General features: G+C 71.7%; 206 protein-coding genes, 1 tRNA gene, 5 rRNA genes, 4 pseudogenes and 2 riboswitches (2 of these 218 running past the window's edge). Of the genes and pseudogenes, 138 read left to right on the plus strand and 78 right to left on the minus strand.

Features of this window, described 5'->3' with window-relative positions; genetic code table 11:
* Positions 1-2,353, plus strand: a 23S ribosomal RNA gene (locus HNR68_RS07235); it begins 728 nt to the left of the window's first position.
* Positions 2,354-2,478: 125 nt separating this feature from the next.
* Positions 2,479-2,595, plus strand: a 5S ribosomal RNA gene (gene rrf / locus HNR68_RS07240).
* A gap of 158 nt (positions 2,596-2,753) precedes the next feature.
* On the opposite strand, the gene HNR68_RS07245 is transcribed toward rrf (HNR68_RS07240), so the two are convergent.
* A complete protein-coding gene (locus HNR68_RS07245; protein WP_179718859.1) occupies positions 2,754-3,536 on the minus strand; it encodes a thioesterase family protein in 783 nt (260 codons plus the stop codon).
* 158 nt (positions 3,537-3,694) lie between these two features.
* Here HNR68_RS07245 and HNR68_RS07250 point away from each other — a divergent pair, with 158 nt between their 5' ends.
* Entirely contained in the window at positions 3,695-4,117 is a 423-nt protein-coding gene (locus tag HNR68_RS07250; protein ID WP_343049984.1) for a DoxX family protein, read from the plus strand.
* A gap of 41 nt (positions 4,118-4,158) precedes the next feature.
* Here the strand turns inward: HNR68_RS07250 and HNR68_RS07255 are convergent, their stop codons facing one another.
* The 3 genes from HNR68_RS07255 to HNR68_RS07265 all read right to left on the minus strand — a co-directional run bounded on the left by HNR68_RS07255 (position 4,159) and on the right by HNR68_RS07265 (position 7,659).
* Positions 4,159-4,872: a TIGR03089 family protein gene (locus tag HNR68_RS07255; protein WP_179718863.1), complete on the minus strand. Its 714-nt coding sequence runs from the start codon at positions 4,870-4,872 to the stop codon at positions 4,159-4,161.
* Positions 4,873-4,984: 112 nt separating this feature from the next.
* On the minus strand, positions 4,985-6,166 hold the full coding sequence (locus HNR68_RS07260) for an LCP family glycopolymer transferase (RefSeq protein WP_179718865.1): 1,182 nt from the start codon (positions 6,164-6,166) through the stop codon (positions 4,985-4,987).
* 83 nt (positions 6,167-6,249) lie between these two features.
* Complete coding sequence (locus tag HNR68_RS07265) at positions 6,250-7,659, minus strand: LCP family protein (RefSeq protein ID WP_343049985.1); 1,410 nt, start codon at positions 7,657-7,659, stop codon at positions 6,250-6,252.
* A 585-nt stretch (positions 7,660-8,244) separates the two neighbouring features.
* Between HNR68_RS07265 and rfbB the strand changes: the two genes are divergently transcribed.
* The gene (gene rfbB, locus HNR68_RS07270; protein ID WP_179718867.1) at positions 8,245-9,234 is read left to right on the plus strand and encodes a dTDP-glucose 4,6-dehydratase; all 990 of its coding nucleotides are present in this window, start codon (positions 8,245-8,247) and stop codon (positions 9,232-9,234) included.
* Positions 9,231-10,154: a dTDP-4-dehydrorhamnose reductase gene (gene rfbD, locus HNR68_RS07275; protein WP_179718869.1), complete on the plus strand. Its 924-nt coding sequence runs from the start codon at positions 9,231-9,233 to the stop codon at positions 10,152-10,154. Before rfbB ends, rfbD begins: the two co-directional genes overlap by 4 nt.
* A gap of 6 nt (positions 10,155-10,160) precedes the next feature.
* Here rfbD and HNR68_RS07280 read toward each other — a convergent pair whose 3' ends face one another.
* Both HNR68_RS07280 and HNR68_RS07285 read right to left on the minus strand, forming a co-directional pair.
* Complete coding sequence (locus HNR68_RS07280) at positions 10,161-11,222, minus strand: glycosyltransferase family 4 protein (RefSeq protein ID WP_343049986.1); 1,062 nt, start codon at positions 11,220-11,222, stop codon at positions 10,161-10,163.
* A complete protein-coding gene (locus tag HNR68_RS07285) occupies positions 11,200-13,710 on the minus strand; it encodes a glycosyltransferase (protein WP_179718871.1) in 2,511 nt (836 codons plus the stop codon). Before HNR68_RS07285 ends, HNR68_RS07280 begins: the two co-directional genes overlap by 23 nt.
* Before the next feature lie 62 nt (positions 13,711-13,772).
* Here HNR68_RS07285 and HNR68_RS07290 point away from each other — a divergent pair, with 62 nt between their 5' ends.
* The 4 genes from HNR68_RS07290 to HNR68_RS07305 all read left to right on the plus strand — a co-directional run bounded on the left by HNR68_RS07290 (position 13,773) and on the right by HNR68_RS07305 (position 16,051).
* The gene (locus tag HNR68_RS07290) at positions 13,773-14,279 is read left to right on the plus strand and encodes a DUF6346 domain-containing protein (RefSeq protein WP_179718873.1); all 507 of its coding nucleotides are present in this window, start codon (positions 13,773-13,775) and stop codon (positions 14,277-14,279) included.
* 97 nt (positions 14,280-14,376) lie between these two features.
* Positions 14,377-14,820 carry a YbaB/EbfC family nucleoid-associated protein gene (locus tag HNR68_RS07295; protein WP_179718875.1) on the plus strand — a complete coding sequence of 148 codons (444 nt, stop codon included), beginning with the start codon at positions 14,377-14,379 and terminating at the stop codon, positions 14,818-14,820.
* Positions 14,820-15,149 carry a type VII secretion target gene (locus HNR68_RS07300; protein ID WP_179718877.1) on the plus strand — a complete coding sequence of 110 codons (330 nt, stop codon included), beginning with the start codon at positions 14,820-14,822 and terminating at the stop codon, positions 15,147-15,149. The genes HNR68_RS07295 and HNR68_RS07300 overlap by 1 nt, the downstream gene beginning before the upstream one ends.
* Positions 15,150-15,151: 2 nt before the next feature.
* Positions 15,152-16,051: a WXG100 family type VII secretion target gene (locus HNR68_RS07305; RefSeq protein ID WP_179718879.1), complete on the plus strand. Its 900-nt coding sequence runs from the start codon at positions 15,152-15,154 to the stop codon at positions 16,049-16,051.
* A 15-nt stretch (positions 16,052-16,066) separates the two neighbouring features.
* Here the strand turns inward: HNR68_RS07305 and HNR68_RS07310 are convergent, their stop codons facing one another.
* Positions 16,067-16,981 (minus strand): glycosyltransferase family 2 protein, encoded by a 915-nt coding sequence (locus HNR68_RS07310; protein WP_343049987.1) that lies wholly within the window; start codon positions 16,979-16,981, stop codon positions 16,067-16,069.
* Positions 16,982-17,048: 67 nt separating this feature from the next.
* Here HNR68_RS07310 and HNR68_RS07315 point away from each other — a divergent pair, with 67 nt between their 5' ends.
* From HNR68_RS07315 to HNR68_RS07325, 3 genes are all read left to right on the plus strand, one after another.
* Positions 17,049-18,146, plus strand: a complete 1,098-nt coding sequence (locus tag HNR68_RS07315) for a glycosyltransferase family 4 protein (protein WP_343049988.1) — start codon at positions 17,049-17,051, stop codon at positions 18,144-18,146.
* 82 nt (positions 18,147-18,228) lie between these two features.
* Complete coding sequence (locus tag HNR68_RS07320) at positions 18,229-19,359, plus strand: glycosyltransferase (protein WP_179724742.1); 1,131 nt, start codon at positions 18,229-18,231, stop codon at positions 19,357-19,359.
* 182 nt (positions 19,360-19,541) lie between these two features.
* Positions 19,542-20,402 (plus strand): glycosyltransferase, encoded by an 861-nt coding sequence (locus tag HNR68_RS07325; protein WP_179718883.1) that lies wholly within the window; start codon positions 19,542-19,544, stop codon positions 20,400-20,402.
* Positions 20,403-20,422: 20 nt separating this feature from the next.
* Here the strand turns inward: HNR68_RS07325 and HNR68_RS07330 are convergent, their stop codons facing one another.
* Positions 20,423-20,776 (minus strand): hypothetical protein, encoded by a 354-nt coding sequence (locus HNR68_RS07330; RefSeq protein WP_179718885.1) that lies wholly within the window; start codon positions 20,774-20,776, stop codon positions 20,423-20,425.
* A 176-nt stretch (positions 20,777-20,952) separates the two neighbouring features.
* On the opposite strand from HNR68_RS07330, the gene manB reads away from it, so the two are divergent.
* Both manB and HNR68_RS07340 read left to right on the plus strand, forming a co-directional pair.
* Positions 20,953-22,053 (plus strand): mannose-1-phosphate guanylyltransferase, encoded by a 1,101-nt coding sequence (gene manB / locus HNR68_RS07335; protein WP_179718887.1) that lies wholly within the window; start codon positions 20,953-20,955, stop codon positions 22,051-22,053.
* 50 nt (positions 22,054-22,103) lie between these two features.
* A complete protein-coding gene (locus tag HNR68_RS07340) occupies positions 22,104-23,015 on the plus strand; it encodes a DNA-3-methyladenine glycosylase family protein (RefSeq protein WP_179718889.1) in 912 nt (303 codons plus the stop codon).
* A gap of 3 nt (positions 23,016-23,018) precedes the next feature.
* Here HNR68_RS07340 and HNR68_RS07345 read toward each other — a convergent pair whose 3' ends face one another.
* Genes HNR68_RS07345 through HNR68_RS07360 form a run of 4 tightly spaced genes read right to left on the minus strand, consistent with a single transcriptional unit; the run spans position 23,019 to position 26,698 of the window.
* Positions 23,019-23,555 carry an NUDIX domain-containing protein gene (locus HNR68_RS07345; RefSeq protein WP_179718891.1) on the minus strand — a complete coding sequence of 179 codons (537 nt, stop codon included), beginning with the start codon at positions 23,553-23,555 and terminating at the stop codon, positions 23,019-23,021.
* Entirely contained in the window at positions 23,552-24,895 is a 1,344-nt protein-coding gene (locus HNR68_RS07350) for a coenzyme F420-0:L-glutamate ligase (RefSeq protein WP_179718893.1), read from the minus strand. The genes HNR68_RS07345 and HNR68_RS07350 overlap by 4 nt, the downstream gene beginning before the upstream one ends.
* Positions 24,892-25,884 (minus strand): 2-phospho-L-lactate transferase, encoded by a 993-nt coding sequence (gene cofD, locus HNR68_RS07355; RefSeq protein ID WP_179718895.1) that lies wholly within the window; start codon positions 25,882-25,884, stop codon positions 24,892-24,894. The genes HNR68_RS07350 and cofD overlap by 4 nt, the downstream gene beginning before the upstream one ends.
* A 58-nt stretch (positions 25,885-25,942) precedes the next feature.
* The gene (locus HNR68_RS07360; RefSeq protein ID WP_179718897.1) at positions 25,943-26,698 is read right to left on the minus strand and encodes a zinc metalloprotease; all 756 of its coding nucleotides are present in this window, start codon (positions 26,696-26,698) and stop codon (positions 25,943-25,945) included.
* Between the two features lie 512 nt (positions 26,699-27,210).
* Here HNR68_RS07360 and HNR68_RS07365 point away from each other — a divergent pair.
* Positions 27,211-27,525 (plus strand): WhiB family transcriptional regulator, encoded by a 315-nt coding sequence (locus HNR68_RS07365; RefSeq protein ID WP_246330408.1) that lies wholly within the window; start codon positions 27,211-27,213, stop codon positions 27,523-27,525.
* A gap of 171 nt (positions 27,526-27,696) precedes the next feature.
* The gene (locus HNR68_RS07370; protein ID WP_343049989.1) at positions 27,697-30,078 is read left to right on the plus strand and encodes a glycosyltransferase; all 2,382 of its coding nucleotides are present in this window, start codon (positions 27,697-27,699) and stop codon (positions 30,076-30,078) included.
* A 55-nt stretch (positions 30,079-30,133) separates the two neighbouring features.
* Here the strand turns inward: HNR68_RS07370 and HNR68_RS07375 are convergent, their stop codons facing one another.
* Positions 30,134-30,607, minus strand: coding sequence for a metallopeptidase family protein (locus HNR68_RS07375; protein WP_179718899.1), 474 nt, complete (start codon positions 30,605-30,607; stop codon positions 30,134-30,136).
* A 275-nt stretch (positions 30,608-30,882) separates the two neighbouring features.
* On the opposite strand from HNR68_RS07375, the gene HNR68_RS07380 reads away from it, so the two are divergent.
* The 7 genes from HNR68_RS07380 (at position 30,883) to HNR68_RS07410 (ending at position 38,184) form a co-directional block, all read left to right on the plus strand.
* Positions 30,883-31,242: a DUF3499 family protein gene (locus HNR68_RS07380; RefSeq protein ID WP_179718901.1), complete on the plus strand. Its 360-nt coding sequence runs from the start codon at positions 30,883-30,885 to the stop codon at positions 31,240-31,242.
* A 110-nt stretch (positions 31,243-31,352) separates the two neighbouring features.
* Entirely contained in the window at positions 31,353-32,702 is a 1,350-nt protein-coding gene (locus HNR68_RS07385) for a phosphomannomutase/phosphoglucomutase (protein WP_179718903.1), read from the plus strand.
* A 75-nt stretch (positions 32,703-32,777) separates the two neighbouring features.
* The gene (locus HNR68_RS07390; protein WP_179718905.1) at positions 32,778-32,993 is read left to right on the plus strand and encodes a Trm112 family protein; all 216 of its coding nucleotides are present in this window, start codon (positions 32,778-32,780) and stop codon (positions 32,991-32,993) included.
* Positions 32,994-33,000: 7 nt separating this feature from the next.
* Positions 33,001-34,074: an SIS domain-containing protein gene (locus tag HNR68_RS07395; RefSeq protein WP_179718907.1), complete on the plus strand. Its 1,074-nt coding sequence runs from the start codon at positions 33,001-33,003 to the stop codon at positions 34,072-34,074.
* Positions 34,075-34,179: 105 nt separating this feature from the next.
* Positions 34,180-35,430, plus strand: coding sequence for a mannose-6-phosphate isomerase, class I (gene manA / locus HNR68_RS07400; RefSeq protein WP_179718909.1), 1,251 nt, complete (start codon positions 34,180-34,182; stop codon positions 35,428-35,430).
* A gap of 152 nt (positions 35,431-35,582) precedes the next feature.
* A complete protein-coding gene (locus HNR68_RS07405; protein ID WP_179718911.1) occupies positions 35,583-36,506 on the plus strand; it encodes a cation diffusion facilitator family transporter in 924 nt (307 codons plus the stop codon).
* Between the two features lie 142 nt (positions 36,507-36,648).
* A complete protein-coding gene (locus HNR68_RS07410; RefSeq protein ID WP_179718912.1) occupies positions 36,649-38,184 on the plus strand; it encodes an amino acid permease in 1,536 nt (511 codons plus the stop codon).
* Between the two features lie 551 nt (positions 38,185-38,735).
* Here HNR68_RS07410 and HNR68_RS07415 read toward each other — a convergent pair.
* Positions 38,736-41,393, minus strand: coding sequence for a hypothetical protein (locus HNR68_RS07415; protein WP_179718914.1), 2,658 nt, complete (start codon positions 41,391-41,393; stop codon positions 38,736-38,738).
* Positions 41,394-41,819: 426 nt separating this feature from the next.
* Here HNR68_RS07415 and HNR68_RS07420 point away from each other — a divergent pair, with 426 nt between their 5' ends.
* The 7 genes from HNR68_RS07420 to secA all read left to right on the plus strand — a co-directional run bounded on the left by HNR68_RS07420 (position 41,820) and on the right by secA (position 51,846).
* Positions 41,820-42,464, plus strand: coding sequence for a dTMP kinase (locus HNR68_RS07420; RefSeq protein WP_179718916.1), 645 nt, complete (start codon positions 41,820-41,822; stop codon positions 42,462-42,464).
* 152 nt (positions 42,465-42,616) lie between these two features.
* On the plus strand, positions 42,617-43,294 hold the full coding sequence (gene mtrA / locus HNR68_RS07425) for an MtrAB system response regulator MtrA (RefSeq protein ID WP_218888781.1): 678 nt from the start codon (positions 42,617-42,619) through the stop codon (positions 43,292-43,294).
* A 131-nt stretch (positions 43,295-43,425) separates the two neighbouring features.
* Positions 43,426-45,174, plus strand: coding sequence for an MtrAB system histidine kinase MtrB (gene mtrB, locus HNR68_RS07430; RefSeq protein ID WP_179718920.1), 1,749 nt, complete (start codon positions 43,426-43,428; stop codon positions 45,172-45,174).
* Complete coding sequence (locus tag HNR68_RS07435; protein ID WP_246330409.1) at positions 45,171-46,898, plus strand: LpqB family beta-propeller domain-containing protein; 1,728 nt, start codon at positions 45,171-45,173, stop codon at positions 46,896-46,898. The genes mtrB and HNR68_RS07435 overlap by 4 nt, the downstream gene beginning before the upstream one ends.
* A 124-nt stretch (positions 46,899-47,022) precedes the next feature.
* Entirely contained in the window at positions 47,023-47,709 is a 687-nt protein-coding gene (locus HNR68_RS07440) for a ComF family protein (RefSeq protein WP_179718922.1), read from the plus strand.
* 408 nt (positions 47,710-48,117) lie between these two features.
* Positions 48,118-48,786 (plus strand): ribosome hibernation-promoting factor, HPF/YfiA family, encoded by a 669-nt coding sequence (hpf, locus tag HNR68_RS07445; protein ID WP_179718924.1) that lies wholly within the window; start codon positions 48,118-48,120, stop codon positions 48,784-48,786.
* 183 nt (positions 48,787-48,969) lie between these two features.
* Positions 48,970-51,846 (plus strand): preprotein translocase subunit SecA, encoded by a 2,877-nt coding sequence (gene secA / locus HNR68_RS07450; protein WP_179718926.1) that lies wholly within the window; start codon positions 48,970-48,972, stop codon positions 51,844-51,846.
* Here secA and HNR68_RS07455 read toward each other — a convergent pair whose 3' ends face one another.
* Positions 51,847-52,215, minus strand: coding sequence for an Rv3235 family protein (locus HNR68_RS07455; protein WP_218888218.1), 369 nt, complete (start codon positions 52,213-52,215; stop codon positions 51,847-51,849).
* A gap of 105 nt (positions 52,216-52,320) precedes the next feature.
* Here HNR68_RS07455 and HNR68_RS07460 point away from each other — a divergent pair, with 105 nt between their 5' ends.
* From HNR68_RS07460 to rrf (HNR68_RS07475), 4 genes are all read left to right on the plus strand, one after another.
* Positions 52,321-52,743 (plus strand): HAD-IA family hydrolase, encoded by a 423-nt coding sequence (locus HNR68_RS07460; protein WP_179718928.1) that lies wholly within the window; start codon positions 52,321-52,323, stop codon positions 52,741-52,743.
* Positions 52,744-53,248: 505 nt separating this feature from the next.
* Positions 53,249-54,781: ribosomal RNA gene (locus tag HNR68_RS07465) — 16S ribosomal RNA — on the plus strand.
* A gap of 219 nt (positions 54,782-55,000) precedes the next feature.
* Positions 55,001-58,081: ribosomal RNA gene (locus HNR68_RS07470) — 23S ribosomal RNA — on the plus strand.
* A gap of 127 nt (positions 58,082-58,208) precedes the next feature.
* Positions 58,209-58,325 (plus strand): 5S ribosomal RNA (rrf, locus tag HNR68_RS07475).
* Together the 16S, 23S and 5S rRNA genes form the textbook arrangement of a ribosomal RNA operon.
* Positions 58,326-58,456: 131 nt before the next feature.
* Here the strand turns inward: rrf (HNR68_RS07475) and HNR68_RS07480 are convergent.
* On the minus strand, positions 58,457-59,218 hold the full coding sequence (locus HNR68_RS07480; RefSeq protein WP_179718930.1) for a TrmH family RNA methyltransferase: 762 nt from the start codon (positions 59,216-59,218) through the stop codon (positions 58,457-58,459).
* A gap of 80 nt (positions 59,219-59,298) precedes the next feature.
* On the opposite strand from HNR68_RS07480, the gene HNR68_RS07485 reads away from it, so the two are divergent.
* Complete coding sequence (locus HNR68_RS07485; RefSeq protein ID WP_179718932.1) at positions 59,299-60,735, plus strand: WS/DGAT/MGAT family O-acyltransferase; 1,437 nt, start codon at positions 59,299-59,301, stop codon at positions 60,733-60,735.
* 151 nt (positions 60,736-60,886) lie between these two features.
* Positions 60,887-61,390 (plus strand): DUF6912 family protein, encoded by a 504-nt coding sequence (locus tag HNR68_RS07490; RefSeq protein ID WP_179718934.1) that lies wholly within the window; start codon positions 60,887-60,889, stop codon positions 61,388-61,390.
* Positions 61,391-61,396: 6 nt separating this feature from the next.
* Here the strand turns inward: HNR68_RS07490 and HNR68_RS07495 are convergent, their stop codons facing one another.
* The 3 genes from HNR68_RS07495 to aroA all read right to left on the minus strand — a co-directional run bounded on the left by HNR68_RS07495 (position 61,397) and on the right by aroA (position 64,692).
* Positions 61,397-62,257 carry an SCO4651 family lipoprotein gene (locus HNR68_RS07495; protein WP_179718936.1) on the minus strand — a complete coding sequence of 287 codons (861 nt, stop codon included), beginning with the start codon at positions 62,255-62,257 and terminating at the stop codon, positions 61,397-61,399.
* A 156-nt stretch (positions 62,258-62,413) separates the two neighbouring features.
* A complete protein-coding gene (gene rsgA, locus HNR68_RS07500) occupies positions 62,414-63,418 on the minus strand; it encodes a ribosome small subunit-dependent GTPase A (protein ID WP_179718938.1) in 1,005 nt (334 codons plus the stop codon).
* Positions 63,418-64,692 (minus strand): 3-phosphoshikimate 1-carboxyvinyltransferase, encoded by a 1,275-nt coding sequence (aroA, locus tag HNR68_RS07505; protein WP_179718940.1) that lies wholly within the window; start codon positions 64,690-64,692, stop codon positions 63,418-63,420. The genes rsgA and aroA overlap by 1 nt, the downstream gene beginning before the upstream one ends.
* Before the next feature lie 299 nt (positions 64,693-64,991).
* Here aroA and HNR68_RS07510 point away from each other — a divergent pair, with 299 nt between their 5' ends.
* From HNR68_RS07510 to HNR68_RS07520, 3 genes are read left to right on the plus strand one after another with little or no spacing between them, the layout of a single operon-like run.
* Complete coding sequence (locus HNR68_RS07510; protein WP_179724752.1) at positions 64,992-65,756, plus strand: SOS response-associated peptidase; 765 nt, start codon at positions 64,992-64,994, stop codon at positions 65,754-65,756.
* Between the two features lie 31 nt (positions 65,757-65,787).
* Positions 65,788-66,504 carry an SOS response-associated peptidase gene (locus HNR68_RS07515; RefSeq protein WP_179718942.1) on the plus strand — a complete coding sequence of 239 codons (717 nt, stop codon included), beginning with the start codon at positions 65,788-65,790 and terminating at the stop codon, positions 66,502-66,504.
* Positions 66,501-67,112 carry an alpha/beta hydrolase family protein gene (locus HNR68_RS07520; RefSeq protein ID WP_179718944.1) on the plus strand — a complete coding sequence of 204 codons (612 nt, stop codon included), beginning with the start codon at positions 66,501-66,503 and terminating at the stop codon, positions 67,110-67,112. Before HNR68_RS07515 ends, HNR68_RS07520 begins: the two co-directional genes overlap by 4 nt.
* A 165-nt stretch (positions 67,113-67,277) precedes the next feature.
* Here the strand turns inward: HNR68_RS07520 and ybaK are convergent, their stop codons facing one another.
* Entirely contained in the window at positions 67,278-67,754 is a 477-nt protein-coding gene (gene ybaK / locus HNR68_RS07525) for a Cys-tRNA(Pro) deacylase (RefSeq protein ID WP_179718946.1), read from the minus strand.
* A gap of 223 nt (positions 67,755-67,977) precedes the next feature.
* Between ybaK and HNR68_RS07530 the strand changes: the two genes are divergently transcribed.
* The gene (locus HNR68_RS07530) at positions 67,978-68,619 is read left to right on the plus strand and encodes a sigma-70 family RNA polymerase sigma factor (protein WP_179718948.1); all 642 of its coding nucleotides are present in this window, start codon (positions 67,978-67,980) and stop codon (positions 68,617-68,619) included.
* Entirely contained in the window at positions 68,616-68,948 is a 333-nt protein-coding gene (gene rsrA, locus HNR68_RS07535) for a mycothiol system anti-sigma-R factor (RefSeq protein ID WP_179718950.1), read from the plus strand. The genes HNR68_RS07530 and rsrA overlap by 4 nt, the downstream gene beginning before the upstream one ends.
* 93 nt (positions 68,949-69,041) lie before the next feature.
* Here rsrA and HNR68_RS27575 read toward each other — a convergent pair whose 3' ends face one another.
* Positions 69,042-69,116: a 50S ribosomal protein bL37 gene (locus HNR68_RS27575; RefSeq protein WP_380573233.1), complete on the minus strand. Its 75-nt coding sequence runs from the start codon at positions 69,114-69,116 to the stop codon at positions 69,042-69,044.
* Between the two features lie 206 nt (positions 69,117-69,322).
* Between HNR68_RS27575 and HNR68_RS07545 the strand changes: the two genes are divergently transcribed.
* The gene (locus HNR68_RS07545; protein ID WP_179718951.1) at positions 69,323-70,816 is read left to right on the plus strand and encodes a histidine kinase N-terminal domain-containing protein; all 1,494 of its coding nucleotides are present in this window, start codon (positions 69,323-69,325) and stop codon (positions 70,814-70,816) included.
* A gap of 286 nt (positions 70,817-71,102) precedes the next feature.
* Here the strand turns inward: HNR68_RS07545 and HNR68_RS07550 are convergent, their stop codons facing one another.
* Both HNR68_RS07550 and HNR68_RS07555 read right to left on the minus strand, forming a co-directional pair.
* Complete coding sequence (locus HNR68_RS07550) at positions 71,103-71,357, minus strand: WhiB family transcriptional regulator (RefSeq protein WP_179718953.1); 255 nt, start codon at positions 71,355-71,357, stop codon at positions 71,103-71,105.
* A 247-nt stretch (positions 71,358-71,604) separates the two neighbouring features.
* Positions 71,605-72,531, minus strand: coding sequence for a diacylglycerol kinase family protein (locus HNR68_RS07555; RefSeq protein WP_179718955.1), 927 nt, complete (start codon positions 72,529-72,531; stop codon positions 71,605-71,607).
* 410 nt (positions 72,532-72,941) lie between these two features.
* Here HNR68_RS07555 and HNR68_RS07560 point away from each other — a divergent pair, with 410 nt between their 5' ends.
* On the plus strand, positions 72,942-73,370 hold the full coding sequence (locus HNR68_RS07560) for a hypothetical protein (RefSeq protein WP_179718957.1): 429 nt from the start codon (positions 72,942-72,944) through the stop codon (positions 73,368-73,370).
* 2 nt (positions 73,371-73,372) lie between these two features.
* On the opposite strand, the gene HNR68_RS07565 is transcribed toward HNR68_RS07560, so the two are convergent.
* From HNR68_RS07565 to sodN, 4 genes are all read right to left on the minus strand, one after another.
* Positions 73,373-73,840: a GNAT family N-acetyltransferase gene (locus HNR68_RS07565; RefSeq protein WP_179718959.1), complete on the minus strand. Its 468-nt coding sequence runs from the start codon at positions 73,838-73,840 to the stop codon at positions 73,373-73,375.
* 66 nt (positions 73,841-73,906) lie between these two features.
* Positions 73,907-74,503: an acid phosphatase gene (locus HNR68_RS07570; RefSeq protein WP_179718962.1), complete on the minus strand. Its 597-nt coding sequence runs from the start codon at positions 74,501-74,503 to the stop codon at positions 73,907-73,909.
* A 121-nt stretch (positions 74,504-74,624) separates the two neighbouring features.
* A complete protein-coding gene (locus HNR68_RS07575; protein WP_179718964.1) occupies positions 74,625-75,482 on the minus strand; it encodes an alpha/beta fold hydrolase in 858 nt (285 codons plus the stop codon).
* Between the two features lie 422 nt (positions 75,483-75,904).
* Positions 75,905-76,312: a superoxide dismutase, Ni gene (gene sodN, locus HNR68_RS07580; protein WP_179718966.1), complete on the minus strand. Its 408-nt coding sequence runs from the start codon at positions 76,310-76,312 to the stop codon at positions 75,905-75,907.
* A 78-nt stretch (positions 76,313-76,390) separates the two neighbouring features.
* Here sodN and HNR68_RS07585 point away from each other — a divergent pair, with 78 nt between their 5' ends.
* Positions 76,391-76,705, plus strand: a complete 315-nt coding sequence (locus tag HNR68_RS07585) for a S24/S26 family peptidase (RefSeq protein ID WP_380573219.1) — start codon at positions 76,391-76,393, stop codon at positions 76,703-76,705.
* A gap of 142 nt (positions 76,706-76,847) precedes the next feature.
* Here the strand turns inward: HNR68_RS07585 and HNR68_RS07590 are convergent, their stop codons facing one another.
* Positions 76,848-77,447: a dTDP-4-dehydrorhamnose 3,5-epimerase family protein gene (locus tag HNR68_RS07590; protein WP_179718970.1), complete on the minus strand. Its 600-nt coding sequence runs from the start codon at positions 77,445-77,447 to the stop codon at positions 76,848-76,850.
* 412 nt (positions 77,448-77,859) lie between these two features.
* Between HNR68_RS07590 and HNR68_RS07595 the strand changes: the two genes are divergently transcribed.
* Entirely contained in the window at positions 77,860-79,050 is a 1,191-nt protein-coding gene (locus HNR68_RS07595) for a malic enzyme-like NAD(P)-binding protein (protein WP_179718971.1), read from the plus strand.
* Between the two features lie 271 nt (positions 79,051-79,321).
* Positions 79,322-82,132, plus strand: coding sequence for a sensor domain-containing protein (locus HNR68_RS07600; protein WP_380573218.1), 2,811 nt, complete (start codon positions 79,322-79,324; stop codon positions 82,130-82,132).
* A 4-nt stretch (positions 82,133-82,136) separates the two neighbouring features.
* Here HNR68_RS07600 and HNR68_RS07605 read toward each other — a convergent pair whose 3' ends face one another.
* Positions 82,137-83,672 carry a bis-aminopropyl spermidine synthase family protein gene (locus HNR68_RS07605; protein ID WP_179718973.1) on the minus strand — a complete coding sequence of 512 codons (1,536 nt, stop codon included), beginning with the start codon at positions 83,670-83,672 and terminating at the stop codon, positions 82,137-82,139.
* A 153-nt stretch (positions 83,673-83,825) separates the two neighbouring features.
* Here HNR68_RS07605 and HNR68_RS07610 point away from each other — a divergent pair, with 153 nt between their 5' ends.
* The 4 genes from HNR68_RS07610 to HNR68_RS07625 are packed head-to-tail and all read left to right on the plus strand — an operon-like array spanning position 83,826 to position 87,125.
* Positions 83,826-84,917 carry an ATP-binding cassette domain-containing protein gene (locus HNR68_RS07610; protein WP_179718975.1) on the plus strand — a complete coding sequence of 364 codons (1,092 nt, stop codon included), beginning with the start codon at positions 83,826-83,828 and terminating at the stop codon, positions 84,915-84,917.
* Entirely contained in the window at positions 84,914-85,570 is a 657-nt protein-coding gene (locus HNR68_RS07615) for an ABC transporter permease subunit (protein WP_179718977.1), read from the plus strand. Before HNR68_RS07610 ends, HNR68_RS07615 begins: the two co-directional genes overlap by 4 nt.
* Complete coding sequence (locus tag HNR68_RS07620; protein ID WP_179718979.1) at positions 85,567-86,247, plus strand: ABC transporter permease subunit; 681 nt, start codon at positions 85,567-85,569, stop codon at positions 86,245-86,247. The genes HNR68_RS07615 and HNR68_RS07620 overlap by 4 nt, the downstream gene beginning before the upstream one ends.
* Positions 86,247-87,125: an ABC transporter substrate-binding protein gene (locus tag HNR68_RS07625; RefSeq protein ID WP_179718981.1), complete on the plus strand. Its 879-nt coding sequence runs from the start codon at positions 86,247-86,249 to the stop codon at positions 87,123-87,125. The genes HNR68_RS07620 and HNR68_RS07625 overlap by 1 nt, the downstream gene beginning before the upstream one ends.
* Before the next feature lie 6 nt (positions 87,126-87,131).
* On the opposite strand, the gene HNR68_RS07630 is transcribed toward HNR68_RS07625, so the two are convergent.
* Positions 87,132-87,914: an IclR family transcriptional regulator domain-containing protein gene (locus HNR68_RS07630; RefSeq protein WP_179718983.1), complete on the minus strand. Its 783-nt coding sequence runs from the start codon at positions 87,912-87,914 to the stop codon at positions 87,132-87,134.
* Between the two features lie 120 nt (positions 87,915-88,034).
* On the opposite strand from HNR68_RS07630, the gene hutH reads away from it, so the two are divergent.
* Genes hutH through hutI form a run of 5 tightly spaced genes read left to right on the plus strand, consistent with a single transcriptional unit; the run spans position 88,035 to position 94,986 of the window.
* Positions 88,035-89,567 (plus strand): histidine ammonia-lyase, encoded by a 1,533-nt coding sequence (hutH, locus tag HNR68_RS07635; RefSeq protein WP_179718985.1) that lies wholly within the window; start codon positions 88,035-88,037, stop codon positions 89,565-89,567.
* 40 nt (positions 89,568-89,607) lie between these two features.
* A complete protein-coding gene (gene hutU / locus HNR68_RS07640; protein ID WP_179718987.1) occupies positions 89,608-91,251 on the plus strand; it encodes a urocanate hydratase in 1,644 nt (547 codons plus the stop codon).
* A 29-nt stretch (positions 91,252-91,280) separates the two neighbouring features.
* Positions 91,281-92,483 carry an allantoate amidohydrolase gene (locus HNR68_RS07645; protein WP_179718989.1) on the plus strand — a complete coding sequence of 401 codons (1,203 nt, stop codon included), beginning with the start codon at positions 91,281-91,283 and terminating at the stop codon, positions 92,481-92,483.
* Between the two features lie 4 nt (positions 92,484-92,487).
* Positions 92,488-93,798: a formimidoylglutamate deiminase gene (locus HNR68_RS07650; RefSeq protein ID WP_179718991.1), complete on the plus strand. Its 1,311-nt coding sequence runs from the start codon at positions 92,488-92,490 to the stop codon at positions 93,796-93,798.
* Positions 93,799-93,828: 30 nt separating this feature from the next.
* Positions 93,829-94,986, plus strand: coding sequence for an imidazolonepropionase (gene hutI / locus HNR68_RS07655; RefSeq protein WP_179718993.1), 1,158 nt, complete (start codon positions 93,829-93,831; stop codon positions 94,984-94,986).
* 132 nt (positions 94,987-95,118) lie between these two features.
* Here hutI and HNR68_RS07660 read toward each other — a convergent pair.
* Positions 95,119-95,436, minus strand: a pseudogene (locus HNR68_RS07660) (LysR substrate-binding domain-containing protein); the annotation flags it as partial.
* 68 nt (positions 95,437-95,504) lie between these two features.
* On the opposite strand from HNR68_RS07660, the gene HNR68_RS27380 reads away from it, so the two are divergent.
* The 3 genes from HNR68_RS27380 (at position 95,505) to HNR68_RS07675 (ending at position 97,213) form a co-directional block, all read left to right on the plus strand.
* A complete protein-coding gene (locus HNR68_RS27380) occupies positions 95,505-95,969 on the plus strand; it encodes a DoxX family protein (RefSeq protein WP_343050454.1) in 465 nt (154 codons plus the stop codon).
* Positions 95,970-96,077: 108 nt separating this feature from the next.
* Complete coding sequence (locus HNR68_RS07670; protein WP_179718995.1) at positions 96,078-96,521, plus strand: GreA/GreB family elongation factor; 444 nt, start codon at positions 96,078-96,080, stop codon at positions 96,519-96,521.
* Entirely contained in the window at positions 96,518-97,213 is a 696-nt protein-coding gene (locus tag HNR68_RS07675; RefSeq protein ID WP_179718997.1) for a DUF1028 domain-containing protein, read from the plus strand. The genes HNR68_RS07670 and HNR68_RS07675 overlap by 4 nt, the downstream gene beginning before the upstream one ends.
* Position 97,214: 1 nt before the next feature.
* On the opposite strand, the gene HNR68_RS07680 is transcribed toward HNR68_RS07675, so the two are convergent.
* From HNR68_RS07680 to HNR68_RS07730, 11 genes are all read right to left on the minus strand, one after another.
* On the minus strand, positions 97,215-98,114 hold the full coding sequence (locus HNR68_RS07680; protein ID WP_179718999.1) for a LysR substrate-binding domain-containing protein: 900 nt from the start codon (positions 98,112-98,114) through the stop codon (positions 97,215-97,217).
* Entirely contained in the window at positions 98,111-99,298 is a 1,188-nt protein-coding gene (locus tag HNR68_RS07685) for a glycine C-acetyltransferase (RefSeq protein WP_179719001.1), read from the minus strand. Before HNR68_RS07685 ends, HNR68_RS07680 begins: the two co-directional genes overlap by 4 nt.
* Positions 99,298-100,338, minus strand: a complete 1,041-nt coding sequence (gene tdh, locus HNR68_RS07690) for an L-threonine 3-dehydrogenase (RefSeq protein WP_179719003.1) — start codon at positions 100,336-100,338, stop codon at positions 99,298-99,300. The genes HNR68_RS07685 and tdh overlap by 1 nt, the downstream gene beginning before the upstream one ends.
* A 418-nt stretch (positions 100,339-100,756) precedes the next feature.
* The gene (locus tag HNR68_RS07695; RefSeq protein ID WP_179719005.1) at positions 100,757-100,933 is read right to left on the minus strand and encodes a DUF6104 family protein; all 177 of its coding nucleotides are present in this window, start codon (positions 100,931-100,933) and stop codon (positions 100,757-100,759) included.
* Positions 100,934-101,156: 223 nt separating this feature from the next.
* Positions 101,157-104,840, minus strand: a complete 3,684-nt coding sequence (locus HNR68_RS07700; protein ID WP_179719006.1) for a multifunctional oxoglutarate decarboxylase/oxoglutarate dehydrogenase thiamine pyrophosphate-binding subunit/dihydrolipoyllysine-residue succinyltransferase subunit — start codon at positions 104,838-104,840, stop codon at positions 101,157-101,159.
* Between the two features lie 549 nt (positions 104,841-105,389).
* Positions 105,390-109,043: an ABC transporter ATP-binding protein gene (locus HNR68_RS07705; RefSeq protein WP_218888223.1), complete on the minus strand. Its 3,654-nt coding sequence runs from the start codon at positions 109,041-109,043 to the stop codon at positions 105,390-105,392.
* Positions 109,044-109,367: 324 nt separating this feature from the next.
* A complete protein-coding gene (locus tag HNR68_RS07710; RefSeq protein ID WP_179719010.1) occupies positions 109,368-110,222 on the minus strand; it encodes an ABC transporter permease subunit in 855 nt (284 codons plus the stop codon).
* Positions 110,222-111,217: an ATP-binding cassette domain-containing protein gene (locus tag HNR68_RS07715; RefSeq protein WP_179719012.1), complete on the minus strand. Its 996-nt coding sequence runs from the start codon at positions 111,215-111,217 to the stop codon at positions 110,222-110,224. Before HNR68_RS07715 ends, HNR68_RS07710 begins: the two co-directional genes overlap by 1 nt.
* A 99-nt stretch (positions 111,218-111,316) precedes the next feature.
* Positions 111,317-111,862: a hypothetical protein gene (locus HNR68_RS07720; RefSeq protein ID WP_218888225.1), complete on the minus strand. Its 546-nt coding sequence runs from the start codon at positions 111,860-111,862 to the stop codon at positions 111,317-111,319.
* Positions 111,863-112,313: 451 nt separating this feature from the next.
* Positions 112,314-113,429 (minus strand): alanine dehydrogenase, encoded by a 1,116-nt coding sequence (ald, locus tag HNR68_RS07725; protein WP_179719014.1) that lies wholly within the window; start codon positions 113,427-113,429, stop codon positions 112,314-112,316.
* 259 nt (positions 113,430-113,688) lie between these two features.
* The gene (locus HNR68_RS07730; protein ID WP_179719016.1) at positions 113,689-115,233 is read right to left on the minus strand and encodes a PucR family transcriptional regulator; all 1,545 of its coding nucleotides are present in this window, start codon (positions 115,231-115,233) and stop codon (positions 113,689-113,691) included.
* 115 nt (positions 115,234-115,348) lie between these two features.
* Positions 115,349-115,442: riboswitch (glycine riboswitch) on the plus strand.
* Positions 115,443-115,541, plus strand: a riboswitch (glycine riboswitch).
* A gap of 53 nt (positions 115,542-115,594) precedes the next feature.
* On the opposite strand from HNR68_RS07730, the gene gcvH reads away from it, so the two are divergent.
* The 4 genes from gcvH to HNR68_RS07750 all read left to right on the plus strand — a co-directional run bounded on the left by gcvH (position 115,595) and on the right by HNR68_RS07750 (position 118,456).
* Entirely contained in the window at positions 115,595-115,966 is a 372-nt protein-coding gene (gene gcvH / locus HNR68_RS07735) for a glycine cleavage system protein GcvH (RefSeq protein WP_179719018.1), read from the plus strand.
* 28 nt (positions 115,967-115,994) lie between these two features.
* Complete coding sequence (locus HNR68_RS07740; protein ID WP_179719019.1) at positions 115,995-117,347, plus strand: L-serine ammonia-lyase; 1,353 nt, start codon at positions 115,995-115,997, stop codon at positions 117,345-117,347.
* Between the two features lie 222 nt (positions 117,348-117,569).
* A complete protein-coding gene (locus HNR68_RS07745; RefSeq protein ID WP_179719021.1) occupies positions 117,570-118,040 on the plus strand; it encodes a MarR family winged helix-turn-helix transcriptional regulator in 471 nt (156 codons plus the stop codon).
* A complete protein-coding gene (locus HNR68_RS07750; protein WP_179719024.1) occupies positions 118,037-118,456 on the plus strand; it encodes an organic hydroperoxide resistance protein in 420 nt (139 codons plus the stop codon). The genes HNR68_RS07745 and HNR68_RS07750 overlap by 4 nt, the downstream gene beginning before the upstream one ends.
* Before the next feature lie 42 nt (positions 118,457-118,498).
* Here the strand turns inward: HNR68_RS07750 and HNR68_RS07755 are convergent, their stop codons facing one another.
* The 3 genes from HNR68_RS07755 to HNR68_RS07765 form a co-directional block, all read right to left on the minus strand.
* Positions 118,499-118,831: a DUF202 domain-containing protein gene (locus HNR68_RS07755; protein WP_179719025.1), complete on the minus strand. Its 333-nt coding sequence runs from the start codon at positions 118,829-118,831 to the stop codon at positions 118,499-118,501.
* A 2-nt stretch (positions 118,832-118,833) separates the two neighbouring features.
* Positions 118,834-119,220: a YidH family protein gene (locus HNR68_RS07760; RefSeq protein WP_179719027.1), complete on the minus strand. Its 387-nt coding sequence runs from the start codon at positions 119,218-119,220 to the stop codon at positions 118,834-118,836.
* Between the two features lie 86 nt (positions 119,221-119,306).
* Positions 119,307-119,717: an SSI family serine proteinase inhibitor gene (locus HNR68_RS07765; RefSeq protein WP_179719029.1), complete on the minus strand. Its 411-nt coding sequence runs from the start codon at positions 119,715-119,717 to the stop codon at positions 119,307-119,309.
* A 297-nt stretch (positions 119,718-120,014) separates the two neighbouring features.
* Here HNR68_RS07765 and HNR68_RS07770 point away from each other — a divergent pair, with 297 nt between their 5' ends.
* Positions 120,015-121,331, plus strand: coding sequence for an MFS transporter (locus HNR68_RS07770; protein ID WP_179719031.1), 1,317 nt, complete (start codon positions 120,015-120,017; stop codon positions 121,329-121,331).
* 136 nt (positions 121,332-121,467) lie between these two features.
* Here the strand turns inward: HNR68_RS07770 and HNR68_RS07775 are convergent, their stop codons facing one another.
* Both HNR68_RS07775 and HNR68_RS07780 read right to left on the minus strand, forming a co-directional pair.
* Entirely contained in the window at positions 121,468-123,174 is a 1,707-nt protein-coding gene (locus HNR68_RS07775) for an AMP-dependent synthetase/ligase (protein ID WP_179719033.1), read from the minus strand.
* 114 nt (positions 123,175-123,288) lie between these two features.
* Positions 123,289-124,005: a MerR family transcriptional regulator gene (locus HNR68_RS07780; protein WP_179719035.1), complete on the minus strand. Its 717-nt coding sequence runs from the start codon at positions 124,003-124,005 to the stop codon at positions 123,289-123,291.
* Between the two features lie 228 nt (positions 124,006-124,233).
* On the opposite strand from HNR68_RS07780, the gene HNR68_RS07785 reads away from it, so the two are divergent.
* The 7 genes from HNR68_RS07785 to glcF all read left to right on the plus strand — a co-directional run bounded on the left by HNR68_RS07785 (position 124,234) and on the right by glcF (position 133,184).
* On the plus strand, positions 124,234-125,364 hold the full coding sequence (locus tag HNR68_RS07785) for a CoA transferase (RefSeq protein WP_179719037.1): 1,131 nt from the start codon (positions 124,234-124,236) through the stop codon (positions 125,362-125,364).
* 152 nt (positions 125,365-125,516) lie between these two features.
* A complete protein-coding gene (locus HNR68_RS07790) occupies positions 125,517-126,659 on the plus strand; it encodes an acyl-CoA dehydrogenase family protein (protein WP_179719039.1) in 1,143 nt (380 codons plus the stop codon).
* A gap of 60 nt (positions 126,660-126,719) precedes the next feature.
* Positions 126,720-127,865: an alkaline phosphatase family protein gene (locus HNR68_RS07795; protein ID WP_179719041.1), complete on the plus strand. Its 1,146-nt coding sequence runs from the start codon at positions 126,720-126,722 to the stop codon at positions 127,863-127,865.
* Between the two features lie 3 nt (positions 127,866-127,868).
* Positions 127,869-128,711, plus strand: coding sequence for an oxygenase MpaB family protein (locus tag HNR68_RS07800; RefSeq protein ID WP_179719043.1), 843 nt, complete (start codon positions 127,869-127,871; stop codon positions 128,709-128,711).
* 425 nt (positions 128,712-129,136) lie between these two features.
* Positions 129,137-130,624, plus strand: a complete 1,488-nt coding sequence (locus HNR68_RS07805; RefSeq protein ID WP_179719045.1) for an FAD-linked oxidase C-terminal domain-containing protein — start codon at positions 129,137-129,139, stop codon at positions 130,622-130,624.
* A complete protein-coding gene (locus HNR68_RS07810; RefSeq protein ID WP_179719047.1) occupies positions 130,624-131,865 on the plus strand; it encodes an FAD-binding oxidoreductase in 1,242 nt (413 codons plus the stop codon). The genes HNR68_RS07805 and HNR68_RS07810 overlap by 1 nt, the downstream gene beginning before the upstream one ends.
* Complete coding sequence (gene glcF, locus HNR68_RS07815) at positions 131,865-133,184, plus strand: glycolate oxidase subunit GlcF (protein ID WP_179719049.1); 1,320 nt, start codon at positions 131,865-131,867, stop codon at positions 133,182-133,184. The genes HNR68_RS07810 and glcF overlap by 1 nt, the downstream gene beginning before the upstream one ends.
* Before the next feature lie 301 nt (positions 133,185-133,485).
* Here glcF and HNR68_RS07820 read toward each other — a convergent pair whose 3' ends face one another.
* Positions 133,486-133,839: a MerR family transcriptional regulator gene (locus HNR68_RS07820; RefSeq protein ID WP_179719051.1), complete on the minus strand. Its 354-nt coding sequence runs from the start codon at positions 133,837-133,839 to the stop codon at positions 133,486-133,488.
* A gap of 105 nt (positions 133,840-133,944) precedes the next feature.
* Here HNR68_RS07820 and HNR68_RS26460 point away from each other — a divergent pair, with 105 nt between their 5' ends.
* The 4 genes from HNR68_RS26460 (at position 133,945) to HNR68_RS07835 (ending at position 138,545) form a co-directional block, all read left to right on the plus strand.
* Positions 133,945-134,292, plus strand: coding sequence for an amidohydrolase family protein (locus HNR68_RS26460; RefSeq protein WP_218888226.1), 348 nt, complete (start codon positions 133,945-133,947; stop codon positions 134,290-134,292).
* On the plus strand, positions 134,261-134,962 hold the full coding sequence (locus HNR68_RS07825) for an amidohydrolase family protein (protein ID WP_343050455.1): 702 nt from the start codon (positions 134,261-134,263) through the stop codon (positions 134,960-134,962). The genes HNR68_RS26460 and HNR68_RS07825 overlap by 32 nt, the downstream gene beginning before the upstream one ends.
* A gap of 134 nt (positions 134,963-135,096) precedes the next feature.
* Positions 135,097-136,311, plus strand: coding sequence for an acetyl-CoA C-acetyltransferase (locus HNR68_RS07830; protein WP_179719053.1), 1,215 nt, complete (start codon positions 135,097-135,099; stop codon positions 136,309-136,311).
* A 14-nt stretch (positions 136,312-136,325) separates the two neighbouring features.
* On the plus strand, positions 136,326-138,545 hold the full coding sequence (locus tag HNR68_RS07835; protein WP_179719055.1) for a 3-hydroxyacyl-CoA dehydrogenase NAD-binding domain-containing protein: 2,220 nt from the start codon (positions 136,326-136,328) through the stop codon (positions 138,543-138,545).
* 250 nt (positions 138,546-138,795) lie between these two features.
* Here HNR68_RS07835 and HNR68_RS07840 read toward each other — a convergent pair whose 3' ends face one another.
* Both HNR68_RS07840 and HNR68_RS07845 read right to left on the minus strand, forming a co-directional pair.
* Entirely contained in the window at positions 138,796-139,503 is a 708-nt protein-coding gene (locus HNR68_RS07840; protein WP_179719057.1) for a hypothetical protein, read from the minus strand.
* 145 nt (positions 139,504-139,648) lie between these two features.
* Positions 139,649-140,260, minus strand: coding sequence for a TetR/AcrR family transcriptional regulator (locus tag HNR68_RS07845; protein ID WP_343049991.1), 612 nt, complete (start codon positions 140,258-140,260; stop codon positions 139,649-139,651).
* 82 nt (positions 140,261-140,342) lie between these two features.
* On the opposite strand from HNR68_RS07845, the gene HNR68_RS07850 reads away from it, so the two are divergent.
* Together HNR68_RS07850 and HNR68_RS07855 are read left to right on the plus strand one after the other, a co-directional pair.
* Positions 140,343-141,839, plus strand: coding sequence for a flavin-containing monooxygenase (locus HNR68_RS07850; protein ID WP_179719059.1), 1,497 nt, complete (start codon positions 140,343-140,345; stop codon positions 141,837-141,839).
* A gap of 82 nt (positions 141,840-141,921) precedes the next feature.
* Positions 141,922-142,623: a DUF6319 family protein gene (locus HNR68_RS07855; protein ID WP_179719061.1), complete on the plus strand. Its 702-nt coding sequence runs from the start codon at positions 141,922-141,924 to the stop codon at positions 142,621-142,623.
* A gap of 257 nt (positions 142,624-142,880) precedes the next feature.
* Here HNR68_RS07855 and HNR68_RS07860 read toward each other — a convergent pair whose 3' ends face one another.
* On the minus strand, positions 142,881-144,125 hold the full coding sequence (locus HNR68_RS07860; protein ID WP_179719063.1) for a M14 family zinc carboxypeptidase: 1,245 nt from the start codon (positions 144,123-144,125) through the stop codon (positions 142,881-142,883).
* A gap of 211 nt (positions 144,126-144,336) precedes the next feature.
* On the opposite strand from HNR68_RS07860, the gene HNR68_RS07865 reads away from it, so the two are divergent.
* Positions 144,337-145,410 (plus strand): MFS transporter, encoded by a 1,074-nt coding sequence (locus HNR68_RS07865; RefSeq protein WP_343049992.1) that lies wholly within the window; start codon positions 144,337-144,339, stop codon positions 145,408-145,410.
* Between the two features lie 249 nt (positions 145,411-145,659).
* Positions 145,660-146,100: a hypothetical protein gene (locus HNR68_RS07870; protein WP_218888799.1), complete on the plus strand. Its 441-nt coding sequence runs from the start codon at positions 145,660-145,662 to the stop codon at positions 146,098-146,100.
* Here HNR68_RS07870 and HNR68_RS07875 read toward each other — a convergent pair.
* A complete protein-coding gene (locus tag HNR68_RS07875; RefSeq protein WP_179719069.1) occupies positions 146,093-146,473 on the minus strand; it encodes a hypothetical protein in 381 nt (126 codons plus the stop codon). The genes HNR68_RS07870 and HNR68_RS07875 overlap by 8 nt on opposite strands.
* Positions 146,474-146,733: 260 nt before the next feature.
* Here HNR68_RS07875 and HNR68_RS07880 point away from each other — a divergent pair, with 260 nt between their 5' ends.
* The 5 genes and pseudogenes from HNR68_RS07880 to HNR68_RS07900 all read left to right on the plus strand — a co-directional run bounded on the left by HNR68_RS07880 (position 146,734) and on the right by HNR68_RS07900 (position 152,989).
* Positions 146,734-148,833, plus strand: a complete 2,100-nt coding sequence (locus HNR68_RS07880; protein ID WP_246330410.1) for a transglycosylase domain-containing protein — start codon at positions 146,734-146,736, stop codon at positions 148,831-148,833.
* Positions 148,834-149,023: 190 nt separating this feature from the next.
* A complete protein-coding gene (locus HNR68_RS07885; protein ID WP_179719071.1) occupies positions 149,024-149,980 on the plus strand; it encodes a CPBP family glutamic-type intramembrane protease in 957 nt (318 codons plus the stop codon).
* A 69-nt stretch (positions 149,981-150,049) separates the two neighbouring features.
* A complete protein-coding gene (locus HNR68_RS07890; protein ID WP_179719073.1) occupies positions 150,050-151,420 on the plus strand; it encodes a serine hydrolase domain-containing protein in 1,371 nt (456 codons plus the stop codon).
* A 127-nt stretch (positions 151,421-151,547) separates the two neighbouring features.
* Positions 151,548-151,983 (plus strand): annotated as a pseudogene (gene arfB / locus HNR68_RS07895) (alternative ribosome rescue aminoacyl-tRNA hydrolase ArfB).
* A gap of 61 nt (positions 151,984-152,044) precedes the next feature.
* Positions 152,045-152,989, plus strand: coding sequence for a patatin-like phospholipase family protein (locus HNR68_RS07900; protein ID WP_179719075.1), 945 nt, complete (start codon positions 152,045-152,047; stop codon positions 152,987-152,989).
* A 69-nt stretch (positions 152,990-153,058) separates the two neighbouring features.
* Here the strand turns inward: HNR68_RS07900 and HNR68_RS07905 are convergent, their stop codons facing one another.
* The 3 genes from HNR68_RS07905 to HNR68_RS07915 all read right to left on the minus strand — a co-directional run bounded on the left by HNR68_RS07905 (position 153,059) and on the right by HNR68_RS07915 (position 155,833).
* The gene (locus HNR68_RS07905) at positions 153,059-154,537 is read right to left on the minus strand and encodes a sodium:solute symporter family protein (RefSeq protein WP_179719077.1); all 1,479 of its coding nucleotides are present in this window, start codon (positions 154,535-154,537) and stop codon (positions 153,059-153,061) included.
* Complete coding sequence (locus HNR68_RS07910; RefSeq protein ID WP_179719079.1) at positions 154,534-154,761, minus strand: DUF3311 domain-containing protein; 228 nt, start codon at positions 154,759-154,761, stop codon at positions 154,534-154,536. Before HNR68_RS07910 ends, HNR68_RS07905 begins: the two co-directional genes overlap by 4 nt.
* A 415-nt stretch (positions 154,762-155,176) precedes the next feature.
* Positions 155,177-155,833, minus strand: coding sequence for a hypothetical protein (locus HNR68_RS07915; protein WP_179719081.1), 657 nt, complete (start codon positions 155,831-155,833; stop codon positions 155,177-155,179).
* 224 nt (positions 155,834-156,057) lie between these two features.
* Between HNR68_RS07915 and HNR68_RS07920 the strand changes: the two genes are divergently transcribed.
* Entirely contained in the window at positions 156,058-157,353 is a 1,296-nt protein-coding gene (locus HNR68_RS07920; protein ID WP_179719083.1) for a S1C family serine protease, read from the plus strand.
* A gap of 69 nt (positions 157,354-157,422) precedes the next feature.
* Here HNR68_RS07920 and HNR68_RS07925 read toward each other — a convergent pair whose 3' ends face one another.
* From HNR68_RS07925 to HNR68_RS07940, 4 genes are all read right to left on the minus strand, one after another.
* Positions 157,423-158,025 carry a GTP-binding protein gene (locus tag HNR68_RS07925; protein WP_179719086.1) on the minus strand — a complete coding sequence of 201 codons (603 nt, stop codon included), beginning with the start codon at positions 158,023-158,025 and terminating at the stop codon, positions 157,423-157,425.
* Positions 158,026-158,090: 65 nt separating this feature from the next.
* Entirely contained in the window at positions 158,091-158,666 is a 576-nt protein-coding gene (locus HNR68_RS07930; protein ID WP_179719088.1) for a DUF742 domain-containing protein, read from the minus strand.
* 7 nt (positions 158,667-158,673) lie between these two features.
* Positions 158,674-159,114, minus strand: a complete 441-nt coding sequence (locus tag HNR68_RS07935; RefSeq protein ID WP_179719090.1) for a roadblock/LC7 domain-containing protein — start codon at positions 159,112-159,114, stop codon at positions 158,674-158,676.
* A 35-nt stretch (positions 159,115-159,149) separates the two neighbouring features.
* Positions 159,150-161,891, minus strand: coding sequence for a sensor histidine kinase (locus HNR68_RS07940; RefSeq protein WP_343049993.1), 2,742 nt, complete (start codon positions 161,889-161,891; stop codon positions 159,150-159,152).
* A gap of 52 nt (positions 161,892-161,943) precedes the next feature.
* Between HNR68_RS07940 and HNR68_RS26695 the strand changes: the two genes are divergently transcribed.
* The 3 genes from HNR68_RS26695 to HNR68_RS07955 all read left to right on the plus strand — a co-directional run bounded on the left by HNR68_RS26695 (position 161,944) and on the right by HNR68_RS07955 (position 164,783).
* Entirely contained in the window at positions 161,944-162,303 is a 360-nt protein-coding gene (locus HNR68_RS26695) for a hypothetical protein (RefSeq protein ID WP_179716365.1), read from the plus strand.
* A 513-nt stretch (positions 162,304-162,816) separates the two neighbouring features.
* Complete coding sequence (locus HNR68_RS07950) at positions 162,817-163,218, plus strand: DUF485 domain-containing protein (protein ID WP_179719094.1); 402 nt, start codon at positions 162,817-162,819, stop codon at positions 163,216-163,218.
* Positions 163,215-164,783, plus strand: coding sequence for a solute symporter family protein (locus HNR68_RS07955; protein WP_179719096.1), 1,569 nt, complete (start codon positions 163,215-163,217; stop codon positions 164,781-164,783). Before HNR68_RS07950 ends, HNR68_RS07955 begins: the two co-directional genes overlap by 4 nt.
* Before the next feature lie 325 nt (positions 164,784-165,108).
* Here HNR68_RS07955 and HNR68_RS07960 read toward each other — a convergent pair.
* Positions 165,109-165,181, minus strand: a tRNA-Arg gene (locus tag HNR68_RS07960).
* A 199-nt stretch (positions 165,182-165,380) separates the two neighbouring features.
* On the opposite strand from HNR68_RS07960, the gene HNR68_RS07965 reads away from it, so the two are divergent.
* A complete protein-coding gene (locus HNR68_RS07965; RefSeq protein ID WP_179719098.1) occupies positions 165,381-166,298 on the plus strand; it encodes a cation diffusion facilitator family transporter in 918 nt (305 codons plus the stop codon).
* Between the two features lie 39 nt (positions 166,299-166,337).
* Here the strand turns inward: HNR68_RS07965 and HNR68_RS07970 are convergent, their stop codons facing one another.
* Positions 166,338-166,925 (minus strand): DUF305 domain-containing protein, encoded by a 588-nt coding sequence (locus tag HNR68_RS07970; protein WP_179724764.1) that lies wholly within the window; start codon positions 166,923-166,925, stop codon positions 166,338-166,340.
* Positions 166,926-166,988: 63 nt separating this feature from the next.
* Positions 166,989-167,774, minus strand: a complete 786-nt coding sequence (locus tag HNR68_RS07975; RefSeq protein WP_179719100.1) for a thioredoxin-like domain-containing protein — start codon at positions 167,772-167,774, stop codon at positions 166,989-166,991.
* Positions 167,775-167,986: 212 nt separating this feature from the next.
* Between HNR68_RS07975 and argS the strand changes: the two genes are divergently transcribed.
* From argS to rho, 6 genes are all read left to right on the plus strand, one after another.
* Positions 167,987-169,648, plus strand: coding sequence for an arginine--tRNA ligase (argS, locus tag HNR68_RS07980; RefSeq protein WP_179719102.1), 1,662 nt, complete (start codon positions 167,987-167,989; stop codon positions 169,646-169,648).
* A 63-nt stretch (positions 169,649-169,711) separates the two neighbouring features.
* Positions 169,712-171,130: a diaminopimelate decarboxylase gene (gene lysA / locus HNR68_RS07985; RefSeq protein ID WP_179719104.1), complete on the plus strand. Its 1,419-nt coding sequence runs from the start codon at positions 169,712-169,714 to the stop codon at positions 171,128-171,130.
* Complete coding sequence (locus tag HNR68_RS07990; RefSeq protein WP_179719107.1) at positions 171,131-172,435, plus strand: homoserine dehydrogenase; 1,305 nt, start codon at positions 171,131-171,133, stop codon at positions 172,433-172,435. It abuts the gene before it with no gap.
* Positions 172,436-172,440: 5 nt separating this feature from the next.
* Positions 172,441-173,529, plus strand: a complete 1,089-nt coding sequence (gene thrC / locus HNR68_RS07995; RefSeq protein ID WP_179724766.1) for a threonine synthase — start codon at positions 172,441-172,443, stop codon at positions 173,527-173,529.
* Complete coding sequence (gene thrB / locus HNR68_RS08000; protein WP_179719109.1) at positions 173,526-174,443, plus strand: homoserine kinase; 918 nt, start codon at positions 173,526-173,528, stop codon at positions 174,441-174,443. The genes thrC and thrB overlap by 4 nt, the downstream gene beginning before the upstream one ends.
* Before the next feature lie 738 nt (positions 174,444-175,181).
* Entirely contained in the window at positions 175,182-177,014 is a 1,833-nt protein-coding gene (rho, locus tag HNR68_RS08005; RefSeq protein WP_179719111.1) for a transcription termination factor Rho, read from the plus strand.
* Between the two features lie 146 nt (positions 177,015-177,160).
* On the opposite strand, the gene HNR68_RS08010 is transcribed toward rho, so the two are convergent.
* Positions 177,161-177,562, minus strand: a complete 402-nt coding sequence (locus HNR68_RS08010) for a hypothetical protein (protein ID WP_179719113.1) — start codon at positions 177,560-177,562, stop codon at positions 177,161-177,163.
* Between the two features lie 268 nt (positions 177,563-177,830).
* Here HNR68_RS08010 and rpmE point away from each other — a divergent pair, with 268 nt between their 5' ends.
* The 3 genes from rpmE (at position 177,831) to prmC (ending at position 180,080) form a co-directional block, all read left to right on the plus strand.
* On the plus strand, positions 177,831-178,043 hold the full coding sequence (gene rpmE, locus HNR68_RS08015) for a 50S ribosomal protein L31 (RefSeq protein ID WP_179719115.1): 213 nt from the start codon (positions 177,831-177,833) through the stop codon (positions 178,041-178,043).
* Between the two features lie 87 nt (positions 178,044-178,130).
* The gene (gene prfA / locus HNR68_RS08020; RefSeq protein ID WP_179719117.1) at positions 178,131-179,198 is read left to right on the plus strand and encodes a peptide chain release factor 1; all 1,068 of its coding nucleotides are present in this window, start codon (positions 178,131-178,133) and stop codon (positions 179,196-179,198) included.
* 9 nt (positions 179,199-179,207) lie between these two features.
* Positions 179,208-180,080: a peptide chain release factor N(5)-glutamine methyltransferase gene (prmC, locus tag HNR68_RS08025; RefSeq protein WP_179719119.1), complete on the plus strand. Its 873-nt coding sequence runs from the start codon at positions 179,208-179,210 to the stop codon at positions 180,078-180,080.
* A 75-nt stretch (positions 180,081-180,155) separates the two neighbouring features.
* On the opposite strand, the gene HNR68_RS08030 is transcribed toward prmC, so the two are convergent.
* Positions 180,156-181,025: an alpha/beta fold hydrolase gene (locus HNR68_RS08030; RefSeq protein WP_179719121.1), complete on the minus strand. Its 870-nt coding sequence runs from the start codon at positions 181,023-181,025 to the stop codon at positions 180,156-180,158.
* Between the two features lie 210 nt (positions 181,026-181,235).
* Here HNR68_RS08030 and HNR68_RS08035 point away from each other — a divergent pair, with 210 nt between their 5' ends.
* From HNR68_RS08035 to HNR68_RS08090, 12 genes are all read left to right on the plus strand, one after another.
* Positions 181,236-181,886 (plus strand): L-threonylcarbamoyladenylate synthase, encoded by a 651-nt coding sequence (locus tag HNR68_RS08035; RefSeq protein WP_179719123.1) that lies wholly within the window; start codon positions 181,236-181,238, stop codon positions 181,884-181,886.
* A 154-nt stretch (positions 181,887-182,040) separates the two neighbouring features.
* Positions 182,041-183,210, plus strand: a complete 1,170-nt coding sequence (locus HNR68_RS08040) for a glycosyltransferase family 4 protein (RefSeq protein WP_179719125.1) — start codon at positions 182,041-182,043, stop codon at positions 183,208-183,210.
* Positions 183,210-183,656 carry a Cg1360 family ATP-synthase-associated protein gene (locus HNR68_RS08045; protein ID WP_179719127.1) on the plus strand — a complete coding sequence of 149 codons (447 nt, stop codon included), beginning with the start codon at positions 183,210-183,212 and terminating at the stop codon, positions 183,654-183,656. Before HNR68_RS08040 ends, HNR68_RS08045 begins: the two co-directional genes overlap by 1 nt.
* A gap of 266 nt (positions 183,657-183,922) precedes the next feature.
* Positions 183,923-184,702 carry a F0F1 ATP synthase subunit A gene (atpB, locus tag HNR68_RS08050; protein WP_179719129.1) on the plus strand — a complete coding sequence of 260 codons (780 nt, stop codon included), beginning with the start codon at positions 183,923-183,925 and terminating at the stop codon, positions 184,700-184,702.
* Between the two features lie 73 nt (positions 184,703-184,775).
* On the plus strand, positions 184,776-185,033 hold the full coding sequence (locus HNR68_RS08055; protein ID WP_179719131.1) for an ATP synthase subunit c family protein: 258 nt from the start codon (positions 184,776-184,778) through the stop codon (positions 185,031-185,033).
* Between the two features lie 32 nt (positions 185,034-185,065).
* A complete protein-coding gene (locus HNR68_RS08060; RefSeq protein WP_179724768.1) occupies positions 185,066-185,623 on the plus strand; it encodes a F0F1 ATP synthase subunit B in 558 nt (185 codons plus the stop codon).
* A gap of 21 nt (positions 185,624-185,644) precedes the next feature.
* On the plus strand, positions 185,645-186,472 hold the full coding sequence (locus HNR68_RS08065) for a F0F1 ATP synthase subunit delta (protein ID WP_179719133.1): 828 nt from the start codon (positions 185,645-185,647) through the stop codon (positions 186,470-186,472).
* A gap of 72 nt (positions 186,473-186,544) precedes the next feature.
* Positions 186,545-188,191 carry a F0F1 ATP synthase subunit alpha gene (atpA, locus tag HNR68_RS08070; RefSeq protein WP_179719135.1) on the plus strand — a complete coding sequence of 549 codons (1,647 nt, stop codon included), beginning with the start codon at positions 186,545-186,547 and terminating at the stop codon, positions 188,189-188,191.
* Between the two features lie 4 nt (positions 188,192-188,195).
* Positions 188,196-189,125 carry a F0F1 ATP synthase subunit gamma gene (locus HNR68_RS08075; RefSeq protein ID WP_179719137.1) on the plus strand — a complete coding sequence of 310 codons (930 nt, stop codon included), beginning with the start codon at positions 188,196-188,198 and terminating at the stop codon, positions 189,123-189,125.
* 1 nt (position 189,126) lies between these two features.
* Positions 189,127-190,557: a F0F1 ATP synthase subunit beta gene (gene atpD / locus HNR68_RS08080; protein WP_179719139.1), complete on the plus strand. Its 1,431-nt coding sequence runs from the start codon at positions 189,127-189,129 to the stop codon at positions 190,555-190,557.
* A gap of 159 nt (positions 190,558-190,716) precedes the next feature.
* Complete coding sequence (locus HNR68_RS08085; RefSeq protein WP_179719141.1) at positions 190,717-191,082, plus strand: F0F1 ATP synthase subunit epsilon; 366 nt, start codon at positions 190,717-190,719, stop codon at positions 191,080-191,082.
* A gap of 12 nt (positions 191,083-191,094) precedes the next feature.
* On the plus strand, positions 191,095-191,538 hold the full coding sequence (locus HNR68_RS08090) for a DUF2550 domain-containing protein (protein ID WP_179719143.1): 444 nt from the start codon (positions 191,095-191,097) through the stop codon (positions 191,536-191,538).
* 272 nt (positions 191,539-191,810) lie between these two features.
* Here HNR68_RS08090 and HNR68_RS08095 read toward each other — a convergent pair whose 3' ends face one another.
* The gene (locus HNR68_RS08095) at positions 191,811-192,713 is read right to left on the minus strand and encodes a LysR family transcriptional regulator (RefSeq protein ID WP_179719145.1); all 903 of its coding nucleotides are present in this window, start codon (positions 192,711-192,713) and stop codon (positions 191,811-191,813) included.
* Positions 192,714-192,783: 70 nt separating this feature from the next.
* On the opposite strand from HNR68_RS08095, the gene HNR68_RS08100 reads away from it, so the two are divergent.
* Both HNR68_RS08100 and HNR68_RS08105 read left to right on the plus strand, forming a co-directional pair.
* Entirely contained in the window at positions 192,784-193,260 is a 477-nt protein-coding gene (locus HNR68_RS08100; RefSeq protein ID WP_343049995.1) for a GNAT family N-acetyltransferase, read from the plus strand.
* 29 nt (positions 193,261-193,289) lie between these two features.
* The gene (locus tag HNR68_RS08105) at positions 193,290-193,763 is read left to right on the plus strand and encodes a GNAT family N-acetyltransferase (protein ID WP_179719149.1); all 474 of its coding nucleotides are present in this window, start codon (positions 193,290-193,292) and stop codon (positions 193,761-193,763) included.
* Here the strand turns inward: HNR68_RS08105 and HNR68_RS08110 are convergent.
* Positions 193,760-194,332 (minus strand): cob(I)yrinic acid a,c-diamide adenosyltransferase, encoded by a 573-nt coding sequence (locus tag HNR68_RS08110; RefSeq protein ID WP_179719151.1) that lies wholly within the window; start codon positions 194,330-194,332, stop codon positions 193,760-193,762. The genes HNR68_RS08105 and HNR68_RS08110 overlap by 4 nt on opposite strands.
* Before the next feature lie 136 nt (positions 194,333-194,468).
* Here HNR68_RS08110 and murA point away from each other — a divergent pair, with 136 nt between their 5' ends.
* From murA to ehuA, 5 genes are all read left to right on the plus strand, one after another.
* A complete protein-coding gene (gene murA / locus HNR68_RS08115) occupies positions 194,469-195,725 on the plus strand; it encodes a UDP-N-acetylglucosamine 1-carboxyvinyltransferase (RefSeq protein WP_179719153.1) in 1,257 nt (418 codons plus the stop codon).
* Positions 195,726-195,800: 75 nt separating this feature from the next.
* Positions 195,801-196,691 (plus strand): ectoine/hydroxyectoine ABC transporter substrate-binding protein EhuB, encoded by an 891-nt coding sequence (gene ehuB / locus HNR68_RS08120; protein WP_179724770.1) that lies wholly within the window; start codon positions 195,801-195,803, stop codon positions 196,689-196,691.
* A gap of 11 nt (positions 196,692-196,702) precedes the next feature.
* Positions 196,703-197,416 carry an ectoine/hydroxyectoine ABC transporter permease subunit EhuC gene (gene ehuC / locus HNR68_RS08125; RefSeq protein ID WP_179719155.1) on the plus strand — a complete coding sequence of 238 codons (714 nt, stop codon included), beginning with the start codon at positions 196,703-196,705 and terminating at the stop codon, positions 197,414-197,416.
* On the plus strand, positions 197,417-198,067 hold the full coding sequence (gene ehuD, locus HNR68_RS08130) for an ectoine/hydroxyectoine ABC transporter permease subunit EhuD (protein WP_179719157.1): 651 nt from the start codon (positions 197,417-197,419) through the stop codon (positions 198,065-198,067). It abuts the gene before it with no gap.
* A 4-nt stretch (positions 198,068-198,071) separates the two neighbouring features.
* Positions 198,072-198,836, plus strand: coding sequence for an ectoine/hydroxyectoine ABC transporter ATP-binding protein EhuA (gene ehuA / locus HNR68_RS08135; RefSeq protein ID WP_179724772.1), 765 nt, complete (start codon positions 198,072-198,074; stop codon positions 198,834-198,836).
* Between the two features lie 3 nt (positions 198,837-198,839).
* Here the strand turns inward: ehuA and HNR68_RS08140 are convergent, their stop codons facing one another.
* On the minus strand, positions 198,840-199,379 hold the full coding sequence (locus tag HNR68_RS08140; protein WP_179719159.1) for an NUDIX domain-containing protein: 540 nt from the start codon (positions 199,377-199,379) through the stop codon (positions 198,840-198,842).
* Between the two features lie 498 nt (positions 199,380-199,877).
* Here HNR68_RS08140 and HNR68_RS08145 point away from each other — a divergent pair, with 498 nt between their 5' ends.
* Entirely contained in the window at positions 199,878-200,042 is a 165-nt protein-coding gene (locus HNR68_RS08145; protein WP_179719161.1) for a hypothetical protein, read from the plus strand.
* 159 nt (positions 200,043-200,201) lie between these two features.
* On the opposite strand, the gene HNR68_RS08150 is transcribed toward HNR68_RS08145, so the two are convergent.
* Positions 200,202-201,608 (minus strand): amino acid permease, encoded by a 1,407-nt coding sequence (locus HNR68_RS08150; protein WP_343049996.1) that lies wholly within the window; start codon positions 201,606-201,608, stop codon positions 200,202-200,204.
* A gap of 109 nt (positions 201,609-201,717) precedes the next feature.
* Here HNR68_RS08150 and nucS point away from each other — a divergent pair, with 109 nt between their 5' ends.
* Positions 201,718-202,377, plus strand: a complete 660-nt coding sequence (nucS, locus tag HNR68_RS08155; RefSeq protein ID WP_179719165.1) for an endonuclease NucS — start codon at positions 201,718-201,720, stop codon at positions 202,375-202,377.
* 65 nt (positions 202,378-202,442) lie between these two features.
* Here the strand turns inward: nucS and HNR68_RS08160 are convergent, their stop codons facing one another.
* Both HNR68_RS08160 and HNR68_RS08165 read right to left on the minus strand, forming a co-directional pair.
* The gene (locus HNR68_RS08160; RefSeq protein ID WP_179719167.1) at positions 202,443-202,634 is read right to left on the minus strand and encodes an SDR family oxidoreductase; all 192 of its coding nucleotides are present in this window, start codon (positions 202,632-202,634) and stop codon (positions 202,443-202,445) included.
* Between the two features lie 313 nt (positions 202,635-202,947).
* Positions 202,948-203,127 (minus strand): hypothetical protein, encoded by a 180-nt coding sequence (locus tag HNR68_RS08165; protein ID WP_179719169.1) that lies wholly within the window; start codon positions 203,125-203,127, stop codon positions 202,948-202,950.
* Between the two features lie 252 nt (positions 203,128-203,379).
* Between HNR68_RS08165 and HNR68_RS08170 the strand changes: the two genes are divergently transcribed.
* The 10 genes from HNR68_RS08170 (at position 203,380) to HNR68_RS08215 (ending at position 212,652) form a co-directional block, all read left to right on the plus strand.
* Entirely contained in the window at positions 203,380-205,062 is a 1,683-nt protein-coding gene (locus tag HNR68_RS08170; protein WP_179724774.1) for a sodium:solute symporter family protein, read from the plus strand.
* An 18-nt stretch (positions 205,063-205,080) separates the two neighbouring features.
* A complete protein-coding gene (locus tag HNR68_RS08175; protein WP_179719171.1) occupies positions 205,081-205,323 on the plus strand; it encodes a hypothetical protein in 243 nt (80 codons plus the stop codon).
* 109 nt (positions 205,324-205,432) lie between these two features.
* Positions 205,433-206,422 (plus strand): hypothetical protein, encoded by a 990-nt coding sequence (locus tag HNR68_RS08180; protein WP_179719173.1) that lies wholly within the window; start codon positions 205,433-205,435, stop codon positions 206,420-206,422.
* A gap of 71 nt (positions 206,423-206,493) precedes the next feature.
* Positions 206,494-208,008 (plus strand): aldehyde dehydrogenase family protein, encoded by a 1,515-nt coding sequence (locus HNR68_RS08185; protein ID WP_179719175.1) that lies wholly within the window; start codon positions 206,494-206,496, stop codon positions 208,006-208,008.
* A gap of 154 nt (positions 208,009-208,162) precedes the next feature.
* Positions 208,163-209,158, plus strand: coding sequence for a dihydroxyacetone kinase subunit DhaK (gene dhaK, locus HNR68_RS08190; RefSeq protein WP_179719177.1), 996 nt, complete (start codon positions 208,163-208,165; stop codon positions 209,156-209,158).
* A gap of 14 nt (positions 209,159-209,172) precedes the next feature.
* Positions 209,173-209,811 carry a dihydroxyacetone kinase subunit DhaL gene (dhaL, locus tag HNR68_RS08195; RefSeq protein ID WP_179719179.1) on the plus strand — a complete coding sequence of 213 codons (639 nt, stop codon included), beginning with the start codon at positions 209,173-209,175 and terminating at the stop codon, positions 209,809-209,811.
* Entirely contained in the window at positions 209,808-210,488 is a 681-nt protein-coding gene (gene dhaM, locus HNR68_RS08200; protein ID WP_179719180.1) for a dihydroxyacetone kinase phosphoryl donor subunit DhaM, read from the plus strand. Before dhaL ends, dhaM begins: the two co-directional genes overlap by 4 nt.
* A 54-nt stretch (positions 210,489-210,542) precedes the next feature.
* Positions 210,543-211,523 carry a DUF3558 family protein gene (locus HNR68_RS08205; RefSeq protein WP_179719182.1) on the plus strand — a complete coding sequence of 327 codons (981 nt, stop codon included), beginning with the start codon at positions 210,543-210,545 and terminating at the stop codon, positions 211,521-211,523.
* A 22-nt stretch (positions 211,524-211,545) separates the two neighbouring features.
* The gene (locus tag HNR68_RS08210) at positions 211,546-211,854 is read left to right on the plus strand and encodes a hypothetical protein (protein WP_179719184.1); all 309 of its coding nucleotides are present in this window, start codon (positions 211,546-211,548) and stop codon (positions 211,852-211,854) included.
* Between the two features lie 48 nt (positions 211,855-211,902).
* Positions 211,903-212,652: an alpha/beta hydrolase gene (locus HNR68_RS08215; protein ID WP_179719186.1), complete on the plus strand. Its 750-nt coding sequence runs from the start codon at positions 211,903-211,905 to the stop codon at positions 212,650-212,652.
* A gap of 42 nt (positions 212,653-212,694) precedes the next feature.
* Here HNR68_RS08215 and HNR68_RS08220 read toward each other — a convergent pair whose 3' ends face one another.
* The gene (locus HNR68_RS08220; RefSeq protein ID WP_179719188.1) at positions 212,695-213,204 is read right to left on the minus strand and encodes a GNAT family N-acetyltransferase; all 510 of its coding nucleotides are present in this window, start codon (positions 213,202-213,204) and stop codon (positions 212,695-212,697) included.
* A gap of 89 nt (positions 213,205-213,293) precedes the next feature.
* Positions 213,294-213,713 (minus strand): GNAT family N-acetyltransferase, encoded by a 420-nt coding sequence (locus tag HNR68_RS08225; RefSeq protein ID WP_179719190.1) that lies wholly within the window; start codon positions 213,711-213,713, stop codon positions 213,294-213,296.
* Here HNR68_RS08225 and HNR68_RS08230 point away from each other — a divergent pair.
* The 3 genes from HNR68_RS08230 to HNR68_RS08240 are packed head-to-tail and all read left to right on the plus strand — an operon-like array spanning position 213,712 to position 217,628.
* Positions 213,712-214,476 (plus strand): 3-hydroxybutyrate dehydrogenase, encoded by a 765-nt coding sequence (locus HNR68_RS08230; RefSeq protein ID WP_179719192.1) that lies wholly within the window; start codon positions 213,712-213,714, stop codon positions 214,474-214,476. The two genes, HNR68_RS08225 and HNR68_RS08230, sit on opposite strands and share 2 nt — an antisense overlap.
* Positions 214,477-214,504: 28 nt before the next feature.
* Positions 214,505-215,842, plus strand: a complete 1,338-nt coding sequence (locus HNR68_RS08235; protein WP_179719194.1) for an MFS transporter — start codon at positions 214,505-214,507, stop codon at positions 215,840-215,842.
* Between the two features lie 4 nt (positions 215,843-215,846).
* Complete coding sequence (locus tag HNR68_RS08240; protein WP_179719196.1) at positions 215,847-217,628, plus strand: GAF domain-containing protein; 1,782 nt, start codon at positions 215,847-215,849, stop codon at positions 217,626-217,628.
* 37 nt (positions 217,629-217,665) lie between these two features.
* On the opposite strand, the gene HNR68_RS08245 is transcribed toward HNR68_RS08240, so the two are convergent.
* On the minus strand, positions 217,666-218,895 hold the full coding sequence (locus HNR68_RS08245; RefSeq protein ID WP_179724776.1) for a tannase/feruloyl esterase family alpha/beta hydrolase: 1,230 nt from the start codon (positions 218,893-218,895) through the stop codon (positions 217,666-217,668).
* Positions 218,896-219,078: 183 nt separating this feature from the next.
* On the opposite strand from HNR68_RS08245, the gene HNR68_RS08250 reads away from it, so the two are divergent.
* Both HNR68_RS08250 and HNR68_RS08255 read left to right on the plus strand, forming a co-directional pair.
* Positions 219,079-220,026: an extracellular catalytic domain type 1 short-chain-length polyhydroxyalkanoate depolymerase gene (locus tag HNR68_RS08250; RefSeq protein WP_179719198.1), complete on the plus strand. Its 948-nt coding sequence runs from the start codon at positions 219,079-219,081 to the stop codon at positions 220,024-220,026.
* Positions 220,027-220,115: 89 nt separating this feature from the next.
* Complete coding sequence (locus HNR68_RS08255; protein WP_179719200.1) at positions 220,116-220,931, plus strand: alpha/beta fold hydrolase; 816 nt, start codon at positions 220,116-220,118, stop codon at positions 220,929-220,931.
* A 6-nt stretch (positions 220,932-220,937) separates the two neighbouring features.
* On the opposite strand, the gene HNR68_RS08260 is transcribed toward HNR68_RS08255, so the two are convergent.
* The 4 genes and pseudogenes from HNR68_RS08260 to HNR68_RS27580 all read right to left on the minus strand — a co-directional run.
* The gene (locus HNR68_RS08260) at positions 220,938-221,633 is read right to left on the minus strand and encodes a GyrI-like domain-containing protein (protein WP_179719202.1); all 696 of its coding nucleotides are present in this window, start codon (positions 221,631-221,633) and stop codon (positions 220,938-220,940) included.
* Between the two features lie 44 nt (positions 221,634-221,677).
* Positions 221,678-221,821 (minus strand): hypothetical protein, encoded by a 144-nt coding sequence (locus HNR68_RS08265; RefSeq protein ID WP_179719204.1) that lies wholly within the window; start codon positions 221,819-221,821, stop codon positions 221,678-221,680.
* A gap of 53 nt (positions 221,822-221,874) precedes the next feature.
* Positions 221,875-222,153 (minus strand): annotated as a pseudogene (locus HNR68_RS27385) (hypothetical protein); the annotation flags it as partial.
* A 946-nt stretch (positions 222,154-223,099) separates the two neighbouring features.
* A pseudogene (locus HNR68_RS27580) lies at positions 223,100-223,870 on the minus strand (M protein); the annotation flags it as partial.
* Positions 223,871-224,210: 340 nt separating this feature from the next.
* Between HNR68_RS27580 and HNR68_RS08275 the strand changes: the two are divergent.
* The 3 genes from HNR68_RS08275 (at position 224,211) to HNR68_RS08285 (ending at position 227,965) form a co-directional block, all read left to right on the plus strand.
* Positions 224,211-224,612 carry an SPW repeat domain-containing protein gene (locus tag HNR68_RS08275; protein ID WP_179719208.1) on the plus strand — a complete coding sequence of 134 codons (402 nt, stop codon included), beginning with the start codon at positions 224,211-224,213 and terminating at the stop codon, positions 224,610-224,612.
* A gap of 108 nt (positions 224,613-224,720) precedes the next feature.
* On the plus strand, positions 224,721-225,371 hold the full coding sequence (locus HNR68_RS08280) for a TetR/AcrR family transcriptional regulator (RefSeq protein WP_179719210.1): 651 nt from the start codon (positions 224,721-224,723) through the stop codon (positions 225,369-225,371).
* Positions 225,372-225,568: 197 nt separating this feature from the next.
* Positions 225,569-227,965 carry a penicillin acylase family protein gene (locus HNR68_RS08285; protein WP_343049997.1) on the plus strand — a complete coding sequence of 799 codons (2,397 nt, stop codon included), beginning with the start codon at positions 225,569-225,571 and terminating at the stop codon, positions 227,963-227,965.
* Between the two features lie 55 nt (positions 227,966-228,020).
* Here HNR68_RS08285 and mce read toward each other — a convergent pair whose 3' ends face one another.
* The gene (mce, locus tag HNR68_RS08290) at positions 228,021-228,467 is read right to left on the minus strand and encodes a methylmalonyl-CoA epimerase (RefSeq protein WP_179719214.1); all 447 of its coding nucleotides are present in this window, start codon (positions 228,465-228,467) and stop codon (positions 228,021-228,023) included.
* Between the two features lie 131 nt (positions 228,468-228,598).
* On the opposite strand from mce, the gene HNR68_RS08295 reads away from it, so the two are divergent.
* Together HNR68_RS08295 and HNR68_RS08300 are read left to right on the plus strand one after the other, a co-directional pair.
* Positions 228,599-229,603: a hypothetical protein gene (locus HNR68_RS08295; protein ID WP_179719215.1), complete on the plus strand. Its 1,005-nt coding sequence runs from the start codon at positions 228,599-228,601 to the stop codon at positions 229,601-229,603.
* Positions 229,604-229,834: 231 nt separating this feature from the next.
* Positions 229,835-230,168 carry the 5' portion of an acetyl-CoA C-acyltransferase gene (locus tag HNR68_RS08300; RefSeq protein ID WP_179719217.1) on the plus strand. The gene runs 854 nt beyond the window's last position, so the window shows 334 of its 1,188 coding nt (coding positions 1-334); the start codon lies at positions 229,835-229,837; its stop codon lies off the right edge, out of view.

A 230,168-nucleotide genomic window follows, 5' to 3' on the forward strand; every position in this document is an offset into this window, starting at 1 on the left:
AGGGCGTTGAGTCGCGTGGTGTAGACCCGAAGCGGGGTGATCTACCCATGGCCAGGGTGAAGCGCGGGTAAGACCGTGTGGAGGCCCGAACCCACCAGGGTTGAAAACCTGGGGGATGAGTTGTGGGTAGGGGTGAAAGGCCAATCAAACTCCGTGATAGCTGGTTCTCCCCGAAATGCATTTAGGTGCAGCGTCACGTTTTCTGCTTGGGTGGGGTAGAGCACTGGTTGGTTGATGGGCCTTCGCGGGTTACTGAGATCAGCCAAACTCCGAATACGCTTGAGTTTGAGCGTGGCAGTGAGACGGTGGGGGAGAAGCTTCATCGTCGAGAGGGAAACAGCCCAGAGCATCGGCTAAGGCCCCTAAGTGTGCGCTTAGTGGGAAAGGATGTGGGATCGCTGAGACAACCAGGAGGTTGGCTTAGAAGCAGCCATCCTTGAAAGAGTGCGTAATAGCTCACTGGTCAAGTGGTCCTGCGCCGACAATGTAGCGGGGCTGAAGCGTACCGCCGAAGCCATGCCAAGAGCACTGTTTGGTGTTGTTGGGTAGGGGAGCGTCCTGCATGCGGTGAAGCCATGGTGTGAACCGGTGGTGGAGTGTGTGGGAGTGAGAATGCAGGCATGAGTAGCGAGTGAAGAGTGAGAATCTCTTCCGCCGGATGACCAAGGGTTCCTGGGGAAGGTTCGTCCGCCCAGGGTGAGTCGGGGCCTAAGGCGAGGCCGACAGGCGTAGTCGATGGATAACGGGTTGATATTCCCGTACCCGTGCGCATGCGTCCATAACGAATCCCTTGAGACTAACCATCCGCTTGGTTGCTGATTCTTCGGATGATGTTTCCGGGTGCATGGGACCTGATGGGGTAGTAGTTAAGTGATGGGGTGACGCAGGAGGGTAGCTCTGCCAGTGAGTGGTTGTACTGGTGTAAGCCTGTAGCCCGGTGTGTAGGGAAATCCGCATGCCGTGTGGGTGAGGGGTGATGCGTAGCCGTTGTGGTGAAGTGAGTGATCCCATGCTGCCGAGAAAAGCCTCTAGCGAGTGTGTGCACGGCCCGTACCCGAAACCGACACAGGTGGTCAGGTAGAGAATACCGAGGCGGTCGGGTGAACTGTGGTTAAGGAATTCGGCAAATTGCCCCCGTAACTTTGGGAGAAGGGGGGCCACTGCTGGTGATCCCACGTGCTGGGGGAGCTGGTGGTGGTCGCAGAGGCCAGGGAGAAGCGACTGTTTACTAAAAACACAGGTCCATGCGAAGCTGTAAGGCGATGTATATGGACTGACGCCTGCCCGGTGCTGGAACGTTAAGAGGACCCGTGAACCCCTTTTGGGGTGTAGCGGAGAATTTAAGCGCCAGTAAACGGCGGTGGTAACTATAACCATCCTAAGGTAGCGAAATTCCTTGTCGGGTAAGTTCCGACCTGCACGAATGGCGTAACGACTTCTCCGCTGTCTCGACCACAGGCCCGGTGAAATTGCAGTACGAGTAAAGATGCTCGTTTCGCGCGGCAGGACGGAAAGACCCCGGGACCTTTACTACAGCTTGGTATTGGTGTTTGGTTCGGCTTGTGTAGGATAGGTGGGAGACTGTGAAGCTCTGACGCTAGTTGGGGTGGAGTCGTTGGTGAAATACCACTCTGGTCGTTCTGGGCATCTAACTCGGGTCCGTGATCCGGATCGGGGACAGTGCCTGGTGGGTAGTTTAACTGGGGCGGTTGCCTCCTAAAGGGTAACGGAGGCGCCCAAAGGTTCCCTCAGCCTGGTTGGCAATCAGGTGTTGAGTGTAAGTGTATAAGGGAGCTTGACTGTGAGACTGACGGGTCGAGCAGGTGCGAAAGCAGGGACTAGTGATCCGGCACTGGCTGGTGGAAGCGGTGTCGCTCAACGGATAAAAGGTACCCCGGGGATAACAGGCTGATCTTGCCCAAGAGTCCATATCGACGGCATGGTTTGGCACCTCGATGTCGGCTCGTCGCATCCTGGGGCTGGAGTTGGTCCCAAGGGTTGGGCTGTTCGCCCATTAAAGCGGCACGCGAGCTGGGTTTAGAACGTCGTGAGACAGTTCGGTCCCTATCCGCCGCGCGCGTAGGAGACTTGCGGAAGGCTGTCCCTAGTACGAGAGGACCGGGATGGACGAACCTCTGGTGTGCCAGTCGTTCTGCCAAGGGCGTGGCTGGTTGGCTATGTTCGGGAGGGATAACCGCTGAAAGCATCTAAGCGGGAAGCCTGTTCCTAGATGAGGTCTCCCACCCTGTGATAGGGGTAAGGCCCCCAAGAGATGATTGGGTTGACAGGCCAGAGATGGAAGCACAGTAATGTGTGGAGTTGACTGGTGCTGATAGGCCGAGGACTTGTTACATGAAGATGTTGCGCACTCACTATACGGTGTCTGGGACAGCAACCAGGTGCCCTGTTTGATAACCGAACATGGTTTGTTGTTGGTGACCCTGAGGTTTCCCCACACGGGTGTGGGGTGTGAGGGTTGTCGGTGGCGATAGCGGGGAGGGTCCGCCCGGTCCCATTCCGAACCCGGTAGCTAAGCTCCCCAGCGCTGATGGTACTGCACTCGGTAGGGTGTGGGAGAGTAAGACACCGCCGACACACAACATGAGTGGGGGTGGCCCTGAAACCTTCTTCGGAAGGCTTCAGGGCCACCCCCCTTTTTCTTTTTTGTGCCTGCTTCCGCAGCACTCCGGATGAACAGCTCCGTCCAGAACTGTCCACCCGTCCACACGGCGTCGCCGGTGCGGTGGCGGTGGTCAGCCGAGTTGGTTGACCATGACCGCTTCGTGGGCGCTGCCGAGGGCGCCCTCGGTGTCGTAGAGGCGGGCGTTGGCGACCCCGATTCCGGTGGGGTGGACGTCCCGGTCGATCTCCATGCCGAGCCACTCGCCCACGAACGGCCGGTGCAGGTAGAGCGTGATGTCGGTGTTGATCCACGGACCGAAGATCGGCCCGATCGGGCTCGCCGCGCTGATGCAGTCCACCAGGACCGCCAGGTGGGCCAGCGGGCTCATCTCCTCGCCCTCGACCAGCGGCACCGGCATCCGCATCCACACCTTGCTGGTGCCGGTGGACCGCTGGTCCTCCAGCCAGCGCACCGCGACCACGTCGTGGACTCCCCAGCGCAGGCCGAGCTCCGGCGGCAGCAGGTGCCCGTCCGGCACGCCGTCCGGACCGGGGAAGGGTGTCGGCACCTCGGGGACCTCGCCGTCCACGTCGCTGCGCCGCAGCAGCTGAGCGGTGGCGCGGGCCGAGGGCTTCCCGTCGACGGTGAGGACGGCCTCGCTCACCTGGAGCCGCTTGCCGGTGCGCAGCGGCTGGGCGGTGACGGACAGCGGTGCGGCCGGCACCGGTCGCACCAGGTCCACGGTGAGCCGGGCGATGAACAGGTCCGGGTCGTCGGTGGTCGCTTCCACGGCTCGGGCGAGCAGCCCGGCCACCGGGCCGCCGCCGACCAGTTCGCCCCAGGGGCTGCAGGCCGCTTCGTCCGGCACGAGCGTCTCGCCGTCGCGGGTGAAGAGCGCCTGGATGTCACGCATCCCTTGATGTTACTAACCGGTAGCTCCGGCTCGTGCTGCGCACCGGTACCGCGCTCGCCTGCGTTCCGGCGTCGCGTCCGGCCGTTCGGCCGAGTGAAGTGCTTGAAGCTTCACGTAAGCTGGCGGCGATGGCTGTCCCCTCACCGAAAGGTCCTCTCGTGCAGCAGCGTCTCCGTGACGTGACGGTCCTGGTCGCGCGCCTGGTGGTGGGCGCGACGTTCCTCGCGCACGGCTACCAGAAGTTCGTGCTCTCCGGGATGGACGCGACCGTCGCGTCCTTCGAAGGCATGGGCCTGCCCGCGATCGCGGCGTGGTTCACCGCGACCGTCGAGGTGGTCGGCGGCCTCGGCTTGGTCCTGGGTGTGCTGCTGCCGGTCGTCGGCGTCCTGCTCGCCGCGGTCATGGTCGGTGCGCTGGTCACCGCGCACCTCAGCAACGGCTTCTTCAGCAGCGACGGCGGTTTCGAGTACGTGCTGGTGCTCGCCGCGGCGAGCCTGGCGCTCGGCTTCAGCGGCCCGCGCTACACGCTCCCCGCACTGTTCCGCGGGAAGGCCCAGGAGGCCGAGCGGGTCGCCGCCTGACGAGCGTGCGGGCGGCCGACCGCGGGGCCGGCCGCCCGGGATCAGTCGCCCAGTTCGACCGTGGTCCGCTCGGTGTCGCGCCGGGCCTCGCGCTTGGCCGGGTCGAGGTTCGTGCAGTGCACCAGGGAGGACTTCCCGGCGAGCACCGCGAGCAGCCCGTCCACCACGCCGTCCGGCAGGGTCCACTCCAGTGTGGACAGCACGCGGTCGGTGGGACCGATGTGGAGCTCCTCGGCGCGCTGCCGCGCGTGGGCGACCAGCTCGTCCACCGAGCGGTCGAGCAGGGCGGGCGTGTCGCCGTCGATCGGCAGCAGCGGGCTGAAGTCGTCGCCGTGCACGCGGATGTCCGAGACGTAGTCGACGACCCCGTCGGGCAGTCCGCGCAGCGGAGCGCCCAGCGCGTCGAGCCCGACGGCCGCCACGGTCCGCGCGCCGGCGCCGCGGTCCACCTCGGTGGCGGGCACGAAGGCGACCTCGGCGCCCTGGGGGTCGGCGGTGACGTGCGCCCCGCACCACCACGAGCCGAGCAGCACGCCGACCGTCTGCCAGTGCGCGGGGAGCGCGACGAACACCGGCGTCCCCGGCTCCAGGTCCAGTTCGTCGACGAGCCAGTTCGCCGTCTTGGCCGCCCAGTTGGCGGTGGTCGCGCGGGACAGCTCGATGCGCGCCCCGGTGGCGTCGTCGTAGTGCGTGATCAGCGGCTTGGGTGCCCCCTCGGCCAGCAGCGGTCCGAGCAGCGCCTGCGTAACGCTCATGCCGCCGAGCCTATCCGCCCGGGACCGGGCTGCTCGCGTCCCCGGCGTCCACCTCGGACACCCGGTCGTGAGCGCCGAGACCGGCTCCAACCGGCCGAGGCACTCACGACCCCTAGTAGACGCAGGGGATGCTGCCGTCCGAAGTGATCGGCTGCTCGGTGCTGCCCGCCGTGCCGTCCAGCTGCAGCTTCGGCTTCGGCGCCACCCCGGGCGGTGCGCTGGCCAGGCCGGCGAAGAAGCGCTTGGTCTCGGCGGGGTCGACCATGACGACGCTCTGGCCGCGGTCGTCGCGGGCGTTGGTCTCCGCGACCGGCATGGTGACGAACTCGACGCGGCCGGCGGAGATCTGCTGCATCTGCTCGACGAAACCCAGCGGTTCCCAGCCCTCGTCCAGCACCACCGAGCGGCGGGCGGCCTGCACCAGGTCGTTCACCATCGCCGGGTCGGTGAGCGTCCCGGTGGACAGCACCTTCTTCACCAGCGCCGCCATGAACACCTGCTGGCGGACGATGCGGTCCAGGTCGCCACGGGGCAGGCCGTGCCGCTGCCGCACGAACGAGAGCGCGTCGGCGCCCGAGATGGTGTGCCGGCCCGCGGTGAAGTCGGCGCCGGAGTCCTTGTCGCTGGTGTCCTGCCGCAGGCACACGTCGACGCCGCCGACGGCCTCGGTGAGCTCGTAGAAGCCGAGCAGGTTGATCTCCGCGTAGTGGTCGATCTGCAGACCGGTGAGGTGCTGCACCGTCTGCACCAGCGCGCGCTGCCCGGCCAGCTGGGCCTCGCGCTCGACCTCCGGTTCTGGGCGCCCCTCGGCGCGCAAGCGCTGCGCGGTGGCGTTCTTCGTCAGCCCGTAGACGGCGTTGATCTTCTCGGGTCGGCCGCCGGGCACCTCGGTGTAGGTGTCGCGCGGGATGGAGACCGCGCTCGTGGGCGCGCCGCTGTGGGGCACCCGGATCACCACGAGGCTGTCGGTGTTCAGCCCGCCGACGGCCTCGGTGCGCAGCTCCTTGAGCACGCGGTCCGGCAGCGGGTTGCCCTGGGCGTCGGTGCGGCTGTCACTGCCGACCAGCAGGACGTCGGTCGCGCCGTCGTCGGCGTCCTCCACCGCGGGTGCTCCGGCGAGCACCTTGGCGGAGCTGACGTCGCTGAGCTGGTGCGCCACGACCCAGCCGACGGCGGTGATGCCGAGCACCACAGCCGAGAACAGCGCGAGCGCGCTGCGCCGGGCGATGCGGAACCCGGACCCCCGCTGGGGGGTCGGTTCCTCCGCCTCGGTCTCCTGTTCCGGTTCGCCCACGTCCCCTCCCCCACCGTGCGTCACCGGACAAGATTAACCGCTGTGACGCCCCAGCAACACGGAAGTGACGGCAGCGATGCGGATCATTCCACGCAGGGGATGCCGTCGGCGGTGATGGGCTGCTCGTCGACCTGCTGGGTGTGCAGCGGGGGCAGCTGGCGGACGCCGTCGAGCCGGATCGTGCGCGGGCCGGCGAACTCCTGCGCGCCCGGGCCGGCGTAGTCCTTGCCCACGTAGACCTGCACGGTGCCGGAGGTGACGTTCGAGCTGGGCTCGACGGGCAGCCCGCCGAGGAAGTCGGCCACCTGCTTGGCGGCGGCCTCCTCGCCGGCGGCGTGGTAGACCACCGACTTCGCCATGGTCTCGGCGTTCGCGCTGCTGCCCTCCTGGAAGCCCTGCGCGGAGACCTCGTCGAGCACCCGGGCGGCCAGGCCGGTGACGCCGGAGGCGTTGTAGACGCTCACCGTGATGCTGGCGCGAGCCTGCTGCGCGGCCATCTTCTGCTCCCGCTCCTGCGGTGACAGCAGCAGGTCGGCGGCGAACTGCTTGACCTCGGGGATCTTGATGGTGACGTCCTCCTGGCCGGACGGGCCGACCATGTGCACCGGTGCGGTGTAGAACTGGATGTCACCGCCGGCGATGCCCTGCATCTGCTGGGCGAAGCCGAGGAGGTCGTTGGCCAGGCCGGGGTCGAGGACGACGGACTTCTGGATCGCGTCGATGAGGTTCGACAGCTTCGCGGGGTTGGTCAGCGTCCCGCTCGACATCACCTTGCGGGCGAGCGCGGACATGAACACCTGCTGCCGCTTGCCGCGGGAGAGCTCGTTGATCAGGCCGTGCCGCTGCCGGACGAAGGCGAGCGCGTCACCGCCCTCGATGGTCTGCACACCCTTCTTGAAGTTCGCGCCGGAGTAGGAGTCCTGGGTGTCCTCCTTGAGACAGACCTCGACACCGCCGATGGCCTTGGTGATCTCGTAGAAGCCGAGCAGGTTGACCTCGGCGTAGTGGTCGATGCTGACCCCGGTGATCTTCTCGATGGTCTCGCGCAGCAGCTGCTTGCCGGCCAGCCGGGACTTCTCCTGGAGCTCCTTCTCGTCGGTGACGCCTTCCTCCTGCAGGCGGGCCCGCTCGATGGCCATGCCGTTGTTCATCGTCTCGGTGAGCTTGATCTCGCCGATGCCGTGGCCGGGGTCCACGAGCGTGTCGCGCGGGAAGGACATCGCGCTGGCGCTGCCGCCGCCGTTGGGGATGCGGACCAGGATCATCGCGTCGGTGAGGTCGCCACCCTCCTGGGTGGTGCGCAGCTCGCGCAGGACCTCCTCGGGCAGCGGGTTGCCGTAGGCGTCGGTGCGGCTGTCGTTGCCGATGAGCAGGATGTCGGTGGCGCCGTCCGGTGCGTTGAAGCCGCTGCCGATGACGTCGGCGGTGGAGGTGCCGCTGCCACCGGGCCGGAACATCGCCCAGCCGAAGCCGGTGGTGGTCAGCACCACCACGGAGAGCAGCGCGACCAGGGTGCGGCCGGCGACGCGCAGACCGCGCCGACCGCGTCCGCTGCTGCTGCGGCGGCGTTCCCAGACGTCCTCTGGGGGGAGCTCGGCTTCGCTCGAACGAGGGGCGGATCGCTGGCGGGCTTCACTCTGCGGAGTTCGCCGGCCGGGGCCGGCCCCGGCCGGTGCGCCGCTCGCGCGGCCCGGTCGACGACCGCTGGGCGTGGGACCGCCGCTGGTGCCGGGGCGTCCTCGGCCGTTCCCGCGCGGTGGCACCGGTCGTCCCGGCTGACCCTGCGGGCCGCTCGGCCACCTGGGCCGTTCGTCCACGCCGCTCCTCCTTGGGGTGCTGCGAGCGTTACACCTCGACGAGGTGATTTTGCTCCTGTTCTCGATGAAGGCTAACGGGGCCTGTGTTCTCGGTGTGCAGATCCCGGTTGTCGGGTGATGCCGCTCATAAGGGTGAAGCCCTTGGAATACGCTCCGTGTTGGGGAGCGTGGTCGGTGCCGGGCGGAGCATGCCAGACTGCGGACGGTGCCCGTCCACAGAGGTGCCTGGTGCGGCGGCCACCACAGGAGAGAAGGGGCGCGATGAAGGTCTTGGTCACCGGTGGAGCCGGTTTCATCGGCTCGCACTACGTGCGGCAGCTGGTCGGCGGCGCGTACCCGGCGTACGCCGACGCCGAGGTGGTCGTGCTCGACAAGCTCACCTACGCGGGCAACGAGGCGAACCTGGCACCGGTGGCCGACGACCCGCGGCTGCGGTTCGTGCGCGGGGACATCTGCGACCGCGAACTGGTGACCGACCTGATGGCCGGTGTGGACGTGGTGGTGCACTTCGCCGCCGAGACGCACGTGGACCGCTCGATCACCGGGGCGGACGCCTTCGTGCTCACCAACGTGGTGGGCACCAACGTGCTGCTGCAGGCCGCGCTCGACGCGGGGGTCGGCAAGTTCGTGCACGTCTCCACCGACGAGGTCTACGGCTCCATCGAGTCCGGGTCGTGGCCGGAGGAGCACGCGCTGGAGCCGAACTCGCCCTACTCGGCGGCGAAGGCGGGCTCGGACCTGCTGGCGCGCGCCTACCACCGCACGCACGGCCTGCCGGTCTGCATCACGCGCTGCTCGAACAACTACGGGCCCTACCAGTTCCCGGAGAAGGTGCTGCCGCTGTTCATCACGAACCTGATGGACGGCAAGCAGGTCCCGCTCTACGGCGACGGCCTCAACGTGCGGGACTGGCTGCACGTCGACGACCACTGCCGGGGCATCCAGCTGGTCGCCGAGTCCGGGCGCCCGGGCGAGGTCTACAACATCGGCGGCGGCACCGAGCTGACCAACAAGGAGCTCACCAAGCGGGTGCTGGCCGAGCTGGGCATGGACTGGTCGATGGTGCGGCAGGTGGAGGACCGCAAGGGCCACGACCGGCGCTACTCGGTGGACCACTCCAAGATCGTCCGCGAGCTGGGCTACGCGCCGCGGGTGGACTTCGAGACGGGCCTGCGCGAGACCGTCCGCTGGTACCAGGAGAACCGGGCCTGGTGGGAGCCGCTGAAGGCGCGCGCGGCGGTGGCCCGATGAGCCGGCTCGCCGTCCTGGTGCCGGGTGGCCACGGGCAGCTGGGCGCCGAACTGAGCCGCCTCGCGGCCGCGCGGCCCGGGACGGTGCTGCACGCCCCGGGCTCCGCGGAGCTCGACATCACCGACCGGGAGGCGGTCGTCGACGCGGTGGACTCCTTCGCCGAGACCGCCCGCGACGCCGAGCTCCGCCCGGTGGTGGTCAACGCGGCCGCCTACACGGCGGTGGACGCCGCGGAGTCCGACCAGGAGCGGGCGGCGCTGGTCAACGCCGAAGGCCCGGCGCAGTTGGCCGCGGCCTGCCGCAGCACCGGGATCCCGCTGCTGCACGTCTCCACGGACTACGTGTTCGCGGGCGACGCCGACCGCCCGTACGAGCCGGCGGACGAGACCGGGCCGCGCACCGTCTACGGCCGCACCAAGCTCGACGGCGAGCGCGCCGTGCTGGAGTCCGGCGCGCGGGCGTGGGTGGTGCGCACCGCCTGGGTCTACGGCGCGCGCGGCCGCAACTTCGTCAAGACCATGGCGCGGCTGTCCCGCGAACGGGACTCGCTGTCCGTTGTGGACGACCAGGTCGGGTCGCCGACCTGGGCGGCGGACCTCGCGCACGGCCTGCTGGAGCTGGCCGAGCGGGTCGCCGAGCGGCGCGGTCCGGACCAGGAGGTGCTGCACTGCACCAACTCCGGGCAGGCCAGCTGGTGCGAGTTCGCCCGCGCGGTCTTCACCGAGCTCGGCCTGGACGAGACCCGCGTCCGCCCGTGCACCACGGAGGAGTTCCCCGTGCCTGCCCCGCGCCCGGCGTACTCGGTGCTGTCCGACGCCGCGTGGCGCGCCGCGGGCCTGACGCCGCTGCGCTCCTGGCGCGACGCCCTGCGCGCGGCGTTCGAGACCGACGGCGCAGCGCTGCGAGGCGAGGCGGGCTGATCCGGCTCAGGCCGCCGCGCGGCGGTACGCGTCGAGCGTGGCGTCGGCGCAGGCCCGCCAGGTGAAGCCGCGCGCCCGCGCCCGGCCGGGCTCCGGGTCCGGCGGGTCCGACACCGCGCGGTGCAGCGCCTCGCGGAGCGCGCTCGGGTCACCGAACGGGAAGAAGGTCGCGTGGCCCGCCGTCACCTCGCGGAGGGCTGGGAGGTCCGAGCACACCACCGGTGTGGCGCAGGCCAGCGCTTCCAGCGCGGGCAGGCCGAAACCCTCGTCGCGGGACGGCAGGACCAGGGCTCGGGCGCCGGCGACCAGGCGGCGCAGGTGCTCGTCGGGCAGGAACCCGGTGCGCAGGACCGCGCCGTCCGCGCCCGCGGCGCCGGGGCCGGCGATGACCAGCGGCGGCAGGTCCGGGCCGTGCGCGCGCAGCAGTCCGGGCAGGCCCTTGCGGGGTCCCTCGGCGCCGACGAACAGCAGGTAGTCCTCCGGGATCCCGTACCGGGACCGCAGCGCGCGGTCGAGCGGTTCGGCGTCGAACCACTCCGGGTCCACGCCGAGCGGGGTCACCACGACCTCCTCGCGCGGGACGTCGAGCCGTGCGCTCACCGCGTCGGCGACCGCGGCCGTCGGCGTGCACACCGCACCCGCGCGCCGCACGGACCGCCGCACCAGCGCGGGGAGGTCGGGCTCGGCCAGGGACGGGTCGTCCAGGAACGCGAGGTCGTGCACGGTCACCACGCCCGCGGCGCGGACCGACGGCGGCAGCACGAAGTTCGTGCCGTGCACCACGTCCGCGCGGCCCGCGAGCAGTTCGACCGGCGGGGGACCGCCGCGCTGCCACAGCGCTCGCAGCGCGCGGGCCGGGACCGGCGGACCGACCGCGCGCGTGCCCGGCGGCGCCACCGCGCGCAGCTGCCGCCACCCGCGGGTGGTGAACCCGACCAGCCGGACGTCGACGCGCGACGCGAGGGCGCCGACCAGGGACGCGGTGTAGCGGCCGATCCCGGTGCGGTGGCCCAGCAGCGGCGTGCCGTCGAGCAGGACGCGCGGGTCAGCGGCCACGGAGGCGCTCACCGGCGATCCGCCGCAGCCGCCCGGTCGCCCGCTTCGCGACCTCCAGCGGGCCGCCGGCGTCCAGGTACTCGCGCAGCAGGCCGAGGTCGCGGCGCACCGCCTCGACCCCGCTGACCTTGGGACTGCGCACCAGCGGCGAGGACGCCGCGAGCCGGTCGGCGGCCGGGCGCGGGTCGCGGCAGAACTCGGTGAGCGGCGCCAGCACCGACTCCCAGGTGAAGCGCTCCCGCACCGGCTCGATCCGGCGGCGGCACTCCGCGGCGAACTCCTCGTCGTAGAGCACCGTCTCGAGCGCGTCGGCCAGCGCGTCCGGGTCCTCGGCGGGCACCACGACGCCGATGCGCTCCGACCGCACCAGGTCGGCGAAGGAGTCGCCGTCGGTGGTGACCACCGGCAGCCCCGACCACAGGTAGTCCAGCACCCGGGTGCGGAAGGCGAACGTCGTCTCCACGTGCTCGAAGTGGGTGGTCACCCCGCAGTCGGCGTCCAGCAGGTAGTTCTGCCGCTCCTGGTAGGGCACCCAGGTCTCGTTGAAGAAGACGTGCTTGCCGGTGAGCCCGAGGCGGTGGGACAGCGCGCGGGTGCGGCCCGCCATGCCCATCTCCGGCACGTCCGGGTTCGGGTGCTTCATGCCGAGGAAGAACAGGCGGACGTCGCTGCGGCGCTCGGAGAGCCGGTGCACCGCGTGCAGCAACGTCAGCGGGTCGAACCAGCTGTACACCCCGCCGGCCCACAGCACCACCTTGTCGTCGGCGGAGATCCCCGGCTGGACGCCCTTGATCGCCGGTCCGGTGCGGCGCGGTGCGCTCGACGACAGGCCGAACGGCACCACCGACAGCAGCGAGCGGACCGTCGGGTCGTTGTCGTACAACCCCGGCGTCAGGCGGCCCAGCGAGGCCAGGTGCCCCAGCCAGAAGTGCCGCTGCCGCTCGGAGGCGCAGAGGAAGAAGTCGCCGCGCTGCAGCTGGGAGTTGAGCACCTTGGTGACCCCGGCCAGGTCCGCGGCGCGGCGCTCGTCGTCGGTGTCCCGGCCCTGCTCCAGCAGTTCCAGGTGCATCGGGTCGTAGACGTCGCAGACCACGATCGTGCTGGAGTCGAGCTTCTTCAGCGAGGGCACCATCTCCAGCACGTGACCCTGCAGCACCACGATGTCGGCCCAGTCGACGTGCGCGCCGAGCTCGCGCGGCTTGGCCGCGTGCACCTCGAACTCCGCGTCCGGCGGCTGCACCACGTCGTTGACGCTGACCAGGCGCACCTGGTGCTCGACGGAGAGCACCTCGGCCATGTGCCAGGCCCGGATCGCCGGGCCCGCCATCCGCTCGGCGACCGCGTCCCCGGTGATCACCGCGATCTTGCGCGGACGCCCGTAGACCTCGTCCAGCCCGAAGACCTCCACCAGCGCGTCGTGCGCGGCGAGGTAGCGCGGCAGCGGGTAGGCCGGTTCCATCGCCTTGCGCATCAGCGGCACCAGGTCCGCGTCGGTGCGCACCCGCGCCTGCTGCTCCTCCTCACGGGAGGCCTTCAGCGACGGCAGCATCTCCACGAACTGGTCGATGGCCAGCATCCCGGCCAGCGCGGAGCGGTCGATCGGCACCGGTCCGTCGTCCTCGGTCTCGCCGCGCCGGGTGATCTCCAGCTGCGTCGGGTCGATCTCACCGCGCGCGGTGGCCCGCCGCACCGCCAGCGCCATCGCGGCGGGCAGCGCCTTCGCCAGCGTCTCGTCGGAGACGTTCTTGTACAGCGCGGCGAGCGCGTTGCGCTCCAGCAGGTAGTGCTCGCGCGCGTCGGAGATCCCGGCCATCGACGCGTGGTGCCGGTGGAAGGTCAGCGACCGCGGCTCGTAGCGGACCCGCCAGCCGCGCAGGTTCAACCGCCAGCCCAGGTCCACGTCCTCGTAGAACATGAAGAAGCGCTCGTCGAAGCCGCCCAGCGCGGCGAACAGCTCGGCGCGGACGAACAGCGCCGAGCCGGTGCCGAACAGCACGTCGCGCGGGGCGTCGTGCGAGCCGTCGTCGACCTCACCGGCGTGCCGCTTGTAGCCCATGCCGAACCAGGTCAGCCCGCCGTCGACGAAGTCGACGTGCCGCCCCTCCCAGTCCAGCACCTTGCTGGCGACCGCCCCCACGGTCGGCTCGGTGCGCAGCACCTCCACGGCCGCGCGCACCCACTCCCGGTCCGGGCGGGCGTCGTTGTTGAGGAACGCCAGCACCTGGCCGGTGGCGGCGCGGGCGGCGAGGTTGCAGCCGCCGGCGAACCCGAGGTTGCGCTCCGACTCGATCAGCCGCACCTCCGGGGCCGCGGCCCGGATCCGGTCCGCGCTGCCGTCACCGGAGGCGTTGTCGACGCAGAGCACCTCCAGCCGCTCGGCCGGGTAGTCGAGCTCCTCGCGCAGCGCGCGCAGGCACTCGACGGTGTCCTCGGCGCCGCGGTAGTTCACCACGATCACCGAGACGAGGGGCAGGTTGCTGCGGTCGGGCGTCTCAGGCACGCGTTCAAGCGTGCACCATGCCACGTTCGTGTTCCGAGCCACCCACCCGGTTGAATGGGATCATGGCTGGGAACATCGCCTCCGGCGTGCGCCGGGTCGTTCGGGACGTCGTGCTGGCCGTCGTCGCGGTGGCGTGCCTGCTCGGCGGGTACACGGTGATGGGCTCCCACGGCGTCACGCTGGACACCCCGAAGGTCGTCGACCGCGGGATCGCGGTGGCCCGGAGCTGCGAGTTCGGCGGCCCGTTCGGCTACGGCGAGCCCGGCTGGTGGTGGGCCTGCCAGGCGGACGTGCGGTGGGACGCCCGCGGTCCGGAGCGGGTCGAGTTCACCAGCTCGCAGCTGACCGAGTCCGACATCGGCCGGGAAGTGCCGGTGGTGCTCCACGAGATCACCAACGGCGCCGGGAAGGGCACGTACCACGTGCCCTACCGCGCGGACTTCGAACCGCAGCCGCTGCTGGGCGCCGTGCTGGCCGCACCGCTGCTGCTGGTCGGCTTCGTGATCGTGGGCCTGTTCCTGGGGCGGATCGCCAAGGCGGTCAAGCGGGTGCGCTCGGTCGAGCGCTGATCCGGGCAGTCCGGGGGGAACCGGTCGGCCTCCCGCAGCGTCGCACCCCGCAGCAGGGGCTGGTACGCGAGCCCCGGACGAGCGGAGAGGACGAGCCATGACGCATGCCGATCCGGATGCCATGATCGCCGGCTTCCGGCAGCAGATCGCAGCCAAGCTGCAGCAGGCCGAGCGGTTGACGCAGGCGGCGAGCGGCGTCCAGGGGCGCGCGAGCAGCCCGGACGGTTCGGTGACCGTCGTCGTGGACCACAGCGGCAACATGGTCGACCTCGACCTCACCGAGGCCGCGCTGCGCAAGCGGCCCGCCGAGGTGTCGCAGCTGGTCCTGGCCACCGCGCGGGCGGCGCAGGCGCAGCTGGCGGCCACGATGCAGGAGGTCATGGCGCCGATCATCGGTGACGACCAGGAGACGTTCAGCGCGGTGCTGTCGGGGCTGCGCGAGCGGTTCCCGGAGGAGCCCGAGGCGCCGGCCGCGCCGGCCACCGATCCCGATGACGACGACGACACCTGGCTGCAGAACCAGCGTCGGAGGTGGAACTGATGACGGACGGGTTCGGTGTCCACACCGACGAGATGCGCGCGCACGCGGAGAAGCTGCGGGGTGTCGCGGACGAGGTCGGGGTCGCCCAGGACGCGGCGGGCGAGGCGTCGCTGGGCGGCACGGAGGCCTACGGGATCCTGTGCAGCCCGATCCTGACCCCGCTGATGGGCGTGGTCGAGGCGGGCGGCATGGCGGCCATCGCCGCGGCGCGCGGCGCGGTGGAGGCGACCTCGGTCGGCATCAAGGGCATGGCCGACGGCTACGACGAGGTCCAGCAGGCGGTCAGTGAGCTCTTCGAGAAGATCCGTTCCGAGATCGGGGGGAACTGAGCATGTCGAACCCGTTGGTGGCACCGGTCACGCCGAGCGTCAGCCCGGAAGACGGCATCGCGATCTACGACTTCGCGCACGACTCGGCCGCGGCGTTCAAGAGCGGTGACTGGATCGAGGGCAGCCTCAACGCCGGGGCCGCGGCGCTGGACGCGCTGGCCTTCGTCGCCGACCCGTTCCAGGCGATCGCGGTGTCGGCGTTCTCCTGGGCGATGGAGCACATCGACCCGTTGCCGAAGATGCTCGACTCCTTGGCGGGCAGCCCGGACGTCATCCAGGCCAACGCCGCGACCTGGGCCAACGTCGCCGAGCACCTCAACGGCGCGGCGGACGAGATGGCCAACGCGGTCAAGGCCGACACCGCGGGCTGGTACGGGCCCGCCATCGACGCCTACCGGCCCGTCGGGCTGGGCGAAGCGGAGCTCATCCGGGGCGCCGCCGCGGCGGCCACCGCGGTCGGTGCGGCGGTGACCGCGGCCGGCGCGGCGATCGCCGCCTTCCGGACGCTGGTCCGCGACACCATCGCTGAGTGGATGTACAAGCTGGTGAAGTGGCTGGCCACCCGGCTGGCGGCGCTGGCGCTCTCGCTCGGCGCGGCGACCCCGCTGCTGGTGGCCGACGCGATCCGGATGGTGGCCGAGTGCTCCACGAAGGTCGCCAAGATCCTCGAGCAGGTGGTCAGCAGCATCAAGAACCTGGCCTCGATGATCAAGAAGCTCAAGCCGGTGCTGGACAAGGTCAAGGACGCGATGGAGCCGCTGAAGAAGATCAGCAAGGCCGCCGGCGACGTGCCGCTCGCGTCGTTGACCACGGGCCAGCAAGCCGTCCGCAACGCCGCGATCAGCGCCACCGGCCTGGACGACAAGGACTACGCCAAGACCGTCGGCGGCGACGAGGGGTGACCGGGTGGGCGGGGTTCAGCGCCCCGCCCACTCCCGCCAGACGCGCCCGGCCGGGCGGATGCGGCGGCGTTCCCGCACCGTCGCGGGCAACCGCCCGACCACGTCGGCGAGGACGCGGAGCCGGAGCGCGACGCGGAAGTTCGCCGCGGCGGGCACGTTCCGGCGCAGCGGCAGTGCGCAGGTGATCGCCGTGAAGCGGACCAGCTCGCGCACGGCGACCGTCGCGGGGGCGCAGCGCAGCAGCATGAACAGCCGGTTGCGCTCGTTCCAGCGGTGGAACAGCGGAGAACCGGGCTGCGTGGTCGCGCCGTGCAGGTGCGCGGCCACCGCCTCCGGCACCGAGACGATGCGGTGCCCGGCCAGGCGCAACCGCCACGACGTGTCGGTGTCCTCGTAGTAGCAGAAGAAGTGCGCCGGGACACCGCCCGCGGACCGCAGCGCCGCGGTGCGCACCAGCGCCGCGCCGCCGCAGAACCCGAACACCTCGCCGGAGGCGTCGGGCGCGTCCGCGCCGTGGCCGTCGGCGGTGAGGCGCACCCCGGCGGACTGCGTGCGGCCGTCCGCAGTGCGGAGCACGGAGGTCGCCGCGGCCGCGGAGCCGTCCGCGTCGAGCGCGGACTCCAGCGCCGCGAGCCAGCCGGGTCCGGGCGCAGCGTCGTCGTTCAACCACGCGACGTAGGGCGTGCGGACGTGGCTGAGGGCGGCGGCGATGCCGCCCGCGTAGCCGAGGTTGCGGGGCAGGCGGAGGACCTCGGGCGCCGACGGGTGGGCGGCGAGCAGCGCGGCGGTGCCGTCGTCGGAGGCGTTGTCCACCACCAGGGTCCGGTGTGGGCGGTCCTGGGCGGCCACGGCGTCCAGGCAGGCCTCGATGTGGTCCCGGCCTCGCCAGGTCACCACGACCACGGTGCTGCGCACCTGCTCCGACGTCACGACCGAAGACGGTACCCGGACGGGGGAGCCGTTCCTCGGCGGGCGCGGGGCGTGGAAGGCTGGGCGGGTGCCCGAGCTCGTTGCGATCGCCGAACAGCTGCTCGCGCCCGTGCCCGGCGGCACCGGCCGCTACACGCGGGAGCTGCTGCGCGCGCTGGCCGAGACCGCGCCCGCCGGGTGGGAGGTCGGCAGCGTCGTCAGCCGCAGCGGCGACCCGGAGGCCGCGCGGGTGTCCGGGGTGGCGGGGCCGCGGGTGCTGCCGCTGCCGCGCCGCGCGCTGGTCGCCGCCTGGGAGCGCGGGGTCCCGCTCTGGCCCGGCGGCGACTCGGTGCACGCGATGACGCCCCTCGCGCCGCCCGCCAAGCGCCGGCGCGGGCTGGTGGTGACCGTGCACGACACCGTCCCGTGGACCCACCCGGAGACCCTGACGCCCCGCGGCGTCGCCTGGCACCGCAGGGCGATCACCCGGGCCGCGCGGCAGGCCGACGCGCTCGTCGTACCCACCCAGGCGGTGGCCGCCGAGCTCGCCGAGCGCACCCGCGCCACCCGGGTGCGGGTCATCGGCGAGGGCGTCACCCCGGCGCTGCTGGAGGAGCCGGACCCGGCGGTGGCGGCGCGGCTCGACCTGCCCGACCGGTACGTGCTGGCGATCGGCACGATCGAGCCCCGCAAGGGCTACCCGCACCTGGTGCGCGCGATGGCCGACGTGCCGGGCGTCCCGCTGCTGGTCGTCGGCCGGCCGGGCTGGGGCGACGTGGACCTGCTGCGGATCGCCGCCGACTGCGGGGTGGACCGGGTGCGCGTGCTGTCCTCGGTCTCCGACGCCGAGCTCGCGGTCCTGCTGCGCGGGGCGACCGTGCTGGCCGCGCCCAGCCTCGCGGAGGGCTTCGGCCTGCCGCTGGTGGAGGCGATGGCGCTCGGCGTGCCCGTGGTGCACTCCGACGCCCCGGCGCTGGTGGAGGTCGCCGGGGGCGCCGGCGTGGTGGTCCCGCGCGCCGACCCGGCGGCGCTCGCCGCGGCGCTGCGCGAGGTGCTCGGCGACCCGGCGCGGCGGGCGGAGCTGGTCGCGGCCGGGCGGCGCCGGGTCGCGGACTTCACGTGGACCCGGGTGGCGCGCGAGGTCTGGTCGGTGCACCAGGCCGTCGCCGGTGGCCGATCGGCATAGACCAGAACACATTTTCGCGTTCTCGTCCCTGGTGAGGGGTCCGGCCCCGTACGCTGCTCGGGTGCACAGAGGCGAGCCGCACATCCTCATCGACGCCACTGCCGTGCCTGCGGACCGCGGCGGCGTCGGCCGGTACGTCGACTCCCTGCTGGCGGCGCTGGACGCCGACGGCGCACGGCTCACCGTCGCCTGCCAACCCCGCGACGCGGAGCTGTACGCGTCCCTCGCCCCGCACACCGACGTGGTACCGGCCGCCGAGGCGGTCGCGACCCGCACCGCCCGGCTGACCTGGGAGCAGACCACCCTGCCGCGGCTGGTCCGGCGGCTCGGGGTCGACGTCCTGCACTCCCCGCACTACACGACCCCGCTGGCCAACCCGGCCGCGTCGGTGGTGACCCTGCACGACGCCACGTTCTTCACCAACCCGGCGGTGCACTCGCCGGTGAAGGCCCGGTTCTTCCGCGCCTGGACGCGCACCGCGCTGCGCCGCGCGACGCTGTGCATCGTGCCGAGCGAGGCGACCGCGGCCGAGCTCGCCCGCGCCATCGGCGCCGACCGGGCCCGGATGCCGGTGATGTACCACGGGGTCGACCCGGACCGGTTCCACCCGCCGACGCCGGAGGAAGTGCAGGAGGTGCGGGACCGGCTGAGCCTGCACGACCAGCCCTACGTCGCGTTCCTCGGCGCGCTGGAGCCCCGCAAGAACGTGCCCGCGCTGATCCGCGGCTTCACCCTGGCCTGCCAGGGGCGGCGCGAGCCGCCCGCGCTGGTGCTGGCCGGGCAGCCGGGCTGGGACACCCGCGTGGAGCGGGCGCTGGAGGCGGTGCCGCACCGGATCCGGGTGATCCGCGCCGGCTACCTGCCCTTCCGGCAGCTCGCCGGGTTCCTCGGCGGTGCCGACGTGGTCGCCTACCCGAGCCTCGGCGAGGGCTTCGGCCTGCCGGTGCTGGAGGCGATGGCCTGCGGGGCCGCCGTGCTCACCACGCGGCGGCTGAGCCTGCCCGAGGTCGGCGGCGACGCCGTCGCCTACTGCGGGGTAGGCGCCGGCGACATCGCCGCGGGCCTCACCGAGCTGCTCGACGACCCGACCCGCCGCGCCGCGCTCGCCGCGGCCGCGCAGCGACGGGCCAAGGAGTTCACCTGGGCGGCCTGCGCGGCCCAGCACCGCGCGGTCTTCGACCGCGCCCACCACATCCACACCCGCACCCGGTGACCGCCGCCCCGCACCGTCCCGGCGACCAGGGGTGGTGCGATCACCGTGGGGATCGGACCGGGGATCGCGCCCCACCCGGCACGCCGGGCCAGGCGTGGCTGCGGGCCGGGTGAGCCGTGGTCCCGGTGGGAACGGTGGTCAGGTGATCGGGCTCATCCGGTGGTTCGGCAGAATGTGGCGGCGTGACCGACGCGCGCACCTACGGCGACTCGCTCGCCGTTGTCACCGTGACCTACTCGCCGGGCGAGACCCTGGGCCGGTTCCTCGACACCCTGCGGTCGGCGACGGACCGGCCGGTCAAGGTGGTCCTCGCCGACAACGGCTCCACCGACGGCGAACCCGAGCGCGCCGCCGCCGAGCGCGACGACGTCGACCTCGTGCCCACCGGCGCCAACCTCGGCTACGGCGGTGCCGCCAACCGCGGCGTCGCCCACCTGGGCAGCGAGTACGGCTGGGTGGTCGTCGCCAACCCGGACCTGGAGTGGCGGCCGGGCTCGCTCGACGAGCTGCTGGCCGCGGCGAAGCGGTGGCCGCGCGGCGGCGCGTTCGGCCCGCTCATCACCGAGCCCAGCGGCGAGGTCTACCCGTCGGCCCGGTTGCTGCCGTCGCTGGGGCGCGGCGCCGGGCACGCGGTGTTCGGCACGGTGTGGCCGAACAACCCGTGGACGCGCGCCTACAAGCAGTCCGAGGCGGAGATCACCGAGCGCACGGCGGGCTGGCTGTCCGGGTCGTGCCTGCTGCTGCGCCGCGAGGCCTTCGACTCCGTCGACGGCTTCGACCCCCGGTACTTCATGTACTTCGAGGACGTCGACCTCGGCGACCGGCTGCGCCGGAAGGGCTGGCTCAACGTCTACGTGCCCAGCGCCGAGGTCATGCACATCGGTGGCCGCTCGACCTCGAAGGCCGCCAAGCGGATGCTGCTGGAGCACCACCGCAGCGCCTACCGCTACCTCGCCGACCGCCACCGCGGACCGCTGTGGGCGCCGCTGCGGCTCGCGCTGCGCGCCGCGCTGGCGCTGCGGGCCCGCATCGAGACCCGCTGAGGTGCGCGCTGCCCGCCGGGCTACTGCTGGGGGTACTGCGGGGTCGCCTGCGAACCGAGCGGGCCGAACTCGTTCGGTCCGCGCTGCGCCTGGTACGGGTTCGGCGGCAGCTGCTGCCCGTAGTCCTCGGTCGGCCAGTCCTGCGGCTGCGGGTCGGCCGGCTGGTGCTGCGGGCGTGGCTGGTGCTGCTGCGGGCCGGACTGCGGGATCACCTGCGTGGTGTCCGGGGAGTCGGCCTGGTCGACGACGTCTCGCGGGATGCGCACGGTGTTGGCGGCGTCCATCGGTGACGTGGCGTTGTCCGGTGTGACGACGAACGCGCCGCGTGCCCGCGCGCGAGCAAGTGCTTCGTCGGCTCGGAGGCGCGGGTCCATGGGGATGCCCTCTCAGTCGTTCGCAGTCGGTGGCCCGCCGAGGCGGGCCGTCCGTCGAGCCGGGCGCGACCGCTGGGGACGGGCCCGGTGACCATTATGCCGTTGCCCCTGCCAGAGTATTCCCCCCAATGGGTTTTCGTCAGGGAAGTCCGTCAGGTAGAGGAGGAACTGCGCCGATGTCCACGGATGATCGGGACCGGGCCGCGCCGTCGACGGCGGAAGCCGTCGTGCTGGTGGGAGGGCGTGGCGTGCGCCTCCGGCCGCTGACGCTGTCGGCCCCGAAGCCGATGCTGCCCACGGCCGGGGTGCCGTTCCTCCGCCACCTGCTGTCCCGCATCCGGGCCGCCGGCATCGAGCACGTGGTGCTCGGCACCTCCTACAAGGCCGAGGTGTTCGCCGAGCACTTCGGCGACGGCGCCGACCTCGGCCTGCGGCTGGAGTACGCGGTCGAGCCGCAGCCGCTGGACACCGCCGGGGCCATCCGCAACGTGGCCGACCGGCTCAGCGCCGACGACGTGCTGGTGTTCAACGGCGACATCCTCTCCGGGGTGGACCTGACGGACCTGCTGGCCACGCACCGCAGCACCGCGGCGGACGTGACGCTGCACCTGGTGAAGGTGTCCGACCCGCGCCGCTTCGGCTGCGTCCCGACCGACGCCGACGGGCGGGTCACCGCCTTCCTGGAGAAGACCGACGACCCGCCGGTGGACCAGGTCAACGCCGGCTGCTACGTGTTCCGCCGCGAGGTGATCGACCGCATCCCGGCCGGGCGGCCGGTGTCGGTGGAGCGCGAGACCTTCCCCGAGCTGCTCGCCTCGGGCGCGCGTGTGCAAGGTCACGTCGACACCTCGTACTGGCTGGACGTGGGCACCCCGGAGGCGTTCGTCCAGGGCTCGGCGGACCTGGTGCGGGGCGTGGTGCCGACGCACGCGCTGCCGGGCGGGCCCGGCGAGGCGCTGCTGCTCGACGGGGCCTCGGTCGCGCCCGGCGCGAGCGTCGGCGGCGGCAGCGCGGTCGGCGCCGGCTGCGTCGTGGAGGACGGCGCGCGCGTCGAGGGGTCGGTGCTGTTCGACGGGGTCCGGGTGGCGGCCGGCGCGGTCGTGGAGCGCAGCGTGGTCGGCGCGGGCGCGACGATCGGGTCCGGCGCGGTGCTGCGCGGCGCGGTCATCGGTGACCGGGCGCACGTCGGGGCGGGCTGCGAACTGCTCGACGGCGTCCGCGTGTGGCCGGGCGTGGAGCTGCCGGAGCACGGCGTCCGCTTCTCCGCCGACTGCTGAGCCACCCGGGCCGCGGTGCGCAGCGGCGACCGGCCTACCCTCGGGAGCCGATGCCCGAGCCCGCGACCAGGACCTGGTCCCCGCCGTACCCGCTGGACCTGCCGCGGGTGCTCGCCCCGCTGCGCCGGGGCAGCGGCGACCCCACCACGCGGGTCGAGCCCTCGGGTGCGGTGTGGTGGGGCACCACCACACCGGTCGGCCCGACCACGCTGCGGCTGAGCGTGAACGGCGCCGGGGAGGTGGAGGCCGCGGCCTGGGGCGCGGGCGCGGAGCTGGTGCTGGACACCGTCCCGGACCTGCTCGGGGCCTCCGACGACGACAGCGGGTTCGTCGCGGTGCACGACGTCGTGGAGCGCGGACGGCGCGCCTCGCGCGGCGTGCGGCTGTGCGCCTCCGGGCGGGTGTGGGACGTGCTGGTCGCCGCGGTGCTGGAGCAGAAGGTCACCAACCGCGAGGCGTGGCGCTCCTGGCGGGAGCTGTGCTGGCGCTTCGGCAGCCGCGCCCCGGGACCGGTGGAGCGGCTGCGGGTCGCGCCGGACCCGCTGCGGCTGCGCGCCATCCCCGACTGGGAGTGGCACCGCGCGGGCATCGACGGTGCCCGCAGGCGCACGCTGCTCGCGGCCGCGTCGGTGGCCGGGCGGCTGGAGCGCGCGGTCGCGCTGCGCGGCGCCGAGGGGCGCGCGCTGCTGCAGAAGGTGCCCGGCATCGGGCCCTGGACGGCGGCGGAGGTCGCGCAGCGGGCCTGGGGCGACCCGGACGCGGTCAGCGTCGGCGACTACCACCTGCCGACGGTCGTCGGCCTCGCCCTCGTCGGCCACCCGCTCGACGACGACGGCATGCTCGAAGCCCTGGCGCCCTACGCGGGCCACCGCCACCGCGCGGTCCGCTACCTCGGCGCCGCCGGGGTGCGGCGCCCCCGCTACGGCCCCCGGATGCCGGTCCGCGACTACCGCGCGCTGTGAGGGTCAGCCCCGCCGGCTGGCGGCGGCGACCAGCGGTCCCAGGTCGGTGCCCTCCGGCAGGGCGTCCACCGGCCACCAGCGCAGGTCGAGGGACTCGTCGCTGCGGTTCGGCTGCGCGCCCTCCGGGGCGCGGACCACGAAGCGGACGTCGAAGTGGCGGGTCGGCTTGCCGAGCGAGCAGGTGATCGGGTGCACGTCGAGGTGCACCGGCTCCGGGTCCACCACCAGACCGTCCACACCGGACTCCTCGGTGGCCTCCCGCAGCGCCGCACCGGCCAGCGTGGTGTCCTCGGGCTCGCAGTGCCCGCCCAGCTGCAGCCAGGAACCCACCCGGGGGTGCAGGGTGAGCAGCACGTTCTCGCCCGCCGCGTCGAGCAGCACCGCCGAGGCCGTGACGTGCCCCGGCTCGCAGGCCCGCAGACAGCCGTCGGCGCGGGCGTCCAGCAGCGTCAGGAAGGCGTGCCGCAGCGCCTCCTGCTGCGGGTCGGCCGGGCGCCACTCGCCGAGCACGCGCAGCGCGTCGTCCTGGGGTCCGTTCACAGCTCCACCAATCCGTCGTCGAGGTCCCGGGGAGCGCGCGGCCCGTCGGCCGGTTCGGCCGGGTGGCCGACCGCCACGGCGCCGAGCGGCTCCCAGGAGTCGGGCAGGTCCAGCTCCGCGCGGACCACGTCCGGGCAGAACAGCGTCGAGGACACCCAGCACGAGCCGAGGTCCTCGGCGGCGAGCGCCACCAGCAGGCCCTGCACCGCGGCACCGCCGGCGACGGTGAACATCCGGCGCTCGGCCTCGGCCCGCCGCTCGTCCGGGTAGTCGTGCGCGCCGTCGCGCACCAGGAACGGCAGCACCAGCTCCGGGGCGGCGTAGAGCAGGTCGCCGCGCTTGACGCGGCGCTGCGCGGCCTCCGCCGCCATGCCGTCCCCGCGCAGGTCGTCCAGCCACGCCGTGCGCATCGCGTCCAGCAGCTTCGTCCGCAGCGGGCGGTCGCGCAGCCACACGAAGCGCACCGGGCGGGTGTGGTGCGGGGCGGGTGCGGTGAGGGCCGCGCCGACCGCGCGGCGCACCGCGGCCTCGTCCACCGGGGTGTCGGCGAACTGCCGCACCGAGCGGCGCATCAGCACCGCCTCGCGGCGGCCCTGCGCCAGCGCTTCCGCCGTGCCCAGCGAGAACAGGTCGTCCTCGACCGTGCGCACCAGGTCCCGCGCGCACGACCCGTCGTCCACAGTGGTCAGTCCGCGGACCACCGCCACCGGCACCGCGCCCAGCTTGCCCTTGACCAGGTCCGCCGCGGCCGCGATCTCGTCGGCCACCGCCACCTGCGTCACGGCCAGCTCGTTGCCCTGCGAGTCGGTGCTGCCCGCGTAGTCGTGCAGCACGCCGAGCCCGGCCGCGCCGATCGCCACGTCGGTCTGGCCGATCCGCCAGGCGCGGCCCATCGTGTCGGTCACCACCACGCCGACCTGCACCCCGAGCCGCTCGGCGAGCCCGGCCCGCAGCCGGCGCGCGGAGGCGTCCGGGTCCTCGGGCAACAGCGCGATCTGGTCCTGCGGCACGTTCGAGGCGTCGATGCCGGAGGCGGCCTGCACGATGCCGAGCTTGTTCTGGGTGATCAGCGTCCGGCCGCGCCGCGCCACCACGTGGGTGGCCTCGGAGAGCACCAGCTCGCGCCGCAGCTCGTCGCGCAGCTGCGGGTCCTGCGGCGCGGACACCATCCGGCCCTCGACCTTGGACACCACCTTGCTGGTGACCACCACGACGTCGCCGTCGCTGAGCCACGGGGCGGCCGCCGAGACCGACGCCGCCAGGTCGTCCCCGGGGCCGAACTCGGGCAGCCCCTGGACGGCGAAGACCCGCAACCCGCCGGTTGCCGCGTGGTCCCTCATCGCACCTCCCCGGCCAGGTCGAACGCCGCCTGCGCCATCGCGGCGGTGGCGTCCACGTCGGACATCAGCAGCGGGACGGCGCGCACCCGCACGCCGGGGACCTCGGCGGTGTCGCCGGTGTGCACCAGCCAGCCGTCCAGGACGCCCTCGGCGTCCTGCCGCGAGCCGTAGTGCCGACCGACCGCCTCGGCGGTGCTGTCCACCCCGATGGCGGCCAGGCAGGCGTCGGCCATGCCGCGCAGCGGCCGGCCGCCGATGATCGGGGACAGGCCCACGACCGGCGCCGAGGTCTCCCGCAGCGCGGTGCGGAAGCCCGGCACGGTCAGCAGCGTCCCGATGCTGACCACCGGGTTCGACGGCGCCAGCAGCACCACGTCGGCCTCGCGCACCGCGTCCAGCACCGCGGGTGTGGGCTTGGCCTCGTCCGCCCCCACCGGCACGATCGCGTGCGCCTTCGGCTCCGCCCGGTACCGCACCCACCACTCCTGGAAGTGCACGGCCCGCTGCTCCCCGGTGTCCGGGTCGTCGATGGCGACGTGCGTCTCCACCCGCTCGTCGGTCACCGGGAGCAGGTCCACGCCCGGCCGCCACCGGTCGCACAGCGCCTGGGTGACCTCCGACAGCGAGTACCCGGCGCGCAGCATCCGCGAGCGCACCAGGTGGGTGGCGATGTCCCGGTCGCCGAGCCCGAACCAGCTCGGTTCCACGCCGTAGGCGGCCAGCTCCTGCTTGACCGACCAGGTCTCGTCGACCCGGCCCCAGCCCTTCGCCTCGTCGATGCCCCCGCCGAGCGTGTACATGCAGGTGTCCAGGTCCGGGCAGACCCGCAACCCGTGCATCCACACGTCATCGCCCACGTTGACCACCGCGGTGACCTCGTGCTCGGACTGCTGCTGCGGCTCGCCCACGGCGGGCAGGCCCAGCGCTGCCTTCACCCCGAGCAGGAACCGCGCGCCACCGACCCCGCCGACCAGAACTACGACCTTCACGGTCCCGATCCTCGCACGGCGCCCGGTGCCCGGGACCGCGAACCTGCGGCCGGCGGTCTCAGAAGCGGAAGAGGCTGCGGAAGACGGCCTGCCCGAGGGCCGTCAGGTTCGTGTCCCCGCCGACCAGGTCGAACACGAAGTAGGCGAGCTCGAAGAACAGCCGCCCGACCACCGGCACGCCGAGCAGCAGCAGGAACAGCACGAGCGGGGCCCACGGCCGGGCCTTCTCGCCGAACCGCCGCGCCGGGCCGGACAGGTACGGCTCGATGGCGCCGTAGCCGTCCAGGCCGGGGACCGGCAGGACGTTCAGCACGAAGGCGATCACCTGCAGGAAGGCGAGGTAGGACAGGCCCGCCGCGAGCCCGGGCGCCATCGGCACCACGGAGACCGCGGCGACGATGAGCATGCCCAGCACCAGGTTGGTCAGCGGCCCGGCCAGCGACACCATCGACTCGGTGCGCCGGGAGCGCAGCGCGTGGTGGTTGATCCACACCGCGCCGCCGGGCAGCGGGATGCCGCCGATCGCCACGAAGACCAGCGGCAGCACGATGCTCAGCACCGGGTCGGTGTAGTGCCGCGGGTCCAGCGTCAGGTAGCCCTTCGAGCGCACCGAGAGGTCCCCGCCGCGGTAGGCGGTGACCGCGTGCCCGAACTCGTGCAGGCACAGCGACAGCGCCCAACCGCCGAGCACGAGCAGCAGGACACCGGTGGTCAGCGCCAGCTCGGTGTCGACGGTGGCGAGCACGCCGCCCAGCGCGGTCAGTCCGACGATCAGCAGGAAGAGGGGGCTGATGCGCGTCGTGGAGCTCTTCACGCCCCCCAGTGTCCCTGACCGGTTCAGGGCACGGGGGCGGATCTCGTCCGGCGAAGATGACCATCCGCTGGTATCCATGATCACGGTGACTCCGTGCGGGGGAACGGTTCCTGCGGACGGAGTACCGGCGCTGCGGCGGACGCGTGTGTCCGACAGGACCTGGTGGCCGTGCGGTGGCGCTGTCCGGGTGTCCCCCTACGGATGGTCTCCGCTTGACCGCAAGGAGCTACACGAGTGTAATCACAGCAGTGTCATTCACCGGTGAAACGATCACCCGACAAGCGGGGAGATCGCAGGATCGGGCGACCAGGAGCGGGAGACCTGGTCGGGCACGAGGTCGATCGAGGTGCCGCCGGCGGAGAGGGCGGGCGGCGCACCTGGTCGGCGACGGCACCGCCGTCGGAGTGCGGGGTCCTCGGAGGGGGGACCGGGTCATCCGCGAGCAGGAGTGCGTCCTGTTCCGGCCCTGGGGAGGGCCGGCGGGAACGGGAGAAATCGGGGGAGATGCAACGATGTGGATTTCCGGCAACAGCCGCTTGGCGGAGCGCGGGGACGCTCCCGTCGCGGAGTTCGACGTCCTGGCCGAGCTGGTCGAGCTGTCCGAAGAAGAGCAGGAGTGGCAGGAGCGGGCCCTCTGCGCGCAGACCGACCCGGAGGCGTTCTTCCCGGAGAAGGGCGGTTCCACGCGCGAGGCGAAGCGGATCTGCGCGGGCTGCGAGGTGCGCTCCGAGTGCCTGGAGTACGCGCTGCAGCACGACGAGCGCTTCGGCATCTGGGGCGGACTGTCCGAAAGGGAGCGTCGCAAGCTCAAGCGCCGCGCGGTGTGACGTGAGCGCGCGCCCGCGCTGAAGCGAGCGCGGCGTTCGCGAGCTCCCCTCGCCAGGTCGGCGGTGCGCCCGCGCTTGTCCCCGGCGGTCGCCGCCGGGTGTGGACCGGTTCACGGGCGCAGACCGCTTCGGCGGGCCTCTTCCCGCGGCTGGTGCACTACCGTTCGTGCGGTGGTGGATCTGGCCCGCAGGAGGAAGACGTTGAGCGCGCCGGTGCTGGCGGTCGTGGTGTGTCGGGACGGTGAGTCGTGGTTGCCGGGGGTGCTCGCCGCCCTCGCCGAGCAGTCCACCAGACCGCGCCGCGTGATCGCGGTGGACACCGGCTCGACCGACCGCACCGCGGAGCTGCTGGCCCAGGCGCGCGCGGACCAGCTCGTCGACGACGTGCTGACCCTGCCGCGGGACACGTCGTTCACCACCGCGGTCGCGGACGCCGTGGCGCTGGGCAAGCGGCGGTGGGCCGAGCCCGGCCGCTGGTTGTGGGTGCTCGACGGCGGGCCCGCGCCCGGGCCGGACCGGTTGGCCGGGCTGCTGGCCACGGCCGGGGAGGGCACGACCGCGGACGAGGTGCAGGCCGGCCGGCTCGTCCGGCGCGACGTCTTCGAGCGGTGGGAGCGCCGACCCTCGCCCGCGCCGCGCGAACGCCGCGGCGCTTTCCTCAGCCGTGGCAGGGTGTTGCGGCTGCTCTCCGCGCCGCTGTTCGTCCTCACCGCCGCACTGCTGGTGTTCGCGGTGGTCAACGCGCTCGTCACCGGCCGCCTCGGCGCCGACCTGGCCGGCGGTCGGCTGTTCCCGACGGCCGACCTGGCGACCACGTGGCACGACTACCTGGCCGCCTGGCACCCGGTCGCCGGTGGCACCGGCTCGCCCGCCCCGCCGTCGCTGCTGGTGCTGGCGCTGCTCGGCAGTGTCCTCGGTGGACCGTCGGTCGTGGTGTCGCTCCTGCTGCTGTTCGGGGTCCCGCTCGCCGGGGTGAGCGCCTACTTCGCGGCCGGGGCGCTCGGTGTCTCGAGGTTGCGGCGCGCGGTCGTGGCCGGTGCGTACGCCCTGCTGCCGGTGGCGTCGCTGTCGGCCGGGCAGGGACGCCTCGACGTGGTCGTCGCGCACGTCCTGGTGCCGCCGCTGCTGGCCGGGATCGCGGCGGTGCTCCGGCGCCCCGCGGGGCAGTGGCTGGGCACCGTCTGCCTGACCGCGCTGGGACTGGCGGTGCTCGGCGCCTTCTCCCCGCTGATGCACCTCGCGCTGGTCGTGCTGGCGCTGCTCGGGCACGTGCTGCTGCCCGGTGAGACGGCACGCAGCCAGCGCCGCGTGGCCGGACTGGCGGCGGTGGTGCTGCTGTCGGTCGCCTGCCTGCTGCCGTGGCCCGTCGTGCTGCTGCGGCACCCGGAGGTGCTGCTGCACGGGCCCGGGGCCCGGGTGGTGGAGCAGCACGCGGGCGCGTGGTTGTTCGCCTTGAGCCCGGACGGGTCCCCGGCCGGCGCGCTCGGGGTGCTGTTCGTGCTGGCCGCGGTGCTCGCGCTCGTCCTCGCGTGGGACAAGCGGATGCTCCCGGCGGTCGGGGTCGTGGTCTTCGGGTGGCTGCTGGCCGGTGCGGTGGACGGGTCGGTGGCCGAGCCGATCACCGGCGGGGTCGCCACCAGCGGGTGGACCGGTGGTCCGCTGGTGCTCGTCGCGGTCGGCTGCTGCTGGATCGTGCTGCGCGCCGGACGGCTGCAGCTGCCGGCCGCGCTGCCCGCGCTGCCGCAGGGTGCCGGGATCGCCGCGGGTGCCGTGGTCGTCCTCGCGCTCGTGGTGGGCTCCGCGGTCGCGCTGGCCAGCGGTCCGCTGGCGCCGGCGCAGCCGGTGGCCGGGCCGTCCGGGACGCGACTGGTGCTCGACCCGGGGCCGCAGCCCGCGCGGATGGTCACCGGTCCCGGCCCGCGCTTCGGCGACGACGACCTGGCCCCCGCCGGGAACGCCGCGGACTGGTTGCGCCAGGTCGACGACGACCTGCAGTCCACCGACCCCGGTCGGGTGCGGGCGGCGCTGGCCGCGGCGGCCGCCCACGGCGCCGAGTTCGTCGTCGTGCCGGGCGACTCCGCGGTGCCCGAACTCGGCCGCGGTCTGGTCAGCGAGCACGAGCGCCTGCTGGACGGCAGCCGGGTGCTGCGCCTGCTGCTGCCGAGCTCCCCGGTCAAGCTGGTCGGCCCCGACCTGGCGCGCCAGGCGCAGACCGAGCCGGAACCGACGCCCGAGGCCCGTCCGCTCCCCGTGGCCGCGCAGCTGCCGAACTTCACCGTCCGGGTCTCCGAGGGCGGCGCCGGGCGCGCGCTGGTGCTCGGTGCGGTGAACGAGCCCGGCTGGTACGCGCGGGTCGACGGCATGACGTTCCCGCTGGCCACCGCCTGGGGCAACCAGGTGGCGATCCCGCTGCCGGAGCAGGCCGCCGAGGTGCGGGTCGGCTACACCGAGGTGCCGCGGACGGCGCTGCTGTCGGTGCAGGCGGCGGCGGTGCTGTTCACCGTGGTCGTGGCGATCCCCGGCCGCCGCCGCGAGGCCGGGACCACGCCTTGACCGGCGTCCGGCGCGCGTCGTCGTCGGAGACCCCGCACCGCGCCGGAGGCCCCGGTCACTGCCCTTCGATGACGTCCGGGTCCAGCCCGAGGTAGGCCGCGACCTGCTCGACCAGCACGTCGTGCAGCAGGTCCGCCATGTCCGTGCCGTCGCGCGCCCGCGCCTCCAGCGGACGCCGGTACAGCACGATCCGGGCGCGTGTGGGGAGCCCGCGCCGGTCCACCCCGGCCGGCACCAGCCGGGCCAGCGGCACGTTGGAGTCCACCACCACGTCGTCGTCCCACACGATCTTCTCGGGCGTGGTGCTGGTGATCTCCGGTACTTCGTCGACGGCGACGTCCAGCTGCGTCAGCTCGGCGTGCCAGCGCTGCTCGATCGGCTCCAGCGCCTCCAGCACCAGCGCGTCGAAGCGCTGCGAACGGCTGCGCGACACCGGGACCGAGGACGGGTACAGCGGCCCGCGCAGCCCGCGGCCGCGCCGGTCCCGCCGGAAGCGGACGCGACGCCGAGATCCACGTGCGGTCACCACGGGCCGAGGGTACGCCTTCCACCCCTCCCACCGGGACAGCGCTCGCCCGCCGGACCCGTTTCGCTCGATGGGAGCACGGCGGCCGCGGCCCCGCCAGGCGCCGCGACCGGCCGCCGACCCCCTCCGTCGCTCCGCCGACCAGGGGAGACACCCGATCGGCGGGGATCTGTTCGCGCCGAGCGGACACGGCCGAACGCCGAGCTCAGGGGCCCGGACGACGCCGGTTTCCGCGTGCCTTCGCCGCGCACTGGACCGGGCGCGCTATCGTGCGTGTCGTGCGGAGCGTGAGGCGTTGCTCGCGGACCGGGTGTCTCAACCCGGCCGTCGCCACGCTCACGTATGCCTACGCGGACTCCACCGCGGTCGTCGGCCCGCTGGCCACCTACGCCGAACCGCACAGCTACGACCTGTGCGAAGCGCACGCGCTGCGGCTCACCGTGCCGAAGGGCTGGGAGGTCGTGCGGCACGAGGGCGAGTTCGCCCCGCCGCAACCCTCCGACGACGACCTGACCGCGCTGGCCGAGGCGGTCCGGGAGGCCGGGCGACCGGACCGGCCGGTCGAGCACCACGGGCTCGCCCCCGGAGGCAGCCGCCGCGGGCACCTGCGAGCGTTGCCGGACCCGGTCGACGAGTGAGCCGATCGTGATGAACAGCTCGCGTGCTCCCAGCGGACGCCACCACCTCGTCGATCGCCGGTAGGCTGCCAACGACGTCGTGTCTGGCGCGGAATCGGGGAGGGTGCAGCGTGCGAGACCTGTCGGGGATCGTCAAGGCGTACGACATCCGCGGGGTGGTCGGGGAAGGCCTCGACGCCGACGCGGTGCGGGAGATCGGCGCCGCCTTCACCCGGCTCGTGGGTGGCCCCGCGGTGGTCATCGGCCACGACATGCGGGAGTCCTCGCCGGGCTTGGCCGAGGCCTTCGCCGAAGGCGTCACCGGCCAGGGCGTCGACGTGATCAACATCGGCCTGGCCAGCACTGACATGCTCTACTTCGCGTCCGGTCGGCTCGAGCTCCCGGGCGCGATGTTCACCGCCAGCCACAACCCGGCCCAGTACAACGGGATCAAGCTGTGCCGGGCCGGCGCGGCCCCGGTCGGCCAGGACAGCGGCCTGTCCGAGATCCAGGAGCTGGTCGCCCACGGCGTGCCCGAGTTCCTCGGCGCCAAGGGCAGCACCAGCGAGCGCGACATGGTCGCCGAGTACGCCGCCTTCCTGCGCGAGCTGGTCGACATCCGCGGCATCCGCCCGCTGAAGATCGTGGTGGACGCCGGCAACGGGATGGGCGGGCACACCGTGCCCACCGTCTTCGAGGGGCTGCCGATCGAGCTGGTGCCGATGTACTTCGAGCTCGACGGCACCTTCCCCCACCACGAGGCCAACCCGCTGGACCCGGCCAACCTGGTCGACCTGCAGGCCAAGGTGCGCGAGGTCGGCGCGGACGCCGGGCTGGCCTTCGACGGCGACGCCGACCGCTGCTTCGTGGTCGACGAGAACGCCGACCCGGTCTCGCCGAGCGCCATCAGCGCGCTGGTCGCGGTCCGCGAGCTGGAGAAGGAGCCCGGCGCGACCATCATCCACAACCTGATCACCTCCAAGGCGGTGCCCGAGATCGTCGCCGAGCACGGCGGCAAGCCGGTGCGCACCCGCGTCGGCCACTCGTTCATCAAGCAGACGATGGCCGAGACCGGGGCGATCTTCGGCGGCGAGCACTCCGCGCACTACTACTTCCGCGACTTCTGGCGGGCCGACTCCGGCATGCTGGCCGCGCTGCACGTGCTGGCCGCCCTGGGTGGCCAGGACCAGCCGTTGTCGCAGCTGATGAGCAGCTACTCGCGCTACGTCGCCTCCGGCGAGATCAACTCGACGGTCGACGACCAGCAGGGCCGGATGCGCGCGGTGGCGGCCACCTTCGGCGACCGGTCGGGCGCTCGTGTCGACGAGCTCGACGGGCTTACCGTGGAGCTGTCGGACGGTTCCTGGTTCAACCTGCGCCCGTCCAACACCGAACCGCTGCTCCGGCTCAACGTGGAGGCGAGGGACACTGACGCGATGGCCGCGCTGCGCGACGAGGTGCTCGCGGTCGTCCGAGGGTGAAGTCCCGCGTCCGACCCGACGGTCGGCAGCACGGTGCCGCGCCCGGGGGCGCGAGCGAGTTTGGGGAGGGGAAGAGTGGCCGTTGACCTGGAGCCGCAGTTGCTGGAGATCCTGGCCTGCCCGTGCCCGCAGCACGCCCCGCTGCGGCCGGGGCTGGGCGACGACTCCCAGGCCGACTACCTGACCTGCACCTCCTGCGGACGCGCGTTCCCGGTGCGGGACGGGATCCCGGTGCTGCTGCTGGAGGAAGCGGTCGGGGGACCGGCCCCCGGCGCTTCCGGGGAGGGGTGACGGCCCGGTGCTCGACGACAGCCTCTTCGACGACCCGGCTCGACTGGTCGACGCCGACACCGGCGGCCTGCTGCGGCTCGCCGCTCTCTCGGGCGCGCAGGTCCGCGCGGCGGTCGAGTCCGCCACCGAGGCGGGCCTCGACGACCTGTTCGACGGCCGGCCCCGCGCCGTGGTGCTGCTGGCCCGCCCCGGGGTGGGCCCCGGCGTCTGCCGCCTGCTGGCCGCCCTGGCGGGGCCGCGCTGCCCGGTGCCGGTGGTGGTCACCGACACCGTCCCGGCCTGGATCGGCGCGCTGGACGTGGTGTTGGCGCACAGCGACGACGTCGGTGACACGGTGCTGGCCGAGTCGGTCTCGGTCGCCTGCCGCCGCGGTGCGACGGTCGTGCTCGCCATCCCGCCGGACGGGCCGGTCGCGGCCGCGGGCGCGGGACGGGCGACGGTGCTCCCACCGCGCGTCCCGGTGCCGTCCACGCTGTCCTTCGCGCACGCCCTGGCGGTCGGGCTCAGCGTCTTCCGCACGCTCGACCTGCTGCGCTTCGACGCCGAACAGCTGGCCGACGAGCTGGACAAGGAAGCCGAGCGCGCGCACCCGAACCACGAGACGCTGACCAACCCCGCCAAGTCGCTGGCGATGCGGTTGGCCGAGCGCGTCCCCCTGCTGTGGGGCCTGGACCCGGCGTCCACGGCGGTGGCCGAGCACGGGGCCTTCGCGCTCGGTGCCCACACCGCGACGCCCTGCCACGTGGCCGACTACCAGCAGGCGGTGGCGGAACGCGCGCTGCACCGGGCCGCCGCCGGGTCCGAAGCGGACCTCTTCGCCGACCCCGAGGACGACCCGGGGACCGCGCTGCGCGTGTTCCTGGTCAGCGCGCGCCACGACGAGCAGGGGGAGGCGCAGGAGCGGGGCGCGGTGCGCGACCTGCCCGGCGCCGACCTGGTCAGCCCGGGTGATGCGGTGGGCGACGACGCGGTCCTGCGGTCCGCTGTGCTGGCCGCCCGGTTCGACATGGCCGCCGTCTACCTCGGGTTGGCGGCAGGCACGCTGAACGGTCCCGGCTGGCCGGCGCTGGCGATGCACTGAGGGGTTTCCCAGGGTTTGCCCCGATGCCGCCCGGTGGACCGGCGCGGTGTGCTGTGCTGGACGTCGCGGACGAGGACGCGATGACGAGGAAGCGAGAGAACGACTGTGGAGCTACTGCGGAACGCGGTGCGCCCCTACGCGTGGGGCTCGCGTACCGCTATTGCTGATCTGCTCGGTCGGCCCGTCCCCACCCCGCACCCGGAAGCCGAGCTGTGGATGGGGGCGCACCCCGGCGACCCGTCGCGCGTGGTCCGTCCCGACGGCGAAGAGGTCTCCCTGCTGTCCCTGCTGGAGGCCGATCCGGAGCACCACCTGGGGCCGGTGTGCGTGCAGCGCTGGGGCGGCCGGTTGCCGTTCCTGCTCAAGGTGCTGGCCGCCGACGAGCCGCTGAGCCTGCAGGCGCACCCGTCCGCGGAGCAGGCCGCGGAGGGGTTCCGGCTGGAGGAGGAAGCGGGCATCGCGCGCAACGCGCCGAACCGCAACTACCCGGACCCCACCGCCAAACCGGAACTGGTTTGCGCCCTCACCGAGTTCCACGCGCTGGCCGGGTTCCGCGAGGCCCAGCGCACCGTCCGGCTGCTGGACGAGCTGGCCGTGCCGAGCCTGCGCGCGCACCGCGAGCTGCTCGCCGCCCAGCCCGACGCCGACGGCCTCCGCGCACTGTTCACCACGTGGATCACGCTGCCGGAGAACTACCTGCGCGAGGTGCTGCCCGAGTTGCTGGAGGCGTGCGTGGAGCACGTCCGGGCGCACGGCGAGTTCGCGCTCGAGTGCCGGACGGTGCTGGAGCTCGGCGAGGCCTACCCGCACGACGCCGGGGTGCTGGCCAGCCTGCTGCTCAACCGCATCGTGCTGCAGCCGGGCGAGGCGATCTTCCTGCCCGCGGGCAACCTGCACGCCTACCTCAACGGCACCGCCATCGAGATCCTGGCGAACTCCGACAACATCCTGCGCTGCGGGCTGACGCCCAAGCACGTCGACGTCCCGGAGTTGCTGCGGGTGCTGGACTTCGCCTGCGGGGACATGCGGGTGCTCAAGGGCGAGTCGCTGGACGCCAACCTCACCGCGTACCGCACCCCGGCCGACGAGTTCGAGCTCTCCCGGCTGGACTGGACCCCGGCCGAGTCCGGTGTGGTGCACCTGGACTCCCCGGGACCGCAGATCCTGTTGTGCACCAAGGGGAGCATCCAGCTGACCAGCTGCACGCACAACGGCTCGGTGCCGCGCGAGCTGCGGTTGGACCGGGGCCAGTCGGTGTGGCTGGCGGCGTCCGACCCGGCGGTGCAGGTGCGTCCGGTCGAGCTCGACGCCGAGGGGCGGGCGCAGGTGTTCCGCGCCGCCGCCGGGGCGTTCTAGAGCCCGCCACCCGAGAACGGCCGAAAACGGGCGAACAGTGCCGAACGGGACGAGATCGTCGACCTGGCGTCCGCGGTGCGGGCCAGCCGGTAGATTCCACCCGTCATCGACCGGTCAGCCGGTCGGAGCTCGGGAGAGGCACAGGAGAGAACGTGTCAGCAAGTGGCGGAACCAAGGCGATCTTGGCTGCGCTCTCGGCCAACGCGGGCATCGCGGCGGCGAAGTTCACCGGCTTCCTGTTCACGGGTTCGTCCTCGATGCTCGCGGAGTCGGTGCACTCGCTGGCCGACACCTCGAACCAGGGCCTGCTGCTGCTCGGGCAGAAGACCGCGCAGCGCAAGCCCACCGAGGAGCACCCGTTCGGGTACGGCCGCGACCGGTTCTTCTACTCCTTCGTGGTCGCGCTGCTGCTGTTCACCCTCGGCTCGGTGTTCGCGATCTACGAGGGCGTCCACAAGATCCAGCAACCCGAGCCGCTGACCCACGTCTGGGCGGCGGTGCTGATCCTGCTGGTCGCGGTCGCCCTGGAGGCCTACAGCTTCGTCACCGCGATCGGCGAGTCCCGCCAGCTCAAGGGCGAGCTGAGCTGGTGGCAGTTCGTCCGGCAGGCCACGACCCCGGAGCTGCCGGTGGTGCTGCTGGAGGACCTGGGCGCGCTCGTCGGCCTGGTGCTGGCCCTGTGCGGTGTCGGGCTCACCGCGGTCACCGGCAACCCGGTGTGGGACGGCATCGGCACCACGTGCATCGGCCTGCTGCTGGGCGTGATCGCGGTCGTGCTCATCGTCGAGACCAAGAGCCTGCTCATCGGGGAGGGCGCGAGCCGCGAGCTGCTGGCCGAGATCGTCGGTGAGCTGGAGCGCGGGAAGGTGGAGAAGGTGATCCACATCCGCACGCAGTACCTCGGCCCGGAGGAGCTGCTCATCGCCGCCAAGATCGGCATGGCGCCGTCGCTGTCGGTGGCGCAGGTGGCCACCGAGATCGACGAGGCGGAGGCGCGGATCCGCGCGAAGGTGCCCGCGGCGCGGTTGATCTACCTCGAACCCGACTTGGAGCGGGGGCGGGCGCTGGCGGGCTGAGGCGATCTGTTCTGATAACGCCCCGCAACGCGCATCACGAGCCGCTAACGAATGTGCTGGCGGACTCAAGTCATCGAGTTCCGCCAGTCGCACTGGCGGGTTAGGGTGCGACCCACACTGAGGGATTGCTGAGGAGGCGACAGTGCCAGGTACTGGGCTGTGGCGAACCAAGTCGGTCGAACAATCGATCTTGGACACCGACGAGCCGGACACCAAGCTACGCAAGAACTTGGGCACCTGGGACCTGATCGTCTTCGGCGTGTCCGTGGTGATCGGTGCCGGCATCTTCACCCTCGCCGCGCGGACCGCCGGGGACATGACGGGTCCCTCGGTGTCCTTGGCCTTCGTGCTCGCCGCGATCGCGTGCGGGCTCGCGGCGTTGTGCTACGCCGAGTTCGCCTCCACGGTGCCGGTCGCCGGCAGCGCCTACACCTACTCCTACGCGACCTTCGGCGAGTTCATCGCCTGGATCATCGGCTGGGACCTCATCCTGGAGTTCGCGGTCGCCGCGGCCGCGGTCGCCAAGGGGTGGTCGGTCTACCTGCAGCAGGTGCTCGGGCTGATCGGTGTGGACGTCAAGACGTCGTTCGAGCTCGGCGGCGGGCTGCAGTTCGACTGGGGCGCGGTGGCCCTGGTGGCCGTGCTCTCCACGCTGCTGGCGCTGGGCACCAAGCTGTCCGCCCGGGTCAGCCTGGTCATCACGCTGATCAAGGTCGGCGTGGTGCTGCTGGTCATCGTGGTCGGCCTGGCCTACATCAACACGGACAACTACACGCCGTTCATCCCGCCGGCCACCGAGGCCTCGGCCTCCGACGCGCCGGCGATCGAGCAGTCGCTGCTGTCGCTCATCCTCGGCGGTGAGACCAGCACCTTCGGCATCTTCGGCCTGCTGGCCGGCGCCTCGCTGGTGTTCTTCGCCTTCATCGGCTTCGACATCGTGGCGACCACCGCGGAGGAGACCCGCAACCCGCAGAAGAACGCGCCGCGGGGCATCCTCGGCAGCCTGGCGATCGTCACGGTGCTCTACGTCGCGGTCGCGCTCGTGGTCACCGGCATGGTGCCCTACACGGCCCTGGCGACCGACGAGAGCGGCACCCGGTCCACGCTGGCCACGGCCTTCGCGCTGCACGGCGTCAACTGGGCGGCCGCGATCATCGCGGTCGGTGCGCTGGTCGGTCTGACCACGGTCGTCATGGTGCTGCTGCTGGGCCAGACCCGCGTCCTGTTCGCCATGTCCCGCGACGGCCTGGTGCCGCGTGGCCTGGCCAAGACCGACCCGAAGCGCGGCACCCCGATGCGCGCCACCCTGCTGGTCGCCGTGGTCGTGCTGGCGGCGGCGGGCTTCTTCCCGGCGGACAAGCTGGAAGAGATGGTCAACGTCGGCACGCTGTTCGCGTTCGTGCTGGTCTCGCTGGGCGTGATCGTGCTCCGGCGGACCCGGCCCGACCTGCCGCGCGGCTTCCGCGCCCCGCTGGTGCCGCTGGTGCCGATCCTGGCGATCCTCGCCTGCGTCTGGTTGATGCTGAACCTGACCGCGCTGACCTGGGTCCGGTTCGTCGTCTGGATGGTGGCCGGTGTGGTGATCTACTTCCTGTACGGCCGCAACCACTCGCGACTGGGCGAGCGGATCAGGGCTGGTGAGGTCTCGGCCGGCGGTGGCTCCGACTCGACCGAGTAGTCCTGGTCGACCGTGCGGCGGTGTCGTCCCGGTGGGGACGGCACCGCCGTTCTGTGTCCGGCGGGTCGTGGTGCTCGGGGACCCGATCGGTGGATTCGAACGGGTGTTCACCGGCTCGGGTGATGAAATCCGCTGGTCAGAGCCGGACCATGGTCGACATGGAACTCATCACGGCTCGAACCACCGACCACCGACCGCTCCGGTCCACGGGCGCCGGAGCGCCCGCACCGCTCGGCCCCGGCGCCTGGCCCACGCACGCACCGCCGCATCGAGGCGCCGCCGTTCGTGGCGGACCGGTCGACCCGGTGAGGGGTCCACGAACGCCGCTGCGCCAGGGCGCCGCCCCTCCCTGGCGGTCTGAGGCGCCGCACACGCGCACGGCTGCACCGTGGTGCCGCCGTCCACGGCGCGTCGGTCGGCCCGAGGCCGTCCGCGTGCGCGCCACCACGCCGAGGGGCCGTCGTTCCCGGCGCCGACCTGGCGCGGCCAGTGCGCGCAGTGGTGCGCCAGGTGCGTGGGGAGCGGGACCGTGCCCCGACCGCGCGACCGGCTCAGCCCTCGGTGCTGCCCAGCGCGGCCGCGCGCTCCCACGGGGCGCTGCGCCCGCGAGGCTCGGTGAGCTCGGGCAGCACCGACGGCTTGGGGCGGGCCTTGACGTCCTGCGGCTGCGGTTCCGGCGCGGTCTCCGGTTCCGGCTCGTCGTCCTGGACGGGCTCTGCGGGCTCCGGCTCTTCCGCCGCCTGGGCCAGCTCCTCGGCGGAGTCGCCCAGGGACCCGCCGTCGCCGCCGCGCGCGGTCAGCGGCGCGGACTTCGGCGGGCTCGGGACGGCCGGGGCCTGTGCCGGCGTGGGGGTCTGCGGGTGCAGCGGCAGCGCGGCACCCCGCACCGGGCTCTCCAAGCCGGCGGCCATCGCGACCGCCCGGTCCCACTCGGGGTCACCGGGGTAGTCGCTGTGCCCCAGCACGCCCGGCACCCACCGGCGGCACGCGAACGGCCCGCGCTGCGGGTCGGGCAACCAGTGGTCGCCGCCCAGCACCAGCGCGCCGGTCGGGCCGCGGGTCGCGGCGGGCAGCGGTCCTTCCGTGCCGTCGGCGCGGAAGCCGACGCCGATCAGCATGCCGTCGTAGACCTGCCGGCTCCACGTGGTCACCGCCCCGCCGAGCGGGTCGGTGCCGCGGCACAGCGAGCGCCAGCGCCCGCTGAGCGCCCCGGCCAGGTCGCGCAGCGCGGCGTGCGACACCACGCCGGGGAAGGCGCGCGGGTAGGCCCACTGCAGCTGGGAACCGGCGGTGACCAGCCCGACGCGCTCGCGGTCGGCCTCCGGCAGCGAGTCGAGCAGGCGCGCGGCGGCCACCGCGGCGAGCAGGCTGCCCTGGCTGTGCCCGACGAGCACGACGCGGGTGTTCGGGTCGGCGAGGTGCTCGGTGGCCCGTTGGGCGAGCTCGGGGATGACCTTGAGCGCGTAGCAGGGCGGGACGACCGGGTGCGCCTCGCGCGGCCAGAACAGCACGAGGTCGCAGAGCACCCCGAGGTAGCGGGCGGTGTCGCGCTTGCCGGCCGCGCGGAAGACCAACCGCAGCAGTCCGGCCGCCAGGCCCGCGAGCGAGACGACCCCGATCGTGACCAGCCAGTCCGTCTCCATCAGCGGCGGCAGGCCGATGGTCCGCGCCACCACCGTCACGGCGGTGCTGATCGCCAGCACCCCAGCGATCACGAGGAGGATGACGTGCGAGTAGCGGCGCTGCAGATCAGCCCACTTCCAGGCGTTCGCGGCGGCGCGCTGGTCCTCGGGACGGCCCGCGTGCAGCAGCGCGATCTCGTCCGGGATGGAGCTGTCGCCGTCGGTGCGGCCGCTCCGCCACCGCCGGAACAGCAGCAGCGGGACGCCGACGACCGCGGCGAGCACCAGCAGCACGGTGGTGGCGCCCCAGAAGATCGTGACGTCGTCGAAGGCGGCGGGCAGCACCGGTCCCGGTGTGCCCGGGGCGTCGTCGACGACGAGGGTCTGGCGCACGGTGAACGCGAGCCCGGCCCCGAACCCGGCGCCGAGCATGCACGCCAGCATCAGCACCGGGGCGGACATCCACCCGCCCGCCCACGGGCGGAGCGCCCGCGGGCAGCCCTTCCAGGTGGACCGGGCCAGCAGCGTGGCCGGGGTGAGCAGGACCGCGACGGCGACGCAGGTGACCACCATGGCACTGGTGATCGCGTCGATCGTGGGTCCCGAGCCGGGCAGCTGGCCGGTGAGCGGCCCGGGCAGCAGCGCGACCGAGCACAGCAGCAGCGCGGCGGCGCCGATCAGCCCGCGGCGCGGGTTGCGGCTGAGCAGCGTCCGCAGCACCTTCTCCTTGCCGTTCGGGTGCATCCCGGCGGGGTCGTCGAGACCCGCCACCGCCACCAGGCAGAAGACCAGCAGCGCGGCGGACAGCAGCCAGCGCGGGTCCGCGGAGGGATGGAACGGGCCACCCACCGCCAACAACACCACAGTGGACAGTGCGGCGACCACGTGCAGGGCGCGCAGCGCGGGGGTGTCCGGGTCGGCGACCACGTTGGCGCCCGGCAGCATCGGGGCGCGCGCGGAGTGCTGCGGCTTCTCCTCCTCCGACGCCGAGACCTGCCAGGACACAGTGGACAGCTGGTGCATGAGGAGGACGACCAGCCCGATCGGCAGCAGCGCCACCGAGGCGCGCAGCACGTCGAACGACCGGAACGCCTCCGGGACGAACTCCAGGCAGGGCGCGCCAGGGCTCAGGCACTGCGCGGCAACCATGTCCAGGCTGATCACGGTCAGCTGCGCGACGAACAGCATCGTCAGCAGCAGCGCGGACAACCGCAGCAGCGCGCGCAGCACGGTGGAGAGGACCCGGCTGACCGGGTTGCGGGTCTGGACCGGCGGCAGCATCCAGTGCGCCATGTTCGCCAGCGCGAACGGGAAGAGCAGCGCCCAGGTGGCCTTCGCCAGACCGCCGGAGGTCATGCCGCCCCAGACGTAGCCCTCGACGATCCGCGGCACCGAGCGGTCCCCGGCCGACAGCACCGGCCCGGGGACCGGGCGGCGCAACCGGTCGGCCGGACGCATGATCCGCCCGATCCCGTCACCGGCGACGTCCACCGAGGCGACGGAGTCGGTCAGCTCGTCCCCGGTGGCGCCGAGGATTCCGTGCACCCGCAGCTCGACCACGCGGGTGTCGGGCCCGGGTATGTGCACTGGATCCTCCCGAGTGGTTGCGACCATCGAACACCGCTGATCGATTCTCCACGGCTGATCGGGATCTGGCGAGCTCTGCACCCAGGATTCTGATCGTCCGAGGCACCCGCTGTCCCCAGAACCGGCGCACTCCACCCGCCCGGCCCCGGGCTCCGCACGGTCGCTCCGCCGACCGGTCGATCGCGCTGGTGCCCCCGGGCGGAGTCCTGCACCTCCGACGGCCGGGGTCGACGTCACCGACTGCGTCACCCGGCGGCGGTGGCGTCGTGCCCCGGTTCGCGCCGCCGGCCAGGTCACCGCCAGCCCGGAGCACCGTGTCTCCGGCATGCGACCGGCGTGCAGCTCCGGCGGTGCCGGAGCGAGCGATCCCCGCTGCGCAGGGGGAGTCCGCCGGGCGGGGTGCGGTGCTCGGATACCGTCAGCGCCGTGGATCGACTCATCGTCATCGAGGGCGTGGACGGCGCGGGCAAGCGCACGTTCGCCGACGGCATCACCGCGGAACTCACCACTCGCGGCCGCTCCGTGGCGCGCGCCGCGTTCCCGCGCTACACGGAAGACGTCCACGGCGAGCTCATCGGCGAAGCGCTCCGCGGTCGCCACGGCGACCTCGGTGACTCCGTCTACGGCATGGCCGTGCTCAACGCGCTCGACCGCCGGGCCGCGGCCGCCGGCCTCCGCGACGACCTCCGCACTCACGACGTCGTCCTGCTCGACCGCTACGTCGCCTCGAACGCCGCCTACGGCGCCGCCCGGCTCCACCAGGACAGCAGCGGCGACTTCGTCGCCTGGGTCCGGGAACTGGAGGTGGAGCGCTTCGCGCTGCCCCAGCCGGACCTGCAGATCCTGCTGCAGGTCCCGACCGAGGTCGCCGCCCAGCGGGCCGCGCACCGGGAACGGACCGAAGCGGACCGCCAGCGCGACACCTTCGAGTCCGATGCACAGCTGCAGCAGCGCTGCGGCGAGGTGTACGCACAGCTCGCAGCCGCTCACTGGTGGTCGCCGTGGCTCGTGGTCGACGGCTCGGGCCAGGTCGACTTCGCCGCGATCGTCGACGAGCACGTCCTCAGCTGACCCGTCATCCCTGCGCAGCGGCACAGATCACGCGAGAACTGCTCCGTTCAGCGGTATGCGGTGGGCCGTGCAGAGCACCAGCCTCCCGACCTGCGGTGACGATCAGCGGGTGCATGTACGGCAGTCGATCCAGGAGTGCAACCATGTTGGACATGAAGGCACGCGTGCTCGTGGTGGACGACGATCCGGCCCTGGCCGAAATGCTGACCATCGTGCTCCGGGGAGAGGGGTTCGACACCGCCGTCGTCAGTGATGGCACGAAGGCGCTGCCTGCACTCCGCGAACTGAAACCGGACCTGGTCCTGCTGGACCTGATGCTGCCCGGGATGAACGGCATCGACGTCTGCAAGGCCATCCGCACCGAGTCCGTCGTGCCGATCGTGATGCTGACCGCCAAGAGCGACACCGTGGACGTCGTGCTCGGTCTCGAGTCGGGCGCCGACGACTACGTGGTCAAGCCGTTCAAGCCGAAGGAGCTCGTGGCCCGGCTGCGCGCCCGGCTGCGCCGCACCGACGCCGAGCCGGCGGAGGTGCTCACCATCGGCGACGTCACCATCGACGTGCCCGGCCACGAGGTGACCCGGGACGGCCAGCCGATCGCGCTGACCCCGCTGGAGTTCGACCTGCTGGTCGCGCTGGCCCGCAAGCCGCGCCAGGTGTTCACCCGCGAGGTCCTGCTGGAGCAGGTCTGGGGCTACCGCCACGCCGCCGACACGCGCCTGGTGAACGTGCACGTCCAGCGCCTGCGCTCCAAGGTCGAGCGCGACCCGGAGCGCCCCGAGGTCGTGCTGACGGTCCGCGGTGTCGGCTACAAGGCCGGCCCCCCGTGATCGTCTAGCGGTCCGGGAGCGCCTGCTCGCGAGCGGGCGCTCTTCGCGTGTCGCGGGCCGGTGCGGCCCGCGCTCCGCCCCTTTGGCACAGTTGCCGACCGGGGGCCAGGTCGTGGAGGGCGACGGTTGCCGTGAACGTGTGGACGCGTCGGAGCCGCCAGGTGCGGCGGCTGGTCAGTCGTGTCCGGGAAGAGGTCCGTCACCGCTGGCGCAGCTTCGAGACCCTGTGGCGCCGCTCCATGCAGCTGCGCGTGGTGGTCAGCACCCTCGCGCTCTCCCTGGCCGTGGTGATCGCGCTGGGCATGGTGCTGCAGTGGCAGATCACCTCCCAGCTGCTGGACTCCAAGGAAGAGGCCGCGCTCTCGCAGACCGAGACCAGCATGAAGATCCTGGAGCGCGAGCTCACCGCGGTGGACCCCAACTCCGAGGACGTCGCCGAGCAGCTCAAGGCCGCGCTGAACCGGCTGACCACCTCCTCCTCGGGGCAGTCCACGGAGACGGTGGCCGGCGTGTTCACCCCGGTGCTGGTCGACGGTCTCGCTCCGGTGGACCGGCAGCTGCAGCCCTACGCCGGTCCGGTCGAGGACGTGCCGAAGGACCTGCGCCTGTTCGCCGAGCGCGGGCAGCTCGCGCACAAGATCCACACCGTGCCGCGGGAGGGCGGCCCGGTCACGATGCTGTTCGTGGGCACGCCGGTGGGCAGCGCCACCCGCTCGCTGCAGCTGTACCTGATGTTCCCGCTCACCGCCGAGCAGCAGACCCTGCGCGTCGTGCAGCAGACCTTGCTGGTCAGCGGGGCGATGCTGCTGGTGCTGCTCGGGTTGATCACGAACCTGGTGACCCGCCAGATCGTGCGCCCGGTGCGGCAGGCCGCGCAGATCGCCGAGCAGCTCGCCGAAGGCGACCTCGACAAGCGCATGCGGGTCATCGGCGAGGACGACGTCGCCCGGCTCGCCGAGTCGTTCAACGAGATGGCCGACAGCCTCAAGCAGCAGATCACGCAGCTGGAGGAGTTCGGCCAGCTGCAGCGCCGGTTCACCTCCGACGTCTCGCACGAGCTGCGCACCCCGTTGACCACGGTGCGGATGGCCGCCGACGTGCTGCACGCCTCCCGCGAGCAGTTCCCGCCCGGCCTGTCCCGGTCCACCGAGCTGCTGGTCGACGAGCTGGACAGGTTCGAGCTGCTGCTCGGCGACCTGCTGGAGATCTCCCGGCTGGACGCCGGGGTCGCGGACCTGTCCGAGGAGCAGGTCAACCTCGTCGAGCTGGTGGAACGCGCCGCGGAGGGGCTGCGCCCCATCGCCGACGACAGCGGCGTGGAGCTGCGGGTGATCGCACCCGCTGGGGAAGCCGAGGACCTGTCCATCGTCGCCGACGCCCGCCGGGTCGAGCGGATCGCGCGGAACCTGGTGGCCAACGCGATCGACCACGCCGAGGGCGGGCCGGTCGAGATCCGCTTCGGCAGCAACGAGCAGGCCGTCGCGGTGACCGTCCGGGACTACGGCGTCGGCCTGCGCCCTGGCGAGGCCGAGCTGGTGTTCACCCGGTTCTGGCGGGCGGACCCGTCCCGCAACCGCCGCACCGGCGGCACCGGGCTGGGCCTGTCGATCAGCCAGGAGGACGCGCGGCTGCACGGCGGCACCCTGGACGCCTGGGGCGAGCCGGGCGAGGGGTCGTGCTTCCGCGTCACGCTGCCCCGCCGGCCCGGCGCCGAGTTCGGCAGCAGCCCGCTGCCGCTGCCCAGCACACGCCGCATCGCCGCCCCGGAAGCGCTGCTGGCGGCCTCGGTGGAGCGGCCGCAGGACGGTGAGTCCGGTGACGGCGAGATCCACGACCGCGGTCCCGCTCGGTTGTCCGAGGACACCTGGGAGGACGAATGATGCGAGGCCGGGCGACCCGGTTCCTGGCGGCGCTCACCGCGCTGCTGGTCCCGCTGACCGCGTGCGCGTCGATCCCGGAGGAGTCGGACCCGGTCGCGGTGCGGGAGGCCGACGAGCGCAACAGCACGCTGGAAGCGACCCCGCCGCCCGACAACCTCGACCCGCTGGCCCTGGTGCGCCGGTTCGTGGACTCCGCGTCCCCGGCCAGCAACCACGAGGCCGCCCGGATGCACCTCAACGACCTGCAGGCCAGGCAGTGGTCGCCGGCGCCGGACGTGCTGATCGTGACCAACGTCGACACCATCCCGACCCCGCAGCCCGAGGCGCTGCCCGACGGCGTGCAGATGGTGACGCTGCAGGCGGACCGGGTGGGGCGGCTGCTGCCGGACGCGTCGTTCCGGCCGGAGGTCGGCGAGTACGAGACCACGATGCGGGTCGAACGCCAGCCCGACGGGAAGTGGCGGATCGCCACCCCGCCGCCGGAGATCGTGGTGAGCAGGGACGCGTTCAGCAGCGTGTACCGCTCGGTGCCGATCTACTTCCTCGACCACGACTCCACCGGCGTGGTGCCGGACCTGCGCTACGTGGCGGCGCAACCGGCCAGCACGCTGCCGCGCCGGGTCATCGACCTGCTCACCGCCGGTCCCTCGGAGGGGCTGCGCTCGGCGCTGCACACCGCGATCCCGCCCGGCGTGCACCCGCGCACCAACACCAGCGAGGCCACCGGGGACGGGGCGCTGGAGGTCAACCTCAGCAACCTCGGCACCGTCTCCGAGGAGACGCGGTGGCTGATCGCCGCGCAGGTCGTGTTCACCTTGCAGAAGGTCAGCAACGCGCGGGTGCGGTTGCAGGAGGAGGGCATGCCGCTGCTGTCCGACACGCAGGACCTGCGGCCGACCGACCTCACCACGTACGAGATCGACAACATGCCGCGCCCGGACCTGGGTGGCCTGGCGGTGATCGACGAGCGGCTCAAGCGCCTGGACAGCCGCGCCGACCCGGTGCCCGGGCCCGCCGGTTCCGGGGAGTACCAGGTGGTGCGGGCCGGTCAGTCGCCCGACGGGCGCTGGATCGCCGCGGTGACCCGGCGGGCCCCGGACGAGGTGGCGCTGCGGGTCGGCCCCTACGGCGACGCGCTGGCCGAGCTGGGTCCGGTCGGCAGCTTCATGAGCAAGCCGACCTGGCGGGGCAACTCCGAGGTGTGGACCGTGGTCGGCGGGCGCGAGGTGGTCCGGGCCCGGCACGGCAGCGACGGCTGGACCGTGCAGAAGATCGACGCCGCCCCGTTCACCGGCGGGCGGCCGATCACCGACCTGCGGTTGTCCCGCGACGGGACCCGGGTGGCCGCGGTCGTCGACGGCCGGCTCGTGGTCGGCGCGGTCTCCGACCGCGACGGCGGTGTCGTGCTGGAGCGGCCGATCCTGCTGCCCGCCCCGCAGCAGGCGCAGGTCCTGGGCCTGGAGTGGCGGGACAAGGAGACGCTGGCGGTCATCACCGACAGCAACAGCTCCCCGGTCTACGACGTGACGGTGGACGGCTTCCGCTGGCGGCCCTACACGTCGGCGAACCTGGGGCAGCCGATGAAGTCGATCACCGTGGGGCCCGGGCCGACGGTGATCGTGGCCGACCGCAGCAACATCTGGGCGTCCCGCGACCCGAACGACGTGTGGTCGCTGCTGGAGCCGCGGATCGGCAGCAGCTCGCTGCCGTTCTTCCCCGGCTGACAGGACACCGCGCGTCACCCGCCTCGCTCGAGCTCGTGACCCACGAACCGGTGGTGTCGGGGTGTGCTGCCGCGCCCGACACGCGCGGGTGAGTCGTCCGGTCGGTCCACGCCACGATCACCCGGTGCGCACCTCGTGGTTCCGGGACGGGCTGTCCGGGTTGGCCGACCTGCTGCTGCCGCTGCACTGCGCGGGCTGCGGCGCGGCGGGCACGGCCTGGTGCCCGGGGTGCGCCCGCGAGCTCGGCGGCCTGCACCGCGTGCACCGCCCGTTGCTGCCGCCCGCGCTGCCGGCGTACGCGCTCGGCCGCTACCGCGGCGCGGCCCGCCGCGCGGTGCTCGCCTACAAGGAGTCCGGGCAGCGGCACCTGGCCGACCCGCTGGCCCGGCACCTGGCCACCGGGCTGCGCGCGATCACCGCGGAGCACCGGCTCGACCACCGCTGGTGGCTGGTCCCCGCGCCGTCCCGGGCCATCGCGGCCCGCCGTCGCGGCGGCGCGCACATGAGCCGCGTCGCGCACCGGACGGCCGCGCTGCTGGCCGCCGAGGGGTGGCCGGTGGCGGTCGCGGACTGCCTGGTGGTCGCGCGCGGCGCGGCGGACTCGACCGGGCTGGGTGCGGCCGAACGGGTGCGCAACCTGTCCGGGCGAGTGCTCCTCCGACCAGGTCGTCTTCCGCCGCGGGACGCCCGACTCGTCCTGGTCGACGACGTCATCACCACGGCGGCCACCGCGACGGCGTGCCACGCGGCCCTCGGAGCCGCAGGTCACGCGGTCACCGCGGTGCTCGCGCTGACCGCGACGGCGGGCTGAGACGAACGGGTGAACCGTCGATGCCCGAACGGCCGCGGGAACTTCCGCCGCCGGGCCCTTCGTTCCCCGGGTGTGAGCTGGCACGTCCCGCTCCCGGCACAGCGTCGCGCGGCGCAGTCGCGGTGCGCGGCCGAACGGGTGAAAATTCGAGGTGGAGGGTGCCTGCGCGCACCGTCCGCGCACGCATCGCGCGTGCGTCCAACGGTCGCAGCAATCACTCTCGGTGGCCGCTTGACTTCGCCCGTCCCGGGGGGTGTCACAAATCGGTAAACCAAGCTAACGTGCCCATCAATCCCACCAACCCCTGGCGGAAGGGAAGGAGCGAGATCCCATGTCCCTGGCGCCGGAAGCGAACTGATCGCGCTGCCTGGCGCCACGCACCTCTCCTGATGGAACCGGAGGTCGTGAATGGATATCGTCGTCAAGGGTCGTAACGTCGCGGTTCCCGATCACTACCGGGAACACGTCAACGCCAAGTTGACCCGGCTTGAGCGGTACAACAGGAAGGCGATCCGGGCGGATGTGGAGCTCTTCCACGAGCGCAACCCCCGCCAGGCCAAGAACTGCCAGCGAGTCGAGATCACCCTGGTGGGCAAGGGCACCCCGGTGCGTGCCGAAGCGTGCGCAGGCGACTTCTACGCCGCGCTCGACGCCGCAACGACCAAGCTGGAGAACCGTCTCCGGCGCCTGCACGACCGCAGGAAGGTGCACTACGGACAGCACAGCCCGACTTCCGTGGCAGAGGCGACCGCAGCGATGGCGGACCGTCCCGTGGTGGTGGGATCGGCAGCGGCCGAGGGCCGCACCACGCTGCTGGAAGCGCCCCAGGAAGCAGCCGAGTACAGCGCCGAGGTCCCCGAGCAGCGCATGGCCGAGGACGACGGGTACCAACCCGGCCGCATCGTGCGCGAGAAGGAGCACCCGGCCAAGCCGATGACGGTCGATGAGGCCCTCTACCAGATGGAACTGGTGGGCCACGACTTCTACCTCTTCTCCGACGCCGACAGCGGCCGGCCGAGCGTGGTCTACCGGAGGAAGGGGTTCGACTACGGAGTGATCAGGTTGGCGGACGCCTAGGGCGAGTCTCCGCCATCGACGACACCGACCGCTGTCCCCCGCGTACCGTGGTACGCGGGGGACAGCTGCGTGCAGGGACCGGCCGCCGAGCCCCGGATGACCGGCCCCCGTCGCCAGCTCTAATACGATGGCCGCAAAGCGTCCGTGACGGACGCGTCACGATCAGCTAGTGAGGTCGACCGGATGGTCCTGTCCCGACTGCTCCGCGCCGGCGAGGGCAAGATGCTCAAGCGCCTGCGCGCCATCGCAGCGCACATCAACGAGCTCGAAGGCGACGTAGCGGCTCTGTCCGACGCCGAGCTGCGGGGCAAGACCGACGAGTTCAAGCGCCGCTACGCCGACGGCGAAACGCTCGACGAGCTGCTGCCGGAGGCCTTCGCGGTGGCCCGCGAGGGCGCCAAGCGCACCCTCGGCCAGCGCCACTACGACGTGCAGCTGATGGGTGGTGCGGCGCTGCACCTCGGCAACATCGCCGAGATGAAGACCGGTGAGGGCAAGACGCTGACCTGCGTGCTGCCCGCGTACCTCAACGCGATCACCGGCAAGGGCGTGCACGTGGTCACCGTCAACGACTACCTCGCGCGCCGCGACGCCGAGTGGATGGGCCGCGTGCACCGCTTCCTCGGGCTCGAGGTCGGCGCCATCCTCGCCGAGATGACCCCCGACCAGCGGCGCAAGGCCTACGCCGCGGACGTCACCTACGGCACGAACAACGAGTTCGGCTTCGACTACCTGCGCGACAACATGGCGTGGAGCCTCGCCGACTGCGTGCAGCGCGGGCACAACTTCGCCATCGTCGACGAGGTCGACTCCATCCTGATCGACGAGGCCCGCACCCCGCTGATCATCTCCGGTCCCGCGGACCAGTCGTCCCGGTGGTACCAGGAGTTCGCGCGGCTCGCCCCGATGCTCGAGCGCGACAAGCACTACGAGGTCGACGAGCGCAAGCGCACCGTCGGCGTCACCGAAGAGGGCGTCGCGTTCATCGAGGACCAGCTCGGCATCGACAACCTCTACGAAGCGGCGAACACCCCGCTGGTCGGCTACCTCAACAACGCGCTCAAGGCCAAGGAGCTCTACAAGCGCGACAAGGAGTACATCGTCCGCGACGGCGAGGTGCTCATCGTCGACGAGTTCACCGGCCGCATCCTCGCCGGGCGCCGCTTCAACGAGGGCATGCACCAGGCCATCGAGGCCAAGGAAGGCGTCGAGATCAAGGCCGAGAACCAGACGCTGGCCACGATCACGCTGCAGAACTACTTCCGCCTCTACGACAAGCTCGCCGGCATGACCGGTACCGCGGAGACCGAGGCGGCCGAGTTCTACAACACCTACAAGCTCGGCGTGGTGCCGATCCCCACCAACGAGCCCATGGCCCGCGTCGACCAGCCGGACCTGGTCTACAAGACCGAGCCGGCCAAGTTCGAGGCGGTCGCCGAGGACATCGCGGAGCGCCACCGCACCGGCCAGCCGGTGCTGGTGGGCACCACCAGCGTCGAGCGCTCCGAGTACCTGTCGAAGCTGCTCACCAAGAAGGGCATCCCGCACAGCGTCCTCAACGCGAAGAACCACTCGCGCGAGGCGGCGATCATCGCCGAGGCCGGGCGCAAGGGCGCGGTCACCGTCGCCACCAACATGGCCGGTCGCGGTACCGACATCGTCCTGGGCGGCAACGTCGACCACCTCGCCGACGCCGAGCTGCGCTCCCGCGGCCTCGACCCGGTGCAGCACCGCGAGCAGTACGAGGCCGAGTGGCCCGCGGTGGTGAAGAAGATCAAGGCGCAGGCCGAGGCCGAGGCCGAGGAGGTCCGCGCGGCCGGCGGGCTCTACGTGCTCGGCACCGAGCGCCACGAGTCGCGGCGCATCGACAACCAGCTGCGCGGCCGGTCCGGCCGCCAGGGCGACCCCGGCGAGTCCCGGTTCTACCTGTCGCTGGGCGACGAGCTGATGCGGCGGTTCAACGCGTCCATGGTCGAGACGGTGATGACCCGTCTCAAGGTGCCCGACGACGTGCCGATCGAGCACAAGATGGTCACCCGCGCGATCCGCAGTGCTCAGACCCAGGTCGAGCAGCAGAACATGGAGATCCGCAAGAACGTCCTCAAGTACGACGAGGTCATGAACCAGCAGCGGACCGTCATCTACGACGAGCGGCGCCGCGTGCTGGCCGGTGAGGACCTGCAGGAGCAGGTCATGCACATGCTCACCGACGTGATCACGGCCTACGTCGACGCGGAGACCGCCGAGGGCTACGCCGAGGACTGGGACTTCGAGAAGCTCTGGACCGCGCTGAAGACGCTCTACCCGGTGGGCATCAGCTGGGAGGAGCTCGTCGACTCCGAGGAGGACCTCACCAAGGAGCGGCTGCTGGAGCTGGTCCTGGAGGACGCGCGCGCGGCCTACGCCAAGCGCGAGGCCGAGGTCGACGGCAAGGTCGGCCCGGGCGCGATGCGCGAGCTGGAACGCCGGGTGGTGCTCAGCGTCCTGGACCGCAAGTGGCGCGAGCACCTCTACGAGATGGACTACCTCAAGGAGGGCATCGGCCTGCGCGCGATGGCGCAGCGCGACCCGCTCATCGAGTACCGCCGCGAGGGCTTCGACATGTTCAACGCCATGCTCGAGGCGCTCAAGGAGGAGTCCGTCGGGTTCCTGTTCAACGTCCAGGTCGAGGCCGCGGAGCCGCAGCAGGCGCCGGAGGAGCCGTCCGTCCCGGTCTCGGTGAGCCAGGTCGGCAGCGGTACCCCGGACGTCCAGCCGACGCCGCAGCCCGCACCGCAGCCGGCGCCGCAGCCGAAGCGGAACCGACCGGCGTCCGCGGGCCCGGCGCTGAGCCAGATCGGCGGCGCCCCGGCCGTCGGCGGCGACAAGGTGCCTGCGGCGCTGCGCGGCAACGGACTCGGCGGTCCGGCGCAGCAGCGGCTGAGCTACTCCGGACCGAACGAGTCCGGTGGCGTCGAGACCAGCAGCGATGCCGCGCAGGGCCCGCAGGCCCGCGGCGGCACGCGGCGTGAGCGGCGGGCGGCCGCGCGCGCCGAGGCCAAGAAGAACCGCCGACGCTGATCAGACCAGGGACAGGCGGGTGCACACCCAGCGCTCGCCGGTCCGCTCGACGCGCAGCACCAGGGCCCGGACCCGGTCGTGCGTTCCGACGACCATGCAGGCCTCCACCGCGAACTCGGTGATGGGGCAGGCGTGCACGGAGCGCACCCGGTGCTCCGGGCCTCGTGCTGCGTGCAGCCGGGTGGTGAGCAGCAGCCCGGCGACGTGCGGGGAGACGTGCCGGCTGGCGTCGCGCACGCTGCGCCGTCCGGTGAGCACGTCGAACACGGGCCGGCCGACGGACGCCGCGATGGCGACGGCGCTGCGTGCCGCGGGTTCGGCGGCGGGGCTCGGCGTGGTCGGTGCGTCGGGTCCGAGGACTGCGGTCATGGCACCTCCGGTCGTGGTGGGCTCCCGCAGTACTGAGCAACGCACCCCCTGATCCCGGTCACGTCTCGCCACACACCGCCCGATCGTGTGGCTACCGTGCTGTCCGTGGGACTCAGGGGACTGCTGCTGGACTACGCCGGGGTGCTGGACGACCCGGGGCGCACGACGGACGCGCTCCCGCTGCTGGAGGTGGCGCGCCGCGTCCGCCGGAGCGGGATCCGCACCGCGGTGGTGTCCAACGCCGCTGGGTTGCCCGATTCCCGCCTCGCGGACGACTTCGACGCGGTGGTGCTCTCCGGTGTGGTGGCGGTCGCCAAGCCGAGCCGCGAGATCTACTGGTTGACCGCCCGTCGGTTGGGGTTGGAGCCGGCCGAGTGCGTCTTCGTCGACGACGTGCCGCGGAACGTGGCCGGAGCGGTGGCGGCGGGAATGGTCGGGGTGCACCACCAGGACGTCGGTTCGACGGTGGCCGAGCTGTCCGTCCTCTTGGACGTGGAACTGCCTCCTGACCTGCTCCTTCGCGATTAGTGGGGGGTGGTGTTCGCGGTGTTTCCCGGGGTGTGTAGAGTTCTTCCTGTCAGCGCGACACGGGCCGGGAAAACCGGAACGGGCCTGACGCGGGGTCACGAACCAAGCTCCCACATCGAGTGGTAGAGTGGGTGAGCCCGAAAGGCAAGACCTTGAAAATGCGAAGCGCTTGCGCGTTTTGACAACTGAAGACCGTCGGAGATCGGACGATCGAACGGCGCGGGAAGCGAGAGCGACCCCCCGGTGAGACCCCGAAATCGCGATGGTCTAAGGTGGAAAACGCGAAAGCGGTAGAGGGAATGCTCCCCGGAGCTTCACGGCGTTGGTTTGTCGTGGGTGATGGTGTGGGTGTGTTCTTTGAGAACTCAACAGCGGACTGTTTTGGTTAGTGTTCTTTGAATGCCCCTGGCCATGACTGTTGTGGTTGTGGTTGGTGGTTTCTTTGGGTATCACGCTCCGAGCCTTGTGGGTTTGTTGAGTGTGACGCTGGGATTGTTTCCAAGCATTGTTGGAGAGTTTGATCCTGGCTCAGGACGAACGCTGGCGGCGTGCTTAACACATGCAAGTCGAACGCTGAAGCGGTGCTTGCACCGTGGATGAGTGGCGAACGGGTGAGTAACACGTGGGTAATCTGCCCTGCACTCTGGGATAAGCCCTGGAAACGGGGTCTAATACCGGATATGACATCGTGCCGCATGGTGTGGTGTGGAAAGCTCCGGCGGTGCAGGATGAGCCCGCGGCCTATCAGCTTGTTGGTGGGGTGATGGCCTACCAAGGCGACGACGGGTAGCCGGCCTGAGAGGGTGACCGGCCACACTGGGACTGAGACACGGCCCAGACTCCTACGGGAGGCAGCAGTGGGGAATCTTGCGCAATGGGCGAAAGCCTGACGCAGCAACGCCGCGTGGGGGATGACGGCCTTCGGGTTGTAAACCTCTTTCGACACCGACGAAGCCATCTTCGGGTGGTGACGGTAGGTGTAGAAGAAGCACCGGCTAACTACGTGCCAGCAGCCGCGGTAATACGTAGGGTGCGAGCGTTGTCCGGATTTATTGGGCGTAAAGAGCTCGTAGGCGGTTTGTCGCGTCTATCGTGAAAACCGGGAGCTTAACTCCTGGCTTGCGGTGGATACGGGCAGACTTGAGTTCGGTAGGGGAGACTGGAATTCCTGGTGTAGCGGTGAAATGCGCAGATATCAGGAGGAACACCGGTGGCGAAGGCGGGTCTCTGGGCCGATACTGACGCTGAGGAGCGAAAGCGTGGGGAGCGAACAGGATTAGATACCCTGGTAGTCCACGCCGTAAACGTTGGGCGCTAGGTGTGGGGATGGGTTCCACTGTTTCCGTGCCGTAGCTAACGCATTAAGCGCCCCGCCTGGGGAGTACGGCCGCAAGGCTAAAACTCAAAGGAATTGACGGGGGCCCGCACAAGCGGCGGAGCATGTGGATTAATTCGATGCAACGCGAAGAACCTTACCTGGGTTTGACATGCACTGGATCGCCCCTGAGAGGGGGTTTCCCTTGTGGCTGGTGCACAGGTGGTGCATGGCTGTCGTCAGCTCGTGTCGTGAGATGTTGGGTTAAGTCCCGCAACGAGCGCAACCCTTGCCCTATGTTGCCAGCGGGTGATGCCGGGGACTCGTAGGGGACTGCCGGGGTCAACTCGGAGGAAGGTGGGGATGACGTCAAGTCATCATGCCCCTTATGCCCAGGGCTTCACACATGCTACAATGGCCGGTACAGAGGGCTGCGAGATCGTGAGGTTGAGCGAATCCCTTAAAGCCGGTCTCAGTTCGGATCGGGGTCTGCAACTCGACCCCGTGAAGTCGGAGTCGCTAGTAATCGCAGATCAGCATTGCTGCGGTGAATACGTTCCCGGGCCTTGTACACACCGCCCGTCACGTCATGAAAGTCGGTAACACCCGAAGCCCATGGCCCAACCGGTTTTCCGGGGGGAGTGGTCGAAGGTGGGACTGGCGATTGGGACGAAGTCGTAACAAGGTAGCCGTACCGGAAGGTGCGGCTGGATCACCTCCTTTCTAAGGAGCACAACACCCTGGCCCTTCATTTTTGTTGTGGGGTGGGGAGTGTTCACGGTGTAGGAGACGGGTGTTCTTCTGCCGTGGCGCTCGATGGTTTGTGGAACACACTAACGTGGTGAGGCAGTCCGCTGTTGGGTTTTGAGGGAATACGCCTTGTGGGGTGTGTTTGCCTGGTTGTTGTTTGAGAACTGTATAGTGGGTGCGAGCATCTTTGTGTTTCAAGTTGTGTAGGGCACATGGTGGATGCCTGGGCACCAGGGGCCGATGAAGGACGTGGGAGGCCGCGATAGTCCTCGGGGAGTTGTCAACCGAGCTGTGATCCGAGGGTGTCCGAATGGGGTAACCCAGCCCGAGTGATGTCGGGTTACCAGCGCCTGAATGTATAGGGTGTTGGGGGGAACGCGGGGAAGTGAAACATCTTAGTACCCGTAGGAAGAGAAAACACTGGTGATTCCGTGAGTAGTGGCGAGCGAAAGCGGAGGAGGCTAAACCGTGCGCGTGGGATACCTGGTAGGGGTTGCGTGTGCGGGGTTGTGGGGCACTGCTGGGTGGGTCTACCAGCCCGCCAGCACTGTTGCTGCGTGTTAGTCGAACAGGTTGGGATGCCTGACCGAAGTGGGTGAGAGTCCCGTAGGCGAAAATGCGTGGTGGGTGTGTGGTGGTGTTCCCGAGTAGCAGCGTTTCCGTGGAGGGCGCTGTGAATCTGGCGGGACCACTCGCTAAGCCTAAATACTTCCTGGTGACCGATAGTGGATGAGTACCGTGAGGGAATGGTGAAAAGTACCCCGGGAGGGGAGTGAAAGAGTTCCTGAAACCGTGTGCCTGCAATCCGTCAGAGCCTTTTGTGGGTGATGGCGTGCCTTTTGAAGAATGAGCCTGCGAGTTACTGCTGCGTGGCGAGGTTAACCTGTTGTGGGGTAGCCGGAGCGAAAGCGAGTCTGAAGAGGGCGTTGAGTCGCGTGGTGTAGACCCGAAGCGGGGTGATCTACCCATGGCCAGGGTGAAGCGCGGGTAAGACCGTGTGGAGGCCCGAACCCACCAGGGTTGAAAACCTGGGGGATGAGTTGTGGGTAGGGGTGAAAGGCCAATCAAACTCCGTGATAGCTGGTTCTCCCCGAAATGCATTTAGGTGCAGCGTCACGTTTTCTGCTTGGGTGGGGTAGAGCACTGGTTGGTTGATGGGCCTTCGCGGGTTACTGAGATCAGCCAAACTCCGAATACGCTTGAGTTTGAGCGTGGCAGTGAGACGGTGGGGGAGAAGCTTCATCGTCGAGAGGGAAACAGCCCAGAGCATCGGCTAAGGCCCCTAAGTGTGCGCTTAGTGGGAAAGGATGTGGGATCGCTGAGACAACCAGGAGGTTGGCTTAGAAGCAGCCATCCTTGAAAGAGTGCGTAATAGCTCACTGGTCAAGTGGTCCTGCGCCGACAATGTAGCGGGGCTGAAGCGTACCGCCGAAGCCATGCCAAGAGCACTGTTTGGTGTTGTTGGGTAGGGGAGCGTCCTGCATGCGGTGAAGCCATGGTGTGAACCGGTGGTGGAGTGTGTGGGAGTGAGAATGCAGGCATGAGTAGCGAGTGAAGAGTGAGAATCTCTTCCGCCGGATGACCAAGGGTTCCTGGGGAAGGTTCGTCCGCCCAGGGTGAGTCGGGGCCTAAGGCGAGGCCGACAGGCGTAGTCGATGGATAACGGGTTGATATTCCCGTACCCGTGCGCATGCGTCCATAACGAATCCCTTGAGACTAACCATCCGCTTGGTTGCTGATTCTTCGGATGATGTTTCCGGGTGCATGGGACCTGATGGGGTAGTAGTTAAGTGATGGGGTGACGCAGGAGGGTAGCTCTGCCAGTGAGTGGTTGTACTGGTGTAAGCCTGTAGCCCGGTGTGTAGGGAAATCCGCATGCCGTGTGGGTGAGGGGTGATGCGTAGCCGTTGTGGTGAAGTGAGTGATCCCATGCTGCCGAGAAAAGCCTCTAGCGAGTGTGTGCACGGCCCGTACCCGAAACCGACACAGGTGGTCAGGTAGAGAATACCGAGGCGGTCGGGTGAACTGTGGTTAAGGAATTCGGCAAATTGCCCCCGTAACTTTGGGAGAAGGGGGGCCACTGCTGGTGATCCCACGTGCTGGGGGAGCTGGTGGTGGTCGCAGAGGCCAGGGAGAAGCGACTGTTTACTAAAAACACAGGTCCATGCGAAGCTGTAAGGCGATGTATATGGACTGACGCCTGCCCGGTGCTGGAACGTTAAGAGGACCCGTGAACCCCTTTTGGGGTGTAGCGGAGAATTTAAGCGCCAGTAAACGGCGGTGGTAACTATAACCATCCTAAGGTAGCGAAATTCCTTGTCGGGTAAGTTCCGACCTGCACGAATGGCGTAACGACTTCTCCGCTGTCTCGACCACAGGCCCGGTGAAATTGCAGTACGAGTAAAGATGCTCGTTTCGCGCGGCAGGACGGAAAGACCCCGGGACCTTTACTACAGCTTGGTATTGGTGTTTGGTTCGGCTTGTGTAGGATAGGTGGGAGACTGTGAAGCTCTGACGCTAGTTGGGGTGGAGTCGTTGGTGAAATACCACTCTGGTCGTTCTGGGCATCTAACTCGGGTCCGTGATCCGGATCGGGGACAGTGCCTGGTGGGTAGTTTAACTGGGGCGGTTGCCTCCTAAAGGGTAACGGAGGCGCCCAAAGGTTCCCTCAGCCTGGTTGGCAATCAGGTGTTGAGTGTAAGTGTATAAGGGAGCTTGACTGTGAGACTGACGGGTCGAGCAGGTGCGAAAGCAGGGACTAGTGATCCGGCACTGGCTGGTGGAAGCGGTGTCGCTCAACGGATAAAAGGTACCCCGGGGATAACAGGCTGATCTTGCCCAAGAGTCCATATCGACGGCATGGTTTGGCACCTCGATGTCGGCTCGTCGCATCCTGGGGCTGGAGTTGGTCCCAAGGGTTGGGCTGTTCGCCCATTAAAGCGGCACGCGAGCTGGGTTTAGAACGTCGTGAGACAGTTCGGTCCCTATCCGCCGCGCGCGTAGGAGACTTGCGGAAGGCTGTCCCTAGTACGAGAGGACCGGGATGGACGAACCTCTGGTGTGCCAGTCGTTCTGCCAAGGGCGTGGCTGGTTGGCTATGTTCGGGAGGGATAACCGCTGAAAGCATCTAAGCGGGAAGCCTGTTCCTAGATGAGGTCTCCCACCCTGTGATAGGGGTAAGGCCCCCAAGAGATGATTGGGTTGACAGGCCAGAGATGGAAGCACAGTAATGTGTGGAGTTGACTGGTGCTGATAGGCCGAGGACTTGTTACATGAAGATGTTGCGCACTCACTATACGGTGTCTGGGACAGCAACCAGGTGCCCTGTTTGATAACCGAACATGGTTTGTTGTTGGTGACCCTGAGGTTTCCCCGCACGTGGGTGTGGGGTGTGAGGGTTGTCGGTGGCGATAGCGGGGAGGGTCCGCCCGGTCCCATTCCGAACCCGGTAGCTAAGCTCCCCAGCGCTGATGGTACTGCACTCGGTAGGGTGTGGGAGAGTAAGACACCGCCGACACATTACTTGGAGAGAAGGCTCTCTCCTTCCTGACGGATTGCGGTCGGGAAGGAGAGAGCCTTTTTCGTTGATCCACACACACGCCGAAGGCCTCCCCGGACGGTTCCCGCCCGGGAAGGCCCTCGCGTGGCTCAGCCGAGCTTCCGGCGCAGGAGTTCGAAGCAGAGGACTGCGGCGGCGCTGGCGACGTTGAGCGATTCCACCTCACCGGCCATCGGGATGGCCAGCGGCTGGGTGATCCGGGCCTGCACCTCCGCGGAGAGGCCCGCGGTCTCGCTGCCCAGCACGAACACCGCGCGGGAGCCGAACTCGGTGCTGTAGATGCTGTCGGAGGCGCCGGCCTCCAGCGCGTACAGCGGGTACCCCGCCTCGCTCAGCAGCTCCGCCGCCTCGCCGGCGGTGCGGGTCCGCAGGACCGGGGCGTGGAAGGCGACCCCGGCAGAAGCCTTGATGACCAGCGGGTCGAGGCTGGCGACCCCGCGGTGCGGCACCACGATGCCGTCGATCCCGGCCGCGGTGGCGGTGCGCAGGATCATGCCGACGTTGGCCGGTGTGGTCAGGCCGTCCAGCAGCAGGACCGTGCCGGGGGCCGTCGCCGGGTCGTCGAGCGCGTCGGCGAGCGGGCGCATCTTGCGGGCCACCACGTCGGCCAGCACTCCCTGGTCGTGGCGACCGTTTCCGGCCAGGACCTTGACCCGGTGCGCGCTGGCCCGCTGGACCCGGACCGCGCGGTCGGCGGCGGCCTCCTTGATCTCCTCGATGATCGGTCCGCGCGAACCCTCGGCCAGGACCACCTTGTCGACCCGGAGGTCGCGGTCGGTCAGTGCCTCCAGGACCGGCTTGCGGCCGTAGACGGTGACGAATCGATCTTTGGGGGAGACTTCGCTGGTCACATGACCCAGTGTCACATGCGGCGCTGGGCGTCCAGCGAACAGGAACCCCTCTGGTCCGGTCGTGTGCCAGGATCGCGAGCATGTCCGATCGCCTGTCCGCCGCCGACGCGTCCTTCCTCTACCTGGAGGACCCCACCACGCCGATGCACGTCGGTGGTGTCGCGGTGTTCCGCCGCCCCCGCAGCGGCTTCGACTACGACCGGGTGCTGTCGCTGATCGACCGCCGGTTGGGGCTGGTGCCCCGCTACCGGCAGCGCGTCATGCAGGTGCCGGGGAAGCTGGCGCGGCCGGTGTGGGTGGACGACCAGGACTTCGACCTGACCTACCACGTCCGGCGCTCGGCGCTGCCGAAGCCCGGCAACGACGAGCAGCTGTACGACCTGGCCGCCCGGTTGATGTCGCGCCAGCTCGACCACACCCGCCCGCTGTGGGAGGTGTACCTGGTGGAGGGCATGTCGCGGAACCGGGTCGCGGTGATCACCAAGACGCACCAGGCGATGGTGGACGGCATCGACGCGATCGACATCGGCCAGGTGATCTTCGACGTGGAGCCGGACCGGGAGGTCCCGGACGTCGACGAGCTGTGGATGCCGCGCCCGGAACCGAGCCTGGCCGAGCTGGTGGTGGAGGCGATGACCGACGCCGTGCAGCGGCCGGGGGAGGTCGTCGAGAACGTCCGTGCCGCGATGGTGGACGTCACGGCCACGGTGCAGAAGGTCTCCCGCGCGCTCGGCGGCGTCGCCTCCGCGCTGCGCACCGCCGTGGTCCCGGCGCCCAGCGGACCGCTGAACGCCCCGACCTCCAGCCAGCGCCGGTTCGCCGTGGCGCGGGCGAAGCTCGACGACCTCCGCGCGGTCCGCCGGGCGCACGGCAGCACGGTCAACGACGTGGTGCTGGCCGTGGTCAGCGGCGCGCTGCGGAACTGGCTGCTGTCCTGCGGCGAGGTGGTCACGCCCTCCACGACGCTGCGCGCGATGGTGCCGGTGTCGGTGCGCTCCGACGACGCCGAGGCGCGGCAGACCTACCCCGAGACCGGGAGCCTGCCGGTCGGCTCAGTGGGCAGCAAGGTGGCGTCGTACCTGGTCGACCTGCCGGTCGGGGAGGGCAACCCGACGGTGCGGTTGCACCAGGTCAGCCACGCGATGCGGGCGCACGCGGAGTCCGGGCAGTCGGTGGCGGCGAATGCCCTGGTCAAGGTGTCCGGGTTCGCGCCCCCGACGCTGCACGCCCTGGGCGCGCGGGTCGCCAACCAGTTCTCGGACCGGCTGTTCAACGTCCTGGTCACCAACGTGCCCGGACCGCAGGTGCCGCTGTACGCCGCGGGCGCGAGGATGGTGGAGATGTTCCCGGTGGTGCCGCTGGCCAAGAACCAGTCGCTGTCGGTCGGCGTGACTTCCTACGACGGTGGCGTGTACTTCGGGCTCAACGCCGACCGGGACGCGATGCCGGACGTGGACGTGCTGGCGGCGATGATCGACGAAGCGGTGGACGAGATGATCGGCACGGTCGAGGCGTGAAGCCCGCCGGCCCCTGCGGTGGTCGACGAGTTCCGCGGGGAGCAGATCGACGTGGTGCCCGTCGACGGGGAGGATGCGGGGAGAGGAGCCGCGCGGGGCGCGGCCTTGCTGGAGCTGATGCAGTGGAGGACATGATGGGGATGGTCGAGGCATGAGGATCTACTTGCCCGCCACGCTGCCGATGCTTCGGCAACTGGTCGGGGACAAGCAGCTGCAGCCGTTCGGGGGCACCGCGTTCGCGCTGACGCCCGCGCTGCGCGAGTCCTACGCCAGCGGCGACACCGAGGAGCTCGAGTACGCGGCCATGCGCGAGGCGGCTCGCGCGTCGCTGCGGTTGATCGCCGGTGACCTCGGTTCCGGGGAGAAGCCGGAGCTGCGGCGAGTGGTGATCTCCGCGGACGTCGACGGGGTGTCGCTGCGGCCCGACCTGGACCACGCGGTGGTGAAGGTCTCCGGGCCGGTCAGGTGGAAGCAGATCGCCGCGGTGCACGTCGACGCGGAGGAGGCCGAAGACGCGGTGCGCGCGGCCGCGGAGGTGATCGACGCCGCCGACCTCGGCGACCCGGACGCGGAGTTCGCGCTCGGTGACGCCGAGGACCACGAGCTCGCGTGGTACGCGCCGCAGGAAGTGCCGTTCCTGCTGGAACTGATGTAGCGGTCGTCAGCGCGGGGGCTGGGCCTGCGCCGGTCCCTCCTCGAACACGCCGACCTCGTCGGCCGGCGGGGCCTGGACCTCGACGGGCGTGCCCCAGTCCCGGTAGGTCGAGGTCAGTGACACCTGGCCGGCCTGGGCGACCTGGCCGGAGGCCGCGAACCGCGCCGGCAGCCCGGCCTCGTCCAACCACAGCTGGTACTCCACCTCGGGTTCCCCGGCGTCCGCGGCCTTGCGGTACCGGGTCCGCTGCTGCGGGTCGGTGGCGGTGTCGGCGGCCTGCGCGGTGATGATGCGCAGCTGGTAGCGGGTGGTGGGCTTGCCGTCGACCTGGTCCGGTGCGCTGCTGTGGATCCGGGTGGCCCGTTCGACGCCGGAGAAGGTGGCGCGCGGGTCCACGGCCTCCTGCACCTGGTCGAGGGCGGGGGTGAGCAGCTTGGAGCCGAAGTCGCCGGCTCCGGGCGTGATGCGCAGCCACGGCTTGTCCGGCGCCGGGCGGGCCAGCGGGGTCTGCAGGTAACCGGTGCCGTCCACGATGGACAGCCGGAGCCGCTGCGGTGGCTTGCCGCCGGCCGGGCGGGTCTGCCCGTCGAGCGCGAGGTCGGTCTGCGCACCGCGGTAGCGCACGACGCCGTCGGCGGTCAGCTCGCCCACCACGCCGATGCTGCCGCGCACCTCGCTGCGGGTGCTCCCGCGCTCGCCGATCTTGGTGATCACCTGGGACAGCAGCGCGTCGGCGGCGGGGCGGGGATCCGGGTTGGCGGCCAGGTGGTTCGTCGGTGCCGGGGGATCCCCGGTGCATCCGGTGAGTGCGGCGACCAGGGCGAGACCTGCGGAGGTCACCGCGGTCCTGGTGCGGGCTCGGGACATCGGGACGCTCCTCGGGCCGGTGTCGGCTCGTCGGGATGGCCTGCGTGATCTGCGGGACGTTCCCACCCGCCCCACGCGACCTCGAGCCCCACGCTAACAACGATGCCGCCGAGCCACAGGGGACGATCGCGGTCCGAACGGGGGAATTGCGCGTGGTCAGGCGGTGTCGAGCCCGGCGCGGGACCGCAGCAGGCGGCGCAGCGAGGCGAGCTGCTCCTGCCCGCCGCCGTCCGCGGCGTAGGTGTCCAGGTGGCAGTCCGGGTCGTCGTCACCGCCGAGGTGACCGCAGTTCGGCGGGCACTCCTCGGCGGCTTCGGCGAAGCCCTCGAAGGCCGCGATCACGTCGTCCGGGGTGACGTGCGCGAGGCCGAACGAGCGGATGCCCGGGGTGTCGACCACCCACCCCTCGCCGGGCAGCGGCAGGGCGACCGCCGACGTCGAGATGTGCCGGCCCTTGCCGACCCCGCTGACTTCCCCGGTGGCGCGGTCCGCGGTCGGCACCAGCCGGTTGACCAGTGTGGACTTGCCGACCCCGGAGTGGCCGACCAGCGCCGACACCCGGCCGTCGAGCAGCTCGCGCAGCTCCGCGGGGTCCTCGTCGAAGCGGGTGATGTGGATCGGCATGTCCAGCGAGGCGTAGGTGTCCAGCCACTCGCCCGGCTCGGCCAGGTCGGCCTTGGTCAGGCACAGCACCGGGGAGAGCCCGCCCGCGTAGGCGGCCACCAGGCATCGGTCGATGAAGCCCGGCCGGGGCGGCGGGTCGGCGAGCGCGGAGACGATGACCAGCTGCTCGGCGTTGGCGACCACGACCCGCTCGTAGGGGTCGGTGTCGTCGGCGGTGCGGCGCAGCACGCTGGTGCGTTCCTCGACGCGCACGATCCGGGCCAGCGTGTCGGGCTTGCCGGAGGTGTCACCGACCAGCTTCACCCGGTCCCCGACCACCACCGGGGTGCGGCCGAGCTCGCGGGCGCGCATGGCGGTGACGATCCGGTCCGGGTCCCCGTCCAACGCGCACCGCCAGCGGCCGCGGTCCACGGCGACGACCATCGCCGGCTCGGCGTCGGCGTGCTTCGGGCGCTTCTTGCTGCGCGGTCGGCTGCCCCGTCCCGGGCGGACCCGCACGTCGGACTCGTCGAGGTGGCTCCAGCCCCGCTTGCGCATCAGACCGCCTCCGACCCCCTGAGCATCTCCGCCCACATCCCGGGGAAGTCGGGGATCGTCTTGCCGGTGGTGGCGATGTCCTCCACCTGCACGCCGGGGACCGCCAGCCCAAGGATCGCCCCGGCGGTGGCCATCCGGTGGTCGGCGTAGGAGTGCCAGGTGCCGCCGTGCAGCGGCCGGGGCTCGATGACCAGGCCGTCCTCGGTCTGCTCGACCGCACCGCCCAGCCCGGTGAGCTCGGCCTGCAGCGCGGCGAGGCGGTCGGTCTCGTGCCCGCGCAGGTGCGCGATGCCGCGCAGCTGGGACCGCCCGGTCGCCAGCGCGGCCAGCGCCGCCACCGTGGGCGTGAGCTCACCGACGTCGTGCAGGTCGAGGTCGACGGCGCGGAGCTCGGCGGGACCGGTGACGGTCAGGCCCTCGTCGGTGCGCCGCACCTGCGCGCCCATCTGGGCGAGGATGTCGCGGATCGCGTCACCGGCCTGCGTGGTGCTGCTCGGCCAGCCGGGGATGGTGACGGTGCCGCCGGTGGCGGCCGCGGCGGCCAGGAACGGGGTGGCGTTGGACAGGTCCGGCTCGACGTCCACGTCCAGCGCCCGGATCGGACCGGGCGCCACCCGCCAGGTGTCGGGCTCGTGGTCGTCGACCTCGACACCGGCCGCGCGCAGCATCGACACCGTCATCTCGATGTGCGGCAGCGACGGCACCGCCTCGCCGGAGTGCCGGACCACGACGCCCTGCTCGAACCGCGCGGCCGACAGCAGCAGCCCGGAGACGAACTGCGAGGACGCGGACGCGTCGATGGTCACCGCGCCGCCGGGCACCTTCCCGGTGCCGTGCACCTGGAACGGCAGCGCGTCACCGTCGACGTCGGCGCCGAGGGCGCGCAGCGCGTCCAGGACCGCGCCGAGCGGGCGCTTGCGGGCGTGCGGGTCGCCGTCGAAGGTGATCCGGCCGGTGGCGAGCGCGGCGATCGGGGGCACGAACCGCATGACCGTGCCCGCCAGGCCGCAGTCGACCTCGGCCGGTCCCCGCAGCGGAGCGGGGGTGACCTGCCACGAGCCGTCCGGCCCGTCCTCGACCGCGACGCCGAGCGCGCGCAGCGCGCCGGCCATCAGCTCGGTGTCCCGGCTGCGCAGCGGAGCGCGCAGCGTCGACGGGCCGTCGGCGAGCGCGGCGAGCACCAGGGCCCGGTTGGTGATCGACTTCGAGCCGGGCACCGGAACGGTCGCGCGCACCGCGCCGGCGGCGGTAGGAGCAGGCCAGAGCTGGGTCATGCCGTCAATGATCCCCCACCTCGCCCGGCGGAATCAGCTCCGGGGGCGCCTGGGCCGTCGCGTGGTGGTGCCGTGGCCGGTGTGGCGCCGGGCGGGGTGAGGAAGGGAACCTTCCTGTCATCCCGGGGGCCGCGGCGAGGACGGGAACCTTCCTGTCGCGCGGCGGGCCTGTGGAGCATGGGAACCTTCCTGTCACCGCCGGCGCCGCCGAGGTCGGCGCGCGTCGCTCGCCTGGGACGATCTGGGCTGCCAGGATGGGGTTGACCACACCGTGCGAGGTGACGGAGGTTCGACCGGGCATGTGCGGCAGGTACGCCTCCACGAAGGACCCCGGCAAGCTCGCGGCCGAGTTCGCCGCCCTGGACAGGACCGGGGGCGCTGCTCCCGGCGCGGACTTCAACGTCGCGCCGACCAAGCGGGTGCTGACCGTGGTGCAGCGGCACCCGCAGGACGAGTCCGGGCAGCGGGACCTGGACCGCACCGAGCGCAGCGTGCGCGTGATGCGCTGGGGCCTGGTGCCGCCGTGGGCCAAGGACAGGTCCATCGGCAGCCGGATGATCAACGCCAAGTCAGAGACGGTGACGACCAAGCCCGCGTTCCGCACCGCGATCAAGCGCTACCGGTGCCTGGTGCCGGCCGACGGCTGGTACGAGTGGAAGCGCGAAGGCAGCCGCAAGCAGCCGTTCTTCATGACCTCCCCGGACGGTTCCAGCTTGGCGCTCGCGGGCATCTTCGCGACCTGGCGCGACCCGCAGTCCGAGGACGCCGAACCGCTCGTGACCTGCTCGGTGCTCACCACCAGCGCGGTCGGCCAGCTGACCGAGGTGCACGACCGGATGCCGCTGGTGCTGCCGCGCACCGCGTGGGAGCACTGGCTCGACCCGGACCAGCCGGACGTCTCCGACCTGCTCGCCCCGCCGCCGGAAGACCTGGTGGCCTCGCTCGAGTTGCGCCCGGTGTCCACTGCGGTCAACAACGTCCGCAACAACGGCGCCGAGCTCGTCGAGCGCGTTCCGCTCGACCCGCAGCCGCAGGCGGTAGGTTTGGATCCCGGTCCGAGGTGAACCGGCGGAGCGCGACACGGGGTGAGTTCTGATGTGTGGTCGGTACGCCGTCCAGCACGATCCGGCGGCGTTGGCCGAGGAGTTCGCGGCGACCGACCGCACCGACGGAGCGGTGCTGGCGGACTTCAACGTGACTCCGACGAAGACGGTGCCGATCGTCGTCCAGCGCGGCGCCGAGCGCAGCATCCGACCGGTGCGGTGGGGCTTGGTCCCGACCTGGGCGAAGGAGATCGGCAGTGGCCCGCCGATGATCAACGCCCGGGCTGAGTCGATCACCACGAAGCCCGCGTTCGCCGAGTCCGCGCGGCGCCGCCGCTGCCTGGTGCCGGCGACCGGTTGGTACGAGTGGCGGCCCGGTGACCGGCGGCGGCAGCCCTACCTGTGCCGGCGGCGGGACGGTGCGAGCCTGGCGATGGCCGCGGTGTTCTCCGCCTGGTGGGCGCCGGACTCGACCGACCGGCCCCTGGTGACCTGCGCGGTGGTCACCACCGAGGCCGTCGGGGAGCTGGCCGACATCCACCCCCGCATGCCGCTGGTGCTGCCGCGGGACCGCTGGGCGGACTGGCTCGACCCGCAGCGCACCGAGATCGGCGAGCTGTTGACGCCGGCAGCGGGGATGCTCGATGACCTGGTGCTCCACCCCGTCTCCACCGAGGTGAACAGCATGCGCAACAACCACCCGGGCCTGCTGCGGCAGGTCGAACCGGTGCCCGAACCGGCCGAGCAAGCAGCGCTGTTCGAGTCATGACCAGGGTCGAGGTCGACACCCCGCACGGCCCGGCCCGGGCCGAGCTGCACTGCGCTGAGGAGGTCCGTGCCGCGCTGCTGCTCGGGCACGGCGCGGGCGGCGGCATCGCCGCTCCCGACCTGGTGGCGGTCACCCGCGCCGCCACGGAGGCCGGGGTGCACGTGGCGCTGGTCGAGCAGCCGTACCGGGTCGCGGGTCGGCGTGCCCCGGCTCCGGCCAAGCAGCTCGACGCGGCGTGGCTCGCGGTGGCGGAGGACCTCGGCGAACGCTGGTTCGCCGAGCTCCCGCTGATCTTCGGCGGCCGCTCCTCGGGGGCGCGGGTGGCGTGCCGGACCGCGGAGCAGGGCGAGGCGTCGGCCGTGCTGTGCCTGGCGTTCCCGCTGCACCCGCCGGGCAAGCCGGAGAAGTCCCGGCTGGCGGAGCTCGACGCGGTGGAAGCGCCGGTGCTGGTGGTGCAGGGCGAGCGCGACGCCTTCGGGCAGCCCGAGCCGTCGCACAACCGCGAGGTGGTCCTGGTCCCCGGCGACCACTCGCTGAAGGCCGACGTCGATGCCGTCTACCGGGCCGCCCAGGAGTGGCTGGGGCGCGTGCTCCGCCTCATCGACTAGACGCCGAGGCGCCGTCCCCGGGCCAGGGCTGTGGAGCACGGGAACCTTCCTGTCATCCCGCGCGCTCTGGCGTGAGGATGGGAACCTTCCTGTCACTCCGCGCGCTCCTGACGTGAGGATGGGAACCTTCCTGTCACCCACCGCCCGACGCCCCTGCCGGGACCCTCACCCCGCGATGTCGGCGAGCACGGCGTCGAGGAGCCGGACCAGGTCCGCAGCGGCGAGCTCGATCTCCAGGCCGCGCCGCCCGGCGCTGCAGTAGATGGTGTCGAACGCGGTCGCGGAGGAGTCGATGACGACCGGCAGCCGCTTCTTCTGCCCGAGCGGCGAGATGCCGCCGGCGACGTAGCCGGTGGCGCGCTCGGCCGCGGCGACCTCGGCCATCTTCGCCTTCTTCCCGCCCACCGCGGCGGCGAGCGCCTTGAGGTCGAGCTGCCCGGTGACCGGCACCACGCCGACCACGAGCGTGCCGTCGACCTCGGCGACCAGCGTCTTGAAGACCCGCTCCGGGGGCTGGCCGAGCGCCTCGGCGGCCTCCAGTCCGTAGGACTCGGCGCGCGGGTCGTGGTCGTAGGCGTGCACCTGGTGCTGGACCCCGCGCTTGACCAGCAGCGCGGTGGCGGGAGTGGCCTTGCCTGCCATGCGGATCACCTTAGAGGGTGGAATACCGGGACACGGGTACCGCGTTGGACGAAGCGTGACCATGGATTCGACGAACACCTGCGTGCTGGACCGCCCGGAGCGTGCACAGCTGTCGCCAGGTAGTCGCAGGCAGGCACGCGTATCCTCGGAGCTGGACCATGCGAACGACCGCATGGGTTCGTCGCCTGTTGTCACCTCGTCCAGGCGGCGGGAAAGGAGCCCGGTGCCAAGCACCCCAGAGCACCCGGACGTGGCCCCGGACGACCGCACCGAGGAGACCGACGAGCAGCGGGCACTGCGCTTCGAGCGGGACGCGATGCCGCTGCTGGACCAGCTCTACGGTGCGGCTCTGCGCATGACGCGCAACGCCCAGGACGCCGAGGACCTCGTGCAGGAGACCTACCTCAAGGCGTTCTCCGCGTTCAAGTCGTTCACCCAGGGCACCAACCTGAAGGCCTGGCTGTACCGCATCCTCACCAACACCTACATCAACGGCTACCGCAAGCGGCAGCGCCAGCCGCAGCAGCAGCCGACCGAGGAGATCCAGGACTGGCAGCTCGCGCAGGCGGAGAACCACACCTCCAGCGGGCTGCGCAGTGCTGAGGTCGAGGCGCTGGACCGCTTGCCGGACACCGACGTGAAGGCGGCGCTCCAGCAACTGGCCGAGGAGTTCCGCATGGTGGTCTACCTCGCGGACGTGGAAGGTTTCGCGTACAAGGAGATCGCCGAGATCATGGGCACGCCCATCGGCACCGTCATGTCGAGGCTGCACCGTGGTCGCAGGCAGCTGCGTGAGATGCTCACCGACGTCGCCCGCGACCGCGGTTTCTTGCGGGAGACCCAGCGGGAGGTGAGCACTTCATGAGCTGCGGTGAACACCATCACGAGGACTCCTGCGAGGACGTGCTCGCCGAGGTGTGGCTCTTCCTGGACAACGAGTGCGACCCGGAGCGGCGCGCCGCGGTGCAGCAGCACCTCGACGGGTGCGGGAGCTGCCTGGAGCACTTCGGCATCGAGGAGCAGATCAAGGCCCTGCTGCACCGCAAGTGCACCGAGCACGCTCCGCAGGAGCTCAAGGAGCGGCTCCGGGCGTCGATCCGCGATGCCGTGCTGCGCAAGGCCGACGTGACCGTCGAGCGCGGTCCGGACGGCACCTCGGTGGAGGTGCGCACCAAGCAGCCGCCCTGGGAGTGACCGCTCAGCGGCGTGCTCAGACCCGTGACACGCGAACGGCCCCGGACCGTCTGGTCCGGGGCCGTTCCTGCGTTCGACGGCCGGCGCCGCTGCTCACGCGCCGGGGCGCTTGCCGTGGTTGGCCTTGTTCTTCTTCCGGTCCTTCTTCTTGCGAGCGCGCTTGCCCATCGGGATCTCCTCGAGTTCGGCTTCCGACCAGGCCGGTTCGGGCGGCGGAGCCACCCGGTCACCGCTGGGGATTTCGAGCCTCCAGTCTGACATGCCCACCACCTGCCGCTGGCGGGTGGTTCCGCTCGTGGTTTCCTAGGCGAGGGCCCGTGGGGGCGCGGTGAGGAGGTAGCGATGGCCGAGGAGACCCGAGGGGGGAGTTGGTCGTGTCCACGCTGAGCGACCTCCTCGCCGAGCACACCAGGCTGTCCGGCGCCGCTGCGGACCACCTGCAGCTCGTCGTCGCCGAGTGGCAGCTGCTGTCCGACCTGTCCTTCGCCGACTTCCTGCTGTGGGTGCCGGTCGGCCCGGAGGCGGCCCCGGAGACCCGCTTCCTGTGCGTGGCGCAGGCCCGGCCGACGACGGCCCCCACCGCGCACCCGGAGGACGTGGTGGGCAGCGAGGTCACGCAGGAGGAGCACCCGCAGCTGCGGCGCGCGGCCCTGGAGGGCCGGATCTGCCGCGAGGAGGACCCGCGCTGGCACCTCGGGGTCCCGGTGCGCCGCGAGACGATCCCGGTCCGGTTGGGCGAGGAGATCGTGGCGGTGCTCAGCCGGGACACCAACCTCGCGGTGCCGCGGGTGCCGAGCCCGCTGGAGATCTCCTACCTCGGCAGTGCCGCGGACCTGTGCCAGATGGTCGCCGACGGCACCTTTCCCACCCCGGAGCCGGCGCCCGACGTGCACACCAGCCCGCGGGTCGGGGACGGGCTCATCCGGCTCGACAGCTCCGGGACCGTGGTGTTCGCCAGCCCGAACGCGCTGTCGGCCTACCACCGGATGGGCCACGCCGCGGACCTCGTGGGGGCGCAGCTCGCCCCGCTGACCAGGTCGCTGCTCAACGACCCGTTCGACGCCGACGAGGTGGCGCAGCGGGTGCGGCGCGCGATGGGCGGGCAGCCCAGCATGCGCATCGAGGCGGAGGCGCGCGGCGCGACGGTGCTGTTCCGGGCGCTGCCGCTGCGGCCGCGCGGGCAGCAGGCGGGTGCGCTGGTGCTGGTGCGTGACGTCACCGAGGTCAAGCGCCGCGACCGCGCGCTGATGTCCAAGGACGCGACGATCCGCGAGATCCACCACCGGGTCAAGAACAACCTGCAGACGGTCGCCGCGCTGTTGCGGTTGCAGGGCAGGCGGACCGGGAACGCCGAAGCGCGCCAGGCGCTGGACGAGTCGGTGCGGCGGGTCACGTCGATCGCGCTGGTGCACGAGACGCTGTCGATGTCGGTGGACGAGCGGGTCGACCTCGACGACGTGGTCGACCGCGTGATCCCCATGATGAGCGATGTCGCCGCGGCCGAGACCGGGGTGAAGGTGCGTCGCGAAGGCCGGTTCGGTGTGGTGTCCGCCGAGTTGGCGACACCCCTGGTGATGGTGCTCACCGAGCTGGTCCAGAACGCTTTCGAGCACGCCTTCCCGGACGGGCCGGGCGGTGAGGTCGTGGTGCAGGCGGAGCGTTCGGCGCGCTGGCTCGACGTCGTCATCTCCGACGACGGTCGCGGCCTGCCGAAGGGGTTCTCCCTCGAGCGCGCCGAACGCCTCGGCCTGCAGATCGTGCGGACCCTCGTGGAATCAGAGCTCCGAGGGTCGTTGAGCTTGCGCGGTCGCGGGCGGCAGCGGGGTACCGAGGCGGTGTTGCGGGTTCCGCTGAAGTACCGGCGCTGACGTCTGCCCGGTGGGTCGGGCGCCGCGCGGTGCGTCGATCTCGGTGATGCGACGGCGGGGCGGTCGCATCGCGGCCGATCGGGTCGGGATCCCGGATCCGATCGCTCGAACGAGCTGTGAGCTGGGCGGTCCTTCCGGGGCCGACATCGACGCGGATCGGCCGGGTCTCGTCGGGTGATCGGGTCTTCTTCTCGGTGCGAGGCCGTTCTGCTCGCCGCTGGGGCGGACGTGGGGTCGATCACCGGGGGTGTGATCGACCCGCCACGTCGTCAGTGAGCTCGGTTCCTCAGGCGTTGGTGCGCGCCCGGGTGCGAGCGTTGCGCCGCTTGAGCGCGCGCCGCTCGTCTTCGCTCATGCCGCCCCAGACACCGGCGTCCTGCCCGCTCTCCAGCGCCCAGGCCAGGCACTCGGAGGCGACCGGACAACGGCGGCATACGGCCTTCGCCTCGGCGATCTGCAGCAGCGCAGGACCGCTGTTCCCGACGGGGAAGAACAGCTCCGGGTCCTCGTCACGGCAAACCGCATCGTGGCGCCAGTCCATCGTTCCTTGCTCCTCGCTAGGCGCGCCAACGCGCGCCGCTCGTTCGTTCGGGGTGTTTGTGAATGCTTTCACGGAGTCCGTGCGCTTGTGAATGCTTTCACGAACTGCCGCGATGTCAAGAGTTCGATCTCGCGTCGTGAGAGAACTCACCTGAAAGATCGACAGGCCTTGACCAGGGGTTTCGGTGTGTCATCGGTCGCGAGCGGGGGCCGCGTGCCGATAACTACGTCCATCCGTTACGTGAAGGTTATACGGCGACGCGGAGAGCGTCCGGGACTGAGGAGAACTCGATCTCCGTCCGCTCACCCAGGCAATCGCCATCGACCTGCAGGCGCAACGGCTCCACACAGGTTACGCGGAGATGCCCCACGTCCGCACGCTGAATGGAGTTTCTCCCGTGTGGTTTCGCTCTACCGCGCAACATCTCCGCTACATGTCGTAACACAGAGTGAGCGCGCATGTCCTGCAGCGCGAAGACCCCCAGGCCGGTGTCGAAGCTGGTCTCCGGGCTCATCCGCACCGGTCGGGAGCCCAGGTAGGTCCACGGGTCGGTGTTCGAGACGAACACGCTGTGCAACCCGCTGACGGGAGGATCGTCACCGATCCGCAAGGTGAGCTTCGGCTCCTGCCGCGCCATCCGCACGTAGCAGGCCAGGGCGGTGCGGGCGTACAGGGCGGGGGAGACGTTCCGGCCGGCCGAGCGCAGCCGCTCCACCTGGGCGACCACCTCGGCGTCCCAGCCCACACCCGCGTTGAAGGTGAACCAGCGCTCGTCGGCGCGGCCGAGCCCGACCCAGCGGCGGCTGCCCTCCGCCACCGCGCGCAGCAAGCGGTGCGTGGCCTCGACCGGGTCCCTGGGCAGCCCGAGGGCGCGGGCGAAGACGTTCGCCGAACCACCGGGCACCACGCCCAGCGTCGGCATCGCCCGGTCGCCCACGTCGCCCGCCGCGAACATGCCGTTGACCACTTCGTTCACCGTGCCGTCGCCGCCGTGCGCGATGACCAGGTCCGCGCCGTCCTCGACAGCCGTGCGCGCGGCGTCGGCGGCGTGGCCCCAGTACTGCGTCTCGACGACGTCCAGCTTCAGCTCGCTGGCCAGCGCGTGGGCGAGCACGTCCCGGCCGGCCGCGGTGGTGGACGTCGCCTGCGGGTTGACGACGAGTACGGCGCGCACACCCGCAGCCTAGGCGAGGCCCGCGGGCGTCCGTGCACCGTCCAGTGGTTCAGCTCTCCCGCCGGGCCTCCTTCCGTCGCGAAGCGCACCGGTACCGGCCGCGGTGCCCGACGAGGGCGGTGCGGGCGGGCCGGGGCACCAGGAGCGGGTGCGCCGCGCCGCTGACCACCGCCGGGACCCGGGGAGAACCGGGTGCGCAACCCCGGAGCGCACCCGCCCGTCGTCCGCCCGGGCCGGTCGGGCGCACGGCGGGAGCGGGCACCCCGAAACCCGCGCTCGCCGTGGCAGCCATGCGCTGATCATCGCGCGAGACCACAGTCCCAGCCATGCGTCGTTCGGGCGGTATTACCATGGGCGGGGCATACGCAGAGTCACCGACATCCCCCCGCTCCCGGAAGGCAACCGCGACCGTGTCGACCGAGACCGTCCCGCGCACCGTGCGCGTCGCCGGCGTCCTCACCACGCTGCAGGCCACGGCGGGGTTCGTGTTCGTCATCGCGCTGCTCATCCGCAGCACCTCCGCGGTCGGCGGGGTCGGGGAGTTCGGGCCCACCCAGACCTACGGCGAAGCCGGGTACTTCACGCTGCTGTCGGCGGGCGTGCTCGCCGCGGGCATCGGCATGCTCAAGGGCAAGCACTGGGCGCGCACCCCGGCGCTGCTGCTGCAGCTGATCCTGCTCGGCATCGCCTGGTACGCCACCGGGCCCTCCGGTCAGCCGCTCATCGGCCTGGCGCTCGCCGTCCCGGCGATCGCCGTGCTGTGGTTCATGTTCAACCGCGAGGGGCGGCGGTGGTCGTACTACGGCAACAACCCGCCCGACGCCGACCGCGAGAGCTGAGCTCAGGCGCTGAACGCGCGCAGCGGCTCGCCGGTGAGGCGGTACACGGTCCAGCCGTCCATCGGGATCGCGCCGGCCGCCTCGTAGAAGCCGATCGCCGGCTCGTTCCAGTCCAGCACCTGCCACTCCAGGCGCGCGTAGCCGCGGTCCACGCACTCCTTCGCCAGCGCCTGCAGCAGGGCCTTGCCCAGGCCGCTGCCGCGGTGCTCGGGCTGCACGTAGAGGTCCTCCAGGTAGATGCCGTGCACGCCCTCCCAGGTGGAGAAGTTGAGGAACCACAGGGCGAGCCCGACGACCGCGCCGTCCACTTCGGCCACGTGGCCGAACAGCGCCGGGTTCGGGCAGAACAGCGCGTCGCGCAGCTGCTGCTCGGTCAGGTGGCACTGCTCGGGTGCTTCCTCGTAGCGCGCGAGCTCGTGCACCAGCTCGACCATGGCGGGCACGTCGGCCTCGGTGGCACGGCGGATCATCCACTACCTCCACGGGTGTCGCCTACCGGGCCAGCATATGGCCGCCTGGGAGGCGTTCCGCGGGGCTCAGCCCTGCTGCCAGGGCGGGATGTTGGAGCGCTCGATCTGCGGGGTCCCGTGCTCGCGGCCCAGCACCGTGATCCCGGCCGGGTCCAGCGCGAACCGGACCCCGGCGGAGGCGGGCAGGCCGAGCCAGCGGGCGACCAGGCAGCGGCTGAAGTGGCCGTGGCCCACCAGCACCACGTCGGAGCCGATCCCGGCGATGCGGGCCAGCAGCTCGTCGGCCCGCGCCGTGACCTGCTCCTCGGTCTCGCCGCCGGGGCAGGGGTGCGTCCACACCGTCCAGTCCGGGACCTGCTCGCGGATCTGCGCGGTGGTCAGGCCCTCGTAGTCGCCGTAGTCCCACTCGGCCAGCAGGGGTTCGGTGGTGATGTCGGCCAGCCCGGCCAGCGCCGCGGTGCGCTGCGCGCGCTGGCGCGGGCTCGCGAGCACCGCGACCGGCCCGGCGGGGCGCAGCGCGGTCAGGGTCTGCCCGGCTTGGCGCGCCCGCAGCTCACCCTCCACCGTGAGCGGGACGTCGGTGCGGCTGGTGTGCTGGCCGGTCTGGGACCACGCGGTGGTGCCGTGCCGGAGGAGGTACACGCGGTGCTCGTCCTGTCCCACAGCCCTGGGGTAACCACACAACGCGGAGCGCACTCCTCCTCGCGCCGGCGCCACGGCGCTGCGGGCGTCCCAGGACGTCCTGAGACGCCCTCTCGCGGGCGCGTGGGGCGGTGCTGGTGGGTCAGGGCACGAGGCTGCGCAGGATCGCCTCAGCGTGCGTCCAGAGCAGCGATCCGCCCGCTCGTGCGACGAGGTGGCGGCGCGCGTGCGGGAGACGCCGCGCGAGCGTGCTGCCGTGGTCGGGGGAGTGGCTGGGGCTGGTGTCGAGCTCGCCGTACCAGAGGTCGACCGGCGTGCGGACGTCCGCGACGGCGAACGGCCAGCGGGACGTGGTCAGGAGGGTGTCGCGGGCGTACCCGGCGGGGCCCTGGGCGAAGCCCTCGGCCATCGCCCGCCGGAAGACCGGTGCGAACCCGGGGGAGGAGTAGACCGCGAGGTCCACCTCGGGGCTGGAGCGGGTGATCAGCTGCCACAGCGCCTCAGCGCTGCCGAACTCGGCGAAGGCCCGCTCCGCGGCGGCCGGGTCGGCGGCGGCGAGGTCGACCAGGCCCCGCAGGTCGTCCGGCAGGCCGCGGACGGAGGAGGCGAACTCGTCGGCGCCCGCGACCACCGCGACCCGCGTCGCCACGCCCGCGGCCGCACAGGCCAGCGCGAAGGGCCCACCCGCCGAGTGGCCGACGACGGTGAGCGGGGCCGCCCCCAGCACGGCCTGGCGCAGCTCCGCGATGTCCGCGGCGAAGTCGGTCAGCGTGCGGCGCGGTGCGGGGTCCGAGGCGCCGAGGCCCGGGCGGTCCACCGAGACCAACCGGACACCGAGCGCGTCGACGAGGTCGGTGCCGAACCCGAGCCGGCGGCTCGTCGCCGCGCCAGGGCAGAGCAGCACGGGAGTCCCGTCCGGCGGCCCCCACTCGGCCCAGGCGAGGTGCCGGCCGTCGGGGAGCCGGAGCCGGTCGAGGCGGTCAGGTCCACGAACGTGCACGGCAGTGGAGTGTGGACACCGCGATCACCCCGCGCACCCGGTTTTCCGGCGGTCCGTCCACTGCGGACACGGGTCCGGCGGCCGACGAGCGCGAGCGCCTCGGCCGAGGCGTGGTCCGCGCGAACGGGTCTCGGCGGTGCCCGACTCGCTCGGGTGCCGGTCGTGCGATCGCCGCGTCCGGCGTGCCCGAGGACGTGTCACGTCGCCGACGGTGGCCTGGGGGCGTCGCGCCTCCTGCGAGTGCGGGAGAGGGGCGGCTCCCCGGTCGTCCCGGGGTGTGGGGACAGCTGGGACGCGTCGGTGCTGAGGGGACGGACGTGCGCACTGAGGACCGCTGAGGAGGCGCCTCGTCGGTCGCCGGGTCCAGACACGAAGAACGCCGACCGGCGAACGCTTCACCGGTCGGCGTCGTGGTTGGGACCTCAGCCCTGCTTGGTCTCCCAGAAGATCTTGTCGATCTCGGCGATGTAGTCCAGCAGCTGCTGACCGGTCTTCGGGTCCATCGACCCCTTGGTGCCGGTGGCGCCCGCGGCCTTGGTGGCCTTGTTGATCAGCTCGTGCAGCTGCGGGTACTTCTCGAAGTGCGGCGGCTTGAAGTAGTCGGTCCACAGGACCCACAGGTGGTGCTTGACCAGCTCGGAGCGCTGCTCGGCGATCAGGATCGCCCGAGTGCGGAACTCCGGGTCCTCGTTGGCCTGGTACTTCTCCTGGATGGCCTTGACCGACTCGGCCTCGATGCGCGCCTGGGCCGGGTCGTACACGCCGCACGGAAGATCGCAGTGCGCGGTCGCCTCCAGGCGAGGGCCGAGGATTCGCGACAGCAGTCGCATGGTTCCTCCCTGACAGTGAGTGCTCCGACAGAGCCGACCCTACTCTTGAAGATCCGCGACGTCCCATCGGAGGTGACTGTGAGATCCCTCGGCCCATGGCCTTGGCGCCGCGTGCTGGTGCGGGGGCCGTCGATGGCCCCCACGCTGCGCGACCGCGACGTCGTGCTGGTGCGCGTGCGCGGGCGGGCCCGGCCGCGGGACCTCGTGCTCGTCCGGTGGGCGCAGCGCCCGGAGCAGCTGTCGGTCAAGCGCGCGGTGCGCCGCGAGGAGGGCGGCTGGCACGTGGAGGGCGACAACACCTTCGGCTCGACGGACTCGCGGGAACTGGGGCCCGCCGAGGTCCTCGGCGTCGTCCGCTGGCGGCTGTGGCCCCGGCCGGGCCGGCTGCGCTAGCGGTCCCAAAGCGCCTGCGGGCGGGTGCCGGTCCTCAGCGCCGTTCGGCACGTCCGGCGGCGGGCCGCGATCCGGCGCCGTGGGAGCGGACGGACAGCCTGCGCCCCTCCGAGCTCTCCGTCCTCGCCCACGCGACCGTCCGCTAGCGGAGCTCCTCGTAGCGGGCGAGGCAGGCCTGGTAGTCCGGCAGCAGCCCCTGCTCCGCCGCTTCGGCGAGGGTGGGGGCCGCGCGGTCCTTGTCGGACAGGACCGGGTCGCCGGCCAGGTCGTCCCAGGGCAGCGCGAGCTCCGGGTCGAGCGGGTTGATGCCGTGCTCGGCGCTGGGGTTGTAGGGCGTGGAGCAGAGGTAGCTCATCACCGTGTCGTCGGTGAGCGCGAGGAACGCGTGCCCGAGCCCCTCCGGCACGTAGAGGGCGCGGTACTGCTCGGAGTCGAGGCGCACGGCGTCCCACTGGCCGAAGGTGGGCGAGCCGACGCGGATGTCGACCACGACGTCGAGCAGCGCGCCCCGCGGGCAGTACACGTACTTGGCCTGCCCGGGCGGCACGTCGGCGAAGTGCACGCCGCGGATGACGTCGCGAGCGGACACGCTGTGGTTGGTCTGCGCGACCCGCAGCGGGTGCCCGAGGGCCTCGGTGAACGCCGCCTCCTGGAACGGTGCGACGAACAGGCCGCGGTGGTCGGGGAAGACGTTCGGGACGAATTCGATGGCGCCGGTGTTCTCGAGTCGACGTGCCTGCACGGTCGAGAGCCTAGGAGGCGGCGCGGTGGGTGCCGCGCCAGGGGCGGAACTCGCGCACCACGGGAACCACGAGAACTGCTGCGCCCCAATTCCGGGAAAACGTACGTACGGATTGATCTCCGTCGGGTGAAAATCGAACGCGCGTACTGCCGAATTTCGTTGACTTCCTGTTGAAGTCCCTGGTCAACCGGTGTGATCCCGGTCGCTGACATCGATCGGGAAGACTGGCACACTGTTCGAACCGCAGCGTCCGCCGAGCCGCTGTCCGACCGGGACAGCAGAGCTCGGTCCCACACACACCGCATGCCGGAACGCCCAGGCAGCGGTGGCTTTCTCCGGGCGGCTCCAGGCCGCCCTCCGCCCGGCCCGGACATTGTGCTCGGGCCGCAGGCATGGCTACAGGAGGGACGCCGTGACCACCATCGACCGCACCACGAGCGGTGCCGACTTGACCAACGAGGAGATCTTCGCCGCGCACGAGGGCGGGAAGCTGGGCGTGGAGGTGACCGCCCCGCTGGCGACCCCGCGCGACCTCTCGATCGCCTACACGCCCGGCGTGGCGCAGGTCAGCCGCGCGATCGCCAGCGACCCGGCGCTGGCCGACCGCTACACCTGGACGCAGCGGCTGGTGGCCGTGGTCAGCGACGGCACCGCGGTGCTCGGGTTGGGCGACATCGGGCCCCGGGCGTCGCTGCCGGTCATGGAGGGCAAGTCCGCGCTGTTCAAGTCCTTCGCCGGCCTGGACTCGATCCCGCTGGTCCTGGACACCACCGACGTCGACGAGATCGTGGAGACCCTGGTCCGGCTGCGCCCGTCGTTCGGCGCGGTCAACCTCGAGGACATCTCCGCGCCGCGCTGCTTCGAGCTGGAGCGCCGGGTCTCCGAGGCGCTGGACTGCCCGGTCATGCACGACGACCAGCACGGCACGGCCGTGGTCGTGCTGGCCGCGCTGCGCAACGCCGCCCGGGTCACCGGCCGCGAGCTGAGCTCGCTGCGCGTGGTGATCTCCGGTGCCGGCGCCGCCGGGGTGGCCTGCGCGAAGATCCTGCACACCGCCGGGGTCGGCGAGATCACCGTGCTGGACTCCCGCGGCGTCATCCACGCCGGGCGGGACGGGCTGACCCCGATCAAGCAGGAGCTGGCCGGGTTCACCAACCCGCGCGGGACCACCGGCGGCCCCGCGGAGGCGCTGCGCGGCGCCGACGTCTTCATCGGCGTGTCGGTCGGGCAGGTGCCCGAGGAGCTGGTGGCGACGATGGCCGACGGGGCGATCGTGTTCGCGCTGTCGAACCCGGACCCGGAGATCCACCCCGAGGTCGCGCGGCGGCACGCCGCCGTGGTCGCCACCGGGCGCAGCGACTTCCCGAACCAGATCAACAACGTGCTGGCCTTCCCCGGCATCTTCAAGGGCGCGCTGGACGCCGGTGCCCGCGCGATCACCGACGGGATGAAGGTCGCGGCCGCCGAGGCCATCGCCGCGGTCGCCGCCGACGACCTCAGCGCCGACCACATCGTGCCCAGCCCGCTGGACCCGCGGGTGGCGCCCGAGGTCAGCGCCGCCGTGGCGAAGGCGGCGCGCGCGGAGGGCGTCGTCCGGATGTGACGCGGGGCCGTGACGTCGCCAGGGCCGGGGAGCCGATCGGGCTCCCCGGCCCTGTGCGTCGGTGAGATTCCCGGGTCCGGCGTCATCATGTCGGGCGAAGGTCGTCACCTCTCCAGGGACTCCACTGACCGGCAGCGGGACCATGGCGTTACCGCGGGTGCAGTGGCCGGTATTGTCAGCCGCACGACCCGTTGTGTCGCAGATCACTCCTTCGCGAGTGGTGTGCGGGTTCGGGCATCGGCCGCGCGGCTGCGACGCAGGAGGAGAGCTGTTGACCGAGCGGAGCGAGAGGACCCGGACGACCTCCGGCGGCCTCGGCTTGGCCGCTGCCCGCTCCGAGGAGTTCGCGCTGCTGCCGCTGCCGGCGGCGCCCGCACTGCTCAGCACCGCGGACGGCGTCGTGGTCCGGGCCACCGACCAGGCGGCCAAGCTGGCGGGCGAGAGCACTCCCGCGGCGCTGATCGGCTGCCGCCTCGCGGACCTGGTGACCCGCAACGGTTCGGTGTCGCTGCTGCGCGCCCGGCACGGGGCGCACCCGGTCCGCCCGCTGAGCTGGCCGCACGCCGACGACGAGCGGCTGCGCGTGACCGTCCTGGTCGACGTCTCCGACCTCGCCGACACCGGGTCCTCCGCGGCGCAGGCCGCGGAGGACGACGAGCGCCGGTGGCTGATCGAGGCGCAGCGCATCGCCAAGGTCGGCAGCTGGGTGTACTACCCGGAGACCGGCGAGGTCTACCGCAGCCCGGTGCTCGCCGAGTTCCTCGGCGAACCCGAGTCGCAGAGCACCGCGGACCTGCAGTCGATGATCGACGCGACCCACCCCGCCGACCTGCCCCGGGCCCACCAGTTCTACGAGGACGTGCTCAGCGCCCCGGAGGACGAGCTGCTGGAGGTGGAGCTGCGCGACCGCGCCGGCAAGCGCGTCTTCCTGTGCACCGGGCGGGCCGAGCACGACCGGGCCGGGCGGGTCGAGCGGGTGCAGGGCACCGTGCAGGACGTCACCGCGCACCGGGCGCTGGAGCGTCAGCTGCGCGACGAGCAGCGCAAGCTGCAGGACGCCCAGCGCATCGCCCGGCTCGGCACCTGGGAGTGGGACCTGCGGTCCAACGTGATGCGGCTGTCGAACATGCTGCACGAGATCATCGGCAAGCCCGACACCACGCCGATCACCTTCGACAGCTACCTGGACCGGGTGCACCCGGACGACCGCAGCTGGGTGCGGCGGGCGTGGCGGCCGCTCATCGAGGACGGCGACCCGATCGAGGTCGAGCACCGCTACGTGCGCGTCGACGGCACCACCCGGATCCTGCGGCTGCACGGCACCGCGATCAAGGACGCCGACGGCCGGGACGTGCTCGTCGGCACCGCGCAGGACGTCACCGAGCAGCGGGCCGTGGTGACCCGCATGGAGCGCTCCAGCCAGCGGTTCACCGACCTGGTCAGCATCACCCCGGTCGGCATCGGGCTGTTCGACCGGGCCGAGCGGCTGGTCGACGCCAACGACGCGCTGTGCGACCTGCTCGGCTACCGGCTGGACCAGCTGCGTGGGATGAGCGCGAAGGACATCACCCACCCCGACGAGCAGAACACCAGCCTGCCCTCGCCCGCGGAGAGCTCCGGGCTGCGGCGGCGGGTGCCGCAGCGGGTGCTGGTGCGCTCCGACGGCGAACCGGTGTACTGCGAGCTGCGCACCTCCGCGTCGGTGCAGGACGACGGCACCCACTTCTGGCTCGTGGTGTTCCAGGACATCACCGAGCGGCGGCGGGCCGCCGAGGCCCTGCGCTACCAGGCCACCCACGACGACCTCACCGGGCTGCCGAACCGGACCGCGGTCAAGGACCTGCTCAGCCGGCTGCTGGGGCGGGCCGACTCGAACCGGACCGCGGTGCTGTTCTGCGACATCGACAACTTCAAGCGGGTCAACGACTCGCTGGGCCACGACGCCGGGGACGAGCTGCTGGTGGCGCTGGCCCGCCGGCTGGAGGCCGGGCTGCCCGACGGGTGCACGGCGGCGCGGCTGTCCGGCGACGAGTTCGTGATCATCTGCTCGGACGTCGACTCCGTCGGCGGGGTCGACTCGCTGGCCACCCGGGTCTCCGGGCTGCTGCGCACCGCGGTCCCGGTGCACGGCCAGCTGATCCGGGTGTCGGCGTCGATCGGGGTCGCGGTGCCCGACGGCAACAGCGCCGGCGGCGAGGACCTGCTGCGCTTCGCCGACGCGGCGATGTTCGAGGCCAAGCAGCGCGGCGCCGGCAAGGTCTCGCTGGCCAGCCCGGCGCTGATGGCCTCCGCGAACCGGCAGCTGCAGCTGGAGGGGCAGCTGCGGGAGGCCCTGCACAACGACGGCCTGGCGCTGCACTACCAGCCGGTGGTCGACGCCGACGGCGTGGTGGTCACCGCCGAGGCGCTGGTGCGCTGGCCGCACCCGGACCGCGGGATGCTCGCCCCGGACGCGTTCCTGCCCGTCGCGGAGCAGGGCGACCTGCTGCGCGAGCTGGACCGCTGGGTGCTGCGCACCGCGCTGCGGGAGGCGGCGAGCTGGCCGGTGCGCGTCGGGCGCCCGGTGGGCGTGGCGGTGAACCTGGCCGGGCTGGTGCCGGGCGGGCCGGAGTTCGTGGACGCGGTCGCCGACACCGTCGCCGAGACCGGCATCGCCTGGGACCGGGTGGTGCTGGAGCTGGTGGAGACCGCCCTGGTGGACCTGCCGTCCCGCACGCACGACGAGATGGGCGAGCTGGTGGCGCGCGGGGTGCGGTTCGCCGTGGACGACTTCGGCACCGGCTACTCGTCGCTGGCGCGGCTGAAGGACCTGCCCGCGCAGATCATCAAGGTGGACCGCCGGTTCGTCGCCGGGGTCGGCGGCGACGCCTCGGACTTCGCGGTGGCGCGCGCGGTGGTGGACATGGCGCGCGCGATGGGCCGGTACTGCGTGGCCGAGGGCGTGGAGACCGCCACCCAGTTCCACGTGCTCTCCGGGGTCGGGGTGGACGCCTACCAGGGCTTCTTGTTCTCCGGCGCGCTGCCGGCGCGGGAGTTCCGGGAGCTCATCGCCCGCGGCCCGATGCCCGTCCCGAGGGCCTGAGCGCTCAGCAGCGTTCGAGCAGCTCGGCGATGCGGTGCCGGGGCAGGTCGATGAGCCTGAGGTCGAGGTCGGCCGGCACCGGGGCGCGCTCGGCGACGCGCTCCCGCGCCACGCGCTTGGTCAGCGCCGGGTCGACGTGCGCGATGAGGCCTTCCCGCCACACGTTGCCGATCTTGCCGTGCGCCCGCTGCAGCAGGTAGCCGGCCACCGAGTCCGGCTCGACCGCGTCGGCGACCACGAGGGCGTGCTCGGAGTCCGGGGTGCTGCGGTGGAAGCGCAACCGGAACTTCGCCGCCACCAGCTCGGACAGCGCGCGCTGGGCGCGTTCGCTGGTGATGTCCGGGTGGTTGTTGTCCAGCAGGAACGCTGCGCGCTCGGTGCCGGTGGCCAGCAGCATGCGCAGCAGCCACGGGCCCGGGTCCGACCGCAGGTCGAACACCGGGGGCTGCGGCTGCCGCTTGATCGGCCGCGACCAGCCGGGCTCGCGCAGCGACGCCACCGGGCTGCCGAGGCGTTCGCCGATCGCCGCGAGGAGCTCCGGCGACGCCGTCGCCTCCGCCGCCTCCACCGACTGCGGGCCGTGCGTGTAGATGCCGGGCGCCTGCCGCAGCGCGAGCTTGCGGGTGCGCGCGGTCGGCTGGCAGACGTAGAGGTCGCTGGCGCTGCCGATGGCCTGCGCGCCGAAGTAGCGGTGGAAGTCCGGCAGGATCGCCTCGAACACCAGGCCCAGCCGCAGCAGCTCCTGCTGCACCCCGTGCCCCAGCGCCGGTGTCCGGCCGCTGTAGCCGTAGGCGATGAGCAGCCGGCTGTTCGGTCCGGCCAGGCACTCCGCGGCGCGGGTGGCGAACAGCCCGATGCCCTCGGGGGTGTAGGGCGGGTCGGTGAACACCAGGTCGGCCCAGCCCTCCAGCGCCGGCGGCACCCCGAAGCGCAGGTCGGCGTGCAGCGTGCGGACGCCGAACCCGCGTTCGGCCGCGACGGTGTCGATGTGCTGCAGGATCCGCTCGTCGACGTCCACGACGGTCACCGGCACCGACGGCGCCACCAGGCCCAGCGCCAGGGAGGTCAGGTCGTGGTCGCCCAGGCAGAGCACCGTGCTGCCGGACAGGTCGTAGGTGTCGCGCAGGAACTCGGCGCGGCGCAGCGCGGTCTCCGGGGTGGCGGTGACGTGGTCGAGCGCGGTCACCGGTCGCGGCCCGCGCTCGACGAACTCCCGCACCAGCGCCAGCTGGTCGGGCCCGGCCGGGGCGCTCGCGCCCAGCTCGTCCAGCGCGAAGCGCTCCCGGTAGCGGTCGCGGACCCGCGGGGCCAGCCGGTGGGCGCCGCCGGTGGTCTCCAGGTCGGGACCGAGGGCGGCGAGCAGGTCCTCGACGGTGCGCCGCGGCACGGCGGTGCGGCGGACGAGCTCGTCGAACTCGACCGGGTCGCCGGTGAGCTGCGCGAGGACCTCGCGCAGGCGGCGCGCGAGCGCGCGGGCGCCGGCGAGCACCTCCTGCACGGCGTCGGCGGGGTCGGGGGTGGTGTCCGGAGCGGTGTTCATCGGGTGGACCAGCTTACGGGGCCCGGTCGGGCGCCGCGCTCCCAACAGGCGGTACGAGGTCACGCGTCGGTCTCGTCGATCGCACGACGCGGCCGATCGAGCTAGGGTCGGCCGCGTTCGCTGGGGGACGCGACTGACTTCGAGGGGGCTCGCGTGATCGAGTTCCGGTCCGTGCGCAAGGAGTACCCGAACGGCACCGTCGCCGTCCACGAGCTCAGCCTGTCGGTGCGGACGGGCACCATCACCGTGCTGGTCGGGCCGTCCGGGTGCGGCAAGACCACGCTGATGCGGATGGTGAACCGCATGATCGAGCCGTCGTCGGGCACGGTGCTCGTCGGCGGCACGGACGTGCGCGAGCGCGACCCCGCGGAGCTGCGCCGCGGCATCGGCTACGTGATCCAGCAGGCGGGGCTGTTCCCGCACCGCACCGTGCTCGACAACATCGCGACGGTGCCGCGGCTCAACGGCCACAGCAAGCAGGAGGTCCGCCGCCGTGCCGGGGAACTGCTGGAGCTGGTCGGGTTGCAGCCCGAGCTCGGCGCGCGCTACCCGGCGCAGCTCTCCGGCGGTCAGCAGCAGCGCGTCGGGGTGGCGCGGGCGCTCGCGGCCGACCCGCCGGTGCTGCTCATGGACGAGCCGTTCAGCGCCGTCGACCCGGTGGTGCGGGAGGGCCTGCAGGACGAGCTGCTGCGGCTGCAGGCCGAGCTGGACAAGACGGTCCTGTTCGTCACGCACGACATCGACGAGGCCATCAAGCTGGGGGAGAAGGTGGCGGTGCTGCGGCAGGGCGGCCACCTCGCCCAGTACGCCGAACCCGACGACCTGCTCGCCGAACCGGCCGACGACTTCGTGACCGAGTTCGTCGGCCGCGACCGCGGCTACCGCAGGCTGTCCTTCGTGGACTCCGACAGCCTGCAGCCGCAGCCGGTGGACACCGTCGAGCTCGGCTCCCGGGTGGACCGCCAGCAGCGGTGGCGGCTGGCGCTGGACGAGGCGGGCCGGCCGCGCGGCTGGCTGCCGCCGGAGACCGACGTGGACGGTCCGCTGGACGAGGACCGGCTCGTCGCGGGCGGTTCGCTGCACACGAAGGGCTCGCCGCTGCGCGGCGCGCTGGACGCGGCCCTGTCCGCGCCGACCGGGCTCGGCGTGGTCGTCGACGACGACGGCGGCTACGTCGGCGTGGTCACCGCCGAGCACGTGCTCGGCCTGATCGAGCGGCACCGCCGCCCCGAGGGGCTGCCGTGATCGACTACTTCAGCAGCCCGAGCAACCGGGAGCTGGTGCTGGACCAGCTCGCCGAGCACGTCTACCTGGCCCTGCTGCCGCTGCTGCTCGGGGTGCTGCTGGCGCTGCCGCTGGGGCGGCTGGCGCAGCAGGTGCGCTGGCTGCGCGGCGCGCTGCAGGGCACCGCGAACGTCGTCTACACCATCCCGTCGCTGGCGCTGTTCGTCCTCATCCCCGGCCTGCTCGGCACCCCGCTGCTGTCGTCGGTCAACGTGGTCATCGCCCTGACGCTGTACACCGCGGCGCTGCTGGTGCGGCCGGTGCAGGACGCGCTCGAGTCGGTGCCCGCGCACGTCGTCGCCGCCGCCACCGCGATGGGCTACCGGCCCACCCGGCGGTTCCTCACCGTGGAGCTGCCGCTGTCGGTGCCGGTGCTGGCGGCCGCGGTGCGGGTGGCCTCGGTCAGCAACATCAGCCTGGTCAGCGTGGGCGCGCTGGTCGGCATCGGCGGGCTGGGCCGGTTGTTCACCGACGGGTTCCAGCGCGACCACCCGGTGCAGATCGTCATCGGCATCGTGCTGACCCTGCTGCTGGCGCTGGTGGTGGACCTGCTGCTCGTGGCGCTGTGGCGGCTGGCCACCCCGTGGGCCCGGGCGGAGGTGGGTGCGGCGTGATCGGGGAGCTCCTCGCGTGGCTGACCGACCCGGCGCACTGGACCGGGCCGGGCGGGATCCTGGCGCAGACGCTGCGCCACCTCTACTACTGCGTGGTGTCGGTGGCGGCCGCGTCACTGGTGGCCGTCCCGCTGGGCGTCTACCTCGGCCACACCGGGCGGGGATCGGTGCTGGTGGTCGGGGCCAGCAACGCGATGCGCGCGCTGCCCACCCTCGGCCTGGTGACGCTGCTGGTGCTCGCCTTCGGGCTCGGGGAGCTGCCGGCGCTGGCCGGGCTGGTGGTGCTGGCGATCCCGTCGATCCTCTCCGGGGCCCACGCGGGCGTGCGCAACGCACCGGCCGACGCGGTGGACGCCGCCCGCGGCATGGGCATGACCCCCGCGCAGCGGCTGTGGCAGGTGGAGCTGCCGACCGCGCTGCCGCTGGTGCTCGGCGGGGTGCGCAGCGCGATGCTGCAGGTGGTGGCCACCGCGGCCGTCGCCGCCTACGTCGGGCTCGGCGGGCTGGGGCGGATCCTGCTGGACGGGCTGAAGATCAGCGACTACGCGCAGATGGCCTCGGCCGCGATCGTGATCGCGGTGCTCGCGGTGCTGCTCGACCTGGTGTTGGCCGGGGTGACCCGGCTGCTGGTGCCGCGCGGTCTGCAGCTGGCCGCTCGACGAGGAGGGACGGAGTGATGAAGCGGTTGCTGGTGTGCGCTGCTGCGGCGGCGCTGCTGCTGACCGGGTGCGGGTCGCAGGACCCGTTGGCCGCCAACGGGGACCAGGGCGGCACCGTGGTGGTCGGCTCGGCGGACTTCGCCGAGAGCGAGCTGCTCATGCACATCTACGCGGAGGCGCTGAAGACCACCGGCGCCGACGTGCAGACCAAGCCCCGCATCGGGGCCCGCGAGTTCTACGTCGGTGCGGTGCGCAACGGCGAGCTCTCGGTGGTGCCCGAGTACACCGGGAACCTGCTGGAGCACCTGGACCCGGCCTCGCAGGCCACCGAGTCGCAGCAGGTCTACGACCAGCTCGCCCGCACCCTGCCGCCGGAGGTCGAGCTGCTGGAGCAGTCGCCGGCGGAGGACTCCGACGTCCTCACCGTCACCGCCGCCACCGCGGACACCGGGCTGCGCTCGATGGCCGACCTGGGGCCGCGCTGCGGTGAGCTGGTGCTCGGGGCACCGGCGGAGTGGAAGCTGCGCTGGGAGACCAAGATCGCCGAGGAGTACGGCTGCCGGTTCAAGGAGATCCGGCAGGTCGAGGCCGGCACCATCACGGTGAACGCGCTGCTGGACGGGCAGGTCCAGGTCGCCAACCTGTTCACCACCTCCTCGCAGATCGAGGAGAACCACCTGGTGGAGCTGGACGACCCGAAGGACATGTTCCCGGCGCAGCACGTGGTCCCCCTGGTGCACCGGGGCAAGCTCACCCCGGAGCAGGTCGACGCGCTGAACACGGTGTCGCGGGCGCTGACCACGGAGGAACTGACCGAGCTCAACCGCCGGCTGGAAGTGGACAAGGCCAACCCGGCCGACCTGGCCGCGGAGTTCGTCGCCGGCGCCGGGCTGTGACCCGCGTCAGCCGGGGCGGCCGCTGATCCGGCTGGTCAGCTCGGCCGCCGTCCGGCGCACCTGGGCGGCGAGGTCCGGCCAGGTCTCGCCGCACGCGGAGCCCTCGCAGACGTGGCGGAAGGTCACGCTGATCGCCGCGATCGGCCGGCCGCCGTGGTCGAACACCGGGCACGCCACCGAGGCGAAGCCCGCGGTGACGAACCCGTCCTCGACCGCCCAGCCCAGCCGCCGCTCCGCGGCGAGCAGGCGGCGCAGCTCCGGGAGGTTGCGCGGACCGCGTTCGGTGCGGAGGACGAACCGCTCGCTGGAGGGCAGCAGGGCCCGCACCTGCGCCGCGGGCAGGTGGGCGAGCATCGCGCGACCGGACGCGGTCAGCTGGGCGGGCAGCCGCACGCCCACGTCCGTCACCAGCGTCTGCGGCTGCGACGGCCGCTCCTTGACCAGGTACAGCGACTCGCCGCCGTGCAGCACGCCCAGGTGCGCGGTGGAGTCGACCTCGTCGACCAGGCGGCGCAGCAGCGGCCCGGCCAGCCGCTCCAGCGGGTCGTGCCGCAGGTAGGCGGAGCCGAGCTCGAAGGCCGCCATGCCCAGGCCGTAGCGCCGCTCCTCGGGCAGGTGGGTGACGAACCCGGCCGCGGCCAGCTCGGACAGCAGGTGGTAGGTGGTGGACCGCGGCAGGCCCAGGTCGCGGGCGATCACCCCGGCCGACACCGGACCGGCCCGCCCGGCCAGCAGCTGCAGGATCGCCAAGCCCCGCCGCAGCGCGGGCACGTCACTGCTCCCACCCACCGCGCCTCCCCCCCCCGATCGAGTGAGGAGTGAAGGTGCTCCCCACGCCGTCTGGGATCCCAGACGGAGTCACCCTATCCGGGCTTATGCGGAGCGCCCACCCGGAGCTGGGATGGAGGCATGGCAGACAACGCGCTGAACCTGGGTCCGGAGCCGCTCGCCCGCGACCAGGTCGTTTCGGTCGCCCGCGGCGGGGCCCGCGTCGAGCTCACCCAGCTCGCCGAGCACGGCATCGCCGCCACCCGCAAGCACGTCGACGCCCTGGCCGCCGAGACCCGGCCGGTCTACGGCATCTCCACCGGGTTCGGGGCGCTGGCCGTGCGGCACATCCCCGGCGACCGGCGCGCAGCGCTGCAGCAGTCCTTCGTGCGCTCGCACGCGGCGGGCACCGGGCCGGCGGTGGAACCGGAGGTCGTGCGCGCGCAGATGCTGCTGCGGCTGCACACCATCGCCACCGGCCGCACCGGGGTCCGCCCGGAGACCGCGCACGCCCTCGCCGCGGTGCTCAACGCGGGCCTCGTGCCGGTGGTGCACGAGTTCGGTTCGCTCGGCTGCTCCGGCGACCTCGCACCACTGGCCGCCGTCGCGCTCGCCCTCACCGGGGAGGGCGAGGTCTTCGACGCCGCGGGCCGGCGGCGCCCCGCCGCCGAGGCGCTGGCCGAGGCCGGCATCGAACCGGTGGTGCTGGCCGAGAAGGAGGGCCTGGCGCTGACCAACGGCACCGACGGCATGCTCGGCATGCTGGTGCTCGCGGTGCACGACGTCGCCGCCCTGCTCGACGTGGCCGACGTGACCGCGGCGATGAGCGTCGAGGCGCTGCTGGGCACCGACCGGGTCTTCGCGGCCGACCTGCACCGGCTCCGCCCGCACCCGGGGCAGGCGGTCTCCGCGCAGCGGATGCTGGCGCTGCTGGAAGGCTCGCCCATCGTCGCCAGCCACCGCGGCCCGGACTGCGCGCGCGTGCAGGACGCGTACTCGCTGCGCTGCGCCCCGCAGGTGCACGGCGCGGCGCGCGACACCGTCAGCCACGCCGAGGCGGTCGCGGACCGGGAGCTGGCGTCGGCCATCGACAACCCGGTGGTGCTCGACGACGGGCGCGTGGAGTCCAACGGCAACTTCCACGGCGCGCCGCTGGCCTACGCGCTGGACTTCCTGGCGATCCCGCTGGCGGACGTGGCCGGCATGGCCGAGCGCCGCACCGACCGGATGCTCGACGTGGCCCGCTCGCACGGGCTGCCCGCGTTCCTGGCCGACGACCCGGGCGTGGACTCCGGGCACATGATCGCGCACTACACCCAGGCCGGGCTGGTCAGCGAGCTCAAGCGCCTGGCGGTGCCCGCCTCGGTGGACTCCATCCCGACCAGCGCGATGCAGGAGGACCACGTGTCGATGGGCTGGGCGGCGGCCCGCAAGCTGCGCCGCGGCATCGACGCGCTGACCAGCGTGCTCGCCGTCGAACTGCTCACCGCGGCCCGGGCCCTGGACCTGCGGGCACCGCTGGATCCCGCCCCGGCCACGGCCGCGGTCCGGGACCTGCTGCGCACCCGCGTGCCCGGTCCCGGCCCCGACCGCCACGTCGCGCCGGAGATCGCCGCGGCCGAAGACCTGATCCGATCCGGCGCGGTGCGCGCCACCGCCGCCGAGTTCCTGTGAGGACGCCCCGGCGGACCGGGGCCAGTGACCGGAGGGTGTCATGAGCCGAACCGTGCGCGCCCCGCGCGGCACGACGCTGACCGCGCGCAGCTGGAGCACCGAAGCGCCGCTGCGGATGCTGCAGAACAACCTCGACCCGGAGGTCGCCGAACGCCCCGACGACCTGGTGGTCTACGGCGGCACCGGCAAGGCGGCCCGCGACTGGGCGTCGTTCGACGCGATCGTGCGGGAGCTGACCGACCTGCGGGAGGACGAGACCCTGCTGGTGCAGTCCGGCAAGCCCGTCGGCGTGCTGCAGACCCACGAGTGGGCGCCGCGGGTGCTCATCGCCAACTCCAACCTGGTCGGCGACTGGGCGAACTGGGACGAGTTCCGCCGCCTCGACGCGCTCGGCCTGATGATGTACGGCCAGATGACCGCCGGCTCGTGGATCTACATCGGCACCCAGGGCATCCTGCAGGGCACCTACGAGACCTTCGGCGCGGTGGCCGCCAAGCGCTTCGGCGGGTCCCTGGCGGGCACCCTGACGCTCACCGCCGGGCTCGGCGGCATGGGCGGCGCGCAGCCGCTCGCGGTGACCATGAACGGGGGCGCGGCGCTGGTCGTGGAGTGCGACCCGGACCGGGCGCACCGCCGCGTCCGGCACGGCTACCTGGACGAGGTGGCCGCGGACCTCGACGAGGCGGTCGCCACGGCCGTGGCCGCCAAGGAGCAGCGGCGCGCCCACTCGGTCGGGGTGATCGGCAACGCGGCGGAGGTGGTGCCGGAGCTGCTGCGCCGCGGGGTGCCGGTGGACGTGGTCACCGACCAGACCTCCGCGCACGACCCGCTGTCCTACCTGCCGCTCGGCGTCGCGCTGGAGGACTGGGCCGACTACGCCGCCACCAAGCCCGAGGAGTTCACCGAGCGGGCGCGGGAGTCGATGGCCCGGCACGTCGAGGCGATGGTCGGGTTCCTCGACGCCGGCGCGGAGGTGTTCGACTACGGCAACTCGCTGCGCGGCGAGGCCCAGCTCGGCGGCTGCGAGCGCGCGTTCGCCTACCCGGGGTTCGTGCCCGCCTACGTCCGGCCGCTGTTCTGCGAGGGCAAGGGCCCGTTCCGGTGGGCGGCGCTGTCCGGCGACCCCGCCGACATCGCCGCGACCGACCGGGCGATCCTGGAGCTCTTCGGCGAGGACGAGCACCTGGCCCGGTGGATCCGGATGGCCGGGGAGAAGGTGCCGTTCCAGGGCCTGCCCGCGCGGATCTGCTGGCTCGGCTACGGCGAGCGCGCGCGGGCCGGGGAGCGGTTCAACGACATGGTGGCGTCCGGCGAGCTCACCGCGCCGGTGGTGCTCGGCCGCGACCACCTGGACTGCGGGTCGGTCGCCTCGCCGTACCGGGAGACCGAGGCGATGGCCGACACCTCGGACGCGGTGGCGGACTGGCCGCTGCTCAACGCGCTGGTGAACACGGCGTCCGGGGCGACCTGGGTGTCGCTGCACCACGGTGGCGGGGTCGGCATGGGCCGGTCGCTGCACGCCGGGCAGGTCACCGTCGCCGACGGCACCGAGCTGGCGGGCCGGAAGCTCGCCCGGGTGCTCACCAACGACCCGGGCATGGGGGTCATCCGCCACGTCGACGCGGGGTACGAGCGGGCCCAGCAGGTCGCGGCCGAACGCGGCATCCGCACCCCGCTGGTGTGATCGAGGCAGTCGGACAGGGAGGAGCGGGCGTGGTCGCACCGGGAGCGTTGTTGGCGGCGATCGACGGCGTGGGCGCGGACCGGCGGCGGGGCGGGTACTCGCGGCACGTCTTCGACGACGCCGAGCGGCAGCTGCGCGAGTGGTTCGTCGAGCAGGCCGAGGCGCGCGACCTGCGCGTCACCACCGACCGCAACGCCAACGTCTGGGCGTGGTGGGGCGAGCCGGGCGACGACGCGGTGGTCACCGGCAGCCACCTGGACTCGGTGCCCGGCGGCGGCGCCTTCGACGGGCCGCTGGGCGTGGTCAGCGCGCTGAGCGCGGTGGACGTGTTGCGGGAGAGGGGCTTCCGCCCGCGGCGACCGCTGGCGGTGGTGGTGTTCGCCGAGGAGGAGGGCGGCCGGTTCGGGGTGCCGTGCCTGGGTTCCCGGCTGCTGGCCGGCACCATCGACGCCGACCGCGCCCGCGCGCTGCGCGACCCGGACGGGGTGACCTTCGCCGAGGCGATGCGCTCGTTCGGCGCGGACCCGTCCCGGGCGGGGCGCGACGAGGAGGCGCTGCGGCGCATCGGGCAGTTCGTCGAGCTGCACGTGGAGCAGGGGCGCGGACTGGTCGACCTGGACCGGCCGGTCGCGGTCGCCTCCTCGATCCTGGCGCACGGCCGGTGGCGGTTCCGGTTCCGGGGCCAGGGCAACCACGCCGGCGCGACGCTGCTGGCCGACCGGCGGGACCCGATGCTGCCCGCCGCGCAGCTGGTGGTCGCCGCGCGCCGGGCCGCCGGCTCGGTCGCCGACGGCCGGGCGACCGTGGGCAGGCTGGTGCCCACGCCCGGCGGCACCAACGTCATCGCCTCCACCGTGGACGTCTGGCTGGACGCGCGGTCGCCGCAGGACGCCGGGACGCGGGCGATGGTCGAGGAACTGACCGCAGCGGCCCGGGAGTGCGCCGGGGCCGAGGGCTGCCAGGTGGAGGTCACCGAGGAGTCCTACGGGGACGCGGTGCGCTTCGACCCGGCGCTGCGCGACCGGCTCTCCGGGCTGCTCGGTGACGCCCCGGTGCTGGCCACCGGGGCCGGTCACGACGCGGGCGTCCTCGCCGCCGCGGTGCCCACGGCGATGCTGTTCGTGCGCAACCCGACCGGCATCAGCCACGCCCCGGAGGAGCACGCCGAGGACGACGACTGCACCGCAGGCGCGCACGCGCTCGCGCGCGTCCTGGACCACCTGGCGGGGTGAGGTGATGACGACGTTCTGGTGCGAGTGGGCCTGGCTGCCGCAGGGGCCGCGGCCGGGCGTGCGGTTCGACGTCGAGCGGGGCCGGATCACCGCGGTGTCCGTCGACGCCCCGGCCGGCGGGGCCGAGCGGCTGCCGGGGATGGTGCTGCCGGGCCTGGCCAACGCCCACTCCCACGCCTTCCACCGGGCGCTGCGCGGCTGGGACACCGGGGCGCGCGGCACCTTCTGGACCTGGCGCGAGCAGATGTACCAGGTGGCGGAGGCGCTGGACCCGGACAGCTACCACCGGCTGGCGCGCGGCGTGTACGCGGAGATGGCGCTGGCCGGGATCACCTGCGTCGGCGAGTTCCACTACCTGCACCACGCCGCGGGCGGGGCCCGCTACGCCGACCCGAACGCGATGGGCGAGGCACTGGTGCAGGCCGCGCGGGACGCGGGGATCCGGTTGACGCTGCTGGACACCTGCTACCTGGCGGGCGGCTTCGGCCGCGAGGCGGCGGGCGTGCAGCAGCGGTTCTCCGACGGTGACGCGGCGCGCTGGGCGGAGCGGGTCGAGGAGTTCACAGTGGACAGTGAGCGGGTGCGCCTCGGTGCCGCGGTGCACTCGGTCCGGGCGGTGCCGAGCGAGGCGATCACGGAGGTCGCCGGCTGGGCGCGGGAGGCGCCGCTGCACGTCCACCTGTCCGAGCAGCGCGCGGAGAACGAGGCCTGTCTCGCCGCGCACGGCTGCACCCCGACGCAGCTGCTGGAGTCCTGCGGCGCGCTCGGCCCGAACACCACCGCCGTCCACGCCACCCACCTGGCCGCCGAGGACGTCGCGCTGCTCGGCCGCAGCCGCACCGGGGTGTGCCTGTGCCCGACGACCGAGGCGGACCTGGCCGACGGCATCGGGCCCGCGCCGCAGCTGCGGGTCGCCGGGAGCGGGCTGTCCCTCGGCAGCGACGGGCACTCGGTGATCGACCTGCTCGCCGAAGCCCAGGCGGTCGAGTCCTACCAGCGGCTGGCCACCGAGACCCGCGGCCACCACGACGCGGCCGCGCTGCTCGACATGGCCGCGGGAGCGGGACACCGGTCCCTCGGCTGGACCGACGCGGGCCGGCTGGAGGTCGGGGCCCGCGCCGACTTCGTCGCGGTCGACCTCGGCTCCACCCGCCTGGCCGGCACCGAACCCGGGGCCGTCCCGGCCGTGGCGCGCGCCGACGACGTGCGCGAGGTGGTCGTCGACGGCGAGCGCGTCGTGCAGGACGGGCGGCACCGCGCGGTCGACGCCGCCCGCGAGCTCCGCGAGGCCATCGCTGACCTGCGCACACCCTGATCGGACACGGAGGACGAGGACCAGCACGTCATGGCAGCCACTGCTCTCACCGGGATCGGCGAGCTCACCACGAACGACGACGAGCTGGGCACGCTCGCCGACGCCGCGCTGGTGCTGGACGGCGACCGGGTCGCCTGGGTCGGGCCCGCGGCGGACGCCCCGCCCGCCGACGACCGGGTCGACGTCGGCGGGCGCGCCGTCCTGCCCGGCTGGGTCGACAGCCACAGCCACCTCGTGTTCGCCGGGGACCGCACCGCCGAGTTCGCCGCCCGCATGGCCGGCCAGCCCTACCAGGCGGGCGGCATCGCGGTCACCGTGCGCGCCACCCGCGCCGCGAGCGACGAGGAGCTGGCCGCGAACCTGCGCGCGCACCTCGACGAGGCCGCCGCCCAGGGCACCACGTGCGTGGAGACCAAGACCGGCTACGGCCTGACGGTGGCCGACGAGCTGCGCTCGGCGAAGGTGGCCGCGGCGGCCGACGAGGTCACCTTCCTCGGCGCGCACCTGGTGCCGCCGGGCGAGGACCCGGACAGCTACCTGGACCTGGTGTGCGGGGAGATGCTCGACGCGGTGGCGCCGCACGTGGGCTGGTGCGACGTCTTCTGCGAGCGCGGCGCGTTCGACGTCGACCAGTCCCGCCGGGTGCTGGAGGCGGCGGGGGCGCGCGGCCTCGGCCTGCGGGTGCACGGCAACCAGCTCGAGCGGGGACCGGGCGTGCAGCTGGCGGTGGAGCTCGGCGCGGCCAGCGTGGACCACTGCACCTTCCTGGACCAGTCCGATGTGGACGCCTTGGCGGGATCGGAGACGGTGGCGACGCTGCTGCCCGCGTGCGACCTGTCCACCCGGCAACCGCTCCCGGACGCCCGCGCGCTGCTCGACGCGGGCGCCACGGTCGCCCTGGCCAGCAACTGCAACCCCGGTTCCTCCTACACCTCGTCGATGGCGTTCTGCGTGACCACCGCGGTGCTGCAGATGCGGATGAGCGTCGACGAAGCGGTCCGCGCGGCCACCCTCGGCGGCGCCAAGGCGCTGCGCCGCGACTCCGGTGACGGCGCGGTCGGCGTGCTGCGCCCGGGCGCCCGCGCCGACGTGCACGTGCTGGACGCCCCGAGCACCACCTGGCTCGCCTACCGCCCGGGCGTGCCCCTGACCCACGCCGTCTGGCGCGCAGGCCAGCGGATCCGCTGACCGGCGCTCGCGCCCGGCGGCGCACCGTGCGCCCGATGACAGGAAGGTTCCCACGCTCGCGCTGCGCGCCGCGGTGCGGGTGACAGGAAGGTTCCCTTCCTCAGGTCGGGCCGGGGGGGCCAGGCAGCAGCGGACGAAGTCCTGGACCACGGGGTTGGCGTCGTCGTCGGGTGCCCGGGCGACGCCGACCCGGCTCGGGCTGACGCCGGTGACCGGGCGGTAGGTGACGCCGGGGCGGGCGTGGAAGCGGGCGGAGGACTCCGGGGCGAGGGCAATGCCGTAGCCGTTGGCGACCGTGGTGAGCCAGGCGTCGGGCTGGTCGGTGACCGCGCCGATGCGCACCGGGTGACCACCGCGCTCGTCGACCGCCAGCCAGTGGTCCCGCCACCACCCGGTCGCCGCCGGGGCGGCCACGCAGGGCTCGTCGAGCAGCTCCTCGAACGCGACCACCTCTGCGCAGGGCGGGGTTCGTCCTCGCCAACTCGGCCGCGGTGCAGGTCCCGCAGTCGTGGCTGCCGGTGCTCGCAACCCTCAAGGCAGCCGGGGCCGTCGGGCTCGTGGCCGGACTGCGGGGCGCCCGGTCCCTCGGCACCGCCGCGGCGGTCGGGCTGGTGCTGTTCTCCGTGGGGGCCGTCGTCGCCCACGTGCGCACCCGCCAGTACGCCCCGCACCCGGGCTGTTCCTCGGGCTCGCGGTCGCGACGCTCGTCCTCGACCTCGCGCGGTGAGTTGGGTGCGCCAGCACAGCCCGGTCCCGACCTTGATGGCAGAACCGGACAAAATCGATCAGCTTTTTGTTCGATCACGACAACGGCCTCCGGCGGAGACTCGGCCATCCTCGGGGTGGAACGCCGGTGTCGATGCGCGGGAGGGCTGATCATGCGGTGCGTCAACGCGCACGTGCGCTGTGATCAGCGCGCTCCCCGCGGCCTCCGGCCCGTGCGATGCAGCTGCTCGCGGCGAAGGACGACCACAGCCCGCTGAGCGCCCGCACGTCCCGGCCCGGAACACCGCGTCCGGCCGCGAGAGCGATCCCGCGCACCCGAGACGTCGCACAGTCCCACGCGTCCCATCGAAGAACGAGGTGAACCCATGACCATCGCGCAGACCCGTTGGCTGACGAAGGAAGCGCACGACCGGCTCCGCGCCGAGCTCGACGAGCTGCTCGCGCACCGCGCCGAGGGCAGCGGCGACGACGAGCTCACCGAGGAGGGGCAGCGCCGGGCGCGCATCCGCGAGATCCAGGACCTGCTGAGCAGCGCGGTCGTCGGCGAGACGCCGCCCGACGACGGGATCGCCGAGCCCGGCATGGTGCTCACCGTGCGTTTCGACGACGGCGAGACCGAGACCTTCCTGCTCGGCACCCGCGCCGGCACCGAGGACGACGACCTCGACGTGTACTCGCCGGACTCGCCCCTCGGCGCCGCGCTGACCGGTGCCCAGCAGGGCGAGACGCGCACCTACACCGTCCCGGGCGGTGGCACCGCGGAGGTGACGCTCCTGCGGGCGGTGCCGTACGGGCAGCACCGCGCGTGACGCCGCACGGCCCCTGCGCGTCGACCTTCTCGATCGCCGCCCACGACGTGGCAGCCGGGTGCGCGGGCATCGCGATCAGCACCCGGATGCCGGCGATCGGGTCGCTGGCCGTGCACGTCCACGCCGGCTCCGGTGCCGTCGCCACCCAGGCGTTGATCAACCCGCTGCTCGGGGTCGACGGCCTGGAGCTGCTGCGCACGCGCTCGGCCGACGAGACGCTGCGCGAGCTGCTCGCCTCGGACCCCGGGGCGGAATCGCGCCAGGTGATCGTCGTGGACCGGTGCGGCCGGGCCGCGGCCCACACCGGCGCCGAGACGCACCCGTGGCGCGGCCACCGCGTCGGCCAGGGCTACGCCGTCGCGGGGAACACGCTGGTCGACGGGCGGACGGTCGACGCCATGGCCGAGCGGTTCGAGGCGACCGCGGGCGAACCGCTGGACGAGCGGCTGCTCGCCGCGCTCGAAGCGGGCCAGCGGGCGGGCGGGGACCGGCGCGGCAAGCAGAGCGCCGCGCTGCACGTGAACGCCGGCGCCCCGCACCCGTACCTGGACCTGCGGGTGGACGACCACCCCGACCCGGTGGCCGAGCTGCGCCGCGTCCACGAGGTCGCCAAGCGGGAGCTGCTGCCGTTCGTGGCGGCACTGCCGACCCGGGAGAACCCGCTGGGCGGGTTCGACGAGCTGCTCGGCTGACTCACCCCGGGCCCGGGTGCGCCAGCAGGGCGTCGAGCACCACGCGCACCAGCGGGTGCTCGTCCCGCCCACACTGGACAGCCGCGAAGACCCGGCGGGTGGGCGCCTTGCCCGCGACCGGCCGCGACACCGCGCCGAGGTCACCGGAGATCGCCGTGCGCGGCACCAGCGCCACCCCGGTGCCCGCCGCCACCAGCGCCTCCACCGCGCGGAAGTCGTCGGAGGTGTGCGTGATGTCCGGGACGAAACCCGCGTTCTCGCACGACACCTGCGCCACCGCGCGGCACGGGTTGCCCGGCAGCGGCGCGATCCACTCCGCGTCCCGCAGTTCGTCCAGCGCCACCGCCGGGGCGCCGGCGAGGGCGTGAGCACGGGGCAGCACCACGTCGAACGGCTCGGCGTAGAGCGGGAAGCGGGTCACCCGGCGCGCGTCGGCCTGCAGCGTGGAGCTGTACTCCATCGAGATCGCGATGTCGATCTCCCCGGCCAGCAGCATCATCAGGCTGGTGTGCGCCTCGGCGTCGCGCACCAGCACCCGCACGTCCGGCGCCTGCTCCCGCACCGCCACGATCGCCGGGGCCACCACCTGCGTGATGGCCGAGGCGAACGACGCCACCTCGACGGTGCCCACGGTGCCCGCCGCGCACGCCGCCAGGCTGGCCTCGGCCCGCTCCAGCTCGGCCAGCACCACCTTGGCGTGCTCCGCCAGCAGCTCCCCGGCGGCGGTCAACCGGACCCGCCGGCCCTGGCGCACCAGCAGCGGCTGCCCTGCCTCGCCCTCCAGCGCGGTGAGCTGCTGTGACACCGCCGACGGCGTCAGGTAGAGCGCATCCGCCGCCGCGCGCACCGTGCCGTGGTCGGCGAGCGCGCGGAGGACCAGCAGCCGCCGCGGGTCTATCACCCGTCGATGCTATCCATCCGCTCGCGGGCCGCGACGAACGCCGTCACCGCGCGCTCCACGTCCGCGGCGGTGTGCGCCGCCGACATCTGGGTGCGGATGCGCGCCTTGCCCTTGGGCACCACCGGGTAGGAGAACCCGATCACGTACACGCCCTCGTCCAGCAGCAGGTCCGCCATCCGGGCCGCCTTCGCCGCGTCGCCGATCATCACCGGGATGATCGGGTGCTCGCCAGGCAGCAGGTCGAAGCCCTCCTCGGTCATCCGCCGCCGGAACAGGGCGCTGTTGTCCTGCAACCGCTGCCGCAGCTCCGGCTGCGACGCCACCAGGTCCAGCGCCGCCAGCGAGGCCGCCACGATCGCCGGGGCCAGCGAGTTCGAGAACAGGTACGGCCGGGACCGCTGCCGCAGCAGCTCCACGATCTCCGCCCGCCCCGACACGTAGCCGCCGCTGGCACCACCGAGCGCCTTGCCCAGCGTGCCCGTCACCACGTCCACCCGGTCGGTGACGCCGAACAGCTCGGGCGTGCCCGCCCCGGTCGGGCCGGTGAAGCCCACCGCGTGCGAGTCGTCCACCACCACCAGCGCGCCGTGCTCGTCGGCGAGCGCGCAGATCTCGTCCAGCGGCGCCAGGTAGCCGTCCATCGAGAACACGCCGTCGGTGACGACCAGCTTGCGGCGCGCGTCGGAGTTCTCCCGCAGCAGCCGCTCCAGGTCGGCCATGTCCCGGTTGCGGTAGCGGGCGCGGCGGGCCTTGCACAGGCGGATGCCGTCGATGATGCTCGCGTGGTTGAGCTCGTCGGAGATCACCACGTCCCGCTCGTCGAGCAGCGTCTCGAACAGCCCGCCGTTGGCGTCGAAGCACGAGCTGTACAGGATCGTGTCGTCGGTGCCCAGGAACTGCGACAGCCGCTGCTCCAGCTCCTTGTGCGGGGCCTGGGTGCCGCAGATGAACCGCACCGACGCCATGCCGAAGCCCCACTTCGACAGCGCCTGCTCCGCGGCGGCGACCAGCGCGGGGTGGTCGGCCAGCCCCAGGTAGTTGTTCGCGCAGAAGTTCAGCACCTCGGCCTCGGCGACGCCCACCCGCGCGCTCTGCGGCGTCTGCAGCACCCGCTCGTCCTTGTACAGGCCCGCGGCGCGGATCTCGTCCAGCTCGGCGCGCAGCCCCTCGGCGATCGTGTACATCAGGCGGAACCTCCCGCGGTCCAGTCGAGGATGATCTTGCCGCAGCGCCCGCTGCGGGCCGTCTCGAACGCGTCGGCGTGCTCGGTGTACGGGAAGCGGTGGGTGATCACCGGGCTGAGGTCCAGGCCGGACTCCAGCAGCACCGACATCGAGTACCAGGTCTCGAACATCTCGCGCCCGTAGATGCCCTTGACGGTGAGCATCTTCAGCACCACGGCGCTCCAGTCGACCGCGAACTCCGCGGAGGGCAGGCCCAGCATCGCGATCCGGCCGCCGTGCGTCATGTTCGCCACGACCTCGCGCAGCGCCTCGGGCTGGCCGGAGACCTCCATGGCGACGTCGAAGCCCTCGCTCAGGCCCAGCTGCTGCTGCGCGTCGGCCAGCCGGGTGGTGGAGACGTCGACCGCCAGGTCCACGCCGATGCGGCGGGCCAGCTCCAGCCGGTGCTCGCTGACGTCGGTGATCACCACGTGCCGGGCACCCGCGTGCTTGGCCACGCTCGCGGCCATCAGCCCGATCGGGCCGGCGCCGGTGATGAGCACGTCCTCGCCGACCACCGGGAAGCTCAGCGCGGTGTGCACGGCGTTGCCGAACGGGTCGAAGATGGCCGCCACGTCGGGGTCGACCTCGGTGCGGTGCACCCACACGTTCTGCTCGGGCAGCACCGCGTACTCGGCGAACGCCCCGTTGTGGTGCACGCCGAGGCCCTTGGTGTTCGCGCACAGGTGCCGGCGCCCCGCCAGGCAGTTGCGGCACGTCCCGCACACCAGGTGCCCCTCGCCGCTGACGAAGTCGCCGACCGCAGCCCGGGTGACGGCGCTGCCGGTGGCGACGACCTCCCCGGCGAACTCGTGCCCGACCACCAGCGGCGTCGGCACGGTGCGGGCGGCCCACTCGTCCCAGGAGGCGATGTGCAGGTCGGTGCCGCAGATCCCGGTGCGCAGCACGCGCACCACGACGTCGTTGGGTCCCGGGGTCGGGTCGGGGACCTCGGCCAGCTCCAAGCCGGGCGCGGGCGAGGTCTTCACCAGTGCGCGCACGGTTCCTCCGCTCTCGATGGCTGCGTCAGCTCGGAGTCTGGTCCGACCCCGGCGAGCCGTCCATCTCGACTTTCTGCACTGGCTGGTTAGCCGCGCTGCACAGCGGCGCGGCGGGGGTGAGGATGGGAACCTTCCTGTCACCGACGCCCGTGGTGCGCTGCGCGGGAGGTGCCTCGGAACGGCGCGCTGAGCTCGCGCGGGACGCTCCGCGCCGAGCACCGAGTCCTCGGTGGACGTGGGCCGCATCGGGTTGCGGAAATTCACCCGGACCGGTGGAGGCGGGCGGCCTCGACACCTGACCAGTGGCGCCCCCCCCGGTCGCGCGGCACCTCACCCAAGGCCGCCGCTGCCCGAGGAAGCAACGAGCCCCGCCGCCACGCGCGTGGTCAGTCGGGGCTCTCCCGTGTGGTTCGTGCCGTCACTCGTCGTCGGCGTCGTCGCGGGCGAGGAACGTGGCCAGTCGCTCCGTGGCGTCCTCGAACTCGGGGTTCAGGTCGACGAAGGCACGCATCCGGTCGGCGACCCAGGACAGGCTGACCGACTCGTCACCGCGACGGTCCTCAAGCTCCTCGATGCCGCGGTCGGTGAAGTACACCGCTTCCTCCTCGGGGTTCTCGTGTTCTGGTCGGTGGACTCAGCACACCCAGGACAGCAGAGTACGAAACCCGGATCCGGTGAGTGCAAGGCGACCGGCCCACCGGACGGCAGGAGGGCCCCAGCCCGTCGCGAGGATGGGAACCTTCCTGTCACCCACCGCCCTGAAGTGCGAAAACGGGCCGCCGGTCCCGGGTGGGATCGACGGCCCGTTCCAGTGGCGATCAGGCGAAGGCGTTGCGCACGACCTCGGCCTGCTCGACCTCGTGGACCTTGGCCAGACCGGTGGCCGGGGCGGCCATCGGACGACGCGAGACCCGCTTGAGCTTGCCGACCAGCTGCGGGAACAGCTCCGGCAGCGTCAGGCCCAGGAACGGCCACGCGCCCTGGTTGGCGGGCTCCTCCTGGACCCACCGGACCTCGTCGACGTTGCCGTACCGCTCCAGCAGCGCGCCCAGCTTGCGGTGCGGCAGCGGGTACAGCTGCTCCAGCCGGGCGATCGCGGTGTCGGTGATGCCCTCCTTCTCGCGGTGCGCGGCCAGCTCGTAGTAGAGCTTGCCGGTGCACAGCACGAGCTTGCGGACGCTGTTCGGGTCCGGCTGCGTCGGGTCGTCGATCACCGAGGTGAACTTGCCCTCGGTGAAGTCCTCGACCGGGCTGGTCGCGGCCTTCAACCGCAGCATCGACTTCGGCGTGAACACCACCAGCGGACGGTGGATGCCGTCCAGCGCGTGGCGCCGCAGCAGGTGGAAGTAGTTCGCCGGGGTGGACGGCATCGCCACCGTCATCGACCCCTCGGCGCACAGCTGCAGCCACCGCTCGATGCGACCGGAGGTGTGGTCCGGGCCCTGGCCCTCGTGGCCGTGCGGCAGCAGCATGACCACGTCGGAGCGCTGGCCCCACTTGGCCTCACCGGACGAGATGAACTCGTCGATGATCGACTGGGCGCCGTTGAAGAAGTCGCCGAACTGCGCCTCCCACAGCACCAGGGCGTCCGGGTTGCCGACCGAGTAGCCGTACTCGAAGCCCAGCGCCGCGAACTCCGACAGCGCCGAGTCGTACACCAGGAACTTCGCCTGGTCCTCCGACAGGTGCTGCAGCGGCGTGTACTCGGCGTTGGTCTTGCGGTCGATCAGCACCGAGTGCCGCTGGCCGAAGGTGCCGCGGCGGCTGTCCTGACCGGTCAGGCGGACCGGGCGGCCCTCCATCACCAGCGACCCGAACGCCAGCAGCTCGCCGAACGCCCAGTCGATGCCGCCCTCGCGGGCCATCTTGGCGCGGCGCTCCAGCACCGGCTTGACCCGCGGGTGCGGGGTGAAGCCCTCGGGCAGGTTGATCTGCGCCTCGGCGATGCGCTCCACGGTCTCCCGCGAGATCGCGGTCGCCAGGCCGCGCGGCACCTGCTGCTCGGACTCCACCGACGGGCTCGGCGCCGGCGGGTGCTTCTCCAGCTCGCGGACCTCGTTGAACACGTGCTCCAGCTGGGCGGCGTAGTCCTTCAACGCCTTCTCGGCCTCTTCGACGGTCATGTCACCGCGCCCGATCAGGGACTCGGTGTAGACCTTGCGCACGCTGCGCATCTTGTCGATGGCGTCGTACATCTTCGGCTGGGTCATCGAGGGGTCGTCGCCCTCGTTGTGACCGCGGCGCCGGTAGCAGACCATGTCGATGACGACGTCCTTGCCGAACGCCTGGCGGTACTCTACGGCCAGCTTCGCGACCCACACGCAGGCCTCGGGGTCGTCGCCGTTGACGTGGAACACCGGCGCACCGATCATCTTCGCCACGTCGGTGCAGTACTTGCTGGAGCGCGAGTGCTCCGGCGCGGTCGTGTAACCGACCTGGTTGTTGACGATCACGTGCACCGTGCCGCCGGTGCGGTAGCCCCGCAGCAGCGACAGGTTCAGCGTCTCGGCCACCACGCCCTGGCCGGCGAACGCGGCGTCGCCGTGCAGCAGCACCGGCAGGACCGTGAAGCCCTCCTGGCCCTTGTCCAGGATGTCCTGCTTGGCGCGGACGATGCCCTCGAGCACCGGGTCCACGGCCTCCAGGTGCGACGGGTTGGAGGTCAGCGACACCTTGGTCTCGCCGTCGCCGAACATCCGGAAGTACTTGCCCTCGGCACCGAGGTGGTACTTGACGTCACCGGAGCCGTGCGCCTGGCCCGGGTCCAGGTTGCCCTCGAACTCCCGGAAGATCTGCGAGATCGGCTTGCCGACGATGTTGGCCAGCACGTTGAGCCGGCCGCGGTGCGGCATGCCGATGACGACCTCGTCCAGGCCGTGCGCCGCGGAGGTGTCGAGCACCGCGTCCAGCAGCGGCACCACGGTCTCCGCGCCCTCCAGCGAGAAGCGCTTCTGCCCGACGTACTTGGTCTGCAGGAAGGTCTCGAACGCCTCGGCCGCGTTCAGCTTCGACAGGATGTACTTCTGCTCGGTCGGGTCCGGCTTGGTGTGCGGCTTCTCGACCCGCTGCTGGAGCCATTCGCGTTCGTCGGGCTCCAGGATGTGCATGTACTCGACGCCGACGGTGCGGCAGTAGGAGTCGCGCAGCACGCCCAGCACGTCGCGGAGCTTCATGTGCTCCTTGCCGGCGAACCCGCCGACCGCGAACTCCCGGTCCAGGTCCCACAGGGTCAGGCTGTGCGACAGGACGTCCAGGTCCTCGTGCCGCCGCTGCCGGTAGTTCAGCGGGTCGATGTCCGCCATCAGGTGACCGCGGGTGCGGTAGGCGTCGATCAGCTCCAGCACGCGGGCGGTCTTGTCGACCGCGCCCTCCGGGATGTCCTGCGTCCAGCGGACCGGCTCGTACGGGATGCGCAGCGACGCGAAGATGTCGTCGAAGAAGCCGTCCTCGCCGAGCAGCAGCTGGTGCATCCGGCGCAGGAAGTCACCGGACTCCGCGCCCTGGATGACCCGGTGGTCGTAGGTGGACGTCAGCGTCACGATCTTGCTGATGCCCATGTCGACCAGGGTCTTCTCGCTGGCGCCCTGGAACTCGGCCGGGTAGTCCATCGCCCCGACGCCGATGATCGCGCTCTGGCCCTTGGTCAGCCGCGGCACCGAGTGGTTGGTGCCCGACGGGCCCGGGTTGGTCAGCGAGATCGTGGTGCCCTGGAAGTCCTCCGTGGTCAGCGCGTTGCTGCGCGCCTTGCGGATGATGTCCTCGTAGGCCTGCCAGAACTGGTAGAACGTCATGTCCTCGCAGCCCTTGATGGAGGCGACCACGAGGTTGCGCGCACCGTCCTTGCCCGGCAGGTCGATCGCCAGGCCCAGGTTGATGTGCTCCGGCGTGACGACCGCGGGCTTGCCCCTCTCGTCCACGCCGTAGTGGCGGTTCATGTTCGGGAAGTCCTTGACCGCCCGGACCAGCGCGTAGCCGATCAGGTGGGTGAAGGAGACCTTCCCGCCCTTGTTCCGCTTCAGGTGGTTGTTGATGACGATGCGGTTGTCGAACAGCAGCTTGGCCGGCACCGCGCGCACGCTCGTGGCGGTCGGCACGGTCAGCGACTGGTCCATGTTCTTGGCGATCGCGGCCGCCGCACCGCGCAGCGGCTTGACGTCACCGGCGGCCTGCGGCTCCTTCACCGGAGCGGCCTTCGCGGCCTGCTGCGGAGACGGCTTCGGGGTGGCGGGCTTGCTCGCCGCCGGGGTCGCCGTGGTGGCGGGCGGGTTGGGGGCCTGGCCGTTGGTCGTCGCGGTCGCCGTCGCGGTCGCCGTGGAGGGGGCCGCTGCAGCAGCTGCCGCAGCAGCGGAGTTGTCGGTGGCTGCCTGACCCGGCTTGTAGTCGGCGAAGAATTCGTGCCACGCCGAGTCTACGGAAGTGGGATCCTGGAGGAACTGCTCGTACATCTCCTCGATCAACCACTCATTGGGGCCGAACTGTGACGCAGGGCTGCTGCTGGACACGGCTGGCGTTCGCCTCGATCCATATGCTCGTGATTTACAGACACACTCGGGTACCAGGCTAGCGGTCCGATTCGCGAGGTTGGCACACAGGACGGCCGTTCGACTGACGAGGTCCGTCACAGGATCGATCAGGAAAGGCCGGAGCGCGCCGAGACCGACCTGGTCCGGTCACACGAACGATCAACGGCCGCACGTAGCATGCCTCACTTGCGGTTGGCGTAGCTTGCTAGTACTCCACCTGGGTTGTCGCCCGCCCCCAGTATGACGTTTCAGCGACACGCTGTGTTCCCCACCCGTGACTGGGAACACCCGTTTCCGCGATCCGCCGCACCACCACCCCCGTCGGCCCCGGTGTGCACTCCCGCCCCCGCCCGGCGGGGCCGGGACGTGTCCCGCGCCACGCCTGCGGGGCGGTGGGTGACAGGAAGGTTCCCATCCTCACTCCACCGGTCACCCCGGCGCCGCGGCCGCAGGGGTGACAGGGAGGTTCCCATCCGCACGTCGCCGGCGGGTGCCGCGTGACAGGAAGGTTCCCATCCTCCACCGCCGTCAGGCGATGCTGGAGGTGTCGGCGATCGGGGGCCGCTCCGCGGTCGGGTCCGCCGCGCGCCACAGGCGCGCGTAGTGGCCGCCTGCGGCGAGGAGCTCGTCGTGGGAGCCCTGCTCGACGATCCGGCCGTCGTCGACGACGACGATGCGGTCCGCGCGGGCGGCCGTCGCCAGCCGGTGCGCGACCACGAACGTGGTCCGCTTGGCGGCCAGCTGGTCACTCGCCGCGATCACCATCGACTCCGTGGCCGGGTCCAGCGCCGCGGTCGCCTCGTCGAGCAGCAGCACGTCCGGGTCGACCAGCTCCGCGCGGGCCAGCGCCACCAGCTGCCGCTGGCCGGCGGACAGGCCGCGCCCGCGCTCACCGACCTGCTGGCGGAAGCCGCGGGGCAGCATCGCGATCCCCGGCAGCGCGCCGACCGCCCGGGCCGCGCCCTCCACCTCGGCGGGCTCCGCGTCCGGCCGCGCGTAGGCGATGTTGTCCGCGACGTCCCCGGTGAACAGGTGCCCCTCCTGCGGCACCACCGCCAGCCTGCGGTGGAACGCGGCCAGGTCGTAGCGGCGCACGTCCACCCCGTCGACCAGCACCGCCCCCTCGGTGACGTCGTAGAACCGCGCGATCAGCTTGATCAGCGTCGACTTGCCCGCACCGGTGGCGCCGACCAGCGCGACGGTCTCCCCGGGGCGCACCCGCAGCGAGACGTCGCGCAGCGCGTACTGCTCGGTGCCGGGGTAGCGGAACGACACCTCCCGCAGCTCCACCTCGCCCTCGAACCGCTCGGGCACCGGTGCCGGGTCGCTCGGCGCGGGCACGGAGGTCGGCGTGCGCAGCAGGTCGCCGATGCGCCGCAACCCGACCTTGGCCTGCTGGTAGCCGTCGAAGACCCCGGACAGCTGCTGCACCGGGGAGAAGAACAACCCGAGGTAGAGCAGGAACGCCACCAGCACACCCGCGGTCAAGTCACCCGAGGCGACCCGCGCGGCGCCCACCCCGAGCACCGCCGCCTGCGCGACCTCCGACAGCAGCGACACGAACGGGAAGTAGGTGGCGATGTAGCGCTGGGCGCGCAGCCGCGACCGGCGGTAGGCGTCGCTGCGCTGCGCGAACAGCTTCGCCGCGTGCCCCTCACGGCGGTGCGCCTGCGCGACCCGCATCCCCGAGACGTTCTCCTGCAGGTCGGCGTTGACCGTGCTGACCCGCTCGCGCGCCTCGGCGTAGGCCGTCGACGACACGCGGCGGAAGACCACCGTCGCCACCAGCAGCACCGGCAGCACCGCCATCGCGACCAGCGCCAGCGACACGTCGGTCACCAGCAGCGCGCCCGCGATGCCGACCAGGGTGAGCACGCTCACCACGAACGTCGCCAGCCCGGTCTGCAGGAACGTCGACAGCGCGTCGACGTCGGTGGTCATCCGCGTCATGATCCGGCCCGCGAGCTCGCGCTCGAAGTAGTCCAGGCCGAGCCGCTGCAGGTGCGCGAAGCTGCGCAACCGCAGCAGGTAGAGCAGGGTCTCGCCGGTCCGCGCCGTGATGATGGTCTGCAGCCTGACCACCAGCCACCCGGCGCAGACGATCACCGCGGCCAACGCCGTCGCCCGCCACAGCACGTCCACGTCACCGGAGCTGACACCGCTGTCGATGCCGTGGCGCACCAGCGACGGCAGCGCGACCGAGGTCAGCGCGTCCCCGGCGACCAGCAGCACGGTCAGCAGCAGGCCCCAGCGGATCGGCCGCAGCAGCCGCGACAGCTTGAAGTCCGGGTCCGGCGCGGTGGGGTCCTCGTCGCGCAGCCGCGGCTCGTCCACGGCCGGGGGCAGCTTGCGGATGCCCTCGATGAGCTCCGGCGTCGGCGGCATCGACATCGGGCCCGTCCCGCGCGACCCGCCGACCGCGGCGGCGACCGGTTCGGGCTCCTCCGGTTCCGGCCACAGCTCAGGCGTGACGCCGTGGGAGGTGTGCGCGCCGTCGCTGGGGGCGTCGATGGACTCGCCGGGACCGGCCAGCAGCGACCGGAACAGCTCGCAGCGCTCCGCCAGCTCCTCCTCGGTGCCGACGTCGACCACCCGGCCCTCGTCCAGCACCGCGATCCGGTCGGCCAGCGCCAGCGTCGAGCGCCGGTGCGCGATGAGCAGCGTCGTGCGCTGCGCGGTCACCGAGCGCAGGGTCTCGTGGATCGCCGCTTCGGTCGCCGGGTCGACCGCCGAGGTGGCGTCGTCGAGCACCAGGATCCGCGGGTTCGACAGCAGCGCCCGGGCGAGCGCCACCCGCTGCCGCTGACCGCCGGAGAGCGTCAGACCGCGTTCCCCGACCTCCGTGTCGTAGCCGTCGGGGAGCGAGGTGATGAACTCGTGCGCCTCGGCGGCCTTCGCCGCGGCGATCACGTCGGCGTCCGAGGCGTCCGGCCGGCCGTAGGCGATGTTGCCGCGGATGGTGTCGGAGAACAGGAACGCCTCCTCGAACACCACGCCCACGGCGCTGCGCAGCGAGTCCAGCTGCAGGTCGCGGATGTCGTGGGCGGCCGCGCCGTCCTCGGCGGGCCGGATCGCGACGCTGCCCGAGTGCACGTCGTAGAAGCGCGGCAGCAGCAGCGAGACCGTCGACTTGCCCGAGCCGGCCGGCCCCACCAGCGCCACCGTCTCACCCGGCCGCACCACCAGCGACGCCTCCGACAGCACCGGCTGGTCCCGGGTGTAGCCGAAGGTGACGTCGTCGAACCGGACCTCCAGCGGGCCGTCCGGCAGCCGCACCGCGTCCGGCTTCTCCTCCACCTCGGGCTGCGAGTCGACCAGCTCGTGGATCCGCTCGACCCCGGCGCGGGCCAGCTGCGCCTGGATCACCACGCTGGACAACATGCGGGCCGGGCCCGCGAGCATCGCCACGTAGCCGGCGAACGCCACGAACGTGCCCAGGCTGACCTGCCCGTTGAGCACCATCCAGCCGCCGAGGCCGAGCACCCCGACCTGTCCCGCCGAGGGCAGCGAAGCCAGGCTCGCCGCCGGGGTCGAGGTCATCCGGGCGGCCCGCAACCGCGCGCCGAACAGCCGTCGCGCCCGGGCCTCCAGGCGCCCGACCTCGCGGTCCTCCTGCCCGAAGCCCTTGACCACCCGGACCCCGGTGACCGTCTCCTCGACGTGCTGGGCGATGTCCGCGGCGCGCTGCTGGGCCGCCCAGGTCGCCGGGAACAACCGCTTCTTGCTGCGGGCCGAGACCACCGCGATCAGCGGCGCCACGACCAGCGACACCACGGTGAGCAGCGGCGACAACCACAGCATCGCCACGATCGCGAACAGCGCCAGCACCGCCGTCCCGGCCGCCAGCGGGAACATCGCCAGCAGCGAGTTCACCAGCTGCAGGTCGCTGATCGACCGCGACACCACCTGCCCGGTGCGCAACGCGTCCTGCTTGCCGCCGTCCAGCCGCTGCATCGCGGCGAACACCGCGCGGCGCAGGTCGTGCTGCACGTCGAGCGCCAGCCGGCCCGCGCTGTAGCGGCGGACGAACGCCGCCGCGAAGCGGAACACGCCGAGCCCGAGCAGGGCGATCACGATCCACCACAGCCTGCTGGTGGAGTGCGCGACGGCGTCGTCCACCGCCAGCTTGGTCAACAGCGGGACCAGCGCCTCCAGGCCGACGGCGGTGACGGACGCACCCATCGCCAGCGAGAGGGCTACCGGGTGCCGTCGACAAGCGGCGAAGAGGCGACGGATCCAACCACCGGATGACGGACGGGGATTGTCGGAGTCGCTCACCCCGCCAGGTTATGTCCCGCCACCGACCGCGCAGCTCGTCCGAACCCGCGGTGTGACCCCCGCCAAGCGGTGAGGAGGGGACCTCCCTCCCACCCGGGGCGGTTCGGCGGTGACAGGAAGGTTCCCGTCCTCACGTCACCGGGCGTGCGGAGGTGACAGGAAGGTTCCCCTCCTCACGTCACCGGGCGTGCGGGGATGACAGGAAGGTTCCCCTCCTCCACCCGGGGTTCAGGCGACGTCGCGGCGCTGGCTGGCCCACCAGCCACCGGCGACGAACACAGCGGTGTAGGCGAGGAAGGTCAGCAGGCTCGCCCACCACGCGTGCCCGTAGTCGCCGCCGAAGAACAGGTGCAGGATCTCGAACGCCGCCCGCGGCACGTCGGGCTCGTCCGGCCCGGCCACGCCCGCGATGAACAGCGGCACGGCGAGGTTGGACACGATCCCGTTCCCCGCCGCCCCCGGCAGGTAGGGGCTGACGGCGGAGCCGTCGGAGCCCGCCAGCGCCATCGAGAGGATGAACTCGACGACGAACTTGTAGACCAGCGGCAGGATGACCGCCAGCACGGCGTTGGCGACGAGCGCGCCGAACCCGACGCCGAGCAGCGTCCACAGCACCATCGACAGCACACAGGCCCCGGCGACGCCCAGGCAGTCGCCGAGGTCACCGAAGCCGCCGAAGCCCTGGCTGACGCCGATCAGCGCGCCGAGGCCCGCGCTCAGCACGGTGACCACCCCGTACCCCGCGCCCACGGCCGCGGCCACCACGAGCTTCGCGACGAGCACCGCGCCGCGCGGGTTGGCGGTGAGGAAGCTCGTCGTGATCGTCTTGTGCCGGTACTCCCCGGCGACGGACAGCGCCCCGAACAGGGCGCCGAAGATGGTGCTGAAGTTCGTCGACGCGGCCACCGACAGCAGGGCCAGCGGCACGGGCCGGTCCAGCGGTTCGAAGCTGTTGATGATCCCGGCGAACGTGCTGCCCATCCACCCGGACCCGAAGCCGATCAACGCCGCCGGGATGAGCAGCGCCCACCACAGGTTGGTCGTGAAGGTCTTGCGGAACTCGGCCTTGACCATCGGGCCCATCACAACTTCCCCCCGAGTCCGCGCTGGTCACCGTGCTGCTGGCCGACCGGCCGCGCCCACACCTGGGCGTCCGGGCCCGCCTGCGGGACCCCGGTGTACTGGCCGCTGGTGAGCTGGAAGAACAACTGCTCCAGTCCGATCCGTTCGTCCTGCATGCCGTAGAGCGCCACCCCGGCCTCCAGCGCCAGGTCGGCGACCGTGCGGGAGTCCGCGCCCAGCACCGCCAGCCGGCCGTCGGGCAGCGACTCGACGCGGAAGCCGGACTCCTGCAGCTTCGCGGCGAGCGCACCCGGGTCCGCGGCCTGCACCAGCGCCCGCGACTGCTGCTGGGCGCGCAGCTGGTCGATGCTGCCGTCGTAGACGCACTGCCCGCGGCTGATGACCACCAGCTGGTCCACGGTGTGCTCGATCTCCCGGAGGAAGTGGCTGGACATGAGCACCGTGCGGCCGCTCGCGGCGAAGGCCTTGAGGAAGTTGCGCAGCCAGGCGATGCCCTCCGGGTCCAGCCCGTTCGCGGGCTCGTCCAGCACGAGGACCTGCGGGTCGGCGAGCAGCGCCGTGGCCAGGGCCAACCGCTGCCGCATGCCCAGCGAGAACCCACTGGGCTTGCGCTTGGCGGCGGGGGTCAGCCCGACGAGCTCGAGCGCCCGGTCGGCCTGCTCGTCCGGCACGTTCATGGCCGCCGCGTAGCAGCGCAGGTGGTTCTGCGCGGTGCGGCCCGGGTGGAAGCTCTGCGCGTCGAGGACGGCGCCGATCACCGAGGCCGGGTTCGGCAGCTGGTGGAACGGCAGGCCGTTGATGGTGGCGGTGCCCGCCGTGGGCGTGACCAGGCCGAGGATCATGCGCAGCGTGGTGGTCTTCCCGGAGCCGTTCGGCCCGAGGAAGCCGGTGACCGTTCCCGGCTCCACCGTGAAGTGCAGGTCCCGGACCGCGTGCACCGGCCCGTAGCTCTTGCTGAGACCTCGCACGATGATCCGGCCGCTGCCGTCGTGCACACGCCCTCCCGCGTCACCTGGTCCACCCATCACCGCCCATCCTGCCGGACCGGTGCGGGGCTCAGGTGCGGAGTGGTCGTTTTCCCAGCTCGGGTGCTGCTAGGGCCACTGGATGCCGCCGTCGACCACCCACGCGCGGTGGATCTTGCGGTGGTCGGTCTCGAGGTGCCCACCGACCGGCGGCTCGCCCGGTTGCCGGACGGTCAGGTCGGGGCGGGTGAACTGGTCGGTGTCCCAGTCGCTGGGGCCGGAGCCGACCGAGGAGACGATCGGCTGGGGGAGGACCTCGACGTCGGCCTCCGGCCAGGCGGGGGTGTGGGCGGGTGCGAGGCACGGCCTGCGGCGCAGCGCGGTCAGCCGCGGGACGCGGGCCGGTGTGCTGGAGTGGTGGCCGATGAGCTGCCGGTGCGCGGTCTGCCAGGCGGTGCACGGCCAGGGTCGGCTGCGGGTGGTCCCCTGGCACGACGGGCACCTGCCGTCCTCGCCGGGCTCGTGCTCGTCGAGCAGTGCCCGCAGCCCGGCGGTGAGCCGGTAGAGCTGCGTGCGGGCGACCGGGAGCAGCGTCTCGGGGGAACCGTCGTCCACCACCCGGTCCACGTCGTCGAGCCGGTCGAGAACGGCCTTGCGCAACTCTGCGTCCACCACGTCGCCTCCCGTCGATGCGCGTACGGCAGCCCGGCGAACGGAGCAGCCGGGCTTCGACCCAACGGGTGACATCGGCACGCCGCGCCCGCGCCTGCACGACGAACGAGGACTTATCACTCCATCGAGTGGTTACCGATTCGGCTCGAAAATGCCCGCTGAGTGGCTGCTCGCGTCGTCGGCAAACGGGCGAGCGTGGCATACACTGAGGGTGGCGGCCTGCTCCCGGTGACCCCCAGGCTGGTTGAGCGGGCCGCCCCCTCAACCGTGTGAATCTTTTTCGCGATCAAGCACGCCGCGTCGCTGCACGTTCCTGCGCACTCCGTCACCGGCCGCCGGAGCCCGCACGCCTGCCCGGGGCCCCGCCTGCGACGTGAGGATGGGAACCTTCCTGTCACGCCAGACGCGACGAACCCCGCCGCCGGCGTCCGACAGCGGGGTTCGCGCAGGGGGCTCAGGACAGGATGTCGCTGACCGGGGTGTGGGTGCGCCCGTGCGCCTCGGCCACCGGCGCGTTGACCAGCTGGCCGTCGTGGGTGTTGAGACCGCCCGCCAGCGCGGCGTCCGCCCGGCACGCGTCCTGCCAGCCCTGGTCGGCGATCCGCAGCGCGTAGGGCAGGGTGACGTTGGTGAGCGCGTGCGTCGAGGTGTTGGGCACCGCGCCCGGCATGTTCGCCACGCAGTAGAAGACCGAGTCGTGCACCCGGTAGGTCGGGTCGTCGTGCGTGGTCGGGTGCGAGTCGGCGAAGCAGCCGCCCTGGTCGATCGCGATGTCCACCAGCACGCTGCCCGGCTTCATCTCCGACACCAGGTGGTTGGACACCAGCTTCGGGGCCTTCGCGCCCGGGATCAGCACCGCGCCGATGACCAGGTCAGCGGCGCGCACCGCCTGCTCGACGGTGTAGCGGTTGGAGGTGACGGTGCGGATCTGGCCGTGGAAGTCGCGGTCGATCTCCCGCAGCTTGTCCACGTTGGTGTCCAGCAGCTCCACGTCCGCGCCCATGCCCAGCGCGACGCGCGCGGCGTTCAGCCCGGCCACACCGCCACCGATGACCACGACCCGCGCCGGGTGCACGCCCGGCACGCCACCCGGCAGCACACCGCGGCCGCCGCTGGGACGCATCAGCGAATAAGCGCCGACCTGCGGGGCGAGCCGGCCCGCGACCTCGCTCATCGGCGCGAGCAGCGGCAGGCTGCCGTTGGCCGTCTGCACCGTCTCGTAGGCGATGCCGGTGACCCCGGAGTCCAGCATCGCGTCGGTGAGCTCGGCGGAGGCGGCCAAGTGCAGGTAGGTGAACAGCACCTGGTCGCGGCGCAGCCGCGGGTACTCCTCGGCGATCGGCTCCTTGACCTTGAGCACCAGCTGGCCCTCGGCCCACACGTCCTCGGCGTTGGGCAGGACCTTCGCGCCCGCGGCGAGGTAGTCCTCGTCAGGGATCGAGGAACCCGCGCCCGCGTCGGCCTCGACGAAGACCTCGTGCCCACGGGTGGTGAATTCGTGCACGCCCGCAGGGGTGATCGCGACCCGGTACTCGTTGTTCTTGATCTCGCGCGGCACGGCGATCTTCACGGCGGAATCCTTTCGTCTTTCTGTTGCGCACCACGATCCGCCGCCGGTGTGCGAGGCGCATCATTCCCACGCGATGAGATTGCCCCGAGCGGTTTGTGCTCGCAGCACAAGCCCGCTCCCGCCGCGGGGCCGTGCCCTGGGCCTCGGTCCGCGCCTGGTGACAGGAAGGTTCCCGTGCTCACAAGCCGGGCCGTGGCAGGTGACAGGAAGGTTCCCTTCCTCAGGTCAGGGCTGGGATGACAGGAAGGTTCCCTTCCTCTCAGCCGTGCTGGGCCCAGCGGTCGGCGAGCAGCTGGACGAGCAGGGCGGAGCGGACGTCGGGGTCGTCGAGGTCGATGTCGACCAGCTGGGTGAGCCGCTTCATCCGGTAGCGGAAGGTGTTGGGGTGCACCCGCAGCTCCGCGCTCGCCTGCCGCGGGTCGCCGGGGTGGCGCAGGTGGGCGCGCAGCGTCTCGAGGTACTCGGTGCCCTGGGTGCGGTCGTGCTCGCGCAGCAGCGACAGCGGCCCCAGCGAGCCGACCCCCGCGTCGGTCGCCGCCCCCGCCATGCGGCTGAGCACCAGCAGGTGCCAGTAGTCCTCGTACACCGCCACCCGCTCCTGCAGCCGGCCGGTGCGCAGCAGGCTCACCAGCTCTTCGGCCTGCGACCGGGACTGGTGCAGCTCGGCGACCGCCACCGCGGTGCCCACCGCGATCAGCGGGCGCGGTGTCATGTCGTGCGAGGCCAGTGCGCTGCGCAACTCCTGCCAGCCGCCGCGGTCGCGGTCCGGCACCACCGCGTAGAGCATGGTGCCGATCTCGGTGACCAGGGGACGGCGGCCGATCCCCCGGGTGATCCACTCCCACAGCGCGAGCCGGTGCCCCTCGGCGGGGCCGGCGGAGGCGGGCATCTCGATCGCGATCACCCGGTGCGGTTCGTTCGGCACCGCCAGTTCGTTGGCCGCGGCCCGCCACCCCTCGCCGCCTTCCAGCAGCAGCCGCACCTGCTCGGCGCTGCGGCGCCGCTCGGCGTCGGCGACCGCCCGCCAGCGCAGCAGCTGCAGCGCGACCAGGGGAGCGGTGTCGGCGAACGCCGTCGCGCGCTCCTCGGAGACCTCGCCGGGCACCACCGCCCACATGGAACCGAGCAGCTCGCCGCCCATCCTGATCGGCACCACCAGCCGGGGCAGCGTGCCGTCCTGCTGAGCGGGCACGAAGATCGCCGAGCTGCCCTTGCTGATCTTGCGGAACGTGCCGCGGGCCCGGAACTTGGCGAGCACGTCGGCCGGCTGCCTGCGTCCCATGATCGTCGACACCCGCGCGGGGTCGGTGAGGTCCTGCCGGGCCGAGTAGGCCAGCACCTGGGAGTGCGCGTCCTCGATCGTCACCGGCGCGTCCACCACGTCGGCCACCGCGTCGGCGAGCCGGAACAGGTCGCCGACGCCGGTGCGCGTGTCCGGCTCGTCGATGCCCGTCCGGGCCAGCGCCGCCCGGACCAACCACACCAGCTGCGCCCACGCGGACTCCGGGCGGACCTCGACCAGCGCGACCCCGGTCTTCTCGGCCGTGGTCACGAGCCGTTCGTCGATCGGCGGTTTGAGCAGCACCGCCGCCGCGCCCTGCTCACCGCAGACGCGCACCAGCTCCACCGCCTGCTCCCGGTCCACGACGGCCACCCCCAGCACGAGGTCGCCGTCGACCACGGTCGGGTGCTGGTCCGGTTCGGCGATGACGACGTCACCGACGCACTTGCTCGATTCCGGGACGACCACCGCCCGCAGCAGGGCTGGCCCCACCCGCTCGACCAGCGCCTGGACGTCCAGCATCACCGGCCTCCTGAGAACCTGCGGTCGCCTGGCCGCCGGCCGGGGGAGGGCGTTGTGGCACCAGAGCGGACCCGTTTATCGTTGCTGAGCACGTCGACAATCGCATACCGGCCGTCGAACCCGAGCGGGAGAGACCTCGCAACGACGCGAGGCGCCGAAGGAGCAAGACTCCCCACAAACTCTCAGGCACCCATGACCGTTCGGGCGAGGCAACTCTGGAAAGCGCGCGTCGCTGCCGGCGCGCCACCCACGGTGCAAGCCGCTGGTCTGCGGCGAAGCTCTCAGGTTCCGGCAACAGAGGGGGAGGCCCAGCACATCCCGGGCGCTACCGGCGTCCCCTGACCGTTTGGAGCCTCCCGTCATGTCCCTGCCCCAGGACCTGCGCTACACCGAAGAGCACGAGTGGATCCAGGACCGCGGCGAGCTGGTGCGCATCGGCATCACCCAGCACGCCGCCGAAGCCCTCGGTGACATCGTCTTCGTGCAGCTGCCCGAGGTCGGCGAGCAGATCGAGGCCGGTCAGGCCTGCGGCGAGCTGGAGTCCACCAAGTCCGTGAGCGACCTGTTCGCGCCGGTCACCGGCGAGGTCGTCGCGGTCAACGAGGCCGCTGTGGACGACCCTGCGCTGGTCAACGCCGAGCCGTACGGCGAGGGCTGGCTGCTGGAGGTGCGCGCCACCAGCACCGGTGCTGTGCTCACGCCAGAGCAGTACGCCGAGCTGATCGAGCAGTAGCGGCGCCCGGCAGCAGCGGAGGCGATCAATGGCGATCAGTGTCTTCGACCTGTTCTCAGTGGGCATCGGGCCGTCGAGCTCGCACACGGTCGGGCCGATGCGGGCGGCCGGCCGCTTCGCGCGGCGGGTGCGCGACGCGGGACTGCTGTCGCAGGTGACGCGCGTCAAGGCGGAGCTGTTCGGGTCCTTGGGCGCCACCGGGCACGGGCACGGCAGCCCGAAGGCGGTGCTGCTGGGCCTGGAGGGCCACCGGCCAGAGGTCGTCGACCCGGCCGCGGTGGCGGACCGGGTGACCGAGATCGGGGCGACCGGGCGGTTGCTGCTGGACGGTGTGCACGAGATCCGGTTCGACGTGGACCGTGACCTGGTGATGCACCGCCGCAAGTCGCTGCCGGTGCACCCCAACGGCATGCGGTTCACCGCGTTCGGCGGGGACACCGAGCTGGACAGCGCGGTGTACTACTCGGTGGGCGGGGGTTTCGTCGTCGACGAGGACGCCACCGGGGCCGACCGGATCAAGCCGGACGAGACCGAGCTGCCGATGCCGTTCCGCACCGGTGCGGAACTGCTGCAGCGCACCGCCGAGTCCGGATTGCCGATCAGCGGCGTCATGCTGGCCAACGAGCTGTCGTGGCGCAGCGAGGACGCCGTGCGCACGGGCCTGCTGGAGATCTGGCAGGTCATGCGGGAGTGCGTGGACAACGGGTGCCGCAACACCGGGGAGCTGCCCGGCGGGCTGAAGGTCAAGCGGCGGGCGGCGGAGCTGGCCGCCGCGCTGACCGGGCAGGACGACCCGATGGAGTGGGTCACGCTGTTCGCGCTGGCGGTGAACGAGGAGAACGCCGCCGGTGGACGGGTGGTGACGGCCCCGACCAACGGCGCGGCGGGCATCGTGCCGGCGGTGCTGCACTACTACACGCGGTTCGTGCCGGGCGCCGACGAGGACGGGGTGGTGCGGTTCCTGCTGGCCGCGGGCGCGGTCGGGGTGCTGTTCAAGGAGAACGCCTCGATCTCCGGCGCCGAGGTCGGGTGCCAGGGCGAGGTCGGGTCGGCGTGCTCGATGGCCGCGGCCGGGCTGGCCGAGGTGCTCGGCGGCACGCCGCGGCAGGTGGAGAACGCCGCGGAGATCGCGATGGAGCACAACCTCGGGCTCACCTGCGACCCCATCGGCGGCCTGGTGCAGATCCCGTGCATCGAGCGCAACGCGGTGGCCTCGGTCAAGGCGATCACCGCGGCGCGGATGGCGCTGCGCGGCGACGGCGACCACTTCGTGTCGCTGGACAAGGTGATCAAGACGATGCGCGACACCGGCCGGGACATGAAGGTCAAGTACAAGGAGACCGCCCGCGGCGGGCTCGCGGTCAACGTCATCGAGTGCTGAGCACGGCGCGAGCGGCGTCTCGCCGTCCGCGCCGGTGAGGTGAGGAAGGGAACCTACCTGTCACGGTCGCCAGGTAGCGGCGGCCGCTGGGTGACAGGAAGGTTCCCTTCCTCGCGTTCGGGCCGCGGCTGAGGTGACAGGAAGGTTCCCATGCTCCACTCCGCCCACCCAGTTGTCTCCAATTCAATTGCGCACAACTCAATTGCGCGCTACCATGGTGGCATGGCTGGATCGGAGTCGCGGTTGGCGTTGGACCGGCAGTTGTGCTTCGCCCTCTACAGCGCTTCACGCGCCTTCACCAACCTGTACCGGCCGCTCCTCGGCGAGCTCGGGCTCACCTACCCGCAGTACCTGGTGATGTTGGTGCTGTGGGAGCGGGAGTCGCTGACCGTCAAGGAACTCGGCGCGGCGTTGCGGCTGGACTCGGGCACGTTGTCCCCCTTGCTGAAGCGGCTGGAGGGCAGCGGGCTCGTGGTGCGGCGGCGCAGCGCGGAGGACGAGCGGTCCGTGGCCGTCGCGTTGACGGCCGAGGGACGCGAGCTGCAGGAGCGAGCCCGGCACATCCCGGACTGCATGCTGGACGCGACCGGTCTGGAGGCCGAGGACGTGCTCGAGCTGCGGTCCACAGTAGAACGGCTGACCGCCTCGCTGGACGCGGCGGCAGCCCGGATGGAGCAGGAGTCGGCGAGATGACAGTCCTCTACACAGCGGAAGCGACGGCCACCGGCGAAGGGCGCGGTGGGCACACCCGGTCCTCGGACGGCGTCCTCGACCTCGACCTGGCGATCCCGAAGGAGATGGGCGGACCCGGCGGTGCCGCCAGCAACCCGGAACAGCTGTTCGCTGCCGGGTACGCGGCCTGCTTCCACAGCGCGCTGCAGCTGGTGGCCCGGCGGTCCAAGGTCGACATCACGGACTCGAAGGTGACCGCCCAGGTCGGCATCGGCCCCAACGGCAACGGCGGTTACCAGCTCAGCGTCGGCCTGGTCGTCGACCTGCCCGGCGTGCCCGCAGACAAGGCCCGGGAACTGACCGAGGCGGCCGACCAGGTGTGCCCGTACTCGAACGCGGTGCGCGGCAACGTCGAGATCGACCTGCGCGTGGCCTGAGCGACGGCGCGGCGGCGGGGGCCGGGCCTCCGCCGCCGGCGGTCAGTAGACCAGCACGTAGAACAGGCCCGAGCAGCCCGCCAGCACCGACAGCACGGTCACCGCGGCGGGCAACCCACCGCCGGGCAGCGGGACGCGCTCGCGCAGCCGCTGGTCACTGCTGCGGTAGCGGCGCCAGACCAGCCACCCGGCGAGCAGGCCGAGCGGCAGCGTGATCACCGCGCACCCCACCGCGGCCACCACGCTCTCGTGCCCCAGCAGGCGCAGCAGCATCAGCAGTCCCACCACGAACGCGAGGACCGTCCGCAGCCACGCCAGCGTGGTGCGCTCGACCTGCAGTCCCGGGTCCCACGGGCCGTCGGGTCGCTCCGCCATGCTCAGATCCCGGTGACGAACAGCAGGACGCACGCGGCCACCCCGATGACACCGAGCCCGTAGCCGAGCACCGGGGCCAGGCGCGGGGCCGGAAGCGGACGACCGCGGCGCAGAGCGCGCTCGGTGGCCATCCACCGCGTGAAAGCCGTTGCGCTGCACAGGACACCGGCGAGCAGCAGCACCACCGCCAGCGCGGTCCGAAGTGGATTCGGCTGGCCGGTGACCGCGTTGAGCGCTTCCACGCCGACGCCACCGGCCATCAGCGCGAGCGCGGTGCGGATCCAGGCCAGGAAGGTGCGTTCGTTGGCGAGGGTGAACCGGGGATCGGGTTCCTCGCCCTGCTCGTAGAGCCGCTTGGGCCAGCGCGCGTCTTCCCGGTCGGTTGCCATGCGCTCACGGTAACCCGCGCGCGGAGCGTGACACCCCGCGCGCGGAACGCAGTCGGGCCCCGCTGTCGCGGGGCCCGACGCGCTGGTCAGAAGGCGAACACCTTGCCGGTGGAGGCCTCCGCGACGCACTCGTTCGAGTAGGTCTTCTCGAAGCTCACCGGGCGGCCCTGCCAGGTGCCGCTCGCGGTGTAGGTCACCGGCTGGTACTGGAGCGTGCACATGGCCTGGCCCTCACTGAGCAGGTTGAGGTCGCCGTTGACCGCGTCGAGCGTCTGGCACGCGGCGTCGGCGTGCGGGTGCGAGCCGCCCGAGGGGTGACAGTTCAGCACCACGGTGCGGGGCGCCTCGTCGCGGTTCTGGGTGCTGACGGTCAAGTGCAGGGTGCTCCCGTTCGCCTCCGCCGCGGGTTCCGCGTTGGCCAGCGCCGGGACGAGCGCAGCGCCGGTGAGGGCGGCTGCGGTGAGGAAGATGCGGCCGGTCAGCCGTGTGTCAACCATCTCGTCGTCCTCCTGGGTTTGGAGTGGCCTTCCGCTTCCCTTTATCGCCGCAGCCGGCCGATGCGCCGCACCCTGAGCCCTCGGACCACCAGAAAGGGGTTCCCCCAGGCAGGTTTGCTGCACGAACGGTCACGGAACGGGCGGTGTGGCCGCGGTCTTCCGTCGCTCATCCGTGGGGTATTGCGCGAAATGGTGGTGGACTCCTCGCCGATCACTGGCCATCGTGGTGCGCGGACCCGGGGCGTCGCCGGTCGCGACGACCGCTCCCCGGGGCTTTCGCGACCGACAGGAGACCTCATGGCAACGGCATCGGCGGGCCCGGACCGCGTCGCGGTGCGCAAGGCCGCGTTCGCCAGCGCGGTGGGCAACACGATCGAGCTCTACGACTTCCTGATCTACGGCACCGCGGCGGCCGTGGTGTTCAACAAGCTGTTCTTCCCCTCCGGTGACCCGTGGGTGGGGGCGCTCCTGGCGTTCGCCACGTTCGGCGCCGGGTTCCTCGCCCGGCCGCTCGGAGCCGCGGTCATCGGGCACTTCGGTGACCTGGTGGGCCGCAAGCGGATGCTCGTGATCACGCTGAGCGTGACCGGTGCGTGCACCGCGCTGATCGGGCTGCTGCCCACCTACCAGCAGGTCGGGGTGTGGGCCCCGCTGCTGCTCGTGACGCTGCGCCTGGTGCAGGGCTTCTTCCTGGGCGGGGAGCAGGGCGGCGCGGTGCTCATGGCGGTCGAGCACGCGCCCCCGCACCGGCACGGCTGGTACGGCGGCTGGACGTTCTTGGGCTCGCCGACCGGGATGTTCCTGGCCACCGGCGCGTTCGCCGGGGCCACCGCCCTGTCCGGGGACGCGTTCCTCAGCTGGGGGTGGCGGCTGCCGTTCCTGGTGAGCCTGGTGCTCGTGGGCGTGGGCCTGTACGTGCGGCTGCGGCTGGCCGAGAGCCCCGAGTTCGCGAAGATCCGGCAGCGCGGCGAGCGCGCCAGGCTCCCGGTCGCCGAGGCGTTCGCCCGGTCCTGGCGGCAGATCCTGCTGTCGGCCGGGGTGAACCTGGGCTTCAACACCTTCATCTTCATCCTGACCACGTTCCTGCTCACCTACGGCACCGAGGAGCTCGGCGCGACCCGCGACGTGATGCTGGTGGGCAGCCTGTGCGGCTCGGCGGCGCAGATCGCCGGGATCCTGCTGTTCTCCCACCTCTCCGACCGCCTGGGGCGCACCCGGGTGATGCTCGGCGGCGGGATCTTCCTCGCCGTCTACGCGTTCCCGATGTTCTGGCTGCTCGACACCGGCGACCCCGCGCTGATCGTGCTGGCCATGACCCTCGGCTACGCGGGATCGGCCGCGGTGTTCGGGCCGATGGCGGCGTTCTGCGCCGAGCTGTTCCCCACCAAGGTCCGCTACACCGGCGTGTCCCTCGGCTACCAGGGCGGGTCGGTGCTCGGCGGTGGCCTGTCGCCGGTCGTGGCGACCGCGCTGCTGGGGCTGGCCGGCGGGGCGTCCTGGCCCATCGGCGCCTACCTGGTGGCCGGTGCGCTGGTCACCGTGGTGTGCCTGGTGATCACCGGCGACCCCACCCGGTGGTCCGAAGCCGAGGAGTCCGAGCCCGCCCGGGCCTGAGGGGTCCGAAGTGGACGGGCCGGGACCCGGAGACCACTGTGGTCACGGCGGCTCGGGCGTCGCTGGCGTGACAGGAAGGTTCCCGTGCTCGCACCGGAGTGACAGGAAGGTTCCCATCCTCACGCCAGCGGCGCGGTCACGAGCCGTAGAGCTGGTCGATGACGTCGGCGTACTTCTCGTGGATCACGCGGCGCTTGAGCTTCAGCGTCGGGGTCAGCTCCCCGCCCTCGACGCCCCACGTGTGCGCGAGCACGCGGTAGCGCTTGACCTGCTCCGGCCGGTTCAGGCGGGCGTTGGCGGCCTCGACCGCGGCGGCCACTTCGGACAGCACCGCGGGGTGCTCGGCGAGGTCGCGCAGCGACGTGACGCCGAGGCCGTGCTCGCGCGCCCACTTCGGCGCCGCCTCCTCGTCGAGAACGAGCAGCGCGACCAGGTACGGCCTGCGGTCGCCGAACACCAGCGCGTGCCCGATCAGCGGGTGCGCGCGCAGCGCGTTCTCCACCGCGGTGGGCGCGATGTTCTTGCCGCCCGCGGAGATGATCAGTTCCTTCTTGCGGTCGGTGATGGACAGGAACCCGTCGGCGTCGAGCACCCCGATGTCGCCGGTGTGCAGCCAACCGTCGGCGTCGGTGGCCGGCCGGATCGCGCCATCGGGCTCGAGGTACCCCGCGCACACCAGGGGGCCGCGCACCAGCACCTCGCCGTCGTCGCTGGTCCGCACCTCCACGCCCGGCACCGGCTGCCCCACCGTCCCGGGCCGGTGCGCTCCGGCGCGGTTGGTGGTCACGCACCCGGTCGTCTCCGTCATGCCCCACAGCTCGTAGATGTCCAGGCCGAAGGAGCTGAACAGCTCCAGCAGCTCGCGGTCGATCGGGGCGGCGCCGCTGGCCGGCCAGCTGGCGCGGTCCAGCCCGAGCCGGGCCCGCAGGCGCCGCGCGGCCTGCGGGGTGCGCCGCTCGGCCGGCACGTCCCGGAGGGCGGCGGCGAGCTTCTCCCACACCCGCGGCACGGCGAAGAACAGCGCCGGCCGGGCGCGCGCCAGGGCTGCGGGCAGCTGCGTCTGGTCGGCGCAGAAGTGCACGTGGGCGACGTCGTGCAGGGCCGCGTAGATGCTCACCATCCGCTCGGCGATGTGCGCCAGCGGCAGGTAGCAGATCCGCGGCGCGTGCCGCTCGGCCAGGGTGGCCTGGTGCAGGGACGCCGCCGCGAAGCAGATGTTGCGGTGGGTCAGCACCACGCCCTTCTGCTCACCCGTGGTCCCGGAGGTGTAGAGGATCGCGGCCGGGTCCGCCGGACCGATCGCCGTCGAGGCCCGCCGCACCAGCTCGGGGTCCTCCCGCAGCCGCTGCTCACCGAGCTCCCGCAGCCGTCGCCAGGTGCGGAAGCGCTCGTCGGCCGACACCATCGCCTGCTCGTCGAGCACCACCACGTGCTCGACGCCGGAGGCGTTGCGCAGCGTCTGCGACCAGCGGCGCAGCTGGTCGGCCCCGGCGAGCACCACGACCTTGGCCCGGCTGTGGTGCGCGATGTAGTGCACCTGCTCCTGGCTGAGCGTGGGGTAGAGGGTGCTGGGCACCGCGCCGAGGTGGGTGGCCGCGACGTCGACCAGCCAGTGCTCCACCTGGTTCGGCACCATGATCAGCACCGCCTGGCCGCGCCGCAGACCGAGCGCGGCGAGCCCGGCGGCCACCACCTGCACCTCGTGCCAGACCTGCTCCCAGGTCAGCGTGCGGTCCCCGTCGGTCAGCGCGGGGTGCTGCGGGAACTGTGCGACGTTGCGCGACAACAGCTGCGGGAGCGTCGTCTCCAGCGCGGCCGCCGCCCACGGTTCCGTTCCGCTCATCGCAGCAGAGCTCCCCTCGACGTTCCCCATGCGCGTGATGGTCGTCACGCGATGAAACCGCACGAGGTGCCGCGTTGGCCAGTGGCGCAGCCCACGATCGCTCGGCAGGCCGAATCAGACGTGGTCGCGGATGACGTCGTTGACCGCGCGCTGGAAGCCGTTGACCAGCACCTGGATCGTCAGCGGCCGCAGCTGGTCGGTCGCCGCCCGGACCCGTTCCCGCTCGTCCTGCGGGCGGCCGCGCTCCACGTAGGGGCGTATCACGTTGGCGGCGAACAGCTCGCGCAGCTCGGCGGCGATCTGCGCGGTGTGCTCCTCGACGATGTTCTTGGCCTGCACCAGCATCTCCGACGGCAGGCCCAGGTCGAGGATCTGCAGCCCGACCCCGAGCATCGCGGGGCTGGGCACGCGCAGCTTCTCCGACCCCGGGATGCGCTGCAGGATGCCGAGGTCGACGAGCTGGCCGATCAGCTCGTCGTCCAGGTGTCGTCCGGTGCGGCGGTCGAGCTCGTGGCGGTCGAGGTCCTCGGCGTGCTCGTCGGTCCACGGCGCGATGAGCGCGCGCTGCAGGGCGAGCTCGTCAGGGGAGGCGTCCTCGGGCAGCCGCGCCAGGTGGCGCTCGATCGCCGAGAGCGTGAAGCCGAGTGCCTGCAGCTCGCGGATGAGGTCGAGGCGCGCCAGGTGGTCCCCGCCGTAGAGACCGAGCCGACCGCGCAGGCGCGGCGGCGGCAGCAGGCCCCGCGACGAGTAGAACCGCACGGTGCGCACGGTGACTCCGGCGCGGGCGGCCAGTTCGTCGATGGTGAGCTCTTCGTCCGCACTTCGGAGCATGCGGCAACGGTACCCGGCGACCGCTGTAACACCAACGGTGTCGCACCGGTGCTGTGAGCGCCACCGGTGTGCCTGCCCGCGATCCGCCAGGTGCCGCTGGCCGAGGGAGGCGCCCGGCGGTGCGCAGCGGCCTCCGCCGCGAGCCTTGACGTCTGTAACACCACCGATGTAACACTCAACGCGTCGCGCTTCGTGTGTCGCGCGACACAGGCCGTGGAGGGGTGTGGCGTGACGGGAACAGGTGGGCCGCTGGCCGGGATCAAGGTCGTGGAACTGGCCGGGATCGGCCCGGCGCCCTTCTGCGCGATGCTGCTGGCCGACCTGGGCGCCGACGTGGTGCGGGTGGACCGGCCGACGGCCTCCGGTGGCCAGGGCGACCTGCTCAACCGCGGCAAGCGGTCGGTGCAGGTCGACCTCAAGCACGAGCGCGGGGCGGAAGCCGTGCTCGCCCTCGCCGAACGGGCCGACGTGCTGCTGGAAGGCCTGCGCCCCGGGGTCACCGAACGGCTCGGCGTCGGCCCCGAGCAGTGCTGGGAGGTCAACCCGAAGCTCGTCTACGGGCGGATGACCGGCTGGGGCCAGGACGGTCCCCTGGCACCGACCGCCGGGCACGACATCGACTACATCTCGCTCACCGGCATGCTGCACGCCATCGGTCGCGAGGGCGGGCCACCGCAGGTCCCGGCGAACCTGCTCGGCGACTTCGGCGGCGGCGCGATGTACCTGGCCGTCGGGGTGCTGGCGGCGCTGCTCGAAGCGCGCACCAGCGGCCGCGGGCAGGTCGTCGACGCCGCCATCGTGGACGGTGCCGCGCACCTCGGCACGATGCTGTTCAGCTTCCTCGGCACCGGCGCCTGGAAGACCGAGCGCGGCACGAACCTGCTGGACACCGGCGCCCCCTACTACGACGTCTACGAGACCGCCGACGGCGAGCACGTCTCGGTCGGCGCGCTGGAACCGCAGTTCTACGCCGAACTGCTGGAGCGGCTCGGCCTGACCGGCCAGGTGCCCGACCGCGACGACCCGGCGAACTGGCCCCGGCTGCGGGAGGTCTTCGCCGAGACCTTCCGCCAGCGCACCCGCCAGGAGTGGGCCGAGGTGTTCGAGGGCTCCGACGCCTGCGTCGCCCCGGTGCTGTCCATGACGGAAGCCGAGACGCACCCGCACGTGGCGGCCCGCGGGAGCCTGGTGCGCCGCGACGGGGTGCTGCAACCCGCCCCGGCACCCCGGTTCAGCCGCACCCCCAACCCCGAGCCGCGCCCGGTCGCGACCCCCGGCGCGCACACCGACGCGGTGGCGCAGGACTGGAAGATCCCCCAGGACCTGCTCGACTCGGGCGCGTTCGGCCCGAGGGGCTGAGCCGGTGACAGGAAGGTTCCCATGCTCACCGCCGGCCTCAGCAGCGCCGGTGGTGACAGGAAGGTTCCCATGCTCGCGCCACGACTCGGGCGCGGTGACAGGAAGGTTCCCTTCCTCGCACAACCAGCACGGACGGATGGAGGCGTGAGCCGATGCGCAGGGAGTTGTTCGAGCCCGAGCACGAGGCGTTCCGCGAGACGGTGCGCACGTTCATCAACAAGGAGCTCGTGCCGCACGTCGACGAGTGGGAAGCGGCCGGGGTGGTCAGCCGCGAGTCCTGGCTCGCCGCCGGTGCGCAGGGCCTGCTCGGCTTCGCCGTCGACGAGCAGTACGGCGGCGGGGGCGTCGACGACTTCCGGTTCAACGTCGTCTTCGACGAGGAGCTGGTCGCGGCCGGCATCTCCGGGTTCGGCTCCCCGCTGCACAACGACATCGTCGCGCCCTACCTGGTCAAGCTCGCCAACGAGGAGCAGAAGCAGCGCTGGCTGCCGGGCTTCTGCTCGGGCGAGATCATCACCGCGATCGCCATGACCGAGCCGGGCGCGGGCAGCGACCTGCAGGGCATCCGCACCACCGCGGTGCGCGACGGCGACGACTTCATCCTCAACGGCCAGAAGACGTTCATCAGCAACGGCATCCTCGCCGACCTGGTGATCGTGGTGGCCCGCACCGACCCGGACGCCGGGCACGAGGGCATCAGCCTGCTCGTGGTGGAGCGCGGCATGCCCGGCTTCGAGCGCGGCCGCAACCTGGACAAGATCGGCCAGAAGTCACAGGACACCGCGGAGCTGTTCTTCAACGACGTGCGGGTGCCGGCCGCCAACCTGCTCGGCGAGGAGGGCAAGGGCTTCATCTACCTGATGCAGAACCTGCCGCAGGAGCGGCTGTCGATCGCGGTCGCCTCCGCGGCCACCGCCGAGAAGGTCCTGGGTCTCACCAAGGAGTACTGCAAGGACCGCACCGCCTTCGGCCGCCCGATCGGCAAGTTCCAGCACATCCGCTTCGAGCTGGCGGAGATGGCCACCGAGGTCGAGATCGGCCGGGTGTTCACCGACCGCTGCGTGCGGGACCACGTCCGCGGCGAGCTCGACGCCGAGCACGCCGCGATGGCGAAGTGGTGGCTCAGCGAGCTGAACAAGCGGGTGGTGGACCGCTGCCTGCAGCTGCACGGCGGCTACGGCTACATGACCGAGTACCCGGTGGCCAAGGCGTTCCTGGACTCGCGCATCCAGACCATCTACGGCGGGACCACCGAGATCATGAAGGAGATCATCGGTCGTTCCATGGGGTTCTGACGGCCACGAGCCGCCATCGGCGTCTAGCCCGACGGCGGCTCGCGTGGGAGGTTCGGTGCCATGGACTGGATCGTCGCTCCCGACGCCAACGGACGTGCACTGCCCGACGTCCTGCCGTCCCTGCTGGGCTCCATGGGGCTGGCGGGCTTCACCGACACCATCGGCTTCCCGGAGTGCCGGACCGCCGCGGTGCTGCTCGTCGACGGCCTCGGCCGCGACCTGCTGCGCGACCACGCCGCGGACGCACCGTTCCTCGCCGGTCTGCTCACCGAGTCCCCGCTGACCGCGGGGTTCCCGACCACCACGGTCACCAGCATCACCTCGCTGGGCACCGGCCGGTGCGCCGGGGAGCACGGGCTCGTCGGCTACACCTTCGCCGAACCGACCGGTGGCCTGCTGCACCCGCTGAGCTGGGCCTCCCGGGGCTCGGAGCGCCGCAGCATGCTGGAGAGCTGGCCGCCGGAGCGGGCGCAGCCGACGACCACGGTGCTGGAGCGCGCCGCGGCGGCCGGGGTCGACGTCCGGACCGCGGTGCCCGCGGAGTTCGAGGGCAGCGGCCTGACCCGCGCCGCGCTGCGCGGCGGGGAGTTCCGCGGCCAGCGCGCGCTGGGCGACCTCGCCGCGGAGCTGCTGCACGCGCTCAGCGGGGACGGCCCCGGGCTGTGCTACGGCTACCACGGCCACCTCGACCTGCTCGGCCACGTGCACGGCCCCGGCTCGCTGCCGTGGCGGATGCAGCTGGCCCAGGTCGACCGCCTGGTGGCCTCGGTGGCCGACCAGATGCCGCCCGGTTCGGTGCTGGCGGTGATCGCCGACCACGGCATGGTCGAGGTCGACCCGGCCACGGCCTACGACGTCGACACCGATCCCGTGCTGGCCGACGGGGTGCGGCTGCTCGGTGGGGAAGCCCGCGCCCGGCACGTCTACACCGAACCCGGGGCGGTCGACGAGGTGCTCGCCGCGTGGCGGGAGCGCATCGGCGACGACGGGCTGGTGCTCACCGGGGAGCAGGCCATCGACGAGGGCTGGTTCGGCCCGGTGGTGTCCGACGTGGTGCGGCCGCGCATCGGGGACGTGCTGGCGGTCATGCGCGAGTCCGAGGTGGTCCGCTCGGTCGCCGAACCGGGGGAGAGCGCGTTGCGCGGCCAGCACGGTTCGCTGACGTCGGCCGAGCAGTACGTCCCGCTGTTGGTGCTGGGAGGGTGAGCGGTGGGCGACGAGGGGCTGTTCGGGCCGAGGACGGTGACCTGGCACCTGCACGCCGACCCGGCGATGTGGGTGGCCGGGGTGTGCAGCCTCTTCCTGCAGGCGCTGCACCCGCGCGCCGTCGCAGCCGTGGTGCAGAACTCGCGGTTCCGGGACGACCCGCTGGGGCGCCTGCAGCGCACCGGGAACTTCGTCGCCACCACGACCTACGGCACCACCGCCGAAGCCGAGGCGGTCGCGTCCCGGGTCCGCGCGGTGCACCGCGCGCTGCGCGGCACCGACCGGGAGACCGGGGAGGAGTTCCGGCTCGACGAGCCGGAGCCGCTGATGTGGGTGCACTGCGCGGAGGTCGCGTCCTTCGCCAGCGTGGTGCGCCGCGCCGGGTTCCCGCTGACCATCGCGCAGCTGGACCAGTACTTCGACGAGCAGCGCCGCTCGGCGGCGCTGGTCGGCCTGGACCCCGCCACCGTCCCGGGGTCGACGCGGGCGATGGCGGCCTACTTCGCGCGGGTGCGCCCGCAGCTGCGCCGCACCGAGGACTCCGACCTGATCTACCGGTTCCTGCACCTGCCGTTGTCGTCGCGCTGGCTGCTGCCGGTCAACCTCGGCTACCTGCCGCTGGGGCACCTGGCGTACTCGGTGCTGCCCGGCTGGGCACGCCGCCTCCACGGCCGCCCGGCGTACCCGCCGCTGGTCGTCGAGGCCGGGCTGCGCGCGTTCCGCGCGGCAGGCCTGGCGGTCCCGGACCAGCTGCGCTTCCGCTACCCGGGCGACCACGTCCAGCGCGCCCTCGACCGGCTCGGCGAGGCCGCGGCTCCCGCCCCCACCGCCCCCACCGGCCGGTGAGCACCGGCTCCGGTGGTGAGGATGGGAACCTTCCTGTCATCCCGGAGTCCCCGTACCTGGTCGTGAGTGCGAAGACCGGCTGCAGGCGGTTCCTGCACTCACGACCCCGCTGGGCCGGTGGCGGGTCACCGGCGGAGCAGGAGACGGGAGCCGTCGGCGAAGTCGAGGGACGCGAACGGGTCACCGGCCAGCGTCCGCCCAGCGGCCGCTGGGGCTCGTGAGTGCCGAGACCGGCTCCAGGCGGTCCCCGCACTCACGACGCGCGCCGGGCTGGTCTTGGCGAGGGCAGCGGACGATGCTGGGAGCCGGGCACGACTCGCGGAGAGAACTTGTCGACCTCTTGTATCTATGTCGTGGACAACATATCGTTCCTGCTTGAACGGAACGGATATTCCGCAAGACGGAATCTCTCGGGAGGCTGAGCCATGCAGGCGACCAGCATCGAGACCGAGCGGAGCACGCTCGACCAGGTGGTGCGGCGGTTCCGCGACGTGCTGCCGCCGGACTCGGTGATCACCGATCCGCAGCAGCGGCGCACCTACGAGTGCGACGGCCTGGCCAGCCACCGGGTCGTGCCCGCCGTCGTGGTGCTGCCCGACACCGCGGAGCAGGTCCGCGACATCGTCCGGATCTGCGCCGAGCACGACGTTCCGTTCGTGGCACGCGGAGCGGGCACCGGGCTGTCCGGCGGGGCGCTGCCGCACTCCGACGGCGTGCTGGTGGTGACCGCGAAGATGCGGCGCATCCTGGAGATCGACCTGGACAACGAGCGCGCCGTGGTGGAACCCGGCGTGATCAACCTCGACGTCACCCGGGCGGTCTCCGGGCAGGGCTACTACTTCGCCCCCGACCCCTCCAGCCAGCAGGTCTGCTCGGTCGGCGGCAACGTCGCGGAGAACTCCGGCGGCGCGCACTGCCTGAAGTACGGGTTCACCACCAACCACATCCTCGCGCTCGAAGTGGTCACCCCCGACGGTGAGGTGGTCGAACTCGGCGGCCCGGTGCGCGAGGCCCCCGGCTACGACCTGCTCGGCGCGTTCATCGGCAGCGAAGGCACCCTCGGCGTGGTCACCAAGATCACCGTCCGGCTGATGCGCACGCCCGAGGCGGTGAAGACGTTGCTCGCGGGCTTCCCGTCGACCGACGAGGCGGGCGCGGCGGTGTCGGCGATCATCGCCGACGGCGTCACCCCGGCCGCGATCGAGATGATGGACGCGCTGGCCATCGAAGCCGCCGAGCAAGCCGTCCAGTGCGGCTACCCGGAGGGCGCCGGCGCGGTGCTCGTCGTCGAGCTGGACGGCCCGGCCGCCGAGGTCGAGCACACCTTCGCCGAGGTGCAGCGGCACTGCGAAGCGCACGGCGCGTTCGAGATCCGCGTCGCCGCCGACGACCACGAGCGGGCGATGATCTGGAAGGGCCGCAAGTCCGCGTTCGCCGCGGTCGGTCGCATCAGCCCCGACTACATCGTGCAGGACGGGGTGATCCCGCGGACCGCGCTGCCCGAGGTGCTCGGCCGCATCGCCCGGCTGTCCGCCGAGACCGGCGTGCGGGTGGCCAACGTCTTCCACGCCGGCGACGGCAACCTGCACCCGCTGGTGCTCTTCGACGACTCCGAACCCGGCGCCGGCGAGCGCGCCGAAGAGGTCTCCGGCGCCATCCTCGACCTGTGCATCGAGCACGGTGGCTCCATCACCGGCGAGCACGGTGTCGGCGCGGACAAGGTCAAGTACATGGGCCGCATGTTCACCGCCGACGACCTCGACACCATGCAGCGCGTGCGCTGCGCCTTCGACCCGGCCGGGATCTGCAACCCCGGCAAGCTCTTCCCCACGCCGCGGCTCTGCGGGGAGGCCCCCGGGCGCCGGCGCGGCGTGCACCCACTGACCGAAGCAGGATTGGCGGAGCAGTTCTGATGCCCACGACGACCAAGGACGCGCTGGCGGCTGCGCTGGGCGCGGACAACGTGCGGAACGCCACCGACGCGGACGCGGTCTGCGGCGTCCGTCCACAGTGGGTGGCCACAGTGGACGGGACGGAGAGCGCGTCGGCCGCCATGAAGATCGCCGCCGAGCACGGGCTGCGGGTGGTGCCGAGAGGCAGCGGCAGCAAGCTCGACTGGGGCGCCGCACCGACGCAGGTCGACCTGCTGCTCGACCTCTCCGCGGCCACCGGCATCGTGGAGCACGCCGCGGGCGACCTCGTCGTGCACGCCCTCGCGGGCACCCCCGTCGCGGAGGTCGACGAGACCGTCCGCGCGGCCGGGCAGCAGCTCGCCATCGACCAGCCGCTGCCGACCGCGACCGTGGGCGGCGTGATCGCCACCGGCACCTCAGGTCCGTGCCGCCACCTCTTCGGCGGGGTGCGCGACCTGCTCATCGGCATCACCGTGGTGCGCGCCGACGGCACGGTCACCACGGCCGGCGGCAAGGTCGTCAAGAACGTCGCGGGCTACGACCTCGGCAAGGTCTACACCGGCTCCTTCGGCACGCTCGGCGTGATCACCGAGGCGGTGTTCCGGCTCCACCCGGTGGCCGCCGAGCACCGCTGGATTTCGGCCACCACCACCGACCCGTCGACCGCCGGTGAGCTGGCCGACGCCGTCCGGCACTCCCAGGCCGTGCCCTCGGCGATCGAGCTCAACCGGGCCGAGCCCGACGGGCCGATCACGGTGTGCGCGCAGCTGGAAGGCCGCCCCTCGGCGACGCACGACCGGGCCGCGGAGCTCGCCGCGACCCTCGGGCACGGCGCGGACGTGCTGGAAGCCGCACCCGAGTGGTGGGGGCGCCACCCGTTCGGCCCGGACGGGATCGGCCTGCGCGTGGCGGTCGAGCCGGCGAAGGTGCCGCACCTGCTCACCGCGGTCCGTGACGCGGCAGGCGACCTGCCCGCCACCGTCCGCGGCGCGGCCGGGCTCGGCGTGCTGCACGTCGGCCTGCCCGGCGATGCCGACCCGAGCGCGGTCGCCGACCTCGTCACCGCGCTGCGGGACCGCTGCGGATACGCGGTCGTGGAACGGGCCCCGCTGCCCGTCCTCGCCGAGATCGACCCGTGGGGCCCGGTCGCCCCCGGGCTGCTGACCCTGATGCGTCGGACCAAGGACCAGTTCGACCCGGAGCACCGGCTCGCCCCGGGCCGGTTCGTGGGAGGAATCTGATGACCGAGACCCCGGCCAGCACCGGTGCCTTCGACGCCCACCACCCGCCGCAGCGCGAGCTCATCGACGACTGCGTGCACTGCGGGTTCTGCCTGCCGACCTGCCCCACCTACGACCTGTGGGGCGAGGAGATGGACTCGCCGCGCGGCCGCATCTACCTGATGAAGCAGGGCCTGGAAGGCGAGCCCCTGACCGACACCATGGTCGGGCACTTCGACAACTGCCTGGGCTGCATGGCGTGCGTGACCGCGTGCCCGTCCGGCGTGCAGTACGGGACGCTCATCACCGAGACGCGCGCGCAGGTGGAGCGGCGGCACGAGCGCAGCCGCTGGGAACGCCTCATGCGCACCGCGATCTTCACGCTGTTCCCGTACCCGCGGCGGCTCAAGGCGCTGCGCGGCCCGCTCGCGCTCTACCAGCGGCTCGGCCTGGGCAAGCTGGCCAAGAAGACCGGGCTGATGAAGAAGCTGCCCGAAGGCCTGCAGACCATGGAGTCCCTGGCGCCGCCGATCACCCGCGCGCCGAAACTCGGCCACCGGGTGCCGGCCCGCGGCAAGCGGCGCGCCACCGTCGGCATGATCACCGGGTGCGTGCAGAGCGCGTTCTTCCCCGACGTCAACGCCGCGACGGCGCGCATCCTCAGCGCCGAGGGCTGCGACGTCGTCATCCCGCAGTCGCAGGGGTGCTGCGGCGCGCTCAGCGAGCACTCCGGCCGTGAAGAGGAGGCCGTGAAGTTCGCGCGGGACCTGCTCGACGTGTTCGAGCGGTCCGATGTGGACTACGTGGTCATCAACTCGGCGGGCTGCGGCTCGACGCTCAAGGAGTACCCGCGCCTGCTGCAGGACGACCCCGAGTACGCGGCGAAGGCCGAGAAGTTCTCGGCGCAGGTGCGCGACATCGCCGAGCTGCTGGTCGAGCTCGGGCCGGTCGCCGAACGCCACCCGCTGCCGGTGGAGGTGGCCTACCACGACGCCTGCCACCTGTCGCACGGCCAGGGCATCCGCTCGCAACCGCGGGAACTGCTCCGCGCGATCCCCGGCCTGGAGCTCCGCGAGATCAACCGCGGCGAGCTGTGCTGCGGCTCGGCGGGCGTCTACAACCTCCTCCAGCCGGAACCGGCTCGCGAACTCGGCGACCGCAAGGCCGAGAACGTCCTCGCCACCGGAGCGCGCCTGCTGGTCACCGCCAACCCCGGCTGCTCGATGCAGATCCGCACCGCCCTGGAGCGCCGCGGCGAGCAGCTGGCCATGGCGCACACGGTCCAGGTCCTGGACGCCTCGATCCGCGGCCTGGGTGTGGAGGCCCTGCTGAACCGCTGACCAGGCGGGCACGGCGACTCCCCCCATCGCCGTGCCCGCCCGCCTCCTGGGGGTTCGGACGGATTCCGCACGATCGTGGGATCTTCCGCGGGGACCTCCGCGCGGCGCGAGCATGGGAACTTTCCTGTCACGCGCCGGTCCTCGGTGGTCGGTTCCCGGCGGGAAGGACGCCGCTGTGGCGTGAGGATGGGAACCTTCCTGTCACGCGTGAGCCCCTCCGATGATCGGTGTCGGGCGGGGTCGGCTCCTCAGCTGCGTGAGGATGGGAACCTTCCTGTCACGCGAGCGCAGTCTCACGCCGTCACACGGCGCGTTCGGTCGCGGTGATCGCGCGGTGCAGCACCTGCCTGGCCTGCGCCAGCTCTGCGGCGCGCTGGTCCAGGCGGGCGAGCTGGGCATGCAGCTTCTCCAGGACTCCCGGGCAGGGCTGCAGCGATCCGTCGTCGAGCGTGCACGGCAGCACCTGCCGGATCAGGCTGGTCGGCAGCCCGGCGGCCAGCAGCGTGCGGATCTTGCGCACCGTCTGCTCGGCGTCCTCGTCGTAGTCGCGGTACCCGTTGGGGCGGCGGCGGGCGGTCAGCAGACCGACGCGTTCGTAATGGCGGAGTTGGCGTTCGCTGGTGCCGGTGCGCTTCGCCAGTTCTCCGATCAACATCGCCCCGCGATCTCCCCGCGCTTGACCTTGTCACTGCGTCAAGGTCGAACGCTGGCTCCAGCGACGGCATTCCACCGCCGCACCCGAACTGGAGCAGGAGAGACCGTGATCATCGACGCGCACAGCCACGTGCAGGACCCCGTCCACGACCACATCGCCGCGCTCGACGAGGCCGGCGTGGACCGGGTGGTGCTGTTCCTGTCCCGACCGCACCCCGAGCGGGCCACCGACCTGGCGGGGTTCCGGCGCGAGATGAGCGTGCTGGACCACGTGATCGGTGGCGAGGCCGTCCCTCCGGAGGCCTATCGGGCCGCCTGGCGGGAGCTGGACGCCGCGCTCGCCGCGCACCCGGACCGCTTCATCGGATTCGGTGGGGCCGGACCTGTCGGACGAGCAGATCGCGGCGGCGGTGGAGCGGGACGTGGTCGGCCGCTCCCTGCGCGGCATCGGTGAGCTGTCACCGGTACCCGGCCGGGCTGACCGGGTCGAGCCGGTCCTGCAGGCGGCGGCCGACCACGGTGGGCTACCGGTCGTCGTACACGGGTTCGCCCCGACGACCGCGCACGACCTGGCGGTGCTCGCCGGTCTCGCGCGCCGCTACCCGAGCGTCCCGCTCGTGATCAGCCAACTCGGCGGGCTGAACTGGCTGACGGCCGTCGAGCTGGTCCGCGACACCCCGAACACGTACCTGGAGCTGTCGACGCCCCACATCGTCTTCGCGGTCCGGCTGGCGATCAGCGAGGTCCCGGACCGGACGCTGTTCGGCTCGGACGCGCCCTACGGCGACCCCGTTCTCGCGCGCGCGACAGTGGAACGCGTGACCAGGCCCGGAGAACTGCGCGACCGCGTGCTCGGCGGCAACCTCGCGGAGCTGCTGGACCGCTGCCCTCCGCCGGCTGCCGCTGGAGCATGGGAACCTTCCTGTCACGCAGAGCCGCCGCTGCGTGGGGGTGAGGATGGGAACCTTCCTGTCATCCGGCGGCAGCCCGAGGCCCAGGGACAGCACCTTCCACCACCAGGCCGACTGAGCGTCGTGTCGATGGCCTCGTCCGCCAGCAGTGCCTCGGCCGTGGTGCGGCCCGTCGCGCCAGGCAGGCGCCCGACCCGACCGTCCCCTCGGTGACAGGAAGGTTCCCATGCTCGCACCCGCGGACGGCGGAACGGGTCGAGATGGGGGGTGCGACAACCATTGACTGTGACATCATTGGTGTCACACTCTGGGTGGAGTACCTGCCGCAACGAGGAGGCACGCCGCACATGTCCGAGGCGTTCGTCTACGACGCGATCCGCACACCGCGGGGTCGCGGCAAGAAAACCGGGTCGCTGCACGGGGTCAAACCGATCAGCCTGGTCGTGGGCCTCATCCAGGAGTTGCAGCGCCGCCACCCCCAGTTGGATCCCGAGCTGATCGACGACGTCGTGCTCGGCGTCGTCTCGCCGGTCTCCGACCAGGGCGCGGACATCGCCAAGACCGCCGCGCTGGCCGCCGGGCTGCCGGAGACGGTCAGCGGTGTGCAGCTCAACCGGTTCTGCGCCTCCGGCCTGGAGGCCGTGAACATCGCCGCGCAGAAGGTGCGCTCCGGCTGGGAGGACGTCGTGCTGGCCGGCGGCGTCGAGTCCATGTCGCGGGTGCCGATGGGCTCCGACGGCGGCGCCTGGGCGCTGGACCCCGAGACGAACTACGACACCTCGTTCGTGCCGCAAGGCATCGGTGCCGACCTCATCGCCACCATCGAGGGCTTCGACCGCACCACTGTGGACACCTACGCCGCGGAGTCGCAGACCCGCGCCGCCAAGGCCTGGGCCGACGGCCGCTTCGCCCGTTCCGTGGTGCCGGTGGTCGACCGCAACGGGCTGGTCGTGCTGGACCGCGACGAGCACATCCGCGCCGGCACCACCGTGGACAGCCTCCGCGACCTCAAGCCGTCCTTCGCCGAGATCGGTGAGGCCGGCGGGTTCGACGCGGTGGCGCTGCAGAAGTACCACTGGGTCGAGCGCATCGACCACGTGCACACTGCGGGCAACTCCTCCGGCATCGTCGACGGCGCTGCGCTCGCGCTGATCGGCGGGGAGTCGCTGGGTGAGCGGACCGGGCTGCAGCCCCGCGCCCGCATCGTCTCCGCCGCGCTCAGCGGTGCGGACCCGACGATCATGCTGACCGGCCCCGGCCCGGCCGTGCGCAAGGCCCTCGCCAAGGCCGACCTGACCATCGACCAGATCGACCTGGTCGAGATCAACGAGGCGTTCGCCGCTGTCCCGCTGAAGTTCATGAAGGACTTCGGCGTCAGCCACGACAAGGTCAACGTCAACGGCGGTGCCATCGCCATGGGGCATCCGCTGGGCGCCACCGGGGCGATGATCCTGGGCACCCTCATCGACGAGCTGGAACGCCGCAACCTGCGCTACGGCCTCGCCACGCTGTGCATCGGCGGCGGCATGGGGATCGCGACCGTCGTGGAACGCATCGGCTGAAGGACACATCACTCATGAGCGAGCAGAACACCATCCGCTGGGAGTCCGACGCCGACGGCATCGTCGTGCTGACCCTGGACGACCCGCAGCAGCAAGCCAACACCATGAACGTGCGCTACCAGCGCAGCATGGAGCAGACCCTCGAGCGCCTCGAGCAGGAGCGCGAGAACATCACCGGGGTCGTCCTCACCTCCGCGAAGAAGACCTTCTTCGCCGGCGGTGACCTGCGTGAACTCGTCCAGGCCCGCAAGGACGACGCCGCCCAGATCGCCGAGACCGCCACCGCGGTCAAGAAGCAGCTGCGCCGGCTGGAGACCCTCGGGGTGCCGGTCGTGGCGGCGCTCAACGGCACCGCCCTCGGCGGCGGCCTGGAGATCGCGCTGGCCTGCCACCACCGCATCGCGCTGGACGGCCCCAAGGCCCGCTTCGGGTTCCCCGAGGTCACCCTCGGCCTGCTGCCCGGCGCGGGCGGCGTGGTCCGCACCGTCCGCATGCTCGGCATCGCCGACGCGCTGCTCAACGTGCTGCTGCAGGGCCAGCGGCTGCGCCCGGAGAAGGCCCTGAAGATCGGCATCCTCGACGAGCTCGTCGACACGCCCGAGCAGCTGCTGTCGCGGGCCAAGGAGTGGATCAAGGCCAACCCCGAGGCGGCCCAGCCGTGGGACAAGCCCGGCCACAAGATCCCCGGTGGCACCCCGTCGAACCCGAAGTTCGCCGCCAACCTGCCCGCGTTCCCCGCGAACCTGCGCAAGCAGCTCAAGGGCGCCCCGCTGCCGGCCCCGAAGAACATCATGGCCGCCGCGGTGGAAGGCGCGCAGGTCGACTTCGACACCGCGCTGGACATCGAGGGCCGCTACTTCGTGGAGCTCGTGTGCGGGCAGACCGCGAAGAACATGAGCAAGGCGTTCTTCTTCGACCTGCAGCACATCAACGCCGGCGGCAGCCGTCCGTCCGGTGAGCCGACCTGGCGGGCCCAGAAGGTCGCGGTGCTCGGCGCGGGCATGATGGGCGCCGGCATCGCCTACGTCTGCGCCAAGGCCGGCATGCAGGTGGTGCTCAAGGACGTCTCCGTCGAGGCGGCCGAGAAGGGCAAGTCCTACTCGGCCGAGCTGGAGGAGAAGGCCGTCGCCAAGGGCCGCACCACCCGGGAGGAGGCCGACGCGCTGCTGGCGCGCATCACGCCCACCGACCAGCTGGAGCCGCTGTCCGGCTGCGACCTGGTCATCGAGGCCGTCTTCGAGGACACCACGCTCAAGCACCAGGTGTACGGCGAGGTCGAGCCCGTCGTCGACGGCGACGCGCTGATCGCCTCGAACACCTCCACACTGCCGATCACCGGGCTGTCCGAGGGCGTGCGCCGCCGCGAGGACTTCATCGGCCTGCACTTCTTCTCGCCGGTGGACAAGATGCCGCTGGTGGAGATCATCGTCGGCGAGCACACCAGCGACAAGGCACTGGCCCGCGCCTTCGACGTGGTGCAGCAGATCAAGAAGACGCCGATCGTGGTCAACGACAGCCGCGGCTTCTTCACCAGCCGGGTCATCGGCACCTTCCTCAACGAGGGCGTGTCGATGCTCGCCGAGGGCATCCACCCCGCGTCGATCGAGCAGGCCTCCTCGCAGGCCGGCTACCCGGCGCCGGTGCTGCAGCTGTTCGACGAGCTCACCCTCACCCTGCCGCGCAAGATCCGCGACGAGACGCGGCGGGCGGTCGAGGAAGCCGGCGGCACCTACACGCCGCACCCCGCGGAGCAGGTCTTGGACCGGATGGTCGAGGAGTTCGACCGCAAGGGCCGCTCCAGCGGAGCCGGCTTCTACGACTACGTCGACGGCAAGCGCGCCGGCCTGTGGCCGGGGCTGGTCGAGCACTTCGGCAGCGCTGACCGCGACCCGTCCGAGGTGGACCTGGTGGACCTCGAGGAGCGGATGCTCTTCATCGAGGCGCTGGAGACCGTCAAGTGCTTCGACGAAGGCGTGCTCCGCTCGGTGCCGGACGCCAACATCGGCTCCCTCTTCGGCATCGGCTTCCCGGCCTGGACCGGTGGTGTCGTGCAGTACATCAACGGTTACCCGGGCGGCGTGGCCGGTTTCGTGGCGCGGGCGCGGGAACTCGCCGAGCGCTACGGCTCCCGCTTCGAACCGCCCGCCTCGCTGGTGCGCCGCGCCGAGGCCGGTGAACCGTTCGACATCGGCGAGCCGGACGAGGGCATCGTCTCCGCCACGGCAGCAGCGTGACCCCGCCGGGGGCGCCGGGCGCGCGGGCCGGCGCCCCCGCCTCCTGCGGTGGATGACAGGAAGGTTCCCATCCTCCGCAGACCGCGGCGTGGGTGACAGGAAGGTTCCCATGCTCGCGACCACGGGGCGGTCGGGGCTCAGGTGACAGGAAGGTTCCCATCCTCACGCCACCCCGCGACCGCCCCCGGACGACGAAGCGGCTCCGGATCGTCCGATCCGGAGCCGCTCCTCGTGCAGCACGCGTCGGGTGTCAGGTGGTGCCGACCACCTCCTCGACCACCGGGTCCAGCACGCCGCTGATGCGGTGCACCGGCTTCGCCGAGACCCGGCTGGTGATCTGGTCGGAGAGCCTGGTGGCGTCACCGCCCAAGCCCTGGTCGAGCTCGGCCACCGGCGAGATCGCTCCCACCGGGCTGATCACCGGCTGCGACTCGAAGCCCTGCACGGCGGTCACGTCGAACGCGGTGTCCACTGCGGACACGCCCTGGTGGCCGGGCGTGTAGGGCCCGATCTCGGCGTCGAGCAGGGTCGCGTCCGGGACCCGCTCGTGCAGCACACCGATGTGCTCGGGGGTGGCGGACACACCGAGGGTCGGGCGGGTCTTGGTCATCCCGGCCAGCCGGTCGCCCTCGGCGACGAGGTGCCCCAGCACCCGGTTCGCCTTGCCGGGAACCAGCGGCGAACTGCCGTCCTGCAGCTCACCGGCCACCCCGTGCGCGGTGGTGGTGATGTCCACGCCGACCTGCTTGACCAGGTTCGGGGAGCTCGCGTGCAGTTGCGCGTCCGCGCACGGGGCCTTGACCGGGCCGAACCCGGCGCCCTCCTGCATCTGGCAGGCGTTGACCGGGGCGGTGAACCCGATCTGGTCCGGGATCGACGACAGGTCGGGCTCCGGCACGTCGGTGGTCTCCGCGGCGGAGGCGGTACCGGCGCCGACTGCGGCGAACCCCGCGGCCACAACGGCTGCCTGTACTGTGCGCGTGGTCCAGGGGCGCAAGATCTGTTCTCCTCGGGTCGGATGCGTTGGTACAGCTGACTCGGTATCGGAGAACCGCAAGTAGATCTTGACCCTGACGGGGTAGGGACGACCTGAACGAGTGACCTCAGAGGTCCTTGGTCAGGCTCGGCGCGAACAGCGTCATGAGGTGCTCGGTCGCCTTCTCCGGGGTGACCTCCGGGCGCTGCTCCCGCCACAGCGACAGCCGCTCGCACGCACCGATGATCGCCTCCGCGAACGCCTCCAGCTGTTCCTCGTCGAGGTCGGGACGGGCGGCCCGCAGCAGCTCGGCGGTGAAGTCCCGCTGCTGCAGCCGGATCGCCTCGAGCTCGGTGTTCACCGAAGCGCTGGGCACCGCGGCCTCGTTGCGCAGCAGCGCCCACGCCTGCGCGTGGTCGTCGCTGAACTTGAAGAACGCCAGCAGGCAGTCGTGCATGAGCTGCTCGGGGTTGTCCGCCCCGGCGGCCGCGACGGTGGTGGCCTCGATCAGCTCCCGCTTGCACCGCTGCAGGCAGGCCAGCAGCAGGCCCTCCTTGGAGCCGAAGTACTCGTAGAGCATCGGCTTGGACACGCCGACCCGCGCCGCGATGTCGTCCATGGAGGTCGCCTGGTAGCCCTCGGCGGCGAACACCTCCTCGGCCACGGCCAGGATCTGCTGCTCCCGCTCGGCCCGTGACATGCGCTTGCGCCGACTCGTCGTTGCCTGCTGGGTTCGCACGAAAACACCCTACCGCAAGTAACCTACTCGTAGTAGCATACTGCCGGTAGATCAGTCGCGCTGGTGTCCGAGGAGGCCAAAGATGGCGCAACGGCAGTCGAAGGACCAACGCAGTCACCGGACTTCGGTCGTGATCGTGGGCACCGGGTTCTCCGGGCTGGGGATGGCCATCAAGCTCAAGCAAGCCGGGATCGACGACTTCGTCGTCCTGGAGAAGTCCGACGACCTCGGCGGCACCTGGCGTGACAACTCCTACCCGGGCTGCGCCTGCGACGTGCCGTCGCTGATGTACTCCTTCTCGTTCGAGCAGAACCCGAACTGGTCGCGCATGTTCGCCCAGCAGGGCGAGATCTGGGACTACCTCCAGCACTGCGCGGACAAGTACCGGGTGCGCGACCACATCCACTACGGCGTGGAGTTCACCGGCGCCGAGTACGACGAGGAGAGCCGGACCTGGACGGTGACCACCGCCGACGGCACCGAGTACATCGGCAAGGCCCTGGTCTCCGGGGTCGGCGCCCTGCACATCCCGAGTTACCCGGACCTGCCGGGCGTGCAGGACTTCGAGGGCGAGGTCTTCCACTCCGCGGAGTGGAACCACGACTTCGACCTGACCGGCAAGCGGGTCGCGGTGATCGGCACCGGCGCCAGCGCCATCCAGTTCGTGCCGCAGATCGCCAAGAAGGTCGCCAAGCTGCACCTGTTCCAGCGCACGCCCCCGTGGATCCAGCCCAAGCCCGACCGGCCGGTCCCCGAGTCGGTGCAGCGCCTGTTCCGCCGGGTCCCGCTGGTCCAGCGAGTGGCCCGCGCCGCCATCTACTGGGTGCTGGAGGCGCGCTTCTTCGCGGTGTTCAACAAGCGCCTCGGCAAGCTCGCCGAGCACCTGTCGAAGCGCTACATCCGCAAGGTGATCAAGGACCCGGAGCTGCGGGCCGCGGTCACCCCGGACTACGGCATGGGCTGCAAGCGGATCCTGCTCTCCAATGACTACTACCCGGCGCTGAACCGGCCCAACGTGGACCTGGTGACCAGCGGCGTCGCCGAGGTCCGGAAGAACTCCGTGGTCACCGGCGACGGCCAGGAGCACCCGGTCGACGCGATCATCTACGGCACCGGGTTCCACGTCACCGACGCCTTCGACCACCTGAGCATCGTCGGCCGCGACGGCCGCAAGCTCCAGGACGCCTGGCGCAACGGCATGGAGGCCTACCTGGGCATGACGGTCTCCGGCTTCCCGAACCTCTTCTTCCTGCTGGGGCCGAACACCGGGCTGGGGCACAACTCCGTGGTCTTCATGATCGAGTCGCAGCTCAACTACGTGCTGAGCTGCCTGCGCCCGATCTGCCGCGGGAAGATCGACCAGATCGACGTCCGCCAGTCGGTGCAGGACGACTTCAACACCGAGATCCAGTCCAAGCTGGGCGACGCGGTGTGGTCGGCGGGCGGCTGCCGCAGCTGGTACCTGGACGAGAACGGCGTCAACCGCACCATCTGGCCCGGCTTCACCTGGAAGTACTGGCTGCGCACGCGCAAGGCGGACCCGGCCGACTTCGAGATCACCGCGGCACGGGGTCGTTGAAGCTTCGCACGGACGTTCGATATAGTGGTGTGGTCACTGCCGTCCAGCCCCGCCGGGGCTCACCCTTGAGCAAGGGGTGGCCATGTCGCCGCTGTCGTCCGACGAACTGCGCGAGATCCGCGACGAGCTGAACTCCGGGACCACGCCGACGGTGTGGTTCACCGGGGCGGCCGTCGGTGTCCCGGAGGGCCGCTCGGGCAAGGTGGTCGCGCTGGGCGAACCGGCCGAGGGGGACTTCATCCAGGTCCGGCCGGCCGGTTCGAAGGACGTCCTGTCCTTCTCGGCGGCGGAGGTCACGAAGGTGAAGCCGCCGCGCAAGCGCGCCACCTCCGAGCAGGCCGGCAAGGCTGCGCCCAGGGAGGCGAAGCCCCAGCAGCCGGTGGGGTCGACGCTGCCCAGGAGCTCCACACTGCCGAAGGGGCCGGCGAAGTCGAGCGCGTCGTCGGCGAAGCAGACCTCTCCGGCGAAGCAGGCCGGGGGGACGACGACGGCCAAGCGCAAGCCGCGCCCGCCGAAGGCGGTCGGTGGGGCGACGGTGACCCTCACCGCTGACGACGAAGGGCAGTGGAGCGTGGAGGTCAGCACCCCCAAGAAGCGGGTGCTGAAGCCGACGCAGGTCCCGGCCAGCGCCGTCGCGCACGCCGCGAAGGCGCTGCACGAGGACGTCGCCGCAGCGGTGGAGCCGCTGATCGAAGCCGCCCGCGAGCAGCAGCGGGCCCGGGTCGAGCAGCTCCGCGCGGAACTGGCCGCAGCCGAAGCAGCCCTGGAGGACTTCCGCTCCTGACCGGCGGGGCGAGCATGGGAACCTTCCTGTCACCCACGCCCGCGTGCCCGCCGCGTCTGACGTGAGGATGGGAACCTTCCTGCCATCCAAGACCGCCTGCCTGGCCCGTGTGACTGGGAGGAGGGAACCGTCCCGTTGTCCAACGCCGCGAGCCCGTCGCGTCTGACCTGAGGAAGGGAACCTTCCTGTCACCTGCCGTCCGCGTCTCGGCGCGCCGGATGGGCGGAGGCGACCTCGGCCCCGCCCGCGCCGGAGCGTCAGGACTCGATGTCGGTGAGGGCGGTCTTCGTCTGCTGGCCGCGGTCGGTGGGCGGGATGCGGTCGTAGTCGGCCGGGTCGATGGCGTCCACCTGGCCGCTGGCGATGGCGGAGAGGATCCCGTCGAGGCCGATGTACACCGTGCGGGTCAGCATCGCCCGGTGCTGCTCGCCCAGGGTCTGGGTCTGACCACGCACCTCGAACAGCACCGCGCCGCTGCCGTTGAGCTGGAACGCGCCCAGGCCCGTACCGGGCAGGTCGATGTCCTGCGGGTACAGCGTGATGTTGCCGAACTCGGGGTTGTGGTTGGCCGCCGCCTGCAGCGCGTTGTACGCGGCCACGTTGAGCTGCTTCGAGTACTCGGGCCGGAACGTGTCGGCGAACTCGGCGTACTCGGCGCCCTCCGGGGTGTTCGGGTCGGCCACGAACTTGCCGGAGAGGCTCATCGTCACGAAGCGATCGGTGCCCGGGACCGTGTAGCAGGCGCCCTGGTGGTGCAGGTCGATGTAGGTGTCGACCACCCCGAACTCCTGCTGCAGTGACTTGTACACGTCACGCACGGTCTGGGTTTCCGGGCTGATGAACCAGCCCGGCTGGTCGCTGGCGCCGGGGAAGTCCTGCGGCCGCGGCTGGTAGTCGAGATCCGGGTTGTAGTCGCGGTTGACGTCGAACCCGGGGCGCTGGGAGTAGTCGTCGCCCTGCCGCTGATCGGTGTAGTAGTTCCACGGTGGCTGCGCGGCCGCCAGCTGCGGGAAGCGCTGCTGCACCTCCTCCCACGTCATGTCGTTGCCGCGACGGTCCAGCGCCCCGGCGTCCGGGTTGATCTTGGGCATCGCCACCACGGTCAGCTGCTCGCGGATCCTCTTCGCGTGCGCGGAGTCCGACGTGCCGAGGAAGTCCAGCAGGTCCAGCGTCGCGTCCGGGCCGGTCTTCTCGTTGCCGTGGATCTCGGCCGTGATCAGCACGACCTTCGGGCCGGTGCCGACCCGGGCCAGCAGCATGTCGCGGCCGCGGTTCGACTCGCCGACCTTCTGCACCTCGACCCGGCCCGCGCTCACGCGCTCGATCCGGTCGAGCTCGACCAGGAGTTCGTCGTAGCTGGTGAACTCCGAGATCGGGTTCTCCCGCGGCTCCTCGCTGCAGGGCGGTGGGGCCGCCGAGGTCAGCGGTGCGGTGGCCGACGCGGGAACGATCGCGGCTCCCACGACCGCGGTGGCCAGTGCCAGTGCTCGCATCCGGTGCATGCAGGACTCCTCGCCGTCGCCGGGACGTCGCGCCCAGCCAAGCCGATCACGATCACGCGCACAATCGACCAGGAGTGGACATCTCGGGCAGGTCGGGCGGGATTGGACAGACGGCGCGGTCCGGGCCTATCAAGGAGCGGTGCGAGTTTCGGTCGGAGCACGTGAGCGGAGCAGCACACCCCTGCGACACGGGTCGTTCCGCTTGCTGCTGGTGGCCACGGTCGGGGGCTTCGCCGGGTACATCTTGATGATGCCGGTGCTGCCGTTGTGGGCGGTGGCGGGTGGGGCGGGTGAGGTCGCGGCCGGTTCGACCAACGCCGTGTTCCTGCTGGTGACCGTGGCGACGCAGCTGGGCATGCCGTGGTTGCTCGCGCGCATCGACCACCGCATCGCCTTCGGGCTGGGCACCCTCTTGATCGGCTTGCCCACGCCGCTGTACGCGCTGTCCAGCGACCTCTGGGTGCTGCTCGGCGTGTCGAGCGTGCGCGGCATCGGTTTCGGGCTGCTCACGGTGACCGGCGCCGCCCTGGTGGCCGAGCTCGTGCCGGTGGAGCAGCGCGGCCGCGCGGCCGGCCTGTACGGGCTGTCGGTGGGCTTGCCGAACGTGGCTCTACTTCCGGTGGGGGTGTGGCTGTCCCAGCACGTCGGCTTCGCCCCGCTGTTCTGGATCGCCGGTGCGCTGCCGGTCGCCGCCACGTTCGCGCTGCTCGGCATGCCACCCGTGCTGGCCCGGCGCACTCGGGGCGGGACGGGATCCGGCGCCTTCCCCCTCGCCCTGGTGCCGTCGTGGACGGTCATGACGATGGTGGCGGTCGGCTCTGGTGGCCTCGTCGCCTTCCTGCCGCTGGCCGTCAGCGAAGCGGTGGCCCCGGCGGCGCTCATGGCCTTCGGCGCCGCGACCATGCTCGGCCGGTGGGGCGCGGGGCGGCTCGGCGACCGGCTCGGGCAGCACCGCATCCTCGTGCCCGCCGTGCTGCTGTCCGGCGTCGGCGCGGCGCTGCTCGCGGTGGCCGCGTGGAGCGCGGACCCGGTGGCGCTGGCCGGAGCGGCCGCCTTCGGCGGTGGGTTCGGCGCCGTGCAGAACACGACCCTCGTCGTGATGTTCGAGCGGACCAGCTCGGGCGTGGCGAGCACGGCCTGGAACATCGCCTACGACGCGGGCCAGGGCCTGGGCTCGTTCGGCTTCGGTCTGTTGATCGCCCTGTCGGGGTACCCGACCACCTTCGTGGTCATGGCCGTGCTCATCAGCGCGTGCGCACCGCTGGCCTTCCCCCGCCGCCGTTGAGGATGGGAACCTTCCTGTCACCGGTGGAGCCGCACCACCAGCCCGTGGTTGCGAGCATGGGAACCTTCCTGTCACCACTCGCGCGCGAGCGCTCGGACGATGGGAACCTTCCTGCCACCCGAGCAACCCGGGATGTGATTGCTGTCACAGATTGCGTGCTCCGCTGCTACGGCGGCTCGGCGGCCCGGGGCGATGGTGTGAGCGGTGCGTGACGATGCCGGGAGTTCCGGGCGGGTGGGAGCGCCTAGAATGCGAAGTGTGTTCCGCAGCCTGTTGACCCCACGTTGGCTGCTCCTGCACGTCCTGTTCATCGCAGCCACGGTCGCCACCGGGTTCCTGGCCGTGTGGCAGTGGGATCGCGCGCACGAAGCCGGCGGCAGCTTCCAGAACCTCGGCTATGCCCTGCAGTGGCCGCTGTTCGGCGCGTTCACGATCTTCCTGTGGATCCGCGTGATGCGCATGGAGCTGAACCGGGAACGCGAGGAGGCCGCGTCGCAGGCTGGGACCGACACGGCTGCTGCTGAGGCGGACACCGCGGCTGAGGAGCCCGCTCAGCAGCGGCCCAAGACGCGCCGTCGTCCACTGGTGCCGCCGCCGGCGCCGCCCGTCGACGCCGACGAAGACCCGGAACTCGCCGCCTACAACAAGTACTTGGCTGAGCTGAACGAGGCGGACCGGCGCGCTAGTTGAACGTGATGCCACCGTGGATGTCGCGCGCCTGGATCAGTTTGTCGACCTGACCCTCGTTGATGTTGACGACGCCGTCGTGCGCGGCTGACACGTCGTTGTGCACCGCGGCGCCCTCCGTGCGCAACTGCTGCGCGAACTCGGGGTCTTCCGCGCACACCCGGTCGAGCCGCTCGGCGAGAGCGATGACCTGAGGCCGGTCCGCGTCCGGCCGCTCGGCCGCCTCCAGCGCGGCCTGCGTCTCCGGATCGTCCTCAGACCTCCGCTTGAGGAGTTCGCGAACCTTCGCCAACGCGGCCTTCCCGGCCGCGCCCAGCGCGGTCGCCGCCTGTCCGGCGAGAGCAGTGGCCAGCGAATCCAGGAACGGGTCGGTCATGTCTCCTCCACGCGCTCGATCGATCACCAAGTGTAGTGATCACGGCGTCGTGGTGGTCGGGATCGAGCGTGCTGAGCCGTCCGGTGCGGCGGCGTCACGGATCACCGGTGTGATATCAACGAAACGGACTGGCAGCGAAGAGGAGCAGGTGTCGACTGGTGCCGCTGAGGCGGATGTCGACGGGATTCCCTCCGGCCGGTCGGTGAGACGGGTTCTGGGTGTTCCAACCGGCGATCGTTGCTCGAGCCGGGTGACACTTGATGATTGGGGCAGGCGTGCGCAGCGGCGTGCTGTTGAAGATGTTCGGGTTGTGCGTCTTGGCCGGCGTACTGGTGGCGGCGTTGCTGCTGCCCATGGCGACCGGAGCCGGGGCGATGGTCAACCAGACGGCCGACGCCATGTCCAAGATGTCGGGGTCGCTCGCGCGGCAGGACATGCCGCAGGTGTCGACCGTCACCGACAAGGACGGCGAACCCATCGCGTACTTCTTCCGGGACTACCGCGTGGAAACCCGTCCCGACGAGATCTCCGAGTACATGAAGGCGGCCATCACCGCCGTCGAGGACAAGCGCTTCTGGGACCACGGCGGGGTCGACTGGCACGGCACGATGCGCGCGCTGGCGACCAACATCAGCAGCGGTGAGACGGCGCAGGGCGCGTCGACGATCACGCAGCAGTACGTGAAGAACTACCTCGTGCACGTGGTCGCCAAGAACCGGGTCGAGGCCGAGAAGGCCAAGGAGACCACGATCGCGCGCAAGCTCCGCGAAGCCAAGATCGCCGTCGAGCTCGAGCGCACCATGACCAAGGAGGAGATCCTCACCGGCTACCTCAACGTGGTGCCCTTCGGCAACCAGACCTTCGGCGTGGGTGCGGCCGCGCAGACCTACTTCGGCACCACACCCGACAAGCTCACCATCGCCCAGTCCGCGCTGCTCGCCGCGATCGTCAACCAGCCGGGGTCGCTCAACCCGCACAGCAACCCCGAGGACGCGAAGGAGCGGCGCGACCTCGTCATCGACCTGATGTCGGACCCGACGAACAACAAGTTCATCACCAAGGAAGACGCCGAGCGCGCCAAGCAGGAGCCGATCAACGTGCTGTCCCCGCTGGGGCGGCCGCCGAACGGCTGCGTCGGCGTCGGTGACGGCACCACCGACGGCTTCTTCTGCACCTACGTCGTCGACTACCTCGAGCGTCTCGGCATCGACCGCACGATGCTCAAGACCGGCGGCTACACCATCCGCACGACGCTCGACCGCAAGGCCACCGACGCGGCCAAGGAAGCGGCCGAAGCCCAGGTGCCCACGCAGACCGAAGGCATCGCCAACGCCATGGCGGTGGTCGAACCGGGCACCGACAAGCACAAGGTGCGGGCCCTGGTCGCCAACCGCGACTTCGGCAACGACGCCAGCAAGGGGCAGACCGCGTACGACATCGTGAGCCGGGTGCAGCCGTTCGGTGCGGGCTCGGTCTACAAGGTGTTCACCGCTGCCGCGGCGATCGAGCAGGGGATGAGCATCCACGACGTCATCGACGTGCCCGCCTCGTACACGTCACGCGTCTACAAGAACGGCACCGCGCCCTACACGGTCGGCAACGCCGACGGCGTCACGCCGGGGCCGAGGACGCTGCAGATGGCGCTCGCGACCTCGCCGAACACGGCGTTCGTGATGCTCTCCGAGCGGGTCGGCCTCAACAACGTCGTCGACATGGCCTCGCGGCTCGGGCTGCGCAACGGGATGAACAAGGTCAACGCTCAGGGGCAGACCCTGAAGCCGGACGGCTCCAACGGCCCGTCCCAGGCGGAGACCATCAAGCAGAAGAACCGCGGCGCGTTCACGCTCGGCTACACCCCGACCAGCGTCCTGGAGCTGTCCAACGTCGGCGCGACCATCATGAGCGGCGGCGTCTACTGCCCGCCGACCCCGATCGAGGAGGTCAAGGACCGGCACGGCAACCCGGTCCCGCTCAACGAGGAGCCGTGCGAGCAGGCCGTCTCCCCGCAGGTGGCCGCGCAGCTGGCGCAGGGCATGAGCAAGGACGACACCGAGGGCACCTCCCGCGCGGCCGCGCAGGCGGCCGGCTGGAACAGGCCGATGATCGGCAAGACCGGCACCACGCAGGAGCACAAGTCGGCTGCGTTCCTCGCTGCGACGCCGCAGATGTCGGGTGCGGTCCTGACCTACGCTGACGGCGCCCGCCCGCAGGGCATCTGCGACAGCGGCGGTGACGAACCTCCGCGCCTGTGCGGCCGCAACGGCGGCAACATCTACGGCGGCAAGGTGCCCGCGCGCACCTGGTTCGCGGCGATGACCAAGATCCACGAAGGTCTGCCGGTCGTGCCGCTCCCCGGCTGAGACCGGACGACCGCGTGAGGAAGGGAACCTTCCTGTCACTCGCTGACGGGGAGGTTCCCTTCTTCGTGCGCGCACCCGGAGGGGGCGGAGCGAGCATGGGAACCTTCCTGCCGCCTGGGGTGACAGGAAGGTTCCCATGCTCCCGGCTCTTCTCAGGATCACTCTCAGGATCAGTTGGCAAAATGCGTTCGTGAGCACCGAGCACGAGCGAGTCGATGTTCGCGGCGTCGTCAGCTTCGTCGCCATCGCCTACTTGCCGGCGTGGCTGTTGACGTTGCCCCTGTGGTTGACCGGCGAAGGGCTGTCGTGGACCTACGCGCCTGTCGTGCTCTTCGCCATGATGTTCATGCCCGCAGTGGCCGCACTGGTGGTCGGCAAGTGGATCAGCCCGCAGCCGAAGCTGCTGCGCAGCGTCGGGATCACGAATCCCGGCGGGATCAAGAAGTGGTGGCCGCACGTCCTGATCGCGTGGCTGGGGCCGCCGCTGGCCATGCTGCTGGCGCTGCTGGTCGGCTACCTCCTCGGCACCTACCACGCCGACTGGACCGGGTTCTCCGGCCTGGCCGAGCAGTCCGGCACAGGGGTGATCGGGGCCGAGCAGCAGACCTCGCCGGGCACGCTGGCGCTCATCCAGATCGCCCAGATCCTCGGCGTGGGCTGGTTGCAGGTCATCCCAGCGCTGGGTGAGGAGCTCGGCTGGCGCGGCTACCTGGTGCAGGCCCTGCTGCCGCTCGGGCAGCCCGGCGCCTTCCTCACCAGCGGTGTGCTCTGGGGGCTCTGGCACGCGCCTGTGCTGATCCTCGGGTTCAACTACCCGACGGTCCCGATCGTGGTCTCGTTCATCATGATGGTCTGCTTCTGCGTTCTGGTCGGGACCCTGCTCGGCTGGCTCCGGCTCACCACCCGCAGCGTCTGGCCAGCGGCCATCGCACACGGCTTCCTCAACTCCGCAGCAGGCTTGGCCGTCGTCTTCAGCCAAGCGGGACACCCGGTGGACAACGCCTCTGTCGGGCTCCTCAGCTGGACCGGGTGGATCGTCCTCGGCCTGCTGATCCTCGTGCTCCTGATGCTCGGCAAGCTGCCGGTGCACCTCCCGGTGGAGAAGACCGGCATCTCCCGAGGGGTCAGGCGCCTCAGCCGCCGGTGAGCGGGTGCGCGGGCATGGGAACCTTCCTGTCACTCGCAGCACAGACGTGCGAGGTCATCAACTGCAAGCATGGGAGGCACGTTGACGAGTCTGCTGCCCTCCACCCAACGCGCCCTGCTTCGGCGCTTGGCAGTGGAGCAGAGCGAGAACCGGATCCCTTCGCTGGTCGCAGGGCTGGTCCGGGACGGCGAGACGATCTGGGTCGACTCCCGGGGCAAGGTGGACGGCCGGCCCCCGAGCACTGACACCCAGTACCGGATCGGTTCGATCACGAAGACGTTCGTCGCGGTGCTGGTGTTGCGCCTGCGGGACGAAGGCCGGCTCGACCTGGCGGACAGGCTCGACGACTACGTGCCGGGAACCGCGATCGGCAACCGCAGCATCGGTTCGCTCCTGTCGCAGTCCAGTGGTCTGACGGCGGAACCGGCCGGCGAGTGGTGGGAGCGGACGCCCGGTGGCAGCGCTGAGGAGCTGCTCGCCAGCATCGACGAGAGCGCGGTGCGCCCCACCCCGAACCACGGGTTCCACTACTCCAACGTGGGCTTCGGCGTGCTGGGCGAGCTCGTGGCGAGGTTGCGCGGCGCGCCCTGGCACGAGGTGCTGCAGCGGGAGATCCTGGACCCGCTCGGCATGAAGCGCACCACCCTGGAGCCGGTCGCGCCGCACGCGCAGGGATTGGCCGTCCACCCTTGGGCGGACGTCGTGCTGCCCGAGCCCGCGGAAGACGCCGGAGCGATGGCCCCAGCCGGCCAGCTGTGGTCGACCTTCGACGACATGGCCCGGTGGGTGAGGTTCGTGGGCGGGGACACCGGCGAGGTGCTCCACCCCGACACGGTCCTGGAGATGCGTGCACCCGGTTCGGTGGACGATGGGCCGGAGTGGCGGGCTGGTTACGGTCTTGGCCTGCAGCTGATGCGCTACCGCGGTCGGCGACTGGCCGGGCACACCGGGTCGATGCCTGGGTTCGTGGCCAACCTCTGGTCCGATCCGGACGACGCCACCGGCGTGATCTTCATGGCCAACACCACCTCCGGGATCAGCGGAACGCTCTCCACCGACCTGCTGGACCTGCTCGCCCAGCACGAACCGCGCATCCCCGAACCGTGGGAGCCCAGCCCGGACGTGGACATGCGGCTGCTCGAACTCACCGGGCAGTGGTACTGGGGGCCGAGCCCGTACGTGCTGCGCATCCGTACCGATGGGCTGCTCGACCTCGCCCCGATGAAGGGCCGGGGACGGGCGTCGCGGTTCCGCCCCAACCCGGACGGCACCTGGACCGGCCTGGACGGCTACTACGCAGGCGAGAAACTGCAGGTCGGGAGGGACGCGGAAGGCACTCCCACGCACCTCAACCTGAACACCTTCATCTTCACCCGCACCCCGTACGCCAGCGACGCCCCGGTCCCGGGAGGCGTCGCCGGCTGGCGCCCGGGCCAGTGACCGCTCCGGTCTCGAGGTGAGCTTGGGAACCTTCCTGCCAGCAGTGGCAGGAAGGTTCCCATCATGCAGGCCTGGTCGGGCGGGCCGCGTCGAGAGCAGGGCCGCGGCGTGGGGCATGCTGTTCTGCATGTCCGGAGACCTCCCCGTCACCCGCCGCTGGCGCATCCCCGCGGCTGAGCTCTCCGAGCGTTTCTCCAGGTCATCAGGGCCTGGCGGCCAGGGTGTGAACACGACCGACTCGCGGGTCGAACTCTCCTTCGACCTCGCCCGCTCGCCCTCAGTGCCCGAGCCCTTGCGGCAACGAGCAGTGGACCGACTTGCGAAGCGGCTCGTCGGTGGTGTGATCAACTGTTGTGGCTTCGGAGCATCGTGCGCAGTTGGCCAACCGGCAGGCAGCGCGCCAGCGGCTGGCTGAGCTGCTGGCCGAGGCGGTGGCCCCGCCGAGGCCCGCGAGGCGGCGCACCAAGCCGACCCGGGGGTCTCAGCAGCGTCGGCTGGCCAGCAAGAAGCGGCGCTCCGCGGTGAAGCGCCAGCGTCGCCGCGGCGATCCGGACGACGGATGAGCTGCTGAAACCACACCAGCAACCAGCTGAACAGCAGAACGAGAGCGGAAGGGCACAGCTGATGCGCACAGCGTGGGTTCTGCCGGGTGGTTCCACTTTCGGCTCTATCCAGGCCGGGCTGGCCACCGCGTTGCTCGAAGCCGGTGTCGAGCCCGACCTGCTCGTCGGCACCTCGGCGGGCTCGCTCAACGCTGCCTGGTTGGCGGGCAACCCCACACTGCACGGTGCGGAGAGGTTGCGCGAGATCTGGTCGTCGATGCGGCGCACCGACGTGTTCCCGATCCAACCCATGCGCATCCTCGCCGGCAAGCTCGGCCTGTCCAACCACGTGATGGGCAACCACGGGCTCGCCCGCTGGCTGCACAACACCCTCCCGTTCCGGCGGTTGGAGGACGCCCAGGTCCCGGTGACCGTGACCGCGACCGATCTCGACAGCGGTGAACCCGTGTACTTCGACTCGGGGCCCGCGCTGCCGCCGCTGGTCGCCTCGTGCGCCATCCCGGGGATGTTCCCGCCGGTGAAGATCGGCGACCGGTGGCTCGTCGACGGAGGTCCTGCGGTCTTCATGCCGATCAGCCGCGCCGTCGAACAAGGCGCGGAGCGCGTGTTCGTGCTGCCGTGCGGTGGGACGGAGCGTTTCGAGTACGACCAGCCCAAACGCGGGATCGGCGCCATCGCGACCTGGCCGACGCCGAAGGTCCCACCGCGGTCGGTGAGCGGCGTCAACGGTGCGGCGCTGGGCGCGGCGATGCTCTCCGCCGCCAGGCTGGACATGCAGCTCAACGCCGGTCGCTGCGAGCTCTACGTCGTCCCCGCTCCCTCGGTGGTGGGTCTTTCGCCGTACTCGTTCGCGCACGCCAGCGCGCTGATCGACGCAGCGTGGGACATCGCTCGCCGGTGGTGGCCGTCAGCGAAGCCGGTTCCCGAGGGGCCGATCGACATCGGTGGGAACCCGATCGAAGACGGCCGGTACGGCGTCTCCGCCGTCGCCCGGTCAAGCTCGTGACCCGAGGGTGAGCACGAGAACCTTCCTGTCACCAGCCTGACAGGAAGGTTCCCATGCTCCTGCCATCGTTCAGTTCCGGGCCGGCTGGGCCTCCGCGAGCTCGTCGACGGCCAGCCGTTCCGCTGGAGTCGTGGCGGGCCGCACCAGGCTCACGATGATGTTCACGGTCACGTTCGCGACCAGCCCGATCAGACCGGCGTTGATGCCGAGCCACGGGTCGTTGCCCGTGCTGACGAGCGCTGTCACGACGACCACGCCCACTGCGAGCCCGCTCGCCGCGCCGGCGAGCGTCATCCGCTTCCACAGCAGGCTGATCAGCACGACGGGCAGCAGCTGTGCCAGGCCCTGGTAGGACAGCACGGAGAGCTGCACGAGCGTGCTCGGCGAGATGAAGGTGAACAGCAGGGCGAGCAGGCCGACGAGGAAGGTGACCAGCTGCGAGAGCCGCTTCTGGTGGGGTGCTGTCCGCGGGTGCACGCCGAGCACGGAGCGGCCCCACATCGTCCCGATCACGAGCATGAAGACAGCCATGGGGACGATCGAGGAGAGGGCGCCGGCAACACCGACGAGTCCCACCATCCACGGCGGCATGGAGTCGACGACGAGCTCGAACATGGCGAGGTTCGAGTCGCTCAGGCCCGGCACCACGAACAGCGCAGCCAGCCCCAGCAGGATGGGGACGAACAGCAGGACCTGGTAGAAGGGCATGATGATGGCGTTGCGCCGCAGCACACCCGGGTCCTTGGCGCCGAGGTAGCCGGCGACGGTGGTCGGGAAGATCGTGTAGACCACACCGTTGAGCAGTCCCGTGGTGGCGAACCACAGCAGGCCCAGCGACTCCTTGCCCTGGCCGGGCAGAACCAGCCACTGTGGACGCTCCGCGACGAGGCGGTCCAGCATCGGGCCGATCCCGCCGAAGTAGTGCACCGGCACGTAGACGAAGACGGCCAGCAGCGTGACGATCACCAAGCTGTCCTTGAGGATCGACACCCAGGCGCTGCCGCGCAGCCCGGAGGAGATGATGAACGCCTCGGTCACCACGAAGGCGATCAGGTAGCCCGCTCCCAGTCCGATCGTCCCGTAGCTGATCGTGGAGACGACGACGCCCATGCCGGTGATCTGCAGCTGGATGTAGGGCAGCAGGAAGATCGTGGTCAGGATCGCCACGGCAGCCCCGAACCACGGGGAGTTGAAGCGGTAGGCGGTGATGTCGGTGATGTTGTGCAGGTTGTTGCGGTGGGCGTACTGCCACAGGACCGGGCCGATGACGTAGCCGACGGCGAAGCCGATCGCCAGGTAGGCCGGGAGGTAAAACACCGGCATCCCGTAGTCGTAGGCCCAGCCCGCCGCGCCGAGGTAGCTGAAGCTCGTGTAGGTCTCTCCGGCCATGAGCACGAAGATCAGTACGACGCCGAGGCTGCGTCCGCCGATCGACCACTCCGCCAGGTTCGCCCGGTCCCGTCCGCGCAGTGAGAGCAGGCCCAGCACGATCGCGCCGACCATGAACACGGCGAGGATGCCGATCGACACCACAGCGTTCGAGTTCATTCGGCACCACCCCGCTCGCGGCTCCGGTCGGCTCGCCACAGCGGGTCCTTGCGGGCCGCCAGCCAGATGCACGCCGGGGTGAGCAAGGTCGCCAGCAACATCCAGAACATGAAGAACGGCAGGCCCAGGACGACGGGGTCGACCCTGTTGTACAGCGGCAGTGCCACCAGGTACAGCAGGACGGGCCCTGTGAGCCACCACAGCGATCTGCGTTCCTTCAGCACCAGTAGTCCTCCCGAGGGCCGCGTCCGGACGAATGACAGAAAGGTTCCCCCGCTCGCACCCACCACACCAGGGCGTGCGACGTCGGGTTCGTCACGCGATCTGCGTCTGCGCTGGTGAACGGGTTGTTGGGTCTCACACCGCTCACCCAGCGCACCTCTGGCCTCGAGCCCTTGCCGGGCTGTTCTGGGCATGCAGCGGCTGAGGTCGCCGAGGTCAGCGACACCGATCACCTGGTCACGTTGGTCACTGGTGCGGGTCACGGGGAGGAGGCCGGGTCGGCATCACCATCCGCCGAGCTGTGACCTGCGTCGACGTGCGTTCGGTGTTCTCCACGGCACCTCCAGCGACAGCCGCCGATTCGTTGCATGGTGCACGCTGGCGCAGCCGAACACCAGCCCGTGGTGGCAGATCGGCCTACGCAGCAGCGCGTGACGCCTCGGTCGCTGGTCGTGGTGGCCGGGCTGGGCGGTCGTGCAACGGTGGTGTGCCGTTGCGGAACGTGCGCAAGATCGCACGCGGCACGGCAGTGCCCCGGCGGCTGCCGGCTTCCATCTCCGTGATCAGAGCGATGAGCGTGCACTCGGCTGCCTTGCGGATCGCGTCGCGCAGCAGCCGCTGCGTGAACGCCCAGGTGCGGAACGTCCGGGCGCCGTCCATCACCGCCCGGACCGGCGGTGCGGTCGGGACACCGTTGACGTAGACCGGTCGCGGAAGCCTGGTGGTGCGCTCGAACCGCGTGCCTGCGTAGCTCTGCACCTTGCGGCTGTGCGGGATCAGCACGTGCACTTCCACCTCGTCGGGTGGTGCGGCTATCCCGTGCAGGTGCGCTGCCACGAGCCCCGTCACCACCGCTCCTGGACCGGCCCGGAGCAAGGCGGCTTGGATGCGATCGTGGAGTGTCGGAGGCCCTGGCGCGACGAGCACCACGCCGGGTGCGAGCCGCGTCCACGGACCATCAGCACGCGCCCGCCGGTACGTCGTGGATTGGGAGATGCCCAACTTCTCGATGTCGCGGACGCGGTAAACGCGACGCTGGAACCGGGATTCGAGTGCGTGGATCGTCTTCTGCATGCACCGAACTATCGGGCAGGGAAAGCCCTGGCCCTGGCCCGAGATTCGCCGGTGTGTCGGGCACCTGACAGGCGCGGTGGAAACCGCGGTGGGCATGGGAACTTTCCTGTCATCCAGATGAGAGGAAGGTTCCCATGCTCGGTGGTCGTCGTGCCCCGGCTCGTTGAGGACAATCAACAGCTGGACCCAAGGTGGTTCTCAGGTTCGCGGAGCACGCTCGAAGCATGATGATGAGCAGAGGCGCTGGCAGAGGTCAGGAGCCCGGGGGTGTTGAACACAGCTCACTCCTGGGTGATGAGCCTGTTGGTGGTGACGGATTCGTGTCTGCGACTCACCCGATTCACGGTGTTCCTGAGGGACGGACTCCGACCGCTGCACGTCGGCGGTGGGGCAGCTTGGTCGCGGTCGCACTCGTCGCTGGTGTCGTCGGTGGCGGGATCGGCTTGGGCGGCGGGATGCTGCTCATGGATTCCGGCAGTCCGGAGAGTGTGTTGTCCCAGCGGGATCCCGTGACTGGGGCTCAGGTGAACGCCCAAGCGGGGACCGTGCAGTACGCCGCGAGCAAGACCTCGGCGAGCACGGTCGACATCGCCGTCCGCTCCGGCCGGAGCGGCGCGGAAGGAACCGGTGTCATCCTGACGCCCGACGGGTACGTGCTGACCAACAACCACGTGGTCGAGGGCGGCACCCAGATCAGCGTGACACTGCCGGACGGCACGTCCAAGAGCGCGGAGGTCGTCGGTACGTCGCCGTCCTACGACCTCGCCGTGATCAAGCTCGACGGGGCGTCCGGTCTCACTCCCGCTGAGCTCGGCAAGTCCTCTGCTCTGGTGGTCGGGCAGCAGGTGGTCGCCATCGGGTCCCCGCTCGGCCTGGAGGGCACCGTGACCTCCGGCATCGTGAGCGCCTTGAACAGGACGGTCGAGGCGGAGGGCGACAACGGTCAGTCCATCATCTACAACGGCATCCAGACCGATGCCTCGATCAACTCGGGCAACTCGGGTGGACCGCTGGTCAACCTCGACGGCCAGGTGATCGGCATCAACTCCACGATCCTCTCCAGCGGCAAGAACACCGGCAACATCGGTCTGGGTTTCGCGATCCCGATCGACACGGCCAGCCGCGTGGCCGACGAGCTCATCAACAAGGGTGTTGCGACCAAACCGCAGCTGGGAGTCACCGGCACCGACAGCCGTTCTGGCGCGGCGATGGTCAGCCAAGTCGTGCCGGGATCAGGAGCGGAACGCGCGGGCCTCAAGCCCGGTGACACCATCACGAAGGTCAACGGGCGCACCGTCAGCAGCTTCGCCGACCTCGTCGCTCAGGTCACGGCCAACGCGCCAGGATCGACGATCACCGTCACCGTGGCCGACGCCCAAGGCGACAACCCGCGTGACGTCCAGGTGACGTTGGGCAGCCAAGAGGACACGTCCCCGCAGACGACCGGGCAGACCGACTCGGACTACGAACGTCTGGACCCGTTCGGCTTTCCCTTCGGCTCGATCCCCGGTGGGCGTTGACCGCGGACGGGGCATGGGAACCATCCTCCCGGTTCCCGGTGAGAGGAAGGTTCCCATGCCCGCACCCCGTCAGGCGGTGCGCCGGATCCACCACCGCATCGCGTACTCGACGAGAGTGATGAGCGTCTGCTTGGTCGAGGCCCGGTTGCGTGCGTCGCAGGTGACGAGCGGGACGTCCGGTGGGATCGCGATCGCCTCGCGGACCTCTTCGAGGCGGTGGCGAAGGACGTTGTCGAAGCAGTTCACGCCGACGACGTAGGGGAGCCGGCGGTCTTCGAAGAAGTCGATGGCCGAGAAGCAGTCCGCCAGTCGTCGCGTGTCCACGAGCACGACCGCACCGATCGCGCCGCGCACCAGGTCGTCCCACATGAACCAGAACCGCTGCTGGCCGGGCGTGCCGAAGAGGTAGAGGATCAGGTCGGTGTCGAGGGAGAGGCGACCGAAGTCCATCGCCACCGTGGTGGTGTTCTTGTCCGGGGTGGCCTGCAGGTCGTCGATGCCGCTGCTGGCTTCGGTCATCACGGCCTCAGTGGTCAGGGGCACGATCTCCGACACCGACCCGACGAACGTCGTCTTGCCGACGCCGAACCCTCCGGCGACGACGATCTTCGCCGAGGTCACGGCTGCGGGCCTGGTGGGGTGTCCAGGCCGGGAACGCGTTTCGGGGGTCATCTCAGTCACCTCAGTCGTCGAGTCGAGACTTCCTGCGCTGCGGCGCGCGGCCCGCGCCGGAGAGGTCAGAGTCGGCGCAGGCCGCTCAGGACTCTCTCCATCAACATGAAGTGCGATGTGGTGCCGGATTCGCTGACCGTCTGGTGCACCGTGACGAGGCCCAGGTCGGCCATGTCGCCGAGCAGGACCTTCGCCACGCCCAGCGGAACACCCAGCAGCGCCCCGACCTCGGCCACCGATCGGGGTTGGCTGCAGATCTCGGCGATCGCGTGGTGTTCGATGCGCTGCAACCGACTCGGGTGGCAGTTCTCGCTGGTCGAGACCAGCGTCTCGAGCTCCAACCGGTGGTTCGAGCGCGTGCGCCCTCCGGTCCACGCGTACGGCCGGATGTAGTTGGCCGTGCTCGGTTTCTCGGGCGGTTCCGCTGCGTCCGGTGCGTCCTCGGCGTCCCGCGGCCACGGTGGTTCTGGGGCGGGAGGCTGTGGCGGGGCGTGCCGCTCCGCGCGTTCGTGCGCGCGCCGACGGCGGTGTCGCCCGCTGTCGAGGGTGAACCGGTTGATGACCTCGGCGAAGGCGTCCGCCTCGGGCGACTCGTGGTCGGCCCCATGGTGTCGCCCGGATGGTTCCGGACCTGTGCTCATGCCGTCCTCACACCGACTGGCCTGTCATCACCCGGCTCGATCCCTGCAACTGGGAGCGCAGTTCGGGGGTCAGGATCTGTCCAACGCGTTCGACCAACAGCGCCATCTCGTAGGCGATGAGGCCCATGTCGCAGTCCGGTGCGGCGAGCACGGTGAGGCACGAGCCGTCGCTGATCGCCATCTGCAGCATGAGACCGCGTTCCATCTCGACCACGGTCTCGCTGACGTTGCCGGCTTCGAAGCACCGTGCGGCTCCTTGGGTGAGGCTGAGCAGGCCGGATGCCACCGCGGCGAGCTGGTCGGCCCGGTCGGTGGGCAGCTTCGCCGACGCGGTCAGCAACAAGCCGTCCGCCGAGACGACCACGGCGTGCGCCACGCCGGGGACTCGTTCGGTGAAGTCGGTGACCAGCCAGCCGAACTGGTTCGGTTGGGCGACGTTGGTGTTCATGGGCGTTTCCTGTCCTCCTCACTGACGCGGTTCGGTCACAGTCGTTCGTCGGCCGAACGCTGCGGATCGCGAAGGCTGTGCTTCCCTTCGCGGACACCGCGCTGGAAGCTCGCCAACCGACCGCGCATCAGGTCGGCGTCGCGGAGCGACCGGGTCTCCTCGGTGGCTGTTCCTGGTGTCGGTTGGGCTCTGGGGACCCGGCGGGGGAGACCGGCGGGGGTGTACTCGGCGGGCGCCTGGTCGCGTGCGGGAGCAGGCGGTTCCGCACCGTTGTTCACCACGGCGCTCTGCTCGGTGGGGGGACCGGGGTCTGGGGGACCGGCTTGTGGGTGGTGCCTGCCGCGGCGGAGCCCGGCTTGGAAGCTGGCCAGCCGGCCGCGAGCGACTTCCGGGTCGCGGACCGGGCGCGGCCGTTCGTCACGGGAGCTCTGCGCGCTGCCTGCGACGAGGTGTGCTCGCGGGATCCGCAGCGGGAGGCCTGCGGCGGTGTGCTCGGTCGGCTCGGCGGTCGCGACTTCCTGCGCGCGCTGCTGCGCCTGGTCGCTGGCGAAGGCCCACACCGTCCCGTTGCTGCCGTTGGTGCGCGCCGACGGGGAGGAAGGGCACTGTCCTGTCGCGTGGGGTGACAGGAAGGTTCCCATGCTCCCGTCCCCGCCCGGGGGCCACTGGGGGGTGGTGTGGTCGGTGCTGGAGGGGGCTTGGAACCACGCCGACGCGAGGTTGTCGAAGATCGGTGTCGGGGCCGTGGCGTCGTCGGGCGGCTCTGTGGCGTCCGGGTGCTGCGGCGCCGTGGTTTCGCGCGGTGGCCGGAGCAGGTGGTAGCCGTTGCGCAGGGTCGCCGCGTCCTGTTCGGCGGCTTCCCAGTCGAACTCCTCGACCAGGGTGTCGTCGGTGCCGACGGGGTCCTCGGTCCTCGGCGTCGGCAGGACCGGCTCGGCCGCGAGCAGTTCGGGGCCGATGGTGACCACCGCGTGCAGGCCGACTCCTTCGGTCCCGGGCTGGAGCTCCACGTCAATCCCGTGCCGGGCCGCCAGCCGGCCGACCACGAACAGGCCCATGCGCCGGGACGTGGACGGGGTGAGTTCTCCGTCGGCGGCGAGCCGTGCGTTGGCCTCCTCGCGGTCGGCTTCGCTCATGCCGATGCCCTGGTCGACGATGTCGATGACCAGGGCGCCGTCGTCGCGGTGGTGCCCGGCGACGGTGACCTGGGTGTGGGGCGCGGAGAAGTTCGCCGCGTTGTCCAGCAGCTCGGCGAGCAGCCGCACCAGGTCGCTGGCCGCGTAGCCGACGATCCTGACGTCGGGCAGCGGCTGGACGACCACCCGCGGGTAGTGCTCGATCTCGGACACCGCGGCGCGCACCAGGTCGGCCGGGCTGGTCGGCCGGGTGAAGCGGCGGGCCAGGTCGGTCCCGGAGAGCACCATGAGGTTCTCGTTGTTGCGGCGCATCCGCGTGGCCAGGTGGTCCAGCTGGAACAGGGTGGCCAGTTGGTCGGGGTCTTCCTCGTCGCGCTCGAGTTGCTCGAAGAGCCGGAGCTGCCGTTCCAGCAGGCTCTGGCTGCGGCGGGAGACGTTGACGAAGGAGTCGCTGTAGCTGCGGCGCAGTTCGGCTTGCTCGGCGGCGAGGTTGACGGCCTGGGTGTGCACGTCGTCGAAGGCCCGCGCCAGGTCCCCGAACTCGTCGGCGGTGCGCACCGGGACGGGCCGCACCGGGGTGCTCGGGGCGTGGCCGGCGCGGATGTCGGCGACGGCGTTGGGCAGCACGTGGTGGGCGGTCTCCAGCGCGCTGCGCCGCAGCACCTCGAGCGAACTGAGCAGGTGCCGGGCGACGACCACCACGATCAGGCACGCGACCAGCAGCGCCGAGGTCAGCACGGCTGATTCGACGCCGGCGAGGTCGCTGGAGGTGTCCTGCAGCTGGAACGCCGTCTTGTGGATCTGCTCGTCCAGTTGCAGCCCCAGCGCGCCGAGCGCGTCCAGCGCGGCCTGGGACTGCTCGTGCCAGGTCGCGGGGGAGACCAGGGCGGAGGACAGCTGGGCGCGCGGGTTGTTGCGCTCGGCCATCGCCAGCTGCACGGAGGTCTCCCGCGCGGGGAAGCGCGGGTCGGCGTAGAGCTGGTCGTAGCGGATGCGGTTCGACAGGGAGGCGGCGGCGCGGAACTCCTTGGCGGCGGCGGTGCGCCGGGATTCGCTGGCGTCCAGGCGGGAGAGGTTGTCCGCTGTGAACTTCCCACGGGTGAGCCCGGTGAGCACCAGCGCCTGCTGCAACTGCACCTCTTCCCTGATCTTGGCGAGTTCGTGCGCGCTGGTCGCGGGCGACACCAGTTGCGCGGAGGAGATCTGGCTGAGCAGGGTGCGGTCCAGCGAGAGCAGGTCGCTGATGACCTCGGTGTAGGCGTGGGTCGCCTCATCCGGCTCGACCTGGTGCCGGAGCACCAGTTTCCGCAGCGGGGCGAGTTCGTCGACCTGCCGGTCCGTCTCCTGCTGGGCGAAGCGGACCGCGTCGATGTCGGGGGCGGCGCGCAGCGCGTCGAGGGCGGCGCCGACGGCGCGGTCGGTGGTGTCCATCCGGTCGCGGAGCCGCTCCTCGGACGTGCGCCCGCCCACCAGGAAGGTGGCGGCTTCGGTGCGTTCCCACTGCAGGTCGTGGACAGCGGTGCGCACCGAGCTGCTGGCGGTGACGAGCCGGTCCATCGCCGCGTACTCGTCGGCCTGGGTGATCCGCCCGCGGATCTGCAGCACCCCCAGCGCGACCGCGAAGATCACGGGGACGAGCACGACGGCCCCGATCTTGACCGGGAGCTTCCAGTCACGCCATCCGGTGAACCGTGTGGCGACCTTCGTGGTGGCGCGCGGCCACGTGGACGCCCGTGACACGGGTGTGGGCGTGTCCTCGAGTCCGCTGCTCACGACGCAGTCCTTTCCCGTGCTGCCGGTCGGTTCCGTCGACCGACTGCGCGTTCGTGGTGGTGGGCAGGCTGCACCGTCGGTGGGGGTGCGCGGCGGGTTTCGGTGGCTGGCGGCGCTGCCTGCGTTCGGGGTTCTCGCGGGTGGCCGTGCGGTCGTCGACGTCGGCGTCGTGGCAGCTCGCGAGGATGTCGGGGGCGATCGCGGCTGGCTGACGGACATTGTGCGCCGATCGTCGGTGGCAGAACAGTACCGCATTCGATCGATCTTCTTCCCTGGGTGAATTCAGTGCGCTGACCAGCGAATACGTCCAGAGCAAGATCAATCTGTGGGGAGTTCCGTCTGTTGTGGGCACTGATCGTGTTGGCTTCCCTGCTGCACTCCAGTGCTTGAGTCGCTCGATAGTGAGAAAGCTTCGAGAATTGCGGGCTCGTGTCGCTCTGGAACGTGCAAGGGGATGTGTGCCGTGCCGGAGAACCGGGCCTCGCCTGCGAGAACGGCGATCCGTGAGGAATGTTGTTGACGATCGATCAACGCGCGGGAGTGCGTTGGAACGAGGTTTCGGGCACTTTCCGTGACGGCAGGATTCATCAAACTGTGTGCTGTGCCGTCGCGAGGGGCTGTGGTCGCCGGATCCGTGGTTAGACTCCCGGGCTGGTTGGCATCGCGGACGGTCGCGGTCACCGAGCTCGGGTTCCGCGAATTCGACGGATCCCGAGCCGGTCGATGAACGTGGGGGTAGTTCAGCGAGTCGGTGGAAATCCATGCGCACGAGCAGATCCACTGGGAAGGACGAATGCCCAACGCACCCCACCTGTCGCCGGTGCCGCGCCCTCGGGCGGCGACCTTCGGACAGATCGACGAGTCCACCACCCGGTCCGCCGGGCCGCCCGACTACCTCGAGATCGCGCACCGCCCCGAGTTCGGCGAGCTGCGGTCTCGGTTGCGCCGTTTCGTCTTCCCGATGAGCGCGGTGTTCCTCGCCTGGTACCTCGGCTACGTCGTGCTGGCCGCCTACGCGCCGGAGTTCATGAGCGTCCGCGTGGTCGGTGAGGTCAACGTCGGGCTGCTGATGGGCGTCGGCCAGTTCGCCAGCACTGTCCTGATCACCGCCCTCTACCTGCGGTACGCCGCGCGGCACGTCGACCCGCGGGTGCGCGCGCTGCACCAGGACGTGACCGGGGAGGACCCGCGATGAGCGGCGCCGACCCGGTGCTCAACATGAGCATCTTCGGCGTGTTCGTGGTGCTCACGCTGTACCTGGTGTACCGCGTGAGCAGCGCCAGCACCGCCTCCGACTACTTCGCCGCGGGCGGCCGGTTCAGCGGCGCGCAGAACGGCATCGCGCTCGCCGGCGACTACCTGTCAGCCGCGTCGTTCCTCGGCATCGCCGGGGCCATCGCGGTCTACGGCTACGACGGCTTCCTCTACTCGATCGGCTTCCTCGTCGGCTGGTTGGTGAACCTGCTGCTGGTCGCCGAGCACCTGCGCAACACCGGTCGCTTCACCATGGGCGACGTACTGAGCTTCCGGATGCGGCAGCGTCCGGTGCGTGCCGCCGCAGCGGTGTCCACGCTGATGATCTCGTTCGTCTACATGATCGCCCAGATGGCGGGCGCGGGGAGCCTCGTCGCGCTGCTGCTGGACGTGCACAGCTCCAGCGGGCAGGCGCTGGTGATCGGCGCCGTCGGACTGCTCATGGTGGTCTACGTGCTGGTCGGTGGGATGAAGGGCACCACGTGGGTGCAGATCATCAAGGCCGGCATGCTGATCACCTGCGCGTTGCTCATCACCATGTTCCTGCTGGGCAAGTTCGGCTACAGCATGACCTCGCTCATGCAGCACGCGGCCGAGCGCAACCCGCTGGGAGAGCAGATCTTCTCGCCCGGAGCCAAGTACGGCGAGAGTGGACTCTCCAAGTTGGACTTCGTGTCGCTGTCGCTGGCGCTGGTGCTCGGTACGGCTGGGCTGCCGCACGTGCTGATGCGCTTCTACACGGTGCCGAACGCGTTGCAGGCGCGGCGCTCGGTGGTGTGGGCGACGGTGACGATGGCCGGTTTCTACCTGTGCACCCTGGTGATCGGCTTCGGTGCTGCGGCGCTCGCCGGCACGGACGCGATCCTCGGGGCACCGGGCGGGGAGAACTCCGCGGCGCCGCTGCTGGCCTACCGCATCGGCGGCACGGTGCTGCTCGGCATCGTCGCGGCGGTCGCGTTCGCCACGATCCTCGCCGTGGTGGCCGGGTTGACGCTCACCGCCTCCGCGTCCTTCGCCCACGACTTCTACGCCAACGTGGTGCGGCGCGGGGCGGCCGGCCCGGACTCGGAAGTGCGTGTCGCCCGGTGGACCGCACTGGTGATCGGTGCGACGTCGATCCTGGGCGGCATCCTGGTCAACGGCCAGAACATCGCCTTCCTGGTGGGCTTGGCGTTCGCCTTCGCCGCCTCGGCGAACCTGTCCACGCTGCTGTACTCGCTGTTCTGGCGGCGGTTCAACACCCGCGGCACGCTGTGGGGCATCTACGGCGGCCTGAGCTCCTGCCTGCTGCTGGTCGTCTTCTCGCCGGTGGTGTCGGGCTCACCCGACTCGATCCTGCCGCAGGTGGACTTCGCGTGGTTCCCGCTCACCAACCCGGGTGTGGTGTCGATCCCGTTCTCGTTCCTGTGCGGAGCCATCGGCACGCTGCTCGGCGGCCCCCGCAGCGACCCGCGGCGCACCGCGGAGATGGAGGTCCGCTCCCTGACCGGCATCGGCTCGATCTGACCCGCGGGTTGCGGGCGGTGGGTGACAGGAAGGTTCCCATCCCTCCGGTGAACGGTTCGAGCACCACGTCGTTGGGTTCCCGGCCCCGGTCATGACCGTGCTCCTCGACGACGCCGATGATCACGGCCTCCTGGCCTGGCGGCACCGCTTCGCCCCGGACATCTGGAACTGGGAGCTCCCCGAGGGGACCGACCCGACGCCTGACCCGTGTGCACGTGAATTGCACGTAGATCACGCCTGGCGGTGGCAGACGGTGGCAGGAAGACAGATCCGCCCCCGGAGGCATCGTGCCTGCTCGGGGGCGGATCTGACTGGTACCGCTATGCGCCCTCGGCAGGACTCGAACCTGCGACACCTGCCTCCGGAGGGCAGTGCTCTATCCGCTGAGCTACGAGGGCTTGTCGCTGCGGACGATCGCTAGCTTAGCGCACGTGCCGCGCCGCCTTCAGCGGGGGGTGTCGAACACGGCGCGCGGGGAAACCCGAGTGCGAGCATGGGAACCTCCCTGTCACCGCCCCTGGCTCGCGCGGGCCAGCTTGACACGTGAATTCATGCATACTTCACTATGTGTCCGGTACGGTAGTCGTAGGAGGGTTGATGGGGCAGGGCCACGGGCACGGTTCGGCAGCCGGTGCGGTCAGCGCATCCGGCCGCTACGTGCGACGGCTGGCCATCTCGTTCGCGATCCTGCTCGCGTTCCTGGTGCTCGAAGCCGTCGTCGGCTTCATGACGTCGTCGCTGGCACTGCTGTCCGACGCCGGCCACATGCTCACCGACGTGCTCGGGGTGGGCATGGCGCTGGCCGCGATCACCGCGGCGCGTCGGCCGGTGGGGGACAAGCGGACCTTCGGCCTCTACCGCATGGAGGTGCTGGCCGCCCTCGCCAACGCCGTGCTGCTGTTCGGCGTCGCCGCCTACATCCTCTACGAGTCGATCTCCCGGTTCCAGGAACCGCCGGAGGTCGCCGGACTGCCGATGATGCTCACCGCCGCTGCCGGGCTGGGCGCGAACCTCGCGGTGTTCGCGCTGCTCCGCCAGGGGGCCGGCGAGAGCCTCAACGTGCGCGGCGCCTACCTGGAGGTGCTCGCCGACACCGTCGGCTCGCTCGGGGTGCTGGTCGGCGGCCTGCTCACCTGGCTGTTCGGCTGGTACCTGGCCGACCCGATCGTGGCCCTCGGCGTCGGGCTGTTCGTGCTGCCGCGCACCTGGAAGCTCGCCCGCCAGGCGCTGCGCATCCTCGTCCAGCAGGCCCCGGAAGGCGTCGACGTGGCCGAGCTGCGCGCCGACCTGACCGCGCTGCCGTCGGTCACCGAGGTGCACGACCTGCACGTGTGGACGCTCACCTCCGGCATGGAGGTCGCCTCGGCCCACCTCACCACCGGGCCGGACGCCGACCACGGCGGGGTGCTGGTCGCCGCGCAGCGCCTGCTGTCCGAGCGGTACCGCATCGACCACGCGACCCTCCAGATCGAGCCCGCCGAGTGCGCCCAGCGCTGCCGGGCCCTGACCTGGTGATCTCAGGCGCGGGATGACAGGAAGGTTCCCATCCTCACGTCACAGCGGCGGGGCGCCGCGCTGGGCGAGCATGGAGCGCATGAGCTGGCTCTCGGTCCTCTGGGAGCCGAGCATGTTCTTCGCCAGCTCACGCACCGCGGGCACGGCCGCGTGGCGGGCGCCGTAGTCGGCCATCGGGGCGCCGCCCTCGTGGTGGCGCAGCATCAGCTGCAGGAAGTAGACGTCGAACTCCGGGCCGCGCAGCTCCTGCAGGCGCGCCATCTCGGCGCTGCTGGCCATGCCCGGCATCAGCCCGTCGCCTGAGGCGGGGGCGCCGTGCTGGTGGCCCTCCGCGCGCATCCACTCCATCGGTGGGCCGACGGCCTGCGCCGGCTCGTGCCACAGGCTCAGCCAGCCCTGCATGCGGCCGATCTGGTCCCGCTGGTTGGTCTCGATGTCGAAGGCCAGCTGGCGCACCGCGACGTCGTCGGCGCGTTCCCGGGCCAGTGTGGCCATGGTCACCGCCTGCTGGTGGTGCACGCTCATGTCCTGGGCGAACCCGACGTCGACCGGGGTCGGCCCGGGTTCGGCGCGGTCGAAGGACGGCACCCGGATGAGCAGCCCGAGCGCCGCCCCGAGCAGCAGCATGGCCAGGGCCGCCGCGACGGCGACGAAGATCCTGGCGCCCAGCGGTCGTCCGCTCGGCACGGCCTACTGCCCCATCTCTCCGGTGGCCTGCGACGCGCCGCGGCCGTCCATGGTGACCGCGTCCGGGCCGGGCGGGGTCGGGTCGAACTTCGGCGGGTTGTTCGTGTCGAACGCGCCCGGGTAGGCCTGGCAGGAGCCGCCGATCTCCGGGTAGACGCCGTTGTTGTTCAACCGCAGCGCGGTGATGAACTGGTCGATGCGCGGGTCGTCGGCACTGTCGACCTTGAGCTGGTGGCCCCAGGACTGCAGCGAGATCGGGCTGTCCAGGCCCGGGTACGGCGACATCATCGTGTAGGGCTTGCCCTCGGCGCGGACCTTGAGCCGCTGCACGCCGGACTCGTCCACCTTGTCCGGGTTGTAGGCGATCCACACCGCGCCGTGCTCCAGCGAGTGGACCATGTTCTCGGAGCGCACCGGCTCCGGGTAGACCACGCCGGTGCAGTCGGCCCAGATCCCGTCGTGCGGGCCGCCGAACGGCGGGCTCTGGTCGTAGGCCACCCGCTGCGTGGGGCTGACGTGCATCTGGCCCGGGTAGTCGATGACGGTGACGCCGGGGATCTTCTTCGACGGGTCGGGGTTCTCCGGCGACGGCTTGAACGGCTCGGAAGCCTTCTCCGCCTCGGCCTGCGCCTGGCGCATGTCGGCGGTCTCCGAGTACCTCATGTACGCGAAGCCGAAGACCACGCCAGCGAACACCACCACGACGGTGACGCCCGCGATCAGCACCCAGGGGATCTGCCGCTGGTGCACCACGGCGCCGCGCACCGCTCTGTTCTTCCTGTTCGCCATGCTGTTCGCAAACCTCGTCTCACGAGAACCACCGGGGGACCCGGCCCGCCAGTGTAGAGATTGCCGACGCTGCGAGAGGTCGTGCGACCAATGCTCGCCACCACACGTTCTCACACCGCTGTGACCACATGATCACACGGCGTGGTCTTGCCTGTTGGGAACAGGCCAACCCGTTGGCTGAGCAGCGCGGACGCTTCCTTAGACTGCATAGGGTGACTCCCGCCGCGCTCGCAGAACTGGTCCGCAACACCGCCGTCGAGGTGCTGTCCAGCAAGCAGCTGGACACCTCCGTGCTGCCCGAGGTGGTGACGGTCGAGCGACCCCGGAACCCGGAGCACGGTGACTACGCGACGAACCTCGCGATGCAGGTCGCCAAGAAGGCCGGGGTGGCTCCGCGCGACCTGGCGACCTGGCTGGCCGAGGCGCTGACCGGCAAGGACGGCATCGACTCGGCGGAGGTCGCCGGGCCGGGCTTCCTGAACCTGCGGCTCGCCGCGGACGCCCAGGGCCAGATCGTGCGCGAGGTCATCACCCGTGCCGGTGAGTACGGCCACGGTGACCGCTACGCCGGGCTCAAGGTCAACCTGGAGTTCGTCTCGGCCAACCCGACCGGCCCGATCCACCTGGGCGGTACCCGCTGGGCCGCGGTCGGTGACGCGCTGGGCCGGGTGCTGGCCGCGCAGGGCGCCGAGGTGACCCGCGAGTACTACTTCAACGACGCCGGCGCCCAGATCGACCGGTTCGTGCGGTCGCTGATCGCCGCGGCCAAGGGCGAGCCCACCCCGGAGGACGGCTACGGCGGTGACTACATCGCCGACATCGCCAGTGCGGTGGTCGAGGCCGAGCCCGGGGTGCTGGAGCAGCCGGCCGACGAGCAGCACGAGACGTTCCGCCGGATCGGCGTCGGGCTCATGTTCGACGAGATCAAGCAGAGCCTGCACGAGTTCGGCACCGACTTCGACGTGTTCTTCCACGAGGACTCGCTGCACACCTCCGGTGCGGTGACCAAGGCCGTGGAGGAGCTCAAGGAGTCCGGGCACGTGTACTTCTCCGACGGCGCCTGGTGGCTGCGTTCCACCGAGTTCGGTGACGACAAGGACCGGGTGCTGATCAAGAGCGACGGCGCCCCGGCCTACATCGCCGGCGACGTCGCCTACCTGCGCGACAAGCGCAACCGCGGCTTCGACCTGTGCATCTACATGCTCGGCGCCGACCACCACGGCTACATCGCGCGGCTGAAGGCCGCCGCGGCCGCCTTCGGGGACGACCCGGACGTGGTGGAGGTGCTCATCGGGCAGCTGGTGAACCTGGTGCGCGACGGCAAACCGGTGCGGATGAGCAAGCGCGCCGGCACCGTGGTCACCCTGGAGGACCTGGTGGAGGCGGTCGGCGTGGACGCCGCCCGCTACTCGCTGATCCGGTCGTCGGTGGACTCCGCGGTGGACATCGACCTCGACCTGATCAGCAAGCGCACCAACGAGAACCCGGTGTTCTACGTGCAGTACGCGCACGCCCGGCTGGCGTCGTTGCAGCGCAACGCGGCCTCGCTGGGCATCGAGCGGGGCTCGGTGGAGGACGCCGACCTGTCCCTGCTCACCCACGAACGCGAAGGCGACTTGATCCGCACCCTGGGTGAGTTCCCGCGCGTGGTGAAGTCGGCCGCCCAGTTGCGCGAACCGCACCGGGTGGCCCGCTACCTGGAGGACGTGGCCAGCGCCTACCACAAGTTCTACGACGCGTGCCGCGTGCTGCAGCCCGGCGACGACCAGGCCAGTCCGCTGACCATCGCCCGGCTGCAGCTGTGCGAGGCGACCCGGCAGGTCCTGGCCAACGGCCTGGCGCTGCTGGGTGTCAGCGCACCCGAGCAGATGTGACCACACGGCAGCTGCCGTCAACGACCCGCCTGTCCAGCGGCAGGCTGCGCGAAGGAGCTCTACATGCGCGCCCATCCCGCCGGGCCCCGGCATGCCGATGTCGTGCCGCCCGGCAACACCGCGGGACCGGTACCGGCCACCGCTGACGACCTCGACCACCTGCACCCGCAGGTGTGGCCGCGGAACAGCGAGCGCGGCCGCGACGGCGTCGTCCGGATCGCCGGCCTCGACGTGCGAGACCTGGCGGAGCGCTACGGCACCCCGCTGTTCGTGCTGGACGAGGACGACTTCCGGTCCCGCTGCCGCGACTACGCCGAGGCGTTCGGCGACCCCGCCGCGGTGCACTACGCCTCGAAGGCGTTCCTGTGCACGGAGGTCGCCCGCTGGGTGGCCGAGGAGGGCCTGAGCCTGGACGTGTGCAGCGGCGGCGAGCTGTTCGTGGCGCTGCGCGCCGGGTTCCCGGCCGAGCGGATCACCTTCCACGGCAACAACAAGTCCGTCGGCGAGCTGGCCGCGGCCGTGGAGGCCGGGGTCGGGTCGGTGGTGCTGGACTCGTTCCACGAGATCGCCCGGCTGGAGCAGATCGCCGCCGAGCGCGGCGTGCAGCAGCGGGTGCTGGTGCGCGTCACCGTCGGCGTGGAGGCGCACACCCACGAGTTCATCGCCACCGCGCACGAGGACCAGAAGTTCGGCTTCTCGCTGGCCGGTGGGCAGGCCGCCGAGGCCGTGCACCGCGTGGTGAAGGCGAGCTCGCTGGTGCTGGCGGGGCTGCACAGCCACATCGGTTCGCAGATCTTCGACGTGGACGGCTTCGAGCTGGCCGCGCACCGCGTGGTGCGGCTGCTGGCCGACCTCCGCGAGGAGCACGGGGCGGACGCCCTCGCCAGCGCGTCCACTGTGGACCTCGGTGGCGGGCTGGGCATCGCCTACACCGGTGATGACGACCCGCTGCCGCCGGACGAGCTGGCCTCCCGGCTGCGCGAGATCGTCAGCAAGGAGGCCGAGAACGCGGGCATCCCGGTGCCCGCGATCGCCGTCGAGCCCGGTCGCGCCATCGCCGGGCCCGGCATGGTCACCGTCTACGAGGTCGGCACCATCAAGGACGTCGCGCTGGGTGCCGACGTGCACCGCAAGTACGTGAGCGTGGACGGCGGCATGAGCGACAACATCCGCACCTCGCTCTACGACGCGGTCTACGACTGCCGGCTGGTGTCCCGCGGCGCCGAGGCTCCCGCTGCGCTGTCCCGCATCGTGGGCAAGCACTGTGAGTCCGGTGACGTAGTGGTGCGCGACTGCTGGCTCCCGGAGGACATTGCTCCGGGAGACCTGCTCGCGGTTGCCGCCACCGGTGCCTACTGCTACGTGATGGCCAGCAACTACAACCGCCTGCCCAAGCCGCCCGTGGTGGCGGTCCGCGACGGTCAGGCGCGGTTGCTGCTGCGCAGGGAGACCGAGGACGACCTGCTCCGGCTGGAGGTGTGAGTGAACCAGGACCGTGCACCGATCCGGGTCGCGCTGTTGGGGTGCGGCACCGTCGGTACCGAGGTGCTGCGCCTGCTGCACGACCAACCCGACGAGTTCGCTGCTCGGACGGGCGCGCCGATGCTGGTCACCGGGGTCGCGGTGCGTCGCCCGCACAAGCACCCCGAGGTGCCCCAGCACCTGCTCACCACCGACGCCCAGGCACTGGTGGAGGGTGACGTCGACGTCGTCGTGGAGCTGATCGGCGGCATCGAACCGGCCCGCTCCCTGCTGCTCACCGCGCTGCGCTCCGGCAAGTCGGTGGTGACCGCGAACAAGGCGCTGCTGGCCGAGCACGGCTCCGAGCTCTACGCCGCCGCGGACGCCTCCGGGGCCGACATCTACTTCGAGGCCGCGGTCGCCGGGGCCATCCCGCTGCTGCGGCCGCTGCGCGAGTCGCTGGCCGGGGACCGGATCAACCGGGTCATGGGGATCGTCAACGGCACCACGAACTACATCCTCTCCGCGATGGACTCCACCGGCGCCGGCTACGCCGAGACGCTGGACGAGGCCGGTCGCCTGGGCTACGCCGAGGCGGACCCGACCGCGGACGTGGACGGCTTCGACGCCGCCGCGAAGGCCGCCATCCTCGCGTCGCTGGCCTTCCACACCCGGGTCACCGCCAGCGACGTGCACCGCGAGGGCATCTCGGGGGTCACGCCGGGCGACATCGCCGCGGCGCGCACCCTGGACCGCACGGTGAAGCTGCTGGCGATCTGCGAGCGGGTGGTCGACGAGGACGGCACCGAGTCGGTGTCGGCCCGCGTGCACCCGGCGATGATCCCGCGCAGCCACCCGCTGGCCGGCGTCGGCGACGCCTTCAACGCGGTGTTCGTGGAGGCGGAGGCCGCCGGGCAGCTGATGTTCTACGGCCAGGGCGCCGGGGGAGCGCCCACGGCCAGCGCCGTGCTGGGCGACCTGGTGGCGGTCGCCCGCAACCTGGTCATGGCGGGCAAGGGGCCCCGGGAGTCGGCGCACGCGCAGCTGCCGATCCGCCCCATGGGCAAGACCCCCACCCGCTACCACATCAGCCTCGACGTGGCCGACAAGGCGGGCGTGCTCTCGCAGGTGGCGGCCACGTTCAACGAGCACGATGTGAGCATCTCGGTGGTGCGTCAGCAGGGGCGCGGCGAGGAGGCCAGCCTGGTGGTGGTCACCCACACCGCTCCCGACGCGGCACTGAGGTCCACAGTGGACAAGATCGCGCAGCTCCCGGTGGTGCGCGAGGTGGTCAGCGTGATGCGCGTGGAAGGTGAACCGTCTTGACGAACATCCAGCCGACGGCGGGCCTCGGTGCCCCGGCGCGGGCCGGCTGGCCCGGTCTGATCGAGGCCTACCGGGACCGCATCCAGGTCCCGGAGGGCGCGCGCATCGTGACCCTGCAGGAGGGCGGCACCCCGCTGGTGCCCGCGCAGCACCTGTCCGAGCTCACCGGCAGCACGGTCTACCTGAAGGTCGAGGGCGCCAACCCGACCGGCTCGTTCAAGGACCGCGGCATGACCGTGGCCATCACGCACGCGCTGGCCGAGGGCAGCCAGGCGGTCATCTGCGCCTCCACCGGCAACACCTCGGCTTCGGCCGCCGCCTACGCGGCCCGCGCCGGGCTGACCTCCGCGGTGCTGGTGCCGCAGGGCAAGATCGCGCTGGGCAAGCTCGCCCAGGCCGTGGTGCACGGGGCGAAGATCCTCCAGGTCCAGGGCAACTTCGACGACTGCCTGGAGCTGGCGCGCAAGACCGCCGCCGAGCACCCGGTGACCCTGGTCAACTCGGTCAACCCGGTGCGCCTGGAGGGGCAGAAGACCGCGGCGTTCGAGATCTGCGACGTGCTCGGCCGCGCCCCGGACGTGCACTGCCTGCCCGTCGGCAACGCGGGCAACATCACCGCCTACTGGAAGGGCTACACCGAGTACGCGCGTGACGGCGTCGTCGACAGCACGCCGCGGATGTTCGGCTTCCAGGCCGCCGGGGCCGCGCCGATGGTGCACGGCCAGCCGGTGGCGAACCCGGAGACCATCGCGACCGCGATCCGGGTCGGCAGCCCGGCCTCCTGGCGCGGTGCCGCCGCCGCCAAGGAGGAGTCCGGCGGGTTGTTCGCCGCGGTGACCGACGAGGAGATCCTGTCCGCCTACCGGCTGCTGGCCTCCCGCGAGGGCGTGTTCGTCGAGCCCGCCTCCGCCTCCAGCGTCGCCGGTCTGCTGGCCACCGCCGCCGACGGCCGGCTGCCCACCGGCTCGGTCGTGGTCTGCACCGTCACCGGGCACGGCCTGAAGGACCCGGACACCGCGCTGTCCGGCATGGTCGAGGTCGAGCCGCTGCCGGTCGACCCGGGCGCGGTCGCCACCGCGCTGGAACTGGCATGAGCGGCCTGCCGGTCACGGCCGTCCGGGTGACGGTCCCGGCGTCGACGGCGAACCTCGGCTCCGGGTTCGACGCCCTGGGCATGGCGTTGTCCTTGCACGACACCGTGTCCGTCCGGGTCGTCGACGGGCCCGCCGGTTCGGCGCGCGTCGACGTCCAGGGGCAGGGCGCCGGGGCGGTCCCCACCGACGAGCGCCACCTGGTGGTGCGGGTCGTGCACGCGGCCTTGGCGGAGCTGGGGTTCACCGCCCCCGCGCTGCGGCTGCACTGCGAGAACGACATCCCGCACTCGCGCGGCCTGGGGTCCTCGGCGGCGGCCATCGTCGCCGGGGTCGCCGCGGCGTTCGGGCTCGCCGGGATGGACCTGCGGGACGACAAGAACTTCGAGCTCGCGCTGCAGCTCGCCGCGGCGCGGGAGGGGCACGCGGACAACGCGGCGGCCAGCCTGCTCGGCGGTTTCGTGGTGGCCTGGCAGGAGTCCGGGCGGTTCCGCGCGGTCCGGATGCAGCCGCACCCGGACGTCTCGCCGGTCGCCCTCGTCCCCCGGGTGGAGTCGTCCACCGACGCCACCAGAGGCCTGCTCCCGGAGCGGGTCCCGCACACCGACGCCGCGTTCGCGGCCGGCCGTGCGGCGCTGGCCGTGCACGCCATGACACGCGCTCCGGAGCTGCTGCTGGCCGCCACCGACGACCGGCTGCACCAGGACTACCGGGAACCGGCGTGGCCGGAGTCCATCGCCCTGGTGCGGCAGCTGCGGCAGGCCGGTGTGCCCGCCGCCGTCTCCGGCGCGGGGCCGACGGTGCTGGCGCTGCCGCGGGGCGGGGAGCTGCCGCCCGGGGTCGTCGTCCCGGAGGGCTTCGAGCCGCTGTGCCTGCCGGTCGACGGCACCGGCGTGCGGGTCACGCCGCAGGGCTGACGCTGGAGCTGTGGTGGGCCGGTCGGGCGATCATCGGCCCACCACGCCCCGCGGCAGCGGGCCGGGGGCGGAGTGGTACAAAGGAGGTGTCGCCGGTGGCGACCAGCGGATCTGCTGGCTCTCCGTCGTCGACGTGATCTGCCAGGGCGTGCCACACGCCCAGGGGGTTGGTTGCACCGGGACTACGGGGCGTCTACCCTCAAGGTCAATCAGTCACCGCGCCCCAGGTGCCGGTGCCGTATCCGGAACATCGTCATTCCGGAACGCATCTCCCGCCGTGAATTGAGCTCCGCCCGCCACGGGTGAAGATCAACTTGGTGGGTTCGGCGATCGCGGTGACCGAGGCAGGAGTTGTCAACTCAAGCGAGTTCGCTTCGGGCGATCGACGGTGCGCGTCGTTGCCGTGGTCGAGGTGGGGGCCTCAAGTTCCAGGGTGTGGTCCTCGAACGAGCTCCGAGGCGGACGTGAGTCGGGGATTCCTGGTATGAGGCAGCAGGGCGTGCATCGGCACGTGTGGATCGGAGTGGATGCGTCGCACATGGACCACGCGAGCCGGGTGTCTCCCACTGCCCGGTGCTGCTGGTTCCCGAGCCAACGCCGTCGTCGGTGGCGCCCAGCGCGCAGAGGGAAGCCGATCGGCGAGAGAGCTGGTAGCACACACCGGCCGCCCGCACTCCAGAGCGGGCGGGCAATCCGCTGGGTCGCGTAGGAGGCGCGGTCCGGTCAGGAAGGACATTCGTGAGCAACACCGAACTGTTGAGCAGCGAGGCGGCCAACGGCGCCTCTCCCGCTGGCCAGCAGGATTCCGAGGCCAACGGCACCCCGCGTCGACGTGGTGGGCTTTCCGGCATGGTTCTCGCTGAACTGCGCCAACTCGCGGGGGAACTGGGGATCGAGACCGGCGGTCTGCGCAAGGGCGATCTGATCGCCGCCATCAAGGAGAAGCAGGGCGGCACCACCGCTCCGCGGTCGCGGTCCACCAAGAAGACGTCGGCCCGCACCGCGGAGGAGGCTCCTGCGGCCAAGGAGGCGCAGCAGCCGGCCCTCGACGAGGCCCCGAGCGAACCCGCCGCGTCGGAGTCCAAGACCGAGCAGGGCACCAACGGTGCCGCTCCGTCGCGCACCCGCTCCCGGCGCCAGCAGCAGGCCGCCGAGACCAGCGGTGGTGAGGGCGAGGAGACCCGGCGCAGCGGCAACCGCCGGCGCCGCTCGTCCAGCCGCTCCGGTGGCGAGTCCAGCGGGGGCGACGACCAGCGCGGTGGCGGCAAGCAGGAGAACCGCCAGGAGCGCGACGGCGGGAGCAACCGCCAGGAGCAGGGCCAGGAGCAGAGCGAGGACGAGGGCGGTCGTCGCGGGCGTGGCCGCCGCTTCCGGGACCGCCGCCGCAACCGCGGCCGCGGCGAGGGCGGCGAGCCCGAGGTCCGCGAGGACGACGTGCTGCTGCCCGTCGCGGGCATCCTCGACGTGCTCGAGAACTACGCGTTCGTGCGCACGTCCGGCTACCTCGCCGGGCCCAACGACGTCTACGTCTCGCTGTCGCTGGTCCGCAAGTACGGTCTGCGCCGCGGTGACGCGATCAAGGGCGTCATCCGGCAGCCGCGGGAGGGCGAGCAGCAGCGGCAGAAGTTCAACCCGCTGGTGCGGGTGGACTCGATCAACGGCCTGGAGCCGGAGGCGGCCAAGAACCGCCCCGAGTTCCACAAGCTGACCCCGCTCTACCCGAACGAGCGGCTGCGCCTCGAGACCGAGCCGCAGAACCTGACCGGGCGCATCATCGACCTGGTGATGCCGGTCGGCAAGGGGCAGCGCGCGCTGATCGTCTCGCCGCCGAAGGCCGGCAAGACGATGGTGCTGCAGGCGATCGCCAACGCGATCACCACCAACAACCCCGAGTGCCACCTGATGGTCGTCCTCGCCGACGAGCGTCCGGAAGAGGTCACCGACATGCAGCGCTCGGTGAAGGGCGAGGTCATCGCCTCGACCTTCGACCGGCCGCCGTCGGACCACACCACGGTCGCCGAGCTGTCCATCGAGCGCGCCAAGCGGCTCGTCGAGATGGGCCACGACGTGGTCGTCCTGCTCGACTCGATCACCCGCCTGGGCCGCGCCTACAACCTGGCGGCCCCGGCGTCCGGCCGCATCCTCTCCGGTGGTGTGGACTCGACCGCGCTGTACCCGCCGAAGCGGTTCCTCGGCGCGGCCCGCAACATCGAGAACGGCGGCTCGCTGACCATCTTCGCCACCGCGCTGGTGGAGACCGGGTCGACCATGGACACGGTGATCTTCGAGGAGTTCAAGGGCACCGGCAACGCCGAGCTCAAGCTGGACCGCAAGCTGGCCGACAAGCGGCTGTTCCCGGCGGTCGACGTGGACTCCTCCAGCACCCGCAAGGACGAGATCCTGCTCTCGCCCGACGAGCTGGCGGTCACCCACAAGCTGCGTCGAGTGCTCGCCGCCCTCGACTCGCAGCAGGCGCTGGAGCTGCTGCAGGACCGGCTGCGCAAGACGCGCACCAACATCGAGTTCCTGATGCAGGTCGCCAAGACGACGCCGGGCAAGGACGACGACTGACCCGTCGGTCGCCATCCCGTTCGAGCGAGGAGGGCCCGCACCCGGGTGGGTGTGGGCCCTCCTCGCGTCCGGGGGTGCTCAGGTGAGCATGGGAACCTTCCTGCCACCCGGATGACAGGAAGGTTCCCATCCTCACGGCACAGCGGTCAGGTGTGCGAGCACTTCGCCTGGTCGCGGTGGGCGCGGACCAGCACGGTGGCCAGCACCGCGACGGGGACCGGGCCGACGACGAGCACGGCCAGTACCGGCAGCCGCAGCGCGTCGTGCCCCAGGGCGCACGCCAGCAGCAGCAGCGGGTAGGCGGTCCGCAGGAAGCGCCGCTGCGCGCGGGACCGCCAGTGCACGTGGCCGGCGGTGACCGCGGTCAACGCGGCGGCGGACCCGAACAGCAGTGGTGCGGAGAGGCTCAGGTCCTGCTCCACCGTGGGGTGCTCCTGCAGCGCCAGGCTCAGCAGCGCCGCCACCCAACCGGCACTGCCGAGGAAGAGCAGGGGGAGGAACACCCACGACCGGACCGCGAGGTTCCCCAGCACTGAACACTGCAGCACGGATCGAGGATGAACGGCCGGTCCCGCCGCGGGCACCCTCCGCGACCGTTCGCGCGCCGGGCGGTCCCTGCGGTGCGCCGGGCGGTCGCTGGGGCGCGTCGAGCGGCACTCGGAATAGCCGGCCTCCCGTCAGCGTTGGAGGAGCGGAACCGCCCTGCGGTGCAGGTCATGAGCTGCGGTCTGGCAGAATGCATGGCTGATCCCGGCTCCGGTTCACCGCGCGGCAGCGGCCGCGCGGACCCGGCGGTCAAGTAGAGAGGACGAGCCGTTGAAGAGTGGCATTCACCCCGAGTACGTGGTGACTCAGGTCACCTGCGGGTGTGGCAACAGCTTCACCACCCGCAGCACCCGCAAGAGCGGCCAGATCACCGTTGAGGTCTGCTCCAACTGCCACCCGTTCTACACGGGCAAGCAGAAGATCCTGGACACCGGCGGTCGCGTGGCCCGCTTCGAGGCCCGCTACGGCAAGCGCAAGAAGTAGCTGCGACGACGGCGCCCGCCCCGCGCACCGCGTGGGGCGGGCGCCGTCTCTTGTCCTGTCCGCCCAGCCAGTGAAGAGGATCTGCCAGTGGAGACGTCGAAGCTCGAAGCGCTGCTCGCCGAGTACCAGGAGCTGGAGCAGCAGCTGGCCGATCCCGGGGTGCACGCCGACCAGGCGAAGGCCCGCAAGCTCGGCCGCCGCTACGCGGAGCTGACCCCGATCGTGCGCACCGCGCGCGAGCTCGACCAGGCGCGCTCCGACCTGGAGGCCGCCCGCGAGTTCGCCGCGGAGGACTCCTCGTTCGCCGAGGAGGCCGAGAAGCTGGCCGAGCAGCTGCCCGCGCTGGAGGCCAAGCTCACCGAGCTGCTGCTGCCGCGCGACCCGCACGACGGCTCCGACGTGCTGCTGGAGGTCAAGTCGGGGGAGGGCGGCGAGGAGTCCGCGCTGTTCGCCGGCGACCTGCTGCGCATGTACCTGCGGTTCGCCGAGCGGCGGGGCTGGCGGGCCGAGGTGCTCGACGCCACCGAGTCCGAGCTCGGCGGCTACAAGGACGCCACGGTCGCCATCAAGGCCGCGCCCGGCGACACCAGCCCCGACGGGGTGTGGTCGCAGCTGAAGTTCGAGGGCGGCGTGCACCGCGTGCAGCGGGTGCCGGTGACCGAGTCGCAGGGCCGGGTGCACACCTCGGCGGCCGGGGTGCTGGTGTACCCCGAGCCCGAGGAGGTGGAGGTCGAGGTCGACGAGAAGGACCTGCGCATCGACGTCTACCGGTCCTCCGGTCCCGGCGGGCAGAGCGTGAACACCACCGACTCGGCGGTGCGCGTCACCCACCTGCCGACCGGCATCGTGGTGTCCTGCCAGAACGAGAAGTCGCAGCTGCAGAACAAGCAGCGCGCCATCCAGGTGCTCAAGGCCCGCCTGCAGGCCCTCGCGGAGGAGGAGGCCGAGCGGGAGGCGTCGGAGGCGCGGCGCAGCCAGGTGCGCACCGTGGACCGGTCCGAGCGGGTCCGCACCTACAACTTCCCGGAGAACCGGATCTCCGACCACCGGGTGAACTACAAGGCCTACAACCTGGACCAGGTCCTCGACGGTGACCTGGACGCCGTCATCGCGGCGCTCATCGCCGCCGACCGGCAGGAACGCCTGGCGCTCTAAGCTGTCGACGTGACCCGACAGCCCCTGCGCCTGGCCATCCTCGAAGCGGAACGCACGCTCGCCGCAGCGGGTGTGGCGAGCCCGCGGACCGACGCCGAGCTGCTGGCCGCGCACCTGCTCGGGGTGGAGCGGACCAAGCTGATGATGGTGCCGCTGGTGGACCCACCGGTGGTCGAGGCCCTGCACGACCTGGTGAGCCGCCGCGCCGCCCGCGTCCCGCTCCAGCACCTCACCGGCCACGCCTCGCTCGGCGCGGTGACGCTGTCCGTGGGGCCGGGCGTGTTCGTGCCCCGCCCCGAGACCGAGCTGCTGCTGGCCTGGGGCGAGAGCGTCCTCGACGGCGTCGAGCGGCCGGTCGTGGTGGACCTGTGCACCGGGTCCGGGGCGCTGGCGCTGGCGCTGGCCCACGCGCGCCCGGACGCCGAGGTGCACGCGGTGGAGAAGGACCCGACCGCGCTGTCCTGGGCCCGCCGCAACGCTGACCAGCGGGCGCAGGCCGGGGACACCCCCATCCGGCTGTACTCCGGGGACGTCACCGACCCGCGGCTGTTCATGGAGCTGGAGGGCCTGGTCGACCTGGTGGTGTGCAACCCGCCGTACGTCCCGGACGGCACCCCGGTGCCGCCGGAGGTCGGCGACCACGACCCGCACGAGGCGGTGTTCGGCGGGCGCGACGGGCTGGACGTGGTGCGCCACGTGGTCGGCTGCGCGGCCCGCCTGCTCCGGCCCGGCGGCGGGGTGGCGATCGAGCACGACGACACCCACGGCGGCTCGGTGCCCGCCCTGCTGCGCGCCCGCCGCGTGCTCACCGACGTCGAGGACCACACCGACCTGGCCGGTCGCCCCCGCTTCGCCACCGCCCGCCGCACCCGCCCGGAGTGACAGGAAGGTTCCCTTCCTCACGTCAGGCGGGTGCCGTCCCGCGCGGGGCGTGACAGGAAGGTTCCCATCCTCGCCTCACCGGTGGGCGTTGACGAACTCGCGCAACACGGCGTTGAACTCGGTCGGGCGCTCGCGGTTGGGCCAGTGGCCCGCCTCGGGGAGCACGCGCAGCGTCGCACCGGGGATCGCCGCGGCCGCGTCGCGGGCGGCCTGCACCGGGACGATGGCGTCGCGCTCGCCGTGCACCACCATCACCGGGCACTGCAGCTGGCCGAGGTGGGGCAGGTGGTTGATGCGCATCGACGAGCGGCCGACCGCGTCGGCGTGCCAGTCGGCGAACACCGAACCGCGGGCGCGGGATTCGGCGATCACCTCGTCGACGATGGACTCCAGGTCGTGCACCCCGCGCCCGCCGGTGAAGAACAGCTTCGTCAGCACCGCGCGCACCAGGGACCGGTTGAGCCGCAACAACTTCGCCGCCAGCGGGCCGACGAAGCGGGCGCGCAGCGCCAGGTGGACGAGCAGGTGCCGCTCCAGCCGGTGCTGCAGCCCGGTGCTGTCCACGAGCACCAGTCCGCGCACCCGCTGCGGGTTGCGCAGCGCGAACCCGGCGGCGATGCTGCCGCCCATCGACAGCCCCACGAGCACCGCCTGCGGCACCTGCCAGGCGTCGAGCAGCCAGCGCAGGACCTCCTCGAAGGTGCGCTGGTTGGCGCGCCCCCGCCACGGCATGCTGCCGCCCTGCCCGGGCAGGTCGGGGACGAAGACGCGGTGGTCGGCGGCCAGCACCCCGATGGCGTGGCGCCAGCTGATCAACGCGTTGTCCGGGCCGCCGCCGTGCAGCAGGACGATCGCCGGGCCGCTGCTGCCGGCCCGGAAGAAGCGGACCCGGCCCGCCGGGAACTCGATGTGGTCGACCTCGACACCCTGGGGTGGGGCGGTCATGTTCTCGCTCTCTCCTCGCGTTCGATCTGCGTGCTGCCCGCTGGCGGCGGACTCTCGGGTGCCGCCCGGCACCGCCGTGCCCGCGAGCTCGTTGAACGGATCTTGGTCCGGCGTCGCGGCGTTACTCGCAGCGCATCGTCCCGGACGATCATCTCCGGTACCACTCGGTGCGCGTGCAGGCGGTGCTGCGGGGCGTGCCAGGATCGGGGTGTGAGCACCGTCTATGACTGCACTACCCCGGACAGCCGCGAGCAGGGCCTGGCCGCCGCGGCGGGCATCGTTCGCGCCGGTGGGCTGGTCGTGCTGCCGACCGACACGGTCTACGGCATCGGTGCGGACGCGTTCGACGCGAACGCGGTCCGCGCGCTGCTGGCGGCGAAGGGCCGCGGCCCGGACATGCCGGTGCCGGTGCTGGTCGGCTCGTGGTCCACTGTGGATGGGCTGGTGATGTCGGTCCCGCAGCAGGCGCGGACGCTGATCGAGGCGTTCTGGCCGGGCGGGCTGTCGCTGGTGCTGCCGCAGGCGCCGTCGCTGAACTGGGACCTGGGCGAGACCCGCGGCACGGTGAACCTGCGGATGCCGCTGCACCCGGTGGCCCTGGACCTGCTGCGCGAGGTCGGCCCGATGGCCGTCTCGAGCGCGAACCGCAGCGGTCAGGCGCCGGCCTCCAGCGTCGCCGAGGCGCGCGAGCAGCTGGGCGACTCGGTGCAGGTCTACCTGGACGGCGGGCCGTCCGGGGAGCCGGTGGCCTCCACCATCGTCGACCTCACCCAGGGCGCGCCGCGGATCCTGCGGGAGGGCGCGGTGAGCCGGGCGGAGCTGTCCGAAGTGCTCGGGGTGGACCTGGGAGCGGACTGGTGACCCCGGTCGAGGACCGGTGACCGGGGGCGCGACGGCGGCCGATAACGTGAGGCGCGGATCCGCCACGTGGAGAGCGATGAGGAGCGCTGGGTTGAGTCTTCCTTTCCTGGGGCTGAGCGTCGGCGACCCGCGACGGGGTGTGTGAGCGACCGGTATGGACAACGCACCGTGGGCTCCGGCCGGGCTTCCCGCCCGCGAGTACTTGCTGGTCCTGCTCACCGCTGCGGCGACCACGTTCCTGCTGACCGGGTTGGTGCGCCTGCTGGCGATCCGGGTCGGCGCCGTGGCCTACCCGCGGCACCGTGACGTGCACGTCGAGCCGATGCCGCGGATGGGCGGTGTGGCGATGTACGGCGGGGTGCTGGCGGCGATCTTCCTCGCGTCCAACCTGCCCGCGCTCTCCCGCGGCTTCACCTACTCCAACGACGCCTGGGCGGCGGTCGTGGCGGGCGGGCTGATCGTGCTCGTGGGCGCCCTGGACGACCGCTTCGAGCTGGACTCGCTGACCAAGCTCGCCGGGCAGGTCACCGCGGCCGGGGTGCTGGTGATCGCCGGGGTGCAGTGGTTCGTGCTGTGGGTGCCCTGGGGCGGCGTCGAGGGCTCGGTGGGCCAGACGCTGGTGTTCAGCAGCAACCAGGGCCAGCTGCTGACGGTGCTGCTCACCGTGGCGATGATCAACGCGATGAACTTCGTCGACGGCCTCGACGGGCTGGCCTCCGGGATCGGCTTGATCTCCGCGACGGCCACGTTCGTGTTCTGCCTGGGCATGCTGGACCGGCAGAACGGGGACGTCAACGCCTACCCGCCGGCGCTCATCGCGGCCGCCATCGCCGGGGCCTGCCTCGGCTTCCTGCCGTACAACTTCCAGCCCGCCCGGCTGTTCATGGGCGACTCCGGGTCGATGCTGATCGGGCTGATGCTGGCCACCGCCAGCACCTCGGCCTCCGGTCGGCTGCTGAACTACCCGGACGCGGACCCGACCGACACGATCGCGCTGCTGTCCCCGCTGCTGGTGGTCGCCGCGGTGCTGTTCGTGCCGCTGCTGGACCTGATCATGGCGGTGGTGCGGCGCACCAAGGCCGGCAAGAGCCCGTTCCACGCCGACAAGATGCACCTGCACCACCGGCTGCTGGAGATCGGGCACTCGCAGCGCCGCGCGGTGCTGCTGATCTACCTGTGGGCAGCGGTCATCTCCTTCGGCGCGGTGTCGTTGACGCTGTTCAACCCGGTCGTCGTGGCCTGGGTCGCAGGCCTCATGGTGCTGCTGGCGGCTATCATCTCGGTGATTCCGCGAATGAGAGCCCGAGCTGAACGAGAGTCCTGATGAGCGACACCACCACTCCGGCGAGCGAGAACCCGCACGCCGCTTCCGTGCGCCGGCTCGCCTCGGCGATGCTGCGCACCGCGATCTGGCCGGGCGTCGTGACGGTGGTGGTCGGGGCTGTCGTGGCCACCGCGCTGGTCGGTGCGTCGGGCCTGTTCGGTGCGCTGGTCGGCGGCGTCGTGGCGTTCGGCTCGTCGCTGCTGACGATCTGGTTGATGCGCTTCACCGGCGGCATGAGCCCGCACTTCGTGATGGTCGCCGCGCTGGGCGGCTACGTCGGCAAGATGCTCGTGCTGCTGGTGGTGATGACGCTGCTCGGCGGGGTCGAGGCACTGCACCGGGAGTCGCTGGCGTTCACCATGCTGGCGACGGTGCTGGTGTGGGCGGGCGCCGAGGTGGTGGCCTTCAAGCGCACCAGGACCCCCACCATCATCCCGGAGAACTGACCTGGTCGGCGCAGTGGTGGTGCCCCCAACGGAGGAACCGTCGAGAGTGACCGACCACATGTCGGGTCCCTACTTACCCGCTGGTATCGTCAGCCGCGCAGTTTCCTCCCTGCGCAGCGGCGGGCCGGGGAGCCCGGAGGCCCGAGGTCGGCCCGCGGTGGGGAGGGCCCTCCGCGTGCCGGATCGCGTATCAGGTACGTTAAGTGCAAAACGTGACGATTCCCCCGGCAGAGTGAAGACCACCGGGAGAACCGGAAGGAGCCCAGTTGGGCGCGCTGATGCTGGCCGAGGGCGGAACATTCCAGCCGCCGGGTGCCGATAGCTTTGTCCTTCCGCCGATCTTCGGCGGAGTCACCAAGCCGATGCTCCTCGTCGTGCTCTCGGCGATCATCGTGGGCGCCTACTTCGTGATCGCCACCCGGAACCTGAAGCTGGTCCCGGGCAAGGGGCAGTTCGTCGCGGAGTTCATCTACGAGTTCAGCCGCAACAAGATCGCGCGGGAACACATCGGGGCGAAGGACTTCCGTCCGTTCGTGCCGCTGATCTTCACGCTGTTCACCTTCATCCTGGTGAACAACATCTTCGGCATCATCCCGTTCATCCAGTTCCCGACGATGTCGCGCATCGGCTTCCCGATCGCGCTGGCGCTCATGGTGTACCTGGTGATGCACGGGGTCGGGTTCGCCCGGCACGGCTTCCTGGGTTACTTCAAGCACATCATGTTCCCGCCCGGCGTGCCGAAGCCGATCTACGTCTTGCTGTCGCCGATCGAGCTGTTCCAGAAGTTCATCGCGCAGCCGGCCGCGCTCGCGATCCGGGTGTTCGCCGCGATGTTCGCCGGCCACCTGATCCTGCTGGTGTTCACCCTGGGCGGTGAGTACCTGCTCATGGAGGCCACCGCGGCCTTCAAGCCGGTCTCCGTCGTCGGGTTCGCCTTCGCGATCGCGTTGACCTTCGTCGAGGCGCTGATCCAGGTGCTGCAGGCGTACATCTTCGCGCTGCTGACCGCGAGCTTCATCGGCGCGGCGCTGTCCGAAGGCCACTGACCAACGAATCTCCGTTCCACAAGAGGACCTGTCGATCCGCGCCGAGAAGCGGACCGAGTGAAAGGTAGTGACAGTGAGCAACATCGTTCTCGCGCAGGCAGCTGAGGCCGCGACCAACATCAACCCCGGTCTGGCCGCGATCGGCTACGGCCTGGGCGCCATCGGCCCGGGTGTCGGCGTGGGCCTGATCTGGGCCGCGGTCATCAACGGCACCGCCCGCCAGCCGGAGGCCCAGGGCCAGCTGCAGGGCATCGCCTGGATCTCCTTCGTTCTGGTCGAGGTGCTCGCGCTGATCGGTCTGGTCGTCTACTTCATCGCCTCCGCTGGCTGAGTTAACGGCTCAACGCGTTGGGAGACGTTGTGGTGAAGACGCAGATGCTGCTGGCCGCGGAAGGCGAGCACAACCCGATCATCCCCGAACCGGCGGAGATCGTGGTCGGTCTGATCGCGTTCTTGCTGCTGCTGTTCGCGCTCTGGAAGTACGCGGTCCCGCGCTTCGAGAAGGTCTACGCGGAGCGCAGTGAGCGGATCGAGGGCGGTATCGCCAAGGCCGAGGCCGCGCAGGCCGAGGCCCAGCGGACGCTGGAGCAGTACAAGGCGCAGCTGGCCGAGGCCCGCGCGGAAGCGGCTCGGATCCGCGACGACGCCCGTGCTGAAGGCCAGCAGATCCTGGAAGAGATGCGAGCCCAGGCCCAGGCCGAGTCCGAGCGGATCATCAGCCAGGGCCAGTCCGCGCTGGCGCACCAGCGGGCGCAGATCGTCGCCGAACTGCGGTCGGAGCTCGGCCGCCAGGCGGTCGAGCTCGCCAGCCGGGTCGTCGGCGAGTCCTTGGAGGACGAGGCCCGTCGCCGGGGGACCGTCGACCGGTTCCTGGACGAGCTGGAGGCCACCTCGGCCCCGGCGGAATCTTCCAAGGCCTAACCGAGTGAAAGGCGCTGAGAGTTGAGCACCCTCGTGAACGCCGCGAGCCGCGAGGCACTCGCAGCCACCGAGCTGCAGTTGCTCCAGGCCACCGACGGTGCGTCGGCCGCGGAGATCACCGAGCTCGCCGACGAGCTGTTCGGCGTGGCCGCGCTGCTGGGCCGGGAGTCCACGCTGCGGCGGGCGCTCGCCGACGCCTCCATCGAACCGCAGTCCAGGGAGGACCTGGCCCGCGGGTTGTTGGCGGACAAGCTCGGTGCGCGGTCGCTGCCGGTGGTCGTCGAGGCCGTCCGGTCCCGGTGGTCCGGGGCGAACGACCTGGTCAACGGCCTGGAGCGGTTGGCTCGCACGGCGCTGCTGGTGCAGGCCGAGCGGGCGGGCCGGCTCGACGCCGTCGAGGACGAGCTGTTCCGCCTGGGCCGCATCGTCGGCTCCCAGGTCGACCTGGAGCGGCTGCTGTCGGACCCGACCGGGGACCCGGCAGGCAAGGAGGCGGTGGTCGACCAGCTCCTCTCGGGGAAGGTCGAGCCGATCACCTTGCAGTTGGTCCGCCAGCTGGTCACCCGGCCGCGCGGCCGGGTCAGCGAGGGGCTGGAGGAGCTCGCCGAGCTGTCGGCGAAGCGCCGCGAGCGCTCGGTGGCGCACGTCCGCTCTGCGATCCCGCTCACCGAGGAGCAGCAGCAGCGGCTGTCACGCACCCTGCAGCGGATCTACGCACGCCCGATCGCCCTGCACCTCGAGGTCGACCCCGAGGTCGAGGGTGGGCTGCTGATCCAGGTCGGAGACGAGGTCATCGACGGCAGCATCACGGGACGCCTGAAGGCCCTGCGACGCGACCTGGCCAGCTAGCCGAGGGTGCGTGGGGACCAGGCGTCGAACACCAACTCCCTTCCACGAACGAACCGAGGGCAGGAACGAGACATGGCGGAGCTGACGATCTCGTCGGACGAGATCCGCAGTGCGATCGAGAAGTACGTCTCCAGCTACTCCCCGGAGGTCAGCCGCGAGGAGGTCGGGGTCGTCACCGATACCGGTGACGGCATCGCCCATGTCGAGGGTCTGCCTTCGGTGATGACCGAGGAGCTGCTGGAGTTCCCCGGTGGCACCTACGGTGTCGCGATGAACCTGGAGGCTCAGGAGATCGGTGCGGTCATCCTGGGCGACTCCGGCAAGATCGAGGAGGGCCAGGAGGTCAAGCGGACCGGCAAGGTCCTCTCGGTCCCGGTCGGCGACGGCTTCCTGGGCCGCGTCGTCAACCCGCTCGGCGAGCCGATCGACGGCCTCGGTGACATCGCCGCCGAGGGCAACCGCGCGCTCGAGCTGCAGGCCGCCACGGTCGTGCAGCGCAAGGGCGTGCACGAGCCGATGCAGACCGGCATCAAGGCCATCGACTCGATGACCCCGATCGGTCGCGGGCAGCGGCAGCTGATCATCGGTGACCGCAAGACCGGCAAGACCACGGTCGCGGTCGACACGATCATCAACCAGAAGGCCAACTGGGAGAGCGGCGACCCGACCAAGCAGGTCCGCTGCATCTACGTCGCGATCGGCCAGAAGGGCTCCACGATCGCCGGCGTGAAGCGCTCCCTGGAGGACGCCGGCGCGATGGAGTACACCACCATCGTCGCCGCCCCGGCCTCCGACTCCCCGGGTCTGAAGTGGCTGGCGCCCTACGCGGGCTCGGCCATCGGTCAGCACTGGATGTACCAGGGCAAGCACGTCCTGATCGTTTTCGACGACCTGACCAAGCAGGCCGAGGCGTACCGAGCGATCTCCCTGCTGCTGCGTCGTCCGCCGGGGCGTGAGGCCTACCCGGGTGACGTCTTCTACCTGCACTCCCGCCTGCTGGAGCGCTGCGCGAAGCTGTCCGACGAGATGGGCGCCGGCTCGATGACGGGTCTGCCGATCATCGAGACCAAGGCCAACGACGTGTCGGCCTACATCCCGACCAACGTCATCTCCATCACCGACGGCCAGTGCTTCCTGCAGTCGGACCTGTTCAACTCCGGTCAGCGGCCGGCCATCGACGTCGGTATCTCGGTGTCGCGTGTCGGTGGTTCGGCGCAGATCAAGGCGATGAAGAACATCACCGGTTCGCTGCGTCTGGACCTGGCCCAGTACCGGGAGCTGGAGGCCTTCGCGGCCTTCGCCTCCGACCTGGACGCCGCGTCCAAGGCCCAGCTGGACCGCGGTGCCCGCCTGATGGAGGTCCTCAAGCAGGGCCAGGGCGAGCCGCTGCCGGTCGAGGAGGAGGTCGTCGCCCTCTTCATCGGTACCCGGGGGCACCTGGACTCCGTCCCGGTCGCCGACGTGCGCCGCTTCGAGGCCGAGTTCCTCGCGCACATGCGCCGGAGTCACGCGACCACGCTCAAGGACATCGTCGAGACCGGCAAGCTGTCCGACGACGGTGAGAAGGCGATCGCGGAGGCGGTCGAGGAGTTCAAGAAGCAGTTCACCACCTCCGACGGCAGCTCCGCGGCGCCGAGCGAGCCGGACGCCGAGGCGCTCGCCGAGGACGAGGTGGGCCAGGAGACCGTGAAGGTCAACCGACCCGCGCCGAAGAAGTAACGTCATGGCACAACTTCGGGAACTCCGGAACCGCATCCGGTCGGTCAAGTCGACCCGGAAGATCACCAAGGCGCAGGAGCTGATCGCTACCTCGCGCATCATGAAGGCGCAGGCCAGGGTGGAGGCTTCGCGGCCCTACGCCACGGAGATCACCAACGTCCTGTCCGCGCTGGCCGACGTGAGCACGTTGGACCACCCGCTGCTGACCGAACGCACCAACCCGAAGCGCGCCGGCGTGCTGGTCGTGACCAGCGACCGGGGTTTCTGCGGCGGCTACAACGCCAACGTGATCAAGGCGGCGGAGGAGCTGCAGACCCTGCTGCGCGAGCAGGGCAAGGACCCGGTGCTGTACGTCATCGGCCGCAAGGGCGAGGCGTACTACCGGTTCCGGCAGCGCAAGATCGAGGCGAGCTGGACCGGGTTCAGCGATCGCCCCGAGTACTCCGATGCGGCCGAGATCGGCGACACGCTGGTCAAGGCCTTCCTGGCGGGTGCTGACGACTACCTCGACGACGGTGGTCCGGACGGTAAGCTGGGCGTGGACGAGCTGCACCTGGTGCACACCGAGTTCGTCTCGATGCTCACGCAGCGGCCGACGGTCCGGCGGATCGCTCCCCTCGAGGTGGAGTACTCCGACGAGCCGGAGCAGAAGACGCTCAAGTCCGCGTACGAGTTCGAACCGGACGCCGAGACGCTGTTCGCCGCGCTGCTGCCGAAGTACATCAAGACCCGGCTCTACGCGGGTCTGCTGGACGCGGCGGCGGCCGAGCACGCGGCCCGGCGCACGGCGATGAAGTCGGCGACGGACAACGCGGACGAGTTGATCCGCACCCTCAGTCGCGAGGCCAACCAGGCCCGCCAGGCCCAGATCACCCAGGAAATCAGCGAGATCGTCGGCGGTGTCGAGGCGCTCTCGTCCGCAGGAAGTGAGTGACATGACTGCTGCTACTGCCACCAGCACTGGCACCGGCCGCGTCGTCCGGGTGCTCGGCCCGGTCGTGGACGTCGAGTTCCCGCGCGACCAGGTGCCGGACTTGAACAACGCCCTCAAGGTGGACATCACCGCGGAGGGCATGGCCAAGACCCTGACGCTGGAGGTCGCCCAGCACCTGGGTGACAGCGTCGTGCGGACGATCTCGATGCAGCCCACCCAGGGCCTGGTGCGCGGCGTGACCGTGACCGACACCGGCGCGGGCATCTCGGTGCCGGTCGGTGACGTGGTCAAGGGCCACGTGTTCAACGCGCTGGGCGACTGCCTGGACGAGCCGGGCTACGCGTCCGACGCCGAGAAGTGGGAGATCCACCGCAAGGCGCCGAGCTTCGACCAGCTCGAGGGCAAGACCGAGATGCTGGAGACCGGCATCAAGGTCATCGACCTGCTGACCCCGTACGTGCAGGGCGGCAAGATCGGTCTGTTCGGCGGCGCCGGTGTGGGCAAGACGGTGCTCATCCAGGAGATGATCCGCCGGGTCGCCAAGAACTTCGGTGGTACCTCGGTGTTCGCCGGTGTCGGCGAGCGCACCCGTGAGGGCAACGACCTCTGGGTCGAGATGTCCGAGTCCGGCGTCCTCGACGACACCGCGCTGGTGTTCGGTCAGATGGACGAGCCGCCGGGGACCCGTATGCGGGTGGCGCTGTCCGCGCTGACGATGGCGGAGTACTTCCGCGACGTCCAGCACCAGGACGTGCTGCTGTTCATCGACAACATCTTCCGGTTCACCCAGGCGGGCCAGGAGGTGTCGACCCTGCTGGGCCGCATGCCGTCCGCCGTGGGTTACCAGCCGACGCTGGCCGACGAGATGGGTGAGCTGCAGGAGCGCATCACCTCCACCCGGGGTCGTTCGATCACCTCGATGCAGGCGATCTACGTGCCGGCGGACGACTACACCGACCCGGCGCCGGCGACCACGTTCGCCCACCTGGACGCGACCACGGAGCTCTCCCGTGCGATCTCCCAGAAGGGCATCTACCCGGCGGTGGACCCGCTGGCCTCCACCTCCACCATCCTCGACCCGGCGATCGTCGGCGACGAGCACTACCGGGTGGCCCAGGAGGTCAAGCGGATCCTGCAGAAGTACAAGGAGCTGCAGGACATCATCGCCATCCTCGGTATGGACGAGCTGTCCGAAGAGGACAAGGTGACGGTGCAGCGGGCGCGTCGCATCGAGCGCTACCTGTCGCAGAACTTCTACGTGGCGAAGCAGTTCACCGGCCAGGAGGGCTCCTTCGTCCCGGTCAAGGAGACCATCGAGGCCTTCGACCGGCTGTGCAAGGGCGACTTCGACCACTACCCGGAGCAGGCGTTCCTGTCCATCGGTGGTCTGGACGACCTCGAGGCGGCGTACAAGAAGCTCACCGAGAAGTGAGCCCACGACCCCCGCGGGGGTCGTCGAGGAACTGGTGAACGGGGTCGAGGTCCGCGGCGGCCTCGGCCCCGTTCGTCACCGAGCACGTGCCCGGCCGGTCCCGATCGCCCTGGTGGCACCGGATAGAATGCGGGCACACACCCGACAAAGGAGACGCGCGTGGCCAACATGTCCGTCCAACTGGTCGCCGTCGAGCGCCGCCTGTGGTCCGGGGAGGCGACCTCGGTGGTCGCGCAGACCACCGAGGGAGAGATCGGCATCCTGCCCGGGCACGAGCCGCTGCTCGGCCAGCTGGTCGAGGGTGGTGTGGTGCGCATCACCACCGCGGACAAGGAGACCGTGACCGCCGCGGTGTTCGGCGGCTTCTTGTCGGTCACCGCCGACGGGGTGAGCGTGCTGGCGGAGTCCGCCGAGCTGGCCGAGGAGATCGACGTGGCGAAGGCCCGCGAGGAGGCCAAGAGCGCGGACGAGCAGGATCGAACGCGGGCGTTGAGCCGATTGCGAGCCGCCGGCCAATCGGCCTGATCCGGGCCTCCCATGGGTTCCCCGGTCGTGTGGCTCGTGGTGGCGGTGGGGCTGCTGCTGGTGGCAGCCCTGGTCGTTGCGGTGCTGGCGTGGCGGCGGCTGCGGGAACTGCGCGTCGGCGGGATCGATGTCGCGCTGCGCGTCAACAAGGACAGCGGTGGCCGGGGCTGGCACCTCGGGGTGGCGCACTACCGGGGTGAGGAGTTCGCCTGGTACCGGGTGCTGAGCCTGCGGTCCGGGCCGAACTGGGTGGTCAACCGCAGGGACGTGGAGATCGCCCGCCGGCGGGAGCCGTCGGCCGCGGAGTCCTACGCGATGCCCCCGGGCGCGACGGTGCTCGACCTGACGGGCCGGGGCCCGGAGCTGGAGCTGGCGATGGGCGTCGACGCGCTGACCGGGTTCCTGTCCTGGCTGGAGTCCGCCCCACCGGGCCGCTCGGTCCCCTGGGCGTCCTGAAGACCTCACGAAGAACCCTCGGCAGACGTGCCGGGGGTTCTTCTCGTTGCTGGCCGTGTCGGTGCGGGTGCCGCACGGAGTGCCTGGCGGGCGGGTGCGGACCGGTCGGGCTGCGTCCGGTGCCTCTCGCGCGCCCGGCGGAGCGGTCATGCGGGCGTCCGGGTCCCAGCGGCGGACCAGCCGCCTCCTGCCTGGGGATGGCAGGAAGGTTCCCATGCTCACGTCAGAGGGCGTGGTGTGACGGCCCCGGCGTGACAGGAAGGTTCCCATCCTCACCCCAGGCCGGTGTCGCGGCTGAGGTCGTGGAGGAGCTGGAGGAACACGTCGGTCAGCGGCGCGTGGCGGGTGTCGGTCGGGACCGCGGCGTGGATGCGCCGGTGCAGGCCGGAGGCGAGCGGCTGGTGGGTGGTGCCGGGGGCGCCGGTGATGGCCAGGCGGGGGATGAACGACACCGCCACCCCGGCGGAGACCACGGCTTCGGCCACGGCGTAGGACTCGAACTCGAACGCCACCCGCGGGGTGAAGCCCTCGGCGTGCGCGGCGGCTTCGAGCTGGCGGCGGTTCGGCAGGTGGAGCGGGGCGCCGGCCCAGGTGTCGTCGCGGAAGTCGGCGAGCCGCGGCGCGGTGGCCTCGGCGAGCGGGTGGCCGGTGGGCAGCACGGCGTGGACCGGGTCGTCGAGCAGGTGCACGAGGCGGACGCCCGGTGGCGCCTCCAGCGGTTCGTGGTACTCGCCGACCAGGGCCAGGTCCAGGCGGTGCGCGGCGACCCGCTCGATGCCCTCGGCCGGGCCGAGGTCGAGCACGGACAGCTCCGCGTCGGGGTGGCGGTGGCGCATCGCGGTGAGCGCCTCGGGCAGCAGGGCGAGCCCGGCGGTGGGGAAGGCGCCGAGGCGGAGCCGGTTGCGGTGCTCGTCGCGGAAGCGCTGCGCGTCGTCGGTGGCGTCCCGCAGGGCCGCGGCGATCCGGTCCGCTCGCTCGGCCAGCTGCACGCCCAGCGGGGTCAGGCGGACCCCGTGTGGGAGCCGCTCGACCAGCTGCGCGCCGACTTCGTCCTCCAGGCGGATGAGCTGCTGCGACACCGCGGGCGGGGTCCGGCCGAGCTGGTCGGCGGCCCGCGTGACGCTGCCGTGTTCGCGCAGCGCCAGCAGCACGAGCAGCCGCGAGGGATCGAGCATGAAGCTCCACTTTACGCACCCCAAGGCGGCGCAACTGGAAGTGAACGCGCGAGGGCGAAAGACTGGGGGCGTGAGCAAGCAGGCCAGTTTCACGATCGAACCCGAACCCATCGACACCCCGGACGCCCAGCGGGCGCTCGACGCGTACGTCGCCGAGCTGGACCGCCGCTTCCCGAACGGGTTCGACACCTCCCGCGCCGCACCGCCGGCGAAGACCGACTTCGTCCCGCCCAACGGGGTGTTCCTGGTGGTGCGCGACGAGGGCCGGGTCCTCGGCTGCGGCGCGCTGCGCACCGAGCCGCACGGCATCGGGGAGATCCGGCGCATGTGGATCGCCCCGGAGCTGCGGGGCCGGGGCGCGGGCCGGGCGCTGCTCCGCGAGCTCGAGGAGCACGCCACGGAGCTGGGCTGCGACCGGGTCCGGTTGGACACCGCGTCCGAGCTCCGCGAGGCGCGCGCCCTCTACGAGTCGGCGGGCTACCGGGAGATCCCGGCCTACAACGACAACGAGTACGCCCGGCACTGGTACGAAAAAGCGCTGGCTTGATCCACCTGCCTGCGCAGTAGGCTGCGTCAGTGCGCATCGAGATCGTCGACTACGACCACCCGGATTCCCGGGTGCTGATCGACAGCCTCCAGCAGGAGTACGTCGAGCGCTACGGCGAGGAGGACCTCACCCCGGTCGACCCGGCGGAGTTCCGGCCGCCGCGCGGGCTGTTCCTGCTCGGCTACCTGGACGGCCGCCCGGTCGTGTCGGGCGGCTGGCGCAGCCAGGACAGCGACGAGCCGGGGTTCCAGGACGGGGACGCCGAGCTCAAGCGGATGTTCGTCGTGCCCGGTGCGCGCGGGGCCGGCCTCGCGCGGCGGATGCTCGCGGAGCTGGAGCGGACCGCCGCGGAGGCCGGCCGCAAGCGCATGGTGCTCGAGACGGGGGTGCGCCAGCCGGAGGCGATCGGGCTCTACGCCTCCGCCGGGTACGTCGAGATCGACAAGTTCGGCGTGTACCAGGACGACCCGCTGAGCCGGTGCTTCGGCAAGGAGCTCAGCTAGGCGTTCCCGCCCGGCTTCCACAGCACGTCGCCGTCCGGGTTGGCCACCCGCGCCAGGATGAACAGCAGGTCCGACAGCCGGTTCAGGTACTTCGCGGGCAGCGGGGAGGTGTGCTCGCCGTCGGCTTCCTGCAGCGCCCAGGCCGAGCGCTCCGCCCGCCGGGCCACGCACCGCGCCTGGTGCAGCAGCGCACCGCCGGGAGTGCCGCCGGGCAGGATGAACGAGTCCAGCTTGCCGAGCCGGGCGTTGAACTCGTCGCACCAGCCCTCGAGCCGGTCCACGTAGTCCTGGGTGATCCGCAGCGGCGGGTGCTTCGGGTTCTCCGCGATCGGCGTGGCCAGGTCCGCGCCCACGTCGAACAGGTCGTTCTGCACGGCCTTGAGCACCGCGACGACGTCCTCGTCGAGCTGCGCGGTGGCCAGCGCCACGCCGAGCACCGAGTTGGTCTCGTCCACGTCCGCGTAGGCGACCAACCGCGGGTCGGTCTTGCGCACCGTGGAGTTGTCCGACAGCCGGGTCGTGCCCGAGTCACCGGCCCGCGTGTAGATCTTCGTCAGGTGGACAGCCATGCCGACAGCCTAGGCCGACCTGACAGGAAGGTTCCCATGCCGCTACCTGGGGTGGCAGGAAGGTTCCCATGCGCTGCTGGATCGATGCCGCACCCGGCCCGATGGCGGTGCTGGGCGGGCCGTAACCTCGATGCTCGTGAGTGAGCACTTCCGGGTACACGGCGGAGCCCGTCTCGTCGGCGAGGTCGACGTGGTCGGTGCGAAGAACAGCGTGCTGAAGCTCATGGCTGCCGCGCTGCTGGCGGAGGGCACGACGACGATCGTCAACTGCCCGGAGATCCTCGACGTCCCGCTGATGGCCGACGTGCTGCGCAGCCTCGGCTGCGAGGTGTCGATCGACGGCGGGACGGTGCGCATCACCACCCCGGCGACGATCAGCCACGAGGCGGTGTCGCCGTCCATGGGCAAGCTGCGCGCCTCGGTGTGCGTGCTGGGGCCGCTGGTGGCGCGCTGCCGCCGCGCGGTCGTGACCCTGCCCGGCGGGGACGCGATCGGGTCCCGGCCGCTGGACATGCACCAGAACGGCCTGCGCCAGCTGGGCGCCACCAGCCACATCGAGCACGGCGCGGTGGTGGCCGAGGCCGAGAACCTGCAGGGCGCCCAGATCTGGCTGGACTTCCCGAGCGTGGGCGCGACGGAGAACATCCTCATGGCCGCGGTGCTGGCCGAGGGCACCACGGTGATCGACAACGCCGCGCGCGAGCCGGAGATCGTCGACCTGTGCGTGATGCTGCAGCAGATGGGCGCCAAGATCGAGGGCGCCGGCACGTCCACGCTGACGGTGCACGGGGTGTCGTCGCTCAAGGCCGTCGAGCACCGCGTGATCGGCGACCGGATCGTGGGCGCGACCTGGGCGTTCGCCGCGGCGGCCACCCGCGGTGACATCACGGTGCGCGGGGTCGACCCGCGGCACGTCAACCTGGTGCTGGAGAAGCTGCGCACCGCCGGTGCCGAGGTGACCACCAGCGAGGAGAGCTTCCGGGTGCTGATGCAGCGCCGCCCCACTGCGGTGGACTTCGTGACGCTGCCCTACCCAGGCTTCCCGACGGACCTGCAGCCGATGGCGCTGGCGCTGTCCGCGGTCGCCGACGGCACCTCGATGATCACCGAGAACCTGTTCGAGTCGCGGTTCCGGTTCATCGAGGAGCTGGTGCGGATGGGCGCGGACGCGCGCACCGACGGCCACCACGCGGTCGTGCGCGGGCAGGAGCGGCTGTCCAGCGCCCCGGTGTGGGCGACCGACATCCGGGCCGGCGTGGGCCTGGTCCTGGCGGGGCTGTGCGCCGACGGCGTGACCGAGGTGTGGGACGTCTTCCACATCGACCGCGGCTACCCGAACTTCGTGGAGAACCTGCGCAGCCTCGGCGCGGAGATCGAACGCGTGACCGACTGAGCTGGTGATGCACGCCCCCGCACTTGGCCCGACCATGGGCGGTAGCCCGGCTTCCGGAACGAGGGGGCGATGGTCATGGCGGGCAGCGGGTGGACGCGTCGCGAGTTCCTGACGGGGACCGGCCTGCTGGTGCTGGGCGGGGGCGTGCTCGGCTGCACCCGGACCGGTGATGGCGGGGGAGGGGACCCGCTCGAGGAGGCCCGCCGGTCGGGCACCGTGCAGGTCGGCATCGCCGGGGAAGCGCCGTACGGCTTCACCGACGAGACCGGCCGGGTCACCGGAGAGGCGCCCGAGGTCGCCCGCGCGGTGTTCCGCCGCCTCGGCGTCGGCGACGTGCAGGCCACGCAGGTCGACTTCAACCAGCTGATCCCGGCGCTCAACGCGGGCAAGTTCAGCGTGGTCGCCGCCGGCATGTTCATCACCCCCGAGCGCTGCAAGAACGCGGCGTTCTCCATCCCCGACTACGTCGCGCCCACGGCGTTCCTGGTGCCGAGCGGGAACCCGGAGGGCGTCGCCACCTTCGAGGACGTGGTCCGCAAGAACCTCGCCGTCGCGGTCCTCAGCGGCGCCGTGGAGAAGGACTACGCCCAGCGCTCGGGCGTGCCGGAGTCGCAGCTGCAGGTCTTCGACTCGCAGAACGCGCTGCTGCAGGCCGTGGTCAACAAGCGCGTCTACTGCGCCGCGCTGACCGGCATCTCGCTGCACGACCTGGTGCAGAAGAACCCCGGTGCCCCGGTCGAGGTCACCCCCAGCTTCACCCCAGTCATCGACGGCAAGCCGGAGGTGCAGGCCGGCGCCTTCGTGTTCCGCACGGACGACACCGGGCTGCGCGAGGCGTTCGACACCGAGCTGAAGGCCCTCCACGACAGTGGTGAGTGGGTGCGCATCGCCAGCCCGTTCGGGTTCACCCAGGAGAACGTGCCGCCTCCCGACGTGACCACGGAGGCGTTGTGCGCCGCTAGCTGACGGGAGCGGGCATGTTCGACAACCTCGGGCACTTCCTCCGGGTGCTGCTGCAGGGCGTGCCGGCGACGGTGGTCGCGACGCTGGGCGGGATCGTGCTGTGCGTCGTGCTGTCGCTGGTCGCCGGGCTGGGGATGCTCTCGCCGCGGCGGTGGGTGCGGGTCATCGCGCGCACCTACGTCGAGGTCTGGCGCGGCACCTCGGAGGTCGTGCAGCTGTTCTGGATCTTCTTCGCACTGCCGCTGCTGGTCGGTTTCGAGCTGCTGCCGCTGTGGGCGGGGATCCTGGTGCTCGGCCTCAACCACGGCGCCTACGGCGGGGAGATCGTGCGGGGTGCCGTGCAGGCGGTGCCGCGGGAGCAGCACGAGTGCGCCATCGCGTTGAGCTTCTCCCGGGCGCAGCGGATGTGGCGGGTCATCTTGCCGCAGGCGGTGGTGGAGATGGTCCCGCCGTTCGGCAACCTGTTCATCCAGCTGCTCAAGAGCAGCGCCCTGCTGTCGCTGATCTTCGTGCACGACATCACCTACCAGGGCCGCGACGTCCTCGAGCCGAACTTCACCGGGCAGACCGCGCTGATCTACGTGCTGATGCTGGTGATGTACCTGGTGCTGGCCGTGCTGATCACGGTGGTGGTGCGGGCGCTGGAGCGGCGGGCGGCCGCCGGGGTGGGGCGCCGGCCCGTCGAGCCGGGGAAGGCGCTCGGCCGAGGTGCGGACGGGGCGGTCTAGGTGGTCTGGGACTGGGAGTTCACCGGCCGGGTCGTCCCGGACGTCCTGCGCGGCCTGCTGGTGACCTTCGAGGCCACCGTGCTCGGGTCGGTCGTCGCGTTCGCGCTCGGCCTGCTGCTGGCCCTGCTGCGGCGCTCGCCGATCCGGGCGGTCAGCCGCGCGACCTGGCTGTTCATCGAGTTCGTGCGCAGCACCCCGCTGCTGGTGCAGCTGTACTTCCTGTTCAACGTGCTGCCGGGCATCGGCCTGCGGTTCTCCTCGCTGGCCACCGGTGTCCTCGGTCTCGGTGTGCACTACGCCTGCTACGCGGCCGAGGTCTACCGCGCGGGGATCGAGGGGGTGCCGCGCGGGCAGTGGGACGCGGCGACGGCGCTGAGCCTGCCGTCCCGGCGGGTGTGGACGAGCGTGGTGCTGCCGCAGGCGATCCCGCGCGTGCTGCCCGCGCTGGGCAACTGCACGATCTCGATGTTCAAGGAGACGCCGCTGCTGCTGGCCATCGGCGTGCTCGACCTGGTGGGCGCGGCGCAGGAGGCGGGGTCCGACGCCTACCGCTACGTCGAGCCGCTGACCTTGGCGGGCATCTGCTTCCTGCTGCTGAGCTACCCGGCGTCGGTGCTGGTGCGGAGGGTGGAACGCCGTGTCGGAGCCTGAGGACATGATCCGCTTCGACCGCGTGGTCAAGCGGTTCGGGGACACCGTGGTGCTCGACGAGCTCGACTTCGCGGTGCAGCCGGGGCAGCGGGTGACCCTGATCGGGCCGAGCGGGTCGGGCAAGACGACGATCCTGCGGCTGCTGATGACCCTGGAGCGGGTCGACGGCGGCACGATCCACGTCGGCGGCGAGTGCCTGACGCACGTGCGGCGGGGCGGCCGCCTGGTCCCCGCGGACGAGAAGCACCTGCGCGCGGTGCGCAAGCGCATCGGCATGGTGTTCCAGCAGTTCAACCTGTTCCCGAACATGCGGGTGCTGCGCAACGTCACTGAGGCGCCGGTGCACGTGCTGGGCCTGCCGGTGGAGGAGGCGCGGCAGCGGGCGCGGGAGCTGCTGGAGCTGGTGGGCTTGGCGGACAAGCTGGACGCCTACCCGGCGCAGCTGTCCGGTGGGCAGCAGCAGCGGGTGGCGATCGCCCGGGCGCTGGCGATGCGCCCGGACGTGCTGCTGCTGGACGAGATCACCTCGGCGCTGGACCCGGAGCTGGCGGCCGAGGTGCTCGACGTGCTGCGCGACGTGGCGCGCAGCAGCGACATCACGATGCTGTGCGTGACGCACGCGATGAAGTTCGCCCGCGACGTCTCGGACCGGGTGCTCATGTTCGACCAGGGGAGGATCGTGGAGGACAAGCCGCCGGAGGAGCTGTTCGAGTGCCCGGAGCACGAGCGCACCCGCCGGTTCCTGCGGTCGGTGCTGGAGGAGGCCTGACGCTCAGCCCGCGGTCCGCCGCTCGTGCAGCAGCAGCAAGGCGTAGGCGGCGATGGACTGGGCGTCGGTGATCTCCCCGGCGGAGACCATCTTCTCGAACTCGGCGCGCGAGAACCACGCGGCGCGCATGTCCTGCTCCTCGTGCTCCCGCTCGTGCTGGCCGACGGTCAGGCCGGTCGCCAGGAACACGCGGCCGCGCTGGCTGGACATGCCCGGTGCGACGTCCAGGAGTCCGAGTTCGACGAGGTTCTCCGCCCGCAGGCCCGTCTCCTCCCGCAGTTCGCGGGCGGCGAGCTCGAGGGGGTCGACGTCGAGCCGGTCTGGCGCGGTGCCCTGCGGGAACTCCCAGCGGCGGATGCCCAGCGGGTAGCGGTACTGCTCGACCAGGTGGAGCTGGTCCCCGTCGAGCGGGATCACCAGCGCGTAGCTGGGCTTGTCGACCACCCCGTAGATCCCCTCGGACCCGTCCGGCCGGCGCACTCCGTCCTCCCGCACCGACATCCACGGGTTCGCGTACACCTCGCGGCTGCTCGTCTGCTCCATGCGGACATGGTGCCCGACCGCGGGCGCGCGGGGGTGACGCGTTCGCCGGCGCTCGCGAGCGCGTCCGCTCCGCCGCGCGGTCTGCGCAGCTGCTGCTCGATGAGCGCCCGGTGCTGGACCGGTGCCGCGCGGCCACCTGGCGCGGTGTGCGTGACAGGTCCACTGTGGATGGCGAGGTGGAGCTGGGGCGCCCGTCCCGCACCGCGGTCTCCCAGCGCTGGGAGTGCACGGTGCGGTGGTGGTGGCCGCAGAGCACGACCACGGTGGACAGCTCGGTCGGCCCGCCGTCCGACCGGGAGACGATGTGGTGCCCGTCCGGCGTGCCCGGTGGCCGGTCGCGACCGGGGATCGCCGCACAGCGTCCTGCGGTCCTCGACGGCGCGCGGCGCGGTGACCCGCCCCTTGGCGTCGCGGTGGTCGATGTCGAGCAGCCCCTGCGGCCAGGCGGGCGTCGACCGTGCGCCCTGCTTCCCGAAGAGGCCCCGGTGCTCGGCTTCGGTGATCAGCTGGAGCCGCTCGAACATGGCCGCCCGCATGGACCGCTCCGGCTCCTGGACCCGGGCGACCACGTCGGCGTCGGCGCAGGGCACCGCTGCCGACCGGGCCCGGATGGCGGTGCCCTCGGCTGCGTCGGTGCTCGTCAGCGGTGCCATGCCCCCATGATCCCGCGTCGAACACGCGTTCGCACGCATCGCGGTGTCGCGTGATCAGGTGAAATCCACGGGACTGCGCCCACGGCGGTCCGGCTCCGGGCGCGCGGTCCGCGGGCGCGGCCGGTGACGTGAGGATGGGAACCTTCCTGTCACCCCCGCCGCGCGGAGCTCACCCGGCGGTGGGGGTGCGGTTCAGCTTGGAGTGGCGGCGCCCGTAGCCGAAGTACACCGCCAGGCCGATCGCGGTCCACACCGCGAAGGTCAGCCAGGTGACCGCGTCGAGGCCGGAGATCAGGTACGCGCACAGCGCCAGGCCCAGCAGCGGGACCCACGGCATCAGCGGGGTCCGGAAGCTGCGGGGCAGCTCCGGGCGGGTCCGGCGCAGGACCACGACGCCGATGTTGACCAGGCCGAACGCCACCAGGGTGCCGATGCTGGTCGCCTCGGCGAGCTGGTTCAGCGGCACCACCGCGGCCAGCACGGCCACCACGGCACCGACCACGAGGGTGTTGTGCGCCGGCACCGCGCGCTCGTCCACCTTCGACAGCACGCTCGGTACCAGGCCGTCGCGGGACATCGACACCAGGATCCGGGTCTGCCCGTAGAGGACGGTCAGGACCACGGAGGCGATGGCGACCACCGCGCCGAACGCGAGCACAACCGACGGCCAGCCCTGCCCGGTCACGATGCGCAGCGCGGCGGCCAGCGAGGCGTCGGACCCGGAGAGCACGTCGACACCGACCGCGCCGACGGCGGCGAAGGCGACCAGCACGTAGACCGCGGTGACGATGGCCAGCGACAGGATGATCGCGCGGGGCAGGTCCCGTCCCGGGTTGCGGGCTTCCTCGCCGGCGGTGGAGGCGGCGTCGAAGCCGATGAAGGAGAAGAACACGGCCGAGGCGCCCACCGAGATCCCGGCGAACCCGGCGGGTGCGAACGGCGTCATGTTGTCCGAGTCGAACCCGGTGATCGCGACCGCGACGAAGAACACCAGCACGACGATCTTGAGCAGCGTGGTGACCGTGGTGGCCCGCGCGCTCTCCCGCACGCCCCGCAGCAGCACGAACGTGGCGAGCAGGACGATGAGCGCGGCCGGCACGTTGACCAGCCCGCCCTCACCGGGCGGCGCGGACAGCGCTTCCGGGATGGCGACGCCGAGGGTGCCCTGCAGGAACTCGTTGAGGTAGCCGCCCCAACCGACCGCGACCGCCGCGACGGACACGCCGTACTCCAGCAGCAGGCACCAGCCGCAGATCCAGGCGACGATCTCGCCGAGCGTGGCGTAGGTGTAGGAGTAGGCCGAGCCGGACACCGGGACGCTGCCGGCGAGTTCGGCGTAGGACAGGGCCGAGCACAGCGCCGCCAGTCCGGCCAGCACGAACGAGACGACCACCGCGGGACCGGCGGCCGGGGCGGCCTCGGCCAGCACCACGAAGATCCCGGTCCCGAGGGTGGCTCCGACCGAGAGCGCCACCAGGGGGACCAGGCCGAGGGTGCGGCGCAGCTGGGTGTGCGCCCCCTCGTCGGTGAGTTGCTCAGCGGGTTTGACGCGCAACAGGCTCCGTGCGGCAGACACGAGCGGTAACGGTATCTCGCCCAGCGGGAAGGCCGAGGTCCGACCTGGGGCACCGGCGGTCGGCCACACCCGTGCCGGCCGTCTCGATCGACGCCGTACCCTGTGCCGGGTGCGACTCGTCATTGCTCGCTGCCAGGTGGACTACGTCGGCCGCCTCACCGCGCACCTGCCCATGGCGCAGCGCCTGCTGCTGGTGAAGGCCGACGGTTCGGTGTCGGTGCACTCGGACGACCGGGCCTACAAGCCGTTGAACTGGATGAGCCCGCCGTGCTGGCTGATCGAGGACCCCGGCGTCTGGACGGTGCAGAACAAGGCCGGCGAGAAGCTCGTGATCACCATCGACGAGATCCTGCACGACTCCAAGCACGAGCTGGGCGCCGAGCCGGGCCTGGTCAAGGACGGCGTCGAGGCGCACCTGCAGGAGCTGCTGGCCGAGCACGTGACCACGCTGGGCGAGGGCTGGACGCTGGTGCGCCGCGAGTACCCGACCGCGATCGGCCCGGTGGACCTGATGTGCCGGGACGCCAACGGCGCCAGCGTGGCGGTGGAGATCAAGCGGCGCGGCGAGATCGACGGCGTCGAGCAGCTGACCCGCTACCTGGAGCTGCTCAACCGCGACCCGCTGCTGGCGCCGGTGACCGGGGTGTTCGCGGCGCAGCAGATCAAGCCGCAGGCGCGCACGTTGGCCGAGGACCGCGGCATCCGCTGCGTGATCCTGGACTACGACAAGCTGCGCGGCATCGAGCCGGACGAGTACCGGCTGTTCTGATCCGCTTCGGCCCGCTGAGCGGGAACCTCCCGGCTGTCGGTGACAGGAAGGTTCCCATGCTCACGTCAGGCCGTCTGGACGGCGCCGCCGTCGACGAGCTGGTCGGCGCCCGCGGTGCTCGTCGCGTGCGGTGAGGCGAGGAAGGCCACCAGCGCCGCGACCTCGGCCGGGTCGACCGGTCGTCCGGTGGTCGGGCCCGCGTTCGCGGGGAGCTGGGCGAGCAGCTCGTCCAGCGGGGTGCCGGGGGAGGCCGCCACCTCCGCGCCGTGCCCGTCGGGGCTCTCCGACGTGCTGCGGGTGGAGGTCGACTGGGGCTACGCGGTGAGCCGGACCGCCGTCGGAGAGGTCGCCCGCAGCCACGACGAGGTGCGCCCAGACGTGCCTGCGGCTCGTCCGGCGCGCCGGGGACTCCGGTGCGCTGCGCGGCGGACGTGGACCCGCCAGGGGGGCGCGGCGGGTCTGCTGCGTGCTGGTCTCCGCGGCCGCCGAGGACGGGCGGGCCGGTGGTGACGTCGACGAGCTGGCGGTGCGCGTGGTCGACACCCTGCTGGCGGGCGTCGGCGCCTGGGCTCAGGTCCGGTCGGGGTGGCCGCAGGTGCGGCAGGCACCCAGCCGGAGCGCCGACCACGGGACGACCAGCTCGGCCAGGTGCCGCAAGAAGGCGGCCGATCGCGCGGGGTCGGTGTCGACCCGCTCGGCCAGGTCGTCCGTGAGTGCAGCGACGATCGCCAAGTCCACTCGGGCGTTCACAGCTTCCCCCTCGGCCGCTGTGCGAGTACTACTGGAGACGGTACCGGTCACGATCTGTAGATCGGAGGTTGCGCTCCGCGATATCACTCGCATGGTCGCGCCTGACCAGGTGGATGATCGATCCAGGCGGCGGTTCCAACGAATTGATATCGGGCCGGTGTGAGCTCAGGCACTGTGCGGTACTGTCCGGCTGCGGTTGCCGAGTGGTGGTTGTCGTTGGACTTTGTTGGGTCTGGAGGAGGGGTAGCGGTGCTGCTGGCCCAGGGGCGCTTGCTGGACGCGAATGCCGTCGATTATGTGTTGTTGGCGTTGTACTTCGTGTTCGTGCTGGGGATCGGGTACTTGGCGCGGCGTGCGGTGTCGACGAGTCTGGATTTCTTCTTGTCGGGTCGTGCGTTGCCGGCGTGGGTGACGGGGTTGGCGTTCATCTCGGCGAACTTGGGTGCGATCGAGATCATCGGCATGTCGGCGAATGGTGCGGAGTACGGGATGCCGACGATGCACTATTTCTGGGTGGGTGCGGTGCCGGCCATGCTGTTCCTGGGCGTGGTGATGATGCCGTTCTACTACGGGTCGCGGGTGCGCAGTGTCCCGGAGTTCATGTTGCGGCGTTTCGGTCGGGCGGCGCATCTGGTCAACGGGATCTCGTTCGCGGTGGCGCAGGTGTTGATCGCGGGGGTGAACCTGTACCTGTTGGCGTCGATCGTGAACGCGTTGCTGGGGTGGCCGTTGTGGGTGTCGGTGTTGATCGCGGCGGCGATCGTGTTGTCCTACACGGCGTTGGGGGGTCTGTCGGCGGCGATCTACAACGAGGTGTTGCAGTTCTTCGTGATCGTGGCGGCGTTGTTGCCGTTGACGATCGTGGGGTTGGTCAAGGTCGGTGGTGTGCAGGGGCTGGTGGAGAAGGTCACGGCCGGTCCGGGTGGGGGTGAGCAGTTGTCGGCGTGGCCGGGTACGGAGTTGACCGGGTTCGCCAACCCGTTCTGGAGCGTGGTGGGGTTGGTGTTCGGTCTGGGGTTCGTGCTGTCGTTCGGGTACTGGACGACGAACTTCGTCGAGGTGCAGCGGGCGATGGCGTCGAAGAGCATGTCGGCGGCGCAGCGCACGCCGATCATCGGGGCGTTCCCGAAGATGTTCATCCCGTTCATCGTGATCATCCCGGGGATGGTCGCGGCGGTGGTGATCCCGGAGCTGGGGGCCTACAAGCAGGCGGGGGCGCCGGAGGGGGCGCCGGTGGACTACAACGACGCGATCCTGTTGTTGATGCGGGACCTGCTGCCCAACGGGATCCTCGGTGTCGCGTTGGCGGGGTTGCTGGCGTCGTTCATGGCGGGGATGGCGGCGAACCTGTCGTCGTTCAACACGGTGTTCACCTATGACATCTGGCAGTCCTACGTGGTGCGGGACCGGGCGGATGGCTACTACCTGCGGATGGGCCGGTGGGTCACGGTGGGGGCCACGCTGGCGGCGGTGGGCACGGCGTTCATCGCTTCGGGGTATTCGAACCTGATGGACTACCTGCAGCAGTTGTTCTCGTTCTTCAACGCGCCGTTGTTCGCCACGTTCATCCTGGGCATGTTCTGGAAGCGGATGACCCCGCACGCCGGCTGGTCGGGTCTGGTGCTGGGCACCGCGGCGGCGGTGGTGGTGTTCGCGATGTCGGAGTCCGGGGTGATCGACCTGCCCGGACAGGGCGCCAGCTTCGTCGGGGCCGGGGTGGCGTTCGTGGTCGACATCGCCGTCAGTGTGGTGGTCAGCCTGGCCACCCGGCCGAAGCCGGAGGCGGAGCTGGCCGGGCTGGTGTACTCGCTGACGCCGAAGGCGCAGCTGCAGGCCTCCACCAGCGGGGAGGACGCCGGCTGGTACCGGCGGCCCGGGCTGCTGGCCGGGATCGCGCTGGTGCTGGTGGTCGTGCTCAACATCGTCTTCGCCTGACACGGGAGGTCGCAGGTCATGTCTTCAGGTTCCGCGCGCACCGCGGGTGCGTTCGACATCCGCTCGGTCATCGCGCTGCTGTTCGCCGTCTACGGGGTGGTGCTGGTCGTGGTCGGCGTCGTCCAGCCCGAGGCGGAGAAGTCCGCAGGTGTCAACATCAACCTCTGGGCCGGGATCGGCATGCTCGTCTTCGCCGCCGTCTTCCTCACCTGGGCCCGCCTGCGCCCCATCACCGTCCCCGAGGAACCCACCGAGAGCTGAGCACCCCTGGTGACGGCGCCCGCACGCTCCGGGTACGGGCGCCGTCGTCGTGTCGCCCGAACCTCCGGTTCTCCCTCCGGGAACGCGCACCGATCGCTAGTGTGATCGCGTGTTCCGACCTGTGTCCTTGATCGCCGTGCTGCTCAGCGCGCTGGCCGTGGCCGGTTGCGCGTCAGCGCCCGGGATCGAGCCGACCGTGTCCGCCAGGCGGACCGTCGAGCTGCCCGATGTCCCGGTGGACGAACCGGACGCGCTGCTGGACCCGGCGTTCGCGCCGGAACGGCTGCGCGGGGTCGACGTGTGCGGCACGCTGCGCGCCGCTGGTCTGGAGCGGTACGGGCGGCCCGATCCCGCGTTCCTGCCGAATGGGCTCGACAGCTGCTCGAACTTCATGCACGACCACGAGGGTCGCGACTTCAGCGTGACCCTCTACTTCGACTTCGAGGTGCAGGACCCGAGCCGCCACCGCATCGGCGGCCTGCCCGCCCAGATCACCGAGAACTCCGGGACCTGCTTCGTCAGCGCCGCGCACACCGGCGGTGACCTGGAGCGGTTCGGCAGCGCCCGCGGGGTGGCGGTCCAGCTCGCCGCGGAGCACGAGGACGTCTGCTCGCCGGCGGTGCAGCTGCTCACCGACGTCATCGAGGTGGTGCGCACCGGGCCGCCGGTGAACGCGCGGGCCTCGGGCGGGCTGGCCGGTTTCGCGCCCTGCGAGGTCGCCGACCCCGTGGTGCTGCGCGACGCCGTGGCCGGCGGCACCCCGGACGCCAGCGGCGGCCGCGGGCTGTACGAGTGCCGGTGGTTCGCCGAGAACGGTGTCGCGGCGACGGTGCGCTTCGAGCTCGGGACCATGCAGCGCAGCGACGTCCCGCCGGGGGTGCCGCCCCCGCCACTGGCCGACCTGGGCGGGGCGCCGAGCACGGTGCAGGTCCGCACCGACCCGCCCGCCTGCTCGGTCGAGTGGGAGCACCGCAGGACCCCGTCGGGGACCGAGTTCGTGCACGTCGAGATCTCCAACGCGCAGCGGGTCCCGATGGACCCCTGCGGCAGCGCGGTGAAGCTCGCCCAGCAGGTGAGATCGAAGCTGCCTGCGGCTTGACGTCCCGGTGAGCTCCCGGATTCCGTAGGCTGCACGATGACAACGACCGACGTAAAGGTGGGAGGCCGGCCATGACCCAGACCGCCCGAGGCGGCGTCGACGTTCCGCCCGCGGCCAGCGCGGAGCCCCCGACGTTCGAATCGATCGACCCCCGCACCGGCGAGGTCGTGGGGCGCCACCCGGTCCACTCCGCGGACGAGGTCGAGGCCACCGTGGCTGCCGCCCGCGAGGCGCAGGAGGCCTGGGCCGAGCTCGGGTTCTCCGGCCGCAAGCAGCGGCTCGACGCCTGGCGCAAGCAGCTGGCCCGGCGCGTGGACGAGCTGGCCGGGGTGATCTGCGCGGAGACCGGCAAGCCGCTCGACGACGCGCGGCTCGAACTGGTCCTGGTGATCGACCACCTGCACTGGGCGGCCGGCAACGCCGAGAAGGTGCTCAAGCGCCGCAAGGTGTCCTCCGGCGTGTTGATGGCCAACCAGACCGCCACCGTCGAGTACCTGCCCTACGGCGTGATCGGGGTGATCGGCCCCTGGAACTACCCGGCGTTCACGCCGATGGGCTCCATCGCCTACGCGCTCGCCGCGGGCAACGCGGTGGTGTTCAAGCCCAGCGAGCTCACCCCCGGTGTCGGCCAGTGGCTGGTCGACAGCTTCGCCGAGGCGGTGCCGGACCACCCGGTGTTCCGGCTGGTGACCGGGTTCGGGGAGACCGGTGCGGCGCTGTGCACGTCCGGGGTGGACAAGGTCGCCTTCACCGGCTCCACCGCCACCGGCAAGCGGGTGATGGCCTCCTGCGCCGAGAACCTGGTGCCGGTGCTGGTCGAGTGCGGCGGCAAGGACGCGCTGATCGTCGACGCCGACGCCGACCTGACCGCGGCCGCGGACGCCGCGGTGTGGGGCGCGATGTCCAACGCCGGGCAGACCTGCATCGGCGTGGAGCGGGTGTACGTGGTCGAGGCGGTCGCCGACCGCTTCGTGGAGATGGTCACCGAGCGGGCCGGGAAGCTGCGGCCGGGCGGGGAGCCGGGCGCCCACTTCGGTCCCATCACCATGCCCTCGCAGGTGGACGTCATCCGCAGCCACATCGACGACGCGCTGGAGCGCGGCGGCCGGGCGGTGGTCGGTGGCGAGCACTCGGTGCGCCCGCCGTTCGTGGAACCGGTGGTGCTCACCGACGTGCCCGAGGACTCCCTCGCGGTCACCGAGGAGACCTTCGGCCCCACCATCGTCGTGCAGCGGGTCCGCGACGTCGACGAGGCGGTGGCCCGCACCAACGCCACCCGCTACGGGCTCGGCGCTGCGGTGTTCTCCCGCGCGCGGGGCGCGGAGCTGGCGCGGCGGCTGCGCACCGGCATGGTGTCGATCAACTCGGTGGTCGCCTTCGCCGGGGTGCCCGCGCTGCCGTTCGGAGGGGTCGGCGACTCCGGGTTCGGCCGCATCCACGGGGCCGACGGGTTGCGCGAGTTCGCCCGGCCGCAGTCGGTCACCCGCCTCCGGTACCGGATCCCGCTGAACCCGATGAACTTCGGCCGGTCGAAGGGCACCATGCGTCGCCTGGTGCGGCTGGTCAAGGTGGTGCGCGGGCGCTGACGGACCTCTCGTCCGCTTGGGCTTGCGTCGAGGGTGGCAGGAAGGTTCCCTTGCTCTCGCACCCCCGGGCCGGGCGGCGGGGGACGGCAGCGGTGCCGCCCGGACGACGAGCACGCGGCGCGGCGGCGAGCGGCGCAGGTGAGGAGGCCAGCGGGTGAAGAAGATCATCAACGACCCGGCGACGGTGGTCGAGCAGTCGCTGCAGGGCATGGCCGCAGCGCACCCCGACCTGCTGCGGGTCCGGACCGACCCGGCGCTGGTGGTGCGCGCGGACGCGCCGGTGTCCGGCAAGGTCGCGGTGGTGTCCGGCGGCGGGTCCGGCCACGAGCCGCTGCACGCGGGCTTCGTCGGCCCCGGGATGCTGGCGGCGGCCGTGCCGGGAGCGGTGTTCACCTCGCCGACCCCGGACGCGGTGCAGGCCGCGATCGAGGCGACGAACTCGGGTGCGGGCGTGCTGCTGGTGGTCAAGAACTACACCGGCGACGTGCTCAACTTCGAGACCGCCGCGGAGCTGGCCGGGCTCGAGGGCGCCGACGTGCGCAGCGTCATCGTCGACGACGACGTGGCGGTCAAGGACTCCACCCACACCGCGGGGCGGCGCGGCGTGGGCGGTACGGTCCTGCTGGAGAAGATCGTCGGCGCGGCGGCTGAGCAGGGCGCTGACCTGGACCGCTGCGAGGAGCTCGCCCGCCGGGTCGTGGCGCGGGTGCGGTCGATGGGCATGGCCCTGACCGCGCCGACCGTGCCGCACGCCGGGGTGCCCAGCTTCGAGCTCGCGGCCGACGAGATGGAGATCGGGATCGGCATCCACGGCGAGCCCGGCCGGGCCCGGGAGCCGTTGGTCTCCGCCGACGAGATCGTGCGCCGGCTGCTGGAGCCGATCCTGGAGGACCTGCCGTTCGAGTCCGGCGACGAGGTGCTGCTGTTCACCAACTCGATGGGCGGCACCCCGCTGCTGGAGCTCTACCTGGCGCACGGCATCGCCGAGCGGCTGCTGGCCGAGCGCGGCGTCCAGGTGCGTCGGCGGCTGGTCGGCCCGTACATCACGAGCCTGGAGATGCAGGGCATGAGCCTGACCCTGCTGAAGCTGGACGACGAGCTCACCGAGCTCTGGGACGCGCCGGTGCGCACCGCCGCGCTGCACTGGTGAGGGAGAGGCACCGGATGGGTTGCACTGCACACGACGTGATCGCGGCGCTGCGGGCCGGGGCGGCCACCGTCGCAGAACACCGCGACGAACTGGTCGAACTGGACCGCGCGATCGGCGACGCCGACCACGGGGAGAACATGGACCGCGGCTTCCGCGCGGTGGCGCTCAAGGCCGAGACCTCCAAGCCGGAGACGCCCGGCGCGGTGCTCAAGCTGTGCGCCACGGTGCTGATCTCCACCGTCGGCGGCGCCTCCGGGCCGCTGTACGGCACGGCGTTCCTGCGCGCCGCGGCCGCCGTCGGTGACGCGACGGAGCTGGACGGCGCGGCGGTGGCCAAGGCGGTGCAGGCCGGGCTGGAGGGCGTGGTCGCCCGCGGGCGCGCCGAAGCCGGGGACAAGACCATGGTCGACGCGCTGGTCCCGGCGGTGGACGCGGCCAAGAACGCCGCCGAGGCCGGGGAGGGCCCGGCGAAGGTGCTGGCCGCGGCAGCCGAAGCCGCCCACCGGGGCGCGCAGGCCACCGAACCCCTGGTGGCCCGCAAGGGCCGCGCGTCCTACCTCGGGGAGCGCAGCGCCGGGCACATCGACCCGGGCGCGCGCTCGACCGCACTGCTGCTGTCCGCCTTCGCCGAAGCCGGAGGTGCCCGCTCATGAGCGTCGGACTGGTCATCGTCTCGCACAGCGCCCCGCTGGCCGAGGGCGTCGTGGAACTCGCCCAGCAGATGGCGCCCGACGTGCGGGTGGTCCCCGCCGGCGGGCTGCCGGACGGCGGCGTGGGCACCGACTTCGAGAAGGTCTCCGCGGCCCTGTCGGACGCCAACACCGGTTCGGGCGCGGTGGTGCTCTACGACCTGGGCAGCGCCCAGATGGTCGCCGAGCTCGCGGTGGAGTCGCTCGGCGACCCGAGCACCGCGCTGGTCGTGGACGCCCCGCTGGTGGAGGGGGCTGTCGCGGCGGCCGTCGCCGCCCAGGGCGGCGCGGAGATGTCCGCGGTCGCCCGGGCCGCGGAGGAGGCGTCAGCCGGCGGGGGAACCGCCGAGCAGGCGGCGCCGGCGCCGCCGACGGACGAGGTCCGCGAGGAGCTGGAGCTGACCAACGAGGTCGGCCTGCACGCCCGCCCGGCGGCGCTGCTGGCCCGCAGCATCGCCGACCTGCAGGCCACCGTGAAGATCACGCTCCGGGACCACGAGGCCGACGCGACCAGCGTCCTCGGCGTGATGGGGCTCGGGGCGCGCAAGGGCGACCGGATCACCCTGCACGCCAGCGGGCCCGACGCGCGCCGGGCGATCGAGCGCATCGTCGACCTGGCGGGGCGCGACTTCGACGAGTGAGGACCCTCCCGGCGCGCACCCTCCGCGGGCGGCGCGCCGGGTTAGGGTGGTTCGGTGACGCCGCGCTCCCGCCACCGAGGTCTGCCGCTGCTGGTGCTCTGGGTCCTGCTGGTGACGGGGTGCGCGCCCGGCGGACCACCGCAGGCGCCCGCCGCGCCGGACCGCGGCGCAGCGGCCACCGCGCAGGCCTTCCTCGGTGATCTGCGCACAGTGGACCCGTGCACGCTCACCGATCCCGCCGCGCTGCGGGAGTTCGGCGACACCGAGCCCGCGGCGACCGTCTCGCTGGACTACTGCCTGCTGCACGTCACACCTCCGGACGGGACGCTGGTGCAGCTCGCGGTCGGTGAGCTCGTCGCCGCCGACCCGGGCCGGCGGGATGATCCGGTGGTGCCGCGCGGTCCGCTGCGGATCGTGCAGAACGCGCCGCTGCCGGGGCACTGCACCCGGCAGGTCGCGTTCGCCGACGGCCTGGCGCTGCAGGTCAGCGCCGACCTGTTGGTGGGCGAGCCGGGTGGCGGGCTGTGCGGCATCGCCGAGGCCGGCGCGGAGGCGGCTGTGGCCGCGCTGGAGCAGCACCGCGTCGGGCACCGGCAGTTCCCGGAGGGCTCGCTGGCCCTCCTCGACCCGTGCCAGGTGCTGGACTCCGCTGCGGTGCGGCAGGTCCCGGGCCTCGAGGAGGCCCAGGGGCGGCCGAGTCCCGCCGGGCACCAGTGCTCTTGGGGCGAGCGGGCCGCGGACGCGCCGCGCGTGCAGCTCACGCACACCGCGGGCGACCCGCCGCAGGTCCTGCACGGGGCCGCCGTCGAGGAGGAGATCGCCGGGCGGCGCACCGTGGTCAGCGTGGTCGGCGGGGACCCGCGGGTGCCGCTGTGCTCGGCCGAGACCGGGCACCGCCCGTTCGGCGCCGACGGGCAGGTCGAGGTTGCGCAGCTGGTGGTCGCCGTGCCGGGGATGACCGGCGTCGACGCCTGCGAGTTCGCCCGCGGCCTGGCCGAGCAGGCGTGGCCGCACCTGCCGACACCCGCCCGGTAGCCCGGAAGTTACGGTGGTGGGCGTGCCTCGACGGAACCGCCCGCGCCGCCGCCCGACCGTGGACACCAGCCACCGCGCGGTGGGCACGGTCTTCGGTGCGTCCCGCGTCGAGCACGGCCCGGACGGCGAGTGGATGGTGCGCACCGTCCCGGCGGCGCAGGCCACCAAGCTCTACCGGTGCCCCGGCTGCGACCACGAGATCCGGCCGGGTGTCGCGCACGTGGTGGCGTGGCCGAGCGCGGCACTCGGTGGTGTCGAGGAGCGCCGCCACTGGCACAGCGGCTGCTGGAACGCGCGCACCCGCCGCGGACCCACCCGGCGCTGGTCCTAGCGCACGTCACACCGTCTCGGCCACCCGTCCGTGGCAGGATCGGGGACGATGAGCACCGAGATCCGCGCCAACACCGTGCTGCCCGCGCGCCGCGAGCCGATCACCCTGCACACCGCCGACGACCTGAAGCTCGTCGGTGAGCTCGCCCTGCCGGAGTCCCGGCCGCCGCGGGCCACGCTGATCTGCCTGCACCCGCTGCCCACCCACGGCGGCATGATGGACTCGCACATCTACCGCAAGGCGGCGTTCCGGCTGCCGGCGCTGGCCGACCTCGCGGTGCTGCGGTTCAACACGCGCGGCACGGCCAGCGAGGCGGGCCGCAGCGAGGGCAGCTTCGACGGCGGCGACGCCGAGCGGTTCGACGTGGCCGCGGCGCTGGAGTACGCCGAGTTCCACGACCTGCCGCACGTGTGGCTGGTGGGCTGGTCGTTCGGCACCGACCTGACGCTGGTGCACGGCCTGGACCCGCTGGTGGAGGGCGCGGTGCTCATCTCCCCGCCGCTGCGCTGGAGCACCGAGGAGCACCTGCGCGCCTGGGGCGAGTCGGGCAAGCCGGTGCACGCGCTGGTGCCGGAGTTCGACGACTACCTGCGGCCCGAGGAGGCGCGGAAGCGCTTCGCCGCCATCCCGCAGGCCGTGGTGACCGGGTTCCCCGACACCAAGCACCTGTGGGTCGGCAAGGCCGAGGCCGCGCTCGACGCGATCGTGCGGACGGTGGCGCCGGAGGTGCCGACGCCGCTGCCGCGCACCTGGGACGGCCCGGCGGAGACCCGGCAGGTCACCATCGTCAGTTCCTGACCCCGCTCGCCGGGCGCGGTGGTGACAGGAAGGTTCCCATGCTCACGTCGACCGGAACACCAGCTCCGGTCGGCCGTCGCGGTGCCGCTCCAGGTGCAGCGTGAAGCCGAGCTTCTCGGCGACGCGCGCCGAGGGCGCGTTGCCGGTGTCCGTCACGATCACCACGGGCCGCTCGGGGCGGTGCTGGTGCGCCCAGCGCAGGGCCTCCCGGGCCATCTCCAGCGCGTAGCCGTTGCCCCACGCGCTCGGCCAGAGCCGGTAGGCGAGGTTCAGCACGTGTTCGCCGACCTCCCACGCGTGCCGGACGCCGCCGAAGCCGATCACCTCACCGGTGTCGGCGAGCCGGATCGTCCAGTACCCGATGCCGTCGGTGCTCCAGTCGTCCAGGAACCAGTCGAGCAGCTCGAGCGCCTGCTCCGGGGTTCGTCGGGACCAACCGTCGTGCGGGTGGGCCTCCGGGGCGCTGTGCAGGGCGACGAACGCGTCGGTGTCGGCCGTTCGCAGCCGGCGCATCACCAGCCGGTCAGTGCGGATCTCTGCTGGCTCGACCATCCCGTGGACGGTAGTCCACCGCCCTTCGCCGAGCAGCCGGTTCCCGACATCGGTGACAGGAAGGTTCCCATCCTCACCTCGGGCGGCCGTCAGCCCCGGTGCGGCGCGGCCAGCCGGAACTCCAGCTCGGGTTCCCGCCGACCGTCGAGCCGGCGGCGGTCGACCAGCGTGAACCCGAGCTTCTCGGCGAGCCGGACCGACCGGGCGTTGTCGGCGTCGGTCGTGATCACCACGGGCCGGTCGGGCCGGTGCCACCGTGCCCAGGTGATCGCCGCCCGGGCCGTCTCCGTCGCGCAGCCGCGGCCCCGTGCGGATCTCGTCGGGGCCGGCCATGCGCGGACCGCAGTCCGCCGCCCACTCGCCGAGCAGCCGGTCTTCCGGCGCGGGTGACAGGAAGGTTCCCATGCTCGCACCCCCGCCGTGTGGGCGGGAGGACCACGAGGTGGTGCCGACTTGTGGTGGTCGCGCACATGGTCGAGCCGTGCGCAGCGCCTTACCGTCCACGGCATGAGTGACAACGGGCACGTCGGTGCGCTGGACGGGCGGGTGGCCCTGGTGACCGGTGCGGGCAGCGGGATCGGGCGCGCCTGCGCCCACGCGCTCGCGGCCGACGGGGCGCAGGTGCACGTCGTCGACCGCGACCGGGCAGCCGCGGAGCAGGTGGCCGGGGAGGCCGGGGGTCACGCGCACGTGGTGGACCTCGCCGACCCCGCGGCGGTGGACGCGCTGCCCGCGGCGGTGGACGTCCTGGTCAACAACGCCGGGTTCCAGCACGTCGCCGCGCTGCCGGACTTCCCCCTGGACGTCTTCACCCGCATGCAGCAGGTGATGGTGACCGCCCCGTTCCAGCTCGTGCGCAACGCGCTGCCGCACATGTACGCACGGGGCTGGGGTCGCGTCGTGCACGTCTCGAGCGTGCACGGGTTGCGCGCCAGTGCGTACAAGGCCGGCTACGTGACCGCCAAGCACGCCCTCGAAGGACTGTCCAAAGTGGTCGCTCTGGAGGGTGCGGCGCACGGCGTGACGAGCAACTGCGTCAACCCCGGCTACGTCGACACACCGCTGGTGCGCGCGCAGGTCGCCGACCAGGCGGCCGCGCACGGGGTCGACGAGTCCGAAGTGGTCGAGGACGTGCTGCTGCGGCGGGCCGCGCTCAAGGAGCTGATCGACCCGGCGCAGGTCGCCGAGCTCGTGCGGTGGCTGTGCGGCGACCACGCCGCCCACGTCACCGGGGTGTCGCTTCCCATGGACGGCGGCTGGACCGCCGCCTGAACCGGCCTGACACGAAGGAGTGTTCACTGTGGCCAGCAACAGACCCGGCGACCGCCGGGGCGGCTCGATCGCGCGGATCGTCGGTGCGAGCCTGATCGGCACGACCGTCGAGTGGTACGACTTCTTCCTCTACGGGTCGGCCGCCGCGCTGGTGTTCAACCAGCTGTTCTTCCCCGAGGCCGACCCGCTCACCGGCACGCTGCTGGCGTTCACCACCTACGCCATCGGGTTCATCGCCCGGCCACTGGGCGGGCTGGTGTTCGGCCACTTCGGCGACCGGGTCGGTCGCAAGAAGCTGCTGGTGGTGAGCCTGCTGATGATGGGTGGCGCCACCTGCGCGATGGGGCTGCTGCCCACCTACGCCGCGGTCGGTGCGCTCGCCCCGATCCTGCTCACCCTGCTGCGCCTGGTGCAGGGCTTCGCGCTCGGCGGTGAGTGGGGCGGCGCGGTGCTCATCGTCTCCGAGCACGGCGACGACCGCCGGCGCGGGCTGTGGGCGTCCTGGCCGCAGTGCGGCGCGCCGGGTGGCAACCTGCTGGCCACCGCGGTGCTGGCGGTGCTGGCCGCGACGCAGTCCGACGAGCAGTTCCTCGCCTGGGGCTGGCGGGTCCCGTTCCTGCTGTCCGGCGTGCTGGTGGTCATCGGCCTGTGGATCCGGCTCGCGGTCGCCGAATCCCCGGTGTTCCTGGAGGCGCAGCGCAAGGCCGAGCAGCGCAGCGAGCACGTGCCGGTGGTGGAGGTGTTCCGCGCGCACTGGCGCGAAGTGGTCATCACCATCGGGGCGCGGATGGCCGAGAACGTCTCCTACTACGTGCTCACCGCGTTCATCCTGGTCTACGTGACGGGTCCGCTGGAGCTGCCGAAGTCGGTGGGGCTCAACGCGGTGCTGATCGGGTCCGTGCTGCACTTCGTGGCCATCCCGCTGTGGGGTGCGCTGTCGGACCGGGTGGGCCGCAAGCCGGTGTACCTGTTCGGCGCGGTGGCGACCGCGGTGTGGGGCTTCGCGTTCTTCGCGCTGCTGGACAGCAGGTCGCCGCTCGTGATCACGGTGGCCACCACCATCGGCTTGCTGCTGCACGGCGCCATGTACGGCCCGCAGGCGGCGTTCTTCGCCGAGCAGTTCACCACCCGGGTCCGCTACACCGGCCTGTCCGTCGGTGGGCAGCTGTCGTCGATCGCGGCGGGCGCGCTGGCACCGATCGTCGCGGTGTCGCTGCTGCAGAACTTCGGCAGCACCATCGCGGTCTCGCTCTACCTGGTGGCGATGTGCGCGCTGACCGTGGTGGCGGTGCTGGTGGCCCGGGAGACCGCGGGCGGTTCCCTGCACGAGGACGCCCCGCAGGGGCGGGCCGTGGTGTCACGATGAGCGGGTGAGCGACGACGTGGTCCGGCTGCTCGAACTGCTCGCCAGCGGCGCCAGCAGCGAGCAGCTGGCGCACGTCGCCGTCGAGGACCCGCGGCTGGGCCGGGCGACCGCGCTGGCGCTGCGGATCCACAGCACCCTCCACGCGCACCGGCGGCGGGAGGCCGAGCTCAGCGCGCTGTTCGACACCGCCAGCGACCTGGCCAGGCTGCGCGACACCGACGCGGTGCTGCGGTCGATCGTGCGGCGGGCCCGCACGCTGCTCAGCGTCGACGTCTCCTACCTCAGCCTCAACGACGAGGCCGCGGGCCGCACCTACGTGCGGGTCACCGACGGGTCGGTGTCGCCGCTGTTCCAGAAGGTGACGCTGGGCATGGGGGAGGGGCTGGGCGGTCTGGTCGCGCAGACCGCCCAGCCGTACGCGACCCGCGACTACTTCCGCGACGAGCGGTTCCGGCACACGCACCCGATCGACTCGGCGGTCCGCGACGAGGGCCTGACCGCGATCCTGGGCGTGCCGCTGGCGCTCGGCGAGCAGGTCATCGGCGTGCTCTACGCCTCGGACCGCACCCGCCGCGAGTTCACCCCGGACGAGATCGCGCTGCTGTCGTCGCTGGCCGACCACGCCGCGATCGCGCTGGACAACGCCGCGCTGCTGGAGGAGATCAGCGAGCAGAGCGCCGCCCTGCGGCGCGCGGAGGAAGCCCACGACCGGCTCATGGACCTGGTGCTCCGTGGCGCCGACGTGCCCGAGGTGGCGGCCGCGGTCGCCGACGTCCTGCACGGCGAGATCGGCCTGTTCGACGCCGACGGCACCGAGATGACCGGCGCCGACCCGGTTCCCCCGGTTCCCGCGGCCGCCGCCGTCGCGGCCTCGCGCGCGAGCGGACGCGCGATGTCCACACCGGACGGTTGGGTGTGCGCGGTGCAGGCCGGGCCGGAACTGCTCGGCAGCATGGTGCTCGCCGGCCGCGGTGACCTGGTGGACGCCGACCGGCGGCTCTTCGAGCGCGCCGCGGTGGTCACCGCGCTGCTGCTCATGCTGCGCCGCTCGGTCGCCAAGGCCGAGGACGAGGTGCGCGGGGAGCTGCTCACCGACCTGCTCACCGCGCCCGAGCGCAACCCGGCGGCGCTGCTGGCGCGGGCCGAGCGGCTGGGCCTGGACCTGGCGCAACCGCACGCCGTGCTCATCGCCCACGCCGAGAGCGTGCCGCGCACCCGCCTGGCGGTGGCGGCCGCCCGCTGCGCCGCGCTCGCCGGCATCCACGCCGAGGAAGTGGTGCTGCTGGTCCCGGACACCGACCCGGGGGCGCTGGCGTCCCGCGTCGCCGGCACGCTGCGGTCCGCAGTGGACGGTCCGGTGACGGTGGGTGCCGCGGGTCCGGCGCACGGGCCCCGGGAGATCGCGGCGGCGCACGCCGAGGCCGCCAGCTGCCTGCGGGCGTTGCTCGCGCTCGGCCGGACCGGCGAGGGTGCGTCGATGGAGGGACTGGGCTTCCTGGGGGTGCTGCTGGGCGAGCAGACCGACCTGGACGGCTTCGTGCGGCGCACGCTCGGCCCCGTGCTGGACTACGACGCCCGCCGGGGGACGGAACTGCTCGCCACGCTCCGGGCGTACTTCGCGTGCGGGACGAACCTCAGCCGCGCCAAGGACGTGCTGCACGTCCACGTCAACACCGTCGTGCAGCGGCTCGACCGCATCGGGTCGCTGCTCGGCGCGGACTGGCAGTCACCGGACCGGGCGCTGGAGATCCAGCTGGCCCTGCGCGTGCTCGCCCTGCAGGGCTGACGCGGCGGGTGACAGGAAGGTTCCCGTCCTCGCACCGCTACCGGCGCAGCCAGTCCCGCATCTCGTCGAACGCGGCCTGGAAGTGCGGGGCGAGCGGGCGCAGCCCGGGGAACTCGTCCACCAGCCCGTCGGTGTGGTTGCCGCCCTCGATGCGGTGGTAGCGGTGCAGGTGGCCGCGACCGGCCTCGGCCACCATCGCGGCGTAGACGTCGGAGCTGCGGCTGATCGGCAGCAGCGTGTCGAGGGTCCCGTGCAGGGTGATCAGCGGCTTGCCGATGCGGCCGGTCAGCGCCACGCGCTCGACGGCCCGGTGCACCTCCTCGGGCCGGGAGGCGTAGTCGTAGTCGGCGTCGCAGTGCGGGGTCCCGCTGCGGCAGAACGGGAACCCGGCCACCTGGTCGCCGTCGTAGCCGGGGTCGAACTCCTCGCGGTAGATCCGCTGCGTCAGGTCCCAGTAGACCTGGTGGTGGTACTCCCACAGGAAGTGCGAGCCCGGTGCGAAACCCGCGGCGAGCAGGGCCTGTTCGTCACCCTCGGGATGGGCGCGCAGCGCGGTGGGCAGGAACGTCAGCAGGTTGTCGCGCTGCGTCCACAGCGTGCCCTCCCAGTCGATCCCGCCGTCGTAGAGCCACGGCCGGTTCTCCAGCTGCCAGCGCACCAGGTAGCCGCCGTTGGACAGCCCGGCCGCGAGGGTCTGCGCCGGCGGCCGGCCGTAGTGCTGCCGGACGGCGAGCTTGGCGGCGACGGCCAGCTCGGTGACCCGGTGGTTCCACTCCACCACGGCGTCGCCGGGTCGCCTGCCGTCGGTGTGGAAGTCGGCGCCGGTGTTGCCCTTGTCGGTGGCGGCGAAGGCGTAGCCGGCGGCCAGCACGTGGTCGGCGATCGCCCGGTCGTTGGCGTACTGCCTGCGGTTGCCCGGGGTCCCGGTGACGACCAGCCCGCCGTTCCAGCGCTCGGGCAGCCGCAGCACGAACTGGGCGTCGTGGTCCCAGCCGTGGTGGTCGTTGGTCGTCGAGGTGTCCGGGAAGTAGCCGTCGACCTGCACCCCGGGCACCGGGTCCGGTGCGGGCAGGTCGGCGGGGGTCAGCCCGGCCCAGTCGGCCTGCACGGTGTGTCCCGAGGCGAGCGTCCCGGTGGTGGTCAGGTCGGTCAGGCACGCCGATTCCTGGTGCACCGCGCCGGGAACCCGCACCTCGGGGCCGCAGCGCTGCGCGGCGGACGCGGTCGGGACGAGCAACGCGGTGGCGAGCAACCCGGCGGACAGCAGCGTGATCGGCCTGCGCACGACGCACCTCCTGGAGAGATCGTGCGATCACGGTAAGCCCGGTCGCCGGCCCCGGACATGTGGTCCGGGCACACAGAAGATCGTCTGGGAGTAGCGGCGTCCACGGTGGAGAGCGGGCCGAGATCACCTCTACCGTGATCTGGACCACGAGGAGGTGGTTCAGTGATGCGGTTGTTCTCCCTGGCAGCGGCGGTGCTGCTGGCGGCGGTCGTGTCCGCCCCGACGGCGTCGGCGGCCGAACTCCGGGAAGTGACCGGGTTCGGCAGCAATCCCGGCGCGCTGCGCATGTTCGAGTACGTGCCCGACGGCCTGCCGGAAGGACGCCCGGTGGTGGTCGCGATGCACGGGTGCACCCAGGACGCGGCGGGCTACGGCACCGGCGCGGGCTGGGTTGAGCTGGCCGAGCGCGCCCAGTTCACCCTCGTGCTGCCGCAGCAGGAGCAGCTCAACAACGCCAACCGGTGCTTCAACTGGTTCCAGGCCGGCGACACCGCGCGGGGCAGCGGTGAGGCCGAGTCGATCGCGCAGATGGTCCAGCACGCCCTCGGCGAGACCGGCGGCGACCCGGCGCGGGTCTACGCCACCGGGCTGTCCGCTGGAGGCGCGATGACCGCGGTCATGCTCGCGGCCTACCCGGACGTCTTCGCCGGGGGCGGGATCGTCGCCGGTGTGCCGTTCGGCTGCGCCACGAGCGTGGTCGACGCGTTCACCTGCATGAACCCCGGCAAGGACCGCACACCCGAGCAGTGGGGCGAGGCGGTGCGCGGCGCGAGCTCTCACCAGGGACCGTGGCCGACGCTGAGCGTCTGGCACGGCACCACGGACAGCACCGTGGCGCCGGCGAACCAGCGGGAGCTGGTGGAGCAGTGGACGGACGTGCACGGCATCCCGGCCACCCCGACCTCCACCGACACCATCGCGGGTTACCCGCACGAGGTCTACGCCGACAGCTCGGGCCGCACCCTGGTCGAGACCGTCGCGATCACCGGGATGGGCCACGGACAGCCGATCGACCCCGGATCGGGCGAGGAGCAGTGCGGACAGGCCGGGGCCTACCTGCTCGACGTGGACGTCTGCGCCGCCTGGCACCTCAGCGAGTCCTGGGGCCTGTAGGCGGGAGGTGACAGGAAGGTTCCCGTGCTCCACGCGACGCGCCCCGCGGGAGGGGCGCGTCGTCGCACTCCGTGCGGCACGATGGGGCCGTGCACTACATCGAATCGGGTGCCGGAACGCCGCTGGTGCTCCTGCACGCGTTCCCGGCGGACGCACGGATGTGGGACCAGGCCCGGGCGGGCCTGGAGGAGCAGGCGCGGGTGATCGCCCCGGACCAGCGCGGCCTCGGGGAGAGCCCGCTGGACGGGTCGTGGGCGCGGAGCCTGGCCGAGCCCGACGACGCCGGCCGGGTGGCCGGGCACCCCAGCATCGACGCCGCGGCTGCCGACGTCCTGGAACTGCTCGACCGGCTGGAGCTGCCGAAGGTCGTGCTGGGCGGTTGCTCGATGGGCGGCTACGTCGCGATGGGCGTGCTGCGGGCCGCGCCGCAGCGCGTCGCCGGGCTGCTGCTGGTCGACACGAAGGCCGTCGCGGACGACGACGAGCAGCGCGCCAACCGCCTCGAGGTCGCGGACCGGGCGGAGCGCGAGGGCACGAGCGGGTGGCTGGCCGACAGCACGCTGCCGAACCTCCTCGGGCGCACGACGCACGAGCAGCGCCCGGAGGTGGTCGCGCGCGTCCGGGAGCTCGTCGAGGCGCAGCCGGCGGACGGCGTCGCGTGGGCGCAGCGGGCCATGGCGAGCCGCCCGGACAGCACCGACGTGCTGCGCGCCTACACCGGTCCCGCGCTGGTGGTCGTGGGGGAGGAGGACGCGCTCACCCCGCCGGAGCACGCCCGGGGACTGGCGGACGTGCTGCCGGCGGGTGAGCTCGTGACCCTGCCCGGCACTGGTCACCTGCCGCCGGTCGAGGCACCGGAGGAGTTCGCCGCTGCCGTCCGACCGTGGCTGGCCGAGCTGGGCTGACCGGCGCTAGTCTTCGTCCTTCGCGGGCAGGCGCGAGTCCCGCTCCTGCGCCTTCGCTTCGAGCCGCCGCAGCTCGTCGGCCATCTCGCTGGGCAGCACGAAGTACTGGCCCGACCCGCGCCGGGCACGGGGGTTGGTGTCGTCACCGGTCGGCGACTCCGGGTCCACCATCGGTGTGGTCCTTTCCTGTGCGCTCTGCCTGCAACCACCCTTGCTCGTAGAGAGAGCCGAGCGCCGGGACGATGACGCGCACCGCGGCGACCAGGCAGGACGCCAGCTCGTCCGGATGGGCGACTGGATCTCGGTCACCGTCCCGTCCAGCCCGGCGAGGGTGACCTCCCGCTCGTTGCCGGTCGGCTGGTGACCAGCAGCCTCCCTCCACTGCGCCAGCGCCTGGTGGGCCGGCAGGCAGTCGTCCGTCGAACCGCGGTGCACGATCGTGGCCGCCCGCTCCACCGCAGGCAAGTCCACGACAGCGGACTCGAACGCCGGATCCGGGTCGACGCTGACCGGCAGCCCCGCGTGCACGACCACGTCGTCGCTGTCGTGGTCGCCCTCGTCGGAGGCGGTCGCCGGGCCGACCGGCGTCACCCCGGCCCGCTCCAGCGCCGCGCACAGCTCGGCGTAGAGGCCCTGGACCGCCGGCCCGATCGACTGCGGGGCCGTGGTCCGCGCCGTGCCGGACAACTCGGCCGACCGCACCGCAGGCAGGTCACTCCCTCGGCAGGCAGCGTGCCCTCCGCTGATCACCCGGAGCCGCGCCGCACGTCGTCCGACCGGGCCGTGTCCGCCGCGGTCCGGTTCTCCAGTGCCGCCTGCCGCAGCACGAGCGTGCCGCGCAGCTGCACGGCGCTGAACCGCTCGCCGAGGACCTGCCGCACCTGCTGCACGGTGAGCCGAGCTCCTCCAGCGCGACGATCCGGTCGAGGCGGGCGAGCTGGGCCGCGTGGTGGGCCCGGTGCCCGGTGGACCGGTCGACGTGGGCGGGCGGCAGCAGCCCGATGGCGTCGTGGTGGTGCAAACACGCGGGCCGGACACCCGCCCGTGCCTGGCGAGGTCTCCGGTGCTGAACAGGACGTCCCCGGTCCACGACCCACCACCGTGTCAGGTGCGAGGGCTTCCCCGCGGACGTCGGGCCCGCCGGACGGCACCTCGAGTCGGTGCCCGAGGTGCCGACCGGATCAGCGTCGCTGCCGGCCGGTGGCCTGCGAGCGCTGACCACCGCGCGGGGCCTCCTCCGGGACCGGCAGCTGGATGCGGCGGGTCGGTTCGTCGTGCGGACCGCGCTGGGCCTTCGCGCTCTGGCCGCGGACCACGTCGCGGTGGATCTGCTCGGTCGGGCCGTCGGTCAGGGAGTCGTCGCTCGACGTCGGTTTCCCTTGCTGCGCGGGCACGTCCCCGCTCTTGCCGGGCTCGGTCTTCGCCGACGCCTCGCCGTTCCCCGCCTCCGGTTCGCCGGACGCCGCTTCCGGCTTCGCGCTCTTCTCCGCCGGCTTCCCGGACTCCGCGGACCCCGCCTCGGCCTCCGCCGGTGTCGCGTCCGGCTGCGCGGACCCCGCCTGCTGCGCCTTCCCGTTCTGCTTCGCCGGCTCCGGCTTCGCCGGTTCGGTCTCCGCGGTCTCGCCGTCGGAGTCGCGGCTGTCCTGGGCGAGGGCCTCTTCGGCGTCCTTGCGGGCCTGCTCGCGCGCTTCGGCCGCCGCCTGGCGGAGCTTCTCCTCCTCGGCGTCCTCCTGGTCGAGGCGCTCGAGCAGCGGCGTGGTCTGGCCGAGCATCTCGGCGGCGTCGCGCAGCTTCTTGGCCACCGCGTCGCGCAGCTGGGTCAGCGAGTGCACGTGCTCGTCGGCCTTGGCGAGGCGGCGCTGCACCTCCTCGGTGGTCGAGCCGAGGCGGGCGCGGGCGTCCTCGCGGGCGGTGGCGACCAGGCGCTTGCTCTCGCGGGTGGCCTCGTCGATGAGACGGGTGGCCTCCTCGGTGCACTCGCGGACCATCCGCTCGGACTTCTCGGTCGCCTCGTTGACCAGCCGCTCGGCTTCCTGCTTGGCCTCGCGCAGCCGCTTCTCCGCGGCTTCCTCGCTCTCCCGCTTGCGCTTCTCGGCGGCCTCGACGCTCTCGCGCTCGCGCTTGGCGGCCGCCTCCTCGCTCTCGCGGGTCAGCTTCTCGGCCTTCGCGGTGGCTTCGCTGACCAGCCGGTTGGCCTCGTCGGTGGCCTCCCGGACCCGGCGGTGGGCCTCGTTGGTGCCTTCCCGCAGCCGCCGGTTGGCCTCGTCGGTGGCCTCGCGGACGCGGCGTTCGGCCTCGGCCTTGCTGGTGGCCTCCTGCTCGGCCAGGGTGCGCATCGCCTCGCTGCGGCGCGCGGCCATCGCGATCTCGAAGTCCTCCTCGACCTGCGCGCGGCGGGCTTCGGACTCCTTGTCGGCGCGCTTGCGGTTCTCCTCGGCCTCGCGGGTGATCCGCTCCGCCTCGGACTTGGCCTTGTCCATCAGCGCCCGGTGCTCGGTCTCCATCTCCGAGCGCCGGGTGTTGACCTCGGCGAGCAGTTGCTCGTAGCGGTTGCGGAGCTCGGTGGCCTCGGCTTCGGAACGCGCGCGGATCTGGGCCGCGTCGTTCTCCGCGCGACTGCGGATCTCGTTGGCCTCGTCCTGGGCGAGCCGCAGCATCCGCTGCAGGCGCTCGCTGAGGCCCTCCAGCGTCGTCGGCGGCTTGGCCAGCCGCTCCACCTGGCCGCGCAGGCTCTCGATCTCGGAGCGGGCCGACTCCAGCTGCTTGGACAGGTCGTTGGCTTGGGAGACGGCCGCGTCGCGGTCCGCGGTCAGGATGCGGATGTCGGCGTCGAGCCGCTCCAGGTGCTCATCGACCTGGGCGCGGTCGTAACCGTTCTTGCGAACGAGGTCGAACCCCGAACCAAGGGGGAGCAAGTCGCGGTCGTCGGCAAGGCCCATGGCACCAAGCTACCTGGAAGACGACGTCGTTGTGGGAGGTGTGGCGCGTATCGGCCGGATTTCGGTGAACCGTTCACGAACTTCCGGTGGCCCGGCGCGTCGTGACCGCGAGACCTGCACGGGCGGTGATCCTCCGGACACGCCGAGCACTCCCTGGAGATCACCCGACAGGCGACCGCCGAACCCGGGTTCCGCGCCGGCGGACCGGGTGGGGAGAGGGGGCTTCGTCGAACGCGGGTTCGCCGAGGGAACTCGCAGGTCGAAACGCCCGGGACCACCCGGCTGACGGACTTGACCGGCTGGCCAACCAAGCGTGCAATGGAGTTGTGGATCGTGCTCGATGGAGGTGATCGACGTGGCCGAGAGGTCGAGCGGTTCGACTGTGAAGCCGTGGGTCCGCTGGCAGGACTGGGCCGGTGTGGTGCTGGGCGCCTACCTGGTCCTCGGCACGCTGTGGACGCCGACGGACACGGCGGCGATGTCCGCGATGATCGTGCTCGGGGCACTGCTGGTGGTCGCCAGCGTGTGGTCGTTGGCCATGCCCGGCTCGGTGATGAGCGAGTACTGCCACATGCTGCTGGGTGCGCTGCTGTTCATCTCGCCGTGGGTCCTGGGGTACTCCGAGCTCACGGGCGCGTCGTGGACCTCGTGGATCGTCGGCGTGCTGGCCGTTCTCGCTGGAGCGGCTGCGCTGCCCGAGGCCAACGCCGCGCACCGCGGCGGCATGGCGGGCCAGCACTGACCGCTCGAGCCGTGGGCGGTGCGACCCGCTCACGGTCGGTGCGCGCGGCCTGGCGGTAGTCTCCGGGCCGCGCGCGATCCCCGCGCGCAGGAGGTGGAGGTCTGGTTCATGGCACAGGCGCCGGGTCGCCGCGGCTCCGGTGCGCGGGAGTCCACTTCGGATGCGCGACCGGGAGACGACGGTGCCTCCGCGCGCGAGCGGATCCTCGAAGCGGCCGGGGAGCTGTTCGCCGAGCACGGTTTCGAGGCCACGCCCACGTCGCGGATCGCGGAACGGGCCGAGGTGCCGAAGGGCCTCATCCACTACTACTTCCGCCGCAAGCAGGACCTGCTGACCGCGCTGGTCGACCGGCTGCCCGACGAACCGGTGGTGTCGGACCGGATCGCGGTGCGCGGGGACGTCGCAGGCAGCCTGCGCCGGCTGGTGCGCGAGCTGGACGCCAGGTTGGAGGCGTCACCGCTGCTCAGCCACCTGCTGTGGCGCGAGGCGGACACGCACGTCGCGGTCCGGGAGGCGCTGCAGCGGCGCTTCCGGCACGTCGCCGAGCAGATCCGCGGGGTGATCGAACTGGCGCTGCCGCCGGGCCCGGTCCGCTGCGACGTCGACACCGCCGCGCTGCTGCTGGCGCGGGTGGTCAACCACCGGCACTCGGTGGCCCGCCACGGCGCGCACGAGGACGAGCTGGAGCGCGAGATCGGCTTCATCGCCCACGCGCTGGAACTGGGCGTCGGCGCCCCGCACCGGGTGGAACCCGCCTGACGGCGCCCGGACCGACGGGGTGGCGGGCGCTTCCCCCGCGTGCGCTCCGGTGCCCGCCTCGCCGCGAGAACCGGTCCCGCTCCGCCGCCGCGGTGCATCACGTCGGATGAAAGGTGCCTCCCGAAGTCGATCCAGTGTTGTGAAAGATCGTTCCGCGCGCTAAGAACCTTCCGCAGGCGTCGATGCGGGAGGTTGTGGTGGGCGTTGGACAGGTGCGGTTCTCCCGGCGTCAGGGACTGGTGGCCACGGCGGTCGGGATCGCAGGTGCCGGGATGATGGCGGCCACGGGGAGTTCCGCGCCGGACGCGACGACGGAGCGCTGGACGTACCGGGTGCGGGGGCTGCGGGCCCCGGTGGAGCTGATCGAGGACCGCTACGGCGTGCCGCACCTCTACGCGCGCAGCGAGGACGACGTCTTCCTCGCCCAGGGCTTCAACGCCGCCCGCGAGCGGCTGTTCCAGATCGACCTGTGGCGGCGCCGCGGCCTCGGGCAGCTCGCCGAGGTGCTGGGCCCCGAGTACGTGCCGCAGGACCGGGCCACCCGGTTGTTCCTGTACCGGGGCGACATGGACGTGGAGTGGTCGCGCTACGCGCCGGACGCGCAGCGGATCGCCACCCAGTTCACCGCCGGGATCAACGCCTACCTGGACTGGCTCGACGAGCACCCCGAGCACCTGCCGCCCGAGTTCGGCATCCTCGGCTACCGGCCGGCCCGCTGGGACCCGGCGGACGTGGTCCGCATCCGCAGCCACGGCCTGACCCGCAACCTCACCAGCGAGGTCGTGCGTGCCCGGGTGGCCTGCGCCGCGGGCGTCGACGCCGACCAGGTCCGGCAGGGCCTGCAACCGGACCACCGCACGGTGGTGCCCGACGGCTTCGACCCGTGCGCGCTGCCCGACGACGTGCTCGAGGTCTTCGACCTCGCCACCCAGCAGGTGGAGTTCGCCGACGGGAGCATCCGCAAGGCGGTGGTCCGCGACCCGGCCACCGAGGGCAGCAACAACTGGGTGATCAGCGGGGAGCGCACCGCCACCGGCCGCCCGATCCTGGCCAACGACCCGCACCGCGCCTACTCGGCGCCGTCCCTGCGCTACGTGGCGCACCTGTCCGCGCCCGGGCTGGACGTGATCGGGGCGGGCGAGCCCGCTCTGCCCGGCATCTCCATCGGGCACAACGGGACCGTCGCCTTCGGGCTGACGATCTTCCCGATCGACCAGGAAGACCTCTACGTCTACGAGCTCGACCCGGCCGACCGCACCCGCTACCGCTACCGGGACGGCTGGGAGTCGATGACGGTGCTGCGCGAGGAGGTCGCGGTCCGCGGCGCGGAGCCGCAGACCGTCGAGCTGCCGTTCACCCGGCACGGCCCGGTGATCCACGTCGACGAGCAGCGCAACCTCGCCTACGCGGTGCGCACCGCGTGGCTGGAACCGGGCATGTCGCCGTACTTCGGCAGCATCGCCTACATGCGGGCGCGCAGCTTCGACGAGTTCACCGAAGCCATGCGCCGCTGGGGAGCGCCGACGGAGAACCAGGTCTACGCCGACGTGGACGGCAACATCGGGTGGGTGCCGGGTGGCCTGGCGCCCAAGCGCGTCGGCTACGACGGCCTGCTGCCGGTGCCCGGCGACGGCCGCTACGAGTGGGACGGCTTCCACTCCGGGGACGACCTGCCGCGGGTGCTCAACCCGGAGGAGGGGTTCATCGCCACGGCGAACCAGTTCAACCTGCCGCCGGAGCACCAGGGCATGGGGCTCGGCTACGAGTGGACCAACCCCTTCCGGCACCAGCGGATCGTCGAGGTGCTGTCCTGCCAGCGCGCGCACACCATCGCCGACTCGCAGGAGCTGCAGAACGACCAGCTGTCCATCCCGGCGCGACGGTTGGTCGGGCTGCTGTCCGAGGTGGACAGCGGCGAGTCCGACCTGCGCCGCGCGCTGCGCCTGCTGCGGGACTGGGACGCGGTGGAATCGGCGGACTCGGCTGCGGCGGCGCTGTTCGAGGTGTGGCTGTCCAAGCACCTCGGGCCCGGGTTCGTGCGGGCCGCGGTGCCCGCGGCCGCCGACGTGATCGGCGACGCCGACACCCTCGTGCTGCTGCGCGAGCTGGAGCAGCCGGGCCGGTGGCTGCCGGACGCGGCGGCCCGCGACCGCCTGCTGCTGTCCACGTTGCGCTCGGCCTACGCGGAGGTGCGGGAACGGCTGGGGCGCGGCGAGGGGACGTGGAAGTGGGGCAGGCTGCACCACAGCTTCTTCGAACACCCGGCCTCGGGGGCGTTCACCGAGATCGACCGGGCCCGGTTCGACGTCGGCCCGCTGCCGCGCGGCGGTTCACCGGACACGGTGAACCAGTCATCCTACCGGACCAGTGACTTCCGGCAGACCAACGGTCCCTCGTTCCGGATGGTGCTGGACGTGGGCGACTGGGACTCCTCGGTGGCGGTGAACACGCCCGGCCAGTCCGGGAACCCCAACGACCCGCACTACCGCGACCTCGCCGAGCGCTGGCGCACCGGCCGGTACTTCCCCCTCGCCTACACCCGGGAGGCGGTGGAGCGCGTCGCCGAGCGCCGGATGCTGCTGGTGCCCGCGTGACGGTTCGTGAGTGCGAGAACCGGCTGGAGCCGGTCTCCGCACTCACGACCGGTCCTCAGTGGACCTCGGCGGGCTCCACGAGTTCGACGAGCACGCCGCCGGCGTCCTTGGGGTGCACGAAGTTGATCCGGCTGCCCGCGGTGCCCCGGCGCGGCTCGCCGTAGAGCAGCCGCAGGCCCTTCTCGCGCAGCGCGGACATCGCAGCCTCCACATCGGTCACCCGGTAGGCGAGCTGCTGCAGTCCGGGACCGTTGCGGTCCAGGAACTTCGCGATCGCCGAGTCCTCGCGCAGCGGTGCGATGAGCTGCACCTGCGTCGCACCGGTGGCGTCGCCCGGGGCCCGCATCATCGCCTCGCGCACGCCCTGTTCCTCGTTGACCTCGGAGTGGGCCACCTCCAGGCCGAAGGTGTCCCGGTGGAAGGCGATCGCCGCGTCCAGGTCCGGGACCGCGATCCCCACGTGGTCGATCGCGGTGACCAGACCGCTGAGTTCCGCTCGCATGTCGCGAGCGTAACCGTGCTCTTCGCGCTGGGAAAAGCGTGAAAAGTGGATGATCGAATTGCCCCTTTGAGCGGAGTCGGGTGACCTTGCAGTCACCGAGCATGTGGCTGATTCACGTGAGAGGGGCGCACATGGCAAGAAGGCAACGTGGACCGGGCCGCACGAGCGCGGTGCTGCTGGCGTCGATCGGACTGGTGGTGGGCCTCGGTGGCCCGGCCCTGGCGGCCGGGGGCGACGGGGTGCCCAGCGGCGGTGGCGGCGACAACCCGTCGGCCGACCAGCTGCGCCGCGAGCGGGCGTGGGTCCGGCTCGGGGACCTCAAGTTCGGCGCGGAGCCCTACGAGGCGGTGCAGTCGGCGGCCGCCGACGCGGCCGGGAAGGCGGACTGCGAGATCAGCACCACCGCGGCCACCAACCTGGTGCTGTCCCCGACCTGGCCCGAGGTGGCCGGCTCCGGGGACTCGCCGTCGCCGATGACGCTGTCCCGCTACGACGACCAGACCTCGCTGGCCGACCCCGAGCAGCGCGACGACGGGCTGTTCTTCAACCCCGGCGTCGGCATCTGGCAGCTCGACTCCGCGGGGCTCGGCGCGAACGAGACCGCCGCGACCGCCATCGACTCGGTCGGCGCCGCCGGCAAGATGGCGCCGTACATCGTCGGCAAGTACTGCAGCGCGCGCAACGGCGGCGCCACCGCGGCGGAGGCCCGCGCGGCCGCGTGGAAGGACTGGCACGCCTGCGACGAGGGCGCCTGCGAGTCGATCTACCAGCGCCTGGAGGCCGACGGGGTGGTCAAGGACTCCACCGTCGACCGCTACGGCGGTGCCGAGATGCGCACCTGCACCTACGAGGGCGCCGAGTACGACTGCCTGTACGTCGACCCGAGCAAGGCGCAGGGCGAGGACGCCTGGACCTCGCCCGACTTCGGCCCGGCCCCCGTCCCCGACCCCTTCTACGTCTTCACCTACAGCGAGTCCGGCACGGACTACGAGGTCCGCTACTGGCTCAAGAGCGACTCCGGCGCGGACACCGACGTCTCGGCCTCCCGCGAGCTCGGCGTCAACGCCCGCACCAAGCTGACCTGGGCGGCCGAGTCCGGGCTCTGCGACACGACCACCGGAGCCGGCACCTGCTAGCTGCCCGAGCTCGCCAAGCCCGCTCGCGCACCGGTCGCGGGCGGGCCTGGCGGCGCTGCGGTGGCACCGCGGGCCGGGGGAGGTGCGAGCATGGGAACCTTCCTGTCATCCCCGCCCTATGGCAGTCGTCACAGGTGGCACCGGGTGCCACGGCGGGTATGGTCCCGGTGGCGCTCGCCGGGCCATGATGGTGGCGGCGCGACGAGGCGTGGCACGGACCGGGAGGTAGTCGTGGGCAGTTCGGTGATCGTGGCTGGTGCGCGGACCCCGATGGGTCGGCTCCTCGGGTCCCTCAAGGACTTCTCCGGCGCCCAGCTCGGCGGGTTCGCCATCAAGGCCGCGCTGGAGCGCGCCGGGGTGCGCCCCGACCAGGTCGAGTACACGATCATGGGCCAGGTGCTCACCGCGGGCGCCGGCCAGATCCCCGCTCGGCAGGCCGCGGTCGCCGCCGGGATCCCGATGGACGTGCCGGCGCTGACCATCAACAAGGTGTGCCTGTCCGGTCTGGACGCGATCGCGCTGGCCGACCAGCTGATCCGGGCCGGTGAGTTCGACGTCGTGGTGG

The organism is Saccharopolyspora hordei, assembly GCF_013410345.1.
Classification (GTDB): domain Bacteria; phylum Actinomycetota; class Actinomycetes; order Mycobacteriales; family Pseudonocardiaceae; genus Saccharopolyspora; species Saccharopolyspora hordei.

Bases quoted from the DNA above. Each gene is read 5' to 3' on its own strand.
- HNR68_RS07245 (WP_179718859.1), bottom strand. From the start codon at position 3,536: ATGCGTGACATCCAGGCGCTCTTCACCCGCGACGGCGAGACGCTCGTG.
- HNR68_RS07255 (WP_179718863.1), bottom strand. From the start codon at position 4,872: ATGAGCGTTACGCAGGCGCTGCTCGGACCGCTGCTGGCCGAGGGGGCA.
- rfbB (WP_179718867.1), top strand. From the start codon at position 8,245: ATGAAGGTCTTGGTCACCGGTGGAGCCGGTTTCATCGGCTCGCACTAC.
- rfbD (WP_179718869.1), top strand. From the start codon at position 9,231: ATGAGCCGGCTCGCCGTCCTGGTGCCGGGTGGCCACGGGCAGCTGGGC.
- HNR68_RS07290 (WP_179718873.1), top strand. From the start codon at position 13,773: ATGGCTGGGAACATCGCCTCCGGCGTGCGCCGGGTCGTTCGGGACGTC.
- HNR68_RS07295 (WP_179718875.1), top strand. From the start codon at position 14,377: ATGACGCATGCCGATCCGGATGCCATGATCGCCGGCTTCCGGCAGCAG.
- HNR68_RS07300 (WP_179718877.1), top strand. From the start codon at position 14,820: ATGACGGACGGGTTCGGTGTCCACACCGACGAGATGCGCGCGCACGCG.
- HNR68_RS07305 (WP_179718879.1), top strand. From the start codon at position 15,152: ATGTCGAACCCGTTGGTGGCACCGGTCACGCCGAGCGTCAGCCCGGAA.
- HNR68_RS07330 (WP_179718885.1), bottom strand. From the start codon at position 20,776: ATGGACCCGCGCCTCCGAGCCGACGAAGCACTTGCTCGCGCGCGGGCA.
- manB (WP_179718887.1), top strand. From the start codon at position 20,953: ATGTCCACGGATGATCGGGACCGGGCCGCGCCGTCGACGGCGGAAGCC.
- HNR68_RS07340 (WP_179718889.1), top strand. From the start codon at position 22,104: ATGCCCGAGCCCGCGACCAGGACCTGGTCCCCGCCGTACCCGCTGGAC.
- HNR68_RS07350 (WP_179718893.1), bottom strand. From the start codon at position 24,895: ATGAGGGACCACGCGGCAACCGGCGGGTTGCGGGTCTTCGCCGTCCAG.
- HNR68_RS07365 (WP_246330408.1), top strand. From the start codon at position 27,211: ATGTGGATTTCCGGCAACAGCCGCTTGGCGGAGCGCGGGGACGCTCCC.
- mtrA (WP_218888781.1), top strand. From the start codon at position 42,617: ATGAAGGCACGCGTGCTCGTGGTGGACGACGATCCGGCCCTGGCCGAA.
- HNR68_RS07435 (WP_246330409.1), top strand. From the start codon at position 45,171: ATGATGCGAGGCCGGGCGACCCGGTTCCTGGCGGCGCTCACCGCGCTG.
- hpf (WP_179718924.1), top strand. From the start codon at position 48,118: ATGGATATCGTCGTCAAGGGTCGTAACGTCGCGGTTCCCGATCACTAC.
- secA (WP_179718926.1), top strand. From the start codon at position 48,970: ATGGTCCTGTCCCGACTGCTCCGCGCCGGCGAGGGCAAGATGCTCAAG.
- HNR68_RS07455 (WP_218888218.1), bottom strand. From the start codon at position 52,215: ATGACCGCAGTCCTCGGACCCGACGCACCGACCACGCCGAGCCCCGCC.
- HNR68_RS07485 (WP_179718932.1), top strand. From the start codon at position 59,299: ATGTCCGATCGCCTGTCCGCCGCCGACGCGTCCTTCCTCTACCTGGAG.
- HNR68_RS07490 (WP_179718934.1), top strand. From the start codon at position 60,887: ATGAGGATCTACTTGCCCGCCACGCTGCCGATGCTTCGGCAACTGGTC.
- HNR68_RS07495 (WP_179718936.1), bottom strand. From the start codon at position 62,257: ATGTCCCGAGCCCGCACCAGGACCGCGGTGACCTCCGCAGGTCTCGCC.
- rsgA (WP_179718938.1), bottom strand. From the start codon at position 63,418: ATGCGCAAGCGGGGCTGGAGCCACCTCGACGAGTCCGACGTGCGGGTC.
- aroA (WP_179718940.1), bottom strand. From the start codon at position 64,692: ATGACCCAGCTCTGGCCTGCTCCTACCGCCGCCGGCGCGGTGCGCGCG.
- HNR68_RS07510 (WP_179724752.1), top strand. From the start codon at position 64,992: ATGTGCGGCAGGTACGCCTCCACGAAGGACCCCGGCAAGCTCGCGGCC.
- HNR68_RS07515 (WP_179718942.1), top strand. From the start codon at position 65,788: ATGTGTGGTCGGTACGCCGTCCAGCACGATCCGGCGGCGTTGGCCGAG.
- HNR68_RS07520 (WP_179718944.1), top strand. From the start codon at position 66,501: ATGACCAGGGTCGAGGTCGACACCCCGCACGGCCCGGCCCGGGCCGAG.
- ybaK (WP_179718946.1), bottom strand. From the start codon at position 67,754: ATGGCAGGCAAGGCCACTCCCGCCACCGCGCTGCTGGTCAAGCGCGGG.
- rsrA (WP_179718950.1), top strand. From the start codon at position 68,616: ATGAGCTGCGGTGAACACCATCACGAGGACTCCTGCGAGGACGTGCTC.
- HNR68_RS07550 (WP_179718953.1), bottom strand. From the start codon at position 71,357: ATGGACTGGCGCCACGATGCGGTTTGCCGTGACGAGGACCCGGAGCTG.
- HNR68_RS07565 (WP_179718959.1), bottom strand. From the start codon at position 73,840: ATGATCCGCCGTGCCACCGAGGCCGACGTGCCCGCCATGGTCGAGCTG.
- sodN (WP_179718966.1), bottom strand. From the start codon at position 76,312: ATGCGACTGCTGTCGCGAATCCTCGGCCCTCGCCTGGAGGCGACCGCG.
- HNR68_RS07605 (WP_179718973.1), bottom strand. From the start codon at position 83,672: ATGAACACCGCTCCGGACACCACCCCCGACCCCGCCGACGCCGTGCAG.
- HNR68_RS07625 (WP_179718981.1), top strand. From the start codon at position 86,247: ATGAAGCGGTTGCTGGTGTGCGCTGCTGCGGCGGCGCTGCTGCTGACC.
- hutH (WP_179718985.1), top strand. From the start codon at position 88,035: ATGGCAGACAACGCGCTGAACCTGGGTCCGGAGCCGCTCGCCCGCGAC.
- hutU (WP_179718987.1), top strand. From the start codon at position 89,608: ATGAGCCGAACCGTGCGCGCCCCGCGCGGCACGACGCTGACCGCGCGC.
- HNR68_RS07650 (WP_179718991.1), top strand. From the start codon at position 92,488: ATGACGACGTTCTGGTGCGAGTGGGCCTGGCTGCCGCAGGGGCCGCGG.
- hutI (WP_179718993.1), top strand. From the start codon at position 93,829: ATGGCAGCCACTGCTCTCACCGGGATCGGCGAGCTCACCACGAACGAC.
- HNR68_RS07670 (WP_179718995.1), top strand. From the start codon at position 96,078: ATGACCATCGCGCAGACCCGTTGGCTGACGAAGGAAGCGCACGACCGG.
- HNR68_RS07685 (WP_179719001.1), bottom strand. From the start codon at position 99,298: ATGTACACGATCGCCGAGGGGCTGCGCGCCGAGCTGGACGAGATCCGC.
- HNR68_RS07705 (WP_218888223.1), bottom strand. From the start codon at position 109,043: ATGGGTGCGTCCGTCACCGCCGTCGGCCTGGAGGCGCTGGTCCCGCTG.
- HNR68_RS07710 (WP_179719010.1), bottom strand. From the start codon at position 110,222: ATGGGCCCGATGGTCAAGGCCGAGTTCCGCAAGACCTTCACGACCAAC.
- HNR68_RS07730 (WP_179719016.1), bottom strand. From the start codon at position 115,233: ATGCTGGACGTCCAGGCGCTGGTCGAGCGGGTGGGGCCAGCCCTGCTG.
- gcvH (WP_179719018.1), top strand. From the start codon at position 115,595: ATGTCCCTGCCCCAGGACCTGCGCTACACCGAAGAGCACGAGTGGATC.
- HNR68_RS07740 (WP_179719019.1), top strand. From the start codon at position 115,995: ATGGCGATCAGTGTCTTCGACCTGTTCTCAGTGGGCATCGGGCCGTCG.
- HNR68_RS07745 (WP_179719021.1), top strand. From the start codon at position 117,570: ATGGCTGGATCGGAGTCGCGGTTGGCGTTGGACCGGCAGTTGTGCTTC.
- HNR68_RS07750 (WP_179719024.1), top strand. From the start codon at position 118,037: ATGACAGTCCTCTACACAGCGGAAGCGACGGCCACCGGCGAAGGGCGC.
- HNR68_RS07755 (WP_179719025.1), bottom strand. From the start codon at position 118,831: ATGGCGGAGCGACCCGACGGCCCGTGGGACCCGGGACTGCAGGTCGAG.
- HNR68_RS07760 (WP_179719027.1), bottom strand. From the start codon at position 119,220: ATGGCAACCGACCGGGAAGACGCGCGCTGGCCCAAGCGGCTCTACGAG.
- HNR68_RS07765 (WP_179719029.1), bottom strand. From the start codon at position 119,717: ATGGTTGACACACGGCTGACCGGCCGCATCTTCCTCACCGCAGCCGCC.
- HNR68_RS07770 (WP_179719031.1), top strand. From the start codon at position 120,015: ATGGCAACGGCATCGGCGGGCCCGGACCGCGTCGCGGTGCGCAAGGCC.
- HNR68_RS07775 (WP_179719033.1), bottom strand. From the start codon at position 123,174: ATGAGCGGAACGGAACCGTGGGCGGCGGCCGCGCTGGAGACGACGCTC.
- HNR68_RS07780 (WP_179719035.1), bottom strand. From the start codon at position 124,005: ATGCTCCGAAGTGCGGACGAAGAGCTCACCATCGACGAACTGGCCGCC.
- HNR68_RS07790 (WP_179719039.1), top strand. From the start codon at position 125,517: ATGCGCAGGGAGTTGTTCGAGCCCGAGCACGAGGCGTTCCGCGAGACG.
- HNR68_RS07795 (WP_179719041.1), top strand. From the start codon at position 126,720: ATGGACTGGATCGTCGCTCCCGACGCCAACGGACGTGCACTGCCCGAC.
- HNR68_RS07805 (WP_179719045.1), top strand. From the start codon at position 129,137: ATGCAGGCGACCAGCATCGAGACCGAGCGGAGCACGCTCGACCAGGTG.
- HNR68_RS07810 (WP_179719047.1), top strand. From the start codon at position 130,624: ATGCCCACGACGACCAAGGACGCGCTGGCGGCTGCGCTGGGCGCGGAC.
- glcF (WP_179719049.1), top strand. From the start codon at position 131,865: ATGACCGAGACCCCGGCCAGCACCGGTGCCTTCGACGCCCACCACCCG.
- HNR68_RS07820 (WP_179719051.1), bottom strand. From the start codon at position 133,839: ATGTTGATCGGAGAACTGGCGAAGCGCACCGGCACCAGCGAACGCCAA.
- HNR68_RS07830 (WP_179719053.1), top strand. From the start codon at position 135,097: ATGTCCGAGGCGTTCGTCTACGACGCGATCCGCACACCGCGGGGTCGC.
- HNR68_RS07835 (WP_179719055.1), top strand. From the start codon at position 136,326: ATGAGCGAGCAGAACACCATCCGCTGGGAGTCCGACGCCGACGGCATC.
- HNR68_RS07850 (WP_179719059.1), top strand. From the start codon at position 140,343: ATGGCGCAACGGCAGTCGAAGGACCAACGCAGTCACCGGACTTCGGTC.
- HNR68_RS07855 (WP_179719061.1), top strand. From the start codon at position 141,922: ATGTCGCCGCTGTCGTCCGACGAACTGCGCGAGATCCGCGACGAGCTG.
- HNR68_RS07860 (WP_179719063.1), bottom strand. From the start codon at position 144,125: ATGCACCGGATGCGAGCACTGGCACTGGCCACCGCGGTCGTGGGAGCC.
- HNR68_RS07870 (WP_218888799.1), top strand. From the start codon at position 145,660: ATGCGAAGTGTGTTCCGCAGCCTGTTGACCCCACGTTGGCTGCTCCTG.
- HNR68_RS07875 (WP_179719069.1), bottom strand. From the start codon at position 146,473: ATGACCGACCCGTTCCTGGATTCGCTGGCCACTGCTCTCGCCGGACAG.
- HNR68_RS07880 (WP_246330410.1), top strand. From the start codon at position 146,734: ATGATTGGGGCAGGCGTGCGCAGCGGCGTGCTGTTGAAGATGTTCGGG.
- HNR68_RS07890 (WP_179719073.1), top strand. From the start codon at position 150,050: ATGGGAGGCACGTTGACGAGTCTGCTGCCCTCCACCCAACGCGCCCTG.
- HNR68_RS07900 (WP_179719075.1), top strand. From the start codon at position 152,045: ATGCGCACAGCGTGGGTTCTGCCGGGTGGTTCCACTTTCGGCTCTATC.
- HNR68_RS07905 (WP_179719077.1), bottom strand. From the start codon at position 154,537: ATGAACTCGAACGCTGTGGTGTCGATCGGCATCCTCGCCGTGTTCATG.
- HNR68_RS07915 (WP_179719081.1), bottom strand. From the start codon at position 155,833: ATGCAGAAGACGATCCACGCACTCGAATCCCGGTTCCAGCGTCGCGTT.
- HNR68_RS07920 (WP_179719083.1), top strand. From the start codon at position 156,058: ATGATGATGAGCAGAGGCGCTGGCAGAGGTCAGGAGCCCGGGGGTGTT.
- HNR68_RS07925 (WP_179719086.1), bottom strand. From the start codon at position 158,025: ATGACCCCCGAAACGCGTTCCCGGCCTGGACACCCCACCAGGCCCGCA.
- HNR68_RS07930 (WP_179719088.1), bottom strand. From the start codon at position 158,666: ATGAGCACAGGTCCGGAACCATCCGGGCGACACCATGGGGCCGACCAC.
- HNR68_RS07935 (WP_179719090.1), bottom strand. From the start codon at position 159,114: ATGAACACCAACGTCGCCCAACCGAACCAGTTCGGCTGGCTGGTCACC.
- HNR68_RS07950 (WP_179719094.1), top strand. From the start codon at position 162,817: ATGCCCAACGCACCCCACCTGTCGCCGGTGCCGCGCCCTCGGGCGGCG.
- HNR68_RS07955 (WP_179719096.1), top strand. From the start codon at position 163,215: ATGAGCGGCGCCGACCCGGTGCTCAACATGAGCATCTTCGGCGTGTTC.
- HNR68_RS07965 (WP_179719098.1), top strand. From the start codon at position 165,381: ATGGGGCAGGGCCACGGGCACGGTTCGGCAGCCGGTGCGGTCAGCGCA.
- HNR68_RS07970 (WP_179724764.1), bottom strand. From the start codon at position 166,925: ATGCTGCTGCTCGGGGCGGCGCTCGGGCTGCTCATCCGGGTGCCGTCC.
- HNR68_RS07975 (WP_179719100.1), bottom strand. From the start codon at position 167,774: ATGGCGAACAGGAAGAACAGAGCGGTGCGCGGCGCCGTGGTGCACCAG.
- lysA (WP_179719104.1), top strand. From the start codon at position 169,712: ATGCGCGCCCATCCCGCCGGGCCCCGGCATGCCGATGTCGTGCCGCCC.
- thrB (WP_179719109.1), top strand. From the start codon at position 173,526: ATGAGCGGCCTGCCGGTCACGGCCGTCCGGGTGACGGTCCCGGCGTCG.
- HNR68_RS08030 (WP_179719121.1), bottom strand. From the start codon at position 181,025: ATGACCGCCCCACCCCAGGGTGTCGAGGTCGACCACATCGAGTTCCCG.
- HNR68_RS08040 (WP_179719125.1), top strand. From the start codon at position 182,041: ATGGACAACGCACCGTGGGCTCCGGCCGGGCTTCCCGCCCGCGAGTAC.
- HNR68_RS08045 (WP_179719127.1), top strand. From the start codon at position 183,210: ATGAGCGACACCACCACTCCGGCGAGCGAGAACCCGCACGCCGCTTCC.
- atpA (WP_179719135.1), top strand. From the start codon at position 186,545: ATGGCGGAGCTGACGATCTCGTCGGACGAGATCCGCAGTGCGATCGAG.
- HNR68_RS08075 (WP_179719137.1), top strand. From the start codon at position 188,196: ATGGCACAACTTCGGGAACTCCGGAACCGCATCCGGTCGGTCAAGTCG.
- atpD (WP_179719139.1), top strand. From the start codon at position 189,127: ATGACTGCTGCTACTGCCACCAGCACTGGCACCGGCCGCGTCGTCCGG.
- HNR68_RS08090 (WP_179719143.1), top strand. From the start codon at position 191,095: ATGGGTTCCCCGGTCGTGTGGCTCGTGGTGGCGGTGGGGCTGCTGCTG.
- HNR68_RS08095 (WP_179719145.1), bottom strand. From the start codon at position 192,713: ATGCTCGATCCCTCGCGGCTGCTCGTGCTGCTGGCGCTGCGCGAACAC.
- HNR68_RS08110 (WP_179719151.1), bottom strand. From the start codon at position 194,332: ATGGCTGTCCACCTGACGAAGATCTACACGCGGGCCGGTGACTCGGGC.
- ehuB (WP_179724770.1), top strand. From the start codon at position 195,801: ATGGCGGGCAGCGGGTGGACGCGTCGCGAGTTCCTGACGGGGACCGGC.
- ehuC (WP_179719155.1), top strand. From the start codon at position 196,703: ATGTTCGACAACCTCGGGCACTTCCTCCGGGTGCTGCTGCAGGGCGTG.
- ehuA (WP_179724772.1), top strand. From the start codon at position 198,072: ATGATCCGCTTCGACCGCGTGGTCAAGCGGTTCGGGGACACCGTGGTG.
- HNR68_RS08140 (WP_179719159.1), bottom strand. From the start codon at position 199,379: ATGGAGCAGACGAGCAGCCGCGAGGTGTACGCGAACCCGTGGATGTCG.
- HNR68_RS08175 (WP_179719171.1), top strand. From the start codon at position 205,081: ATGTCTTCAGGTTCCGCGCGCACCGCGGGTGCGTTCGACATCCGCTCG.
- HNR68_RS08185 (WP_179719175.1), top strand. From the start codon at position 206,494: ATGACCCAGACCGCCCGAGGCGGCGTCGACGTTCCGCCCGCGGCCAGC.
- dhaL (WP_179719179.1), top strand. From the start codon at position 209,173: ATGGGTTGCACTGCACACGACGTGATCGCGGCGCTGCGGGCCGGGGCG.
- dhaM (WP_179719180.1), top strand. From the start codon at position 209,808: ATGAGCGTCGGACTGGTCATCGTCTCGCACAGCGCCCCGCTGGCCGAG.
- HNR68_RS08215 (WP_179719186.1), top strand. From the start codon at position 211,903: ATGAGCACCGAGATCCGCGCCAACACCGTGCTGCCCGCGCGCCGCGAG.
- HNR68_RS08220 (WP_179719188.1), bottom strand. From the start codon at position 213,204: ATGGTCGAGCCAGCAGAGATCCGCACTGACCGGCTGGTGATGCGCCGG.
- HNR68_RS08230 (WP_179719192.1), top strand. From the start codon at position 213,712: ATGAGTGACAACGGGCACGTCGGTGCGCTGGACGGGCGGGTGGCCCTG.
- HNR68_RS08225 (WP_179719190.1), bottom strand. From the start codon at position 213,713: ATGCCGTGGACGGTAAGGCGCTGCGCACGGCTCGACCATGTGCGCGAC.
- HNR68_RS08250 (WP_179719198.1), top strand. From the start codon at position 219,079: ATGCGGTTGTTCTCCCTGGCAGCGGCGGTGCTGCTGGCGGCGGTCGTG.
- HNR68_RS08275 (WP_179719208.1), top strand. From the start codon at position 224,211: ATGGAGGTGATCGACGTGGCCGAGAGGTCGAGCGGTTCGACTGTGAAG.
- HNR68_RS08280 (WP_179719210.1), top strand. From the start codon at position 224,721: ATGGCACAGGCGCCGGGTCGCCGCGGCTCCGGTGCGCGGGAGTCCACT.
- mce (WP_179719214.1), bottom strand. From the start codon at position 228,467: ATGCGAGCGGAACTCAGCGGTCTGGTCACCGCGATCGACCACGTGGGG.
- HNR68_RS08295 (WP_179719215.1), top strand. From the start codon at position 228,599: ATGGCAAGAAGGCAACGTGGACCGGGCCGCACGAGCGCGGTGCTGCTG.